This is a genomic window from Saccharothrix sp. NBAS 001 (assembly GCF_056640475.1).
This window is the reverse complement of sequence record NZ_CM153251.1, coordinates 4867703-5097711: the sequence shown is the minus strand read 5'-3', so window position 1 is coordinate 5097711 and position 230009 is coordinate 4867703. Positions and strand designations below refer to the sequence as shown.

The 230009-nt window shown below is 73.0% G+C and carries 202 protein-coding genes, 1 tRNA gene, 6 pseudogenes and 2 riboswitches (2 of these 211 running past the window's edge); of the genes and pseudogenes, 105 read left to right on the top strand and 104 right to left on the bottom strand.

Annotated elements, in window-relative coordinates; translation table 11 throughout:
- The 3 genes from gltB to AC0HI0_RS20990 all read right to left on the bottom strand — a co-directional run.
- Positions 1-3615: the 5' portion of a glutamate synthase large subunit gene (gene gltB, locus AC0HI0_RS21000; protein ID WP_480934349.1), read on the bottom strand. The gene continues 867 nt to the left of window position 1, outside the view; only the first 3615 of its 4482 coding nucleotides appear in the window; it begins with the start codon at positions 3613-3615; its stop codon lies off the left edge, out of view.
- 418 nt (positions 3616-4033) lie between these two features.
- Positions 4034-4246 (bottom strand): hypothetical protein, encoded by a 213-nt coding sequence (locus tag AC0HI0_RS20995; protein WP_480934076.1) that lies wholly within the window; start codon positions 4244-4246, stop codon positions 4034-4036.
- Between the two features lie 154 nt (positions 4247-4400).
- Positions 4401-5009, bottom strand: coding sequence for a S1 RNA-binding domain-containing protein (locus AC0HI0_RS20990; RefSeq protein WP_480934075.1), 609 nt, complete (start codon positions 5007-5009; stop codon positions 4401-4403).
- Between the two features lie 276 nt (positions 5010-5285).
- Here AC0HI0_RS20990 and AC0HI0_RS20985 point away from each other — a divergent pair.
- Positions 5286-5411 (top strand): annotated as a pseudogene (locus tag AC0HI0_RS20985) (IS982 family transposase); the annotation flags it as partial.
- Between the two features lie 21 nt (positions 5412-5432).
- On the opposite strand, the gene AC0HI0_RS20980 reads toward AC0HI0_RS20985, so the two are convergent.
- Positions 5433-6137: a VIT1/CCC1 transporter family protein gene (locus tag AC0HI0_RS20980; protein WP_480934074.1), complete on the bottom strand. Its 705-nt coding sequence runs from the start codon at positions 6135-6137 to the stop codon at positions 5433-5435.
- A 65-nt stretch (positions 6138-6202) separates the two neighbouring features.
- On the opposite strand from AC0HI0_RS20980, the gene AC0HI0_RS20975 reads away from it, so the two are divergent.
- Positions 6203-6817: a peptidoglycan recognition protein family protein gene (locus AC0HI0_RS20975; RefSeq protein ID WP_480934073.1), complete on the top strand. Its 615-nt coding sequence runs from the start codon at positions 6203-6205 to the stop codon at positions 6815-6817.
- A 1-nt stretch (position 6818) separates the two neighbouring features.
- Here AC0HI0_RS20975 and AC0HI0_RS20970 read toward each other — a convergent pair whose 3' ends face one another.
- A complete protein-coding gene (locus AC0HI0_RS20970) occupies positions 6819-7400 on the bottom strand; it encodes a hypothetical protein (protein WP_480934072.1) in 582 nt (193 codons plus the stop codon).
- Between the two features lie 112 nt (positions 7401-7512).
- Positions 7513-8817, bottom strand: coding sequence for a cation:proton antiporter (locus AC0HI0_RS20965; RefSeq protein ID WP_480934071.1), 1305 nt, complete (start codon positions 8815-8817; stop codon positions 7513-7515).
- A 408-nt stretch (positions 8818-9225) separates the two neighbouring features.
- On the opposite strand from AC0HI0_RS20965, the gene AC0HI0_RS20960 reads away from it, so the two are divergent.
- From AC0HI0_RS20960 to AC0HI0_RS20950, 3 genes are all read left to right on the top strand, one after another.
- Positions 9226-9909, top strand: a complete 684-nt coding sequence (locus AC0HI0_RS20960; RefSeq protein ID WP_480934070.1) for a response regulator transcription factor — start codon at positions 9226-9228, stop codon at positions 9907-9909.
- The gene (locus AC0HI0_RS20955) at positions 9906-11189 is read left to right on the top strand and encodes a HAMP domain-containing sensor histidine kinase (protein WP_480934069.1); all 1284 of its coding nucleotides are present in this window, start codon (positions 9906-9908) and stop codon (positions 11187-11189) included. The genes AC0HI0_RS20960 and AC0HI0_RS20955 overlap by 4 nt, the downstream gene beginning before the upstream one ends.
- A gap of 240 nt (positions 11190-11429) precedes the next feature.
- Positions 11430-12104: a CAP domain-containing protein gene (locus tag AC0HI0_RS20950; protein ID WP_480934068.1), complete on the top strand. Its 675-nt coding sequence runs from the start codon at positions 11430-11432 to the stop codon at positions 12102-12104.
- Positions 12105-12176: 72 nt separating this feature from the next.
- Here the strand turns inward: AC0HI0_RS20950 and AC0HI0_RS20945 are convergent, their stop codons facing one another.
- Positions 12177-12650, bottom strand: coding sequence for an Lrp/AsnC family transcriptional regulator (locus tag AC0HI0_RS20945; protein ID WP_480934067.1), 474 nt, complete (start codon positions 12648-12650; stop codon positions 12177-12179).
- A 121-nt stretch (positions 12651-12771) separates the two neighbouring features.
- Here AC0HI0_RS20945 and AC0HI0_RS20940 point away from each other — a divergent pair, with 121 nt between their 5' ends.
- The 5 genes from AC0HI0_RS20940 to AC0HI0_RS20920 all read left to right on the top strand — a co-directional run bounded on the left by AC0HI0_RS20940 (position 12772) and on the right by AC0HI0_RS20920 (position 17400).
- Complete coding sequence (locus AC0HI0_RS20940) at positions 12772-13839, top strand: thiamine pyrophosphate-dependent dehydrogenase E1 component subunit alpha (RefSeq protein WP_480934066.1); 1068 nt, start codon at positions 12772-12774, stop codon at positions 13837-13839.
- A complete protein-coding gene (locus AC0HI0_RS20935) occupies positions 13836-14849 on the top strand; it encodes an alpha-ketoacid dehydrogenase subunit beta (RefSeq protein WP_480934065.1) in 1014 nt (337 codons plus the stop codon). Before AC0HI0_RS20940 ends, AC0HI0_RS20935 begins: the two co-directional genes overlap by 4 nt.
- A complete protein-coding gene (locus AC0HI0_RS20930; RefSeq protein ID WP_480934064.1) occupies positions 14842-16137 on the top strand; it encodes a dihydrolipoamide acetyltransferase family protein in 1296 nt (431 codons plus the stop codon). Before AC0HI0_RS20935 ends, AC0HI0_RS20930 begins: the two co-directional genes overlap by 8 nt.
- Before the next feature lie 26 nt (positions 16138-16163).
- Complete coding sequence (locus AC0HI0_RS20925; RefSeq protein ID WP_480934063.1) at positions 16164-16718, top strand: GNAT family N-acetyltransferase; 555 nt, start codon at positions 16164-16166, stop codon at positions 16716-16718.
- Positions 16719-16788: 70 nt separating this feature from the next.
- Positions 16789-17400 (top strand): histone deacetylase, encoded by a 612-nt coding sequence (locus tag AC0HI0_RS20920; protein WP_480934062.1) that lies wholly within the window; start codon positions 16789-16791, stop codon positions 17398-17400.
- A gap of 1 nt (position 17401) precedes the next feature.
- Here the strand turns inward: AC0HI0_RS20920 and AC0HI0_RS20915 are convergent, their stop codons facing one another.
- From AC0HI0_RS20915 to AC0HI0_RS20890, 6 genes are all read right to left on the bottom strand, one after another.
- Positions 17402-17908 (bottom strand): ricin-type beta-trefoil lectin domain protein, encoded by a 507-nt coding sequence (locus AC0HI0_RS20915; RefSeq protein ID WP_480934061.1) that lies wholly within the window; start codon positions 17906-17908, stop codon positions 17402-17404.
- 192 nt (positions 17909-18100) lie between these two features.
- Positions 18101-19219, bottom strand: coding sequence for an IS630 family transposase (locus AC0HI0_RS20910; RefSeq protein ID WP_480934348.1), 1119 nt, complete (start codon positions 19217-19219; stop codon positions 18101-18103).
- 119 nt (positions 19220-19338) lie between these two features.
- Complete coding sequence (locus AC0HI0_RS20905; RefSeq protein WP_480934060.1) at positions 19339-20379, bottom strand: GDSL-type esterase/lipase family protein; 1041 nt, start codon at positions 20377-20379, stop codon at positions 19339-19341.
- Between the two features lie 6 nt (positions 20380-20385).
- Complete coding sequence (locus AC0HI0_RS20900) at positions 20386-21027, bottom strand: ABC transporter ATP-binding protein (protein WP_480934059.1); 642 nt, start codon at positions 21025-21027, stop codon at positions 20386-20388.
- Complete coding sequence (locus AC0HI0_RS20895) at positions 21024-21677, bottom strand: ABC transporter ATP-binding protein (protein ID WP_480934347.1); 654 nt, start codon at positions 21675-21677, stop codon at positions 21024-21026. The genes AC0HI0_RS20900 and AC0HI0_RS20895 overlap by 4 nt, the downstream gene beginning before the upstream one ends.
- An 88-nt stretch (positions 21678-21765) precedes the next feature.
- Positions 21766-24222 (bottom strand): ABC transporter permease, encoded by a 2457-nt coding sequence (locus AC0HI0_RS20890; RefSeq protein WP_480934058.1) that lies wholly within the window; start codon positions 24220-24222, stop codon positions 21766-21768.
- A gap of 208 nt (positions 24223-24430) precedes the next feature.
- Between AC0HI0_RS20890 and AC0HI0_RS20885 the strand changes: the two genes are divergently transcribed.
- A complete protein-coding gene (locus tag AC0HI0_RS20885; protein WP_480934057.1) occupies positions 24431-25975 on the top strand; it encodes a chitinase in 1545 nt (514 codons plus the stop codon).
- Between the two features lie 378 nt (positions 25976-26353).
- On the opposite strand, the gene AC0HI0_RS20880 is transcribed toward AC0HI0_RS20885, so the two are convergent.
- From AC0HI0_RS20880 to AC0HI0_RS20870, 3 genes are all read right to left on the bottom strand, one after another.
- Positions 26354-27262 carry a helix-turn-helix domain-containing protein gene (locus AC0HI0_RS20880; protein ID WP_480934056.1) on the bottom strand — a complete coding sequence of 303 codons (909 nt, stop codon included), beginning with the start codon at positions 27260-27262 and terminating at the stop codon, positions 26354-26356.
- Between the two features lie 741 nt (positions 27263-28003).
- Positions 28004-28159: a hypothetical protein gene (locus AC0HI0_RS20875; protein ID WP_480934055.1), complete on the bottom strand. Its 156-nt coding sequence runs from the start codon at positions 28157-28159 to the stop codon at positions 28004-28006.
- Positions 28160-28342: 183 nt separating this feature from the next.
- Complete coding sequence (locus AC0HI0_RS20870) at positions 28343-28762, bottom strand: hypothetical protein (protein ID WP_480934054.1); 420 nt, start codon at positions 28760-28762, stop codon at positions 28343-28345.
- 362 nt (positions 28763-29124) lie between these two features.
- On the opposite strand from AC0HI0_RS20870, the gene AC0HI0_RS20865 reads away from it, so the two are divergent.
- Entirely contained in the window at positions 29125-29283 is a 159-nt protein-coding gene (locus AC0HI0_RS20865) for a hypothetical protein (protein WP_480934053.1), read from the top strand.
- A gap of 733 nt (positions 29284-30016) precedes the next feature.
- Here the strand turns inward: AC0HI0_RS20865 and AC0HI0_RS20860 are convergent.
- On the bottom strand, positions 30017-32755 hold the full coding sequence (locus AC0HI0_RS20860) for a discoidin domain-containing protein (RefSeq protein ID WP_480934052.1): 2739 nt from the start codon (positions 32753-32755) through the stop codon (positions 30017-30019).
- 1458 nt (positions 32756-34213) lie between these two features.
- On the opposite strand from AC0HI0_RS20860, the gene AC0HI0_RS20855 reads away from it, so the two are divergent.
- Positions 34214-34807 carry a short chain dehydrogenase gene (locus AC0HI0_RS20855; RefSeq protein WP_480934051.1) on the top strand — a complete coding sequence of 198 codons (594 nt, stop codon included), beginning with the start codon at positions 34214-34216 and terminating at the stop codon, positions 34805-34807.
- A 44-nt stretch (positions 34808-34851) separates the two neighbouring features.
- Here AC0HI0_RS20855 and AC0HI0_RS20850 read toward each other — a convergent pair whose 3' ends face one another.
- Entirely contained in the window at positions 34852-35727 is an 876-nt protein-coding gene (locus AC0HI0_RS20850) for an SIS domain-containing protein (RefSeq protein WP_480934050.1), read from the bottom strand.
- A 209-nt stretch (positions 35728-35936) separates the two neighbouring features.
- Between AC0HI0_RS20850 and AC0HI0_RS20845 the strand changes: the two genes are divergently transcribed.
- The 6 genes and pseudogenes from AC0HI0_RS20845 (at position 35937) to AC0HI0_RS20820 (ending at position 42555) form a co-directional block, all read left to right on the top strand.
- Positions 35937-37214 carry an ABC transporter substrate-binding protein gene (locus AC0HI0_RS20845; protein WP_480934049.1) on the top strand — a complete coding sequence of 426 codons (1278 nt, stop codon included), beginning with the start codon at positions 35937-35939 and terminating at the stop codon, positions 37212-37214.
- The gene (locus tag AC0HI0_RS20840) at positions 37214-38170 is read left to right on the top strand and encodes a carbohydrate ABC transporter permease (RefSeq protein ID WP_480934048.1); all 957 of its coding nucleotides are present in this window, start codon (positions 37214-37216) and stop codon (positions 38168-38170) included. The genes AC0HI0_RS20845 and AC0HI0_RS20840 overlap by 1 nt, the downstream gene beginning before the upstream one ends.
- 25 nt (positions 38171-38195) lie before the next feature.
- Positions 38196-39002, top strand: a complete 807-nt coding sequence (locus AC0HI0_RS20835; RefSeq protein ID WP_480934047.1) for a carbohydrate ABC transporter permease — start codon at positions 38196-38198, stop codon at positions 39000-39002.
- Positions 39003-39021: 19 nt separating this feature from the next.
- Positions 39022-40386: pseudogene (locus tag AC0HI0_RS20830) on the top strand (Gfo/Idh/MocA family protein); the annotation flags it as partial.
- 638 nt (positions 40387-41024) lie between these two features.
- On the top strand, positions 41025-41843 hold the full coding sequence (locus tag AC0HI0_RS20825; protein WP_480934046.1) for a hypothetical protein: 819 nt from the start codon (positions 41025-41027) through the stop codon (positions 41841-41843).
- Between the two features lie 58 nt (positions 41844-41901).
- Positions 41902-42555: a hypothetical protein gene (locus AC0HI0_RS20820; RefSeq protein WP_480934045.1), complete on the top strand. Its 654-nt coding sequence runs from the start codon at positions 41902-41904 to the stop codon at positions 42553-42555.
- 76 nt (positions 42556-42631) lie between these two features.
- On the opposite strand, the gene AC0HI0_RS20815 is transcribed toward AC0HI0_RS20820, so the two are convergent.
- The gene (locus AC0HI0_RS20815) at positions 42632-43252 is read right to left on the bottom strand and encodes an L-threonylcarbamoyladenylate synthase (protein WP_480934044.1); all 621 of its coding nucleotides are present in this window, start codon (positions 43250-43252) and stop codon (positions 42632-42634) included.
- A gap of 71 nt (positions 43253-43323) precedes the next feature.
- Between AC0HI0_RS20815 and AC0HI0_RS20810 the strand changes: the two genes are divergently transcribed.
- From AC0HI0_RS20810 to AC0HI0_RS20795, 4 genes are all read left to right on the top strand, one after another.
- Positions 43324-43899 carry an RNA polymerase sigma factor gene (locus AC0HI0_RS20810; RefSeq protein WP_480934043.1) on the top strand — a complete coding sequence of 192 codons (576 nt, stop codon included), beginning with the start codon at positions 43324-43326 and terminating at the stop codon, positions 43897-43899.
- Positions 43892-45001: a CU044_5270 family protein gene (locus AC0HI0_RS20805; protein WP_480934042.1), complete on the top strand. Its 1110-nt coding sequence runs from the start codon at positions 43892-43894 to the stop codon at positions 44999-45001. The genes AC0HI0_RS20810 and AC0HI0_RS20805 overlap by 8 nt, the downstream gene beginning before the upstream one ends.
- A 115-nt stretch (positions 45002-45116) precedes the next feature.
- On the top strand, positions 45117-45488 hold the full coding sequence (locus AC0HI0_RS20800) for a hypothetical protein (RefSeq protein ID WP_480934041.1): 372 nt from the start codon (positions 45117-45119) through the stop codon (positions 45486-45488).
- Positions 45489-45541: 53 nt separating this feature from the next.
- The gene (locus AC0HI0_RS20795; protein WP_480934040.1) at positions 45542-46360 is read left to right on the top strand and encodes an alpha/beta fold hydrolase; all 819 of its coding nucleotides are present in this window, start codon (positions 45542-45544) and stop codon (positions 46358-46360) included.
- Here AC0HI0_RS20795 and AC0HI0_RS20790 read toward each other — a convergent pair.
- Positions 46357-47319 (bottom strand): helix-turn-helix transcriptional regulator, encoded by a 963-nt coding sequence (locus AC0HI0_RS20790; RefSeq protein WP_480934039.1) that lies wholly within the window; start codon positions 47317-47319, stop codon positions 46357-46359. The genes AC0HI0_RS20795 and AC0HI0_RS20790 overlap by 4 nt on opposite strands.
- 284 nt (positions 47320-47603) lie before the next feature.
- On the opposite strand from AC0HI0_RS20790, the gene AC0HI0_RS20785 reads away from it, so the two are divergent.
- Complete coding sequence (locus AC0HI0_RS20785) at positions 47604-49439, top strand: S8 family peptidase (protein ID WP_480934038.1); 1836 nt, start codon at positions 47604-47606, stop codon at positions 49437-49439.
- A gap of 691 nt (positions 49440-50130) precedes the next feature.
- On the opposite strand, the gene AC0HI0_RS20780 is transcribed toward AC0HI0_RS20785, so the two are convergent.
- Both AC0HI0_RS20780 and AC0HI0_RS20775 read right to left on the bottom strand, forming a co-directional pair.
- Positions 50131-51282, bottom strand: coding sequence for a glycosyltransferase (locus AC0HI0_RS20780; protein ID WP_480934037.1), 1152 nt, complete (start codon positions 51280-51282; stop codon positions 50131-50133).
- Between the two features lie 363 nt (positions 51283-51645).
- Positions 51646-52083, bottom strand: a complete 438-nt coding sequence (locus AC0HI0_RS20775) for a hypothetical protein (protein ID WP_480934036.1) — start codon at positions 52081-52083, stop codon at positions 51646-51648.
- Between the two features lie 465 nt (positions 52084-52548).
- Here AC0HI0_RS20775 and AC0HI0_RS20770 point away from each other — a divergent pair, with 465 nt between their 5' ends.
- Together AC0HI0_RS20770 and AC0HI0_RS20765 are read left to right on the top strand one after the other, a co-directional pair.
- Positions 52549-52926 (top strand): ATP-binding protein, encoded by a 378-nt coding sequence (locus tag AC0HI0_RS20770; RefSeq protein ID WP_480934035.1) that lies wholly within the window; start codon positions 52549-52551, stop codon positions 52924-52926.
- 224 nt (positions 52927-53150) lie between these two features.
- The gene (locus AC0HI0_RS20765) at positions 53151-53615 is read left to right on the top strand and encodes a response regulator (protein WP_480934034.1); all 465 of its coding nucleotides are present in this window, start codon (positions 53151-53153) and stop codon (positions 53613-53615) included.
- 107 nt (positions 53616-53722) lie between these two features.
- On the opposite strand, the gene AC0HI0_RS20760 is transcribed toward AC0HI0_RS20765, so the two are convergent.
- Both AC0HI0_RS20760 and AC0HI0_RS20755 read right to left on the bottom strand, forming a co-directional pair.
- On the bottom strand, positions 53723-54097 hold the full coding sequence (locus AC0HI0_RS20760; protein ID WP_480934033.1) for a hypothetical protein: 375 nt from the start codon (positions 54095-54097) through the stop codon (positions 53723-53725).
- Between the two features lie 152 nt (positions 54098-54249).
- Entirely contained in the window at positions 54250-54792 is a 543-nt protein-coding gene (locus AC0HI0_RS20755) for a cysteine hydrolase family protein (protein WP_480934032.1), read from the bottom strand.
- Positions 54793-55063: 271 nt separating this feature from the next.
- On the opposite strand from AC0HI0_RS20755, the gene AC0HI0_RS20750 reads away from it, so the two are divergent.
- From AC0HI0_RS20750 to AC0HI0_RS20735, 4 genes are all read left to right on the top strand, one after another.
- On the top strand, positions 55064-56038 hold the full coding sequence (locus tag AC0HI0_RS20750) for a hypothetical protein (protein ID WP_480934031.1): 975 nt from the start codon (positions 55064-55066) through the stop codon (positions 56036-56038).
- 34 nt (positions 56039-56072) lie between these two features.
- Complete coding sequence (locus AC0HI0_RS20745; RefSeq protein ID WP_480934030.1) at positions 56073-56420, top strand: hypothetical protein; 348 nt, start codon at positions 56073-56075, stop codon at positions 56418-56420.
- A 408-nt stretch (positions 56421-56828) separates the two neighbouring features.
- Positions 56829-57242 (top strand): DUF1877 family protein, encoded by a 414-nt coding sequence (locus tag AC0HI0_RS20740; protein WP_480934029.1) that lies wholly within the window; start codon positions 56829-56831, stop codon positions 57240-57242.
- A gap of 450 nt (positions 57243-57692) precedes the next feature.
- Positions 57693-59900, top strand: coding sequence for a hypothetical protein (locus AC0HI0_RS20735; protein WP_480934028.1), 2208 nt, complete (start codon positions 57693-57695; stop codon positions 59898-59900).
- A 58-nt stretch (positions 59901-59958) separates the two neighbouring features.
- Here the strand turns inward: AC0HI0_RS20735 and AC0HI0_RS20730 are convergent, their stop codons facing one another.
- On the bottom strand, positions 59959-60723 hold the full coding sequence (locus AC0HI0_RS20730; RefSeq protein ID WP_480934027.1) for a DUF6544 family protein: 765 nt from the start codon (positions 60721-60723) through the stop codon (positions 59959-59961).
- A 103-nt stretch (positions 60724-60826) separates the two neighbouring features.
- Positions 60827-62002 carry a M20 metallopeptidase family protein gene (locus AC0HI0_RS20725; protein WP_480934026.1) on the bottom strand — a complete coding sequence of 392 codons (1176 nt, stop codon included), beginning with the start codon at positions 62000-62002 and terminating at the stop codon, positions 60827-60829.
- 102 nt (positions 62003-62104) lie between these two features.
- Between AC0HI0_RS20725 and AC0HI0_RS20720 the strand changes: the two genes are divergently transcribed.
- Positions 62105-63148, top strand: a complete 1044-nt coding sequence (locus AC0HI0_RS20720) for an Lrp/AsnC family transcriptional regulator (protein WP_480934025.1) — start codon at positions 62105-62107, stop codon at positions 63146-63148.
- Between the two features lie 33 nt (positions 63149-63181).
- On the opposite strand, the gene AC0HI0_RS20715 is transcribed toward AC0HI0_RS20720, so the two are convergent.
- Positions 63182-64648 (bottom strand): FAD-dependent oxidoreductase, encoded by a 1467-nt coding sequence (locus tag AC0HI0_RS20715; protein WP_480934346.1) that lies wholly within the window; start codon positions 64646-64648, stop codon positions 63182-63184.
- Between the two features lie 32 nt (positions 64649-64680).
- A complete protein-coding gene (locus AC0HI0_RS20710; RefSeq protein WP_480934024.1) occupies positions 64681-66774 on the bottom strand; it encodes a molybdopterin oxidoreductase family protein in 2094 nt (697 codons plus the stop codon).
- Between the two features lie 591 nt (positions 66775-67365).
- Here AC0HI0_RS20710 and AC0HI0_RS20705 point away from each other — a divergent pair.
- Entirely contained in the window at positions 67366-67581 is a 216-nt protein-coding gene (locus tag AC0HI0_RS20705) for a hypothetical protein (RefSeq protein ID WP_480934023.1), read from the top strand.
- A 162-nt stretch (positions 67582-67743) separates the two neighbouring features.
- Here AC0HI0_RS20705 and AC0HI0_RS20700 read toward each other — a convergent pair whose 3' ends face one another.
- The 5 genes from AC0HI0_RS20700 to AC0HI0_RS20680 form a co-directional block, all read right to left on the bottom strand.
- Positions 67744-68505: a hypothetical protein gene (locus tag AC0HI0_RS20700; RefSeq protein ID WP_480934022.1), complete on the bottom strand. Its 762-nt coding sequence runs from the start codon at positions 68503-68505 to the stop codon at positions 67744-67746.
- Positions 68506-68618: 113 nt separating this feature from the next.
- Complete coding sequence (locus tag AC0HI0_RS20695; protein ID WP_480934021.1) at positions 68619-69413, bottom strand: NAD(P)-binding domain-containing protein; 795 nt, start codon at positions 69411-69413, stop codon at positions 68619-68621.
- Positions 69414-69520: 107 nt separating this feature from the next.
- Positions 69521-70228, bottom strand: coding sequence for an alpha/beta fold hydrolase (locus tag AC0HI0_RS20690; RefSeq protein WP_480934020.1), 708 nt, complete (start codon positions 70226-70228; stop codon positions 69521-69523).
- 126 nt (positions 70229-70354) lie between these two features.
- Complete coding sequence (locus AC0HI0_RS20685) at positions 70355-73144, bottom strand: helix-turn-helix transcriptional regulator (protein WP_480934019.1); 2790 nt, start codon at positions 73142-73144, stop codon at positions 70355-70357.
- Positions 73145-73198: 54 nt separating this feature from the next.
- On the bottom strand, positions 73199-73681 hold the full coding sequence (locus AC0HI0_RS20680) for a MarR family winged helix-turn-helix transcriptional regulator (protein WP_480934018.1): 483 nt from the start codon (positions 73679-73681) through the stop codon (positions 73199-73201).
- Between the two features lie 77 nt (positions 73682-73758).
- On the opposite strand from AC0HI0_RS20680, the gene AC0HI0_RS20675 reads away from it, so the two are divergent.
- From AC0HI0_RS20675 to AC0HI0_RS20660, 4 genes are all read left to right on the top strand, one after another.
- Positions 73759-75783 carry an MMPL family transporter gene (locus AC0HI0_RS20675; protein ID WP_480934017.1) on the top strand — a complete coding sequence of 675 codons (2025 nt, stop codon included), beginning with the start codon at positions 73759-73761 and terminating at the stop codon, positions 75781-75783.
- A 346-nt stretch (positions 75784-76129) separates the two neighbouring features.
- A complete protein-coding gene (locus AC0HI0_RS20670; RefSeq protein WP_480934016.1) occupies positions 76130-76810 on the top strand; it encodes a LysM peptidoglycan-binding domain-containing protein in 681 nt (226 codons plus the stop codon).
- A 268-nt stretch (positions 76811-77078) separates the two neighbouring features.
- A complete protein-coding gene (locus AC0HI0_RS20665) occupies positions 77079-89435 on the top strand; it encodes a DUF7927 domain-containing protein (protein WP_480934015.1) in 12357 nt (4118 codons plus the stop codon).
- Positions 89432-89923 (top strand): hypothetical protein, encoded by a 492-nt coding sequence (locus AC0HI0_RS20660; protein WP_480934014.1) that lies wholly within the window; start codon positions 89432-89434, stop codon positions 89921-89923. Before AC0HI0_RS20665 ends, AC0HI0_RS20660 begins: the two co-directional genes overlap by 4 nt.
- A gap of 194 nt (positions 89924-90117) precedes the next feature.
- Here AC0HI0_RS20660 and AC0HI0_RS20655 read toward each other — a convergent pair.
- Positions 90118-90417, bottom strand: a pseudogene (locus AC0HI0_RS20655) (IS110 family transposase); the annotation flags it as partial.
- A gap of 155 nt (positions 90418-90572) precedes the next feature.
- Here AC0HI0_RS20655 and AC0HI0_RS20650 point away from each other — a divergent pair.
- Positions 90573-91637, top strand: coding sequence for a VanZ family protein (locus AC0HI0_RS20650; RefSeq protein WP_480934013.1), 1065 nt, complete (start codon positions 90573-90575; stop codon positions 91635-91637).
- Between the two features lie 30 nt (positions 91638-91667).
- On the opposite strand, the gene AC0HI0_RS20645 is transcribed toward AC0HI0_RS20650, so the two are convergent.
- The 3 genes from AC0HI0_RS20645 to AC0HI0_RS20635 are packed head-to-tail and all read right to left on the bottom strand — an operon-like array spanning position 91668 to position 94309.
- Complete coding sequence (locus AC0HI0_RS20645) at positions 91668-92489, bottom strand: intradiol ring-cleavage dioxygenase (RefSeq protein WP_480934012.1); 822 nt, start codon at positions 92487-92489, stop codon at positions 91668-91670.
- Positions 92490-92534: 45 nt separating this feature from the next.
- Entirely contained in the window at positions 92535-93710 is a 1176-nt protein-coding gene (locus AC0HI0_RS20640) for an FAD-dependent oxidoreductase (RefSeq protein WP_480934011.1), read from the bottom strand.
- Positions 93707-94309: a PadR family transcriptional regulator gene (locus AC0HI0_RS20635; protein WP_480934010.1), complete on the bottom strand. Its 603-nt coding sequence runs from the start codon at positions 94307-94309 to the stop codon at positions 93707-93709. Before AC0HI0_RS20635 ends, AC0HI0_RS20640 begins: the two co-directional genes overlap by 4 nt.
- A gap of 248 nt (positions 94310-94557) precedes the next feature.
- On the opposite strand from AC0HI0_RS20635, the gene AC0HI0_RS20630 reads away from it, so the two are divergent.
- Together AC0HI0_RS20630 and AC0HI0_RS20625 are read left to right on the top strand one after the other, a co-directional pair.
- Entirely contained in the window at positions 94558-94980 is a 423-nt protein-coding gene (locus AC0HI0_RS20630; RefSeq protein ID WP_480934009.1) for a bifunctional DNA primase/polymerase, read from the top strand.
- Between the two features lie 81 nt (positions 94981-95061).
- On the top strand, positions 95062-95412 hold the full coding sequence (locus AC0HI0_RS20625; protein WP_480934008.1) for a tetratricopeptide repeat protein: 351 nt from the start codon (positions 95062-95064) through the stop codon (positions 95410-95412).
- On the opposite strand, the gene AC0HI0_RS20620 is transcribed toward AC0HI0_RS20625, so the two are convergent.
- Positions 95388-96005, bottom strand: coding sequence for a DUF4386 domain-containing protein (locus tag AC0HI0_RS20620; RefSeq protein ID WP_480934007.1), 618 nt, complete (start codon positions 96003-96005; stop codon positions 95388-95390). The genes AC0HI0_RS20625 and AC0HI0_RS20620 overlap by 25 nt on opposite strands.
- Positions 96006-96082: 77 nt before the next feature.
- Here AC0HI0_RS20620 and AC0HI0_RS20615 point away from each other — a divergent pair, with 77 nt between their 5' ends.
- Entirely contained in the window at positions 96083-96748 is a 666-nt protein-coding gene (locus AC0HI0_RS20615) for a TetR/AcrR family transcriptional regulator (RefSeq protein ID WP_480934006.1), read from the top strand.
- Positions 96749-96754: 6 nt separating this feature from the next.
- On the opposite strand, the gene AC0HI0_RS20610 is transcribed toward AC0HI0_RS20615, so the two are convergent.
- Together AC0HI0_RS20610 and AC0HI0_RS20605 are read right to left on the bottom strand one after the other, a co-directional pair.
- Entirely contained in the window at positions 96755-97642 is an 888-nt protein-coding gene (locus tag AC0HI0_RS20610) for a hypothetical protein (RefSeq protein WP_480934005.1), read from the bottom strand.
- Positions 97639-98046 carry a hypothetical protein gene (locus AC0HI0_RS20605; RefSeq protein WP_480934004.1) on the bottom strand — a complete coding sequence of 136 codons (408 nt, stop codon included), beginning with the start codon at positions 98044-98046 and terminating at the stop codon, positions 97639-97641. Before AC0HI0_RS20605 ends, AC0HI0_RS20610 begins: the two co-directional genes overlap by 4 nt.
- A 266-nt stretch (positions 98047-98312) precedes the next feature.
- Here AC0HI0_RS20605 and AC0HI0_RS20600 point away from each other — a divergent pair, with 266 nt between their 5' ends.
- Complete coding sequence (locus AC0HI0_RS20600) at positions 98313-99461, top strand: serine hydrolase domain-containing protein (protein WP_480934003.1); 1149 nt, start codon at positions 98313-98315, stop codon at positions 99459-99461.
- Between the two features lie 129 nt (positions 99462-99590).
- On the opposite strand, the gene AC0HI0_RS20595 is transcribed toward AC0HI0_RS20600, so the two are convergent.
- Entirely contained in the window at positions 99591-100346 is a 756-nt protein-coding gene (locus tag AC0HI0_RS20595) for a S1 family peptidase (protein WP_480934002.1), read from the bottom strand.
- Positions 100347-100587: 241 nt separating this feature from the next.
- On the opposite strand from AC0HI0_RS20595, the gene AC0HI0_RS20590 reads away from it, so the two are divergent.
- Positions 100588-101523 (top strand): hypothetical protein, encoded by a 936-nt coding sequence (locus AC0HI0_RS20590; RefSeq protein WP_480934001.1) that lies wholly within the window; start codon positions 100588-100590, stop codon positions 101521-101523.
- A 118-nt stretch (positions 101524-101641) separates the two neighbouring features.
- On the opposite strand, the gene AC0HI0_RS20585 is transcribed toward AC0HI0_RS20590, so the two are convergent.
- Positions 101642-102301, bottom strand: a complete 660-nt coding sequence (locus AC0HI0_RS20585; RefSeq protein WP_480934000.1) for an extensin family protein — start codon at positions 102299-102301, stop codon at positions 101642-101644.
- A 12-nt stretch (positions 102302-102313) separates the two neighbouring features.
- Positions 102314-103132 (bottom strand): hypothetical protein, encoded by an 819-nt coding sequence (locus tag AC0HI0_RS20580; RefSeq protein WP_480933999.1) that lies wholly within the window; start codon positions 103130-103132, stop codon positions 102314-102316.
- A gap of 126 nt (positions 103133-103258) precedes the next feature.
- A riboswitch (ZMP/ZTP riboswitch) is annotated at positions 103259-103345 on the top strand.
- Positions 103346-103361: 16 nt separating this feature from the next.
- Here AC0HI0_RS20580 and glyA point away from each other — a divergent pair.
- Positions 103362-104618, top strand: a complete 1257-nt coding sequence (gene glyA / locus AC0HI0_RS20575) for a serine hydroxymethyltransferase (RefSeq protein ID WP_480933998.1) — start codon at positions 103362-103364, stop codon at positions 104616-104618.
- Here the strand turns inward: glyA and AC0HI0_RS20570 are convergent.
- The 4 genes from AC0HI0_RS20570 to AC0HI0_RS20555 are packed head-to-tail and all read right to left on the bottom strand — an operon-like array spanning position 104594 to position 107031.
- Positions 104594-104914, bottom strand: coding sequence for a hypothetical protein (locus tag AC0HI0_RS20570; RefSeq protein ID WP_480933997.1), 321 nt, complete (start codon positions 104912-104914; stop codon positions 104594-104596). The two genes, glyA and AC0HI0_RS20570, sit on opposite strands and share 25 nt — an antisense overlap.
- Positions 104884-105420, bottom strand: a complete 537-nt coding sequence (locus tag AC0HI0_RS20565) for a Clp protease N-terminal domain-containing protein (RefSeq protein ID WP_480933996.1) — start codon at positions 105418-105420, stop codon at positions 104884-104886. Before AC0HI0_RS20565 ends, AC0HI0_RS20570 begins: the two co-directional genes overlap by 31 nt.
- 43 nt (positions 105421-105463) lie before the next feature.
- Positions 105464-106390 (bottom strand): prolyl aminopeptidase, encoded by a 927-nt coding sequence (gene pip / locus AC0HI0_RS20560; protein WP_480933995.1) that lies wholly within the window; start codon positions 106388-106390, stop codon positions 105464-105466.
- 32 nt (positions 106391-106422) lie between these two features.
- Positions 106423-107031: an NADPH-dependent F420 reductase gene (locus tag AC0HI0_RS20555; RefSeq protein ID WP_480933994.1), complete on the bottom strand. Its 609-nt coding sequence runs from the start codon at positions 107029-107031 to the stop codon at positions 106423-106425.
- A 143-nt stretch (positions 107032-107174) separates the two neighbouring features.
- Here AC0HI0_RS20555 and AC0HI0_RS20550 point away from each other — a divergent pair, with 143 nt between their 5' ends.
- Positions 107175-107444 carry a winged helix-turn-helix transcriptional regulator gene (locus tag AC0HI0_RS20550; RefSeq protein WP_480934345.1) on the top strand — a complete coding sequence of 90 codons (270 nt, stop codon included), beginning with the start codon at positions 107175-107177 and terminating at the stop codon, positions 107442-107444.
- Positions 107445-107451: 7 nt separating this feature from the next.
- On the opposite strand, the gene AC0HI0_RS20545 is transcribed toward AC0HI0_RS20550, so the two are convergent.
- The gene (locus AC0HI0_RS20545; protein WP_480933993.1) at positions 107452-108147 is read right to left on the bottom strand and encodes an SDR family NAD(P)-dependent oxidoreductase; all 696 of its coding nucleotides are present in this window, start codon (positions 108145-108147) and stop codon (positions 107452-107454) included.
- Between the two features lie 77 nt (positions 108148-108224).
- Between AC0HI0_RS20545 and AC0HI0_RS20540 the strand changes: the two genes are divergently transcribed.
- Both AC0HI0_RS20540 and AC0HI0_RS20535 read left to right on the top strand, forming a co-directional pair.
- On the top strand, positions 108225-108821 hold the full coding sequence (locus AC0HI0_RS20540; protein WP_480933992.1) for a TetR/AcrR family transcriptional regulator: 597 nt from the start codon (positions 108225-108227) through the stop codon (positions 108819-108821).
- A 117-nt stretch (positions 108822-108938) separates the two neighbouring features.
- On the top strand, positions 108939-110321 hold the full coding sequence (locus tag AC0HI0_RS20535) for a carotenoid oxygenase family protein (protein ID WP_480933991.1): 1383 nt from the start codon (positions 108939-108941) through the stop codon (positions 110319-110321).
- A 20-nt stretch (positions 110322-110341) separates the two neighbouring features.
- Here the strand turns inward: AC0HI0_RS20535 and AC0HI0_RS20530 are convergent, their stop codons facing one another.
- Positions 110342-110617 (bottom strand): early set domain-containing protein, encoded by a 276-nt coding sequence (locus AC0HI0_RS20530; protein WP_480933990.1) that lies wholly within the window; start codon positions 110615-110617, stop codon positions 110342-110344.
- A gap of 120 nt (positions 110618-110737) precedes the next feature.
- Between AC0HI0_RS20530 and AC0HI0_RS20525 the strand changes: the two genes are divergently transcribed.
- Together AC0HI0_RS20525 and AC0HI0_RS20520 are read left to right on the top strand one after the other, a co-directional pair.
- On the top strand, positions 110738-111628 hold the full coding sequence (locus tag AC0HI0_RS20525; protein ID WP_480933989.1) for an ankyrin repeat domain-containing protein: 891 nt from the start codon (positions 110738-110740) through the stop codon (positions 111626-111628).
- 10 nt (positions 111629-111638) lie between these two features.
- Positions 111639-111818, top strand: a complete 180-nt coding sequence (locus AC0HI0_RS20520; protein ID WP_480933988.1) for a hypothetical protein — start codon at positions 111639-111641, stop codon at positions 111816-111818.
- A gap of 6 nt (positions 111819-111824) precedes the next feature.
- On the opposite strand, the gene cutA is transcribed toward AC0HI0_RS20520, so the two are convergent.
- Together cutA and AC0HI0_RS20510 are read right to left on the bottom strand one after the other, a co-directional pair.
- Entirely contained in the window at positions 111825-112148 is a 324-nt protein-coding gene (gene cutA, locus AC0HI0_RS20515) for a divalent-cation tolerance protein CutA (RefSeq protein WP_480933987.1), read from the bottom strand.
- Positions 112145-113418 (bottom strand): annotated as a pseudogene (locus AC0HI0_RS20510) (MFS transporter). The gene cutA and the pseudogene AC0HI0_RS20510 overlap by 4 nt, the downstream one beginning before the upstream one ends.
- 233 nt (positions 113419-113651) lie before the next feature.
- On the opposite strand from AC0HI0_RS20510, the gene AC0HI0_RS20505 reads away from it, so the two are divergent.
- Positions 113652-114095, top strand: coding sequence for a MarR family winged helix-turn-helix transcriptional regulator (locus tag AC0HI0_RS20505; protein ID WP_480933986.1), 444 nt, complete (start codon positions 113652-113654; stop codon positions 114093-114095).
- A gap of 28 nt (positions 114096-114123) precedes the next feature.
- On the opposite strand, the gene AC0HI0_RS20500 is transcribed toward AC0HI0_RS20505, so the two are convergent.
- Positions 114124-114927, bottom strand: coding sequence for a class I SAM-dependent methyltransferase (locus AC0HI0_RS20500; RefSeq protein WP_480933985.1), 804 nt, complete (start codon positions 114925-114927; stop codon positions 114124-114126).
- Positions 114928-115056: 129 nt separating this feature from the next.
- Between AC0HI0_RS20500 and AC0HI0_RS20495 the strand changes: the two genes are divergently transcribed.
- From AC0HI0_RS20495 to AC0HI0_RS20480, 4 genes are all read left to right on the top strand, one after another.
- Positions 115057-115665 (top strand): TetR/AcrR family transcriptional regulator, encoded by a 609-nt coding sequence (locus AC0HI0_RS20495; protein WP_480933984.1) that lies wholly within the window; start codon positions 115057-115059, stop codon positions 115663-115665.
- Between the two features lie 29 nt (positions 115666-115694).
- Positions 115695-117254, top strand: coding sequence for an MDR family MFS transporter (locus AC0HI0_RS20490; protein ID WP_480933983.1), 1560 nt, complete (start codon positions 115695-115697; stop codon positions 117252-117254).
- A 105-nt stretch (positions 117255-117359) separates the two neighbouring features.
- Positions 117360-117944, top strand: a complete 585-nt coding sequence (locus tag AC0HI0_RS20485; RefSeq protein WP_480933982.1) for a suppressor of fused domain protein — start codon at positions 117360-117362, stop codon at positions 117942-117944.
- Between the two features lie 61 nt (positions 117945-118005).
- Positions 118006-118614: a TetR/AcrR family transcriptional regulator gene (locus AC0HI0_RS20480; RefSeq protein WP_480933981.1), complete on the top strand. Its 609-nt coding sequence runs from the start codon at positions 118006-118008 to the stop codon at positions 118612-118614.
- Positions 118615-118866: 252 nt separating this feature from the next.
- Here AC0HI0_RS20480 and AC0HI0_RS20475 read toward each other — a convergent pair whose 3' ends face one another.
- Together AC0HI0_RS20475 and AC0HI0_RS20470 are read right to left on the bottom strand one after the other, a co-directional pair.
- Positions 118867-120141: a cytochrome P450 gene (locus tag AC0HI0_RS20475; RefSeq protein ID WP_480933980.1), complete on the bottom strand. Its 1275-nt coding sequence runs from the start codon at positions 120139-120141 to the stop codon at positions 118867-118869.
- Positions 120142-120235: 94 nt separating this feature from the next.
- Positions 120236-120787 (bottom strand): TetR/AcrR family transcriptional regulator, encoded by a 552-nt coding sequence (locus AC0HI0_RS20470; RefSeq protein ID WP_480933979.1) that lies wholly within the window; start codon positions 120785-120787, stop codon positions 120236-120238.
- A 99-nt stretch (positions 120788-120886) separates the two neighbouring features.
- On the opposite strand from AC0HI0_RS20470, the gene AC0HI0_RS20465 reads away from it, so the two are divergent.
- A complete protein-coding gene (locus tag AC0HI0_RS20465) occupies positions 120887-121351 on the top strand; it encodes a MarR family winged helix-turn-helix transcriptional regulator (RefSeq protein WP_480933978.1) in 465 nt (154 codons plus the stop codon).
- Positions 121348-122901: an MDR family MFS transporter gene (locus tag AC0HI0_RS20460; protein ID WP_480933977.1), complete on the top strand. Its 1554-nt coding sequence runs from the start codon at positions 121348-121350 to the stop codon at positions 122899-122901. The genes AC0HI0_RS20465 and AC0HI0_RS20460 overlap by 4 nt, the downstream gene beginning before the upstream one ends.
- A gap of 72 nt (positions 122902-122973) precedes the next feature.
- Here AC0HI0_RS20460 and AC0HI0_RS20455 read toward each other — a convergent pair whose 3' ends face one another.
- Together AC0HI0_RS20455 and AC0HI0_RS20450 are read right to left on the bottom strand one after the other, a co-directional pair.
- On the bottom strand, positions 122974-123363 hold the full coding sequence (locus AC0HI0_RS20455) for a VOC family protein (RefSeq protein ID WP_480933976.1): 390 nt from the start codon (positions 123361-123363) through the stop codon (positions 122974-122976).
- A complete protein-coding gene (locus AC0HI0_RS20450; RefSeq protein ID WP_480933975.1) occupies positions 123360-123656 on the bottom strand; it encodes an ArsR/SmtB family transcription factor in 297 nt (98 codons plus the stop codon). Before AC0HI0_RS20450 ends, AC0HI0_RS20455 begins: the two co-directional genes overlap by 4 nt.
- A 78-nt stretch (positions 123657-123734) precedes the next feature.
- Between AC0HI0_RS20450 and AC0HI0_RS20445 the strand changes: the two genes are divergently transcribed.
- Positions 123735-124397, top strand: coding sequence for an arsenate reductase/protein-tyrosine-phosphatase family protein (locus AC0HI0_RS20445; protein WP_480933974.1), 663 nt, complete (start codon positions 123735-123737; stop codon positions 124395-124397).
- On the top strand, positions 124394-125506 hold the full coding sequence (chrA, locus tag AC0HI0_RS20440; protein ID WP_480933973.1) for a chromate efflux transporter: 1113 nt from the start codon (positions 124394-124396) through the stop codon (positions 125504-125506). Before AC0HI0_RS20445 ends, chrA begins: the two co-directional genes overlap by 4 nt.
- 3 nt (positions 125507-125509) lie before the next feature.
- On the opposite strand, the gene AC0HI0_RS20435 is transcribed toward chrA, so the two are convergent.
- Positions 125510-126166: a CPBP family intramembrane glutamic endopeptidase gene (locus AC0HI0_RS20435; protein ID WP_480933972.1), complete on the bottom strand. Its 657-nt coding sequence runs from the start codon at positions 126164-126166 to the stop codon at positions 125510-125512.
- Positions 126167-126517: 351 nt separating this feature from the next.
- Between AC0HI0_RS20435 and AC0HI0_RS20430 the strand changes: the two genes are divergently transcribed.
- Together AC0HI0_RS20430 and AC0HI0_RS20425 are read left to right on the top strand one after the other, a co-directional pair.
- Complete coding sequence (locus AC0HI0_RS20430; RefSeq protein ID WP_480933971.1) at positions 126518-126709, top strand: hypothetical protein; 192 nt, start codon at positions 126518-126520, stop codon at positions 126707-126709.
- A gap of 229 nt (positions 126710-126938) precedes the next feature.
- On the top strand, positions 126939-127091 hold the full coding sequence (locus AC0HI0_RS20425) for a hypothetical protein (RefSeq protein ID WP_480933970.1): 153 nt from the start codon (positions 126939-126941) through the stop codon (positions 127089-127091).
- Between the two features lie 173 nt (positions 127092-127264).
- Here the strand turns inward: AC0HI0_RS20425 and AC0HI0_RS20420 are convergent, their stop codons facing one another.
- Positions 127265-128947, bottom strand: coding sequence for a PHP domain-containing protein (locus AC0HI0_RS20420; protein WP_480933969.1), 1683 nt, complete (start codon positions 128945-128947; stop codon positions 127265-127267).
- Positions 128948-129334: 387 nt separating this feature from the next.
- On the opposite strand from AC0HI0_RS20420, the gene AC0HI0_RS20415 reads away from it, so the two are divergent.
- Together AC0HI0_RS20415 and AC0HI0_RS20410 are read left to right on the top strand one after the other, a co-directional pair.
- Positions 129335-130717 (top strand): family 2B encapsulin nanocompartment shell protein, encoded by a 1383-nt coding sequence (locus tag AC0HI0_RS20415; RefSeq protein WP_480933968.1) that lies wholly within the window; start codon positions 129335-129337, stop codon positions 130715-130717.
- 431 nt (positions 130718-131148) lie between these two features.
- A tRNA-Arg gene (locus AC0HI0_RS20410) sits at positions 131149-131225 on the top strand.
- A 39-nt stretch (positions 131226-131264) separates the two neighbouring features.
- On the opposite strand, the gene AC0HI0_RS20405 is transcribed toward AC0HI0_RS20410, so the two are convergent.
- On the bottom strand, positions 131265-132131 hold the full coding sequence (locus AC0HI0_RS20405) for a maleylpyruvate isomerase family mycothiol-dependent enzyme (RefSeq protein ID WP_480933967.1): 867 nt from the start codon (positions 132129-132131) through the stop codon (positions 131265-131267).
- A gap of 217 nt (positions 132132-132348) precedes the next feature.
- On the opposite strand from AC0HI0_RS20405, the gene AC0HI0_RS20400 reads away from it, so the two are divergent.
- Together AC0HI0_RS20400 and AC0HI0_RS20395 are read left to right on the top strand one after the other, a co-directional pair.
- Entirely contained in the window at positions 132349-134061 is a 1713-nt protein-coding gene (locus AC0HI0_RS20400) for an SWIM zinc finger family protein (protein WP_480933966.1), read from the top strand.
- A 49-nt stretch (positions 134062-134110) separates the two neighbouring features.
- Positions 134111-135316 carry an FAD-dependent monooxygenase gene (locus AC0HI0_RS20395; protein ID WP_480933965.1) on the top strand — a complete coding sequence of 402 codons (1206 nt, stop codon included), beginning with the start codon at positions 134111-134113 and terminating at the stop codon, positions 135314-135316.
- 16 nt (positions 135317-135332) lie between these two features.
- On the opposite strand, the gene AC0HI0_RS20390 is transcribed toward AC0HI0_RS20395, so the two are convergent.
- Both AC0HI0_RS20390 and AC0HI0_RS20385 read right to left on the bottom strand, forming a co-directional pair.
- A complete protein-coding gene (locus tag AC0HI0_RS20390) occupies positions 135333-135830 on the bottom strand; it encodes a DUF5994 family protein (RefSeq protein WP_480933964.1) in 498 nt (165 codons plus the stop codon).
- Positions 135831-136138: 308 nt separating this feature from the next.
- Complete coding sequence (locus AC0HI0_RS20385; RefSeq protein ID WP_480933963.1) at positions 136139-136651, bottom strand: DUF5994 family protein; 513 nt, start codon at positions 136649-136651, stop codon at positions 136139-136141.
- 207 nt (positions 136652-136858) lie between these two features.
- Here AC0HI0_RS20385 and AC0HI0_RS20380 point away from each other — a divergent pair, with 207 nt between their 5' ends.
- The 3 genes from AC0HI0_RS20380 to AC0HI0_RS20370 all read left to right on the top strand — a co-directional run bounded on the left by AC0HI0_RS20380 (position 136859) and on the right by AC0HI0_RS20370 (position 137478).
- Positions 136859-137023, top strand: coding sequence for an RGCVC family protein (locus AC0HI0_RS20380; protein ID WP_480933962.1), 165 nt, complete (start codon positions 136859-136861; stop codon positions 137021-137023).
- 135 nt (positions 137024-137158) lie between these two features.
- Positions 137159-137311 (top strand): DUF6307 family protein, encoded by a 153-nt coding sequence (locus tag AC0HI0_RS20375; protein ID WP_480933961.1) that lies wholly within the window; start codon positions 137159-137161, stop codon positions 137309-137311.
- Entirely contained in the window at positions 137308-137478 is a 171-nt protein-coding gene (locus tag AC0HI0_RS20370; protein ID WP_480933960.1) for a hypothetical protein, read from the top strand. The genes AC0HI0_RS20375 and AC0HI0_RS20370 overlap by 4 nt, the downstream gene beginning before the upstream one ends.
- A gap of 6 nt (positions 137479-137484) precedes the next feature.
- Here AC0HI0_RS20370 and AC0HI0_RS20365 read toward each other — a convergent pair whose 3' ends face one another.
- Positions 137485-138414 (bottom strand): acyl-CoA desaturase, encoded by a 930-nt coding sequence (locus tag AC0HI0_RS20365; RefSeq protein WP_480933959.1) that lies wholly within the window; start codon positions 138412-138414, stop codon positions 137485-137487.
- A gap of 359 nt (positions 138415-138773) precedes the next feature.
- Here AC0HI0_RS20365 and AC0HI0_RS20360 point away from each other — a divergent pair, with 359 nt between their 5' ends.
- From AC0HI0_RS20360 to AC0HI0_RS20345, 4 genes are all read left to right on the top strand, one after another.
- The gene (locus tag AC0HI0_RS20360; RefSeq protein ID WP_480933958.1) at positions 138774-139763 is read left to right on the top strand and encodes an NsdA family TPR-like regulatory protein; all 990 of its coding nucleotides are present in this window, start codon (positions 138774-138776) and stop codon (positions 139761-139763) included.
- A 148-nt stretch (positions 139764-139911) separates the two neighbouring features.
- Positions 139912-140703 carry a GAF and ANTAR domain-containing protein gene (locus tag AC0HI0_RS20355; RefSeq protein ID WP_480933957.1) on the top strand — a complete coding sequence of 264 codons (792 nt, stop codon included), beginning with the start codon at positions 139912-139914 and terminating at the stop codon, positions 140701-140703.
- A complete protein-coding gene (locus AC0HI0_RS20350) occupies positions 140700-141431 on the top strand; it encodes a GAF and ANTAR domain-containing protein (protein ID WP_480933956.1) in 732 nt (243 codons plus the stop codon). Before AC0HI0_RS20355 ends, AC0HI0_RS20350 begins: the two co-directional genes overlap by 4 nt.
- A 77-nt stretch (positions 141432-141508) precedes the next feature.
- The gene (locus AC0HI0_RS20345; RefSeq protein WP_480933955.1) at positions 141509-142183 is read left to right on the top strand and encodes a GNAT family N-acetyltransferase; all 675 of its coding nucleotides are present in this window, start codon (positions 141509-141511) and stop codon (positions 142181-142183) included.
- Here the strand turns inward: AC0HI0_RS20345 and AC0HI0_RS20340 are convergent.
- Positions 142176-143162: a hypothetical protein gene (locus tag AC0HI0_RS20340; protein ID WP_480933954.1), complete on the bottom strand. Its 987-nt coding sequence runs from the start codon at positions 143160-143162 to the stop codon at positions 142176-142178. The two genes, AC0HI0_RS20345 and AC0HI0_RS20340, sit on opposite strands and share 8 nt — an antisense overlap.
- 222 nt (positions 143163-143384) lie before the next feature.
- Here AC0HI0_RS20340 and AC0HI0_RS20335 point away from each other — a divergent pair, with 222 nt between their 5' ends.
- Positions 143385-145946 (top strand): DUF4118 domain-containing protein, encoded by a 2562-nt coding sequence (locus AC0HI0_RS20335; protein ID WP_480933953.1) that lies wholly within the window; start codon positions 143385-143387, stop codon positions 145944-145946.
- Positions 145943-146617 (top strand): response regulator, encoded by a 675-nt coding sequence (locus AC0HI0_RS20330; protein WP_480933952.1) that lies wholly within the window; start codon positions 145943-145945, stop codon positions 146615-146617. Before AC0HI0_RS20335 ends, AC0HI0_RS20330 begins: the two co-directional genes overlap by 4 nt.
- Positions 146618-146849: 232 nt before the next feature.
- On the opposite strand, the gene AC0HI0_RS20325 is transcribed toward AC0HI0_RS20330, so the two are convergent.
- Positions 146850-147992, bottom strand: a complete 1143-nt coding sequence (locus tag AC0HI0_RS20325) for an epoxide hydrolase family protein (protein ID WP_480933951.1) — start codon at positions 147990-147992, stop codon at positions 146850-146852.
- A 63-nt stretch (positions 147993-148055) separates the two neighbouring features.
- Between AC0HI0_RS20325 and AC0HI0_RS20320 the strand changes: the two genes are divergently transcribed.
- Entirely contained in the window at positions 148056-149015 is a 960-nt protein-coding gene (locus AC0HI0_RS20320; protein ID WP_480933950.1) for a helix-turn-helix transcriptional regulator, read from the top strand.
- Between the two features lie 280 nt (positions 149016-149295).
- Positions 149296-150672, top strand: coding sequence for a DNA/RNA non-specific endonuclease (locus AC0HI0_RS20315; protein WP_480933949.1), 1377 nt, complete (start codon positions 149296-149298; stop codon positions 150670-150672).
- A 22-nt stretch (positions 150673-150694) separates the two neighbouring features.
- On the opposite strand, the gene AC0HI0_RS20310 is transcribed toward AC0HI0_RS20315, so the two are convergent.
- From AC0HI0_RS20310 to AC0HI0_RS20295, 4 genes are all read right to left on the bottom strand, one after another.
- Positions 150695-151258: a hypothetical protein gene (locus AC0HI0_RS20310; protein WP_480933948.1), complete on the bottom strand. Its 564-nt coding sequence runs from the start codon at positions 151256-151258 to the stop codon at positions 150695-150697.
- Positions 151259-151475: 217 nt separating this feature from the next.
- Positions 151476-152876 carry an alpha/beta hydrolase family protein gene (locus AC0HI0_RS20305; RefSeq protein ID WP_480933947.1) on the bottom strand — a complete coding sequence of 467 codons (1401 nt, stop codon included), beginning with the start codon at positions 152874-152876 and terminating at the stop codon, positions 151476-151478.
- An 81-nt stretch (positions 152877-152957) separates the two neighbouring features.
- Positions 152958-153614 (bottom strand): response regulator, encoded by a 657-nt coding sequence (locus tag AC0HI0_RS20300; protein ID WP_480933946.1) that lies wholly within the window; start codon positions 153612-153614, stop codon positions 152958-152960.
- A complete protein-coding gene (locus AC0HI0_RS20295; RefSeq protein WP_480933945.1) occupies positions 153611-154738 on the bottom strand; it encodes a sensor histidine kinase in 1128 nt (375 codons plus the stop codon). The genes AC0HI0_RS20300 and AC0HI0_RS20295 overlap by 4 nt, the downstream gene beginning before the upstream one ends.
- Before the next feature lie 124 nt (positions 154739-154862).
- Here AC0HI0_RS20295 and AC0HI0_RS20290 point away from each other — a divergent pair, with 124 nt between their 5' ends.
- Positions 154863-155429: a hypothetical protein gene (locus AC0HI0_RS20290; RefSeq protein ID WP_480933944.1), complete on the top strand. Its 567-nt coding sequence runs from the start codon at positions 154863-154865 to the stop codon at positions 155427-155429.
- A gap of 331 nt (positions 155430-155760) precedes the next feature.
- On the top strand, positions 155761-156438 hold the full coding sequence (locus AC0HI0_RS20285) for a DJ-1/PfpI family protein (protein WP_480933943.1): 678 nt from the start codon (positions 155761-155763) through the stop codon (positions 156436-156438).
- 41 nt (positions 156439-156479) lie between these two features.
- Here the strand turns inward: AC0HI0_RS20285 and AC0HI0_RS20280 are convergent, their stop codons facing one another.
- Complete coding sequence (locus tag AC0HI0_RS20280) at positions 156480-156902, bottom strand: nuclear transport factor 2 family protein (protein ID WP_480933942.1); 423 nt, start codon at positions 156900-156902, stop codon at positions 156480-156482.
- A gap of 47 nt (positions 156903-156949) precedes the next feature.
- Between AC0HI0_RS20280 and AC0HI0_RS20275 the strand changes: the two genes are divergently transcribed.
- Positions 156950-157462, top strand: a complete 513-nt coding sequence (locus tag AC0HI0_RS20275; RefSeq protein WP_480933941.1) for a winged helix-turn-helix transcriptional regulator — start codon at positions 156950-156952, stop codon at positions 157460-157462.
- 15 nt (positions 157463-157477) lie between these two features.
- Here the strand turns inward: AC0HI0_RS20275 and AC0HI0_RS20270 are convergent, their stop codons facing one another.
- From AC0HI0_RS20270 to AC0HI0_RS20255, 4 genes are all read right to left on the bottom strand, one after another.
- Entirely contained in the window at positions 157478-158995 is a 1518-nt protein-coding gene (locus tag AC0HI0_RS20270) for a fibronectin type III domain-containing protein (protein WP_480933940.1), read from the bottom strand.
- Positions 158996-159710: 715 nt separating this feature from the next.
- A complete protein-coding gene (locus AC0HI0_RS20265) occupies positions 159711-160484 on the bottom strand; it encodes a hypothetical protein (RefSeq protein ID WP_480933939.1) in 774 nt (257 codons plus the stop codon).
- A gap of 642 nt (positions 160485-161126) precedes the next feature.
- A complete protein-coding gene (locus AC0HI0_RS20260) occupies positions 161127-162185 on the bottom strand; it encodes a DUF6114 domain-containing protein (protein ID WP_480933938.1) in 1059 nt (352 codons plus the stop codon).
- A gap of 56 nt (positions 162186-162241) precedes the next feature.
- Entirely contained in the window at positions 162242-162838 is a 597-nt protein-coding gene (locus AC0HI0_RS20255; RefSeq protein WP_480933937.1) for a DUF6230 family protein, read from the bottom strand.
- 339 nt (positions 162839-163177) lie between these two features.
- On the opposite strand from AC0HI0_RS20255, the gene lepB reads away from it, so the two are divergent.
- The 3 genes from lepB to AC0HI0_RS20240 all read left to right on the top strand — a co-directional run bounded on the left by lepB (position 163178) and on the right by AC0HI0_RS20240 (position 167563).
- Complete coding sequence (gene lepB / locus AC0HI0_RS20250) at positions 163178-163729, top strand: signal peptidase I (protein WP_480933936.1); 552 nt, start codon at positions 163178-163180, stop codon at positions 163727-163729.
- Positions 163730-164124: 395 nt separating this feature from the next.
- Entirely contained in the window at positions 164125-167013 is a 2889-nt protein-coding gene (locus AC0HI0_RS20245; RefSeq protein ID WP_480933935.1) for an AfsR/SARP family transcriptional regulator, read from the top strand.
- 319 nt (positions 167014-167332) lie between these two features.
- On the top strand, positions 167333-167563 hold the full coding sequence (locus AC0HI0_RS20240; protein ID WP_480933934.1) for a hypothetical protein: 231 nt from the start codon (positions 167333-167335) through the stop codon (positions 167561-167563).
- A 186-nt stretch (positions 167564-167749) separates the two neighbouring features.
- Here AC0HI0_RS20240 and AC0HI0_RS20235 read toward each other — a convergent pair.
- A pseudogene (locus AC0HI0_RS20235) lies at positions 167750-168115 on the bottom strand (transglycosylase SLT domain-containing protein); the annotation flags it as partial.
- 625 nt (positions 168116-168740) lie between these two features.
- Positions 168741-169682, bottom strand: a complete 942-nt coding sequence (locus AC0HI0_RS20230; protein ID WP_480933933.1) for a hypothetical protein — start codon at positions 169680-169682, stop codon at positions 168741-168743.
- Positions 169683-169968: 286 nt separating this feature from the next.
- On the opposite strand from AC0HI0_RS20230, the pseudogene AC0HI0_RS20225 reads away from it, so the two are divergent.
- Positions 169969-170894: pseudogene (locus AC0HI0_RS20225) on the top strand (ATP-binding cassette domain-containing protein); the annotation flags it as partial.
- Positions 170895-171035: 141 nt separating this feature from the next.
- On the opposite strand, the gene AC0HI0_RS20220 reads toward AC0HI0_RS20225, so the two are convergent.
- A complete protein-coding gene (locus tag AC0HI0_RS20220) occupies positions 171036-171875 on the bottom strand; it encodes a bifunctional 5,10-methylenetetrahydrofolate dehydrogenase/5,10-methenyltetrahydrofolate cyclohydrolase (RefSeq protein WP_480933932.1) in 840 nt (279 codons plus the stop codon).
- 29 nt (positions 171876-171904) lie between these two features.
- A riboswitch (ZMP/ZTP riboswitch) is annotated at positions 171905-171986 on the bottom strand.
- A gap of 312 nt (positions 171987-172298) precedes the next feature.
- Here AC0HI0_RS20220 and AC0HI0_RS20215 point away from each other — a divergent pair.
- The 3 genes from AC0HI0_RS20215 to AC0HI0_RS20205 all read left to right on the top strand — a co-directional run bounded on the left by AC0HI0_RS20215 (position 172299) and on the right by AC0HI0_RS20205 (position 176926).
- Positions 172299-172559 (top strand): hypothetical protein, encoded by a 261-nt coding sequence (locus tag AC0HI0_RS20215; RefSeq protein WP_480933931.1) that lies wholly within the window; start codon positions 172299-172301, stop codon positions 172557-172559.
- A gap of 19 nt (positions 172560-172578) precedes the next feature.
- On the top strand, positions 172579-176031 hold the full coding sequence (locus AC0HI0_RS20210) for a CHAT domain-containing protein (RefSeq protein ID WP_480933930.1): 3453 nt from the start codon (positions 172579-172581) through the stop codon (positions 176029-176031).
- A gap of 97 nt (positions 176032-176128) precedes the next feature.
- Positions 176129-176926, top strand: coding sequence for a hypothetical protein (locus tag AC0HI0_RS20205; RefSeq protein WP_480933929.1), 798 nt, complete (start codon positions 176129-176131; stop codon positions 176924-176926).
- Between the two features lie 7 nt (positions 176927-176933).
- Here AC0HI0_RS20205 and AC0HI0_RS20200 read toward each other — a convergent pair whose 3' ends face one another.
- Together AC0HI0_RS20200 and AC0HI0_RS20195 are read right to left on the bottom strand one after the other, a co-directional pair.
- Complete coding sequence (locus AC0HI0_RS20200; protein WP_480933928.1) at positions 176934-177533, bottom strand: DUF4232 domain-containing protein; 600 nt, start codon at positions 177531-177533, stop codon at positions 176934-176936.
- A gap of 263 nt (positions 177534-177796) precedes the next feature.
- A complete protein-coding gene (locus tag AC0HI0_RS20195; protein WP_480933927.1) occupies positions 177797-179263 on the bottom strand; it encodes a flavin-containing monooxygenase in 1467 nt (488 codons plus the stop codon).
- Positions 179264-179332: 69 nt separating this feature from the next.
- Between AC0HI0_RS20195 and AC0HI0_RS20190 the strand changes: the two genes are divergently transcribed.
- The 3 genes from AC0HI0_RS20190 (at position 179333) to AC0HI0_RS20180 (ending at position 182454) form a co-directional block, all read left to right on the top strand.
- The gene (locus AC0HI0_RS20190; protein ID WP_480933926.1) at positions 179333-180343 is read left to right on the top strand and encodes an AraC family transcriptional regulator; all 1011 of its coding nucleotides are present in this window, start codon (positions 179333-179335) and stop codon (positions 180341-180343) included.
- A gap of 253 nt (positions 180344-180596) precedes the next feature.
- Complete coding sequence (locus AC0HI0_RS20185; protein ID WP_480933925.1) at positions 180597-181445, top strand: SDR family NAD(P)-dependent oxidoreductase; 849 nt, start codon at positions 180597-180599, stop codon at positions 181443-181445.
- A gap of 91 nt (positions 181446-181536) precedes the next feature.
- A complete protein-coding gene (locus tag AC0HI0_RS20180) occupies positions 181537-182454 on the top strand; it encodes a tetratricopeptide repeat protein (protein ID WP_480933924.1) in 918 nt (305 codons plus the stop codon).
- Positions 182455-182648: 194 nt separating this feature from the next.
- Here AC0HI0_RS20180 and AC0HI0_RS20175 read toward each other — a convergent pair whose 3' ends face one another.
- Positions 182649-183584, bottom strand: a complete 936-nt coding sequence (locus AC0HI0_RS20175; RefSeq protein WP_480933923.1) for a lysyl oxidase family protein — start codon at positions 183582-183584, stop codon at positions 182649-182651.
- 144 nt (positions 183585-183728) lie between these two features.
- Between AC0HI0_RS20175 and wecB the strand changes: the two genes are divergently transcribed.
- A complete protein-coding gene (wecB, locus tag AC0HI0_RS20170; protein WP_480933922.1) occupies positions 183729-184841 on the top strand; it encodes a non-hydrolyzing UDP-N-acetylglucosamine 2-epimerase in 1113 nt (370 codons plus the stop codon).
- Here the strand turns inward: wecB and AC0HI0_RS20165 are convergent.
- Both AC0HI0_RS20165 and AC0HI0_RS20160 read right to left on the bottom strand, forming a co-directional pair.
- On the bottom strand, positions 184764-186203 hold the full coding sequence (locus tag AC0HI0_RS20165; protein ID WP_480933921.1) for an FAD-dependent oxidoreductase: 1440 nt from the start codon (positions 186201-186203) through the stop codon (positions 184764-184766). The two genes, wecB and AC0HI0_RS20165, sit on opposite strands and share 78 nt — an antisense overlap.
- Before the next feature lie 50 nt (positions 186204-186253).
- Complete coding sequence (locus AC0HI0_RS20160) at positions 186254-187054, bottom strand: glycosyltransferase (RefSeq protein ID WP_480933920.1); 801 nt, start codon at positions 187052-187054, stop codon at positions 186254-186256.
- A 399-nt stretch (positions 187055-187453) separates the two neighbouring features.
- Between AC0HI0_RS20160 and AC0HI0_RS20155 the strand changes: the two genes are divergently transcribed.
- The gene (locus AC0HI0_RS20155) at positions 187454-188848 is read left to right on the top strand and encodes a sugar transferase (RefSeq protein ID WP_480933919.1); all 1395 of its coding nucleotides are present in this window, start codon (positions 187454-187456) and stop codon (positions 188846-188848) included.
- The gene (locus tag AC0HI0_RS20150; RefSeq protein WP_480933918.1) at positions 188830-190371 is read left to right on the top strand and encodes a putative glycoside hydrolase family 15 protein; all 1542 of its coding nucleotides are present in this window, start codon (positions 188830-188832) and stop codon (positions 190369-190371) included. Before AC0HI0_RS20155 ends, AC0HI0_RS20150 begins: the two co-directional genes overlap by 19 nt.
- A gap of 937 nt (positions 190372-191308) precedes the next feature.
- Here AC0HI0_RS20150 and AC0HI0_RS20145 read toward each other — a convergent pair.
- The 10 genes from AC0HI0_RS20145 to AC0HI0_RS20100 all read right to left on the bottom strand — a co-directional run bounded on the left by AC0HI0_RS20145 (position 191309) and on the right by AC0HI0_RS20100 (position 201566).
- A complete protein-coding gene (locus AC0HI0_RS20145; protein ID WP_480933917.1) occupies positions 191309-192391 on the bottom strand; it encodes a glycosyltransferase family 4 protein in 1083 nt (360 codons plus the stop codon).
- On the bottom strand, positions 192388-193476 hold the full coding sequence (locus AC0HI0_RS20140) for a glycosyltransferase (RefSeq protein WP_480933916.1): 1089 nt from the start codon (positions 193474-193476) through the stop codon (positions 192388-192390). Before AC0HI0_RS20140 ends, AC0HI0_RS20145 begins: the two co-directional genes overlap by 4 nt.
- A complete protein-coding gene (locus tag AC0HI0_RS20135) occupies positions 193473-194879 on the bottom strand; it encodes an oligosaccharide flippase family protein (RefSeq protein WP_480933915.1) in 1407 nt (468 codons plus the stop codon). The genes AC0HI0_RS20140 and AC0HI0_RS20135 overlap by 4 nt, the downstream gene beginning before the upstream one ends.
- Positions 194876-196135 carry a glycosyltransferase 87 family protein gene (locus tag AC0HI0_RS20130; protein ID WP_480933914.1) on the bottom strand — a complete coding sequence of 420 codons (1260 nt, stop codon included), beginning with the start codon at positions 196133-196135 and terminating at the stop codon, positions 194876-194878. The genes AC0HI0_RS20135 and AC0HI0_RS20130 overlap by 4 nt, the downstream gene beginning before the upstream one ends.
- On the bottom strand, positions 196132-196968 hold the full coding sequence (locus AC0HI0_RS20125) for a hypothetical protein (RefSeq protein ID WP_480933913.1): 837 nt from the start codon (positions 196966-196968) through the stop codon (positions 196132-196134). Before AC0HI0_RS20125 ends, AC0HI0_RS20130 begins: the two co-directional genes overlap by 4 nt.
- Positions 196965-198026 (bottom strand): glycosyltransferase, encoded by a 1062-nt coding sequence (locus AC0HI0_RS20120; protein ID WP_480933912.1) that lies wholly within the window; start codon positions 198024-198026, stop codon positions 196965-196967. The genes AC0HI0_RS20125 and AC0HI0_RS20120 overlap by 4 nt, the downstream gene beginning before the upstream one ends.
- On the bottom strand, positions 198001-199179 hold the full coding sequence (locus AC0HI0_RS20115) for an O-antigen ligase family protein (RefSeq protein WP_480933911.1): 1179 nt from the start codon (positions 199177-199179) through the stop codon (positions 198001-198003). The genes AC0HI0_RS20120 and AC0HI0_RS20115 overlap by 26 nt, the downstream gene beginning before the upstream one ends.
- Positions 199176-200120 (bottom strand): polysaccharide deacetylase family protein, encoded by a 945-nt coding sequence (locus tag AC0HI0_RS20110; RefSeq protein WP_480933910.1) that lies wholly within the window; start codon positions 200118-200120, stop codon positions 199176-199178. The genes AC0HI0_RS20115 and AC0HI0_RS20110 overlap by 4 nt, the downstream gene beginning before the upstream one ends.
- A complete protein-coding gene (locus AC0HI0_RS20105) occupies positions 200117-200947 on the bottom strand; it encodes a hypothetical protein (protein ID WP_480933909.1) in 831 nt (276 codons plus the stop codon). Before AC0HI0_RS20105 ends, AC0HI0_RS20110 begins: the two co-directional genes overlap by 4 nt.
- 220 nt (positions 200948-201167) lie before the next feature.
- Positions 201168-201566, bottom strand: coding sequence for a MerR family transcriptional regulator (locus AC0HI0_RS20100; RefSeq protein WP_480933908.1), 399 nt, complete (start codon positions 201564-201566; stop codon positions 201168-201170).
- A gap of 108 nt (positions 201567-201674) precedes the next feature.
- Here AC0HI0_RS20100 and AC0HI0_RS20095 point away from each other — a divergent pair, with 108 nt between their 5' ends.
- Together AC0HI0_RS20095 and AC0HI0_RS20090 are read left to right on the top strand one after the other, a co-directional pair.
- A complete protein-coding gene (locus AC0HI0_RS20095) occupies positions 201675-202973 on the top strand; it encodes a hemolysin family protein (RefSeq protein WP_480933907.1) in 1299 nt (432 codons plus the stop codon).
- Positions 202970-203998: a hemolysin family protein gene (locus AC0HI0_RS20090; protein ID WP_480933906.1), complete on the top strand. Its 1029-nt coding sequence runs from the start codon at positions 202970-202972 to the stop codon at positions 203996-203998. The genes AC0HI0_RS20095 and AC0HI0_RS20090 overlap by 4 nt, the downstream gene beginning before the upstream one ends.
- A gap of 463 nt (positions 203999-204461) precedes the next feature.
- Here AC0HI0_RS20090 and AC0HI0_RS20085 read toward each other — a convergent pair whose 3' ends face one another.
- A complete protein-coding gene (locus AC0HI0_RS20085; RefSeq protein WP_480933905.1) occupies positions 204462-204779 on the bottom strand; it encodes an NUDIX domain-containing protein in 318 nt (105 codons plus the stop codon).
- Positions 204780-204811: 32 nt separating this feature from the next.
- Between AC0HI0_RS20085 and AC0HI0_RS20080 the strand changes: the two genes are divergently transcribed.
- The 3 genes from AC0HI0_RS20080 (at position 204812) to AC0HI0_RS20070 (ending at position 205974) form a co-directional block, all read left to right on the top strand.
- Complete coding sequence (locus AC0HI0_RS20080; RefSeq protein ID WP_480933904.1) at positions 204812-205057, top strand: transcriptional regulator; 246 nt, start codon at positions 204812-204814, stop codon at positions 205055-205057.
- A gap of 327 nt (positions 205058-205384) precedes the next feature.
- On the top strand, positions 205385-205636 hold the full coding sequence (locus tag AC0HI0_RS20075; protein WP_480933903.1) for a hypothetical protein: 252 nt from the start codon (positions 205385-205387) through the stop codon (positions 205634-205636).
- On the top strand, positions 205633-205974 hold the full coding sequence (locus AC0HI0_RS20070; protein WP_480933902.1) for a hypothetical protein: 342 nt from the start codon (positions 205633-205635) through the stop codon (positions 205972-205974). The genes AC0HI0_RS20075 and AC0HI0_RS20070 overlap by 4 nt, the downstream gene beginning before the upstream one ends.
- 380 nt (positions 205975-206354) lie before the next feature.
- Here the strand turns inward: AC0HI0_RS20070 and AC0HI0_RS20065 are convergent, their stop codons facing one another.
- Both AC0HI0_RS20065 and AC0HI0_RS20060 read right to left on the bottom strand, forming a co-directional pair.
- Positions 206355-207779, bottom strand: coding sequence for a WGR domain-containing protein (locus tag AC0HI0_RS20065; protein WP_480933901.1), 1425 nt, complete (start codon positions 207777-207779; stop codon positions 206355-206357).
- 92 nt (positions 207780-207871) lie between these two features.
- Entirely contained in the window at positions 207872-209350 is a 1479-nt protein-coding gene (locus tag AC0HI0_RS20060) for an MFS transporter (protein WP_480933900.1), read from the bottom strand.
- Between the two features lie 189 nt (positions 209351-209539).
- Here AC0HI0_RS20060 and AC0HI0_RS20055 point away from each other — a divergent pair, with 189 nt between their 5' ends.
- The 5 genes from AC0HI0_RS20055 to AC0HI0_RS20035 all read left to right on the top strand — a co-directional run bounded on the left by AC0HI0_RS20055 (position 209540) and on the right by AC0HI0_RS20035 (position 214200).
- Positions 209540-209926, top strand: a complete 387-nt coding sequence (locus AC0HI0_RS20055; RefSeq protein ID WP_480933899.1) for a YciI family protein — start codon at positions 209540-209542, stop codon at positions 209924-209926.
- Complete coding sequence (locus AC0HI0_RS20050) at positions 209923-211134, top strand: RNA polymerase sigma factor (protein WP_480933898.1); 1212 nt, start codon at positions 209923-209925, stop codon at positions 211132-211134. The genes AC0HI0_RS20055 and AC0HI0_RS20050 overlap by 4 nt, the downstream gene beginning before the upstream one ends.
- A gap of 55 nt (positions 211135-211189) precedes the next feature.
- The gene (locus tag AC0HI0_RS20045) at positions 211190-211978 is read left to right on the top strand and encodes a hypothetical protein (protein ID WP_480933897.1); all 789 of its coding nucleotides are present in this window, start codon (positions 211190-211192) and stop codon (positions 211976-211978) included.
- Positions 211979-212067: 89 nt separating this feature from the next.
- Entirely contained in the window at positions 212068-213507 is a 1440-nt protein-coding gene (locus AC0HI0_RS20040; protein ID WP_480933896.1) for a GMC family oxidoreductase, read from the top strand.
- Positions 213508-213954: 447 nt separating this feature from the next.
- Complete coding sequence (locus tag AC0HI0_RS20035) at positions 213955-214200, top strand: hypothetical protein (protein ID WP_480933895.1); 246 nt, start codon at positions 213955-213957, stop codon at positions 214198-214200.
- Between the two features lie 9 nt (positions 214201-214209).
- On the opposite strand, the gene AC0HI0_RS20030 is transcribed toward AC0HI0_RS20035, so the two are convergent.
- Positions 214210-214548, bottom strand: a complete 339-nt coding sequence (locus AC0HI0_RS20030; protein WP_480933894.1) for a hypothetical protein — start codon at positions 214546-214548, stop codon at positions 214210-214212.
- Between the two features lie 24 nt (positions 214549-214572).
- A complete protein-coding gene (locus AC0HI0_RS20025; protein ID WP_480934344.1) occupies positions 214573-215856 on the bottom strand; it encodes a family 2 encapsulin nanocompartment cargo protein terpene cyclase in 1284 nt (427 codons plus the stop codon).
- 271 nt (positions 215857-216127) lie between these two features.
- Between AC0HI0_RS20025 and AC0HI0_RS20020 the strand changes: the two genes are divergently transcribed.
- Both AC0HI0_RS20020 and AC0HI0_RS20015 read left to right on the top strand, forming a co-directional pair.
- On the top strand, positions 216128-217228 hold the full coding sequence (locus AC0HI0_RS20020; RefSeq protein WP_480933893.1) for a S1 family peptidase: 1101 nt from the start codon (positions 216128-216130) through the stop codon (positions 217226-217228).
- Positions 217229-217365: 137 nt separating this feature from the next.
- Positions 217366-218580: a hypothetical protein gene (locus AC0HI0_RS20015; RefSeq protein ID WP_480933892.1), complete on the top strand. Its 1215-nt coding sequence runs from the start codon at positions 217366-217368 to the stop codon at positions 218578-218580.
- 81 nt (positions 218581-218661) lie between these two features.
- On the opposite strand, the gene AC0HI0_RS20010 is transcribed toward AC0HI0_RS20015, so the two are convergent.
- The 3 genes from AC0HI0_RS20010 to AC0HI0_RS20000 are packed head-to-tail and all read right to left on the bottom strand — an operon-like array spanning position 218662 to position 222243.
- Positions 218662-220146 carry a sugar ABC transporter ATP-binding protein gene (locus AC0HI0_RS20010; protein ID WP_480933891.1) on the bottom strand — a complete coding sequence of 495 codons (1485 nt, stop codon included), beginning with the start codon at positions 220144-220146 and terminating at the stop codon, positions 218662-218664.
- Complete coding sequence (locus tag AC0HI0_RS20005; RefSeq protein ID WP_480933890.1) at positions 220146-221192, bottom strand: sugar ABC transporter substrate-binding protein; 1047 nt, start codon at positions 221190-221192, stop codon at positions 220146-220148. Before AC0HI0_RS20005 ends, AC0HI0_RS20010 begins: the two co-directional genes overlap by 1 nt.
- 25 nt (positions 221193-221217) lie before the next feature.
- Positions 221218-222243: an ABC transporter permease gene (locus tag AC0HI0_RS20000; RefSeq protein ID WP_480933889.1), complete on the bottom strand. Its 1026-nt coding sequence runs from the start codon at positions 222241-222243 to the stop codon at positions 221218-221220.
- Positions 222244-222390: 147 nt separating this feature from the next.
- Here AC0HI0_RS20000 and AC0HI0_RS19995 point away from each other — a divergent pair, with 147 nt between their 5' ends.
- Positions 222391-223197, top strand: coding sequence for an SDR family NAD(P)-dependent oxidoreductase (locus AC0HI0_RS19995; RefSeq protein ID WP_480933888.1), 807 nt, complete (start codon positions 222391-222393; stop codon positions 223195-223197).
- Here the strand turns inward: AC0HI0_RS19995 and AC0HI0_RS19990 are convergent.
- From AC0HI0_RS19990 to AC0HI0_RS19970, 5 genes are read right to left on the bottom strand one after another with little or no spacing between them, the layout of a single operon-like run.
- The gene (locus AC0HI0_RS19990) at positions 223194-223634 is read right to left on the bottom strand and encodes a hypothetical protein (protein WP_480933887.1); all 441 of its coding nucleotides are present in this window, start codon (positions 223632-223634) and stop codon (positions 223194-223196) included. The genes AC0HI0_RS19995 and AC0HI0_RS19990 overlap by 4 nt on opposite strands.
- A 42-nt stretch (positions 223635-223676) precedes the next feature.
- The gene (locus AC0HI0_RS19985) at positions 223677-224690 is read right to left on the bottom strand and encodes a hydroxyacid dehydrogenase (RefSeq protein WP_480933886.1); all 1014 of its coding nucleotides are present in this window, start codon (positions 224688-224690) and stop codon (positions 223677-223679) included.
- An 8-nt stretch (positions 224691-224698) separates the two neighbouring features.
- Complete coding sequence (locus AC0HI0_RS19980; protein WP_480933885.1) at positions 224699-225538, bottom strand: carbohydrate ABC transporter permease; 840 nt, start codon at positions 225536-225538, stop codon at positions 224699-224701.
- Complete coding sequence (locus AC0HI0_RS19975; RefSeq protein WP_480933884.1) at positions 225535-226425, bottom strand: carbohydrate ABC transporter permease; 891 nt, start codon at positions 226423-226425, stop codon at positions 225535-225537. Before AC0HI0_RS19975 ends, AC0HI0_RS19980 begins: the two co-directional genes overlap by 4 nt.
- A 58-nt stretch (positions 226426-226483) precedes the next feature.
- A complete protein-coding gene (locus AC0HI0_RS19970) occupies positions 226484-227800 on the bottom strand; it encodes an ABC transporter substrate-binding protein (protein WP_480933883.1) in 1317 nt (438 codons plus the stop codon).
- A gap of 230 nt (positions 227801-228030) precedes the next feature.
- Here AC0HI0_RS19970 and AC0HI0_RS19965 point away from each other — a divergent pair, with 230 nt between their 5' ends.
- Together AC0HI0_RS19965 and AC0HI0_RS19960 are read left to right on the top strand one after the other, a co-directional pair.
- The gene (locus AC0HI0_RS19965) at positions 228031-229797 is read left to right on the top strand and encodes a DUF2264 domain-containing protein (RefSeq protein WP_480933882.1); all 1767 of its coding nucleotides are present in this window, start codon (positions 228031-228033) and stop codon (positions 229795-229797) included.
- Positions 229794-230009, top strand: partial view of a polysaccharide lyase family 8 super-sandwich domain-containing protein gene (locus AC0HI0_RS19960; RefSeq protein WP_480933881.1) — the 5' portion only. Its footprint extends 2646 nt past the window's final position; 216 of the gene's 2862 nt are visible here — the first part of the coding sequence; its start codon is at positions 229794-229796; its stop codon lies off the right edge, out of view. Before AC0HI0_RS19965 ends, AC0HI0_RS19960 begins: the two co-directional genes overlap by 4 nt.

Below are 230009 nucleotides of genomic sequence, written 5' to 3'. Positions count from 1 at the left end.
GCGGGCCGCGCCCTCGGGCAGCTCGGGCACGTGGAAGATCGGCGACAGGTCGAGCCCGTTGGCCTTCCAGTGGTCGACCGCGTCCTTGGTGTCGAGCAGCTCGGCGTGGCCGACGGCCTCGGCGAGCGTCCGGAAACCGAGCTGGGCCAGCAGTTCCCGGACTTCCTGCGCGATGAACTCGAAGAAGTTCACCACGTGCTCGGCCTTGCCCGCGAACTTGGCGCGCAGCACCGGGTTCTGGGTGGCCACGCCGACCGGGCAGGTGTCCAGGTGGCAGACCCGCATCATCACGCAGCCCGAGACGACCAGCGGCGCGGTGGCGAAGCCGAACTCCTCCGCGCCCAGCAGCGCGGCGATCACCACGTCCCGCCCGGTCTTGAGCTGGCCGTCGGTCTGCACCACGATCCGGTCGCGCAACCTGTTGAGCAGCAACGTCTGCTGCGTCTCGGCGAGCCCGAGTTCCCACGGGCCGCCCGCGTGCTTGATGGACGACAGGGGGGACGCGCCGGTGCCGCCGTCGTGCCCGGAGATCAGCACGACGTCGGCGTGCGCCTTGGACACGCCCGCCGCGACCGTGCCCACGCCGACCTCGGAGACGAGCTTGACGTGCACGCGTGCCGCCGGGTTGGCGTTCTTGAGGTCGTGGATCAGCTGGGCCAGGTCTTCGATGGAGTAGATGTCGTGGTGCGGCGGCGGGGAGATCAGGCCGACGCCGGGCGTGGAGTGCCGGGTCTTGGCGATCCACGGGTACACCTTCGCGCCGGGCAGCTGGCCGCCCTCGCCGGGCTTCGCGCCCTGCGCCATCTTGATCTGGATGTCGTCGGCGTTGACCAGGTACTCGCTGGTGACCCCGAACCGGCCGGAGGCCACCTGCTTGATCGCCGAGCGGCGCAGGTCGCCGTTGGCGTCCCGGACGAACCGGTCGGCGTCCTCGCCGCCCTCGCCGGTGTTGGACTTCGCGCCCAGCCGGTTCATCGCGATCGCCAGGACCTCGTGCATCTCCTTGGAGATCGAGCCGTAGGAGATCGCGCCGGTGGCGAACCGCCGCACGATCGAGGAGACCGGTTCGACCTCGTCGATCGGGATCGGCGTGGTGTCCTTGAACGCGAACAGGCCGCGCAGCGTCATCAGCCGCTTGGACTGCTCGTCCACGGCCTTCGTGTACTCCTTGAACACGTCGTAGCGCCCGGCGCGCGTGGAGTGCTGGAGCTTGAACACGGTCTGCGGGTTGAACAGGTGCGCTTCGCCCTCGCGCCGCCACTGGTACTCGCCGCCGGTCTCCAGCTCGCGGTGGTGTGCCCGCACGCCGTCGGCCGGGAACGCGAGCCGGTGCCGCCGCGCCACTTCCTCGGCCAGCACGTCGAAGCCGACCCCGCCGAGGCGGGAGGTCGTTCCGGTGAAGCAGGAGTCGATGACGTCCTGGCCCAGGCCGATGGCCTCGAAGATCTGCGCGCCGGTGTAGGAGGCGACGGTGGACACGCCCATCTTGGACATCGTCTTGCGCACGCCCTTGCCCAGCGCCTTGATCAGGTTCCGGGTGGCGGACTTCGCGTCCAGCTCGGGCAGTTCCTCGACCGAGGCCATGGCCAGGTACGGGTTCACGGCCTTCGCGCCGTAGCCGACCAGCAGCGCGATGTGGTGCACCTCGCGGGCGTCGCCCGCCTCCACGATCAGGTCGACCTGGGTCCGGGTCTTCTCCCGCACCAGGTGGTGGTGCACCGCGCCGGTCAGCAGCAGCGACGGGATGGGCGCGTGCTCGGCGTCCACGCCCCGGTCGGAGAGCACGACCAGGCGCGCGCCGTCCCGGATCGCCGCCGACACCTCGACCTTGATCTCGGCCAGCCGGCCGACCAGGGCCGCGCCGCCGCCCGCGACCTCGTACGTGCCGCGCACGGTGTGCGTGCGGAACTCCGGCAGGTCGCCGTCGTCGTCCACGTGCACCAGCTTGGCCAGCTCGTCGTTGTCCAGCACCGGGAACGGCAGCGAGATCCGCCGGCACGAACTCGCGTCCGCCGCCAGCAGGTTGGGCTCCGCGCCGAGCGTGGCGTGCAGGCTGGTCACCAGCTCCTCGCGGATCGCGTCCAGCGGCGGGTTGGTGACCTGGGCGAACAGCTGGGTGAAGTAGTCGAACAGCTGCCGCGCGCGGTCCGACAGCGGCGCGAACGGGGCGTCGTTGCCCATCGAGCCGATCGGTTCCGCGCCGGTGCGCGCCATGGGGCGCAGCAGCAGCGCGAGTTCTTCCTCGGTGTAGCCGAACACCTGCTGGCGGCGCACCAGGGACGCGTGGGTCGGCACCTCGCGCTCGCGCGCGGGCAGCTCGGCCAGGTGCAGGACGCCGTCGGAGACCCACTCGCGGTAGGGGTGCTCGGCGGCCAGCTCGCCCTTGATCTCCTCGTCGTCGATGATCCGGCCCTGGGCGGTGTCCACCAGGAACATCCGGCCCGGCTCCAGCCGGCCCTTGCGCACGATGGTGGCCTGGTCGAACTCCAGCACGCCCGCCTCGGAGCCGAGCACCACCAGGCCGTCCTCGGTGACCCAGTAGCGGGCCGGGCGCAGGCCGTTGCGGTCGAGCACCGCGCCGATCAGCGTGCCGTCGGTGAACGACACCAGCGCCGGGCCGTCCCACGGCTCCATCAGCGTGGAGTGGAACTCGTAGAACGCGCGCCGCTGCGGGTCCATCTCGGCGTGGTTCTCCCACGCCTCCGGGATCATCATCAGCACCGCGTGCGGCAGCGACCGGCCGCTCAGGTGCAGCAGTTCCAGCACCTCGTCGAACGACGCCGAGTCGCTCGCGCCGCGGGTGATCACCGGGAACACCCGCTCCAGGTCGCCCGGGATCAGGTCGGTGGCCAGCACGGACTCGCGGGCGTCCATCCAGTTCCGGTTGCCGCGCAGGGTGTTGATCTCGCCGTTGTGCGCCACGTACCGGTACGGGTGGGCCAGCGGCCACGACGGGAACGTGTTGGTGGAGAACCGGGAGTGCACCAGTCCGATGGAGCTGGTCACCCGCTCGTCGGTGAGGTCCGGGAAGAACTTCTCCACCTGGGGCTCGGTGAGCATGCCCTTGTAGACGATGGTCCGGCCGGACAGCGACGGGAAGTACACGTCGGTCGCGTGCTCGGCGCGCTTGCGCACCACGAACGCCAGGCGTTCCAGCTCCAGGCCCTCCTCACCACCGAGGAAGAGCTGGCTGAACGCGGGCATGGTGGTCTTCGCGGTCGGTCCGACGTGGTCGGTGTCCACGGGCAGGTCGCGCCAGCCCAGGACGGTCGCGCCCTCCTCCGCCGCGATGCGCTCGATCTCGGCCCTGACCTCGGCGTTGTCCCGGGGGAGGAACGCCGTGCCGACCGCGTAGCCGCCCGGCTCGGGCAGCGCGAAGTCGACCACCTCGCGGAAGAAGGCGTCGGGCACCTGGATCAGGATGCCCGCGCCGTCGCCGGTCTCCGGCTCCGCGCCCCGCGCGCCCCGGTGCTCCAGGTTGCGCAACGCGACCAGCGCTTTCGCGACGATCGCGTGGTTGCGCCGACCGGCCAGGTCGGCGACGAACGCGACGCCGCACGCGTCGCGTTCGAACTGCGGGTCATACAGGCCCTGCTGGTGCTGCTCGGGCAGCATGTGGTGGTGGGTCACAACGGGCCCTCCCGTGGTGGCGCCTGTACCAGGCGTTTTTGGGCAAACGGAGATGGCCGGTCGCCTGAGGACGCGCTTCGTTGACGCGTGGCGGCTCGGCCTGGGGCTGGCTCAGGAGCCCGTGCCGGGAGATCGACGGCACGGGTCCGCACTCCGTTGTGCGGGAAACTGCACTTCCTTGCGCGCGGGTCCCGTGGGGGCCGGATCGGGCCGCTGGGACACGCGGGGCGGTGCACCGGGGTTGCCGGGGTCTTGTGACGATAGTGTGAATTCGCGGTTATGGCTCTAGTCCGACAGGGCGTCGTGGGGAATCCCACCCACAGTTGACATCCATCCGACCAACGGGTTACGCCCGGTCGGCCTAGTAATTCCGCTCAATCAGTGACTTCAGTGCGGTCTGAAATCAGCGGCGGGTGGTGCGGGCGACGCGCGCGCAGCCGGCGGCGGCCAGCACCGCCAGCCCGGCCAGGGCGCCCTGCCACCACTGCGCCTCGCTCAGCGCGAGGATCGCGTTCACCCCGGCGACCAGGGCGAACAGGGCGGCCAGCAGCGCCCAGAGCCTGCGCTCGGCTCTCTCGGTGCGCGGGGCGTAGAGGGTGGTCGAGGGGTGGGTCACGGCGGGCACCTCCGCTGCGGGGTCTCGACGCGCCCAACGCCGTCGAGTCCGTGGCGGTTACCCACCCGGCGCGGACCTCACACCTGTGCGGCGCGAATTTTCCGGGCGGACTCCGCCGACGGTGGTCACCCGTGCGGCGTAGGCGACCCGGTGATCACGGAGCGTCTTGAGTGCTGACGGAACGTGGCCAGGAGAGCGTCAGCCGCCGCCGTTCCAGGTCGATCGCGGCGACGACGACCGCGACGTCGTCGCCGACCCGGACCTCGCGATCCGGACCGCCCTCGATCCCCGCCGGGTGCCGGACCAGGCCGGTGACGCCGTCCGCGACGTCGACGAAGCAGCCGAACGGGACCAGCCGGGTGACCCGCCCGCGCAGCGCCCGGCCGGGCGGGGCGTCGGCGGCGAACGCGGCGAGGGGGTCGGGCAGCAGGGCGCGCAGGGACAGCCGGGCCTCGCCGTTCCAGGTGTCGAACTGGAGGAACTCGCCGGTGACGCGCTGTCCGATGTGGACGACGTCGGTCGCCGCCGCGAAGTGCCGCCAGGACAGCTCGGGCAGGGTGACGAACCCGACGCCGGGGAACACGGGGTGCCGGGGTCCGTCGTCCAGCGCCACGAACACGCCGAACCGCTCGACCGCCACCACCGTGCCGGACAGGACCTCGCCGGGCCGCAGCGCGGACAGGAACGCCCAGAGCGCCGAGGAGTCGCCGGGGAACTTCGCGGTGAACGCCCGGAACTCGCCGTCGTCCACGCCGTCGTCCATGGCGGAGAGCTTCGCAGGCCGCCGCAACGACCGCAGCCCGTTTTCCCTAGATGACTGATTCCGAGGGGTACGCGCCCGGAGGCATGGGGCGGGGGTGTCGATGTGCGGGTGGTGACGGCCGGCAGTGACACGCTCGCGACCGCACTCCGCGTCAGGACCGGCGACCTGGTGATTCCGTCACCTGGCCGGCCAGTCCGGCTGCCACCAGCGGTCACGGCACTCCGGCCGGGACTTCGAACACGCCCTGGCCGAAACCGGGACCCGACTGCTGCGACCGGTGGAAGCACCACAGCGGGCGTGGTCGTCCGCGTCCCGCAACGCGTCCTCGCCCCCACCGCAGCCATCCGGCACAACGACCACACCCACCAACCGGTCAAACGCTCCCTGACCGCCTACGACCACCAACCCTCGGAAATCAGCCATCTAGTTGACCGCGACGCCGAACAGCAGGCCGACGTAATAGGTCACGACCATGGTCAGCGTGCCCACCACGACGTTGCGCCGCACCGCCCGCCACATTGGGCTGGAGCCCAGGCGCGCGCTGATCACCCCGGTCAGCACCAGGCCGACCAGCACGGCCAGCGCGCACGTCCACACCCGCCAACCGGTGGGCGGCAGCACGATCGCCACCAGCGGGATCAGCGCGCCGACCGCGAACGACAGCAGGGACGCCCACGCGGCCTGCCACGGGCTGGTCAGGCTGTCCGGGTTGATCTGGAGTTCGGCCTCGGCGTGGGCGCGCAGGGCGTTGCGCTCGGTGAGTTCGCGGGCGACCCGCGCGGCCAGGTCCGGGGACAGGCCCTTGTCCTCGTAGATGTGCGCGAGTTCGAGTTCCTCCTCCTCGGGCATCTCGCGCAGTTCGCGTTCCTCCAGCGTGAGCGCGGCGCGTTCGGTGTCGCGCTGGGTGCTGACCGACACGTACTCGCCGCCCGCCATGGACAGCGCGCCCGCGACCAGTCCGGCGATGCCGGCGGCGAAGACCGCGGTGCGGTCGGCGGACGTGCCGGCGACGCCGACGACCAGGCCCGCGGTGGAGACGATGCCGTCGTTCGCGCCGAGCACGCCGGCGCGCAGCCAGTTGAGGCGTTCGGAGAGGTCGTCGTGGTGGGGTTCGCCGGGGTGCGTCATGAGCGTGATCGAACCACCAGGTGCGCGGTTATGCTGCGCGTCGGGCGACTGGGGGGAGTTCGCGCGTGGTGGTGGGCAGGCGTGTCGCGGTGTTGGGCGTGGTGGGCGCGGCGCTGTTGCCGTTGCCCGCCCGGCGGGTCGTCCTGGGGACCGACGTGTGGGGTGCGCGTCCGCCGGCGGAGGCACCGCTGGTGGTCTGGCGGCGGCCGGTGCGGATCCTGGTGCACCACACGGCGACCGAGAACACCTCGGACGGTTCGCAGGCGCACGCGTTCGGGTTGGCGCGGTTCTTCCAGCGGCTGCACATGGACGACCACCAGTGGGGCGACACGGGCCAGCACTTCACGGTGACCCGGGGCGGTCTGCTGCTGGAGGGCCGGCACGGGAGCCTGGCCGCGCTGGTCGCCGGGGACCGGATGGTGGAGGGCGCGCACTGCCCCGGTCAGAACCGGACGTCGATCGGCATCGAGAACGAGGGCACGTACGTGGACGGGGTGCCGCCGGCCGCGCAGTGGGACGCGTTGGTGTGGTTGTGCGCGCAGGTGTGCGATCGGTACGGGATCGCGCCTTCGGAGATCCACGGGCACCGGGACTTCTACGCCGACACGGTGTGCCCCGGCGCGGCGTTCTACGCGCGGTTGCCGCGCCTGCGGGCGGACGTGGCGTCGGTGCTGGGCTGAGTCAGCTCTGCTCCATGGTGCGCCACAGGGGCCCGTTGTTGATCCACATGGCTTCCAGCCGCGAGGTGTAGCCGGGGCCGACGAACTCGACGACGACGGCGTTGGCGGGCTGCTCGATGTTCGCCGCGCAGCCGGGCCTGGGGGTGGCGGAGATGGGTTCCATGTCGGTGGGGGAGAACTTGATCGCGGCGGTGCCGCCGCGCAGTTGGAAGCTGCGCAGGTAGACCCGTTCGCCGTCCTGCACGGTCCACGTGCCCGATTCGGTGGCCAGCGCGGTCGCGGTGGCGGTCGTCGTGGTCGTGGTGGTGGGGACGGTGGTCGTGGTGCCGATCGTCGTGGTGGGCGGCGCGGTCGTCTCGACCACCACCGGGGCCGGCGTGGTGGTGGTCGTCGTCGGGACGGCGGTCGTCGTGCTGGGGGCGACCGTGGTGGGCGCGGCGGTGGACTGGGTGGGGCCGGCGACCAGTTGGGGCCGTTCCGGCTGGCCCGCCTCCAGCACCGACCGGATGCCGAGGTAGGACAGGGCCACGGCGACGGCGGTCGACGCCGACCACGCCGCGAGGTATTGCAGGCCCCTGCTCACGGGCTCATCCTGCCGGCGGGACCCGGGCCGCGAACCCCTGACCGCCCGGGAATCCGCTGACCTGCGTGGGAACCCCGGCGCGGGGGCGCGCTGGGCCGCGCCCCCGGCGGGGTCAGCCCGCGAACGTCTCCTCGCGGCGGCGTTCCTCGTCGGTGACCTCGATCCGCTTGGCCGCGTAGCGCAGCATCGGCGGGGCCATCAGCGAGGTGACGACGGCGACCAGCACGATGATCGTGTAGCCGGCGGTGGTCAGCACGCCCAGCCGCAGGCCGACCATCGCCACGATCACCTCGATCACGCCGCGCGCGTTGAGGCCCGCGCCGAGCGCGAGGCCCTCCCAGTGGGTCAACCTGCTCAGCCGCGCGCCCAGGTACGCGCCGACGAACTTGCCGCCGATCGCGATGGTCAGCACGACCAGGGCCGCGACCAGCACGGACGGCTGGGCGAGCAGGGTCAGGTCCATCCGCAGGCCGGCCGTGGCGAAGAAGATGGGCGCGAGCACCGCCATGGTGAACGTGCGCAGCGGCGCGAGCTTGGTGCGGTTGAGGATGCCGGAGGTGCCGAGCAGGATGCCGCAGACGAACGTGCCCATGATCGGCTCCAGGCCCAGGGCGTGCGTGCCGGCGGCGGAGGCGAGCAGCAGCACCACGATCACCGCGACCGTGACGCCGGCGTCCTCGGACTTGTTGGCCAGGGTGAGGCTCTTGCGGACCAGGGGGCGGCCGATCACCAGCGCGACCACGAGGACCGCGACCAGGCTGCCGAGGGTCAGCGCCAGGTGGCCCGCGCGCAGTCCGGTGGTGGCCATCGCGGAGACCACGGACAGCAGCGACCAGCCGACGATGTCGTCCACGGCGGCGGCGCTGATGGTGAGCTGGCCGATGTTGCGGTGCAGGAGCTTGAGCTCCAGCAGGGCCTTGGCGATCACCGGGATGGCGCTCACGCACATGGCGACGCCGAGGAACAGCGCGAAGACGAACCGCTCGTCGGAGCCGGAGAGCTGGTCGGCGGGGATCACCAGGCCGACGCCGACGCCGAGCGCGAGCGGGATGAGCAGGCCGCCCATGCTCACCCAGGCGGCGGTGCGGCCCCGGCGGCGGACCATGGTCATGTCGATGTGCATGCCGGTGAACCCGACGAGCATCAGCACGCCGAACTGGCCCACCGCGTCGAGCAGGTGGATCTGGTTCGGGTCCTCGGGGAACAGCCACCCCGACAGCGCCGGGAGGGCGTGGGCGAGCAGCGACGGGCCCAGCAGCACGCCGGCGGCCAGTTCGCCGACGACCGCGGGCATGGAGAAGCGCGCGGCGAGCTTGCCCAGCCCGAAGGCCGTGCCCAGCAGGACGGTCAGCTGGAGCAGGAAGATCAGCATCTGGTGGGCGGCGATCGGGCTCGGCGGAGCGGCGATGATCGTCATGGCGGTGGTCCTCGGCTTCGGGTGACGTCGTGGTGGTCGAGAAGTACGCCGAACCGGCCGCAACGGGTAGGTGGAGGTGCTTCGGAGGGCCGAAGGCACGCTGCGCCGGTCAGCGCGCGGTCAGCCGCCGGGCGGGTCCGCGCGGGGCGTCCGGGCGCGGCGGGGCCATTCCGGTGACGGCCGGCGGACGATTTCCGACAATGCCATTTCCGGGTGGTCGCCGGTGCGGTCCGGCAATTCCGCCGGTCGGCTTCGGGGGGAACTCGGCGCGATTGCGGACGGCGTTCGGCGGGTTGGGCCGTCCGGGCGCGGCGGGCGGCTGCGGTTGGTGGGTGCCGGTGCCTCCCATGAGGCCGGAAGGTGGGTGTTGTTCACCCGTTCGTGTCGGCGGGCGTTACGGTGCGCGCCATGGTCTCGGTGTTGCTGGTCGAGGACGATCCGGTGGTGCGGTCGGCGGTGACCCGCGCGCTGACCGGCCTGGGGCACGCCGTGCTGCCGGTCGGCACGGCGCTGGAAGCCCTGCGGGAGATCGCGGGCGCGACCGCCTTCGACCTCGTCGTGCTGGACCTCGGGCTGCCCGACATGGACGGCGCGGATGCGCTGCGGATGATGCGCGGGCTGTGCGACGTGCCGGTGATCGTCGCGACCGCGCGCGACGAGGAGTCCGAGATCGTCCGCCTGCTCAACGCGGGCGCGGACGACTACCTGGTCAAGCCGTTCTCCAGCGAGCACCTGGCCGCGCGGCTGTCGGCGGTGCTGCGGCGGGCCCGCAAGGACGAGGCGCCCGAGCCGCTGCGGATCGGGGAGCTGACCGTCGACCTGGACCGGCGGGAGGCGCGGCTGGCGGGCCGGGAGCTGAACCTGACCCGCAAGGAGTTCGACCTGCTCGCCTACCTGGCCGCGCGGGAGGGCAAGGTGGTGCCGCGCGGCGAGCTGCTGGCCAACCTGTGGAACCTGCCGGGCCGGCACGACGACCAGACGCTGGACGTCCACCTGTCGTGGCTGCGCCGCAAGCTCGGTGAACGGGCCGCGCAACCCCGCTACCTGCACACCGTGCGCGGTGTCGGGTTCAAGCTGACGGCCGTCGAGTGAGGAAGTCGCTCGCGCTGGTCTCGCTGGCCGTCACCTCGATGGTGGCGCTCGCGTTCCTGATCCCGCTCGCCCTGGTGGTGCGGCAGCTGGCCGAGAACCAGGCGTTCAACCAGGCCCAGTTGCAGGCCGTCTCGCTCACCCCGGTGCTGGCGATCACCGACGAGCCGCTGAGCATCGAGCAGGCGCTGGTGTCCACCGGCGGCCGGCTCGCCGTGCACCTGGTCGACGGGCGGGTGATCGGCGCGGTCAAGGCCACCGACGGCCAGCTCCGGCGGGCCCGCGAGGAGGGGCTGGCGCTCACCGAGCCCGCGCCCGGCGGGTGGGTGCACCTGCAACCCGTGCTGCTCGGGAAGGACCGGGTGGCGGTGGTCGAGGCGTTCGTGCCGGAGGAGGAGCTGTCCCGGGGCGTCTCGACCGCCTGGCTCGCGCTCAGCGGCGTGGCGGTGTGCCTGGTGCTGGCGTCGGTGCTGGTCGCCGACCGGCTCGGGGCGCGGGTGGTGAAGGCGTCCAAGGAGCTGGCCGAGGGCGCGCAGCGGATGGAGCAGGGCGACCTGACCACCCGCGTGGTGCCCACCGGGCCGCCCGAGCTGGCCGACGCCGGCGGCGCGTTCAACCGGATGGCGGACCGGATCGGGCAGCTCATGGCGGCCGAGCGGGAGTGGCTGGCGGACCTGTCGCACCGGTTGCGCACGCCGCTGACCGCGCTGCGGCTGGACTCCGAGACGTTGGGCGCGGACCCCGGCGCGAACCGCGTCCGGCAGGCCGTGCACGCGCTGGAGCGCGAGGTCAACGAGCTGATCCGGGCCGCCCGCCGGGAGCTGGACGACCCGGACAGCCGGCAGTGCGACGCCGCGCAGGTGGTGCACGACCGGCTGGTGTTCTGGTCGGCGCTGGCCGACGACCAGCAGCGGCGGTGGAACATGCGGGGCACCGAGCGCGCCGCCTACGTGCCGCTGACCCGCACCGACCTGGCCGCGGCGATGGACGTGGTGCTGGGCAACATCTTCCGGCACACGCCCGAGGGCGTCGGGTTCGTGGTGGCGCTGTTCCACCGGCCGGACCAGGTGGTGATCGTGATCGAGGACGCCGGACCCGGTATCGAGGACCTGGAGTCGGCGCTGCGCCGTGGAAGCAGCAGCGCCGGCTCCACCGGTCTCGGACTCGACATCGCCCGCCGCGCGGCCGAGTCCACCGGAGGCTCGCTGGTCGTGGACCGCGGGCCGCTCGGCGGCACCCGGGTGCAACTGAGGCTTACCCGGGTGCCGGAGCCGCAAGGTTAGCCGGCCGTTTCTTTCCGTCACCTCATGCGACCTTTAAATGTTCCTTAAATAAATCATGGTTGACAATTGCGAATTTGCGGATAAGGTCATTTTCGGAATTGAGGCCGACCGCAGCGCTCTCCCCCTTGCCCGGTCCGCCCGGTTCTCCGTTCGGTGCGGCGACCGCAGCGCGCTTCCCTGCGAAAAAGCGCGCGCGGTCGCCGCGCCCGAAAAGCCGTCCAACGCAGATGAGGTTTCCGCGTGTCGCGCATCAGCACCGCACTGCCGGTCGTGCTCGCCGTCGCCGGGGTGGCCCTGGCGGGCTGCGGCGACAGTCCGGGCGTCGGCCGGGCCGCGGCCCAGGTGACCGCCACGGCCACCACGAACGTCCGCACCACGTCGCACTCCGGGACCCCGTCGACCACGCCGGGCACCACCCCGCCGGACTCCGCCGGCACCACCGCGCCGACCACCACCACGACCACCACCACGACCACCGCCGCCGAGCCCGCACCGGCCCCCGCGCCCGAGCCCGTCGCGCCGGTCAAGACCGACGTCGAGATCGCCGAGGCCGAGGTGTTCAACCTGACCAACGCCGAGCGCGCGGCCAACGGCTGCCCGGCGCTGGGCGTGGACGAGCGCCTCGACCGGGCCGCGCGCGGGCACAGCGCGGACATGGCCGACCGGAACTACTTCGACCACAAGTCCAAGGACGGCCGCACGTTCGTGGACCGGGTCAAGGCCGCCGGCCACCCCTCGCCCGGCGCGGAGAACATCGCGGCCGGCCAGCGCACCCCCGAGGCGGTGGTCAAGGGCTGGATGGACTCGCCCGGCCACCGCGCGAACATCCTCAACTGCAAGCTCAAGACGCTGGGCGTCGGCATGGCGCGCGGCGGTTCCTACGGCGTGTACTGGACGCAGAACTTCGGCTGGTAGGTCCGAAGCGCCGCGTCCGGCGCGCCGACCCGGGGGCACGGTCCGACACAGCGGGCCGTGCCCCCGGGCCCTTCACCGGGGCTGGTGGGCGTCGGTGGGCAGTTCGTCCAGGATCAGCACGGTGTGGCTGGAGGTCACGTCCGGCATCGTCTGCAACCGGCTGAGCACCAGGTCGCGCAGGCTGTGCGCGTCCGGCGCGCGGACCAGCAGCACCAGGTCGTAGTCGCCGGAGACCAGCGCGCCGTGCCACACCTCCGGGATCTCCAGCACCCGCTGCCGCACCGCCTTCCACGAGTGCTGGCTGATCTTGAGGTAGACGTAGGCGGAGATGCCGAACCCGTACCGCTCCGGGTCGACCACCGCCGTGTAGCCGGTGACCACGCCGTCCCGGTGCAGCCGCTCCACCCGCGAGTAGGCGCTCGCCCGGGAGATGTGCAGCTTCTCCGCCAGCGCCCGCATCGACAGCCGGCCGTCCGCGCGCAGCTCCTCCACGATGCGCCGGTCGGTGGCGTCGAGCGGGGCAGTGTGTCCAGCGCTGGGCGTCATACGGCCGACGATAGCCCGATCGCGCGTCAATTCGTCCAGGATTCCACGTCGGATCTGGAACTTTGGCCGGTGTGAGCTGGACCATGCGGTGGTCCGGACACCCCGAGCGTCGGAGGAGCCCATGGTCGCCACCAGGGAGCGGTCGCTGCTGCCCACCGAGGAGCCGCTGGCGCTGCTGCGCAAGGACGGCGCACCGGTCGCCGACTCGCCGCTGACGATGCCCGACGACGACGTGCTGCTGGAACTGCACCGCCGGATGGTCGTCGGCCGGCGCTTCGACACCCAGGCCACCGCGCTCACCAAGCAGGGCCGGCTCGCCGTCTACCCCTCCTCGCGCGGCCAGGAGGCGTGCGAGGTCGGCTCGGTGCTGGCGCTGCGCGCCCACGACTGGCTGTTCCCCACCTACCGCGACTCGGTCGCGCTGGTCACCCGCGGCGTCGACCCGGCCGAGACGCTGACCCTGCTGCAAGGCGGCTGGCACCTCGGCTACGACCCCTACGAGCACCGGGTCGGGCCGCAGTGCACCCCGCTGGCCACCAACACGCTGCACGCGGTCGGGTTCGCGCACGCCGCGCGCGTCAAGGGCGAGGACACCGCCGCCCTGGTGCTGCTCGGCGACGGCGCGACCTCCGAGGGCGACACCCACGAGGCGCTCAACTACGCCGGGGTGTGGCGCGCGCCCGTCGTGTTCCTGGTGCAGAACAACGGCTACGCGATCAGCGTGCCGCTGTCCAAGCAGACCGCCGCGCCGACGCTGGCCGCCAAGGGCGTCGGCTACGGCGTGCCGTCCGTGCTGGTCGACGGCAACGACGTGGCCGCCGTGTACGCCGTGGTCCGGGAAGCCCTGGAGTCCGGCGGGCCGACCCTGATCGAGGCGCTGACCTACCGCATCGAGGCGCACACCAACGCCGACGACGCCACCCGCTACCGCACCTCCGACGAGGTCGCCGCGTGGCTGGACCGCGACCCGGTCGACCGCATCGACGCCTACCTGACCTCGCGCGGCCTGCTCGACACCGCCCGCAAGGCCGAGATCGCGGCCGAGGCCGAGGACTTCGCCGCCTCGGTGCGGGCCAAGCTCAACGTCGACCACGAGCACGACCCGGCGACCCTGTTCGAGCACGTGTACGCCACCCCCACCACCCACCTGCGCGAGCAGGCGGCGGCCCTCGCGGAGGAACTGGCATGACGGCGGCGGTGGCGGGCACCAGCCTGTCGATGGCGGGCGCGCTCAACCGGGCGCTGTCCGACGCGCTGGAGGACGACCCGGGCGTGCTGGTGTTCGGCGAGGACGTCGGCCCGCTCGGCGGCGTGTTCCGGGTGACCGACGGGCTGGCCGCCCGGTTCGGCGAGACCAGGGTGTTCGACACGCCGCTGGCCGAGTCCGGCATCGTCGGCACCGCGATCGGCATGGCCATGAACGGGCTGCGGCCCGTGGTGGAGATGCAGTTCGACGCGTTCGCCTACCCGGCGTTCGAGCAGATCACCAGCCACCTGGCCAAGATGCGCAACCGGACCCGCGGGCGGGTGTCGCTGCCGATCGTCATCCGGGTGCCCTACGGCGGCGGCATCGGCGGCGTGGAGCACCACTGCGACTCGTCCGAGGCGTACTACACGCACACGCCGGGTCTCACCGTCGTCACGCCCGGCACCCCCGACGACGCCTACCGGCTGCTGCGCGACTCGATCGCCTCGCCGGACCCGGTGATCTTCCTGGAGCCCAAGCGGCGGTACTGGGCCAAGGGCGAGCTGTCCGACGTGGCCGTGCCGATGGACCGGGCGCTCGTGCGGCGCACCGGGTCGGACGTCACGCTGATCGCCTACGGGCCGATGGTCGCCACCGCCCTGGAGACCGCCGAGGCCGCCGCCGAGGAGGGCTGGGACGTCGAGGTCGTGGACCTGCGGACGCTCTCGCCGTTCGACGACGAGACGGTGTGCGCGTCGGTGCGCCGGACCGGTCGGGCCGTCGTGGTGCACGAGGCGTCCGGGTTCGGCGGGTACGGGGCCGAGGTCGTGGCGCGGGTGACCGAGCGGTGCTTCCACCACCTGCACGCGCCCGTGCTGCGGGTGACCGGGTTCGACATCCCCTACCCGCCGCCGAAGCTGGAGGAGCACCACCTGCCGAGCGTGGACCGGATCCTCGACGCGGTCGCCCGGCTCCAGTGGGACGACGAGGTCGTGAGGGGGTACGGTGCCTGACTTCCGGCTGCCCGACCTGGGCGAGGGGTTGACCGAGGGCGAGATCGTCACCTGGCTGGTGGCGGTCGGCGACCACGTGTCGATCGACCAGCCCGTGGTGGAGGTCGAGACGGCGAAGGCCGTGGTCGAGGTGCCGTGCCCGTTCGAGGGCGTGGTCCGGGCCCGGTACGGCGAGACGGGCGAGAAGCTCGCGGTCGGCTCCGTGCTGCTGTCGGTGGGGGAGGAGTCGGCCGCCGAGACCGGCTCCGGCAACGTCCTGATCGGCTACGGCACCTCCGACGCGCCCCGCCGCCGCCGGGCGAACCGTCGCGGCCCCGGTCGCGGCACCCCGCCCCAGGCCGCACCCGCCGTCCCCGTCCAGACCGCCCGCACCTCCGCCACCCACCAGCCGGTCGAGGCCCGGCCGGTCACGGCCCCGGCGGTCATCTCGCCGCTGGTGCGGCGGATGGCCCGGGAGAACGGGCTGGCGCTCGACCGCATCGCCGGCACCGGCCCCGGCGGCGTGATCCGCCGGGCCGACGTCGAACGCGAGCTGTCCGCGCGATCCGCCGCGCCGCCCGCCGCCGAGCCCGCCGCCCGGGTGCCCGCCGTGCCGGCGTCGGCCGACCTGCCCGCCGGCCCCGCCCGGCGGATCCCGCTCAAGGGCCTGCGCGGGCTGGTCGCGGAGAAGCTCGCCACGTCCCGGCGCGAGATCCCCGAGGCGACGGTCTGGGTGGACGTCGACGCGACGGACTTCCTGGCCGCCCGAGCCGCGCTGCCGTCGGTGTCGCTGCTCGCGCTGCTGGCCCGGTTCACCGTGCTGGGGCTGCGCAAGTTCCCCGAGCTGAACTCGCGGGTCGAGGGCGACGAGATCGCCGTGCTGGACGAGATCCACCTGGGTTTCGCCGCGCAGACCGACCGGGGCCTGGTGGTGCCGGTGGTCCGCGACGCGCACGCGCTCACCACGTCCGGGCTGGCCGCCGCGATCACCGGGCTGGCCGCGTCGGCCCGCGAGGGGCGGATCGCCCCGGCGTCGCTGACCGGCGGCACGTTCACGGTCAACAACTACGGCGTGTTCGGCGTCGACGGGTCCGCCGCGATCATCAACCACCCGGAGGCGGCGATCCTGGGCATCGGCCGGATCATCGACCGCCCGTGGGTGGTCGACGGGCAGCTGGCGGTCCGCAAGGTCACCCAGCTGACGCTCGCCTTCGACCACCGGGTGTGCGACGGCGGCACGGCGGGCGGGTTCCTGAGGTTCGTGGCCGACTGCGTGGAGTCCCCGATCACCGCGTTGGCCGACCTCTGACCGGGGTTTCTCGTAAGTTGGAGCACGTGACCGCACCCGTCTACCCGATCCGCACCGAACGCCTGCTGCTGCGCCCCTTCACCCTCGCCGACCACGCGGCCCTGCACTCGTGGCAGTCCCGCCCCGACGTGGTCCGGTACCTGTACGGGGAGGCCAAGACCCCCGAGGAGACCACCGAGAGCCTGGCGCAGAAGGCGTCGATCACCTGGCCCGCGAAGGAGGGCGAGAGCCTGGCCCTGGCCGTCGAGCGGGACGGCCGGGTGATCGGGGAGACGGTGCTGAAGTGGCTCAACGAGGAGCACCGCCAGGGCGAGATCGGCTACGTCCTGCACCCCGACCACCACGGCCGCGGCTACGCCACCGAAGCGTCCCGGGCCATGCTCCGGCTCGGCTTCGAGAACCTGGGCCTGCACCGGATCGTGGCGTCGTGCGACGCGCTCAACGACGCGTCGTGGCGGGTCATGGAACGCCTCGGCATGCGGCGCGAAGCGCACTTCCGCCACGCCGAGGTCTTCAAGGGCGCGTGGGGCGAGGAGTTCATCTACGCCCTGCTGGAGGACGAGTGGCGCGCCGGGCGGTGACGGCCGCCCCCGCCCGGGTTCGGCCCTCCGGCGCAGTTCGCGGACGCGGCCCGCGGCGGATCATCGGCGGATGCGCGAGTCCACCGTGAGCCACGTCTGGTACGTGAGCTACGGCTCGAACATGCACGCCGACCGGTTCGCCTGCTACCTGCGCGGTGGCTCGCCCGCCGGCGTCGCGCACGTCTACCCGGGCTGTCGTGACGGCAGCCCGCCGCGTGCCGTCCGCGCGGTCGAGGCCCCCGGCGGCATCTACTTCGCCACCCGGTCGCCGGTGTGGGGCGGCGGGCGGGCGTTCTTCGACACCGGGCTGCCCGGCACCGCCGCGATGCGCGGCTACCTGATCACCACCTCCCAGTTCGCGGACGTGGTGGAGCAGGAGATGTACCGCGAACCCGGCCCGGAGATCGACCTGACCACCGTCCTGGCGGAAGGCCGCGAACAACGCGGCCCCGGCCGCTACGACACCCTGCTGCGCCTGGCCGACGTCGCCGGCCACCCGGCCCTGACCTTCACCGCGCCCTGGACGTCCGGGGAGGTCGAGCACACCGCCCCCTCCGCCCCGTACTTGACGGTGCTGCGCGACGGCCTGCGCGAAGCCCACTCGTGGAGCCCCGCGCAGGCCGCCGCGTACCTGGCCGCCCGCACGCCGTTCTGGACCGCGTCCGCGATCGAACGGCTCTAGATCACCGCCACCACTGCTGGTTCCACGGTCCGCAGTCCCACAGTTGGACCTTGCCGCCGTTGCCGCCGGTGTTGGTGTCGGCGTCGAGGCACCGCTGGAAGCGCGCGTTGTACACCGAGCCGTCCGCCCGCAGGACCCACTGCTGCTGGTTCCACGGTCCGCAGTCCCAGAGCTGGACCTTGCCGCCGTTGCCGCCGGTGTTCGTGTCGGCGTCCAGGCACCGCTGGAACCGCATGTTGTAGAGGGAACCGTCCGCCCGGACCTCCCAGTCCTGCTGGTTCCACGGTCCGCAGTCCCACAGTTGGACCTTGCCGCCGTTGCCGCCGGTGTTGGTGTCCGCGTCCAGGCACCGCTGGAAGCGCACGTTCTGGAAGTGCCGCACGGACGACGTCGACGCGGCGACAGCGGGATCCGCCGCCGCCGTGCCGGCGCGCAGCGGCTGGGCCGCCGCCGTCGCGGCACCCACGAACAGCAGCGCGAGCGCTGCGACGAGCACGCGAGTTCTCATCCCGTTCCCCCTTGTGACCCGACTGACCGGAGCCGAATGACGCGCTCCACAGCGTGGTCCGGGCACGCCCCGCCGACGATCCCGAAACTTTGGGGGTCCGACGCGGCACGGTCGCCGCTACCCTCCCGCCGCTCCCGGGAGGACCGGCCGAAGAACGGCTAGTGCGTTGACCACATAGGTTGGCCGGGTTGGTCAGGCCGCTCGGGGTTGTGGTCGGCCCCAGCGTTGGTGGCGTTCGCTGCGGATGCGTGCTCGTTCGCGGCGTTGGGCGTCGAGGATGTCGGGGTGGCGTGCGTTGGCGTTGCGCCAGCGCAGATGCTGCTGGAGCCGTCTGGCCAGGACGGTGTGGTTGGGGTGGTCGGAGTTGGCGATGACGAAGGTGCGCAGTGGTCCGAACTGCGGCTCGATCGGGTTGGCCCAGGAGGCGTAGGTCGGGGTCAGGCATATCTCGACGTTGTTGTCGGCGGCCCACGTGAGGATCTTGGGGGTCTTGTTGGCCGACAGGTTGTCCATGATCACGTAGATCGGTGCGCCGTCGGGTCTGGCCGTCCTGATCGATTTGAGGGCGGCCAGGCTGTGGTCGCCGCCCTTGCGGCGGCGGGTGACACCCCAGAGCGTGTCGTCGCCGACGGAGTAGCAGCCGTGGAAACAGCGGATGCCGTGGGTGCGCCGGTAGGTCGCCGGCAGCCGGGAGGGTCGGGAACGGGGTGCCCAGCCGGAGCCGTGGTGCGGTCGGATCGACAGCGGCCCGAACTGGTCGAAGGCGAAACACCGCTGCGGGAACCGGGTGAGGACCTCGTCGATGCGGTCGAGCTTGGCGTCGAAGTCCGGGTCGTTGGAGGTCTTCCAGGTCCGGGTGCGCTGGAAGCTGATCCCATGTCGGTGCAGGATCTGCCGGAGCCGTTCCCGGCCGATGCGGACCCGGCGGTGCGGGTTGCGGTGCAGGTGGGCGGCGAGTTTGCGCAGGCTCCACCGGGTGAAGGGCAGGCCCGCCCTCGCGGGGCGGGCCTTGGCCGTCGCCACGACGAACGCTTCGTCGTCGGGGCCGATCAGGCGGGGACGGCCTCCCGCCCACCTAGGGTCCAGCGCCGCCAGGCCGCGGGCGTTGAAGTCGTGGATCACGTCCCGCACGGTGTCGGCGTCCGCCGCGACCAGTCGCGCGATCGACGGGGCCGGGGTTCCGGACGACGAGGCCAGGATGATCATCGCCCGGCGCATCCGGATCGTGCCCTGTCTGCCCCGACGCACGTAGTTCAGCAGACGACGGCCCTCGTCCTCGGTTAATCGACGTGCTCTGACCGGCTCGGCCATCGACCCGTCCTCATGCTCGGCGGCGACTACGACACCACCGAGCATGGGATCACCACGAACCGGCGTCGGGGATCTTGTCCGGCGTGTCCCCAACCCGGTGAACGTATGTGGTCAACGCACTAGTCGCGGTCCGGCACGGGGGTCAGGTTGCCGTCCCGGTCGGCCACGCAGGCGGCTTCGCGGGCGGACGTGCCGAGGAACTCGGTCAGGCAGCGGCCGAACTGCTCGTGGCCCCGGGCGTTGGGGTGGAAGGACTCCTGGAGGGCGTGGCGGGCCCGGACCTCGTCGCGCAGGCCGTCGAAGTCCACGGTGAGCCGGGTGAACCACTCGCTGTCCGGGTTCTTCCCGCCCGCGCACGCCTCGTGCTCCGCGCCCGCCTTCGACAGGTCCAGGAAACGCGCGCCCACCGCCGACGCGGCCTTGCGCAGCCCGCCGGACAGCTGGCCCACGGCGGTGTCGCGCACCCACTTCAGGTCACCGGTCCGCAGCGGGCAGCCGGCGAGGTTTTGCAGGTCCGACGGCAGGTCCGGCCCGACCGGGGACGCGTAGGACTGCACCACCAGCGTGTACGACAACGGCGTGTACCCCTCGTCGCGCAGCACCTGGCGGATGTCGCGCAGCGCCCGTTCCACCTTGGGCACCATGCGGTCCACGCGCGCCTGCCACTCGTCGGCCAGGCCCTTGGAGCAGTCCGCCCGGTCGAACCACGCCCGCAGGCACGAGCCGAGCACCTCGCCGAACTTCGGGTCGTCGTTGGCGCCCATGGCGACCACGACCGTGGTCACCCGGTACTCGCGGGCGATCCGCGCGAGCTGCCGGGTCTGCGAGATCTCGTTGTTGTTGGTGCCGTCGCCGTTGCCGACCTGTTCCGCGCTCGACCCCGAGCACGCCAGGTTGAACACCTTCTCGACGCCGGCGACCCTGGTCCGCCGCACCGACGCCTTGGTCGACCGGTGGCACCAGTTGTCGTTCTCGCCGTCCGTGCCGGGTTCGTAACTGCCCGCACCCTCGCCGGACATCGTGCTGTCGCCCAGCGCGACCAGCGCCGCCGGCGCGTCCTTCCCGGGCCCCAGCGGGTCGGGGAACGGCGAATCGGCGACCATCAGCAGCACCGCCAGCAACGGCAGCACCAGGGCGAGGGCGAGGAAACGACGGAACATCGCCGCCTATCCTACGGACACCCGTCCACCGGACAGGACCACCGTGCGGTCGGCCGCCCGGTGCACCTCGTCGTGGTGCGTGGCGATCAGCACGGCGGCGCCCGCGTCGGCCGCGCGCCGCAGCACCCGGACCGCCGTGGGCGCGCTCACCTGGTCCAGGTGCGCGGTGGGCTCGTCGGCGAGCAGCACCTTGGGCGAGGCGATCACGGCCCGCGCCAGCGCCGCGCGCTGCTGCTGCCCGAACGACACCTCGGCCGGGTAGCGGTCGGCCAGCGCGCCGATGCCGAGTTCCTCCAGCAGCGCGGCGACCCCGTTCACGTCCCCGCGGCCGCTCAACCGCAGCGGCAGCGCCACGTTCTCAGCCAGCGTCAGCTCGCCGGCCAGCCCCATCGCCTGGGGCAGCAGCGCGCACAGCGCCCACGTCGGGGGAGCGGTCAGCACCTCGCCGCACATCTCCACGGTGCCGTCGTCGGCCCGGTCGAACCCGGACAGCACGGACATCAGGGCGCTCTTGCCCGACCCGGACGGCCCGGACAGCGTGACCAGTTCGCCCGCCGACACCTCCAGGTCGACCCCGCGCAGCACGTGCACCGTCCCGCCGGGGTGCTCGAACGACCGCCGGACCCCCACCGCTCGCAACGCCGTCATGCCGCCAACGCCCCGTTCCGCAGGTCGAATCTGGTGTCCGCCAACGCGATCAGGCGGGGGTCGTGGGACGCGACGACCACCGGCACACCGCGTTTCGCGAGGTCCGCCAACGTCTCCAGCACGAGGTCGGCGGACACCGCGTCGAGCTGCGAGGTCGGTTCGTCGGCCAGCACCACCGACGCGCCCCGGGCCAGCGCGCAGCCGAACGCCAGCCGCTGCTGCTGCCCACCGGACAACGCGCTGACCTTCCAGCCTGCCGTGTCCGGCAGGCCGAGCTGGGCCAGCAGGTCCTCCACCGCCGCGGTGCGGCCGGACGCCTGGGCCGCCGCGCGCAGGTTGTCGCCCACGGTGAGGTGCCCGACCAGGTTGTCGGCGGGGTTCTGGAACACCAGCGCGATCTCGGTGCGCCGCAACGCCCTGCGCGCCTTGGACGACAGCCGCGCGGTGCCCGCGCCGCGCAGTTCCACGCCGCCGGTCGTGGGCCGCTCCACCAGGCTCAGCACGCGCAGCAGCGTCGACTTGCCCGACCCGGACGGCCCGGCCAGCACGGTGATCCCGCTCGCGGGCACGTCCAGCGTCACGTCGGAGACCGCGGTCACCGTCCCGCCCGGGGTCCGGTACTCCACGCCCACGTCGCGCAGGCGCAGCACGTGCGCCGGTCCCGCCGGCCGCCGGTCGTAGTGGTCGGCCCGATCCTCGTACAGGTCGGCCACGGCCGTCTCCCTCTCGTCGTACCGGTCAGCCACGGATCAGCTCCCCGATCCGCGCCGAGCGCACCGCCCGCACCGCGATCCACGCCGCCACCAGCACGACCAGCGCGCTGCCCGCCACCGTCGCGCCCAGCAGCGGGAACACGTTGGGCAGTTCCGGGGTCGGGGTCAGCCGGGGCGCGGGGTCCAGCCGGGGCACCGCGTACCCGCTGCTGATCGCGCTCGCCGAGAGCCCGACGACGACCGCCGCGACGGCCAGCGCGCCCAGTTCCAGCAGGTGGCTGGACAGCAGCGCGGCGGGCCGCAGCCCCATCCGGGTGCTGAACGCGCCGGACAGCGCGTTCTGCCGGCGCCGCACCTCGATCGCCAGCAGCAGCGCGATCGCGGCCACGACGGCGAGCACCGCGCCGATCGCGGCGACGAAGCCGAAGGTCCACTGGATGGTCAGGAACGGCAGGCCCGCGATCGCCTTGGACCGCTCGTTGCCGTTGCGGTAGGTGATCCCGTTGTCCGACAGCACGTCGGTCATCTCGCGCAACGACTTGGTCGACCACACGTACCAGGAGCCGACGTCCGACAGGTCCGGGACGAGGTCGCGCGGCACCACCCAGCCGGACGTGCCGAGCTTGGGGAACGACGCCAGGTGCGCGGTCGGCGTCACCTTGGGCAGGCCGGGCATCGAGATCTCGCCGGCCGGCGCGTTGCCGATCCGCAGCGGTCGGCCGAGCAGCGCCGGGTCGACGTCGTGGGTGAACGCGCCGTCGCCGAACGTCGCCGGGTCGACCACCAGCGCCATCCGGTCGTTCAACTCGCTGACCCCGACGACGGTGGAGTTCCCGCGCAGCCCCTCGGGCAGCTCGATCAGGTCGGAGATCCGCACGTAGCTCTCCGCGCCCGTGTACATGCCGGATTTCATGTCCAGCGCGGTTTTCTGCGAGCCCGCGATGCTGGTGCCCACCGCGATGGTGCCGATGGCCAGCACGCCGACCAGCAGCACGCCGGTCACCGGCCCGGCCGCCGCCGCGAGCCGCCGCACGGCCAGTTGCGCGGCGGGCTTGGACCACATCGACACCCGGTGCGACGCCTTGAGCGCCCAGCGCGCGACCCGGGCCGCGACCAGCGCGGTGGTGAGCACCACGAGCAGCGGGAAGGCGAGCGCGGCGGCGTCGATCCGGGGCAGGCCGCCGATCTTGGTCGGCGAGGACAGGCCGCTGTCCTGCACCCGCAGCCACGCCCACACCGCGAGGCCCGCGGTGGCCAGTTCCCACGGCACGGCGGCCAGCACGCGGCGCGCGCGGTTGCCGGTGGTGGAGGACTGGAACACCCGGTGCGCGCGCACCGCGGCGGTCGCCCACGTGACGACCAGGCTCAGCACCACGACCACCAGCACGGCCAGCGCCCCGGTGGACGTGGTGCCCGGCGGCAGCGCGGTGGAGGGCGCGTAGACCGGCAGCAGCAGCCGGGCCACGCCCAACCCGAGCAGCCCGCCGACCAGCAGCGGCAGGCCGAGTTCGAGCAGCGCCCGGCCGCCCAGCGCGGCCGGGCCGGAGCCGCGCACCCACAGCAGCCTCAGCTCGGTGTGCCGCCGCTGCGCCCACTGCACGGTCACCGTGGCCACCCCGGCCAGGCCGATGAGCAGGCTGATCAGCGTCAGCGGCAGGATCGCCGAGCGCACGTTCGCCGCGGTCTGGTGGGCGTTCTCCACCGGCAGCACCAGCGGCGACATCACCCGCACGCCCATGTCGTCGAACTTCTGCACGCGGGCGGTGCCGGCGGCGAGCAGGGCCTCGGCCTCGTTCACGGTCCGCGGGACGGCGCTGGGGAACCGGACCGACACGTCGACGACCGGGGCGAGTTCGGGCGGCAGCGCGTCGAACGCCGCGGCGTCGGGCATCCACACGACGGCGGTCGGGAGGTCGTTGTCCTTGCGCATGGTGTTCGGGACGACGTATTGGCGCTCGGAGCACCACCACGCGTCGAGCGGGTCGCGCACGTCGGCGTAGACGGCGGTGACCGGCGGCAGCTTCCCGCCCATGCCGCGCTTGCCGAGCTGGAGGTCCGTGGTGGCGGCGATGCTCTTGGGCACCCACAGCCCGTCCTTGCCGCCGCCTTCGAGCACCTTCAGGTGGTCGGTCGCGCCGGGCCGGAAGCCGAACTTGGCGTAGGTCTGCTTGCCGCCGAAGTCGGTGCGCGCCTCGCGGGTGTAGGCGGCGGGCAGCACCGGCTGGTCGCCGGACGACGCGCGCACGTCGTCGAAGAACGGCGTGACCTGCTTCGGTGGGAGCGCGATCTCCAGCGAGGGGTGCAGGGACTCGGTGCACAGCCGGTCCTGCTGGTAGTCGATGGCGGCACTCCCGGAGGCGGCCGAGTGCATCACCGCGGCGGCCACCACGAAGCTCAGCAGGAGCGCGGTGACCAGGCTGACCAACAGCGTCAGCGGGCTCGACAGCGCGGCGCGCGGCGCGGCTCTCCACGGGATCTGCACCCCGTGAACGTTAACCGGCCCTAGCTGATCAACGTGTCTTTTTCCCTACTTTCGTATGGTTCCGGACACCTTCCACCGAGAGTAATCGCGCGAACACGCTGTTTCGCCGGACGATCTCCGGTCTCGCCCGCGACTCCTTGACACCCCGACTGTGGTCTAGTCCAATTTTCCCCACCTGGAGGCCGCCACCGCTAGGAGGCACACGACGATGTCGCGCAGAGTCCTGTTCGCGAGGGTGGCGGCGGTGGCGGCCCTGGTGGCCGGCGCCGTGGCGGTGGGGCTCGCCCCCGCCTACGCCGCCTCGGCCACCGCCACGTTCGCCAAGACCCAGTCCTGGGATTCCGGCTACACCGGCCAGTTCTCGATCAAGAACGACACCAGCGCGGCCATCGCGTCGTGGAAGGTCGAGTTCGACCTGCCGTCCGGCACGTCGGTCGGCGCGTACTGGGACGCGTTGCAGACCAACGCGAGCGGGCACTACACGTTCACCAACCGCAACTACAACGGGAACGTCGCGCCCGGCGCCACGGTCACCTTCGGCTTCAACGCCTCCGGCACGGCCGTCCCGGCCAACTGCAAGCTCAACGGCGCGCCGTGCACCGGGGCTCCCACGGTGACCACGACCACCACGACGACGACCACCGGCACCACCACGACGACCACGAGCACCAGCACCAGCACGACGACGTCAACCACCACGACGACCCCGACCACCACGACGACGTCCACCCCGCCCACCGACCTGCCCAAGCGGGTGCTGGTCGGCTACCTGCACGCGAGCTTCGCCAACGGCTCGGGCTACACCCGGATGAAGGACGTGTCCCCGGACTGGGACATCATCAACCTGTCCTTCGCCGAGCCGACCTCGGTCACCTCCGGCGACCTGCGCTTCCAGCTGTGCCCGGTCGCGGAGTGCCCGAACGTCGAGTCCGAGGCCGAGTTCATCGCGGGCATCCGCGAGAAGCAGGCCCAGGGCAAGAAGGTGCTGATCTCGATCGGCGGCCAGAACGGCCAGGTCCAGCTGACCACGACCGGCGCGCGCGACGCGTTCGTGCGCAGCGTCGGCGCGATCATCGACCGCTACGGCCTCGACGGGCTCGACGTCGACTTCGAGGGCCACTCGCTCTCGCTCAACGCCGGCGACACCGACTTCCGCGCCCCCACCTCGCCGGTGGTGGTCAACCTGATCTCCGCGCTGAAGTCGCTCAAGGCCCGCTACGGGGCCAAGTTCGTGCTCACCATGGCACCCGAGACGTTCTTCGTCCAGCTCGGCTACCAGTTCTACGGCGGCGGCTCCGGCCAGGACCCGCGCGCCGGCGCGTACCTGCCGGTCATCCACGCCCTGCGCGACGACCTGACCCTGCTGCACGTCCAGCACTACAACTCCGGCCCGATCACCGGCCTGGACAACCAGTACCACTTCATGGGCGGCAGCGACTTCCACGTGGCGATGGCCGACATGGTGCTGGCCGGGTTCCCGGTGAAGGGCGACGCGACGAAGTTCTTCCCGGGCCTGCGCCAGGACCAGGTGGCGATCGGGCTGCCCGCGAGTGTCAACGCGGGCAACGGTTTCACCTCGGTCGCCGACGTCCACAAGGCGCTGGACTGCCTGATGAAGGGCACGAACTGCGGGCCCTACAAGCCCAAGGCGACCTACCCAAACCTGCGCGGCCTGATGACCTGGTCGATCAACTGGGACAAGTACAACGGGTTCGAGTTCTCCCGGCAGCACCGGGCGTACCTGCCCCGGTAACGTCCAGAGTTTCTTCAGAGCAAGGGATTCCCCGGTCCGGGGCGGGCTGCCTACAGTTCGCCCCGACCGAGGGAGGCCCGCCCCCATGACGACCGCACCGGCACCGGCCCGCGCCCGGCGGGCCCGCCCGGTCGAGCCGCCGGCGGTGGCGGAAGCGGTCCTGCCGGGCCGTGGACGCGGCTCGGTCCCGGTGGCCGGTGCGCTGCCGCGCACGAGGGTGGCGCCGGCTGCGGCGCCGGCGTCCCCGCTCGCCGCACCGGCCACCGACCCCGCGCCGCCGGAGGCCGCCCACCCCGTTCTCCACCACGGCCCGGCTGACGATCCCGGTCGTCGGGCCGGTGGTGGACCCCAAGCCGCTCGCGGAGCACGCGCGGCCGGCTACCGCCAGCTCCACTGGATCCCGTACTGGCCGGGCACCGGGTCCAGCGTGATGAACTGGAACGTGCCGGCCGACCGGTTGAACGTCACCTCGCCGCGCTTCTCCACCGGCAGCGCGTGGCGCGGCTGGAAGTAGCCGTTGCAGCGGCGCGGCAGGTGCTCGGGGTCGAACGCGATCTGGAGCACCAGGTCGCGGGCCGGCCGGTAGATGGCCAGCTGGGCGTGCCGGTCGGTCTGCCCCGGCGGGAACCGGACGCCGAACTCGACGGCCGCCAGCTCCCCGGCGTCCAGCGGCCGGTCGAGCACGAACTCGAACGCGCACGTCGCGGACGGCACGTCGGCCCGGAACCGGGCGGGCCGGCAGCCCTCGGTGTAGGTCACCGCGGGCGGCTGGGTGAGGCTGGAGCAGCGGGTGACGAAGATGAACCGGGACGTGCCGTCGTGGTCGGCGCGGATCAGCCGGCGCACCCGCATCGACTCCTCGTGCCCGCGCCCGTCGACCCGGTAGGACACGTACTGCGAGAGCCGGTGCGGGGTGTCCAGCTCGTCCGGGGTGGCGTCCACCTTGGCCAGGGCGCGGGCCACCGACTCGGGCCGGTCCCACATCTGGTCGAAGGAGATGGTCGGGCCGGTGCGGTTGGTCCACCGGCCGCGCGGTCTGCGCGGGCCGAGCAGGGCGGTCAAGGTCTCCGGCGGCTGGCCCAGGATCGTCTCCAGGGCGGTCACCGCGGCCAGCGAACTGGCCCGCTCCGGCCGGTTCTCGCCGTTCTGCCAGTAGCTCAGCGCGCTGATGCTGACCGGGGTCGACCGCTCGCGCAGCCGTTGGCTGATCTCGTTGAGGCTCAGCCCGCTGCGCTGGATCGCGGCCCGCAGCGCGGTACTGAAGTCGGCGGGGATCGTGGTGGTCATGACGGCCCCTTCGGTAACGCGCAGGGTGCGTTCGGGGAATTGCTGCCGCCCGGCAGCGTACCTCTCCGGCCGGGTCACGGGGAATTCCAAGAACGATCCGGACAATCGCCGGCGCACTCGTAACGCGTTCTCGGCATCGGCGTTCAACCGGGCGCGTGCCGAACTTGAGGGGGTGGTGCGCACCCGTACACCGACGGCCGCGAGCCCGTGCCCGCGCCGATCACCGCCCACGCCGGCACCCGCACGGCACCGCTGGCGGGCACCCGTCGGTACGCTGGGCGTTCAGAGTTATCCAGCTAGCCGGACACCTTCCCGTTGACGGCCGTTCGCCCCCGATTAGGGTCGGACCCGGCCCCCTCGCCGGAGGTCGACCCCGCCGGCGAAAGCCGTTGAGAACTTGCCCGATCCGCCACGCGGCCCAGGTCTCCGCAGGGCCTCGGCGGATATCCGCCCGGCTTGTGGAGTCCGCCCCTCGGCGGGCCGGCCGCGCGTTGCCGCACGACTTTTTCCGGCCCGGCTCCGCAACCCCGGAATTGGTCTCGACAAATAGCGTCCGAAATGGATGGCCGGGTCGGTTCTCACTGATCATGAGCAGAGGTCGTCGTGTCGACCTGTGGTTGCTCACCCTCATCGGGTCGCGTGGGCACCTGCAGGAGACGTGGGTCGACGCCACCGCGTGGCGTCCGCCGATGGCGAGCCGGGCGACCTGTCGTCAGAGGGTCGTGTGACGGCAGGTCGCGGTCAGACAGGCGTGACCAGGTGGTCCGCGTCGACGCCTCGGGGGCCGATCTCCCACAGGTCGGCCCCCACCACATCCGACACGGCCCGTTCGACGGTGTCGACGGCGTCGACCAGTTCCTCCTCCCGCAGTCCCTTCGCGACCTCACCCGCCCTCACCCGCCCTCACCGCATGGACGTATGCGGTCTTCCACGACAACACGTGTTCGGCAGTGCTGATGTGCGGGAGGGCGCGGGCGAGGATGAGAGCGCGGGGGAGGGCGTCGGCGATGTGGTGGACAAGGTCGCGGGCGAAGTGGAGCAGCATGGACCCCCGCACGCCTTCGCGGAGGCGGGTGCGGGTCAGGAGGCGCGCCGGGGCGTGGTTCCCGGCGACGGGTCGGCGGCCAGGCCCGCGTCGAGGGCCAGCGCCCACGCACGCGGATGGTCGACCTCCGGCCATCGCCGGTAGAGCGTGGTCACGGTCTCCTGGACCAGATCGGCGGTCAGTGCCACATCCGCGTCCTGCACCACCAGGAACCCCACCAGCGGCGTCGTCCACTCCCGGTAGAACACCACGAACTCGGCATCCCCTCCGCCGGACTCCTCCCGCCGTGCGGCATCCCGGTCCGCCGCCCCACCGCGATTCCGTTCCTCGCGGGGCCTCGACCTGACCAGCCGCACCCGCAAGCGGCTGCCGTCCCCACGCACGTCGTCGATCTCCACCTCGCCACCCGCGCCTTTGGGCAGACTGCCCGCAAGCTCCTGCACAGCCAAGAGCACGCCGACACCCCCACCGCGAAACCGGCCAGACCGACACCACCCGGACGGGGCAGCGCGCAAGGCCGGCAATCCCGTTTGACTCCTCGCGATCACCGGGAACGAACACCCGGCACCTATCCGGATGTCCAATGCGACTGTGACTTGGCCATGGGGTGCTCAAGTACCCGAGATGGTGTTCGATCTTGCCGAGAACCGAAACAATTGTCGGATTTCGGTAATCATGTACAGGCTCCATTCGGCGACCGGTTTCCGGTGCCGCCGTGGCGGACGCCGGTCGCGCCCGCTGTCCACCGCACCCCCGAGGGCATGTCGTCCGGATGGTGGCTCGACCCCGGACGTCCAGCAACGACACACTCGGTGCCATGACTACGAAACACCGTTTCGAGGACGACGAGGCAACCAAGAGGCGGAAGGCGGAACAGGCGCGGAAGGAGCGAGAGGAGAGGGAACGCCGTTCCGACGACGGCAGCAGGGACGACTACCGGGACGACGGCCGCCGGGAAGACCGCTCCGGCGACTAGAACCACATCTACACCCATTTTCTATGGCCGGCACGCAGAGTCAAAGATCAAAAACCCTCGTCTTTTATGTCGGCAGACGACCGCGCTCGACCATCAGGGTGCTCAACTGCATTGAGAATTGCTCACCGGTGCTCAGCTACCACACGCTAATGCTCAGATGCACTGAGAACGGACACCTCCACTGATCGCGGCGCGGCCCGCGTCCGACCCCGGCTCACCCGTCCGTGCGATGTCGCGTGGCCGCAATCGCCTGAACGGCCTAACGTCGGTGCTGCGAACCAGGAAGGGGAGCAGCATGACCAGGACGTTCCGCCGCACCGCCGGCCAGGAACACGTGGTCTGGTCGGGCTCGGGACACACCGGGCGGACCGCGATCCGCCCGACGCCGGACGCGCCATGTCCGGCTTAACCGCGCGGGGGTGTGCCGTGGCCGGCTTAAGAGCGCGGGGGTGCGCTGGGCCGCAACGCACCCCCGGACCCGACTACCGAAGGCCAGGTGTTCCGGCACATCCGCACCGGAGCACCGCAACCCCGTCACCGGAGTTGCCCAGCCGCCGACTGCCACCGGACCGTGGCACCAGCCGCCGGCGCCGGCCGCGCTCGCCGTTCCCCGCGAGCACGGCCGGCCAAGACCCCGACCTCGGCCCCGGGCGCGCCCAACACGCGCCCGGGGCCGACGTCGGCTCACACACCCGCGCCACGTTCGCGGAGCGACGTCCGCCCGGCTCGACCCTCACGACTTCGGCTTCAACGCACCGATCTCGGCCGCCGACGTCCACGCGCCACCATTCACCTCACCGGTCGCGCGCAACCTCAGGTACCGGCCCTGCTTGACCGGGAACCGAGCGGCCTTCTCCGCCTTGGACGAGTCGAACACCCCGGACACCACCGCCGCGCCCCAACTCGTGCCGTCCGCGCTCACGTACACCTCGTAGCTCTTGATGCCGCCGTTCACGCCCACGTCCTGCCGGGGCAGGTAGGTCAACCCGCTGATCGGCTGGGACGCACCCAGGTCGAGCTGGATCTCGTGCGGCACGGTCGAACCCGACCACGCGGTGTGCCACATCGTGCCGGGGTCGCCGTCGATCGCGTTGACCGCCGCACCGTTCTCCCCGGCCGTCTCCTGGCTGTCCGCGTACTTCACCTTCCAGCCGGTCTTCGCGATCGGCTCGTCGGCCGACGACGGGATCGGCTGCGGCGTCGGCAGAACCGCCCCCGACGCCTTGACCGTGAACCCGCCCGCCTGGCCGCCGGTGCGCACGTTCAGCACCCCCGCGTCGAAGAACCAGCCGGTCGCCGCCGCGTCGTACGCGGCCTTGGTGGCGTGCCGGGTCAACGTCGCGGAACCGAGCGACACCGACGTCGGCGCACCCGCCACGTGCACCGCCAGCTCGTAACCGCGCGACGACGGCTTGCCGGCGTAGCTGCCGTTGGACGCGCCGACGTCCACCGTCACGTCACCGGTACCCGACGCGGGTGCCGTGACCGTGACCCGCTGCTTGGCGAACGCGCCGTTCTGGAACTGCCTCGTCACCCCGTCGTCCTCGTACAGCTCGAACGACGACGTGCCGCGCGGGTGGATGTCGAACGTGATCGGCGTCCTCGGCTTCTCCCGGCTGTGGTTCATCTGCGGCCACAGCGGCACGATCGCCCCGCCCTTCACGAACAGCGGCAACCGGTCCAGCGGCGCGCGGTACCCGTCGAACGTGCCCGGCCCCTGGTAGACCGTGCCGGTCCAGTAGTCGGTCCACGTACCGGCGGGCAGGTAGATCCCGTCACGGGTGGACGCCGCCGACGTCACCGGGGCCACCAGGAACGAGTCACCCGCCATGAACTGCTGACTGGTCCGGTTCCCGCGCGCCACCGGGTCGTCCGGGTACTCCAGCACCATCGCGCGGGTGGTCGGCACGCCGGTCTCGTGCGCGACCCGTGACATCGAGTAGAAGTAGGGCATCAGCCGCATCTTCAACTTGAGGTAGTCGCGGTTGATCGCGTTGTGCGCCGCGTCGAACCGCCACGGCTGCTTGTCGTGGAACCCGGCCGACGGGTTGGTCGCGCCCCAGCCCGACATCGACATCATGACCGGCGTGAACGCCTTCCACTGGAGGTCGCGGGTGTAGGTGTCGGGACTGCCCGCGAAGATGCCGTCCACGTCGCCCGCCGCGTAGTTCAACGCCGACAGCCCGGCCCCCGCGATCGCCGGCACGTGGAACCGCATGTTGTTCCAGTCGCCTTCGGTGTCACCGGTCCACACCACCGCGTTGCGCTGGGTGCCGGCCCAGCCGTCGACCGTCCAGACGAACCGCCGCGCGTCGCTGTTGTCCTCGATGCCCGCGACGGCCTGGTTGACGCCCTCGAACGCGTACTTGTAGCCCGAGCCGATCCACGCCACGTCCGTCTTGATCATCCGGCTGCCGGAGACGCCGACTTCGCTGCCGACGTTGTTGAGCCCGGTGGATGTCCACAGCCCCGTGTAGAAACCCTTGTCGTGCAACGACTGCACGGTGCTGGTGAGATTCTTGTACGCGCAGCCGTAGCCGTCGTTGGGCAGGAACCAGCCGGACGGCATGTCCGCCGCGCGGGCCTGCTCGGCGTACTTCAGCACGTCGGGCGTGTTCTGGTGGTCGACGCGGTTGTGGTCGCCCTGGTAATCGGGGTTGGTGGCGTTCCAGCAGTCCGCGTGGCCCATCTCGAAGCCGTAGATCGGTGCCAGGAAGGGCTTTCCGGTGACGTTGGTGTAGCGGTCGAGCACGTCCTTGAGGCCGCCCGCGAAGTACACCGCGTCGAACCGGTTCTCGTTGTGCGTGGTCTGCACGGTGGGCCCGAAGGCGTAGCTGCCGGGAGTCCACGTGTTGCGCACGACCCCATATCCGTTGGTGGACATGTAGAACGGGGCCGGGCTGGCGTTGTTGCCCTCGTTCCACTTGTTGTCGATCGCGACCGGAACGGTGAGATCGCGCAACGCCCACTGCCCCAACCGCAGCCCGGTGCCGTAGAACTGCTCGTCACCACCCCGCGTGAGCCGCTGCCGTGCCTTCCCGTCACCCCAGCTCAGCCCGGCCGACTCCTGCCAGATCAGGGTGCTGTTGTCCTTGCGGTACAAGGAGAACCGGAGCGGGTTCTTGTTGGCCCGGAGCACCACCGAGCCGGTCTCCACCTTCTGGTAGGTGCCCGCGTCGCTGACGGTGACGGGCACCGGCCCGAAGTTCGTGTTGGTCAGAATCGCACCGCCGACGGGGTCGGCGAACACTCCGCCGGGCCCGAGCTGGAGCCGGAACACGTCGGGTTGCAGAAAATCGACCCGGACCTTGTCGGACCCGGCGGTCAGGGTGACCGAGGCCCCGTTCTGGGTGATCCCGGTGAGCGCGCCGAGGGTGGTCTCGGCGGCGCGGGCGGGCAGGTGCTGCCCGAGCGCGAGCAGGGTCGCGACGACAACGACCGCGAGGGGTCGGCGTGGGGGGACGATGAGCATGACGGCCTCTCCGACAGGGGTGAAGATGCACGAAAATGCGTGAAAGTCGCCATGACAGTACATAACTGAGCACCACCACGGAACCCGACGTCACCCATCCAGCCCAGGTCAGAAGGACGAACCTCGCCCCAGCCCGCCCAAAACCGCAGCCCCCACCCCGTCTTCAAACGTTTCGCCGCACCCACGCGCCCACCCGAACCCCGCACGCCCACGCACGCCACACGCACGCCGCCCCCACTCGATCAGGTGAACCACCTGAATCGTGACAACCTGGGACGGGCCTCAAAGCATGAGCCTAAATAGGCACGGAGGCGACTCAGGCGGACCCACACAACCGGCCCCACCCCCGCGCCCCCCAACCCACCCCGCCCCGCGCCCCCGACCCGCACAACTCCCCAACACCGACCCGCGCAACTCCCCAACACGCAGCCCCAGCCCAACCGCGCCCACCCGCCACACCCCGGACCTGACCCACACCCCGACCTGACCCCGCCACGTTCTGACCTCGCCACGTTCTGACCTCGCCACACCGTGATCGCGCCACGTCCCGGCTGCCCCCACGACGCCTGCCCCACGACCCTGCCACTTCGCCCCGCCCCGCCCTACCCTCACCACGCTCGACCCACAACGCCCGACCAGCCGCCACTCGACCAGCCGCCGCTCGACCAGCCGTCGACCCGACACCTGGCTACCCGCCAGGCACCGCCACTCGCCGTCGGCCGTCGCCTGCCGCCCAAGGCGCTCACGCCTGCCCGCACGCCCGCCTGGCACTGCCCGCACCGGCCCGGCTGGCGCGTGCCGCCAAGCGTCAAGCGCCAAGCGCCAAGCGCCAAGCGCGTCTGCCCGACACTCGCGCCCGACCGGCCTGCTGAGGCCGTGGGGTTGCTCGGTTGCTCCGGCACTTTGCCTGGCGCGTTGGGCTGGCCTTGCGCGTCGGGCTTGCCTGGCGCGTTGGGCTTTGCCTCGTGCGCCAGACCTTGACTCAGTTGGATGACCAGGCCGCGTCGCATCCTGCGCGCCTGGCGGCTCGGCGTGCCTGGCGTGGCCAGTCCGGTTCGCGGGCTGGGACCTACGTACGCCGCTGGCGCACGTGTCGGCATACGTCCCGAAGGTCGCACGACGACGGCGGTCTGGCATGCGGAGTGGCGGGGCCGGTGTGCGGAGCGAGCCCGCGCGCCGGGGACGCGCGCTTGGAGACGCGGGGGCATAGACGCGGGGCGGCAGCGTAGGGACGGCGGCGCTGGGGCGTCTGGGTTGGGCTGGCTGGCTGTGCGGGTGGGCTGGCTGGTTGGGCTGGGCTCGGCGTATTGGGCTGGATGGGTAGGGAAGGTTGGGCGGAGGGGCGGGCGGGTGGGTTGGGTGGAGAGGTGGCGGTTTGGCTTGGTGTGGGCGGGATCGTGAAGGAATTGGCTGGGCGAGATCATGGGGGAGTGGGCTGGGCTCGATCTTGGGGGAGCGGTGGCGAAGGTTTTGGTGGTGGGTGCGTCCGGGACGTTGGGGCGGGCGGTCGTGGGGGCTTTGCGGGAGCGGTACGAGGTGGTGGGGGCGTCTCGGACCGGTGGTGTTCCGGTCGACTTGGGTGATCCGGGCTCGATCGATCGGATGTTCGCGGTTGTGGGTCTGGTTGATGCGGTTGTCTGCGTGGCTGCCCATGCGCCGTTGACGCCGTTGGCGGATCTCACCGACGGGCTCGTCGTGGATGGCCTGCGGGCCAAGTTGCTCGGGCAGACCACGTTGTTGCTGCGCGCGGTGCCGTACTTGGTCGACGGTGGGTCGGTGACGCTCACCGCCGGGACGTTCGTCGGGCATCTGCCTGGTGGCGCGGTGGGTGCGTTGGTCAACGACGGGCTCAAGGCGTTCGTCCGCGCGGCCGCCCCTGAGCTGCCCCGTGGGATACGGGCCAACACGGTCAGTCCGGGCTGGATCAGTGAAACCCTTGTCGCGCTTGGGCTCGCGGGGGAGGGCACGCCGGCTGCCGCGGCCGCCCTCGTCTACCTGGAGAGTGTCGAGGGCGCTGCCAACGGGTGCGACCTGGTGCCGGCGGCGGGGTGAGAGGTCCGCCTCCGGGCGACCGGACGGGAGCCGGCCGGGTGAGGTCAGGAGAGGATCACCGAGCGGGTCAGGTGGCGGGGTCGGTCGGGGTCGAGGCCGGTGGCTTCGGCGACGTGCACGGCCAGCCGTTGGGCGATCACCAGGGTGGCCATGGGGTCCAGGTCGTTGGTCACGAACGTCCCGCCGGTCGCCGCGACGTCCTCGGGCAGCCCGGCGGGGGCGGTGCCGAACATCCAGGCCACCCGGCCGGGGGCGGTGATGCTGATCGGGCCGTGGCGGTAGTCCATGGCCGGGTACGACTCGGCCCAGGCCCCGGCGGCCTCGCGCATCTTCAGCGCCGCTTCGTGGGCCAGGCCGCACGTCCAGCCGCGGCCCAGGAACGTGAACTGGTCGGCCCCGGTCCACTCCGGGCGCAGCGGGGTCGTCGACGCCGTGGCGGCGTCGGCGATCGCGGCGGACAGGTCCTCGCCCAGCGACGCGCGGAGCAGGGCCAGGGTGCTGGTGGCGAACCGGGTCTGGACCACGGACGCCTCGTCGGCGAAGTCGAGGACCACCAGCTCGTCGGCGATGTCCGCGACGGGGGTGCCGCTGTCGGCGGTGATCGCCGCGGTCGGGACGGCCACCGAGTCGAGCAGGTCGAGCACCTCGGACGTGGTGCCGGAGCGGGTGATGGCGACGACCCGGTCGTAGTCGCGCACGCCGGGGAACTCGGAGGCGGCGAACGCGTCGGTCACGCCTTGGCCGTGTCCTTCGCGCAGCCACGCGTAGGACTGGGCGATGAACCACGACGTGCCACAGCCGACGACGGCCACCCGCTCGCCCGGTCGGGGCAGGCGGGGCGCGACCTCTTCGGCCAGGTCGGCCGCCCGGCGCCAGCAGTCCGGTTGGGTGGCGATCTCGACAGCGACGTGGGTGCTCACGGGCTCTCCTCCAGGTGGTGCGCATTTCTGCACTCAAGCCATGAACATACTGCATGATTTTGCACTTCATCCACCCAGTTCTGGCTAGAACCGTGCTCAGATGGTGACAACTGGCTGTTGACCGGTGTGTGTTCGGGGGGAAGTATGTGCACAATTGCTCACCGGTCGCCTCGGTGTGCAGTGCACCACACAGCCCTCAGGGAGCGCCCGTGACCGCTGCACCACTCCGCGCCGCCGCCGCCCTCGCGGCCGCCGCGCTGGCCCTCACCGCCTGCGGCGGGTCGACCGCCGCGAAGGACGACGGCAAGTCCTTCACCTACTGGTCGATGTGGAAGGAGAACGAGCCGCAGGCGCAGGTCCTGGCGCAGGCGGTCGCCGACTTCGAGCGCGACACCGGCATCGACGTCACGGTGCAGTGGCAGGGCCGCGACGTCATGAAGAAGGTGGTGCCCGCCCTGCGCGGCGGCGACGTGCCGGACCTGGTGGACCAGGAGGAGGCGGCCGTCCGCGCCAACCTCGTCTCCTCCGACCAGTTCCGCGACCTGACCGCCGTCTACGACGCGCAGGTGCCGGGCCAGGGCAAGGTCTCCGACGTCGTCTCCCCGAAGTACACGACCACGCTGAAGAAGGACGGCAAGGCGTTCCTCGTCCCCTACGAGGTGATCGGCAACGGCCTGTGGTTCGACGGTTCGCGGCAGGCCGCGACCGCCGCCGCCCCGCCGAAGACCTGGGACGAGCTGACCGCGCTGTTCGCCAAGGCCAAGTCCGAGGGGCGCGCGCCGATCGCGTTGGACGCCGACATCGCCTACTACAGCGCCTACTGGACGGTCGGCGCGCTCCAGGGCGCGCTCGGCGCGGGCGAGGTGGACGAGTTGGCGCGCGACAAGTCCGGCAAGGCGTGGGACAAGCCCGAGGTGCGCGAGGTGCTGGCCAAGGTCAAGGCCCTGGTCGACCAGGGCTGCTTCATCGCCGGCTACGACGGCTCCAAGTGGCCCGCGGTGCAGGAGAAGTGGGCGCAGGGGCAGGCCGACTTCCTGCTGATGGGCTCCTGGGCGCCGAGCGAGACCGGGGCGAAGGCCGCCGCCGGGTTCTCCTTCCAGTTCGCGCCGCTGCCGGGTGCGAAGGCGGCGGTGCCGGTGAGCAACCTCGGGTTCGCGATCCCCAAGCCCGCCAAGAAGGCCGAGGCTGCGGAGAAGTTCATCGCGTACTTCCTCAAGGACGCCAACCTGACCAAGATCTCCACGACCGCGAAGAACCTGACGCCCAACCCGGCGCTGCCGGTGCCCGACGACCTGAAGGGCCTGGGCAAGGCGCTGGAGACGCTGCCGGTGTCGCGCCCGATCGACGGCATCGACGAGATCCCGGGTTACGCCGAGGAGGCGTTCTACCCGGTCAACGACCAGCTGATCAAGGGCAGGACGGACGTCGACGGGTTCCTGTCGCAGCTCGCCGAGAAGCAGGCCAACTACTGGAAGAAGAACGGCTGATGGCGGTCGCGTCCGCGGTCGCCGGACGCGGGGTGGGGCGGCGGGCGGGCGCGTCCGCCGCGTCGCCCACCCCGCTGGCCCGCCGGCGCCGCGCCCTGTTCTGGCCGTTCATCGCGCCGGCGCTGCTGCTGTACGTGCTGTTCTTCGTGGGTCCGGTGCTCGCGTCGGTGTGGATCAGCTTCCACAAGTGGGACGGGGTCGGCGAACTCGAACCGCGCGGGCTCCAGAACTACGAGATCCTTTTGGACGACAGCACGTTCCTGTCGTCGTTCGGCAACACCATGCTGATCCTGGTGGTGGTCGGCGCGGCGACGTTCGCGGTCAGCTTCGCGCTCACCATGGTGCTGCGGGAGATGCGCGGCCGGAAGTTCGTGCGGGCCGTGCTGTTCTTCCCCTACATCGTGTCGCCGGTCGTGCTGTCGGTGCTGTGGGGCTTCCTGTTCCGCTCGCCGGAGGGCCTGCTCACCACCGCGTGGCACGCGCTGACCGGCGCGAACCCGAACTGGTTGGGCGACAACCTGTTCACCGTCATCTCGATCGGCCTGATCTGGGTCAACACCGGGTTCTTCACCACGATCGTCATGGCGGGCGTGGACCGCATCCCGGCGGACCTCTACGAGGACTCCGCGCTCGCCGGGGCGACCGCGTGGCAGCGCTTCCGCTTCATCACGCTCCCGCTGACGTGGGACGTGGTGGCGACGGCCGCGGTCATCTGGACCATCTCGTCGTTGAAGATCTTCGAGTTCATCTACGCGTTCGGCGGCACCACCAACGACATGCCGACCGTGGAGGTCTGGAACAGCGCGCTGTTCATCTACGGCAGCACGTTCGGCGGGCGCAACCCGCAGTACCAGTTCGGCTACGCCTCCGCGTCGGCGGTGGTGATGCTGCTCGTGGTCGGTGTCCTGGTCGTGCTGCTGCGAAGGGTGATGCGCCGTGCTTCGATCCAGTTCTAGGACCGGTCACGGTCCACTCCGGACGGTGGGCACCGGGCTGGTGTGGCTGCTGGCGGTGTTCAACGTCGGCGTGCTCGGCTGGATGGCCGTCGCCGCGCTGCGCGAGCACACCTCGATCTTCGCGCAGCCGTGGGGCCTGTCCACCTTCGGCCGGTTCGGCAACTTCGGGAAAGCCTGGTCCGACAGCGGTTTCGGCACGGCCGCGCTGAACACCGTGCTGCTGGTGGCCGCGTCCTCGGTGGTGCTGGTCGCGGTGTCGGCGCCCGCCGCCTACGCCCTGGCCCGCTCGGGCACCCGGATCTCCGGGGCGGTGTCGCTGTTCTTCGCGCTGGGCATCGGCATCCCGATCCAGGTCATCGTCATCCCGCTGTTCGTGATGCTGGAGAACGTCGGCCTGGTCAACAGCCTCGCCGGGCTGTTCGTGCTCTACGTGGCGCTGTCCGTGCCGTTCACCGTGTTCCTGCTGACCGCGTTCTTCGGCTCCCTGCCCGAAGAGGTCGAGGAAGCCGCCGCGATCGACGGCGCGGGGCCGCTGCGCACGTTCCTCCAGATCAGCCTGCCGCTCGCGCGCGGCGGACTGATCACCGCGTTCTTGCTCAACGCGATCGGGCTGTGGAACGAGACGTTCATCGCCCTGGTGTTCATCCAGGACACCGACTTGCAGACGCTCCCGTTGGCGTTGCTCGGTTTCATGCAGACCCAGCAGTACTCGGGCGCGGACTACGGCGCGTTGTTCGCCGGTGTCTGCATCCTCGTGCTGCCGATGCTCGCCCTGTACGTGTGGCTCGGCCGCCGCATCGTCGAAGGAATGACCCTCGGTGCCGTGAAGTAACGACCCCAAAGGAGCTTTCATGGTCGACGTCTCCCGCCGTTCCCTGTTCGGCGGCGCGATCGCCACCGGAGTCGCGTTGGGGGTCGGCGGCACGCCCGACGCCCTGGCCGCGCCGGTCGCGCGCCCGCGTCCCCGAGGCCAGGCGTCCATGATCGACGTGCCCTTCCCGTCCCTCAAGACCGTCCGCGTCGGCCTGGTCGGCCTGGGCAACCGGGGCGGTTCCATGGCTTCGGGCTGGGCCGCCGTGCCCGGCTGCGTGGTCACCGCGGTCTGCGACATCCGCACCGACCGCGCGCAACGCACCGCCGACCGGCTGGCCGGCGAGGGCAAGCCGAAGCCCGCGGTGTTCGGCGGTTCCGCCGACTCCTACCAGAAGTTGTTGGCCCGCGACGACATCGACTTCGTCTACGTCGCCACGCCGTGGGAGTTCCACTACGCCCAGGGCCGTGACGCGATGCTGGCGGGCAAGCACGTCGCGGTGGAGCTGCCGATCGCGACCGAGCTGCACGAGCTGTGGAGCCTGGTCGACACCTCCGAGAAGACCCGCAAGCACCTGATGCTGGCCGAGAACTGCTGCTACGGCAACAACGAGCTGGCCGTGCTGCGGATGTCCCACAAGGGGATCTTCGGCGAGGTCACCAACGGCCACGGCGGCTACCTGCACGACTTGCGGGAACTGCTGTTCGACGACGGCTACTACACCGACGACTGGCGCAGGCTCTGGCACACCCGCAGCAAGGCCAGCTTCTACCACATGCACGGCCTCGCGCCGGTCGCCGCCGCGATGGACGTCAACCGGGGCGACCGGTTCACCACCGTCGCCGCCACCGCCACGCCCGCGCGCGGCCTGGCCGACTACCGCGAGCGGTTCGTGCCGCGCGACCACCGCTCGTGGCAGGAGACCTACGTCAACGGCGACCTGGTGACCTGCCACATCACGACGTCGAAGGGGTATCGGATCCGCACCGAGCACGACGTCAGCACGCCCCGCCCGTACAGCCGGATCAACAGCATCGCGGGCACCAGGGGCATCTTCGAGGACTACGCGGGCACGCCGTCCGGCGCGCGCGTCTACTTCGAACCGGGCCACACCAACCACTCCTGGCGTGATTTCGGGCCGTTGCGCGACGAGCACGGGCACTGGCTGTGGCGGAAGTTCCCCGCGCCGGTCGGCGGCCACGGCGGCATGGACTGGATCATGCAGTGGCGGACCGTCCAGCTCATGCGCTCCGGGCTGGTGCCCGACATCGACGTCTACGACTCGGCCGCGTGGTGCGCGCCGATCCCGTTGAGCGCGCTGTCGCTCGCCGCCGGCGGCCTGCCCGTGCCGGTGCCGGACTTCACCCGCGGCGACTGGTCGCGGAAACGGCCCGGTCTCGATTCGGCGGAGACCGACATGCCCACCGGCGGCAGCGGCGCGCCGCCGCTCGCCGACCTGGCCGCCGCGTTCGACAACGTCGGGATCACCGACGAGGGCGACACCGCGCCCGGCGACTTCGACGGGGACGGCAACAGCTTCTCCGCGCAGAAGCTCGCCGCCGCCGGCCTCGCCCCCGGCGGCGTGGTCACCGCGCTCGGCGCGAGCATCACCTGGCCGCGAGCGGTCGGCGCGGCGAACAACGCGCGCGGGGCCGGACAGGTGATCCGCTTGTCCGGCAAGGGGAGCAGGCTGGTCGTGCTCGGCTCCGGCATCGGGTCGGCGGCCAGTGGCGAGGTGACCGTCGGGTACACCGACGGCACGGTCGCGCGCGGGACCGTCAGCTTCCCGAACTGGTCGGGGCCGGCCTCGGCGGGTGCGACGGCGGTCGCGGTGAGCGTGGGCCGCAACCGGCCGGACGGCTACGGCGACGCCGACCACCGTTACGCGGTGTTCGCCCACTCGGTCGCACTCGACCCGGCCCGGACCGTGCAAACCGTTGCCCTGCCGCACAACGGGGACATGCACTTCTTCGGACTCGGTCTCGCACCGTAGCTAACGGGACACCGCGCGCTGCCGATGCTGCGGGTGACAGGAGGTGGAAGTTGACCACCATCACCCGCAGCACGCCCGGTCTGCTGCGCTCGTTGCCCTTGTTCGTCCCCCTCTTCCTCTTACTCGTGGCGGCGCTGCTGATCCCGGTCAGTCCCGGCGGGGACGGCATCTACCGGGTCACCGCGCCGCAGTTCACCGTGGCCAAGCCCGACTGCGCCAAGGACGGCGAGACCACCAAGTGCGTCATCCCGGTCGGCGACCGGACGCTCACCGTGTCGATGAAGACCGACCTCCAGAACCTGAACTCCGGCTGCACCGCCACCTTCGACGGCAAGTCGGTCTCGTGCGCCCGCGATTTCCGGGTGGGGCGGCCCACGACACCCGCGGCGAGCGTGGGCGGTTTCACCGTGACCGATCAAGAGGCCGCGGCGGTCCGCGACGACCAGCCGTGGTGGAACGGGATCGGCGAGCGGTCGATCACGGTGTTCCTGTTCTGGGTGCTGGTCGCGCTGTGCACGGCCGTCACGGTGGCGTCGTGGGTGTTGTCCGCCACCGCCCGCGAAGCCAACCCGCGCCGCGCCCTGATGACCTCCTACACGCTCGTGGCCGCCGTGCTGCTGCCCATCGCCAGCAACTTCATGCTGGCCCCGGTGGACCGGGTGCTGGACCTGATGGGCGTGCTGCTGCTGCCGCACATGTCGCTGGCCCCGATCCTGGTGATGGTGCTGTGGCAGATGCTCGTGGGCCGGGAGATCACCGGCAAGGCCGGCCAGCGGCTGAGCCTGTCGCTCACCGCGCTGGTGGTCACCGCGGTCTACGGCTTCTCGATGCTGCTGTGGTCGGCGTTCTCGACGGGGCTGGTCGACTGACCCTCGCGGGCGGCGTTCTACCATCTCCACCAGGCCACTGATCTGGGGGGATCCGCCCGTGCTCATCCGCGTCTTGTCCGCTGTGCTGCTGGTCGCCGCGACCGGCGCGGGTTGCACCGCGATCCCGCGCCCGGTCGAGCGCCCGACGCCGACCAGTTCGTTCGTGCCGCCGACGACGCCCGCGATGCCGTACCTGACCGAGACGCCCGCGCTGGAGCCCACCGACCGCACCACGCCGCCGGGCACCACGCTCAAGTTCGGCGAACAGGCCGTCGTGCCGTTCTACAGCCGGTACGAGAAGGGCGTGGTCGGGATCAGCTTCACCGTCGACACCGCGCCGGTCACCGACGCCGACGTGGACAAGCTCAGCCTCGCACCCGAGGACAAGGAGAAGCTGCGCGGCCAGACGTTCTTCTTCGTCCGGGAACGCCTGGAGAACCTCGACGGCAACAACTACGCGACCGTCCTGGGGCCGAGGGTCACCGCGCGCACGGTGGACGACGGGATCCCCGGGATGCTGCTCGGCATGGCGGACATGTCGGTGCCCGGCTGCCCCGACCGCACCGACGCGCCCGAGTCGTTCGCCGCCAAGGGCGCGGTGTTCGAGCAGTGCCAGTTGTTCTTCGGCACACCCGACGACCCGATCGGCGTCGTGCGCTACCAGCAAGCGCCCTACGCCGCCGACGACCAATCCCTGTCCTGGCGCGGCTGACCGGCCCGGACCGCCGCGGCCGGGGGGACGCCGTGCGCCGCCGATGACCGCGTGCTCGCCCGGCGGGGCCGGGCCGTCACTCGAAGCGGCTGGGGTCGCCCGCCCCGCGGCGGACGATCTCCGGCTCGCCGTCGGAGAAGTCGATGACGGTGGTGGGTTCGGTGCCGCACTCGCCGGAGTCGAGCACCGCGTCCACCACGTTGTCCAGGCGCTCCTTGATCTCCCAGCCCTGCACCAGCGGCTCGGCCTGGTCGGGCAGCAGCAGCGTGCTGGACACCAGCGGCTCGCCGAGTTCTTCGAGCAGCGCCTGGGCGACCACGTGCTCCGGGATGCGCGCGCCGACCGTCTTCTTCTTCGGGTGCAGCAGCCGGCGGGGCACCTCGCGGGTGGCCGGGAGGATGAACGTGTAGCTGCCCGGCGTGGCCGCCTTGATCGCCCGGAACACCGCGTTGTCCACGTGCACGAACTGGCCGAGCTGGGCGAAGTCGCGGCACATGATCGTGAAGTGGTGCCGGTCGTCGAGGTGGCGGATCTGCCGGATCCGGTCCAGGCCGTCCTTGTTGCCCAACTGGCAGCCCAGCGCGTAGCAGGAGTCCGTCGGGTAGGCGATCAGGCCGTCGGACTTGATCAGCTGGACGGCCGCGTCGATGGTGCGGCGCTGCGGGTTGACCGGGTGCACGTCGAAGTACCTCGCCATGCGCGGAGCCTAGTGGCCGCCGATTCGACGCGCGCGGGAACGCCCGGCGGGCGTGCGGGCAATCAGGGGGCGTGCGAACCGAGAGCGCCCTGGCGGCGCAACGCGGGAGTCCGGTGACCGACCACCTCGACACCCCCGACGACCTGGCCGGACTCTACGACCGGCACGCCCGCCCGCTGCACGGCTACCTGGCCCGGCGGGTCGGCGTGGAGGCGGCCGACGACCTCGTGGCGGAGACCTTCCTGGCCTTGTGGGAGCAGCGTCACACCTTCGACCCGGCCCGCGCCGGCGCCCGTGCCTGGCTGTACGGGATCGCCACCAACCTGGTGCGCCGGCACACCCGGTCGGAGGTGCGGCGGCTGCGCGCCTGGGCCCGGCACGGCGGGCCGGAGGCGGGCGAGGACGTCAGCGGGCGGGTGGCGGCGCGGGCCGACGCCGGGGCGTTGAGCGCCCGGCTGGCCGAGTCGATCGCCGCGCTGCGGGTCGAGGAACGAGACGTGCTGCTGCTGGTGGCGTGGGCGGACCTGACGCCCGCGGAGATCGCGGAGGTGCGCGGCATCCCGGTCGCGACCGTCCGCACCCGGCTGCACCGGGCGCGGACCCGGCTGCGCGGGCTGGACATCGTGGAGGGGGAGCGGAATGGGTGAGCTGCGGGTGGACGACGACCGGGTGGACGACGCGGTGCGGGACGTGCTGGCCGACACCCCGCCCATGACCGACGGCAGCTTCACGGCGGGACGGGCCCGGGTGCTCGCCGGCGCGGTCGGCGGCCCGACCCGTGACCACCGCCCGGCGCTGGTCGGCGTCGGCGGTCCGGGGGAGCGGCGGCCCGACGTGCGGGGGCCCGATTCCCGGCTGCGCGGTGCGCGGCGGTGGTTGGCGGTGGCGGCCGGAGTCGCCGTGCTGGCGGCCGGTGGCGTGGTGGCGGTGTCGCTCACGCCCGCGCAACCCGCCGCCGGGGCCGTGGAAACCCTCACCAGGGCGGCGGACCTGGTCGGCGGCGCACCCGACCCCGTGGTCGGACCCGGGCAGTTCCGCTACACCGCCACCCGGGACTGGGCGCTGGCCGTGGACGACCGGGGCGAGCGCCGGCTGCGCCACCTCTACGAAGGCGTGGTCGAGACCTGGCAGCCGCCGGACCCGCGCGCCGAGTGGCTCCAGCGCTACACGATCACCGGCAAGCGCCAGTGGCTGGAAGGCGACGAGGACGCCGCCCGCGCCGCCAACGTCCACCTCGATCCCCCCGGCACCACGGAACGCCGCGCGCCGTGCGGCGACTTCGTGCCGGAACTCGGCAGCTCCGGCCCGTGCACCGGCCTGGCCGGGGGCTGGTCGCACCCGACCGAGGCGTTCCTGGCCGGTCTGCCGCGCGACCCCGGTGAACTGCACCGCCGGCTGGTCGAGGCGGCTGGTGACGGGCCGGGCGGGCCGCTCGGGGTCGCGGCCGACGTGCTGGCCACCGGCTGGGTGCCCAGGGACCTCCGGGCCGCGCTCTACCAGGCCCTCACCCGGCTGCCCGACCTGCGGGTGGCGGACCGGGCGGTGAACCTGGACGGCCGGGTCGGCGTCGCGCTCACCGCCGGCGCGGGCGCGCAGGTGCGGGAGATCGTGATCGACCCGGAGACCGGCCGGTTCATCGGCCAACGGCTCATCGGCGCGCAGGAGTGGGAAGGACTGCCGCCGGGCACGGTGTGGTCGTTCACCTCGGTCGAGATCGGTGTGGCGGAGTCGAGCGGCACCCGGCCCTGAGCGACGACCGTAGTGAGCATCCATCGACTCCGCGAGCGCCCGGTCACGCGCTGTTAACGTCCGCGGTGGTGTCGCGATCGCGACGTCGAGGTGCCGCCGATCCCGAGGAGACGACGTGATGAAGGCCGCCCGGACCTCGTCCGTGCTCGTGGCCGTCCTGCTGATGGTCCTGGCCACCGGCGTCGCACGGGCGACGACGCCGAACACGGTCTACCTGTACACCAGCGACTCGGCCACCTGTCACTCCATCGGCTACGCGGGCACGGCCGACGGGGTGTTCGACAGCTTCGAGTGCAGACTCGGTATCGCGGGCTACAACCTGCTGGTCGAGCCTTCCCACTCGCCGCTCTACCACGTGGTGCTCGCCTGGAGCCGGTCCTCGGTGACCTGCGACCTCATCGGGGGCAACGGGCAATCCGGTGGTGTCTGGGGCTCCTACTACTGCCGGTCTGGGATCGCCGGCTACGACCTGGTCGTCAATCGTTGACAGGTGGGCGACTCGGACCGATGAGCACCCGGCCCGGAAGGCGTTGCACGTACATGAGCGAACGACTGGTGGACGTGCGCGGCGTCGAGTTGTGCGTGGAGGAGTTCGGCGACCCCGCCGACCCGACCGTCCTGCTCGTGCACGGCGCGTGCGCGTCGATGCTGTGGTGGGACGACGCCCTGTGCGCGCGGCTGGCCCGCACCCGGCACGTGGTGCGGTTCGACAACCGGGACACCGGCCGGTCGGCGTCGTGGCCCGCCGGCCGGCCCGGGTACTCGTCGCGGGACATGGTGGACGACGCGGTCGGCGTCCTCGACGTGCTCGGCGTCGGCCGCGCGCACGTGGTCGGCCGGTCGATGGCCGGCGCGATCGCGTGCGCCGCCGCGACCCGCCGGCCGGACCGGGTGGCGACGCTGACCCTGGTCGGCACCACGACCGGCGCGCCCGGCCTGCCACCGATGACCGACGCCTTCCTGGCCGCCACCGCGGACCGTCCCGACCCGACCGACCGCGACGCCGTGGTGGCCTACGTCGTCGGCCTCGTCGGCGCGTACGCGGGCGGCCGGTTCGACGCCGCCGCCACGCGTGACCTCGTCGAGCGGGACGTGGCCCGCACCAGGGACGTCGCGGCCTGCCTGACCAACCACTTCCTGATCGACTTCGACGACGACGTGGCGTTCGACCGGCTGCCGCCCACCCTGGTCGTGCACGGCGACCGCGACCCGGTGTTCCCGGTCGAGCACGGCCACGCGCTGGCCCGCGCGATCCCCGGCGCGCGCGAGCTGGTCCTCGCCGACACCGGGCACGAACTGCCGGCGCGGACGTGGGACGTCTTCGTGGAAGCGTTCCTTCGGCATTCCGAAGAACGCTAGATCCAGCCTTTTCGGGACGCGAGCAGACCGGCCTGGAACCGCGATTGTGCGCCCAGCTCGGTCATCAGCTCGGTGACCCGCCGACCCACCGTCCGCTCGGTCACGCCCAGCGCCCGCGCGATGGACCGGTCCTTCATCCCGGACGCCAGCAGCGCGAGCAGTTCGCCGTCCCGCGCGGAGGGCACCGGCTTGTCCACCACGGTTTCCGGCAGCACCGGCGTGGCCCGCTGCCACATCTGCTCGAACCCGCACACCAGCACGTCGATCAGCGCCGACTCGCGCACCAGCAGCCGCACCGCCGGGTCCGGGTCCTGGTAGGACGCGGGCATCAGCGCGGTGTGCCGGTCCACGATCAGCATCTTCATCGACGCGTCCGGCAGCACCCGGGCCTGCTCGCCCGCTTCGACGCAGCGCCGCATGTTGGCCACGTGCATCGGGGTGGACAGCGAATCGGCGGAGTACACGAACCGGTACTCGACACCGCCCGCCAGCTGGGTGATCTCGAAGTCGTTCGGGTTCCACTGCCCGCCCAGGTACGGCGGCGCGTCGACCGCCAGCACCTCCTTGCGGGCCTGCGCCTGGAGCCTGGTCACCGACGCGATCACCGCGTCCTCGCCCTCGACCAGCTCCACCGGCGACCCGGTGTGCGGCGGCCCGGACCGCAGCCGCTGCGCCAGTTCCTCGGCGCGCACCTGCATCCGGGCCAGGTCGCCGCGCCGCCGCTGGATCAGCGCGGCCAGCGCCTCGTCGGGCGCGACGATCAGGTAGGCGGCGGGCGCGTAGCCCAGCTGGTGCACCAGTCCCGCGCCGACCAGGGTGGCCAGCGACGCGCGGACGTCGGACGGCGACTCGCCGACGTGCTCGGCCAACTCGACCGCGGTGGCCCGGCGCAGCTCCAGCAGCGCGAGGTAGACGTCGTTGTCGCGCCGACCCAGGCCGACCGGTTCCAACAGGAACATTCCCACCTCGCAGGGCGAACGTGCGGCGACGGTAGGACGACGCCCGCGTGCCGTCAAGGGGCCGGTCGTCGGGTCGGGCCGGTCGGGCCGCACCCCGGACAATGTCGGGAACCGGACATCCCGGACGGGGGTAAATCGCCCGGAACCGTACGAAAGTCTCTTGTCGGGCCCGCGCCGGTCGGCAAATACTCGCCGTGTCCGATCGGACACGGCTCATTCACCGCCCGGAACACCACGGCCATCGAGGGCTGGCCGTTCCGGGCGCCCTGCACGAAGGAGCAGTGATGAGACACCCCACCCTGCCCGGACGAATCCTCGGCCTCGGCGTGGCGGCCACCGCCGCCGTCGCGGTCGCGGTCGTCCTGCCGGGCGCGGCCACCGCCGCGCCGGAGGGCCAGATCGTCGCGGAGAGCGCGCCGAACGCCGTCCAGGACAGCTACATCGTCGTGCTGAAGAACGACCGCCTCGCGGGCTCCGCCGTGCGCGGGGAGGCCGACACCCTCGTCGACCGCTACGGCGGCAAGATCGGCTTCACCTACCGCGCCGCCGTGAAGGGCTTCTCCGCGACCATGTCGGCCAAGCAGGCCAAGCGCCTGGCCGCCGACCCCGCCGTGGCGTACGTGGAGCAGGACCGCACGGTCGGCCTGCTGACCGACCAGAACAACCCGCCGTCGTGGGGGCTGGACCGGATCGACCAGGACTCCCTGCCGCTGGACCAGAAGTACAGCTACTCCACCGACGCCTCGACCGTCACCGCGTACGTCATCGACACCGGCATCAACTTCGGCCACTCCGACTTCGGCGGGCGCGCCACGCCCGGCTTCGACGCGTTCTCCGACGGCCAGAACGGCAAGGACTGCCAGGGCCACGGCACGCACGTGTCCGGCACCGTCGGCGGCAACACCTACGGCGTGGCCAAGAAGGTCAAGCTCAAGGCCGTCCGGGTGCTCAACTGCCAGGGCAGCGGCTCGGTGTCCACGGAGGCGGCGGGCGTCGACTGGGTCACCGCGAACGCCGTCAAGCCGGCCGTGGCCAACATGAGCCTCTACACCGGCACCGCCAACGAGCCCAGCCGCGTGCTGGACGACGCGGTGCGCTCCTCGATCCGCTCCGGCGTCTCCTACGTGGTGGCGGCCGGGAATTTCAATGACGACAGTTGCAAATACTCACCGCAGCGGGTCACCGAGACGATCAACGTCGCCGCTACCGCGAACACCGACGCGCGCGCGTCGTTCTCCAGCTTCGGCACGTGCAGCGACCTCTTCGCGCCCGGCCAGAACATCGTTTCCGCGTCGTACAACAACAACACGGGTTCGGCGACGATGAGCGGCACGTCCATGGCCTCGCCGCACGTGGCGGGCGCGGTGGCGCTGTACCTGGCGGACAACCCGGCCAAGACCCCGGCCGAGGTGCACAGCGCCATCACCGCCGCCGCCACCACCGGCAAGGTCACCAACCCCGGCACCGGCACCCCGAACCGCCTGCTGCGCGTCAACAAGGGCACCGTCGGCGGCGTCACCGTGACCAACCCCGGCAACCAGACCACGCAGCTGGGCGCGGGCGCGAACCTCCAGCTGTCGGCCTCCGGCGGCACCGCCCCGTACACGTGGTCGGCCACCGGCCTGCCCCCGGGCCTGTCGGTCACCCCGTCCACCGGCCTGGTCACCGGCACCACCACCACGCCCGGCGTGTTCACCGTGACGGCCACCGCGACCGCGACCGCGGGCGGCTCGGGCAGCACGACGTTCAGCTGGAGCGTCGTCGGCGAGGGCTGCCAGCCGCAGACCAACGGCACCGACGTCGCCATCCCGGACCTCGGCGCGGCCGTCACCAGCCAGGTGACCTTCACCGGGTGCGGCGGCAACGCCTCGGCGTCCAGCCGGATCGAGGTGCACATCAAGCACACCTACCGGGGCGACCTGACGATCGACCTGATCGCGCCGGACGGCACCTCGTACCGGCTGAAGAACTCCAGCAGCTCGGACAGCGCCGACAACATCGACACCACCTACACGGCGAACCTGTCGTCCGAGGCGCGTGACGGGATCTGGAAGCTCAGCGTGCGGGACGTGGCGCAGGCCGACGTCGGCACGATCGACACCTGGACCTTGACGCTGTAGTGGCGTCGAGCACTGGAGCCTGACACTCCAGTCGGCCGGGGGCCGTTCCCTGCGGAGCGGCCCCCGGTTGCGCCTGCCCTGCCGGACAGCGGAAGCAATTCCACGTCGCGGCGCGGCCCGCACGGTCATCCGCCGTCCACTGTGGACTCATGGTCGAGCGCGTCGGCCTCGCACACCACCTCGGTGAGCGCGGTCGGCATCTCGTTGCCGGACGCGGCCGGCAGGGGCCCGGGTCAGGACCCGGACGACCTCGCGGATCACCGGGCGGGACACGCCGTCGCGCTCGGCTGGTCCGTCGATGCGCGGCACGTCGCCGGGCCGCTTCGCGCACCTGTCCGGCGACCCCGAGGCGGAGGAGCCCGGCACCCGGTTCAGGCTCAACCCGTGCCGGACCTGTTCGAGGGCGAGACCCGCGACGACGCGAAGCCTCGGCCGGTTCGGCGTTTTTCCCGCACGTCGGCGACGCCGGTTCCCGGCTGGTGAAGGGCCGCTTCGGGCTCGGCGCGGGGCAGAACGCGAGGACCGGTCGATCATGGGGACGCTGGTCTCGGCGACCGGCCTGGTGCTGCTGGTCGGACTTGATGGTCCGAGCGGGTCCGCGGGCATGAGTGCTCATGCCCGCGTCCCGGACGTTCGTGGACACCTCCGCGGCGAAACGGCCACACCCCAAGAGCCGCGGAACCCCGGTGGACTAGCGGGCGTAGTCGGCCAGCTTGGCGGCGACCTCGGCCGGCGACGGCATGGCCGCGACCTCGGCGGCGAGGGTGCGCGCGGCGCTGCGCACCGCCTCGTCGGCCAGCAGGTGCCGGGCCCGGTCGGCGATCGCGCCGGCCGTCACCAGGTCGCCCAGCAGCCGGTCGCCCAGGCCGTGCGACAACACGGCTTCGGCGTTGCTGAACTGGTCCGCGCCCTGCGGCAGGACCAGCTGCGGCAGGCCCGCGCCGAACGAACCCAGCGTCGTGCCGCTGCCACCGTGGTGCACCACGAGATCGGTGTGCCGCAACAGGTCCGCCTGCGGCACCCACGGCAGCACGGTGACGTGCTCCGGCACGTCGCCCAGCGACGACGCGTCGACCGAGGGACCGGCCGCGACCAGCACCCGCACGCCCTCGATCCCGGACAGCCCGGCGATCGCGGTGCGCAGCACGTCGGAGCTGCCGAACGCGGTCCCCAGCGTCAGGTACACCAGCGGCCGCTCATGCGCGAGCACCCAGTCCGGCAGCTCGCCCGGCTCGGCGAACGGCACCGGCCGCAGCGCGATGGTGTCCGCCTCCGCCAGGAACTTCTTGTCCTGCACCGAAGGCGGGCACACGTCGAGGTACGGGTTGCCCAGCAGCATCGCGTACTCGTCGGGCACGTCGACGCCGAGTTCGGCGGTGAACTCCAGGAACGGCGTCGGCGCGGCATCGAGCAGGTCGGACGTCCACATCCGGCCGAACCCGTGGCACAGCGCCGGGATGCCCGCGACGCGCGCGGCCAGGCCCGCGCCGGGGTTGGCGACCTCGTGCACCACCAGGTCGGGCCGCCAGTCCGCGAGGAACGGCGTCAGGTCGGCGAAGTTGCGGCGCGGCAGGATCGAGCCGAACACCCGCATGATCAGCGAGTCGTCGACGTCGGAGGGGACCAGCGCGTGACCGTCGGCGACCCCGGCCGCCTCGGCGACCGCGGCGCGCATCCCCATGCCGGCCGGCAGGTGCCGGACGTCGTGCCGTTCGATCGCGGGCGCGAAGTCCGGCGTGGTGGCGTAGGTGACGTCGTGGCCGTGCTCCCGCGCCGCGAACGCCAGGGGGAGCAGGGGGTAGGTGTGACCGTGCGAGCCGAGGCTCGAAAAGAGGATCTTCACCGGTTCGATCGTACCAATTTTCGTCAGACGATGAATTCGGGCATCCCACCCTGTGCGACGAGCCGGTGACGTGCGGTGTTGCGGCCGGGCAGCCGCCGACGCGTCCCGACCCGCCGAACCCGTCCCCGTCCGGGAGGTGCACCGACCCGGCCGGCGGGACGGGCGACGTCGTCCGGAACCGGTTCAGCAGATCACGTGGCGACCCGGTGGGGCGAGGAAGGACACTATCGGATGTGTCGCGCGCCCTGCCTCCCACCGGTCGGCCCGGTCGTCGGCACGGCATCGCGACAGCCCCGAGCCCTCCGGGTCGACCGACCGGTATCCCGAGCTTCGTCACGCGACCCGCGCCCCACGCCGGTCCACCTACGTCCCGGACAAGCCCGGTCCGGCGGTCGTCCGGCTCGGGGCGGGAGCCACGGCGCGGGCCTGTCGTTGCCGGGGCACGGAAACCCGCGGCGCGGCGCGCGCGGCCCGGACGACCGACGCGACCCCCGCAGCGATGATCCCGGACAGCACGAGCACCGCCGCGTCACCGGCCGAACGCGGCGTGAACGCCAACTCGCCGTGACGTCCCAGCGTGAAGCCCGCGTGCAACGCCCAGCACACCGCGACCGTGCCCAGCGTGGCGCGCAGATCGGACATCGCCGCCACGGTGTCGACCACGGCGACCATCGCCGGCAGTGCGAGCACGGGCTGGCCGGTCGTCCCGACCGCCGTCGCCGCCGCCAGGGCGAGCACGCCCAGCGCCGCGCCGAACGGGAACGCGAACCCGGCCGGCATCGGCGGCGGTGGAATGCGCATGCACCCAGGACACCAGCTCGCCCCCGGTCCGGAAAGAGCCGTTGCGGGCACAGTACGGCGATACCGCCGATTCTGACGCCGTCTTGACCTCGAACCCCGCAACGCGCGGGCCGCCACCCGTCCGAGAACCCGTCGAAACCCGTTTCGTGCGGGTGCCCCGGCCGCGCTCTCCTTGCCCGGAACGCTGTCCGGCCGTCGAGGAAGTCCTTTGTGGACCGGTCCGTCGCGGGCCGCCCGGTCCGCGAACCCGACTGACGCTCATCACAGCGCGAGACTCCACCGGGCAACGGTGCCGAACCGGCCGCGCCCTCGCCGGCCGGGCCGCCGGAGATTCACCCGGCGGATCCGTTGAATGCGGATTTGCCCGGTTTACCCCGGGGAAGCCGGGGTGGTGGACGCGGAACAGGAAACGGACATGGCGCGGTGAACGGGGACGATCGCCGTCCAGCGGCTGCGGAGGTGCGCGTGTTGGCAGGCGGAGGGGAGCAACTGGCGGAGGTCCGGCGCTGGGTGGAGGGGCTGTTGGCCGACCTGGTCGACGGGGAGGCCCTGGGTGACGTGCTGCTGGTGGTCACCGAACTGGTCAGCAACGCCTACGACCACGGTCGCCGCGCGTTGGAGGTGCGCGTGGTGCGGCCGTCGTGGCGCGCGCGACGCGTGCGGGTGGAGGTGGACGACGCGTCCCCGGACCTGCCCGTCCTGGGCCGCTCGCGGATCGCGGACAGCCGGGGCATGGGCTTGGTGCTGGTGAACGCGTTGTCCGCGGCGTGGGGGACCTCGCCCCTGCCGGGCGGGAAGACGGTGTGGGCGGACATCACCGCCTGGCCGCGCCCGGTCCGGTGAGCAGGCCAGGCGGCCCCGCACGGGGGATCCGCGTTCCCGCCACGAGCGAGTACAGTCATGGACGGCCTTGAGCACACAGGGCGTTGAACGTCCCGCCGAGGATCGAACGCCTTCCCGACTCACGCGCCCGGCGCGCACCGGCGGAACGGCTGTCGGTCGCGGCGTGGACCACCCCGCCGCGGCACCCGCCCGGTGCGTCCTGCGAGACTCCGAGGTGTGGCCACATGAGTTCCTTCCACGGCAGCGACGGCACGTCGACTCCGCTGACGGTGTTGCTGGTGGAGGACGACCCCGGCGACGTGCTGCTGATCACCGAGGCGTTGCAGGGGCGGGGGCGCAACCCGCGCGTGCACACGGTGACCGACGGGGCGGAGGCCGTGTCGTTCCTGTACCGGGCCGGTGAGCACGCCGCCGCGCCGCGTCCGGACGTGGTGCTGCTGGACCTGAACCTGCCGCGGATGGACGGCCGCGAGGTGTTGGCGCACATCAAATCCGACCCGGACCTGCGGTCGATCCCGGTGGTCGTGCTGACGACGTCGGGCGCGGCCGACGACATCATGCGCACCTACCAGTCGCACGCCAACGCCTACATCACCAAGCCGATCGACGCCGACGACTTCGCGACGCTGGTCAACCGCGTCGACGAGTTCTACGGCGAGGTCGCGAGGCTGCCCGACCAGGGCTGGTAGGGCCCGACCGGCGCCGTCCGTTGTGGACGGTGCGTGTGGGGTGGGCAGCCGGATGGCATCTGTGCAGGTCAGGTGCCGTGCTGGGGGCGAAGACGGCGAGCCGGCGGTCAGTCCCGGAACAGCTCCCAGCGCGGCATCAGCGCGAACACGAAGGCGCACACCCAGATGATCCGACCGGAGATGAGCAGGCCCGGCGCGCCGCCCATCGCCGATCCGACCAGGCCGACCACCGCGCCGATCGCGAGCAGCGGGAGACCCCACCGCCGCCACAGCCACAACCCCGCCAACGCGATCGCCTCGCCGAACAGCCCCAGGACCGCCAGGACCACCGGGATGCCCAACGTCCGCCCGTGCCCCAACTCCCGCACGGCCTCGACGAGCAGCAGCCCGCCGACCACGAGCACCCCGGCGCTGTAGACCGCCAGCCACACCGTCAGCACGATCCCGCGCCCCGAAGGCTTCTCGACCACCCCGTCGCCCATAGCCGCCCCGCTCCTCCCCGTCGCCGACACCCCTCCGACGCACGCGCGGCGGCGACGGGTCCCCGACCACGCCACAACGCCCGGAACGGAGCAACACCGGAGGCCGACCCCGACCCCCGGTACCGGGGATCGCGTGCGGCACGTCGACGAGGTCAGGACCAGTCGGCGCAGGGCACGACCGAGAAGCCCCGGCTGGGGAAGACGGCGTCCATGAAGAAGTCGTGGATCGCCTGGTCGCCGTCCGCGCAGCCGTCGCGCAGGACGGTCACGTGGTAGCCGCGGTCCGCCGCGTCGTAGCACGTCGCGGCCACCATCGCGCTGGTCGCGACGCCGGCGACCACGACGGTGTCGACCTGCCGGGCGCGGAGCACGAGGTCGAGGTCCGTGCCGGCGAACGCGCTGGCGCGGCGCTTGAGCACGACCACGTCCTCCTCGGCGACCGGCAGGTCGACCGCGGTGCCGGCCGAGCCCTCGTGGAAGGCGTCCCCGGCGTCGAAGAACGACCGGTACAGCTCGTTGCCCGGCGGCAGGTCGGCCCCGTTGTCCCGGAACGCGATGTGCACGAACACGACCAGCGCGCCGGCCGCGCGGGCCCGGGGGAGCAGTTCGGTGATCGGCGGCAGGACCCGCTCGGCGAACGGGTAGTTGCCCGTGATGCCCCGCTGGAGGTCGCCGATGATCAGTGCGGTGGTCAAGACGGGCTCCCGTCCCCGCCGCCGTGCCCGACGCCCGCGGTGAGCAGGACGAGCCGGCCCGGCGGCCGTGGTGATCGTGGTGGTCGGCGGTGCGCGACCGGAGATCGTCCCGCACCATTGCACCGCACAGTGCAACACGGCACCGCCGGTGCGGACACCGGTTTTGGATCACCCGGTCCGGCCGGGGCGCTCGCCGGAGCTTGGGCCCGGGTGCCCGCGCACGGCGCGCCGGTCGGTGGACCTGCGGCGATGTCGACCTAGGATCGCGGGTGTGATGCGATCGGCGTGGATCAAGTGGGCTCGTGGGGTCGAGCACCAGCAGGTTCTCGCTCGTGCGGTGCGGGAGTTCGACTTCGGCAAGGCCTACGCCTACGAGCGGACCGACACGGTGGACGCCGACACCGACCCGCTGGTGCGGGTGCAGTGGCGGTTGAAGGTCCTCGAACCCTTCCCGGAGCGGTGGGGCGCGGTGGTCGGGGACGTGCTGACGAACCTGCGCGCGGCGCTGGACCACACGTTCTGGGCCGCGGTCCTGGCCCACACCGGCATGCCGGCCAAGCCCCAGCTGATCACCTTCCCGCTGTCCACCGCCGACGACAAGATCTTCCGGGACCGGGCGAAGACCCTGCGCCCGCTGGTCTCGCCGAAGTTCTGGGAGCTGGTCAGGGCGGTCCAGCCGTTCCAGTCCGAGCGGCCGTCCGACGTGCCCCTGGAGTGGCTGCGGTGGCTGTCCAACGCGGACAAGCACCGCGCCGTCCGGGTCGTCGGCCAGATGGCGTTCGACATGGGCCGGGTCATCTTCGACGGCGAGCGGTACGACATCGTGGAGGAGACGCGGTTCACCGGCCCGGTCGAGGACGACGCCGTGGTCGCGCGCCTGACGTTCAAGCGGCCGGTGGGCGGTCGCAGCGTCAGCCTGATCCCGACCTTCGCCTACTCGCCGGTGCTCCAGATCGGCGAGGACCCGGAGCGGGTCGCCCCGCTGCACGTGGTGATGGAGGCGATGCGCCGCCACGTGGTCGACGTGGTGGACCGCGCGACGACGCTGCTCGGCGCGGACCGCCCCGCCCTGGACGACCTGGAACTGGGCGCCGCGCACGCCGCCGTCGCGGCCGAGAACACCGGTGTGATCGCGACCTTCCGCGACCACGGCGGCACCGCCCACCGCCTGAACCTGCCCACGGCCGCCGAGCCGGCCGCGCAGGAATGCGACCGGCCGCGCGGGCCCCAAGACCATGCCGGGTGACGGGCCCACGCCGCCGCCCGGGGTGCCGCCCGGCGTGATCAGGCTGGACCGGGGACGGGCTTCGGTCCGGCGCGATCCCGACCACGACCACGCGGCGAGCCGGTACGGCGTCGTCAACGCCCTGGTGGCGGCGGGCATCGACGGTGCGCACATCGAGGTGTACTACGACGAGGACACGCACGGCGTGTACTGGGCCGTCGACCCTCGGCGGGGCCGCGCGGCCGTGCTCACCGACGACACGGAGAGCCACGCCGGCTGGCTGGAAGGCCCGTGGCCGTTCCTCGCGACGTTCAGCGGCCCGGACGGCGTCGTCCGCACGGACGTCGACCTGTCCCTGGACGAACTCCTGGCCCGGACCATCGCGTGGTGCACCGACCGCTGACCCGGGCTACCGGGGCCGACCCGGTGGTGATCCGGTCGAGCCCGCTCGTAGTGGTCGACGGCCGCGCGGTGCCGGTCGGTGCTCTGCGCGATCCAGCCGACGCCGTCCAGGCTGAGCGCCTCGCCGTCGGCGTCGTGGTGCCGGCGGTCCCGGCACCACGCGGGCAGCCGGTCCACCTGGTTGAGCGCGGTCGTACGCGTCCTGGAACCGGCCCAGGTCCGCGCGGACGTGGACGTCCAGCAGCCGCCGCAATCCGTTTGCCGGCCGGCGGTTTCCCGTCCGTCATCGCCGATTCGCCGGTGACGCCGTTGCGGGCGTGGAAAACTCGGAGTTGATCGAGGGCGTTCGAGGGGGAGTGGTGGGTTCATGGGGATGACGTTGTCGTTCACCAGGGTGTAGCCGGACGAGTTGGAGACGGCGTTCGCGGATCACGAGCGGGCGTGGGCGTTCCTGGAGGACGAAGGGCGGCCGGACTGCTTCCTGGAGAAGGCGTGGGCGGGCATCCAGTTCCTGCTGGACGCGGCGGAGATCGGCGTCGACGTGTACGAGGACGGTGACGCCATCGACGAGGAGTGCGTTCTCTTCGGCTGGAGCGACAGCATGGTCGCCGCGACCGCGAAAGCGCTGAGCGCGACACCGTTCGAAGTGCCGGCCGCCCACTACGACCCGCGCAAGCTCAGCGAGAAGGACGTCTACCCCATGCGGCACCTCTGGGCCGCCGACGACATCGGCTACCTGCGGGAGAACTACCGGGACCTGGTCGTGTTCTTCGCGGAGACGGCCGCCGCCGGCGGTGCGGCGATCCGGAACTTCAGCTTCTGATCCCGGTCCGCGCGGTTCCCGGCAGCGTATCCGCCGCCGGCCATTCCCGCACCTGAATACGATTTCACCCGGCGTCGTGCCCGACTCCGGGGAGGCATTGTGCTTTCGGTGTCAACCAGGTTCGGGTCGGCCGGCGGTGACGGACGCCCTCGGTCGGGTGTGCTCCCGTCGCGGGCGTGGCCGTGCCCCGATTTCATGTCGCGGCACGGGAAGTTGTCTGGGAAGGTGCTCCGGGACGTGGTTGGGGAAACGGGAGTGATTCCGCCTGGAACGCCGCGGCCGGGTGCGCCGACCGTTCACCGGACGGCGTGAATTCGACCGGCGGAACGGGCGCTTGAGCTGTGGTGAACGCACCTATCAGGTGATTCTTCCACGCTTTCGCCGCAGGGAATCGCTCCTGTTCCCGGTTGCCGCCGTCCCGAATCGCTGATCACCCGATCTGGAGCAACCGTGAGCACTGACCTGTCGACGTCCGCGCCCGACCTGAGGGCGACGACCGGTGGCGGCACCGGTCGGAGGTCGCGCGACGTCCGGGTGGGCGCCGTCGTCTGCGTCGTCACCGCCGCGCTCGCCCTGCTGCCGCTGGCCGGCGTCCAGACCTTCTACCTGTGGGACGACAGCTCCGCCGTCTTCGTGCCCGGCTGGCACCACATCGGCAGCGAACTGCTCGCGGGCCGCTTCCCGGTGCTGTCCCCGCACATGTGGCAGGGCGGCAACATCGCCGCCGAAGCCCAGCTCAGCCTGTGGAACCCGGTCATGCTCGCCAACTACGTGGTCGTCGCGCTGCTGCCCGACCTCGCCGTCTCGGCGGCGATCGTCAAGGTCGAGTTCCTCGTGTTGCTGGCGCTGGGCGTGTACCTGCTGTGCCGGGAGTACGGCGCGCGCCCCGGTGCGTCGGCCGCGGTCGCGGTGCTGCTGCCGTTCGCCGGGTTCACGCTGTACTTCGACGCCGCCGCGTGGGCGGTCAGCATGATCTCCTTCGCCTGGGTCCCGCACGTGTGGTGGGCCGCGCGCCGGTCGGCCCGGGGTCTGCTGAACCCGGCGGTGCCGGCGGTCCTCGGGATCCTGGCGATGACCTGCGGCAGCCCGTACGGCGCGCTGGGCGTGGTCGCCGTGCTGGGCGCGGTGCTCGTGGAGCGGGCGGTGGTCCGGGGGTGGTCTTCGTGCGGCCGGCTGCTGATCATCGGGCTCGCGGTGGCGATGACCGGCGTGGTGGTCTACCTGCCGCTCGTGCTCGCCGGCGAGGTGACGTTCCGGCAGAACAGCACGGCCTCCAACAACGGCTTCATGGTGACCGCGCTGGGCGACCTGGTCAACCTGAGTTCCCCGACCTACCTGCCGCACGCCGTCGCCTCCCAACTCGACCACCTCACGGTCCCGTACGCGTTCCTCGGCTGGTTCGTGCTGCCGCTCGCCCCGTGGTTGGCGTGGTCGGTGCTGCGCACGGGCCTGCGGGACCGGTTGGCGCTGCCCGTGTTCGGCCTCGGGTACGTGCTGATGACGACCGGCCCCAGCGAGCTGTGGCTGTTCCGCTGGCCGATGCGCCTGGTGGACTACGTGTACCTGCCGTTGTGCGTGCTGGTGGCGATCGCGCTGTCGGCCGGTCTGCGGACCCGGCACTTCCGCCGGCGGGCGCTCGCCTCGGCGGCCCTGATCGCCGTGCAGGCCGTGCTCGCCTGGTCGGCCGCGCCGGACCAGGTCGCCCGCCACGTCGTCGCCGCGCTGGTGCTCGGTGCGCTGTGCGCGGCGGCGCTCGCGGCGGCGAAGTACCGGGAACGGCTGTTGCCGGCGGTCCTGGTGTCGGGAACGGCCGTCGTGTTGGCGTTGCAGCTGACGTGGTACCCGTTCAACGCGGCGTTCAGCGCCTGGCGCATGCCCCACGACGTGTCCGCGTTGCGCACGCAGTTCGCCGAGTACAAGGGGAACACCTTCACTGCGGCCGGTGTCGCGCCGTGGGAGCCGCAAGCGCATCCGGACGGCGTCTGGAGGTACATGCTCCACGGGAGCATGTACATGGTCGCCGGGGTGCGCAGCCTCAACTCCTACACCGGCATCGGTTTCACCGACTACTCCGACGCGCTGTGCCTGCTCCCGTCCGGAGCCGCGTGCGCCGACTCGTTCCGCCGGCTGTGGGTCGCGGACCCGTCGACCGGCACCCCGCTGGCGGACCTGCTGCGGCTGGAGACCGTGGTGGTGCGCAACGGCCACCTGCCCGACGGCGGCACCGAGCCCCCGGCCGGGTGGCGGCTGCACTCGCGCAGCGACGAGGTGACCGTGTTCCGCCGGATCGCCCCGTTGGCGTGGCCGGAAGGCCGGGTGTCCTGGAGCGCGCCGGGCCTGGAGGTGGCGGGGGACCGGCAGACGGGACCCGCCGAGGAGATCCGCTACCGAGGGGGCGGTGAGGTGGTGGTCGCCGGGTTGGCGTGGCCCGGCACGACCGCGTCGGTCGACGGGCGGCCGGCACCGGTCCGGCGCGGACCGGCCGGGCTGATCACCGTCGACCTGCCCCGCTCCGAGCACGGGTCGACCCTGCGGGTCGACTTCGAGGAACCGGGGTTCTGGTACGGGGTGCCGTTGCTGGCGGGCGGCGTGTTGTTGGCTCTGTCGCACGGAATCGCCTACCGGGTGGTCCGGCAGCGGAAGCGCGCACGACGGTGACGGCACGTGCCCGACCGTCCGCGATCCCGGCGTCGGGACCGGCTCGGGCACGTGCCGGCTAGCCGGCCTTCGCCGCCGGGCGGTGGGGTTCGGCGTAGGTGATGGTGGCCCGGGTGAAGTCGAGTTGGGCGTAGGCGAACGGGCCTTCGGGCAGGTGCCAGACGGCCGTGCCGCGACGGGGGCGCATCCGGTCCTCGGCGAGCAGCCAGCCGTCGACCGGGGTGGACCAGCGGGTGCGGACCAGGCCCTCGGGGCGGACGGCCCAGCGGTCGTCGGTGGTGAAGTTGCGGGGCGCGCCCCGATTGTCGATGGTGACCTGGCCGGTCACGGTGCGGCCGTGGTCGGTCAAGGCCAGTTGGTAGGTGTGCTCGTCCACGGCCGCCCAGGCGACCGGCAGGAGCGTCAGCATGGACGGGGCGAGCAGGACCGCGTCGGCGAGGAAGGTGACGAGTTCGCCGGCGTCGAGTTCGGGGCCTCGCGCGTCGGCGACGGTGAACAGGCCGCAGGCGGTGGCGTGCAGACGACCTCGGCCGCCCGCGTAGGTGTCGTTGGCGTGCAACGGGATCAGGTGGGCGAGCGTCGTGCGCATGCTGAATTCGCGGGTGACGTCCGGGGCGGTGTTGTGCTGGTGGCACGTGCACGCCGCCCAGCGCTGGTCGGGTCTGGTCCGGAACCAGCCGGGCAGACTGGCCTCGAACGCGCGGTCCGGTGGGCGGCCGACCACGCCGGCGAAGGTGAGGTGGCGGCGGGCGGGTTCGGGCAGGTGGGCGAGGTCGTCCGGGGTGATGGGGGCGAGGCTCGCGGTGAAGTCCTTGTGCTGCATGGTGCACCTCCGGGACCAGCCTCGTCCCGCCGGTGCCGGGGCGGCAGAGCCCTGCGGACCCGGTGGGCCGGGACCTACGTCCCGTCGCACGCGCGGCGGCGGATCACGGCGCGTTTCCCCGGCGCAGCGCCAGTTCGGCCAGCGCGGCGGCACCGTCGGCGAGCAGCGCGTCGTCGAACACGGCGAACGGGGAGTGGTTGTCGGCGTTGCCGATCCCCGCGCCCAGGAGCACGAACGCGCCGGGGACTTCGCGCAGGACGCGGGAGAAGTCCTCGCCGCCGGGCAGCGGGTTCGTCAGCGGCGCGAAGCGGGCCGGGCCGAACAGGTCGGTGACGGTGTCGGCGGCGAAGGCGGTTTCGGCCGGGTCGTTGACCGTCATCGGGTAGCCGTCGACGTAGTCGGCTTCGGCGCTGAGCCCGTGGGCCTCGGCGATCGAGGTGACCAGCAGGCCGGCGGCGTCCTTGAGGTTCTGCTTCGCCTCGGGCGAGAAGGTCCGGACGGTGGCTTCGAACCGCGCGGTGTCGGGGATGACGTTGCGGCGGGTGCCGGCGTGGAACGAGCCGACGGTGAGCACCACCGGGTCGAAGACGTCGGCGCGGCGGGTGACCATGACCTGCAGCGCGGTGACGATCTCGCAGGCCACCGAGATCGGGTCCTTGGCCCGGTGCGGGCGCGAGCCGTGCCCGCCCGCGCCCCGCACGGTCACGTTCAGGCCGTCCGAAGCCGCCATCGTGGTGCCCGGCCGGGCGCTGAACACGCCGTGCGGCACGCCCGAGGCGAACACGTGCAGGGCGTACGCGGCGTCGGGTTTCCGCCCGGCCGCGCCCAGCACGCCTTCGGCGATCATCGCGCCCGCGCCGTCGTAGCCCTCCTCTCCCGGCTGGAACATGAAGACCACGTCGCCGCGCAGTTCGTCACGCCGTCGGCAGAGCAGGTGCGCGGCACCGATGATCATGGTGGTGTGCAGGTCGTGCCCGCAGGCGTGCATCGCCTCGGGCACAAGAGATGCGTAGTCCAAGCCGGTGCGCTCCTGGACGGGCAGCGCGTCCATGTCGCCGCGCAGCAGCACGACGGGCCCGGGTTTCGCGCCGCGCAGCACGGCGGTCACCGACGTCAGCCGCTCGCCGAGGAACAGTTCCAGCGGCAGGCCGTCGAGCGCGGCGAGCACCTTGTCCCGCGTGCGGGGCAGGTCGAGCCCGATCTCCGGTCGGGCGTGCAGCGCGCGGCGCAGCCACACCAGGTCTTCGCGCATCGCGGCGGCGTCTTCGAGAACGGACACGGGCAACTCCTCGGGGGTCGTCGCGGGGGACTTGCCGAGCATCGCCGCCCCTGCCAGTCTCGGGCCCAGTTCCGGACGGAACGCCCACCGGAGGCACCTCTGATGCAGGATTCGCTCATCCCGGACGAGACCGACCTCAGGATCATCCACGCGGTGCAGGCCGACCCCCGGGCCACCTGGCGCGACGTCGGGACCCTGCTGGAGATCGACCCCGTCACCGCCGCGCGGCGCTGGCAGGCGTTGCACGACGCCGGGCTGGTCCAGGTCACCGCCTACCCCGCGGTGACGACGTGGGCCAAGGACCACTGCAACGCGTTCATCGAACTGGACATCGAGCCCGCCGCGCGCCTGCGGGCGGTGCGGGAGCTGGCGCACGTGCCGCAGGTCGCCTCGATCTCGGTCATCAGCAGCGGCCGGGACCTGTTCCTCACCGTGCTGACGTCGGACCTCGGTGCGTTGTCCCACTTGGTGTTGCGCCGCTTGCACGGGCTCGACGGCGTGCGCGGGACCCGCACCTACACGGCGACCACCGTCTACGGCGAGGGGAGTCACTGGCGGATGGGATCCCTTGTCCCGGAACGGCAAACGCCGTCCTCCCGGCCGCCGGCGCGAGAGGGCGCGGTGTGGAGACCGCAGCACCGCCGGCTCTTGCGCGAACTCGCCGACGGCCGGCGGACCGCCGCCGACATCGCCAAGCACACCGGGTGGAACCCGGCGACGGTGCGCCGGTGGCTCAACGAGATGCGCGACACCGGACTGATCAGCTTCCGCTGCGAGGTCGCCCGGTCCATCACCGGCCGGCCGGTCGCCGCGACCTTCTGGGCCCGGGTCCCGCCGGCCCTGCTGGACCGGACCGGCGTGGCGCTGTGCACGATGCCGGAGGTCCGGCTGTGCGCGGCGGTGACCGGCTCCGACAACCTGATCATGACGCTGTGGCTGCGGTCGCTGGGCGACATCCAGCGCCTGGAGGCGCAGCTGGCCGAGAAGCTCCCGCACCTGACCTTGACCGACCGCGCGGTCACCCTGCACCAGGCCAAGCGGATGGGGTGCCTGCTGGACGAGACCGGCCGCATCACCGGCGTCGTGCCGATCGACCCGTGGAACCCGGACGCCCCGGCGGCCCGGCCCGGCTCCGCCGCCCGCTGACCGGCACGTCGGGCGGACGCCGGTCGGGCGCGGTCAGGACGCGAGGTCCGGCGCGGGTTTGCGGGCGGCGAGCCAGTTCGCGATCGCGGTGACGACGTCGAGGCACGTGCCGCAGCCCGTGGTGGCCCGGGTGGCCGTCGCGAGGTCGCCGACCGCCCTCGCCCCGGTGTCCCAGGCGGTGACCAGTTGCTCCTTGCGCACCGTGTTGCAGCGGCAGATCAACGTGGTGGCGGGCAGGTCCGCCGGGTCCGCCGACGCCGCCGGGCCCGCGCCCAGCGCCCGGCCGAGCAGCAGCGCCAGCCGGTCGTCGGGCGCCGGCCTGCGCTGGTCGAACAGCTGGGTGACGGTGGCCGCGGCGTCCGGGACGCCGAGCAGGACCGCGCCGACGACCAGGTTGTCCCGCAGCACGATCTTGGCGTACCGGCCGCGAGTGGGGTCCTCCAGCCGCAGCACCTCCACCCCCGGCTCGCCGGGGTCCGCGTGCACCTCGCCGAGCGAGGTCAGGTCGATGCCGCGCGCCTTGAGCCGGGTGACCACGGGCGTGCCCCGGTACCTCATGCCCGGGTCGGCCCCGGTGAGCAGCGCGGCCAGCACGGTGGCCTGCTCCCACGCGGGCTGGACCAGGCCGTCGACCGTGCCGCCGTGCTGCGCGCAGTCGCCGATCGCGTGGATCCTCGGGTCGGTGGTGCGCAGGGCGTCGTCCACGACGATCCCGCGCTCCACCAGCAGCCCGCAGTCCCGCGCGAGGCCCGCGTCCGGCCGGACCCCGGTCGAGACCACGAGCAGGTCGGCCGGCACCAGGCTGCCGTCGTCCAGTTCCAGCCCGACGCCGGGGGTGTAGCGGCGGGCCTGCCGGCCGAAGCGGAACTCGACGCCGGTCCGGCCGAGCGCGTCCGCCAGCACCCGGCCCGCGCCGGGGTCGAGCTGGCGCTCCATCGGGTGGTCGACCGGGTGCACGACGGTGACCAGGTTGCCCCGGCCGACCAGACCCCGGGCGGCCTCCAGGCCGAGCAGCCCGCCGCCCAGCACGGCCACCGGGGCTCCCGGGCGGGCCGCCGCGAGGATCCGCCGGCAGTCGTCCAGGTCGCGGAACGCCACCACGCCCTCGGCGGGCCGGCCGTCCGGGCCGTGCAGCCCGTCGACGGGCGGCAGCCAGGGGGTGCTGCCCGTCGCGAGCACCAGCGCGTCGTAGGGCAGCGCCTCGCCGTCGGCCAGCTCGACCGCCCGCGCCGCGCGGTCGACCCGCACGACCGGGGTGCCGGTCCGCAGGTCCACCCCGCACCGGCTGCCCCAGTCCGGTTCGTGCAGCCGGACGGCGTCCACGTCCACCCCGCCGGCCAGGACGCTGGACAGCAGCACCCGGTTGTAGGCCGGGTGCGGCTCGGCACCGACCACGGCGAGCGCGATCCGCGCGCCGTCGGGTTCGCGGTCCCGGATCTCCTCGGCCAGGCGCGCGCCCGCCATGCCGTAGCCCACGATCACGACCCGCCGGGCGGGCACCGTCCCCATCGGACTCCTCACGGTCGTCGGGCTCATCCGACCGGCTCCGGGTCCAGCCGGACCGCGCACGCCTTGAAGCCCGGGATGCGGCTGGTCGGGTCCAGCGCCGGGTTGGTGATCAGGTTCGCCCGCTGCGCGTCGGGGAAGTGGAACGGCAGGAACACCGTGTCCAGCCGCATGGTCGGCTCGAACCGCACGCGCGCCGACGTGCTGCCGCGCGCGGAGGTCACCCGCGCCAAAGCGTCGTCGGCGAGACCGAACCGGGTGGCGGTGTCGGGGTGGACCTCGACGTACACCTCCGGCTCGGCCTCGGCGAGTTCGGCGATCCGGCGGGTCTGGGTGCCGGTCTGGTAGTGCGCCAGCAGCCGCCCGGTCGTCGCCCACAGCGGGTACCGCTCGTCCGGCACCTCGGTGGGTTCGCGGTGGTCGACCGCCGCGAACCGGGCCCGCCGGTCGGCGTGCCGGAAGCCGTCCAGGAACATCCGGGGCGTCCCGGGGTGGCCGGGCGCGGGGCACGGCCAGTACAGGCTCTCGCCGTCGCGGAGCCGCCGGTGGCTGATGCCCGAGTAGTCGGCGGGCCCGCCGGCGCTGGCGCGCCCCAGTTCGGCGAACGCCGTCTCCGGGTCGGTGGGGTAGTGCTGCGGTGCCTGGCCGAGCCGCACCGCGAGCCCGCTGATCACGTCGAGGTCGCTGCGCACCCCGGCGGGCGGGTCCACCGCGCGCTGCCGGAGCAGCACCCGGCCTTCGAGGTTGGTCATGGTGCCGGTCTCCTCGGCCCACTGGGTGACCGGCAGCACCGCGTGGGCCATCCCGGCCGTCTCCGAGCCCACGAAGTCGGCCACCACCAGCAGGTCCAGCGCGGCGAGCCGTTCGGCGATCCGGCCGGCACCGGGCGCGGAGACCACCGGGTTGGTGCCGAACACCAGCAGCGCGCGGATCCCGCCCGGCTGCCCGGCGGCGTCGAGGATCTCGTAGGCCGACCGGCCCCGGCCTGGCAGCTCCGCCTCCGGGACGCCCCACACCTCGGCGACGTGGCGGCGGGCGGCGGGGTCGTCGATCTTGCGGTACCCCGGCAGCTGGTCGGCCTTCTGACCGTGCTCACGGCCGCCCTGACCGTTGCCCTGCCCGGTGATCGTGCCGTACCCGGAGCCGGGCACGCCGGGCAGGCCGAGCGCCAGCGCGAGGTTGATCCACGCCGAGACCATGGCCGTGCCGTTGGAGTGCTGTTCGGTGCCGCGCGCGGTCAGCACGTAGGCGTTGGACGCCTGCGCGAGCAGGCGCACGGCCAGCCGCTGGTCGGCCGCGGCGACGCCGGTGACCCGTTCCGCCCGTTCCGGCCACCACCGCGCGGCCACCCGCCACGCCTGGTCGAAACCGGAGGTCCGGTCGCGCAGGTAGGTCTCGTCGGCGTACCCCTCGGCCACCGCGACGTGCAGCATCCCCAACGCCAGCGCCAGGTCCGTGCCGGGCCGGGGGTGCAGGTGCAGGCCGGCCTGCCGCGCCGTGGCCGAGCGGCGGGGGTCGACCACCACCAGGCCGCCGGAATCCGTCGCGCGCCGCAGGTGCTGGACGAACGGCGGCATGGTGACGGCCACGTTGGCACCGACGAGCAGCACCGCGTCCGCCGAAGCCAGGTCGGTCAGCGGGAACGGCAGGCCGCGGTCGGCACCGAACGCGCGGATCGTCGCCGCCGCGGCGGCCGACATGCAGAACCGGCCGTTGTAGTCCACGTGCGGGGTGCGCAGCGCGACCCGGGCGAGCTTGCCCAGCAGGTAGACCTTCTCGTTGGTCAGCCCGCCGCCGCCGAGCACCCCGACCGCGTCCGCGCCGTGCTCGGCCCGGATGGCGGTCAGCCGCCGGGCGACGAAGTCGAGGGCGTCGTCCCAGCCGGCGGGCTCCAGTCCGCTGGTGCCGGCCCGCACCAGCGGTGTGGTCAACCGGCCCGGCGTGGTCAGCGCCGCAGCCGCCGTCCACCCCTTCTGGCACAGGCCGCCGCCATTGGTCGGGAAATCCCTCGGCCGCACCCCGACATCGCCCCGGTCGTCCTGGACGGTCATTCCACATTGCAGCGCACAATACGGGCAGTGGGTTTCCGTCGAAGTAACCGGGACAACGCGACCACTCATTCAGCACACCTCCGCGACTGCTCAGCATCCGTGTCCAGGGGCCAGTTGTCCACGAATCGGCAACCGTTTCACGGCAATGGACCAGCGCGAATCGAGACCGACAAAACCGGCAAACCGAACCGATTGAAGTCGAATGGCCCGGGTTGCCTCGGAGTTCTTCTTTCCGCAGTTCGCGGGCTGGTGCATTCCATTCGGGATGGCCGGGGCGGGTCTTCGGTCCGGTGCGTCCGAATGTGCGAACCGGTGGTTTGCGAGCACTCCTCCCGTTCCTGCGGTGCTCGTTCGGGGTCGACTGCGGAGGCAGTTTTAAGGGGTGGTGGAAAAGGGGTTCTCCGTCCTGGGACGGCGGGTTCGCGGGCCGTGCGGCCGACGTCACCGGGTCGGCCGCGTCGGTGGGCCGGCGTTCGTGCTCGGCCCGGCGGGCGCGCGGGAGTGCCCCGGCAATTCCGTCCGAGGACAACGTTCCCGGTCCCGCAGAACCGGCGTTCGGGCGATTGCTCCGATTGCAGCAGTTGTCATGCCGGGCGGATCGGCTCGTGTGATGGTCGGGCGGTGCAGCCGGAGTGCGAGTTGTGTGACGACAGCGGAACCATGGCCTGGGCCCAGCCCGTCCAGCAGCCGGACGGCACGTTCGTGCTGGTCGAAGCCCGACACCCGTGCACGTGCGAGAGGTCCGGGTGGTGGCGTCCGCCGGCGGCGGAGCAGACCCGGGTCATCGACCCCGCAGCGCCGCCCGGAAACCTCGGCAACGTCGCCGAAGCCAACCGCCCGCACCGCACCGACTGGTCGCGTCCACACGACGGGTGACACCTCGGACCGAGCGGTGGTCGGCACGCTCGCGCGGCGGAGCGGGCTGCTCCGGGAGGGGCGCTGGTCGTCGTCCACGTCCCGCGCGCCAGGGCCGGAACCGCCGGGGCGTCCGGGGTTTTCGCGACGTCCGGGTCGGGCGGGAGGGGGCCGGCGGCCGGATCAGTCGCGGGACGGCGTGCGCCGACGGGCGGCGTACGTGGTGGCCGCGCCCGCGGCGATGAGGACGAACCCGATGAGCAGGTGGTCGATCAACCGGTCGTCGGTTCCGGTGAGGGCCAGCGTCCGTTCGACGCCCGCGTTGTCGGCCGCGTTCGCCGCTGCGGGTGCGGACTGGCCCGGTCCGTGGGCCCGTGCTCCTTGGCGGGCCTGCGCTTCGGGGCTCGGCGTGGTGTCGGGCGAGGGGGCGGAGAGCGCTGCGGTGGCCCTGATCTCGGGGGCCAGGGCGGCGGCCGTCGTCGTCGGTGCTGCCGTTGTCGGCGCTGTGGTCGCCGTGGTGGTGGCGGGGGACGTCGGGGTGGGTGTGTCGGTGATCGGCGGGACGTCGTTCGGCGGGGTGGGCCCTTGCAGGGGAGTGGTCCACGGGATCGTCGTGGTGGGCGGTTCGCCCTTGTCCTCGTCCGTGGACTCGGCTGCGGCCGAGGCGACCGGGGGTGCCTCGGCGGGCTGAGCGGCGTCCGGTAGCGGCGCGTCGGGCTCCGGGAGCGCGGGGTGCCGGTCCGGTGTGTCCAGGTGGATCACGGGTGTCCACGCCGGTCTGGTCACCGGCCATGACAAGTCGGGCACCGGGGGAGCGGGCGGGGCCGGCGCGGCGGTCGCGGCGGCCGTCGAGGTCAGGGTGGTCAGCACGAACGCGGCCACCGCGGCGGCGAGGACGGTCGCGAGCCGGGCCGGAGCGGGCGAGTGGTTCCGATCGTTGAGCATCCTCTGTGAGTAATGGCTGAGGTCGGATCATGCTCTCCAGAACGGCGGTATTAGCCCGGAAGGGCGAACGCCGCGTGCCTGGACTGCGTGGCGTGATCGGGAGTCGGGACGGGCTACCCGCGCAGGCGGTCCAGGACGCGGTCGAGGGCGCGCCGCACCACGTCCGGGACGCCGTCGCGCCGCAGGTCGGTCAGGACCTGCTCGTTGAGCCCGCCCGGAGTCATGTGCCGCTCGGTCCACCCGGCCAGGGAATCCTTCTGCCGCAACATGTTTTCGCCCAGCCGGCCGAAGATGTGGGTGGTGTACGCGGCGGCGTCGTCGGCGTCGACGCCGTGGTCGGCGAGCCACTGCGCGATGGTGGCGAGGTAGTCCAGGTGCGCGGCGAAGGTGGCGGTGGCCCCGCTGAACGCGTCCACGGCCTCCTCCCCGTCCGGCACGACCAAGTCGCCCACCCGGCCGAACAGGTCCCGGGCGGCGGCGTGCTCCGGGAACACCACGGTGATGCTCCGACCGCTCGCCGCCGAAGGCAGCGGGATGGTCCGGACGACGTCCCCGGCCGGCGCGGCCCACGCGCGCAGGTCCGCCAGCCGCACGCCGGCCATCGCGCTGATCAGGACGTGGTCCGGCCGGAACGAGAGTCCGGCGAGCACCTCGCGGGCCAGCGGCGGGCGCACCGCGAGCACGACGGACGTGACGTGGTCGAGCACCTCCTGGTTGCTGCCGCACACCCGCACGTTCGAGAACCGCGCCGCCAGGCGCTGCCCGACCTCGCGACCGCGCGGCGACAGGAAGATCGGCGCGGGGGCGGCGACGTCCGCGCTGAGCCCCTCGACGATGGCGGCGGTGATCTCGCCCGCGCCCACGAACCCGTACGCGCCCGGCTCGGCGGGCAACGGCGGCTGCGACATGTCTCGCCCTCCTGATCAAGGTCGGTGCGGTGCGACTCTACGACGAGGGAGCGGCCGACGTGCCCGGAACCGGGCCGCCCACCGGCGGGCGGCCCGGCCCCGCGCTGCTACGGCCGGGCGCCCGCCGCCTCGGCGGCCCGCTTGATCAGGTCGGCGACCGCCTTCGGCTGCGAGACGTAGACGGCGTGGCTCGCGGCCACCTCCGCGACCGTCGCGCCGGTCCGCTCCGCCATGGCGCGCTGCGCGGGCGGCGGGATCATCCGGTCCTCGGTGGCGACCAGGTACCAGCTCGGCTTCACCCGCCACGCCGGTTCGGTGACCGCGCCGGCCAGGGCCGCCACGCCCCACGGCACCTGCGCGTCGGCCAGGAACGCGGCCTGCGCCGGCGGCAGGTCGCCGGCGAACGACGCGCCGAACCGCTCCCGGTCGAGGAACAGGAAGCCGTCCACCGGGGGCAGGATCGGCGGGACGGGCGCGCCCGGCGGCGGGTCGGCGATGAGCGAGTCGACCGACTCGCCCTTGTCCGGGGCGAAGGCGGCGACGTACCCGAGGGCGACCACCTTGTCGTGCGTGCCGGCTTCGGTGACGACCACACCGCCGTAGGAGTGCCCGACCAGCACGGTGGGCCCGTCCTGGCGGTCGAGGACCCGGGTGGTCACGGCCACGTCGTCGGCCAGCGAGAGGGTCGGGTTCTGCACCACGCTGACGCGGTACCCGTCCTCGGTGAGCAGGTCGTACACGCCCTGCCAGCCCGAGCCGTCGACGAAACCGCCGTGCACTAGGACGATGTTCTTTACAGGTGTCGAGGCGTTCATCGGTGCTTCCTCCATCGTGGACCGGTGTTCGGCGGTTGGACAGTAGGTTCGCGCCGGCGGCGACCGCTTACGTCAAATGACTGGGTGACGCTTGCGCGCGTCACGACTGCGGACGGTCAGCGCCCGTCAGTCGGTCCGGTGCCGTGCGAGCGCGTCCCGCAGCGCGGCGCGGGAGGTGACGCCGAGCTTCGGGAACAGTTGGTAGAGGTGCTTTCCGACGGTCCGGGGCGAGAGGAACAGGCGGTCGCCGATCTGCTTGTTGGTGAGCCCGGCCGCCGCGAGCAACGCGATCTCGCGCTGCTGCGGGGTGAGCGCCTCGATTGCCCCGCCCGACTCGGCGTGCGTCGCCGGCAGCCCGGTGGCGCGCAGTTCGGCCCGCGCGCGCCGCACCCAGGGCTCCGCGCCGAGGCGCTGGAAGATGTCGTGCGCGGTGTCGAGGTGCCCTCGGGCCCGGCCCGCGCTCTTGGCCCGCCGCAACCGTTCCCCGTAGGCGAGGTGGACCCGCGCCACCTCGAACGGCCACCGGTGGGCACCGGACCCGGCCAGCGCCTCCTCGAACAGCGCGCGGTCGGCCGGCTCGTCGGCGACCAGGGCGGCCGCCGCCGTGGTGACCAGGGCCAGCCGCGCGGAGATCCCGGCGACGCCGGCCGCCCGCAGCGCGGCGACGTGCGCGGCGGCCTCGTCCCGGCGGCCCGCCCGGACGGCGGCCTCCACCAGGTCGAGCACGACCCACAGCGCGTGGGCGGCGTGCGGTGGCAGCTCGCCCGCCGGGCTGATCGCCGTCACGTGCCGGTACGCGGTCTCGTAGTCCGCCCGGCCGAGCGCCACCAGCGCTTTGACGTGCGCGGCGTAGTTGAGCACGAACCCGACCCGGCGCGGCCCCGCCCACCGGATCATCTCGTCCGCCAAGGCGTGCGCGGTGGCCTCGTCACCGCGCGCGGCCGCGATCAGCGCGTGCTGGAACCGCAGCACGCGGGCCAGCAACCGGTAGTCGTGCGCCGCGCACAGGGCCAGCGCCTCCTCCGCCAGCCGGGTGACCTCGTCCCAGGAGCCGGACAGCAGGCCGTCGCAGCCCAGCAGCAGCAGCGCCTCGATCGCCGACGTGACCGCACCCCCGTCGCGGCCGTGCTCGACCGTCCGCCACAACGCGGTCCGGCAGTCCGGCAACCGGTCGACGTAGAGCGCGGCCACGCCGACGCGGATCGCGTGCGCGGGATCGGACTGCCCGGTCAGCCCCGCGACCGCGGCGTCCAGCCGGTCGAGCGCCGGCAACGCCCGCAGCGCCGGTTCCACCCAGGTGCTGCCCAGCAGGTCGATGATCTCCGGCGGGCTCGGCCGCAGCCGGGCCAGCGCGGTCCGGAACGACCCGACGACCTCCGCGCGCGAGCTGAACGCGGCGGCGGCCTGGAAGACCCACAGCGCCTCGCCGAGGACCTCGTCGGCCGCGTCGCCGGGATCGGGGGACATCCCGATCGCCGTCGACACCAGCCGGGACGCGGTGTCGACCGCACCGTCGACGTTGAGCAGGTACGCGCCGGCGGCGACCGCCTGGGCGAGCGAGGGTTCCCCGCCCGCCAAGGCGTCGAGCAGGTGCGGCGCGTCGCGCAGGTCGCCGGTGACGTCGACGCCGAGGTAGGCGGCCAGCACCGAGCGCCGTTTCCGGTCGGCGTCCCGGGGGCTCGAATCGGCGGCGCGCAGCAACAGGGCGACCGCACCGACGGGGTCGCCGCGCCGGCGCACCTTCGCGGCGGCGCGCTCCAGCAGGGCCGCCACCTCCTCGTCCGGGCCCTCGGCGGCTTCCGCGAGGTGCCAGGCGTGCCGCTCGGAGTCGGTCCCGAACCGCCCGGCCAGGGCGCGGTGGGCGGTGCGGCGCTGGTCGGCGGTCGTCAGCTCGACCACCGCCGCGCGGGTCAGCGGGTGCCGGAACACCACCCGCCCGGCGCCGGCGTCGACGTGGATCAGCCGGGCCCGCTCGGCGGCGTCGAGCGCCGGGGCTCCCCAGAGCGCGGTCGCCGCGTCCCGCACGACGCGCAGGTCGCCGGAACCCTCCAGCGCGGCCAGCAGGAGCTGGCCCCGGGTGGCCTCGGGCAGGGCGCCGATCCGCGACGCGAACAGCGACTGGAGGCGGCGGCTGAGCGGTCGGGCCGGCGGTGCCGGCTGTCCGGGCCGGTGCGCGCCGAGGGCGATCGGCATCTCCAGCAGCGCGAGCGGGTTGCCCTGCGCGTCGGCGAGCAGGTGCTGCCGCACCCGTGGCGACAACGCCGGGAAGCGGTCGTCCACCAGCGCGGCGGCGGCGTCGTGGGTCAGCGGCGGCACGACGAGTTCCGGCAGGCCGCCCCGGTCGAAGAAGCTCGTCTCGTCCGAGCGGAACGCGGCCAGCAGCCCCACCCGGCTGCCGGCGAGCCGGCGCGCGACGAACCCCAGGACCACCGCGCTCGCGCGGTCCAGCCACGGCAGGTCGTCGACGACCACCACCAGCGGGCGTTCCGCCGCCGCTGCGGCGAGCAGCGCGAGGACCGCGTGCGACACGGTCAGCCGGTCGGCCGGGACCCCGTCGCGCACACCGGTCGCGACCTCCAGCGCCCGGCGGTGTCCCGCGCCCAGCCGGCGGAGCCCGGTACCGAGCGGGTGCACCACCTGGTGCAGCCCGGCGAAGCTCATGTCCGCCTCGAACTCGACGCCGGCGGCCCGCACCACCCGCGCGCCCGCCGCGATCGCCCGCGCCGCCACGGTGTCGAGCAGCACGGACTTGCCGACCCCGGCGTCCCCGGTCAGCAGCAGGCCCGCGCCGTCGGCCCGCGCGGCGGCGAGGAACGCGTCGAGCCGGCCGAGTTCGACCTCGCGACCGAACAGCTCGCCCGCGGCCGCCCACCGCGGCGGCGCGCCACCGTCCGGGGGATCTTCACCGCGCGCCACGGTGGGCGACTCTACCTGCGCCGACCAGGGCGACCGCCGGTCCGCCGGTGGTGATCACCGCCGCCGGGTGTCGGGCGGCCGGTGTCCGGCGAACTCGCCGCGCACCGCCACCGTGGCCTCGATGCTGGCGGCCAGGAACCGGGCGATCGTGGCCCGCTCGGCGGCGTCGAACCCCTGCCACGCGGTGCGGAACGCGCTGTCGAGCGGCGTGAAGAACTCCCGGCCGGCGGCCAGCGCCCGGTCCGGCACGCTCAGCTCGACCTTGCGGCGGTCGCGGGTGCTGCGGGAGCGCTCGACGTGCCCGGAGGCCTCCAGCCGGTCGAGCACGGACGTGGTCGCCGACGCGCTCAGGTGCATCGCCTCGGCCAGCCGGCCCGGCGACAGCGGTTCGCCGCGCCACCGCGCGTCCATGATCAGCGCCAGCGCGTTGAGGTCCGTGCGGTGCATCCCCTGCGCCTCGCCGAGCATCCCGACGAAGTGGTCGGACTCCACGATGAGCTGCCGCAGCAGCCGGACCAGCGCCGCGTTGTCGACCATCCGCCCTCCGGTTAGTATTTCGACGATCGAACTATCAGATCATCGAAGAACCATAGTCCTCCGGAGGTCATTCTCCCGTGCGCGCCCGCTGGATCCTGCCCGCCCTGATCACCATCGCCTGGCTGGCCCTGGGCGGCTTCTCCGGGCCCTACACCGGCAAGTTGAGCCAGGTCGCGGTGAACGACAGCACCGCGTTCCTGCCCTCCTCGGCCGAGGCCACCAAGGTCGCCGAACAGCTCAAGGCGTTCGGCGACCAGCGCAGCCTGCCCGCCATCGTGGTCGCCGAACGGCGATCCGGCATCACGGGGGAGGACCGCGCGTTCCTGTCCGGGATCGCCTACCCCGGCAAGGCGTCCCCGGTGCTGCCCTCGGAGAAGGACGACCAGGCCGTCCAGGTGATCGTCGCGGTGGACGCCGGAGACCCCGCCGGCGCGGTCAAGGACCTGCGCGGCCGGCTCGCCGACCCGCCCGCCGGGCTCACCGTGCTGGTCGCCGGGCCCGCCGCGCAGGTGGCCGACCTCAAGGCCGCGTTCGGCGGCATCGACGGCCTGCTCCTGCTGGTCGCGGGCGCCGTGGTCGCGCTGATCCTGGTGCTGGTCTACCGCAGCCCGCTGCTGCCGCTGGTCGTGCTGATGTCCGGCGCGTTCGCGCTCGGCACCGCGAGCCTGGCCGTCTACCTGCTCGCCGACGCCGGCGCGATCGACCTCAACGGCCAGAGCCAGGGCATCCTGTCGATCCTGGTGTTCGGCGCGGCCACGGATTACGCGCTGCTGCTCGTGTCGAGGTTCCGCGAGGAACTGCGCGACACGGCGGACCGCTACCAGGCGATGCGCACGGCGTGGCGGGCGACCGTCGAACCCATCGCGGCGTCCGCCGGGACCGTCGTGCTCGGCGTGCTGTGCCTGCTGTTCAGCGACCTGAACTCGAACAAGGGCCTCGGCCCGGTCGCCGCGATCGGCATCGGGGCGGCGCTGCTCACCTCGATCACGTTCCTGCCCGCCGTGCTGGTGCTGCTCGGCCGCACGGCGTTCTGGCCGCGCCGCCCGAACCTCGGCACGCCCCACCCGGAGGCGAGCGGCCTGTGGGGCCGGGTGGCCCGGCTGATCTCCGCCCGCCCCCGGCTGACCTGGGTGGCCACCACGCTCGTGCTGCTGATCGGCGTCGCGTTCGTCCCGCAGCTCAAGGCGTCCGGCACCGCCGCGTCCGACGTGTTCCTCAACGACGTCGACTCGGTCGCCGGCCAGGAGTTGCTGTCCCGGCACTTCCCCGGCGGCAGCGGCGCGCCCACCGTCGTGCTGGCGCGCGCGGAGCAAGCCGACGCCGTGCTCCGGGCGACCGACGTCGACGGCGTGTCCACCGCGCAGCGCCGGGGCGAGGCCGCCGGGCTGGTCCGGGTCGACGTCGTGCTGGACGACCCGGCCGACTCCGAGGCCGCGATCGCCACCGTCGAGCGGCTGCGCGAGGCCGTGCGGGCGGTGCCCGACGCGCAAGCCCAGGTCGGCGGTCCGACCGCGACCCAGCTCGACACCCAGCGCACGTCCGAGCGCGACCGGCTGGTCATCATCCCGATCGTGCTGGTGGTGATCTTCCTGGTGCTGGCGCTGCTGCTGCGGTCGCTGCTGGCCCCGCTGCTGCTGATCGCCACGGTCGTGCTGTCCTTCGGCGCGACGATGGGCGTGTCCGCGCTGGTGTTCAACGGGATCTTCGACTTCCCGGGCGCGGACCCCGTGGTGCCGCTGTTCGGGTTCGTGTTCCTGGTGGCGCTGGGGATCGACTACAACATCTTCCTGATGACCCGGGTGCGCGAGGAGACCGCCGTGCTCGGGGCCCGCGAGGGCGTGCTGCGCGGGTTGACCATCACCGGCGGCGTGATCACGTCGGCGGGCGTGGTGCTCGCGGCGACGTTCTCCGCGCTGGCCGTGCTGCCCATCCTGTTCCTGGCCCAGATCGCGTTCATCGTGGCGTTCGGCGTGCTGCTGGACACGCTGATCGTGCGGTCGCTGCTGGTCCCCGCCCTGGCCGTGGACATCGGCCGGAAGATCTGGTGGCCCTCCCGGCTGTCCCGCGAACGTCCGGCCACGCCAGACCGGACCCCGGCTTGAAAGGCTGTTAAGGAGAACTTCGCAAGGGGCGCGGACGCCACCACCTCCGGGTGATTTCGCGACAACCCCAAGGGCCCCAACGAAAATCACCGTTTCGGGTGGTCTTCCCCTGCTACGCGCGTGCGGGCCGGTCCGCTCGCCGCGCCGTTCCGCCCGCTGGTTCTTATGGTCCGCTCGTGACCGGTCCGAGACCGGGCCACGGGTACCAACGGGAGGTCGGGCACCACCTCTGTCCGCCGGCCCTCCGGATCAGCGCCACCGCACTGGAAGGACGCGGCCGTCGGACAGGGGGTGCCGGACCGCGCACGCGGGACGGCGCGGTGCGGCGGCGGCGATCCGAAACACCATGGGTCATCACGGAGGCATCACCGACCACGTCAGGAACCACCTCGGCCGCGCGGCGATCCTGACCGCCGCGACCGCGTGCCTGCTCGGCCCCGCAGCGGGGTCGGCGGGCGCGCAACCGGGGCTGGACTGGGACTCCGTCGCCGCCTGCGAGTCCGGCGGCAACTGGTCCACCAGCACCGGCAACGGCTACTACGGCGGGCTCCAGTTCAGCCCGGGGACCTGGCAGGCCAACGGCGGCAGCGGAATGCCGCACGAAGCCACTCGTGAAGAGCAGATCCGCGTCGCGGAGAACGTGCTGAGCAGCCAGGGCGCCGGCGCCTGGCCGCACTGCGCGCGCGGCGGCGGACCCGTCCGGACCACTCCGGCCCGCTCCGGCGGAACCCGTGCCCAGAACCGCACGGTCCAGGAGGTGCCCGAGGCGCCGGCGGAACCCGCCGCGCCCGTGCTGCCCGCCTCGACCGACAACCCGGCGGGCGACTACACCGTCAAGGACGGCGACACGCTCGAATCGATCGCCGCGGCCCACCGGGTGGACGGCGGCTGGCAGGCGCTGGTCGCCCTCAACCCGGACCACCTGACCAACCCCGACCTGATCGTGCCCGGTCACCGGATCGTCACCGGCAGGGAACTCCCGGACCAGGACCCGGAGCCGCTCCAGCGCACCCTGCGCGTCCGCTAGTCGATCGGCTGCCGTGTGGCCGTCGGGTGCGCCCGGCGGCCACACGGCCGACTACGTCCTGGGGCAACGGCGAGGGCCGCGCCGATCACGACCTGGTCGACGGGTTCCGCCTCCAGCTCCGTCCACAAGGGACAGCCGGATCCGGCTACCCCGGAATCACTCCTCCACGCCACTCGATCGGGTGGACCTGGGGGCTCGTACCGATTGGATTGTCGGTGGCACGGCCTAGCGTGATCTTCGACCGCGAATCCGTCCTCAAAGGAGCCTCATGTCCACGAGCCCGGCGCGCCGCCTCGGCTCGGCGCTACTGGCCTTCCTGATCGGCCTGTCGAGCGTCGCCCTGGTGACGCCGACGGCCCAGGCTTACCAGACGCACCCGGCGTCGCCGTGGACCACCAGCTCCGCCCTGCCCGCGTTCAACGCGACCGCCTCCTCGACGCTGCCCTCCGGTCTCGTGGTCACCGGCTCGGTCACCGGGCCCAAGCTCCAGATCCGCGAGGTGAACTTCACGCCCGCCGGGCGCGGCGCGGGGCCGGGCAACTTCACCCCGCAGATCCCGGCGAACACCGGCCTGCTCGACGTCCAGACGGTCACCGACGACTGCCCGCAGGACGGCACGGACTGCTTCGCCCGCGGCACGCTCACGTTGTCGTTCAGCCGCCCCCTGCGCGACCCGGTGCTGCACATCGTCGGCATCGGCGCGACCCTGGGCGACTACTCGTCGTCGGCGGCGCTGACGGTGACCTCCGGCGCGACCCTGACCGGCCCGCTGGCCGGGGCCACGAACCTCAACGTGGTGGGCGGCTCCCGCATCGAGACGGCCAACCGCAGCGCCAACACCGTGTGCAACACGCCGGGCGCGCGCCTGGCCACCGCCGGCTGCGGCAGCGTGCGCATCGACGGCACGATCACCTCGGTCTCGTTCGCGGTCTACAGCTACGTCTACGGCTACCAGCACACGACGGACGCGTTCTCGGTCGGCATCTCGGCGGACGAGGACTTCGGCGACGCCCCGGCGAGCTACGACGGCGGCAGCGCGGCCAGCCACCTGGTCGGCGGCCCGGTGCTCGGTTCGGACGTCTCGGTGGAGAACACCACCGTCCAGAACACCGGGTTCGTCACGCCGAGCCCCAAGGCGGTCGCGGCCGGCGCGGACAACAACCTGCCCAACGGCGACACCTTCGACGACGGCGTGGCCGCGTTCCCGAAACTGCTCAACGGAGCCGGCGGGCAGAGCTACACCGTCCCGGTGACCTTGAGCCGCACCACGTCGCCGGGCCGCGTCTGCGGGTGGATCGACTTCAACCGCAACGGCGTGTTCGACACCCCGGGCGAACGGGCCTGCGCGGACTTCGGCGCGGGCGCGACGGCCGCGAACATCACCTGGACCCTGCCCGCGTCCGTCGGCTGCGGCTACACCTACGCCCGCTTCCGGGTCGGCTCGGACCTCACCCAGGTGCAGAGCCCGACCGGCCTCGCGGACAGCGGCGAGGTCGAGGACTACCGGCTGCCCGTGGAGTGCCTGACCGTCCGCAAGACCGCCGACAAGGCGACCGCGAACCCCGGCGAGAAGGTCACCTACACGGTCACCCTGGCCAACTCGGGCGTGGACCCGCTGGGCGGCGTCATCGCCGAGGACGACCTGACGGCGGTGCTGGACGACGCCAACTTCAACAACGACCAGGTCGCCTCGCCCACCGCCGGCTCCTTCACCTACACCGCGCCGAAGCTGCGCTGGACCGGCACCGTCGCGGCCGGGCAGACGATCACGCTGACCTACTCGGTGACCGTGAAGAACCCGGTCACCGGCGACTACCAGCTGCGCAACGCGGTGGCGACCAACGCGGGCAACTGCCAGACCGGCTCGGCCGACCCGAACTGCCGCACCACGGTCAACGTGCCCGGCCTGACGATCGAGAAGAAGTCGAACCGGGCGTCGGCCAACCCCGGCGACGTGGTGACGTACACGGTCACCGTCGCCAACGTCGGCAAGACCACGCTCAACGCCCAGTTCACCGACAACCTGACCCAGGTCGTGGACGACGCGACGTGGGGGAGCGCGACCGCGTCGACCGGCACCGCGACCTACACCGCGCCCAACCTGAACTGGACCGGCACGCTCGCGCCCGGCGCGACCGCGACCATCACCTACACCGTGACGGTGACCGGCGCGGGCAACCGCCAGCTGGACAACGTGGTCACCTCGACCACGCCGGGCAGCAACTGCCCGTCCGGCTCGACCGACGCGCGCTGCAAGACCTCCACCCCGGTCTCCGGGATGACGATCGACAAGAAGGCGGACAAGGCCACCGCGAGCCCCGGCGACACGGTGACCTACACGGTGACGGTCACCAACACCGGCAAGACGGTGCTGACCGGCGCGACCTTCAGCGACAACCTGACCGGCGTGCTGGACGACGCGACCTGGGGCAGCGCGTCCGCCACGCTCGGCACGGTCTCGTTCACCTCGCCGACGCTGACCTGGAACGGCAACCTCGCGGTCGGCGCGACGGCGACGATCACCTACACGGTGACCGTGAAGAAGCCGGTGACGGGCGACTTCCAGCTCAACAACGTGGTCACCTCGACCACGCCGGGCAACAACTGCCCGTCCGGGTCGGCCGACGCGCGCTGCAAGACCGCCACGCCGATCGCCGGCCTCCAGATCGCCAAGACGGTCAACCGGGCGTCCGCGAACCCGGACAACGTGGTGACCTACACGGTGACCGTCCGCAACACCGGCAAGACCGCGCTGACCGGCGCGACCTTCACCGACAACCTGACCGGCGTGCTGGACGACGCGACCTGGGGCAGCGCGTCCGCGACGGTCGGCACGGCCACGTTCACCTCGCCGAACCTGGTCTGGACGGGGAACCTGGCGGTCGGCGCGTCCGCGACGATCACCTACATGGTGACCGTGAAGAACCCGGTCACCGGCGACTTCCGGCTCAACAACGTGATCACCTCGACCACGCCGGGCAACAACTGCCCGAGCGGGTCGACCGACCCGGACTGCAAGACGTCCACCCCGGTCTCCGGCCTGGCCATCGCCAAGACGGTGGACAAGCCGTCCGCGAACCCCGGCGACGTGGTCACCTACACGGTGACGGTCCGCAACACCGGCCAGACGGCGCAGAACGGCGCGACGTTCACCGACAACCTGACCGGCGTGCTGGACGACGCGACCTGGGGCAGTGCCACCGCCTCGACCGGCACCGCCACGTTCCTGACGCCGAACCTGGTGTGGACCGGGAACCTCGCGGTCGGCGCGTCGGCGACGATCACCTACACCGTGACGGTGACCGGCAACGGCGACAAGCGGCTCGACAACACCGTCACGTCGGCCACGCCGGGCAACAACTGCCAAGCTGGCTCGACCGACCCGAAGTGCCGGACGTCCACGCCGCTGTCCGGCGTGACCATCGCCAAGGCGGTCGACAAGACCTCGGCCGACCCGGGCGGCGCGGTGACCTACACGGTGACCGTGACCAACACCGGCCAGACGTCGCTGAACGCGAACTTCAGCGACAACCTCACCGGCGTGCTGGACGACGCGACGTGGGGCAGCGCCACCGCCTCGACCGGCACGGCCACGTTCACCTCGCCGAACCTGAACTGGTCGGGCACCCTCGCCGTCGGCGCGACCGCGACGATCACCTACACGGTGACCGTGAAGAAGCCGGTGACCGGCGACTTCCAGCTCAACAACGTGGTCACCTCGACCACGCCGGGCAACAACTGCCCGTCGGGCTCGACCGACGCGCGCTGCAAGACCTCCACGCCGATCGCCGGCCTGCGGATCGTGAAGACGGACAACCGGGCCGAGGTCGTCCCCGGCGACACCGTGACGTACACGATCGTCGTCACCAACACCGGCAAGACGGCGCAGAACGGCGCGACGTTCACCGACAACCTGTCCCAGGTGATCGACGACGCGAACTACAACGCCGACGCCACCGCCACGGTCGGCACGGTCGCCTACACCGCGCCGAACCTGACCTGGACCGGCAACCTCCCGGTGGGCGCGTCGGCCACGGTCACCTACACGGTGACCGTGAAGAACCCCGACCCGGGCGACAAGAAGCTCACCAACCAGGTCGTGTCGACCACGCGGGGCAACAACTGCCCGGCCGGGTCCACCGACCCGTCGTGCAGCACGACGACGCCGGGCCGTGAGCTGACCCTCCAGAAGACCTCGGACAAGGCGACCGCGAACCCCGGCGACACCGTCACCTACACGGTGACCGTGACCAACTCCGGCCAGGTGCCGCTGCCGAACGCGTCGTTCACCGACGACCTGTCCGACGTGGTGGACGACGCGACATGGGGCAGTGCCACCGCCTCGACCGGCACGGCCACGTTCACCTCGCCGAACCTGAAGTGGACGGGCAGCCTCGCGGTCGGCGCGTCCGCGACGGTCACCTACACGGTGACGGTGAAGAACCCGATCACCGGCAACCACAGGCTGGGCAACGTGGTCAGCACCACCGAGCCGGGGAACTGCCCGCCGGGCTCGGCCGACCCGAAGTGCCGGACCACGACCCCGCTGCCGGGCCTGGAGATCACCAAGGCGGTCGACAAGCCGTCGGCCAACCCCGGCGACACGGTGACCTACACGGTGACGGTCCGGAACTCCGGCCAGACGGCGCAGAACGCGAACTTCAGCGACAACCTCACCGGCGTGCTGGACGACGCGACTTGGGGGAGCGTCACGGCGTCGACCGGCACGGCCACGTTCACCGCGCCGAACCTGAACTGGACGGGGACGCTGGCGGTCGGCGCGACGGCGACGATCACCTACCGGGTGACCGTGAAGAACCCGGTGACGGGCGACTTCCAGTTGGGCAACGCGGTCACCTCGACCACGCCGGGCAACAACTGCCCGTCCGGCTCGACCGACCCGAAGTGCAAGACGTCCACCCCGGTGTCCGGCATCGACATCGTGAAGACGGCGGACCGCACCAGCGCGAAGCCCGGCGACGTGGTGACGTACACGGTGGTCGTCCGCAACACCGGCAAGACGGTGCTGACCGGCGCGACGTTCCGCGACGACCTGGCCGACGTGGTGGACGACGCCACGTACGGCTCGGCGTCCGCCACCACCGGCACCACCACCTACGCCGAGCCCACGCTGACCTGGACCGGCAACCTGGCGGTGGGCGCGTCGGCGACGGTCACCTACACGGTGACCGTGAAGAACCCGGTGACCGGGAACTCCCGGCTGGGCAACGCGGTCACCTCGACCACGCCGGGCAGCAACTGCCCGACCGGCACGGCCGACCCGAAGTGCTCGACCAGCACGCCAATCGCGGGTCTGGACATCACCAAGACGGCCGCGCCCGCGTCGGTCAAGCCGGGCGACACCGTCACCTACACGGTCGTGGTGCGCAACACCGGCCAGACCGTCCAAACGGGAGCGACGTTCACCGACGACCTGACCAAGGTCGTGGACGACGCGACGTACGGCAACGACGCCGCCGCCACGATCGGCACGACGTCCTACGCCGCGCCGAAGCTCACCTGGACCGGCAACCTCCCGGTGGGCGCGTCGGCGACGATCACCTACACGGTGACCGTCAAGAACCCGGTGACCGGCGACCACAAGCTGGGCAACGCGGTCACGTCCACGACGCCGGGCAGCAACTGCCCGTCCGGCACGGCCGACCCGAAGTGCTCGACCAGCACGCCGGTCGCGGGCCTGGACATCACCAAGACGGCCGCGCCCGCCAACCCGAACCCGGGCGGCACCGTCACCTACACGGTGACCGTCCGCAACACCGGCCAGACCCCGCAGAACGGTGCGTCGTTCACCGACGACCTGACCGACGCGCTGGACGACGGCGCGTACAACGGGGACGGTTCGGCCACGGTCGGCGCGGTGGGCTACGCCGAACCGGTGCTGACGTGGACCGGTGACCTGCCGGTCGGCTCGCAGGCCGTGGTCACCTACTCGGTGAAGGTGGACGACCCGCCGGCCGGCGACCACCGGCTGCGCAACGCCGTCACGTCCGGCTCGCCGGGCAGCAACTGCCCGCCGGGCTCGGCCGACCCGAAGTGCTCGACGGTCACGCCGCTGCCGGGCCTGGAGATCAAGAAGACCGTCGACCGCGCGAACGCCAAGCCCGGCGACGTGGTCACCTACTCGGTCGTGGTCCGCAACACCGGCCAGACGGCGCTGACCGGCGCGACCACCGTCGACGACCTGACCGGCGTGCTGGACGACGCGACGTGGGGCAGCGCGACCGCCTCCACCGGCACCGCCGCGTTCACCTCGCCGAAGCTCACCTGGACCGGCGACCTGCCGATCGGCGGCACCGCGACCATCACCTACACGGTGACCGTCAAGAACCCGGTGACCGGCGACTACAAGCTGGTCAACGACGTCCGCTCCACGACGCCGGGCGCGGTGTGCGTCACCTGCACCACGACCACGCCGATCGCCGGCCTGACCATCCAGAAGAGGTCGACGCCCGGCACGGTCAACCCCGGCGACGTGGTGACGTACACGGTCACCGCGACCAACACCGGCCAGACCGTCCAAACGGGAGCGACGTTCACCGACGACCTGACCAAGGTCCTGGACGACGCCGACTACGGCAACGACGCCGCCGCCACGATCGGCACGACGTCCTACGCCGCGCCGAAGCTCACCTGGACCGGCGACCTGCCGATCGGGGCCACCGCCACGGTCACCTACACGGTGACGGTGAAGAACCCGAACCCCGGCGACAAGAAGCTCACCAACGCGGTGACCTCGGACTCGCCCGGCAACAACTGCCCCGCCGGCTCGACCGACCCGAGGTGCTCGACCAGCACGGCGGGCCGCGAGCTGACCATCCAGAAGACGTCGGACAAGCAGACCGCGAACCCCGGCGAGACGGTGACCTACACGCTCACCGTCACCAACACCGGCCAGGTCGCGTTCACCCCGGCGACCGCCACCGACGACCTGACCGACGTGGTGGACGACGCGACGTGGGGCGGCGCCACCGCCTCGACCGGCACGGCCACGTTCACCTCGCCGACCCTGTCCTGGTCGGGCGACCTGGCGCCGGGCGCGACCGCGACCATCACCTACTCGGTGACGGTGAAGAACCCGACGACCGGCAACCACAGCCTGGCCAACCGGGTCGGCTCGGACCTCCCGGGCAACTGCCCGCCCGGCTCGGCCGACCCGCGCTGCTCCACCACGACCGCGCTGCCGGGCCTGGACATCGCCAAGGCGGTCGACGTCACCACGGCCAAGCCGGGCGACACCGTCACCTACACCGTGACCGTGCGCAACACCGGCCAGACGCCGCTCAACGCGTCGTTCAGCGACGACCTGACCGGCGTCCTGGACGACGCGACGTGGGGCAGCGCCACCGCGTCGACCGGCACGGCCACGTTCAGCGCGCCGAACCTGACCTGGTCCGGTGCGCTGGCGGTCGGCGCGACGGCGACGGTCACCTACACGGTCACCGTCAAGAACCCGGTGACGGGCGACTTCCGGCTGGCCAACGCGGTCACGTCGAGCACGCCCGGCAACAACTGCCCGACCGGCAGGGCCGACCCGAAGTGCTCGACGTCGACCCCGCTGTCCGGTTTGGACATCACCAAGAAGGTCGACAAGGCCACGGCGAACCCCGGCGACACGGTGACCTACACGGTGACCGTGCGCAACGCCGGCCAGACGCCGCAGAACGCGTCGTTCAGCGACGACCTGACCGGTGTCCTGGACGACGCGACGTGGGGCGGCGCGACCGCGACCGCCGGCACCGCGACGTTCAGCTCGCCGAACCTCACCTGGTCCGGCACGCTCGGCGTCGGCGAGTCGGCGATGGTCACCTACACGGTGACGGTGACCGGCGCGGGCGACAAGACGCTGGGCAACGCGGTCACCTCCGACACCCCGGGCAGCAACTGCCCGGCCGGCTCGACCGACCCGAAGTGCAAGACGTCCACCGCGGTGTCCGGCGTCCGGATCGAGAAGTCGGTGGACCGGCAGCAGGCGCTGCCCGGCGACACGGTCACCTACACCGTGACGGTCACCAACGACGGCCGGACCCCGCTGACCGGGGCGACGTTCACCGACGACCTGACCGGCGTGCTGGACGACGCGGCGTGGGGCGGCGCGACCGCCTCGACCGGCACCGCCGCGTTCAGCTCGCCGAGGCTCACCTGGACCGGCGACCTGCCGGTCGGCGGCACGGCCACCGTCACCTACACGGTGAAGGTGGAGAACCCGGTCAGCGGCGGCGACTTCCGGCTGGACAACGTGGTGACGTCCACGACGCCGGGCAGCAACTGCCCGACCGGGGCGGCCGGGTGCCGGACGTCCACGCCGATCTCCGCGCTGCGGATCGTCAAGACCAGCGACGCCGACGAGGTGGTGCCCGGCGACACGGTCCGGTACACGATCTCCGTCGTCAACACCGGCAGGACGCCGATCTCCGGCGCGACCTTCACCGACGACCTGACCGCCGTCCTCGACGACGCGGACTACGGCGGCGACGCGGTCGCCACCACCGGCGCGGTCTCCTACGCCGAGCCGAGGCTGACCTGGACCGGCGACCTGGCGGTCGGCGAGTCCGCGAGCGTCACCTACACGGTGACCGTCAAGGACCCCGACCCGGGCGACAAGAAGATGGTCAACCGGGTCACCTCGGACACGCCGGGCGGCAACTGCGCGGCCGGCTCGACCGACCCGTCGTGCAGCACCGAGACCCCGGGCCGCGAGCTGACCATCCAGAAGACATCGGACAAGCAGACCGCGAACCCCGGCGACACGGTCACCTACACGGTCGTGCTCACCAACACCGGGCAGGTGCCGCTGACCGGCGCGGTCGTCACCGACGACCTGACCGACGTGGTGGACGACGCCACCTACGGGTCGGCGACGGCGACCACGGGCGCGGTGTCCTACACGGCGCCGAGGCTGACCTGGACCGGCGATCTCGCGGTCGGCGCGTCCGCGACGGTCACCTACACGGTGACGGTGGACAACCCGATCACCGGCAACCACCGGCTGGCCAACGTGGTCAGCTCGGACACCCCGGGCAACTGCCCGCCCGGCTCGGACGACGCGGCGTGCGGCACGACCACCCCGCTGCCCGGCCTGGAGATCGTGAAGCGGGCCGGCCAGGCGTCGGCCAAGCCGGGCGACACCGTCACCTACACGGTGACCGTGCGCAACACCGGTCAGACGCCGCAGAACGCGAGCTTCACCGACGACCTCACCCAGGTCGTGGACGACGCGACGTTCGGTTCGGCGTCCGCCACGGTCGGCACGGCCACCTACACCGCGCCGAAGCTGACCTGGAACGGCGCGTTGGCGGTCGGCGAGACGGCGACCATCACCTACGCGGTGACCGTGAACGACCCGGTGACCGGCGACTTCAAGCTGGGCAACGCGGTCACCTCGGACACCCCCGGCGGCAACTGCCCGGCCGGCTCGACCGACCCGAAGTGCTCGACGGTGACGCCGATCGCGGGCCTGAGCATCGAGAAGAAGTCTTCGCCCGCCTCGGTGAAGCCCGGTGACACGGTGACCTACACGGTGACCGTGACCAACACCGGCCAGACGGCGCAGGAGGACGCGACGTTCACCGACGACCTGACCCAGGTCCTGGACGACGCCGTCTACAGCAACAACGGCACCGCCACCACGGGCAGCGTCGTCTACTCCGCGCCGAAGCTGACGTGGGTGGGCGACCTCCCGGTGGGCGGCACGACCACCGTCACCTACACGGTCAAGGTCAAGGACCCGATCACCGGCGACCACCGGCTGACCAACGTGGTCAGCTCCACCTCGCCGGGCGGCAACTGCCCGCCGGGGTCGGCCGACCCGAAGTGCTCCACGACCACCGCGCTGCCGGGCTTGGAGATCACCAAGACCGCCGACAAGGCGGACGCCAAGCCGGGCGACACCGTCACCTACACGGTGACCGTGCGCAACACCGGTCAGACGCCGCAGAACGCGAGCTTCACCGACGACCTGACCAGGGTCGTGGACGACGCGACGTTCGGTTCGGCGTCCGCCACGGTCGGCACGGCCACCTACACCGCGCCGAAGCTGACCTGGAACGGCACGCTGGCGGTCGGCGAGACGGCGACCATCACCTACGCGGTGACCGTGAACGACCCGGTCACCGGCGACTTCAAGCTGACCAACGCGATCGTGTCGGACACGCCGGGCGGCAACTGCCCGCCGGGCTCGACCGACCCGAAGTGCGGTGTGGTCACCGCGATCGCGGGCCTGGCCATCGAGAAGAAGTCGTCGCCGGCCACGGTGAAGCCCGGTGACACGGTGACCTACACGGTGACCGTCAAGAACACCGGCCAGACCGTCCAAACAGGAGCGAGCTTCACCGACGACCTGACCAGGGTCCTGGACGACGCCGACTACGACAACGACGGCACCGCAACGATCGGCGTGGTCACGTTCACCTCGCCGACGCTGACCTGGACCGGCGACCTGCCGATCGGGGCCACCGCGACGGTCACCTACACGGTCAAGGTCAAGGACCCGATCCCCGGCGACCGCCGCCTGGTGAACGCGGTCACCTCCACCACGCCGGGCAACAACTGCCCGGGTGCCTCGGGCGGCCGGGCGGCGGACACGAGGTGCTCGACCGACACCGCCCTGCCGGGCATGACGATCACCAAGTCGGTGGACCGCACCGCCGCCAAGCCGGGCGACACCGTCACCTACACCGTGACCGTGGCCAACACCGGCCGCACGCCGCTCGACGCGAGCTTCACCGACGACCTCGCCCAGGTCGTGGACGACGCCACGTTCGGCTCGGCGTCCGCCGACCTCGGCACGGCCACCTACACCGCGCCGAAGCTCACCTGGAACGGCACGCTCCCGGTCGGGGCCACCGCGACGGTCACCTACGCGGTGACCGTCAAGAACCCGGTGCCCGGCGACTTCAAGCTCACCAACGTGATCACCTCGGAGACGCCGGGCAGCGAGTGCGCGGCCTGCACGACGGTGACCCCGATCGCGGGCCTGAGCATCGAGAAGACGTCGTCGCCCGACCTGGTGGGCCCCGGCGACACGCTGACCTACACGGTGACCGTGCGCAACACCGGCCAGACCGTCCAAACAGGAGCGAGCTTCACCGACGACCTGACCAGGGTCCTGGACGACGCGACCTACAACGACGACGCGACGGCCACCGCCGGCACCGCGACCTACGCGAACCCGGTGCTGACCTGGACCGGCGACCTGGCGATCGGGGCGACCGCCACGGTCACCTACTCGGCGACGGTCGACTCCCCGGTCACCGGCGACCACTCGCTGCGCAACGCGGTGCGGTCGGACACGCCGGGCAGCAACTGCCCGCCGGGCTCGACCGACCCGAAGTGCGGCACGGTCACCGAACTGCCCGGCCTGACCATGGAGAAGACCGCGAGCAGCACCACGGCCGCGCCGGGCGACACGGTGACCTACACGGTGACCGTCACCAACACCGGCCAGACCGCGCTGACCGCGAGCTTCACCGACGACCTGACCGAGGTGCTCGACGACGCGGCGTACAACGCCGACGCGACCGCCAGTGCCGGCACCGTCGGCTACACCGCGCCGAAGCTGACCTGGACCGGGCAGCTCGGGGTCGGGGCGAAGGCGACGATCACCTACACGGTGACCGTGCGCAAACCGGCGACCGGCGACCTCAAGCTGGCCAACGCGATCGTGTCGGACACGCCGGGCACGAACTGCCCGCTGCCGATGCCCGCTCGCGCGGGCGTGGTGGACCCGCGCTGCTCGGCCTCGGTCCTGGTGCCGCGCCTGGCGATCGTGAAGACGGTCGACCGGTCCGAGGCGAAGCCGGGCGAGACGGTGACCTACACCGTCGTGGTCGCCAACACCGGCCAGGTCGACCTGCCGGCCGCGAACTTCACCGACGACCTGAGCGGGGTGCTGGACGACGCGGTGTTCCTGACCTCGTCGGCGACCACCGGCACCTCGTCGTTCGCCGACCCGACGCTGACCTGGACCGGGCAGCTCGCCGTCGGCGCGGAGTCGACGGTGACCTACCGGGTGAAGCTGGCCGACCCGCCGACCGGTGACTTCGTGCTGCGCAACGTGGTCACCTCCGACACGCCGGGCCAGCTGTGCCCGGGGCCGGACTGCGGCACCACGACACCGGTGTCCGGGCTGGAGATCACCAAGGCGGCCGACCGCGAGCGGGTGAAACCGGGCGACCGCGTCACCTACACGGTGACCTTGCGCAACACCGGCAGGACGCCGCTGGTCGGGGTCGGCTTCGTCGACTCGCTGGTCGCCGTGCTGGACGACGCCACGTTCGACGGCGCGTCGGAGGGCGCGGTGTACCAGGCCCCGGTGCTGTCCTGGACGGGCGACATCGCGGTCGGCGGCACCGCCGAGGTGACCTACACGGTGACGGTGACCGGCAACGGCGACCGCAACCTCACCAACGGGGTCAGCTCGGACGCGCCGGGCACGAACTGCCAGGCGGGCGGTGACGACCCGAGGTGTTCGACCAGGACGCCGGTCGAGCCGACGCCGCCGATCGCGTCGACCGGCGTGCCACTGCTGCCCTGGCTGCTGGGTGGCCTGCTGTTGCTGCTCGCGGGCGGCGGACTGGTGTACACGACAAGGAGGGCACGGCGGTGACGGAAGGCTTGTCGATCTCCATCGACAACGCGCACGACCAGGTGCACGGCGGTGACGAGCTGGCGTACAAGATCACGGTGCGCAACACCGGTTCGTCCGATGTGGAGGGACTGCGGGTGACGCAGTCCGTCCCGCCGGGCGTGCGGGTGGTGACCGCGGACCAGGACGGCCGGACGTCGGCGACGGCGGTGCAGTGGACCGCGTCCGTCCCGGCGGGCAAGGACCTCACGCTCACCGACAAGGTGGTGTTCGACACCGCGCCGGACGGCACGGCGCGGCTGGCGAGTTCGGTGTGCGCGTACCGCAGCGGCGAGACCCGCCCGGTGGTGTGCTCGACGGACTCCGACCAGCTCGCCGCGTCCCCGCCGGCGCTGGCGAAATCGCCGATGCCGTGGTGGCCGCTGGTGGCGGCGGTGGTCGTGCTCGTGGTGGCGGCGGGGGTGTTCGTACTGCTGCGCCGACGTCGGCGGAACCGGGCGGCGGCCTGACCCGGGGGTGCCCAGTGTGGTGGTCGAGCCGCAGCGGGTTCGCTTGTGGGCGTGGGACGTCGGTCGTGGGACTTGGGGCGGACCATGGCGGACAGGGCGTCGCAGTGTCGTCGGGCGAGGCCGGTCAGTGCGGCGTTGCGCTTCTTCGCTTAGACGCGTTCGCGCTGGTAGTTGGTTCTCCTTATGGGGTTCGCGAGGGCTGCGAGGAACGCGCGTTCGAGTCGGCGGCTGAGGTTGCGGGGCGCGTGCGCGGCGGCGATCGCGGTCGACTCGCGGCGTCCGGCAGTTCGGATTCCGGTCGGTTCGCCGGACTGCATCTCCGGCACCGCCAAGTCGTCGGGGAAGCCGACCAGGACGTCCAGTTCGGCGTGGGTGTCGTCGCCGGTGTCGACGGCGCGCAGCGTGTGCGGCAGGGCGTCGGTCTTGGCGTTGCCCGGATGGAGGTCGGCGGCGCGTCGTGCGGTCGTCGCCCGCCGGCGTCCGAGTCCGGGGAGGCGGCGAAACCGCGTCCCTGTCGGCGTTCCGACGATGTCGCCGGCCCGGTGGCACGCTCACGGATCATGCGGTCGACCGGCGCGGGAAGTCGTACCGGACCCGGCGGGCACCGCTCCACGGGCAAGCGCCGCGAACGAGGTAGCGGAGGCCGCCCGTGTCGGTGCGGATGACCGAGTCGATCGTGGCGCTGATCCTGTTCGCGCTGGTGGTGCCGCTGGCGGTGCTGCCCTGGGTGCACCGCCAGTACCGGCGGTTCGGCCGGCTGCGCGGCTGGTCGGCGTTAGTCGCGGCGGCCGGGGTGCTCTACGGCTGCGGCCTGGTCGCGTTCACGCTGTTCCCGCTGCCGGTGGTGACACCGGACTTCTGCGCGGGTCGCCGGTTCTCCGACTCGTGGCAGTTGCAGCCGTTCGCGTCGCTGGACGACATCCTGCGGGACGGCAGCCCGGCCCTGTGGCAGGTGCTGCTGAACGTGCTGCTGTTCATGCCGCTGGGGTTCCTGCTGCGCTACCGGTTCGGGCGCGGGTTCGTCACCTCGGTGGCGCTGGGCGTCCTGGTGTCGGCGTCGGTCGAATTCGTCCAGGGCTCCGCCGTGCTGGGCCTCTACCCGTGCCCGTACCGCCTGGCCGACGTCGACGACGTGCTGACCAACACCACCGGCACCGCCGTCGGCTGGCTCGTGGCGATCCCGCTCGCGCGCCTCCTGCCGCCCGCGAACGCCGAGCACGACCCGGACCTCGCGCCACCCGGCCTGCCCCGGCGCGGCCTGGCGTTCGCGGGCGACCTGCTGGTCTTCGAGCTGACCCAGTTCGCGATCCTGGTGGTCATGGCGCTGGCCGGGGAGAGCACCCGCAACCTCGCCGAATCGCCGCGCTTCACCACGTTCCTGTCGGCGGCCACGCTGACCTTCTACACGCTCGTGGTGCCGCTGCTGCGCGCCGACCGCGCCACCCCGGGCCAGGTGGTGTTCCACCTCGCGCTGCAACGCGTGCACGGCGGCCCGGCCCCGTGGTACGCGGTGGTGGTCCGGTTCGCGGTCTGGTGGGTGCCGGTCCTGGTGCTCAGCTTCGCCTGGGTCCTGCTCCTGGCGGCGGTGCTGGCCCTCGCCACCTGGCTCCGCCGCGACCGCCGCAGCCTGCTGGGCCTGCTCTCGCACACCCGCACCACGACCAGGGCCGCGCTCGTCGCCGCACCACGACGCACGACCGGCCGGCCACCGTGACCGCCGACTCCGGTCGGCGGGCGAGGGCGGCTACACCGGGACGTCCAGGGTCGCGGTGTAGCCGCCGGTCACGTCGCCGGTCACGGTGGCCAGCTGTTCGTCGTGGCCGTCGCTGAACACGTTGTCGGTCTCCAGCGACGTCTGCGCCAGGTTCCGGACGCTCTGCACGTACCCCGCCGTGCCGTACACGGCCTTGCAGACGTCCGCCGGCAGCGCGAGCTGCGTGGTGGTGATCTTGGTGCCCGCCTTCGTCGCCTCGGCGAGGCTCGGGTACACCTCGAAGTGGACGTGCGGCCACCGCCCCGAGTACGCGGCCGGGAAGATGCTGGTGAACGTCACCACCCCGGTCGCGTCGGCTTCCTGCACGCCGCGCAGGTAGTTCTCGCCGGTGACGCCCGGCGAGTACATCGAGTACTTCCCGTCGATGTCGCAGTGCCACAGGTACACCGCCGCGCCCGCGTAAGGCGCGCAAGCCGATGCCGTGTTCTGCACGGTCAACGTGATGGTCAACGGCACGCCTTCGGCCGTGCGCGACCCGGTGCCGAAGCTGGTGCGGATGTCGCTGCGCACGATCCCGCTCTGCGTCAGCACGTTCGGCCCGTTGGACCCGTCGCCGGGGTACGGCCCGCCGGTCTCCTCGGGGATCGCGTTCCGGCACTGCGCCGCGCCGGAGGTCGCGGGACTCTCCGAAGTGGACGTTGCCGGCGAGGACGTTCCCGGGGACGACGCCGTGGTGGACGGACCGCACGCGGCCAGGGACGCGAGACCCGCGCCACCCAGCAGGGTGAGCGCCCGCCGCCGGTTGAGCGTGGCGAGGTCGAAGGCGAGTCCGCGGTCGTGGATGGCTGTCATGGTTTCCACCCTGACCGGGTTTCCTGTGCCCGGCCTGTGCGGTCGCTATGCGTGGACCAGCGGTGCGTCCCAGTCGATCCGGTGCTCGAACTGCCACGTGAAGCGTTCGGGCTTGGCGAACTTCATGGCCACCGGCATCAGCAGGTCGCGCACCACCCGGGCCACCGGTCCCGCCGCCTTGTCCTGGTTGGTGCGGGCCGCCATGGCGATGATCCGCTCGACCCGGTCCCGCCGCAGCCCCTCGTAGGCCGCGAACGCCTCCCGGTACGGCAGGTCGCGCAGGCACCGGGCCAGTTCCACGCCGCTCTCGGCGGCCAGGGACGCACCCTGCCCGGAACTGGGGGAGGTGGCGTGCGCGGCGTCACCGACCAGCACCATCCGGCCCCGGCTCCACGTCGGCACCGACGGGATGTCCTCCAGCGGCCCGGTGACCAGCAGGTCCTCCGGCGGGGTCTGCCCGATCATGGCCATCGCCGGGACCCGGTCGTCCGCGAACGCCTCGCGCAGCACGCGCAGCCACTGCGCGGCGTCGGTGGCGCGGGCCTGCGCGGCGGTGAGCGGGGTGCGGTTGGGCAGGTTCGCGAACCAGCCGCCGGAGCCGTCGGGCAGCACCTGGTAGCCGAAGAACGCGCGCTTGCCGAACGCCAGGTACATCCTGCCGTCGGTGGACGGCAGGCCGGTGCGGGCGACGTCCGCGCCGAACCCGAGCAGCCCCACGTACCGGGGTGCCGGCGCGGCCGGGTCGATCAGCCCGCGCACCACCGACCGGATGCCGTCCGCGCCGACCAGGACGTCGCCGTGCGCGGTGGTGCCGTCGGCGAACCGGGCCACCACGCCGTCCGGCGACTCCTCCGCGCCGACCAGTTCGCGGCCGTGCTCGGTCGGCACGCCGCGCCGGTCGGCTTCCTCGCGCAGCACCCGGTACAGCCGGTCGCGCCGCACCAGCAGCTGGGGCGGGTTGCTGCCGAACGCGCCGAGCACCTTGCCGTTCCAGCTCTGCATGGCCATCGACGTGATGGGCTCGCCGATGGCGCGCACCGCGTCGGCCAGGCCGAGCACGGACAGCGCGTCGAGCCCGTTGGGCGCGATGCTCAGCGCCCCGCCCACGCCCTCGGCGGTGCGGCCGTACGCCTCGTGGACGGTCGCGTCGATGCCCGCCTGCCGCAGCGCCATCGCGGTCACCGGGCCCGCTATGCCCCCGCCGATCACCAGAACCTTCATGACGTCCCCTCCGCTTGGTTGTGGAATTCGGCCCACATCGGGGCCCACCCGGTGTCCGGGTGCTCGATCCGGGCGATGAAGCCCTCGACGAACGCCGCCTCGGCGTCCAGCAGGGCCAGCCGGTACTCCTCTTCGACCAGGAACAGCGGGTGCACGTCGGTGCCGTCGACCAGCGCCCGGATCTCGGCGCGCTGCTCGGCCAGCCGGGTCAGCCGGTCGGTGAGCAGCCCGACGACCTCGTCCGGCGGCAGCGCGGCGATCAGCGACAGCGCGGCGACGAAGTGCGGGTACTCGTGCCGGGGCTCGACCACCAGCTCGCGCATCCAGTCGCGCAGCTCGGTCCGGCCGGCCGGGGTGAGCGCGTAGACGGTGCGCTCGGGCCGCTGGCCGTCGCGGGAGGTCTCGTGCTCGGCGATGAACCCGGCTTTGGCGAGCTGCCCGACCACCATGTAGAGCGACCCGTGGGTGAACTTGATGCTGCGCGCGTCCCCGTGCTCGCGCAGCATCCGGCTCAGCTCGTAGGGGTGCGCGGGCCGTGCGGCCAGGTAGCTCAGCACGGCCAGGCCCAGCAGGTTGCCGACCTTGCGCTTGCCCGACATGCGTCCTCCTGTAGTCAGGACTGACTATCCACTTCTAACTAGTCAGTGTCAACTATTTGCCGGGCGGGTGGTCCGGCCCGGCGGGGTGCGGTGATCCCGACCCCGGCACGAATATCCCGAAGCCCGTGCCGCCCCGTTCGGGCACCCCCGGCGTGAGCTGGGCCGATCCGCCGGTTCCCGGGAGGGGCGAACCGATCGCGACGGCCCCTCGAACCCCCGGTGTGGAGCCACTGGGGAGGTGCGCGGCCGTGAAGCACGCGGATCAACTGCACGCGACCGTGGAACGTCTGGCGATCGGCCTCGGCTGGCCGCTCGTGCTCGCCGAGGGGAACGTCTACGTGCCCACCGGTCGCGGGATCGTCGGCCTGGTGGTGCCGGAGCGGTTCGGCGGCCGGGTGGACGCGGAGTTCCACCGCCGGGGCATCGTCGCGGCGACCGTGGCGCTGCCGGACGGGGCGTGGGCGTTCCTGGTGGAGGCCCCGGACGTCCGGGAGCCGGTGCCGGACGGGGTGCTGGTGGTCGACGGCCCGCGCCACCTGCCCGTGCCGCCCAGCGTGGTCGGCGACGGTCCGGTGCGGTGGGTGCGCGAGCCGAGGACGGACGTCCGGGCGCTGCCGCCGTTCCGGGTGGCGCTCACCGTGGTCCGCCGGCTCTCGGCGCTTCGGGCCTGACCACCGCGTGCCCCGGGCCCGGCCGCCCGCTGCCGGGCGGTCCGCGAGCGCGTGGCGGGGCCGCCGTGCTTTGCCGGGGCCATGTGGGAGCAGCGGATCACCGAGGCGTGGGAGCGGCTGGACGAACTGTCCGAAGAGGACTTACGGGCGGCGCTGGACCTCGGGCTGCCGGGGGAGCGCCGGCGGCGCGCGGTGATCCAGACGGCCAGTTCGCTGCGCAACCTCGGGCAGCCGGAGATCGCGGTCGAACTGCCGGCCGCCGAGCAGGACGCCGGCTCCGACCACCTGGACGGCGCGGTGCGCGCGTTCCCGGCGCCGGCCGACGTGGGCCGGGAGCGGGAGGCGGTCTCGGTGGCGCTGGAGGCGTTGGCCCCGCACCTGCCGCGCTACCGGCGCTCGCTGGGCGACTACGCGCGGGCCCTGCTGGGCTGAGCGCGGACCAGCAGGTCCACCGCCAGCCAGAGCAACCACCCGCTCCACAGCACGTACCCGGCGAAGTTGACCGTCCCGAGCCCGGCGACGCCGGCCAGGACGCCCGCCGCGGACACCAGGGCCAGGGTCGCCGACCACCGGCCCGGCTTCAGCGCGCGCACCACCAGGACCGTCCACAAGGCGGTCAGCAGGTAGCCGCCGGTTTCGCCGATCCCGTTGCCCAGCACCGCGTTGAGCACCTCGAACCGCCGTACGTCGGCTGGCGCGTCGGGGGACAGGCCGGGCACCAGCAACGGCCAGCGCAGCAGCCCCACCACCTGGACGACGGCCGCCGCGACGCCCACCGCGCGGGCGGCGGGCGCGCCGCCGGCGAGTCTCGACGTCAGCACGGCGACCGGTGCCAGCAGCGCCGCGCCGAGCGCGAGCAGGGCGAACTCCCAGGCGATCGCGGGGTCGGCGTGGAAGCGCCGCAGCGCGTCGGCGCTGTCGTGGGTCAGCACGGCGGGGTAGTCGAACGACGTGCCGAGCAGCACGAACGCCAGGTTGGCCGCGACGACGGCGGCGATCAGCACGAGGGCGGTGGGGACGCGCATGTCCGGACTCCTTGTCTCTGTACGGTGTGCAGAGTCTGGACGGTGTACAGTGATCGTGTCAACCACCGGGAGGGCGGATGGGCAAGCCGGGACCGAAGCGGACGCTGTCCGAGGACGCGATCGCGGCCGCGGCGCTGGAACTGCTGGACGAGCGCGGCGCGGACGCGGTGTCCGTGCGCAGCATCGCCGGCCGGCTCGGCATCGCGCCCAACGCCGTGTACACGTACTTCCCGGACAAGGCCGCGGTGCTGCGCGCCGTCGTGGACCGGATCATCGGCGAGCAGAGCCTGGCCGTGCTCGCCGACGACCGGCCGTGGCGGCTGCGGATCCGCGAGGTCGCCCTGCAACTGCGGGCGAACCTGCTGCGCCACCCCGGCGCGGCCGGGCTCCTGCTGGGCGCGCCGATGGACGGCCCGCGCGCCCAGGAGTTCGGCGAACGCCTGCTCGACGTGCTCGCCGAGGCGGGTCTGCCGCCCGAGGACGCCGCGCGCGCCTCGTACGCGCTGATCGTCTACATCCTGGGCGCGATCGCCCTGGAGGCCGCCGAGGTCGACCCGACCCGGCCGGCCCCGCCCGAGGCCGACCGGGTCGCCGCCCGCCGCGCGGCCTTCGCCGCCGTGCCCGCCGAGGCGTACCCGCGCACGGCGGCGGTCGGCCACGTCATGGCCGGTTACGTGTCGACCGACCAGTTCGTCTGGGGGCTGGACCGGCTCGTGGCGGGCCTCGCCGACCGGCCCGGCTGACCCGGCTCAGCGCGGGGAACCCCACAGCACGGTCACCTCCGGTTCGCCCCCGCCGGGCGGCGGAGCGGTCCGGCGCCCGGTCGCCGGGTGCCGTTCGCGGACCACGTCGACGCCCTTCGTGCCCCGGTCCACCACGACCACGACGTGCGCGCCCGGCGGCACCCGACGCCACGCCCCCTCCTGGCCGGCCGGGATCCGCGCGCGGTCGAGGCACCTGGCGTCGGCGAACAGCGCCACCAGGTCCGCGGCCGCGCCGACCCTCGGCGCGGCCCGGCACCGCTCCTGGTGGCCGCCCCGCGCGTAGCCCGCCAACTCCGCGAGGTCCGCCTCGCCGTAGCCGATCGGCCAGATCGAGATCCGCTCCTCCCGCGCCCGCGCCAGCGCGCGGCCGGTGTCCACCCGGTAGTCCGCGCCCGCCAACAGGAAGATCACCTTCGGCCCGTCGCGGTCGCGGTGGAACAGGTCGACCGCGCGGTCCAGCCCGTCGGCGGCGGATTCGTAGTCGACCACCTTCGGCACGCTGTCGTACGCCCGTTCCAGCCTGGTGAGCAGCCGGACGCCGGCGAGCTGCTCGCGCACCACGTCGCGCGGCACCCGGGCCGACACGTCCACCAGCACGGCGACCTGCGCGGGCGGCAGCCCGGCGGGCGCGCCCAGCCGGAGCGCGGGGGACTGGTTCATGCCGATGGTGACGGCCGCCGCCAGCGCGAAGGCCGCGCACCGCCGCCGCACCGAGCCGTCGGGGGCGACCGCCGCGGCGGTGCGCCTGACCTGACCGGCCAGGGCGGCCAGGTAGCGGCCCGGGAAGCCGCTACCGGCCGGCGACCGGCGAGGTGGGTGGGAATCGGTCAACGCGGCCCAGTAGCGGGCCGCGAAGGTGGGGCGAGTGGTCACCGGATCGCCCCCGGATCGTCGAGCGGCGCGCGGACCGGGGTCCGCGCGCCGCTGTCGGTGGCAGGGTCGGCGTGCTGCTCGATCGCCTGCCGCGCGGCCTGGAACGCCGCGAGTTGTTGGAGGACGGCCGGCGCGGAGGCGCCGACCGCGATCGCGGCGGCGACGCCGGCGAGCTGGTCGTGGAAGACCGCTCCCGCCACGCCGCCGAGGAAGAGCCTGGTGATCCCCGCCGCCAACCTGGCGGGCAGGTCCACGAACTTCGCGAAGGAGGGCGGTTTCGCCCTGCTCCGGGACCGCTTCTGCCGACGAGCTTCCTGCCACGCCTCGACCTGCGCGAACACCGTGATGGCCTCGACCAGGGCCCCGCCTGCCGCACCCAACGTGATAGCGGTCAGCAAATCCATCCGATTCCCAGCCCCCGTTCACCGGAGTCGACCCGCTCAACCGGAAAGTCCCCGCCGGCCTCCGCTGAATACGTGAAGCAAGGGGTTTCATCCGTTCGGGTCGCAATCTTCCGATGGGGAAGGCGCAATAGTGCGGCAAAAAAGAACTCGCGTCCGGCCCGCCGATCGTTTCGGCGGACCCGCCGGCTTCGGTCCGGGGCGGGTCCGGGGTGCCGGACCCCGATACCCTGCCCGGGGCGTCCCGACCGGCCGTGGAGAGGCAGCGCGTGAAGCGGTGGCAGAAGGTCCTGGTCGCGCTCGCGGCGGTGCTCGCCCTGCTGGTCGGCGCGGCGTTCACCACCACGGCGGTGCTGGGCGTGCGCGATCCCTGGACGTCGCTGCGGATCCTGGCCGCCGAGCCGTCGGAGCAGTACGAGCACTTCGACACGCGCGAGATCCCCGCGTCGGCCGACCCCGTGGCGTGGCCGGCGGACCTCAGGCCGCTGCCCGACTCGGTCGCCGGGCACTCCGTGCCGGACCTGCTGGAATCGACCCGCGCCAACGCGTTCCTGGTGGTGCGCAACGGCACCCTGGTCCACGAGTGGTACCGCGAGGGGCACGACGCGGGCACGCCCGTGGCGTCGTTCTCGATCGCCAAGTCGTTGGTGAGCCTGCTCGTCGGGCAGAGCATCGCGGCCGGGAAGCTGCGCGAGTCCGACCTGCTGGTGGACCGGGTCCCGCAACTGCGCGGCGGCGGCGGCGACTACGACAAGATCACCGTGCGGGACCTGCTCGACATGACCTCCGGCGTCGACCTGCCCGAGGTCTTCGACAAGACCCGGCCGTTCACCGGCACCGCCGGCATGTACCTGACGACGGACCTGCGCCGGTTCGCGCTCGACCACCGGGGTGTCGCCTCGCCGCCGGGGGCGAAGGCCGATTACCGCAGCCTCAACAGCGAGTTGCTCGGCCAGGTCGTCGCCGAGGTCGAGGGCGTGCCGCCCGCCCGGCTGCTCGCCGAGCGGATCTGGGGCCCGATCGGCGCGGAGCGGCCCGCGACCTGGGCGCTGGACCACGACGGCGGGCGCGAGCACGCGTACTGCTGCGTCAACGGTTCGCCGCGCGACTTCGCCAAGATCGGGCAGTTGATGCTCAACGACGGCATGGCGCGCGGCAAACCCGTCGTGCCGTCCCAGTGGGTGCTGCGGGTGCGCACCCCGGCACCGTCCGAACTGCGGGGGTGGGGGTATTCCGCCCAGTGGTGGCACCCCAAGGGCGGCAACGGCCGGGAGTTGCTCGCCGTGGGCATCCACGGCCAGTTCATCTACGTGGACCCGGCGTCCCGCACGGTCGTGGTGAAGTTCGGGGACAACCCGCAACAGGACGTCTTCCAGGAGACCGCGACGTTGGCCGTCATGCGCGGACTGGCCCGGTGAACGAACCGCGGACGCGACCGGTCCTCACGCACCTCGACTGTCCACTTCGGACATACCGAGGCGTGCGAGGACCGGTCGAAGCCGTGCCGTGGGGTGGACGGCGTCACCCCACGACCCGGCGGACCACTGTCAGACCCCGGAGATCTTCCGGATCCAGCTGCGCCCCGCGCTCACCGACGCGTAGTCGGTGACGCTGGAGCGGTCGCTGGTGGAGGCGACGCCGACCTGGATGCCCTTGTCGAGCATCGGGCCGCCGGAGTCGCCGCCCGCGACCGCGCCGTTCGGGGTGCGGGCCTGGATCGACGGGCCGCCCAGGTAGTCCTGGGAGTTGACGCTGGAGATCTTCACGTCGGCCTTCTTCAGCACCGGGGACTGGTTCTGGCCCTCGTTGTCCTTGGTGGTCGAACCCCAGCCGTAGACGGTGGCGGCGTCGCCGACCTTGGCATCGGAGGCGCTGCCGGACAGCTTGGCGAACGTGCTGCCGCCGTCGGCGGAGAGCTTGAGCAGGGCGAGGTCCCCGCCGTTGTACAGGTAGGTCGCCGACGCCTTGACGTGCGTGCCGCCGTTGGACTTGTTCGACCCGACGTAGAGGTCGATGTCGGTGATCTGCCGGTTGTTGCCGTCGAACAGGCAGTGCCTGGCGGTCAGCACCCAGCGCGGGGCGATCAGGGTGCTGGTGCAGAAGTAGGTGGAGTTGCCGGAGTGGCCGTTGTACCGGGTGATGTAGCCCGGGTTCTGGGCCGTGCTGCCGCCGATGATGGCCGGCTCCGACGGGGCGGTCGGCGGCGCGGCGGCGGCGGTGCCGGTGCCGAGCGTGCTCAACGCGGCGGTGGCGGCGGCCAGCAGGACGGCCGCGCGGACGAGCCGCCCATGAGACTGACGCATGGGATCTCCTTACGATGACCCGCAAGGGGTGCAGGGATGCAGGGGTCCGGATCGGTGACCCGGTGGTACCGGACGAACGTAGGTCGGCGAACCGGGCGGCGAACCCCGCTGGAAGTAGCACCGCCTTCAACTGGACACGACCCGCCCAAAGCAGGGTTGTGGCAAGAAGATTCAGCCTGGTAGCACGGGAGACTCGCGGAGAGCGGCAACCCGGCCGCTCCCGGTGGACGAACGAGGCCCGATGACGATCCTCAACCGGCCCTGGCCGGGCGCGCGGGAACGGTTGGCGCGGGCGCTGGCCGACGGACCGTTCCACCAGGCGCTGTCCTTGGCGATCGACCGCAGCGGCCTGAGCCTGGCCCGGGTGAAGCACCGGCTCGACGGCGCGGGCGTACCGGTCAGCGTCACGACGTTGAGCAACTGGCGGTGCGGCCGGACGGTGCCCACGCGCGGTGGCTCACGCCGGGCCGTCGAGGTCCTGGAGGCGGTGCTCGGCCTGCCGACCGGGTCGCTGACCACGCTGCTCGACCACGCGGAACCCCACGCCGCCCTCCTGCCGCGCCGCGTCCTGGGCGGAGAACGGTTGTGGGGCAACCGGAGCGAGGCGCTGCCGCTGCTCGCCAGCCTCTCCGGCAACCAGGAACTCCCGCTGGTCATCCTCGACCTGTCCGAGTCGGTGGAGGTCGACGCCGACCGGTTGCAGCGCCGCCACCGCGTCCGCGAGGTGGTGCGCGCCACCACCGACGGCGCGCGGCGGAAGGTGGTCCCCACGCGTGGTCGCCCGGGGCGGGCACCTCGGCTCGTCGCGACGCGGTACTGCGTCGCGGGACGCGTCGAAACGTTGCCCGAACAGGGTTTCACGGTCATGGAACTCGCCCTCGCCCGCCCGCTGGCCCGAGGCGAGACGGCGATCGTGGAGTACGAGTACGACTACACCGACGACCAGCCGGACACCACGATCAACCGCCTGGTCCGGTACCCGCTGCGCACGCACCTGCTGGAGATCCGGTTCGCGCCCGACGCCCAGCCGGCGTCCTGCCGCTCCTACAACCGGACCTCGCTGACCGCGCCGGAGCGCGACGTGAGCCCCCTGTTCTTCGCGCCGGACATCCCGGCCCACGTCTTCTCCACCGACGTGCCGCCCGGCATCCGCAGCGTCGACTGGCAGTGGTCGTGAGCGGTCGGCTCGACGTGGGCGGCGTGCGCGCTTCTCCGCTGCCGCAACGTGTTCGAAGATCGCCGGGTCCCCGCTGTCGGGCGACGGCGGTCGCGTCGCCCGACAGCGGGGACAGCGGCTAGAAAGCCTGGTTCGCGAACCCCTTGCGCGCCGCGGCGGAGAGGAACGACTGCCACGCCGCGGTGCTGGTGTGCGGGTCCCCGGTGACGCCGAGACGGGATTTGGCCGTGGTGAAGGCGTTCTGCGTGTTCGTGCCCCAGATGCCGTCCACGACGAGGCCGGAGCCGAGGAAGTCGTTGCACAGCGACTGCGTGAACTTCGTGTCCGCCTCGGAACTCTTCAGGCAGAGCACCGGGAGCCCGCCGAAGTCCGAGTGGATGTGGTCGGCGTGGTCGGCGTTGTACCAGCCGTCCAGCACGTACCGGAACCTCCTGCGGCACACCGCGTCCACCGCCAGGTAGCGCCGCCGCGTCGCCTGGGTGCCCGACGCGTGGTCGTGGTCCAGCGGCGAGGACACGGTGCCGCCCGACCAGCGGACGTGGTCGAGGTCCATCGCGGTGCCCTCGCCGTGCTGGCCGGGCTTGTTCACGTAGAAACCCGCCGACACCAGGTAGCTGATGGACCCGTACGCCGACGACAGGGACCGCAGGTCGCGGATCCACAGCACCAGGCTGTCGTAGAACGCCTGGGTCGCCTGCCAGTCGCGGGGCGTGGTGTCGCCGCGCGAGGAACGCCAGTAGTAGACCGGGGTACCGTCGATCTTGCCGAAGGTGATCATCGTCGCTCCGGGTCAGCTCGTGGTCAGGAGGCGTCCGGCGGACAGCCAGGCGAACCGGCCCGAGGCCGCGCCGAGGGCCTTCGCGTCGGCGGGCACGTCCGCCGGCCCGGCGGCCCCGCCGAGCACACCGGTCAGCGGGGCGGAACCGGCGATCTCGTTGCCGTGCCAACGGGTCGCGCGCGCGTCGGAGATCAGGCCGCGCACCGCGACGCCCGGCAGGCCCGGCAGCTCCGCCCACGTCACGCCGTCGCGCGAGGCGTGCAGGCGGGTGCCGGCCGTGCCGACCGCCGCGCACACCCAGCCGTCGGGGCCGGCGGCCAGCGCCGAGGCGAGCAGGCCGTCGGTGAGTTCCAGGCCGCGCACCGGGACCGTGGTCCAGCCGGCGGCGGTGCGCCGGGCGGCGACGCGGACCAGCGAGGCGCGTTCGCGGCGCAGCACCGAGCCCAGCGCGAGCGACCCGGCGACGGCGGTGAACTCCGCGCGGGTGCCGTGCAGGCGGCGGACTTCGCGCCAGGCCACGCCGTCCGGCGAGGCCCACAGCGCGGCCACCGGGTCGCCCGCGAGGGAACCGGCCGCGATCAGGCCGGTGCCGTCGTCGGCGAGGTCGACGACGGTCGCGTTCTCCAGACCGGTGGTGATCCGCACCGAGCCGGTCTCGTCGGCGAGCGCCCAGCGGCCGTCCGGCCGCGCCAGGGTGACCGCGGTGCCGGCGGCGGTGGCCGCGCCGACGGTCTTGTCGAGTCGAGGTGCGGCCTGTGCGGTGGCCGTGGTCGCCGCTGCGGCGGTGGCCGCCAGAGCGGTGCCGAGGACGAAGGTTCGACGGTCGAGCACCTCAGCTCCTTTCGAGGCAGGGGAAACGGCTGACGTGATGCCCTAGGGGTTGGTGCTTTTCCCACGCAGTATCGGAGGTGGGCACCGGGCCCGGCAACACCCCGTCTCGAATCGCCGGGTTAGAGTGGGGTCGTTCGCGACTGGCGTGACGAGGGTGGGAACGACCACCGGGGAGCGACGAGCCGGCTTGCACCGCGCGCCTGGGTGCCACGGCGCCCTGGAGGCTGTCGTGCACCAACCCGCGCTGCCGTCGTTGACCGCCGCAGACCCCGAGATCGCCCGCCTGGTCGAAGGCGAGGCCCGCCGCCAGTTCGAGAAGATCCGGCTCATCGCTTCGGAGAACTACGTGTCCCGGGCCGTGCTGGAGGCCACCGGCACGGTGCTGACCAACAAGTACTCCGAGGGCTACCCCGGCCGCCGGTACTACGAGGGCCAGCAGTTGGTCGACCCGGTCGAGGCGCTGGCCGTCGACCGCGCCAAGAGCCTGTTCGGCGCGGAGCACGCCAACGTGCAGCCCTACTCCGGCTCGCCCGCGAACCTGGCCGTGTACCTGGCTTTCCTGAACCCCGGCGACACCGTGATGGGCATGGCGCTGCCCATGGGCGGGCACCTGACGCACGGCTGGAACGTGTCCGCGACCGGCAAGTGGTTCCGCAGCGCGCAGTACGGCGTGCGCAAGGAGACCGGCCGCGTCGACCTGGACGAGGTCCGCGAGATCGCGCTGCGCGAACGCCCGAAGGTGATCTTCTGCGGTGGCACGGCGATCCCGCGCACCATCGACTTCCCGGCGTTCGCGGCCATCGCCGCCGAGGTCGACGCCGTGCTGGTGGCCGACATCGCGCACATCGCCGGCCTGATCGCGGGCGGCGCGCACCCGTCGCCGGTCGGTCACGCGCAGGTGATCACCACCACCACGCACAAGACGTTGCGCGGCCCGCGCGGCGCGATGATCCTCTCCGACGCCGCGCACGCGAAGGCCGTGGACAAGGCGGTGTTCCCGGGGTTGCAGGGCGGCCCGCACAACCACACCACGGCGGCCATCGCGGTGGCGCTGGGGGAGGCGTCCGCGCCGGGGTTCCGCACCTACGCGCACAACGTCGTGGCCAACGCCCAGGCGCTGGCGGCGGCGCTCGCGCAGCGCGGCTTCGACCTGGTCTCCGGCGGCACCGACAACCACCTGGTGCTGCTCGACCTGACCGGCAAGGCGATCGGCGGCAAGCCGGCCGCCAAGGCGCTGGACCGGGCGGGCATCGAGGCGAACTACAACACCGTGCCCTACGACCCGCGCAAGCCGTTCGACCCGTCCGGCATCCGCCTGGGCACCGCCGCGATCACCACCCGCGGCCTGGGCCCCGACCAGATGCCGCAGCTCGCGGCGTGGATCGAGGCGGCCGTCGCGGCGGCGGGCGACGACGTGGTGCTGGACCGGATCGCGGCCGAGGTGGCCGAGCTGATGGCCGGCTACCCGATGCCGGGCTGGGCGTAGGCGCGGTCGGGCGGCCCCGTCCGACGGCGGCCGCCCGGTGGCGATCCGGGGTCAGCGGAGGCGTTCGGCCAGGGCGGTGACGTCCTGGCGGAACGTGCCGTGGTGGACCTCCGCCGCCGGCCCGTCCACCAGCGCGGCCAGGCCCCCGGCAGCACGGCGGGCATCCGGGCACCGTCCGCCGGCACCGGCACGATCCGGATGCCCCACGCCACGGCGGCCTCCAACTCCTGCGACACCGGCCAGTACGGCGCCCACTGCGGGCTGATCACGACCACGACGGTGTCGCTGCCCTCCACCGCCTCCTCCTCGTCCAGCACCACGTGGTCGCCGCCCGGCGCGTGGTGCAGCCAGTCCGCGCGGGCAGTTCGTACCCCGACATCACGGCCGGCAGCCGCTCGCGCGCGTCGTCCAGCGACACCGCCGACCGGACCAGCACCTCGGCCGCCACCCCTTCGGCCTCGCCCAGCACGCCCAGCAGCAGGTGCTCGGTGGAGATCCGCCCGTGCCCCAAGGCGGTCGCCTGCCGCACGGCCTGGGCCATCGCCCGTTTCGCGCGCGGCGTGAACGGCGACCGGCCGTGCGGCCGCGCTCGGCCCCGGCCGACGATCTCGACCACGTGCCGCACGCAGTCCTGCGGCGAGAGGCCCAGTGACATCAGCACCCGGGCGGCGCTGTCGGAGCGCTCCAGCAGCAGCCCGATCAGCAGGTGCTCGGTGCCGATGTAGCCGTGGTGCAGGAGTTCGGCCTCCTTCTTGGCCGGCACGGTGACGTACTGCGCGCGCTCGGTGAACTTCTCGAACATCGCCCAACCCCCTCGCCGGTCCGGGGCCAGGGGGTCTGCCGCGTCACCGGAACCGGTCCGTGGCGGCGACCCTGGCTTCGGACATGCTCGCACTGCCACCGTGCGCGGTGTCCCGGACGAGCACCAACTCCGCGTCCGGCCACGCCCTGGTGAGCAGCCACGGCGTCCCGATGAGGTTGCCGAGGTCCAGCTCGCCCTGCACGATCACGCCCGGGATCCCGGCCAGGCGGTCGCCGTTGTCGTACACGTGGTCGTCGGGCAGGAACGACCCGTGCGACCAGTAGTGCGTGACGAGCCGGGCGAACGCCAGCCGGAACCGCGGCGGGTCGAAGCGCGAGTTGTCCGGCGACAGCGGGACCAGGGCGTCCTCCCAGGCGCACCAGGCGTCCGCCGCCGCCTGGTGCACCGCCGGGTCGGGGTCGGTCAGCCGTTCCAGGTACGCGGCGGTCAGGCTGCCGCGGGGGTCGCCGACCGCCGCGCGGAACCGGGCGTGCGCCTCGGGGAACATCGGTCCCAGCCCGCGCACCAGCAGATCGGTCTCGGCCCACTGCCCGGTGGCCACGCCGGCGTGCACCATCGCCGACACCCGCTCGGGGTGCCGCACCGCGTACACCAGGCCCAGCACCGAACCCCAGGACGCGGCGAACACCAGCCACCGGTCGATGCCGAGCGTGGTTCGCAGCAGCTCCAGGTCGGCGACCAGGTGGTCGGTGGTGTTCGCGGACAGGTCCACGACCGGCGCGCCCGCGTGCGGCGTGCTGCGCCCGCACCCGCGCTGGTCGAACAGCACGATCCGGTAGGCCGCCGGGTCGAAGTACCGGCGCTGGGCGGGGGTGCAGCCCGAGCCGGGGCCGCCGTGCAGCACGACGGCCGGTGCGCCGTCCGGGTTCCCGCAGACCTCCCAGTACACCTGGTGCCCGTCGCCGACGTCGAGCAGCCCGTGGTCGTACGGCTCGATCTCCGGGTACATCCCCGTCCCCTCCGCCAGATGTGACAGTGCTGTCAGATTAGTGCCTCCGGCAAGGTCGGGAACATCGCCCGCACGTCCTGCCCGCCGGACTTCCACACCCCGATCACGAACGCGGCGGTGGCCTCCAGCACCGCCGCCCGCGCGAGCCCGCCGCCGTCCACCGGCACGCACCCCGCGTCCCGCACCAGTTCGCGCACCGCCGCCAGCGCGCGCGGCGAATCACCGCACACCGGCACGCCCAGCGGCCGGCCCCCGTAGACCGGCGCCGGCTCGTGCCACGCCGAGACGGGGGACAGGTTGAACGCCTTGACCACGTGCCCGCCCGACGACGCCGCCAGCCGGGCCGCCTGCGCCGGTTCGTCCAGCAGGAACCCCGGCGCGATCGAGTTCGTGCAGTCGACCACGACCTTGCCGGTGGCGTCGCCGAGCACGTCGGCGGCCACCGCCGCCGGCACCGCGACCAGCAGCACGTCGCCGAACGCCACCGCCTCGGCGACCGTGCCCGACCGGGCCCCGATGCGCTCCGCGAGCGCGGCGGCCTTCGCCGGCTCCCGCCCGCCCACGAACACCTCGTGCCGGCCCGCCCACTTGCCGCCCAGGGCCTCGGCCATCCCGCCGGTGCCCAACACGCCGATCCGCATCCCGTTCTCCTCCTCGGTCGCGGCATATCCCGGACGGTTCAGACGCTATGGACAGCGGTGGGCACCGAACGGTGTCCACGTGAGGGGGATGCGACGTGACCAGGTTTCTCGCCGACTGCCAGGCCCGGCTGGCGTTCGACCTGATGGCGAACACCTGGAACCCGGTCGTGGTGTGGGCGTTGCGCGACGGCCCGCGCCGCCCCGCCGACCTGCGCCGGACCATCGGCGGCATCCGGCCCAAGGTGCTCACCGAGACGGTGCGCCGGCTGGAGCGTCGGGGCCTGGTGGAGCGCCGCGCGCGGCCGGGCCGGGTCGAGTACGCGCTGACCGCGCTGGGGGAGTCGATGCTCGGCCCGATCGACGCGATGGGCCGCTGGGCGCTCACGCACGGCGAGCGCGTCCCGGTCGAGTAGGCGCCGGCTACCAGGGGACGGTCTCGCCGAAGCGGTCGAGGAACCGCAGACCGGGCGTGCCGGCCTGGGACTCCAGCACGTCGACCACGGCGGGGACGGACTCCTCGGCGATCAGCGGCGCGTCCGGTCCGCCGAGCCGGGTCTTGTTGTGGCCGGGGTCGATGAGCAGCTTGGTGCGGCCGTCGTCGGCGTACCGGGTGGCGTAGCTGCGCATGAGTTGGTTGAGCGCGGCCTTGCTGGCCTTGTACAGCTCGTAGCCGCCCTCCGTGTTCAGCGAGATGCTGCCCTGCTCGGAGGACATCACCGCGACGGTCCCGCCGGGCGCGACGAGTTCGCGCAGGGCTTCCAGGACGCGCAGCGGGCTCAGCGCGTTGGTGATCATCACCTCGGTGAACACCCCGGTCGCGACCTCGCCGATCGGGTGGTCGCCCCGGTCGATCGCGGCGTTGACGAACAGCAGGTCGAGCCGCCGGCCCGCCAGGCGTCCGCGCAGCGCGGCCAGTTCGCCGGGGCTGGTCATCTCCAGCGATTCGACCTCCAGCCGCCCGTTCGAGGCGTCGGCCGCGGTCCGCAGGGCACCGCCGTCGCCGCGGGTGGTGGCGACGACCCGCCAGTCCCGGCGGACGAGTTCGCCCGCCAGGACGAGGCCCAGGCCCCGGGAGGCTCCGACGACGAGGGCGTGGCGGTCGGACGTGGTGGTCACGGTGTGGCTCCTTTGTCTAGACGCGACGTTGCGTCTAGACAGTAACACCCCTGCGTGCGACCGGTATCGTGTCGCCCATGCCCGCCGCGAGCCCCCAGTTCCCCAGGACCCGCTCCGGCAACCGGCGCGACGAGACCGCGCGCCTGGCCGTGCTGCACGCGGCCGACGACCTGCTGGTCGAACACGGCTTCGGCGCGCTCACCGTCGAGGCGATCGCGCGGCGCGCGGGCGTGGCCAAGCAGACGATCTACCGCTGGTGGCCCTCGAAGGTCGAGATCCTGCTGGACACGCTCATCGCGGACGGCGAGAAGCACCTGCCGGTGCCGGAGGGGTCCTCGGTGGAGGACCTGCGCGGCTACTTCCGGGGCTTCGCGCGGTTCCTCGCCGTCGACCCGGCGGGCAAGGTCCTGCTCGCGCTGCTCGCCCAGGCCCAGCACGACCCGGCCGCCGCCGGGAACCTCCGCGAGCGCTACCTCGCCCCGCGCCGCGAGCGGGAACGCGCCCTGCTCGCACGGGCCGCCGACGCGGGCGTGATCTCTCCCGGGCTCGACCTCGACGCGACCGTCGACGCCCTGGTCGGCCCGATCGTCTACCGCGCCCTGACCGGTGCGGACGTCCCCGAGGTGCTCGTGGACGCCCTCTTCGACGACCTGCTGCGACCCCGGTCCGGCTGAGTCCCGGGCACCCCGCCCCGCACGATCGGCGCCCGCCTGCCCGGCCGGGTGGGCGGCTGCTTGACGACCGTTCGATAACGGTGTTTCATAACGTCGTTATCGAAAGGTGGGGTGGTCATGCGCGCAGGGTTCACGAGTCTGGACCGCGAAGTGGTCGCGGAGCTGTCGGTGCGGGGCGAGCTGCCGTCGTGGCTGTCCGGCACGCTGGTTCGCAACGGCCCGGCCAAGTTCGAGAGCGGCGACCGGTCGTTCCGGCACTGGTTCGACGGCCAGGCGATGCTGCACCGGTTCGCGTTCGCGGGCGGCCGGGTCGCCTACCGCAACCGGTTCCTGGAGACGCCGAGCCTGAAGTCCGTGCGGGACAACGGGAAGATCGCATTCGGCGAATTCGCCACCGACCCGTGCCGGTCGATCTTCGCCCGGCTGTTCGCGCGGTCCGAGGTCAACGCGAACGCCAACGTCAACGTGCTGCTCGGCGACGGCCGCGACCTGGCGCTCACCGAGACCCCCATCGCCGTCCGGTTCGACCCGGAAACCCTGGCCACGGTGGGCCTGTCCGACCTGGACGACACCATCAAGGGCCAGGTCACCACCGCGCACCCGCACGTCGCGCCGCGCACCGGAGACCTGGTCAACTACGTGCTCAAGTTCGGCCGCCGCAGCCTCTACCAGGTCTACCGGCAGCGCGGCGCGACCCGGGAGCTGCTCGCCGCCGTGCCCACCGACCGGCCCGGCTACCTGCACAGCTTCGCGGTCACCGAGCGGCACGTGGTGCTGGTGGTCTTCCCGCTGGTGGTCAACCCGCTGTCGTTCCTGTTGCGCGGCAAGCCGTTCATCGAGAACTACCGGTGGCGGCCCGAACTCGGCACCCGGTTCGTGGTGCTCTCCCAGGAGGACGGCTCGGTGGTCGCGGACGGCCGCACCGACGCGTTCTTCGCCTTCCACCACATCAACGCCTTCGACCAGGACGGCCGCGTCGTCGTGGACATCTGCTCCTACGCCGACTCGTCGGTGGTCGACGCGCTCTACCTCGACCGGGTGCGCGGCGAGGTGGAGCTGCCGCTGGCGTTCCCGACCCGGTACACCGTCGACCTCGCCGACGGGGCCGTGCGCACCCGGCGGCTCGTGGACGAAGCGCTGGAACTGCCCCGGATCTCCTACCGGCCGCACAACGGGCGCGACTACCAATACGCGTACGGGGTCGGCGCGCACGGCGGCGGCCGGGGCGACTTCCTCAACCAGCTGGTGAAGGTCGACGTCCGGGCCGGCCGGGCGCGGACCTGGCACGAGCCCGGCCGCTACCCCGGCGAGCCGGTGTTCGTGGCCGCGCCGGACGCGCGCGACGAGGACGACGGCGTGGTGCTGTCCGTCGTGCTGGACGCCGCCGCGAACCGGTCGTGCCTGCTGGTGCTGGACGCGTCGACGTTCACCGAACTGGCGCGGGCCGAGGTGCCGCACGTGATCCCGTTCGGCTTCCACGGGCAGTTCGCCGCGCGGTAGGGGCGGTGGGCGCGCGGTGGTCAGCCGTCGATGGTGATGGCGCTGTCGCCGCCCACGCGCTGGGCGTCGGTCTCGTCGAACCAGTGGCCGCCGGCGGCCAGGTAGCGGAAGCGGTGGGTGCCGGGCGGGAGGATCACCGTGACGGTGCGGGTGCCGTCCCGGCGGGGGAGCAGCTCGTGCACGCCCGGCGTCCAGTCGTTGAACGAGCCGACCACGCTGACCGGGCCGGGGCCGTCCAGCGGCAGCGAGAACGTCACCCGGCGCTTCGGGCCGAACAGGCGGGTGCAGCGGAGCATCGGTCTCCCTCGCGAGTCGAGCCTTCCGCCTCCGCAGCCTAGCGCCGCGCGGGGGCGGGGGTGTTCGAAGTGGACGGTCGCGCGTCCGGGTGACGTAGAGTTGGCCGCGGGAGGTGCGCCGTGTCGTTCCTGACGGCGGTGGAGAGCGGCGACCTGGCGGAAGTCCGCAGGTTGCTGGCGGCGGGGGCCGAGCCGGACGAGGACGCGTTCTACCACGCGTGCGAACAGGGCGACCCGGAGTTCCTCGACGCGCTGTACCGGCCGGGCTTCGAGCGCGCGGTCAACCACAAGCTCGACTTCGAGGACGTCACCGGCCTGAGGTGGTTCCTGGACCGCGGCGTCGACGTCGACGCGCACCACTGCCTGCACCACGCCGTCGGGCGCGGACGGGGCCTGCGGGTGCTGACCGCGCTGCTGGACGCGGGAGCCGACGTGAACCGCCCGTGGGACCGGTGGGACGTCGGCCGCCGGCCGTTGGCGCTGGCCGCGAGGTGCGGCCACCTGGCGGCCTACGAGCTGCTGGCGCAACGGGGCGCGGTCGCCGAGCTGGACGCCGTGGACGAGGCGGTCCTGGCCGTGGCCCGCGGCGAGTCGACCACCCTGCCCCGCGCCGCGGCACCGGTCCTGGGCACGCCGGAGGGCGACGACTACGGGTGGATCCTCGGTCAGTTCGCCGCGCTCGGGCGGGTGGAGGTGGTGGAAGCGTTGCTGGACGGCGGAATGCCCGTGGACACCCGGGGTTGGAGCAACTTCACCCCGCTGGACCAGGCGGCGATGAACGGCCGCCTGGACGTCGTCCGCCTGCTCGTGTCCCGCGCGGCGGACCTGTCCGACCACGCCTTCGACGAATCCGGTCCGACCCCGCTGGACTGCGCGATCTGGGGCGCGACCGCGAACCGCACCGACGACGGCGACTACCCGGGCACGGTGTCGTTCCTCCTCGCCGCCGACGCACCCACCCGGCACACCGCGCCGACGGGCGACCCGCAGATCGACGCGCTCCTGCCGTGACCACGGGCCCGTGCCCGGTGAGCCGCTCCTGGCCGCCAACCCCGTCCTGCACCGCAGCATCGACACCCTGCGCGCCGCAGGGGTGAAGGTGTTGTTCGGCGAAGGTGGCTTCCGGCCCCACCCGCCGAGGACGGGCGGTCGTGTCATGGCCGACTATCCGTGGAACCTCGCGCTCGACGCCGTCGAGTAGGGACCGTCAGGACTCGGGCGTCACGGTCCGGCGCAGCCACGCGAGGTAGTCCGCCGACCCGGCCGCCAGTCGCACGGCGGTGATCTCCGGGTTGTCCCAGGGGTGTTCGGCGCGCAGGTGGGCTTCCAGGGCCGGGTAGCGCTCGGTGGTGGTCTTGAGGGTGACCTGCCACTCCTCGCCCTGGCCCTCCTCGCCCAGGTGCCAGAAGAACGAGGTCACCGGTCCGGACACCTGCGCGCCGGCCGCCAACCGTGCCGTCACCGCCGACCGCGCGAGTCGGGCAGCCGTGTCGGGGTTGTCGGTCGTGGTGGTGACTTGGAGGAAGTTCACGATCCGAGCCTAGGACGCCGGAGCAGTTGGGCCGCGAGGGTCAGCGCCGCGAACACCAGGATGGCCACCACCCCGGGGTACAGCATGGGCAGCCCGGTGCCCGGTGCGATCGCCGCCGTCACGACCGCCAGGCCGAACGCGCCGCCCACCTGCAACGAGCTGTTGAGCAGCCCGGCCGCGACGCCCTGCTCGTCGTCGGCCACACCGCTGGTCCCGGCGACCATCAGGGCCGAGATGCTCAGGGCGAAACCCAGGCCCCACAACACCGACGCGGGCAGCAGGAGCCACAGGTCGGGGGTCGGGCCGATGCCCAGCACCAGCAGGTAGCTCGGCACGAACGCCACCAGGCCCACCACCAGCACCCGGGTCACGCCGAAGCGGTTCATCAGGGAGCCCAGGCGCGGGCCCAGGCCGACGACCACCAGCCCGGCGGGCAGCAGCACCAACGCCATCTGCCACGGCCGCCAGCCGTTGAGGTTCTGCAAGTACAGCGCCAGCAGGAACTGGAAGCCCATCGCGCCCCCGTAGAGCAGGGCGGCGCTGAGGTTGGCGGCCACCAGGCGGCGGTCGCGGAAGAGGGCCGGGCGGATCAGCGGGGTGCGCGCGGTCCGTTCGATCCAGGCGAAAGCGGCCAGCAGCAACGCAGACCCGGCCAGGCCGCCCCACGTCCGCGCGGACGCCCACCCGGCGTCGGCCGCCGACGACACGGTGAACACCAGCAGCAGCATCCCGCCGGCCAACGTCACGGCTCCGCCGACGTCCACCCGCGGCCGCACCGCGCGCGGCGGGTCCGGTGGCAGGTAGCGCAGGGCCGCGACCAGCAGCAGCACGGCGATCGGGATCGGCAGGACGAACGTCGCCCGCCAGTCCAGCGCCGCCAGCAGGCCGCCGACCAGCAGCCCGGACGAGTAGCCCGACGCCTCGAAGACGTTGAAGATGCCGAACGCCCGGTTCCGGTGCGGGCCTTCGGGGAACGTCGTGGTCAGCAGCGACATCGCGGCGGGGCGGTGAACGCGCCCGCCGCGCCCTTCACGAACCGCGACCCGACCAGCAGCGCGGGGTCGTCGGCCAGCGCGCCCAGCAGCGACACCAGCGCGAACACCGCCATGGCGACGACCAGCACCCGCCGCCGCCCGAACAGGTCCGCGCACCGGCCGCCGAGCAGCAGGAACCCGCCGAACGCCAGGACGTAGCCGGCGACCAGCCACTGCGCGCCGGCCGCCGTCATGCCCAGTTCGCGCTGGATCTCCGGGAGGGCCACGGTGATCATCGAGATGTCCAGGCCGTCGAGCAGGATCACCCCGCTGCTGATCATCAGGGCCACCCACAGCCGCGCGGGCCAGCGCGGCGGGGCCGTCACCTCGTGCGGAGTCGACATCCGTCCCCCTCGATAGACTGGTGTCAGGCGCGTTCAACCGGCGTCCGCGATAGTTGCAGACGCGGGTTATTGCACACGCCTGATATTGCCGCACGCAACGAGTCGTGCGCAAGGAGGGTGGTGCCGTGTCCGACATCTCCGACGACGCCGCAGCGGCCCGTGCGCAGGGTTGGCGCACGCTGGCCGCGCTGCACGCGCGCATCGAGGACGCCCTGGAACGCGCCCTGGAACGCGAGCACGACCTGTCGGTGAGCGAGTACACCGTCCTGGACGCGCTGTCGCGCCAACCGGACGGGCTCTACCTGCGGATGAACCAGCTCGCGCGGGCCGTGGTGCTCAGCCAGTCGGCCACCACCCGGCTGGTGACCCGGCTCGAACAGCGCGGGCTGCTCCAGCGCTACCTGTGCCCCGACGACCGGCGCGGCATCTACACCGAACTCACCGACGTGGGCCGGGCCGCGCTGGACCGCGCGCTGCCCACGCACGAGACGGCGCTCGCCGAAGCCCTGGGCCGGGCCCGGGAGGAACCGGAACTCGCGCCGCTGGTCGGCGTGCTGGGCCTGCGCTGACCAGCGTCCCGCCGGCCCGCCGGCCGGGTCAGGACTTGGTCGCCCGCAAGGAGAACGTCATCGGCAGTCGCGGGTGCCCGGGCGGGAAGCGGTAGTCGTCCGGCCCTACCCGGACCACGGCCCCGTTGGCCTGGAACAGGGTCGTCTCGCGCTCGCGCAGGAACTCCACGCGCAGGCCGGCGCGCGCGATCGCGGTGACGATGTCGCCCATGGTGTGCTGCCACTGCACGGAGGTCGTCTTGGTCAGCGCCGGGCCGTCGGTGTAGGTGTGGGGCTCGTCCCAGGTCTCGCCCTCGGGTTGGAAGTAGTCGTGGGCCAAGGTCCGGCCGTCCTCGTCGAGCACCTGCGAGACCGGGTGGAACTCCGCCAGGTACAGGAAACCGCCCTCGGCCAGCAGGGACGCCACCACGCGCGCCCACCGGTCCACGTCGGGCAGCCACACCAGCGCGCCGAATCCCGTGTAGACCACGTCGTACCGCTCGCCGCCCAGCGCCTCGCGGGCGTCGTAGACGTCGGCGACGACGAACCGGGCGGCGTCCAGGCCGATCTCGCCCGCCAGCGCGCGGGCGGTGTCCACGGCGGCGGGGGAGAAGTCCAGGCCGGTGACCGTCGCGCCCAACCTGCCCCACGACAGCGTGTCCTGGCCCAGGTGGCACTGGAGGTGCAGCAGCCGCTTGCCGGTCACGTCGCCGACCTCGTCCGGTTCGAACGGGCGCAGCGTGCTGCGGCCCGCGCGGAAGCCCGGCAGGTCGTAGAACTCGCTGCCGGCGTGCACCGCCACCCGGTCTTCCCAGTTCTCGCGGTTGATCCGCAGCCAGTCCACGTCGGTCACGCGTCCCGACGCTAGTGACCCGCCAGTCGGTCGCGCACCTCAATTCCCCTGTCGAGGGAGAGGCGGATCACTAATAGTGCAGTGCCTGCAAACTTGCAGTCGCTGCACGTTCGCTCGTACGCTGATCGAGTGAACGGTGAGCCTGGTCTTCGTGACCGTAAGAAACGGCAGACGCGGCAGGCGTTGTCGCGCGCGGCCGTGACGCTCGCCTACGAACGCGGCTACGAGCACGTCACCGTCGAGGACATCAGCGCCGCCGCCGGCGTCTCCCCCCGCACCTTCTTCAACTACTTCGCGGGCAAGGAAGACGCCGTGGTGGCACCGGATCCCGACGCCGGGCCCCGGATGAACCGGCGGGTGCTGGCGCAGCCGGCCGAACTCGGCCCGGGCGCCGCGCTGAAGGCCGCGCTGGAGGAGGAGATCGCCGAGGGGCTGGCCGACGACAGCGAAAACTGGTTGCTCCGGATGAGGGTCGTCCAGCAGCATCCGGTGCTGCTCGCCAAGGTCTTCGCCAGCGGCGAGGAAACCGAGCGCAACCTGACCGCCGCCGTCGCCGAGCGGGTCGGGTGCCCGCCGACGGACCTCTACCCGAGGCTGCTGGTCGCCGCCGCCAGTGCGGCGTGCCGCGTCGCGTTCGCCCGGTGGGTCGACCTGGAAGACGGGCGCCCGCTGGAAAAACTGCTCGGCGAAGCGCTGGACCTGCTGTTCGCGGGCCTGGCGACGCCGGCCGGGTCTTGACCGAGAACTTCTGTCCCAAGGGGGGAACGATGTCCGTCGGAACGTCCGACGACAAGGCCGCGCCGAGCGCGGAGACCACGCACAAAGACGTCGTGCAGGCCATGTCCGGCCTGATGCTGGGCATGTTCATGGCGATCCTGGCGTCCACGATCGTCTCGAACGCGCTGCCGCGCATCATCGCCGACCTGAACGGCTCGCAGTCGGTCTACACCTGGGTGGTCACCACCGAGCTGCTGGCGATGACCGCGACCGTGCCGCTGTGGGGCAAGCTCGCCGACCTCTACAGCCGCAAGCTGCTCATCCAGCTCTCGCTGGGCATGTTCGTGGTCGGCTCGCTGATCGCCGGGTTCTCCCCGAACGTCGAGGTGCTCATCGCCAGCCGGATCGTGCAGGGCCTGGGCGCGGGCGGCATGACGGCGCTGGCGACCATCGTGATGGCGGCCATGATCCCGCCGCGCGACATGGGCAAGTACGCGGGCCTGTTCGGCGCGGTGTTCGGCGTCGGCACGGTGGCCGGGCCGCTGATCGGCGGCGTCATCGTGGACACCTCGTGGCTGGGCTGGCGCTGGTGCTTCTTCATCGGCGTGCCGTTCACGCTGGCCGCGATCGCCCTGCTCCAGCGCACGCTGAAGCTGCCGGTGGTGCGCAACGAGGTCAAGATCGACTACCTGGGCGCGGTGCTGATCGTGTCCGGGGTGTCGACCCTGCTGGTGTGGACGACCCTGGCGGGCAACCAGTTCGAGTGGGTGTCCGGCTGGAGCGCGCTGATGGTGGTCGGCGGCCTGGTGCTGCTGGCGCTGGCGGTCTTCGTGGAGTCGCGGGCGGCGGACCCGATCGTGCCGCTGTCGATCTTCGCCAACCGCACCGTCGCGCTCACCACCCTGGCCAGCGCGCTGGTCGGCGTGGCGATGTTCGGCGGCACGGTGTTCCTGTCGCAGTACTTCCAGATCGGGTTGGGCAAGACCCCCACCCAGGCCGGCCTGATGAGCCTGCCGCTGATCTTCGGCCTGCTGGTGTCCTCCACCGTCGCGGGCCAGCTGATCACCAAGTGGGGGCGCTGGAAGGTGTTCCTGGTCGCGGGCGGCGTGGTGATGGTCGGCGGCATGGGCCTGCTGGCCACCATCAGCGCGGAGACCAGCGTGTTCGTGGTGTCGGTGCACATGGCCGTGCTGGGCGTCGGCGTCGGCATGCTGATGCAGAACCTGGTGCTGGTGGCGCAGAACGACGTGCCGGCCAAGGACCTGGGCGCGACCACGTCCACCCTGACGTTCTTCCGCTCGCTGGGCGGCGCGATCGGCGTCAGCGTGCTGGGCGCGGTGCTGGCCAACCGGGTGACCGCGAAGTCCGCCGAGGCGTTCGGCCCGCTGCCCGGCGGCGGCTCGGGTTCGGTGCCGAACCTGGCCGAGCTGCCCGCCGAGGTGCAGGCGATCGTCAAGGGCATCTACGCGGACGCCACGGCGGAGCTGTTCCTGATCGGCGCGCCGATCGCGGTGCTGGCGCTGCTCGCCGTGCTGTTCATCAAGGAGAAGCCGCTCAAGACGCTCAGCGGTGACGAGCGGCTGGCCGCGGAGGCCGCCGCCGGGCACTGAGCCCGCCACCGGGATCACCGCCGGGATCACCGTCGGATCCCAAATCTCTGACAAGGCCGCCGGAAAACCGGCGGCCTTGTCGCACGTTCGGGTGATGATTGCGCGGTGAACGACATTCCACCCGGCTGGGCCGCGATCGACGCCGCCCTGGCCCCGCTGTACCCCGGTGTCGAGCCCCGGCACGTCGCCTACCTCCCGCCGCCGGCGTTCACCGAGGTCCCGGGCTTGCAGGGCTGCTCGGCCTACCCGGCGGACGGGCACTGGCACTACGTCACCTACGGCCTGTCCGAACTCGGCGAACTCGGGCCGGACGCCGACCGCGAGTGGTCCGGGTGGGGTTTCGAGCTGACCTTCCGGCTCGCCCGCGGCACCGAGGAGGCCGCCCCGGGGTGGCCGTTCGAGCTGCTCCAGGGCCTGGCCCGGTACGTGTCGGGGGAGCGCGCGGTGCTGGAGGCCGGGCAGCACGTCGACCTGCGCCGGCCGATCACCGACGGCACCGCGCTGACCGGGTTCGCCCTCGTCCAGGACCCCGAGCTGGGCCGGATCGCCACGGTGAACGGCAAGGTCGAGTTCCTCCAGCTGGTCGGCGTCACCCCGGCGGAACTCGCGCTGGTCGCCCGCACGGGGGTCGACGCCGTGCTGACCGACCGGCCCGCGCTGCTGGTCACGGACCTGGCGTGGCGGGGTTGACGGCAACTCGCCCCGGACGGGTGGCGCGCCGGGGGGCGTGGGGTTGTCTAAATTGTCCCCTGTGACTCGACCTGCCGGACTGCGGGAGCGCAAGAAGCTGGCCACCCGCATCGCGTTGGCCGACGCCGCGCTGCGCCTGTGCGCCGAACGCGGCGTCGACGGGGTGACGGTCGAGCAGGTCGCGCACGACGCCGGGGTGTCGTTGCGGACGTTCTTCAACTACTTCTCGTCCAAGGAGGAGGCGGTCGTCGCCGGGGACGTGGCGACGGCCGAGGCGTTCGTCCACGCCTTCGCCCGCCGCCCGGCCGGGGAACCGGTGCTCGACGCGCTGCGGCAGGCGCTGGTGGAGATCGTGCCCCCGCGCTTCGACCGCGTGAAGCTGGAGCAGATGCGGGTGCTGCGGCGCACGCCGTCGCTGCTGCCGCACCTGATGTCGGCGTTCCACGCGCAGGAGAAGGCCCTGGCCGACGCCGTGGCGGCCAAGGTGGGCGCGGACCCGCGCGCCGACCTCTACCCGGCGATGTTCGCGGCGACGGTCATGGCCACCCTCCGCGTCGTGGTCACCTGGTGGCTCGACACCGACGACCGCCGCCCGCCGTTCGACCTGATCGGCACCATGGTCGACCGCCTGGACGCCGGTTTCGCCGCAGGCCCGGCCCAGCGGCCCTAGTCCGTTTTTCACAGGTGAGGTGACCGGCGGTGGGTCGGTGGCCGGTACGTGGCGCCGCCCACCGCAAGGCCACAGGCCCCCACGGCGGACCGCCACCCACGACAGACCTCCCGCTACGACACACCCGCCGTCCGCCACCAGGCCACCATCTACGTCGCCGCCGGCAACGCCCGGCTACCCCACATCTGAAACACGTCCCAGTCCGCACACCGCAGCCGGCGGTCCCGGCCCGGGACCGCCGGCTGCGTGCGGTCAGGCGGCGGACGGGTCCCAGGAGACGGGGAGGCTGTGCACGCCGTACACGAGCATGTCGCTGCGCAGCGGCACCTCGGTGGCGGGCAGGTCCAGGCGCAGGCCGGGCAGCCGGCGGATGAGTTCGGTGAACGCCACGGCCATCTCCACGCGGGCCAGCTGCTGGCCCAGGCACTGGTGGATGCCGTGCCCGAACGCCAGGTGCGACACCCGGGGCCGGGCGACGTCCAGGGTGTCCGGGGCCTGGTAGGTGCGCGGGTCGCGGTTCACCACGGGCAGCGAGACGATCACCGTGGAGTCGGCCGGGATGGTCACGCCGCCCACCTCCACCTCCTCCAGGGTGAGCCGGATCGGGCCCAGGTGCACGATCGACAGGTACCGCAGCAGCTCCTCGACCGCGCCCGGCGCCAGCGCCGGGTCGGCGCGCAGCTTGGCCAGCTCGCCGGGGTTCTCCAGCAGCGCGAACGTGCCCAGCCCGATCATGTTGGCGGTCGTCTCGTGGCCCGCGATGAGCAGCAGGTTGGAGATGCCGACCAGTTCGTCGTCGGTCAGCGCCGCCTCGGCCTCGATCAGGCCGGACAGCAGGTCGTCGGCGGGCTCGGTGCGCTTGCGCCGGACCAGCGCGCGCATGAACGCCCGCTGCTCGTCGGCCGCCCGCACCACGTCGTCGACCTCGGCGTCCAGCCGCAGCAGCGTCGCGGTGCGCTCCTGGAACTCGGCGCGGTCCTCGTACCGCACGCCGAGCAGTTCGCAGATCACCAGGGAGGGCACCGGCAGCGCGAACGCGGGCACCAGGTCGGCGGACTGCCCGGCGGCGATCATGGCGTCCAGGTGGCTGGTCACGATCTCGTGGATGCGCGGTTCGAGCTGCCGCATCCGGCGCACGGTGAACTGGCCGGTCAGCAGCCGGCGGTAGCGGGTGTGGTCGGGCGGGTCCATGGTGATGAAGCTGCCCGCGCGGGCGGCCGGGTCGGTCAGCCGCTTGCGCAGCTCCGCCGGGATCTTCTCCAGCATCCGGGTGCTGCGGAACCGGTCGGAGCTCAGCCGGGGGTCGGCGAGCGCGGCGCGGGCCTCCTCGTGGCCGGTGATCAGCCACGCCCGGTCGCCGTCGTTCATCGTCACCTCGTGCACCGGGCCCTCCCGGCCGAGGTCGCGCTGGTGCGCGGCCGGGTGGAACGGCCGGTCCGGCGCGCGCTCGGTGTACTCGGCCGGCAGCCGCAGGGCCAGCCGGTCCTGGCTGGGCCGGCGATCCGGGGAAACGGTGGGACTGGTCATCCGCGAGTCCTGTTCCCGACCCGGTGCGTAACCGGGCCGCTGCTCAGGGTGGTGGTAACTCACGGTACCAAAATGTGCACGTCGTGCATCTTTTTTACGCCAGCGCTTCGGCGACCCACTCGGCCAGGCTGCGGTCGGGGTGCTCCAGCCAGTGCTGGGTGGCCGCGCGCAGGGTCGCCAGGAACGTCGCGGCGAGCACCCGCGCGCGCAGTTCGTCCAGCCCGCGCGCGCCGACCTCGGCGGCCAGGTCGCGTTCGACCACGGCGTAGGCGGCCACCTGGTGGGCGACCAGGCTCGGGTGCCCGCGCAGCAGTCGGCGCTGCGCCACCCACGTCGGGTCCGGCCGGTCGCTCCCGGCCAGCAGCAGCCGGGCGGCCTCGGCCAGCGCGGCGCGCGGCGGTTCGGCCGCCGGGCGGGCGCGGAGCAGGGCGAGCAGTCGGCGCAACCGCAGCAGGTCGCCGTGGAAGATCGCCTCCTCCTTGCTCGCGAAGTAGTTCGAGAACGTGCGGCGGGAGACGTCGGCGGCGTCCGCGATGGACTCGACGGTGACCCGGTCCGGGCCGTGCTCCAGCGCCAGCCGCACCGCGGCCTCGTGCAGGGCCTGGCGGGTGGCCGACTTCTTGCGCTCGCGGAGTCCGGGGTCCATCGAGATCCAGGTTACATCTTTGCCCACTGGGCAAACTTGCGCATCGAGCAAGTTTGTTAGATGCTTGTAGTAAGCAAGCATTCCGGGGAAGGGGTCAGCGTGGACACCAGCCCGCACCACGGCGAACTCGTAGAGCGGCTGCGCGACCTGATGAAGGTCGTGCGGATGGTGCGCCAGCAGCGCACCGACCGCTACCCGCCCGTGCCGACCGGCCTGGTCGGCACGCTGACCCTGATCGACCGGTCGAACGGGTGCCACGCCAAGGAACTGGCGTCGCGCACCGGCCTCGACCCGTCCACGGTCAGCCGGGCGGTGGCCGCGCTCGTCGCGCACGGCCTCGTGCAGCGGCGCGCCGACCCGGCCGACGGACGGGCCAGCGTGCTGGTCGTCACCGACGCCGGGCACGCCGCCCTCGCCGAGGCCCGGGGCTGGTACGCCGACCTGCTGAACCGGGCGCTCGCGGACTGGTCGCCGGACGAGGTCGAGGCCCTGATCTCCGCCCTGCACCGGCTCAACACCGACGTCGAAGGAGCCCTGGGCTCCACCTTGGAGGCAGCTCGATGAGTGCCCCGCCTGCCGAAGGCACCGCACCGATGAGCCACCGGCAGATCCTCGAAGCGCTCAGCGGGCTCCTGCTGGTGCTGTTCGTGGCCATGCTCAGCAGCACGGTCGTGTCCACCGCGCTGCCGCAGATCATCGGCTCGCTCAACGGGTCGCAGACCCAGTACACCTGGGTCGTCACCGCGACCCTGCTCACCGCCACGGCCACCACACCCATCTGGGGCAAGCTGGCGGACCTGTTCGACAAGAAGACCATGGTCCAGGTCGCCATCGTGATCTTCGCGGCCGGTTCGATCATCAGCGGATTCGCCCAGAACGCCGAGCAGCTCATCGCCGCCCGCGCGTTCCAGGGCATCGGCGTCGGCGGCCTCCAGGCGCTGGTGCAGGTCGTGATCGCGGCGATGATCCCGCCGCGCGAACGCGGCCGGTACAACGGCTACCTCGGCGCGGTGATGGCGGTCGCCACGGTCGGCGGCCCGCTGCTCGGCGGCCTGATCGTGGACACCTCGTGGCTGGGCTGGCGGTGGTGCTTCTTCATCGGTGTGCCGGTCGCCCTGCTGGCGCTGTTCGTGCTGCAGGCGACGCTGCGGGTGCCGTCCGTGCGGCGGTCCGGCGTGAAGATCGACTACCTGGGCGCGACGCTGATCGCGGCGGGCGTGTCGGTGCTGCTCATCTGGATCTCGTTCGTGGACGACTCGTTCGCCTGGGTGTCGTGGCAGAGCGGCGCGATGGTGGGCGGCTCGCTGGTGCTGCTGGCGCTGGCCGTGTTCGTCGAGTCGCGGGCGGCGGAACCGGTGGTGCCGCTGGAGATCGTGAAGCGGCGCACCACCGCGCTGTCGATCCTGGCGAGCGTCGCGGTCGGCATGGCCATGTTCGGCGGTGCGGTGTTCCTCGGCCAGTACTTCCAGATCGGGCGCGGCTACTCGCCCACCGAGGCGGGCCTGCTCACCATCCCGATGATGGCCGGCGTGCTGGGCGCGTCGGTGATCAGCGGCCGGCTGATCACCCGGACCGGCAAGGTCAAGCCCTACATCGTGGCGGGCGCGACCACCCTGGTGGTGGGCTTCGCGGCGCTGGGCATGATCGACCACGAGACGTCGCTGGTGCTGGTCGGCGCGGCGATGCTGCTGGTCGGCGTCGGGGTCGGCATGAGCATGCAGAACCTCGTGCTGGCGGTGCAGAACACGGTGCCGCTGCGCGACATCGGCTCGGCCAGCGCGACCGTCGCGTTCTTCCGCTCGCTGGGCGGCACGATCGGCGTGTCGGTGCTCGGCGCGGTGCTCGCCCGGGACGTCTCGGAGCGCATCACCAGCGGCCTGACCGCCGCCGGCATCCCGGCGACCGGCGGGGGCGGCGGCAGCCTGAACCTCAACGCGCTGCCGGAGGGCGTGCAGCACATCGTGCGGGCCGCGTACGGCGACTCGACCGGGCACATCTTCCTGATCTCGGCGTGCATCGCGGTGGTCGGCGTGGTCGCGGCGCTGCTGCTCAAGCCGGTGACCCTGCGCTCCAGCCTCGACCTGGCCGAGCCGAAGGTGGAGGCCAAAGTCTAGCGGTCCGGGGTGCGCACGAGGGCGTCGGGCGGGGTGACCCGCCCGACGCCCTCGCGGCGTCCGGCCGCGCGCCTACTTGATGGTGGCGAGCTGGATCAGGTTGCCGCAGGTGTCGTCCAGCACGGCGGTGATCGCCGGCCCGAAATCGGTCGCCTCCTGGGTGAACACCACGCCCAGCGCCTTGAGCCGCTCGACCTCCGCGTGCACGTCGTCCACGGCGAACTGGGTGAACGGGATGCCGTCCTCGACCAGCGCCTTCTTGAACGTGCGCGACGCCGGGTGGGCGTCCGGCTCCAGCAGCAGTTCGACGCCGTCGGGCGCGGCGGGGGAGACCACGGTGAGCCAGCGGTACTCGCCGGCCGACACGTCGGTCTTCTTGGTGAAGCCGAGCTTCTCGGTGTAGAAGGCCAGCGCCCTGGCCTGGTCGTCCACGTACACGCTGGTGACGTTGATGCGGATCACGGGTCGGGGTCCTCTCGGTCGATGGGCCACCGCTCGACGATCGCGCGCAGCGGGCTCGTGTCGAGGTGGTGGAACTTGTACCGGCCCTGGCGCCGGGTGCGCACCAGCCCGGCCTGTTCGAGCACCGCGAGGTGCTGCGAGACGGCCTGGCGCGACGAGGTGAGGCCGTGCTTCATGGTCAGCCGGCCGCAGATCTCGAACAGCGTCTGGCCGTCCCTCTCGGTCAGCTCGTCCAGGATGGTGCGTCGCGTCGCGTCACCGATGGCCTTGAACAGGTCGGGGTCCGCGTCCACGACCCCGTTATAGGCAAGTCGTCACTTGCCTGTCAACTCCGTTGACCCGGTGGTGGTCCGTCGGCCAGGATCACCTCAATGGAAATTGAGGCAGATCTGGCGCACCGGGCCGCGCTGCACCACGCGCTGTCCGAACCGGCGCGGCTGGGGATCGTCGACCTGCTCGCGGTCGGCGACCGGTCGCCGGGTGAGCTGGCCGTGCGGTTCGACCTCACCTCCAACCTCCTCGCCCACCACCTCAAAGTGTTGCGCGAAGCCGGCCTGGTCGCCCGTTCGACGTCCCACGCCGACCGCCGCCGCGCCTACCTGCGCCTGCTGCCCGACGCGCTTGCGGGCCTGAGCCCCGCCCCCAGGGTCACCGCGCCGCGCGTGGTGTTCGTCTGCACCCGCAACGCGGCTCGCTCCCCGCTGGCCGCCGCCGTCTGGAGCGCGCGCAGCCGCGTGCCGGTCACGTCCGCCGGCACCCACCCCGGACCTCGGCTCAACCCCCGCGCGCTCGCCGCCGCCCACCGGCACGGCCTCCGCCTGGAACGTGACCACACCGCACACATAAGGGACGTCGTGACGCCTGAAGACCTCGTGGTGGCCGTGTGCGACAACGCCTACGAAGAACTGGGACCCGCCGAACGCCGGGTGCACTGGTCGGTGCCGGACCCGGGCAAGGCCGGTGACGACGTGTTCGAGGACGTCCTGGCGCAGCTCGTGGAGCGCGTCACCCGGCTCGCGGCGATCACGTCGTGAACCGGGTCGGCCTGGCGACCATCGCCCGCGAGTGGGGGAGGATCGGCTGCCTCGGGTTCGGCGGGCCGCCCGCGCACATCTCGCTGCTGCGCGAGCTGTGCGTGACCCGGCGGAAGTGGCTGCGCGACGACGAGTTCGAGGACGGCATCGCGGTGTGCAACCTGCTGCCCGGCCCGGCCTCGACGCAGTTGGCGATCCTGTGCGCGTGGCGGCTGCGCGGCACGGCGGGCGCGCTGGTCGGCGGGTTCTGCTTCATCGTGCCGGGGCTGCTGCTGATCCTGGCGCTGAGCGCGCTGTTCCTGGCCGACGACCCGCCGGCGTGGGTGCACGGCGCGGCGGCCGGCGCGGGGGCGGCGGTGCCCGCCGTGGCGCTGCACGCCGCGTGGGGGCTGGTCCCCGGGAGCCGGCGGCGGGTCGCGGGCCGGGCCCGGGTGCGCTGGTGCGGGTACCTGGCGGCGGGCGCGGTGGCGGCGGCGGTGACCGGGCCGTGGCTGGTGCTCGTGCTGGTGGTCGCCGGGGTGGTCGAGGTGTCGGTGGCGGCCCCGTCCGGGCGGCGGGCGTCGTGGCCGGTGGTGCTGGCGCTCCCGGCGGCCGGCGGCGGGCTGGGCGCGGTGGCGTGGGTGGCGGCCAAGGTCGGCGCGCTGTCCTACGGCGGCGGGTTCGTGATCATCCCGATGATGCGCGAGGACGCCGTGCACACCTACGGGTGGATGACCGACGCCCAGTTCCTCAACGCCGTGGCGCTCGGCCAGATCACGCCCGGACCGGTGGTGCAGACCGTTGCCGTCGTCGGGTTCGCCGCAGCGGGGCTGGGCGGCGGCCTGCTCGCGGCGGTGGTGGCGTTCGCGCCGTCGTTCGCGTTCGTGGTCTTCGGCGGTCCGCGCCTGGAGCGCCTGCGCGACAACGTGACCGCGCAGGCGTTCCTGACCGGCGCGGGTGCGGCGGCGGTCGGCGCGATCGCCGGGTCGGCGGTCCCGCTGGCGTGGTCGCTGCACCAGCCGTGGCAGTTCGTGCTGCTGGGTGCGGCGGTCCTGTGGTTGACGCGGCGCGGTGTGGTGTCGGCGCTGTTGCTCTCCGGCGCGGTCGGGGTGCTGGTCGCCGTCCTGTGAACGTCAGGACGTCACGGTGCCGTGGTAGAAGAACTGTCCCAACCCGACGGTGAACATGAGCAACCCGTACAACGCGTGCTCCACCGACACCGTGAGCAGCGAGCGGGTCTCGCGGTAGCGGGAGGCGAAGATCCATCCGCCGGCCGTCGACAGCAGCACGGCCACCCAGTTGCCGAACGCGATGTGCACGAACCCGAACGCCAGCGCGCTCGCCGCCACCGTCCCGGTCGGGCCGAACACCGGTTCGTAGCGGTGGAACAGGAACGCGCGGAACAGCAGTTCCTGCGGGTACACGCTGGCCAACGGGTAGAACACCACGACCAGCGCCCACAGCGCGGGCTGTTCGCGGGGCAGCGCCAGCAGCGAGCCGGGCATCAGCACGGCCACCGCCGCCACGCAGCCCGCCGCCGTCACCGCCCACAGCACCAGCACCGGCCGCAACTGCCCGCGCAACGCCTCGGGACGCCAGAACGAGCGGCGGTCGAAACCCGTGCGGCGCAGGTGGAACACCGCCGCCGCGCCGAGCACCAAGAGCACCGGGATGGGGCTCGTGCCGCGCAACAACAACGCGTACGCGGTCACCAGGCCGAAGAACACGGCCACGAACTCGACGGTCAGGTACCACCGGCGCGCGGACTGGCGCCGTACCGGAACGGACACGGTCCGAAGCGTACGTGCCGCCGGATGTCGTGCCGGTGAACCCGCCGCCGGACTACGGCAAACCGATCTCGGCGGCCACCGCCGGATCCGCCCGTCCGCGCCCGCGTCGCGGCAGCGGGCGGCTGGTGGGACACCCGTTCGGCGGTCGGGTGGTTCCGCATCGGGGCGGACGGAATGGCGACTACGCGCCGTTGACCTGCCCCACGCCCCGGTGCCGCCGGTGCCGACCGACCTTGTGCTGTCCGGCACGTCCGTGCACGGCCCGGTGGAACTCGGCGACGCGACCGAGGGCGGCGAGATCTCGTTGCGGGACAGCCGGATCGCCGCCGTGCAGGCCCGCCGGGCTGGGCGGTGCTCGACGGCGCGGACGGCGTTGCGTTCGACGGGCGCGCGATCCGGGTCGGCGGCGGCGTCCAGGGCGAGGACGAGGTGCGCATCGGCGTCACCGCGACCGGGGCCGTGCTGCCGGTCGACGCGCGGATCGGCGGCGCGGTGGTGCTGCGCCAGGCGCGGCCGGCCTGGTCGCCGACCGGGCCCGGCTGATCGGCGACGTCGACCTGACCGAGGCGCGGCTGCGGTCGGCGGTCGGCGCGAGCGTCGGCGGGTCGTTGGTGCTGGGCGCGGTGCAGGCGGACGAGCAACCGCTGTCGCTGGACCGGGCGCGGGGAGCCGGCGACGTGCACTTGGCGTTCGCGCTGGTGCACACCGGGGTCCGGCTGGTGGACGCCTGGATCGGCTGCGACCTGCGCGCCCCCGACGCCGAGCTGCGCGGGTGCGCACCCGCAGCGACGACGGCCTGCGGCTGTCCGGCCTGGCCGCCGAGGGGACCGTGGTGCTTTCCAGGGCGGCCGTGCGCGGCCGGGTCGACCTGCGGTACGCGCGGTGCGCGACGACAAGCGGTTCCTGTGGGGCGCGGGCGGCGTAGAACTCGCTGGGTTCGACTACCAGCGGCTGGAGGACGGCCCCGCCGTGCCGAGGTCGCAGGGGCAGGGAGGTGGACGCGGCCACCGTGCTGGTGGAGAAGCAGCGGCTGCGGCCACCGGGTGTGCCGGGGGAGGTCGGTGCTGCTGGTGATCCGGTCCGCGTGCCGTCGGGCGGTCACACGACGTCGATGAACACCGGGTTGGCGTAGCACCACAGGTCCGACCACGGGTCGGCGTCGCCGACCACGTCCACGACCGGGTCCCCGGCAGCGGTGAGCCGGTTGCCGTCCGAGCCGCGCAGCCGCAGGTAGAACGACCTCTCGACGGCGCGGAACGTGTGCGTGAACCGCACCGTGCCGCGCGCGGTGCGGGCCACCTCGAAGGTCTTGAGCACCCTGGTGCCGGGTGCGGTCAGCGCGTCCCGGTCCGCAACCGGACCGGTCACCGGGCCACCGATCAGGTCGATCTTCGCCAAGCGCGGCACTATCCCGCCGAAGTTCGGCCGGCGCGCGAGCCGCGCCTCCACCACCACCTCGACGTCACCGCCGCGTTCCACGAACGTCCGGCCGCCGATCGTGACGCCCCGCCCGTCGAGCCCGGAGCGGACCCGCAGGTCCAGACCGTCGACCAGGCCGCCGTGCACCGCGACGACCTTGCCGCCCTGGAGGCCGCGCATCACGTCCACATAGGACTTGGAGCGCGCGCCGACCAGCGTCGAGCTGTACTGGCCCGGCCAGTAGTCGCCGTAGACCTGCGGCAGGCCGGTGTCCACGGGCTTGCCCCGGCTGCCGGTCGTGGCGTGGTCCTGCCCGCCCGGGACGAACGTGTCGCGGTGCACCTGGTGGCTGTCCGACGTCGAGGTCACCCACCACGGCCGGCCCTCGGCGAGCAGCGAGTCCCACAGGCCGCCGACCTTCGCGGTCATCCAGTCGAACCCGCCGTGCGTGCGGTACGGGTTGTCCGCCGCGTTCGGCTGGTAGCCGGGGAAGCTGTCCTGGTTCGGCGCGCCCTCGTAGAAGCCGCGCGCGCCGCCGCGTCCGCCGGACGCCGCCGGGATGCCCGCCGCCTGGTGGCCGGGCGCGCCCTCCATGCCCACCGCCACCTCCGGCGCGGCGTCGCGCCAACCGCGCAGCTCGTGCGGGCTGTCCAAGCCCCGGCGGGCCGGGTGGTTGGCGAACATCAGCGCGATCTCGGTCCGGCCGGCCAGCACCTGGGCCTCCAGGTAGCGCAGGGCAGCCAGCGCGTAGGGCTCGCCGTCCGGGCTGGTGGCCCGCGCGAGCAGGCCCTTGCCGCCCTGCTCGACGGGCGTGGACAGCACGCCGCCGTCGTAGGCCGCCTCGAACGCCCGCAGGATGTCCACTGTGGACTTTCCGGGCGGCAGGAACACGGTGGCGTGCTCCGCGCCGGGGATGTTCCACTCCAAACCCTGGTACACCAGCGTGTCCCGGTACCGGCGGCGGGCGCTGTCGATGTCGGGCGCGACCAGGTCGACGGAGAACTTCTCGTGCGCCACGCCGCCGTGGTCGGTGATCACCAGCCAGTCCAGGCCGTGCTCGCGCGCCTTGGCGACCTGCGTGGCCACCTCGTACTGGGCGTCCGGCGAGTACTGGGTGTGGATGTGGTGGTCGCCCGCGTACCAGCGGTCCCGACCACCCCACGGGTTCACCGGCCGGGTCGGCCGTTCCGGTTCGTGCGCGGCGGCCGGGCCCGCGAACGCGGCCGACCCCGCCGCGGCGATCCCCAGGCCCGCGAGGAACCTGCGCCGGGCCACCGACAGCGGCCGGTCGTCCTCTTCCTCCGACCAGCCGCCGCCCGCCTCGACGTGCCCGTGGTGGTGGTGATCGTGCTGATGCGACATGGAAAGCTCCGCTCCGCCGACGCCCGCGCCGAAGTATCGTGAGTCGGATGTCGTCGTGGCGGACGGGAAGCGCGAACACCTGGTGAACAGTTCCACCGGAACGGCGGGGCGTTCGACCGGACCCCGGCGCGCGTCCGGTTGGACGGCCGGGAGGGCCCGCGGCACAGGGCCGATCGCCCGGATTCGGCGTCGAGTGCGGTGACCGGTGCGTTGATGCCGTGCCGTCCTGTTTCGCCTGATTTTGCGACACCACCACCCTTTTGTGTGACTCGACGGCCGCAAATCGGCGGTGTTAACTTCCCTCCAGTCGACGTGGAATTCACCGCCGCGGTGGAAATTCTCGGACAAATCCTTCTTTTCCTTGCCGTGCAACGGGTGGTGTGCGTAGTGACCGTGACCGAACCGATCTCGCCGGATCGCGCCTCGTCGAGCCTGGGTACCGCCGCCGCGCGGAACCTGGCCACGACGACCAAGTCCGAACCGCAGATGCAGGGCATCACGCCCCGCTGGCTGCTGCGCGTCCTGCCGTGGGTCGAGGTCAAGGGCGGCGCGTACCGGGTCAACCGGCGGCTGAGCTACGCCGTCGGCGACGGCCGGGTGACCTTCGGCAGCACCGGCGCGGAGGTCCGGGTCATCCCGCAGGAGCTGCGCGAACTGCCCGCCCTGCGGGACTTCGCCGACGACGCCGCGCTGGAGGCGCTGGCCGGCCGCTTCCGGCAGCGCGAGTACGAGCCCGGTGACGTGCTGGTCGAGGCGGGCCGCCCGGTGGACGCGCTGTTCCTGGTGGCGCACGGCAAGGTGAGCCGGATCGGCCTCGGCGAGTACGGCGCGCCGCACGTGCTCGGCGTGCTCGCGGACGGCGAGTACTTCGGCGACCAGCTGCTGACCGGTCCGGGCGAGTGGGAGCACACGGTCAAGGCGGTCACCCCGGTCACCGTGCTGGTCCTGCCGGACGGACCCGCGCTCGACGCGGTGCGCGCCGGGCTCGCGGCCGGCCCGGCGGTCGGCGAGCGCGCGCGCAACACGTTCGGCGAGGCGGCGATCGAACTCGCGTCCGGCCACCGGGGCGAGCACCCCCTGCCCGGCACGTTCGTGGACTACGAGGTCGAGCCGCGCGAGTACGAGCTGAGCCTGGCGCAGACGGTGCTGCGCGTGCACAGCCGCGTCGGCGACCTCTACAACCAGCCGATGAACCAGACCGAGCAGCAGCTGCGGCTCACCATCGAGGCCCTGCGCGAACGCCAGGAGCACGAACTGGTCAACAGCCGCGATTTCGGCCTGCTGCACAACGCGGACTTCCAGCAGCGCGTGCACACCCGCTCCGGCCCGCCCACCCCGGACGACCTGGACGAGCTGCTGTCGCTGGTGTGGAAGCAACCCGGCTACTTCCTGGCCCACCCGCGCGCGATCGCGGCGTTCGGGCGCGAGTGCAGCAGGCGCGGCCTGCACCCCGGCACGGTCGAGGTCGACGGCCGGCAGGTTCCGTCGTGGCGCGGCGTGCCGCTGCTGCCGTGCGACAAGATCGGCGTGAGCAGCGCCAACACCAGCTCGATCGTGCTGCTGCGGGTGGGGGAGTCGCGGCAGGGCGTGGTGGGCCTGCGGCAGACCGGCCTGCCCGACGAGTACGAGCCGGGGTTGAGCGTGCGGTTCATGGGCGTGGACGACAAGGCGATCATGTCGTACCTGGTGAGCGCGTACTACTCGGCGGCCGTGCTGGTGCCGGACGCGCTGGCCGTGCTGGAGCACGTCGAACTCGGCGTCGCGGAGTAGCGCCGGGTCGGCGGAAATCCGTTTGACGGTGGGCGCCGCGATCGGTGATCCTGGTCGCGTCGAACGAGCGGAGGAGGAAGTCGTGGCAGGCAGGTGGGAGTGGCGCCGATGCGCGGTCCCCGCTGTGTGCGGTCGACTTTTCCCTTGGCAGCGCCCGGTGATCCCGGTGCGCGCGGGCTCCTCGCCGTGACGTAGACCCGTCAGGCACCGGGAGCCGCCCATCGGGAAACCGAGCCGGGCGGCTCCTGCTTTTCCAGCGTGCCAAGGGTTCCGTCGCACACACCGGCCCAGCGGGCCGGTCGAGCGGCGCGACGAAGCCGTCCGGCACCGCCCGGACGACATCGCGGACTTTTCTCCCCCCGCCCCCGCCGCCGAAGTTCGGCGACCAGGGCGAAGCCGGTGGTCCGGCCACACCGTGGCCGGACCGCCACGCCCCTGTAGCTCAGGTGGACAGAGCGCGACGCTACGAACGTCGAGGTCCCAGGTTCAAGTCCTGGCAGGGGCACCACGCACGACACCGCGCGCCGGGCACGCGGTGGCCGGTCGGTCAGCCGGCCGGCAGCGGTGCCGAGTTGGTGGGCAGGCGCACGGTGCGCAGGAAGGCGGGCAGCAGCCACGGGCGGCGCCCGCCGACGCGGACCTTGCCGGTGAGCGCGGCGCGGGCGCGGGAGATCCGCCCGAACAGCACCAGGTTCAGCGTCGCCGGGTCGAAGGCGACCCGGACGTCGACAGGCTCCCCCGGCTCCTGGACGCGCACCTGCCCCCGGTGCAGCGCGAGGGTGACCGGTGCGGTGTGGTCGGACCGGAAGGCGACGGCGATGCGCCGATCCTCCGGTGGCGGGCCGTCCAGCAGTCGGCCGACGTCGTTGCGGATCATGCCGACGATGAACAGGTCGAAGAACGGCGCGGCCGCGCGCGCCGGGATCGGCCACGGGGTGCCGGTGGCGCGGGCGATGTCCCGGCCGTGCACCAGCACTTCGTTGACCAGGTGGGCCAGCACCCCGCCGACCGGCACCCGCGAGCCGCCCAGCCAGGGCACCGGGCGGTGCGGGTCGGTGCCCGAGGTGACGGCGAGGACGGTGTCCGCGGCGGAGCGGAGGGCGGCGGCCAGGACGGCCGGGTCGCGTTCGGTGAACGCCCGCAGCGTCACGTTGTTCAGCTCGGCCACGGTGTCCACCGTGACGCCGGGCATGTGGTCGGCGAACGCCCCGGCGGGCACCCCGCCACCGGGCGCCAAGACCTCGGTGTAGCGGACGGCGATGGCCGCGACGTGCGCCGCGGTGTCCGCGACCGTCCAGTCGGCGGTGGCCATCGCGGTGGGCGACGGGGCACGGGTGACGAGTTCGGCGAACCTCGCCACGACCTCGGGCAGGACCTCCCGCACGATCGCCACCTGCCTGGACACGTCGCTCATGGCACCTCCCGGGCCGTTTCCGACGATCGCCCGAACATAGCAGCGGCCGCACGTGCCGGGCTGCTCCCGTCGTGCGGTCGTGACCGCCCCCGGCGGCCGGTCCGGAACGCGGGGCTGTTCGGGTCCACGAAGTGCCGTGCGGACCGGGTGCCTGGTACGCCCGTTCGGCCGCGTCCGACGTGGTCCCGCCCGGTCGCGGGTCTGTTTCAATGCCGGGATGACCTGGTTCTCGGACGGGGATCTCCGGCTGTGGGCGGGCGCGACCTGGTACGAGCGGGGACTCGGTTACGTCGACCTGGTCGAGGGGGTGACGTGGTCGCCGGACGAGGTCGTGGCGTCGGTGCGCGGCACGGACCTCTACACGGTCCGGCTGTCCCGCCGGAACGGGGTGACCACCGGCGACTGCTCCTGCCCGTGGGGTCGGGAAGGCAACTTCTGCAAGCACTGCGTGGCCGTCGGGGTGGCGGCGCTCGCCGATGCGCCCGAGGACGTGCCCGCCGAGGTCGCGGACACCGAGGTCGCGGACGTCGACCTGCGCGGGTACCTCGGCCGGGTCGATCCGGCGGAACTCGTGGACCTGCTGGTGGACCTGGCCGATCGGGACGCGGCGTTGCGCCGCCTGCTGTCGGCGCGGGCCGCCGGGGCCGGAACGCCGGACGCCGCGGAGCTGCACCGCCTCGTGGCGCGGGTCGCGAAACCCGTTGCGCTGCACGGTGCCGCCGTCGCCCGGTGGGTGTCGACGGCGGAGGAGGTGGTGCACGCACTGGACGTGCTGACCACCGACCACCCCGCGACGACCGTCGCGCTGTACCAGGACGTGTTGCGGCACTTGGCGGACAAGGAAGTCGACCACGACGCCGTCGCCGCGTTGCGGGACGTGGCGGCGCGCGCGGTGGCGGGTCTCGTCGCGGCCTGCCGGGGTGCGGCGGTCGACGGAGTCGGGTTGGCGCGGTGGCTGTACGACCTCCAGGTCGACGCGGGGGACGTGCCGGACGTCCCGGTCACCGGGCTGGCCGAGGCGCTGGGGGAGGACGGGCGGGCGGCGTACTGGGACCTGTTGTCCGGCGGGGAAACCCTGTCCGAGGACGACGAATCCGAGGACGACGAAGAAGAAGACGAGGAGTACGACGAAGACGACGAAGACGACGGGCGCCACCGGCGGCCGGGTCTCGGCACCACGTTGTTCCGGCTGCGCGAGGTGTACCTGCGCGACGTCGCGCGGGACGTGGACGCGCTGGTCGCCCTGCACGCCGGCAACCTCGCCGATTCCGGCCGGCACGTGCGGATCGGGCAGGTGCTGCGGGACGCGGGCCGGCCGGACGAGGCCGTGGCGTGGCTGGAACGCGGGCGTGCGGAATCGAGGTGGGGCCGGGACGACATCACGGACCTCCTGGTGGAGGTGTACGCGGAAACCGGGCGGCACAAGGAGGCCGCGCGGGCCCGGTGGGACGAGTTCGAGCGCGTCCCGCAGGAGGTCCAGTACCGCAAGCTGTTGCGCGCCGCCGAACCCCTCGACGCCGTGGAGTACGCGAAGAACCGCGCCCTGGCCCACCTGCGGGGCCTGGCCGAGGGCGGTGAGCACGCCGACGGCGATCCGCTCGTGACGATCCTGGTGGCCGTCGGCGAGGTCGACGCGGCGTGGGAGGCGGCGCACCGGTACCCGTGCAGCGACCGGTGCCTGTTCCAGGTGGCGCGCGGTCGCGGGGTCGACCACCCGGCCGACGCGATCCCGGTCTACGCCCGCGAGGTCGACGCCGCCATCGCCCGCAAGGACCGCGCCGGGTACGCGCGGGCCGCCGGGCTGCTGGCCGGGCTGCGCGACCTGCACGGGCGGGCCGGCCTGGACTTCGCGGCCTACCTCGGTACGGTCAAGGCCGAGCACCGCCGCAAGTCGGCGTTGCTGGAAGTCCTTGCCGCGCAGGGGCTCTGATCGCCGGGGAGCGGGCTGTCGGCCCCGGCCGGCACCAGGAGGCAGATCCGTGTCGCGCACCGTCCTCGTCTCCGGCGCGAGCATCGCCGGTCCCGCCGTGGCCTTCTGGCTGGCCCGGCACGGCCTGGTGCCGACCGTGGTCGAGCGGTTCCCCCGGTTGCGGCCGGGCGGCCAGACCGTGGACCTGCGCGGCGCCGGCCGCACGGTCGTCCGGCGGATGGGGCTGGAGGACGCGGTCCGCGCGCGGACCACCGGCGAGCGCGGCATCCGGTTCGTGGACTCCGCCGACCGCGTCAAGGCGACCTTGGCCGCCGACGCCTTCGGGGGCGGGGGTCCGGTCGCCGAGTTGGAGATCCTGCGCGGCGACCTGTCGGAACTGCTGCACGACCGCACCCGGGACACCACCGAGTACCTGTTCGGCGACGAGATCACCGGGCTGACCGACCTCGGCGACCGGGTCCGGGTCGCCTTCCGGGAAGGCCCCGACCGGGAGTTCGACCTGGTCGTCCTGGCCGACGGGTTGCGCTCCCGCACCCGTGACCTGCTGTTCGCCGACGTCACCCGGACCCGCTCGTTCGGGCTCTACACGGCCTACTTCACGATCGCCCGCTCCGGGGCCGACGACGGCTGGGCCCGCTGGCACAACGCGCCCGGCCGGCGCACGGTCCTGCTCCGCCCGGACAACCAGGGCACCACCCGGGCCCTGCTGTCGTTCCTGTCCGACCGCGCGGGCTACGAGAAGCTCCCGGTCGCCGCCCAGCGCAACCTGCTGCGCGCGCGTTTCGCCGGGGTGGGCTGGGAAGCGCCGAGGGTGCTCGCCGGCCTGGCCGGGGCGTCGGACTTCTACTTCGAGGCGATCGGCCAGGTCCGGCTGAGCCGGTGGTCCCGGGGCCGGGTGGTGGTGCTCGGCGACGCGGCGTACTGCGCGTCGCCGATCAGCGGCATGGGCACCAGCCTCGCGTTGGTGGGCGCCTACGTGCTGGCCGGCGAGTTGGGCCGGCACCCGGACCACGCCGCGGCGTTCGCCGGCTACGAAGCGGTCCTGCGGCCGTATGCGGAGCGGGCGCAGCAGGTGTCGCCGCGCGCGCCCCGGATCGCCTCGCCGCGCACCGCGTTCGGGATCGGGTTGCTCAACGCCGTGCTCGCGACCGCCGCGAAACCCGGGATCAGCCGGGTGCTCGGGAAGTTCCTCGTGCCGCCGGCCGACGGGATCGACCTGCCCGACTACGGGAGCGCCCCCGGCTCGGCCGGGTGACCGGGGGCTCCCGCCGTCACGCGGTCAGGGCGATCGTGGTCGGCGCGGTCCGGTACGCCTGTTCCAGGTGGGCGGACAGGCCGTTGCCGGCCAGGATCTCCTCGACCGTCGTGGTGCGGTCGGAGGTCGCTGCGGCGCGCAGCACGGCGCGGGCCACGCCGCCCGGTGTGCCCGGCGGGATCACCAGCAGCCGGACCCGGGAGTGGTCCGACCGGATCAGGTGCACCGTGTCGGGCTGGGTGGTGTTGAACCCCTCCATCCGCACCGCGAGGTGGCCGACGACGATCCGGCGGGTGGAGGCCTGCCAGGCGCGCAGGTGGTAGGCGACCCGGCGGACCGGGTCCTGCGTGCCCATCGCGGTGATCAGCGGCGGGAACTCGGTCGCCGGGTCGGTCGACCACGGCCACCAGGCCCCGTCGACCGCCCCGCCGCGCGCGGATCCGGGTTTCACCGCCAGGCGCAGGTCGTGTGGTGGGGGTTTGCCGGTCGTGGTGCCGAGCAGGTCCGAGATCATCTCGGCGCTCCCGCCTCCGGCCGGTCGTGCCGACCGGATCCCGTGGTGCGCCCAAGGTGGCACCGGCTTGACCGCCGGTGCGCGACATACCCTCGGTGACCTCAGCCTACGCCCCGGCGACCGCGCCGCCGCACCCGGTCGCGGGACGGGCGGAAGTCCTGTCGCCGCAAGGCGTTGCGCCACCGCGGGACCTCGGCGGCAGCGGTCAGGCCACGCCGGACACGGGCGGGCGCTGGTCGCGCCACTCTCGGTTCTTCACCGGTGCTCCTCGTCGAGCCGTCACGGGCCCTCGGGCCCTGGCGTCGGGTCTAGCGGGCGGAGAGGCCGTTGCCGGCCAGGATCTCCTCGACGGTCGTGGTGCTGTCCGACGTCGCCGCCGCGTGCAGCACGGCCAGCGCGACCCCGGCCGGGGTGCCCGGCGGGACGACGACCAGCCGGATCCGGGTGCGGTCGGCCTTGATCAGGTTCACCGTGTCGGGGTTGGTGAACGGGAAGCCCTCCAGCCGCACGGCCTGGTCGCCGACGGCGATCCGGTTGGGGGTCCGCTGCCAGGTGCGCAGGTGGTAGGCGACCCGGCGCACGGGGTCCAGCGCGCCCATCGCGGTGATCAGCGGGGGGAACTCGGTCGCGGGGTCGGTGGACCACGGCCACCAGGCGCCGTCGACCTTGCCGCCGCGCCGGGACTCGGGTTTCACCGCCAGCCGCAGTTCGCGCTGCTCGGTGCCGCCGCTCGTGGTGCGGATCAGGTCGGGGATGATCTTGGCGCTCCCGCCTCCGGCCGGTCGGGCCGGCCGTGTTCCGTGGTGCGCCCAAGGCGGCATCGGCTCGACCGCCGACGCTCGACGTGCCCTCGGTGCCCCGCACCATACGCCCCGGGCCGCCTCGGTGGGCCGGCCGGGACCGGAGTACGGTCGGTGACGACGGGAGCGCGTCCGGCGTCACGGGCTTCGCACCACGCCCGCCGGGACGCGCGGGATCGGCCGGGACCTCCGGCTTCCCGTCTTCCGCACCGCTCATCGGAGCACCGCATGACCACCGCACTCCCGCACGACGTCTCCGTCGACATCCGGGCCGGCGGCGAGGACCGCTGCGCCGCCTGCCCCCACGCCTGGAGCGCCCACGACGCGCTCGGCGCCCGGTTCTGCACCGCCACCGTCTCCTCCGCGCTGGACCGGGCCTGCATTTGCCGGTAGCGGCGGCACCCCGGGGTGTAGCGTCGGCGTCATCGGGAGACCCGGCCCGGGTCCTCCCGCACCATCCGCGTCGCGAGGCGGCCTCGACACCACGTCGTGGCGGACGCCCGCGAGACGCGGAGAAAGTCGGAAATCATGTCTTCCCAGTACGTTTCCCGCTACGAAGCACGCGTCGAACTCGTCCGGACCACCGTGCAGGAGCTGTCCGACCTGGACGACAAGACCGCGTTCGCGGTCGCGGCGCGGATCGTGCACGTGTTGGACCACCTGCCGGAGAGCGTCCGATGACCGAACGCCCCACCGACGCCGTGTTCAGCCACCCGGACGTGCACCGGCCGGCGGTGCAGCACGCACCGCCGGAATCCGGGCAGCGGCTGCCCGACCCGCTGTTCCAGGAGCCGCACCGCACCCCTCCGGGCGTTGCGGACCCCCACCGCCGGGCTGCCTCGGAGTAGCCCGGCTCACCTCGCCCGGGTCAGCGCGGCCAGGCGCTCGGGCCTGGGCCACCGCACCTGCCACGCCCAGCCGAGCAGCTCGAACCACCGGATCACCCGCGCGGAGATGTCGACCTGCCCGCGCCGCACACCGTGCCGGGCGCACGTCGGGTCGGCGTGGTGGGAGTTGTGCCAGGACTCGCCCATCGACAGGATCGCCAGCGGCCAGAAGTTGGCCGAGCGGTCGCGGGAGGCGAACGGCCGGTCGCCGATCATGTGGCAGATCGAGTTCACCGACCAGGTCACGTGGTGCTGGAACGAGATCCGGGCCAGGCCCGCCCACAGGAACGCGGTCAGCGCGCCCCACCACGACCAGGTGAGCAGACCGCCGAGCACGGCCGGCAGGCCCGCGCTCAGCGCCACCCACAGCGGGAACAGCCGGTCCACCGCGCGGATGTCGTCGTCCGCCCGCAGGTCGGGCGCGAACCGGTCGACGTTGGTGGTGTCGCGGCCGAACAGCCAGCCCATGTGGGCGTGCCAGAAGCCCTTGGCCAGCGCGACCGGGCCGGTGCCGAACAGCCACGGCGAGTGCGGGTCGCCCTCGCGGTCGGAGAACGCGTGGTGCCGCCGGTGGTCGGCGACCCACCCGATCACCGGGCCCTGCGCGGCCAGGCCGCCGGCGATCGCCAGCGCGACCCGCAACCCGCGCCTGGCCTTGAACGCGCCGTGCGTGAAGTAGCGGTGGTAGCCGATCGTGACCCCGAGCGTGGACACCGTGAAGAACACCGCGGCCAGCACGACGTCGACCCAGCTCAGCCCCCAGCCCCAGGTCAGCGGGACGGCGGCGGCCAGCGCGGCGAACGGGACGAGCAGGAACGCCCGGATGGTGACCAGTTCGGCCCGGGATTTGGGTTCGGCCAGCACGGGTTTGGGTGCGGTGGGTGCGGCAGTGGTCATAGGTACGCCCTGTCTCAACGGGTCGGCACGACCGTGCGCGAGTGCGCGGGGTCGTGGGGGAACGGGGGTCGCGACGCGGACGGGGTCCGGATCCGCGACACCTCGACGAGTAGCCACCGGAGGGCGGGCGACTGCCTGCTAAGGCTCTAACCCCGACGCTACACCCGCGAGGAACGCACGACCGATTGCGCGCGAGTGCGGCCACGCGCGCCACGACCGGGTCCGATCCGCTTCCGCGCTCTGCCGGTCGGGTGCATCCGGGGGCGTGCGGAGGTGTGGCGTGAGAACCTGTGCGGGCGCGTGTCCGCTCCGGACCTCGGCGGGCTGCCAGTCGTGGTGGCTGCTGCCGGAGGTGGGTTGTGTCGGAATCGGAACATGTCGTGGACCCGGACGACGGCACCCGGGATCCGCCGAAGCGGGTCGGGGTCGCCGAGATCGCGGAGTTGAGCGCGTTCACCGCCGAAGTGCGGGCCTTGGACCTCCGGCACGGCGGTGGCCGTTCCCGCGCCGCGGCGGTGGCGCGGTTACCGGCCGCCCGGCGGCTGCTCAGCCTGCCGGTCGCCGAACGGCTGGACGGGCCGCTGCACACCGCGGTGGCCGACCTGCACAACCTGGTCGGGTGGGCGTCGTTCGACGTGGGACTGGTCGGGCCCGCGCTCCAGCACTTCGAGGTGGCGCTGCAACTCGCGGCGACGGCCGGTGACGCGTCGCTGACCGCGAACGTCTACTACCGCCTCGGCCGGGTGTGGCTGCACCACGACGAACCCGTCCGCGCGCTGGCGGAGTTCCGCTTGGCGGAACTGGCGGCGCGGGCCCGCGGGTCTCGGTCGGCGTTGGCCCTGGTGCACGCGAACCAGGCGTGGGCGCGGGCGCGCCTGGGAGTGGACGACGACATCGCCCGCTTGATGTCCACTGTGGACGACGACTTCACGGGTGGCCGGGACGAACCCACGCCGGACTGGATGGTGTTCTTCACGCCCGCCGACCTCTCGGCGTTGACCGGGGTGGTGTACACCGAACTCGCCCAACGGGTCGATCCCCGGTACGCGGGTGTCGCGGTGCCCGGGCTGGACTCCGCCCTCGCGCGCTACGACCCGGACCTGGCGCGCAGCCGGGCGTTCAGCCTCATCTCGCTCGCGGTCTGCCACCTGGTCGACGACCAGGTCGGCACGGCGGTGGAGGTGGGGCAGCGCGCGCTCGCGCTGTGTGAAGACCTGACGTCCGCCCGCACGGTCGAGCGGCTGGTGCCGCTGCGCAACGAGGCCGAACGGCGGCGGTCGCACTCCGGCGCACGCGAACTGGCGCGACGCATCCGCGCGTTCCGCCCGCTCGTCGCCGGAAGTCCGTGACCGTGTCGGACCCGTGCCCGTGCGGCGGGATCCGGCGCGACCGGTACGTTGGTGGAGGGTCACCAGCGGCGGTCGGCTCCGCCGGCCGTCGAGCGGCCCTCGCCTTCGGATCACCGGACCAGGCGGTATCGAGAGGTGGTCCGACGGCGTGAACCGCGACCGACCGCCGGCCGCCGAGGTGTGGACCCGGCTGCGGGAACTGGCGCGTGAGGACGGTGGGCCGATCTCCGTGCGGCACGCCGTGCTGGCCTGCGTCGAGGTGCTGGACGCGGCCGGGGCCTGCTTGTCCCTGGCCCGCAACGGGGGCTTGTCCGAACCGGTGTTCGCCACCGACCCGCGCAGTCACGAGGTGGAGGAGTTGCAGACCACCCTCGGCGAGGGGCCCGGCCTCGACTCGGCGGCCTGGGGCTCCCCGGTGCTGATCGACGACCTGCGCACCGCCGGGTCGGCCACCCGGTGGCCGCTGTTCGCGGTGCAGGCCGCCGAACTCGGCGTGCGCGGGGTCGTCGCCCTGCCGGTCCGGGCCGGCGCGGTCCGGCTGGGCGTGCTGGCCTGCTACCGCGACGAGTCGGGCCTGCCCGGCAGCGCGGCGCTGGCCAGGGCGCTGGCCTGCGCGGACGCGGTGCTGGTGCTCGCGCTCGACGAGCGCGGCGGCGTCAGCCCGTCGCTGGAGCACCTGCTCGACGGCGGCTTCACCACCCACCGGGCCCGGGTGCACCAGGCCGCGGGCATGGTCGCCGTGCAACTCGGGATCGGCCTCACCGACGCCCTGGCGCGACTGCGTGCCCACGCGGTCGCCAACGAACAGCCGATAGCCGACACCGCCGACGCGGTGATCGCCCGGCGACTCCGCCTCACCGACAACGACCGTGGACTTCCCCTTCCCGAGGGCGGCGACGCCGACGACGAGAAGGACACCGAGGAGGGCAACGACCGATGAAAACCCAAGACCAGCGGATCAGGGACACCTTCATCATGCTCGCCGACACCTTGGTGGACCAGTTCGACGTGATCGACTTCCTGGACCTGCTGGCGCACCGGTGCGCCGAGCTGCTGGAAGTCGACGCGTGCGGCCTGCTCCTGGTCGACCACCACGACACGCTGACCACCGTGGCCGCCTCCACCGAGCAGGCCCGGCTGCTGGAACTGTTCCAGTTGCAGAACTCCGAGGGCCCCTGCCTGGACTCCTACCACGGCGGTGCCCCGGTGTCCTGCGACGACCTCACCACCGCGCACGAGCGGTGGCCGCGCTTCGCGGCCGCCGCGCTGGACAGCGGCTTCCGCAGCGTGCACGCACTGCCGTTGCGGCTGCGGGAGCAGATCATCGGCACGATGAACCTGTTCACCACCACGCCCGGGACGCTCGGCCCGTCGGCGCTCCAGCTCGCCCAGGGACTGGCCGACATGGCGACCATCGGCATCCTGCACGAGCGGATCGTCCGGCGGCACGAGATCGTCACCGAGCAGCTCCAGACGGCGCTCAACAGCCGGATCCTCATCGAGCAGGCGAAGGGCGTGCTCTCCGAGCGCCTCCAGATCCCGATCGACGAGGCGTTCGCCACGCTGCGCGCCCAAGCCCGGACGTCGAACCGCAAGCTGCTCGACGTGGCCACCGCCGTCATCAACGAATCGCTGCCCGGCGCGGTGCCGCCGCCCCATCCCGGCTGAGCCGGGCGCCGCACCGCGCGGGCCGGGTCGGGTGGAATCGACCTACAATCGCCGGGAGTCGACCGGGGGGACCGCTGATGACCGGCCACGCGCCCGACGTGGACACCGCCGACCTCGTGCGGCGCTGGCAGCGCGGCTGGAGCGCGTGCCGGGGCTGGCAGCCGCCGCGCGAGGCCGGCGGCGGGCTGCACTTCCTGCTGGGCCGGCCCGGCCGGCACCACGAGGTGGTCGTGCTGCGCGCCGACGACGAGCCGGGCACGGTCCGCGCGCTGGCCGCCGAGGTGGCCCGGCACACCGAGGCGAGCTGGCTGACCGTGCCCACCACCCGGCCCGACGAGGTCGAACGCGAGCTGCGCGCGGCCGGCCTGGAGGTCAGGCGGGAGCGCGAGCAGGTGATGACCCGCGACCTCGACGGCCACCCGACCCGGGAGCCCGCCGGGCCGTACCGGACCACCACCTCGGCGGCCGGCGGCGTGCTCAAGGCCGAGGTGTGGCACGAGTCGGGCGACCTGGCCGCGAGCGGGCTGGCCGGGCTGGTCGGGACCGACGCGGTGCCGGACCGGATCGAGACCGACCCGGGGCACCGGCGGCGGGGGCTGGGCACGGTCGTGATGGGCGCGCTGGCCACCGCGGCGCTCGACCGGGGGGCGCGCACCGGGATCCTGCTGGCGAGCCCGGACGGCGAGCGGCTCTACACCGCGCTGGGCTGGACCACCCGCACGTCCGTGGTGATCGCGACCAACCTCAGCTGACCAGCGCGGCCAGGTCGTTGCGGTAGTACGCCTGGAAGACCCGGCCGGCCGACGTGCCGGGGCCGGCGGGCACCACGACCCGCACCACGCCCGGCCGGTCGCCGGGCACCTCGGCGGTCGCGTCGCGCAACACCGTCGACCAGACCGGCCCGGCCGCGGGCGCCACGTCGTCGAGCCGGGCCTGCACCCGGTCGCGCAGCGCGGCGGGCCGGTCGGACGGCGCGCACACCACCTCGTCCACCTGGTCGCCGTCGACCCGGACCCCGGCGGCCAGCGGCGTCCGGCCGGTGGCCACGACCGCCACCACGACCTCGCCCAGGCACGCCGCGAGCCCGCTGACCACCGGGTCGCCGGCCAGCGTCGACCCGCCGGGCTCGACCACCCAGGCCAGCGTCCTGGCGGAGGGCCCGAACGCGATCGAGTCGGCCGCGACCCGGACCTTGTTGAACCCGGTGACGATGCCCATCTCGGCGAACGGGCTCCTCATGTCGATCTCGTCGTCGGGCGCGGTGATCCACGTGGTGGCCCCGGCTTCGTCGGCGCGCTTGGCCCCGCTGCGCTCGAACTTGCTGTTGACCAGGGTCGGGTCCACCCGCATCCACAGCTTCCCGGCCCACTTGGGCGGCTGCCCCACCCGGATGGCCTCGGCGGCGTCGCGCGGGTCGAACCCGACCGCGTCACCGAGCACCGCGGCCTTGGCCGCGAGGTCGGAGTACCCGATGCCCTCCAGCCCCCGGAAGCGCTGCTGGTCGGTGGACTTCAGCTCGCGCACCGCGTTGACGTTGCCGTACTCGACCACGAGGGCGGACTCCCCGGTCGCCCGGACCTTGCCCAGCGCGCCGACCAGCCCGCTCGCGTTCGGCTGCTCCACCACGGTCGTGCCGCCCACCGGGGTCCCGGCCGTCGTCCCGCACCCGGCGAGCGCCGCCAGGACGGCGACCGCCGCCGCGACGCGAACCCCACGCGAAAGATCCCTCATCGGCCCGATCGTATGGCCCGCCGCCGGTCCGCAGGTGGCGATCCGGGCAATCACCGCCCGCCGGGCACCGTCCGTGACCAGCCGGTTTCGCAGTGGCGTGGACCGGGTGGGGCGGACTCCGCGCGAGTCGCGGCGCAAGTGCCGGACACCGGTGTTTACGCGTTCCTAGCGCGTCTCGATGGTCACGCTGAGGTGTCGCGGCGCGGCGAGCACACTGTCCGGGTGGACGGTAAGCGCAAACGCGGCGAGCTGCGGATCTACCTCGGTTCGGCGCCCGGTGTCGGCAAGACCTTCGCCATGCTCGGCGAGGCGCACCGCCGGCGCGAACGCGGCACGGACGTGGTGGTCGGCCTGGTCGAGACGCACGGCCGGGAGAAGACCGCCGGGCTGCTCGACGGCCTGGAGCAGTTGCCGCGCCGCCAGGTCGGGCACCGGGGCGTCGAGTTCGGGGAGTTGGACGTCGACGCGTTGTTGGCCCGTGCGCCCGAGGTCGCCGTGGTGGACGAGCTGGCGCACACGAACGTGCCGGGTTCGCGCAACGCGAAGCGGTGGGAGGACGTCGAGGAACTGCTCGACGCCGGGATCGACGTGCTGTCCACGGTCAACGTGCAGCACCTGGAATCGCTCAACGACGTGGTGCAGCGGATCACCGGGGTGCAGCAGCGGGAGACCGTGCCCGACGAGGTGGTGCGCCGGGCGGAGCAGGTCGAGCTGATCGACATCACGCCGGAGGCGCTGCGGCGGAGGTTGGCGCACGGCAACGTCTACGCGGCGCACAAGATCGACGCGGCGCTGGGCAACTACTTCCGGCTGGGCAACCTGACCGCGCTGCGCGAGCTGGCGCTGCTGTGGGTGGCCGACCAGGTCGACGTGGCGTTGCAGCGCTACCGGACCGAGCAGCACATCACCGACACGTGGGAGACCCGGGAACGGGTCGTCGTCGCGATCACCGGCGGCAACGAGAGCGAGACGCTGATCCGGCGGGCCCGGCGGATCGCGGTGCGGGCCGGGGCCGACCTGATGGTCGTGCACATCATGCGCGGCGACGGGCTGACCGGGGCGTCGCCGCAGGTCGTGGGCAAGCTGCGGAAGATCACCGAGGACGTGGGGGCGACCTTCCACACGGTGGTGGGCGACGACGTGCCGACCGCGCTGCTGGAGTTCGCGCGCGGCGTGAACGCGACGCAGCTGGTGCTGGGCACCTCGCGGCGCTCGCGGCTGGCCCGGGTGTTCGACGAGGGCATCGGCGCGGCGGTGATCCAGTCGTCCGGGGCGATCGACGTGCACATGGTCACCCACGACGAGGCCCGCCGCAGCCCCCGCTGGAACGTCGGCCGCAACCCGCTCACCCGGGGCCGGGTGCTGCTCGGGTGGCTGCTCGCGGTGCTGCTGCCGTTCGTGGTGACCGGCCTGGGCCTGCTGTCCCGAGAGGACCTGACCTTCTCCACCGACCTGATCGGGTTCTTCCTGGTCACGGTGATCGTCGCGCTGGTCGGCGGGCTGGGGCCGGCGGTCGGCACGGCGCTGCTCGGCGCGGGCCTGCTGAACTACTACTTCACCCCGCCCTACTACAGCCTGGCCGTGGCCACGCCGGAGAACCTGATCACCCTGCTGGCCATGCTCACCGTCGCGGTGCTGGTCGCGCTGGTCGTGGACCGGGCGGCGCGGCTGGCCGAGCAGGGCGCGCGGGCGCGCACCGAGGCCGCGCTGCTCGCCTCCTACGCGCGGACCGTGCTGACCAGCCCGTACCCGCTGGCCCGGCTGCTGGAGAAGGTGCGGGAGAACTTCGGGCTGGAGTCGGTCGCGCTGCTGGAGCGGCGCGACGGCGGGTGGGAGCGGGTGGCGTGCGTCGGGCCGAGGCCGTGCGACGAGCCCGACGAGGCCGACGCGGACGTGCCGGTCACCTCGGACGTGCACCTGGCGTTGCGCGGCCGGACGCTGCCGGCGGGCGACCAGCGGGCGTTGGAGGCGGCGGCCGGCCAGGCGCTGATGGCGTTGCGGCAGCAGCGGATGGCGGCCGAGACCGCCGACGCGCAGCGCCGCGCGGCGACCACCGAGCTGCGCACCGCGCTGCTCTCGGCGGTCGGCCACGACCTGCGCACGCCGTTGACGTCGATCAAGGCCGCCATCGGCAGCCTGCGCGACGACACCCTGCCACTGTCCACAGAGGACACCGAGGAGCTGCTGGAGACCGTGGAGGTCTCCGCCGACCGGTTGACCGGGCTGGTGGACAACCTGCTCGACTCGTCGCGCCTGGCGACCGGCGCGGTGCGACCGCTGCTGCGCGCGGTGACGTTCGACGAGGTGGTCGGGCGGGCCCTGGCGGGCATCGACGACCGGCTGATGGTGTCGGTGGACGTGGGGGAGCAGCTGCCCGAGGTGCTCGCCGACGCCGGGTTGCTGGAACGGGTGGTGGCCAACGTGATCGACAACGCGCTGCGGCACGGGCGGCTGACCCCGCGCCGGCTGGTGGACGTGGACGGCGACGGCGCGATCACCGCCGACGAGCCGGAGATCGCGGTCCGCGCCAGCGCGTACGGCGACCGGGTGGAGCTGCGCGTGGTCGACCACGGGCGCGGCCTGCCCAAGAACACCGCGGACGCCGTGTTCGCGCCGTTCCAACGGCTCGGCGACCGGGACGCGACACCAGGCGTGGGGTTGGGGTTGAACGTGGCCAAGGGATTCGTGGAAGCCATGCACGGCACGATCACCGCCGAGGACACCCCCGGCGGCGGCCTCACCATCGTCATCTCGCTGCCCGTCGCGGAGGTGGCAGTCCCGTGACCTCCGTCTTAGTCGTGGACGACGACCCGCAGATCGTCCGTGCCTTACGCATCACCCTGACCGCACACGGCTACCACGTGCTGACCGCGCACGACGGCGCGTCGGCGCTCGAAGCGGTCGACGGCCGGCCGGACGTGATCCTGCTCGACCTCGGGCTGCCCGACATGGCCGGCGTCGCGGTGATCGCCGCGCTGCGCCGGCGCGTCACCACGCCGATCGTCGTGCTCTCGGCCCGCACCGACGCCCAGGACAAGATCGGCGCGCTGGACGCGGGCGCGGACGACTACGTGACCAAGCCGTTCGGGGTGGACGAACTGCTCGCCCGGCTGCGCGCGGCGGTGCGCCGGACCGGCCCCCGGCTGGAGGGCGAACCGCCGGTGCTGGCCGCGTCGTTCACCGTCGACCTGAACGCGAAGCGGGTCCGCCGCGACGGCGCGGACGTCCACCTCACCCGGACCGAGTGGGCGCTGCTGGAGGTCCTGGTGAAAGCGGGCGGCGAGCCGGTGAGCGTCCGCGACCTGCTGGACCGGGTGTGGGGCGAGGGCTACTACAGCCAGACCCACTACCTGCGCGTCTACCTGGCCCAACTCCGCCGGAAGCTGGAACCCGAACCGTCCCACCCCCGCCACCTGCTCACCGAACCCGGCCTGGGCTACCGCTTCCAGACCTAGTGCCTGTTCGCGAGATCGTCGGGGCCACTCGCCGATCGCGGCGACGTGGACCGTGGCCGGGACACCCCGTCGCCGCTCAGGCCGCGACAACCTGGTTCGGCCCGGACGTCGGGTCCACCGGTGTCCGAACCGGCGTGCCGACCGTCGCGGGTCGGGCGACCTCCACCCGGCCGGCGTCCTGGTCGCCGGTCAGGCTCGGCGGGCCGTCGCGGCCCGCCGACCCCGACGCGGGTCAGGAGATGCCGCGGAAGAAGGCGCGGATGTCGTCCGCGAGCAGCTCCGGCACCTCCATCGCCGGGAAGTGACCGCCCTGGGCGTACTCGCTCCAGTGGCCGATCACCTTGCCCGGGTCCACCGCCCGCCGCACGAGCGGGTGGGTGTCGAACACGGCCCACCCGGACGGCACGTCCGAGGCCATGACCAGGTCGAGCCCGGAGTGCTCGGACTCGTAGTAGAACTGCGCGCTCGACGCGCCGCCGCGGGTGAACCAGTACAGGCTGATGTTCGTGAGGAGCTGGTCGCGGTCGACCGACTCGTCCGGTGTCCGGTAGCCGCCGTCGGTCCGGGTCTTGAACTTCTCGGCGATCCACGCGAGCTGGCCGACCGGCGAGTCGGCGAGCGCCGCGCCGATCGTGTCGGGACGGTGGTCCTGCATCAGGAGGTACCCGCGATCGGCCGCGTCCTCGGCGCGCACCGCCTCGATGTGGGCGGCCTCGTCGTCGGACAGGCCCTCGGGGTAGGGGAACTTGTCGCCGAGCAGGCCGAGCCACCGGGGGTCGCTGCCGATGTGCGTGCCGATGACGCGCTCCGGGTGGGTCGCCGCGAGGCGGGCGGTGGTGCCCGCACCGACGTCGGTGCCGTGGGCCGCGAACCTCTCGTAGCCCAGCCGCGTCATGATCTCGGCGTAGGCGTCCGTCGTCCGCGCCAGTTCCCAGCCGGTCCCCGACAGCGGGGTGGAGAACCCGAACCCGGGCAGGGACGGGACGACCACGTGGAACTCGTCGGTCAGCAGCGGGACGAGCCGCTGGTAGTCCACGAACGATCCCGGCCAGCCGTGGTTCAGGATCAGCGGGGTGGCCTCCGGGTTCGCCGACCGGACGTGGAGGACGTGGAACGTCTGCCCGTCGACGACCGTGGTGAACTGGTCGTGCTCGTTGAGCTTCTTCTCCTGCGCACGCCAGTCGAACCCGTCGCGCCAGTACTCGGCGAGTTCCTTCAGGTACACCAGCGGGATGCCCCGGCTGAAGTCGGTGCGGTCGTCCCGGCCCGGCACGGGGAGCGGCCAGCGGGTGCGCGCCAGCCGGTCGCGCAGGTCGTCGACGTCGGTCTGCGGGATGTCGATGCGGAACGGTGTGAGCGTGTTGTTCTCGTCCATGACGGCGACGCTGCCAGGTAATGCGGCAGGATCGCTTCCGCGATTGCCGGTACGATCGAGGCCGTGTTGAAAACCTCGGCACGGCTGCTCGAACTGCTGTCGTTGCTCCAGCTCAAGCGCGACTGGACGAGCACCGAACTCGCCGGCCGGCTCGGCGTGAGCACGAGGACGGTGCGCACCGACATCGGCAAGCTGCGGTCGCTCGGCTACCCCGTGGCCGCGCAGCCCGGCGTGGCGGGCGGGTACCGGCTGGCCGCCGGGACGGCGATGCCCCCGCTGCTGCTCGACGACGACGAGGCCGTCGCCGTCGCGGTCGGACTCGGGGCGGTCGCGACCCAGCGGCTCGGCGTGGAGGAGACCTCGCTCACCGCGCTCGCGAAGCTGGAGCAGGTGCTGCCCGCGCGCCTGCGCCGGCGCGTGGAGGCGGTGCGCGAGGCGACGAGCGTCGTTCCGGCGGCGGGGCCGCCGCTCGAACTCCCGGTGCTCGGCGCGGTCGCCGCCGCGATCCGCGGCCACGAACGGCTCCGGTTCGGGTACACGAAACCCGGTGGCGAGCAGGAGGCGCGCCACACCGAACCGCAACGGCTGGTGAGCTGGGGAACCCTCTGGTACCTGCTGGCGTGGGACCTCGACCGCGACGACTGGCGGGTCTTCCGGGTCGACCGCATGGTCCCGCGCGCGCCGACGGGCGCGCGGTTCCGGCCGCGCGCGTTCCCCGAGGACGACGTCGTGGAGTACGTCGTCGGACGCATCAGCAAGGGGACCTGGAAGTACCGCGCCCGGGTGCTCGTGCACGCTCCCGCCGCGAAGGTCGCCGCGAAGGTCTTCATCCCGGTCGACATCGAGGTGGTCGACGAGTCCACGTGCCGGGTCGAGGTGGGCTCCGACGACCCGGACCGGCTCGCGCTGTGGCTCACGCAGCTCGACGTCGACATCGAGGTGATCGAAGGAGACGGGCTCGCGGCGGCGTTCGACCGCCTCGCGACGAGGCTCCGCCGCGCGGCGGGTGGCCCACGCGGGTGAGTCCCGGCAGTCGCCCGGCCGGCGATGTCGTCGAGTACCGGCAGCGGGAGCGTCCTCGACGCCGGGACGGGCAGCGCCGGCTGCCCGTCCGGCTGCCCTCGCGGCCAGTGCGGTGGTCGACAGCCCGGTGGGACGCTGCCTTGGGCCCACTGTCCAAAGGGGAATCATGCGCGCTACCCGTCGCGGGCAACCGTCCGAACGCGACACACCACCGAACCCGCCGCGCCGGACGCCGCCCGCAGCGGCCCTGGCGCTCCAGCGCACGGCGGGAAACCGGGCTGTGGCCGGGCTTCTCGGCCGGAACGTCACCGTGCAGCGCAAGTCGACCATCGTTGTCACACCCGACAAACCCGGCGCGGCAACACCGATCGACACGCTGACCGCCAAGCTCCACCCGTACTACGCCAAGGCGAGCGTGCCGGAGGCGTACGACTTCGGCACCGCCCTGCGCAACATCGATCCGGACGACTACGGCTCGGGCTACGCCAGGGCGGGCACGGCGGTCGCGCGGGTCGACCCCAAATCCCGCTCCAAAGCCGATTCGAAGAACCGCGACAACACCGTGATCGGACCCTACGGGCACTTCGGCGCGATGGAACGGGCCATCTTCAACCGGCAGGACCTCGGCAACACCTACGACGGCGGCCACCTGGTCGAGCACACCCTCATGGAGGGCCAGGACGCCGACATCCACGGCAACCTCGCGCCGCAGGAGAACAAGAACTTCAACCAGGGCCTGATGCGCGGCTGGGAGGCCATCGCCGAGGAACTGATGAAGGGCAACGACGTCTTCACCTACACGGTGACGGTGCGCTACACGCAGGATTCCTACGTGCGCACCGGCAAGCAACTGCGCAAGGCCGGTGTCGTCAAAGCCGGTCTGGTGTCGAAGCTGCCGGCGACCGGGCAGCACTCCCTCGCGCAGCTCGACGCGGAGGTGCTGACCTTCCAGCGCTGGGTCCCGTTCGAGTGGGAGGGCAAGGTCGACGTCGGCACGGGCCGGAACATGCCGCCCGTCCTGCTGACCAACGGGTCGCGCTACACGACCCTGCGCCAGGACCGCCAGAGCGCGCTCGCCGTGGTGGTCGACTCGGCCACCAACACCACCCGCACGGCCCCCGGCGTCCACGCGCACAAACGCCACAACTCCGGTTCCCTGGCGGGTTTCATCGAGACCGCCGCCGTGGTCCCGGGCGCGGGCAAGCTGTCGGTGGGCAACCAGCAGACCGTCGTCACCCACCTTTTCCAGCCCGAGCCGCAGGCCAAACGCGACCAGCCGCGCGGACCGGGGTTCGTCAAGAAGCGGCCCGGCCGGGTCGGTGCCGCGCTGAGGAGGACCACCCTCAAGGCGAACCTGCTCAACGCGCCGCTGTCGCTGTCGAAGATGTACCGGAGCATCCGCAAGCTCCGGCTCACCAAGACGATCGACAAGACCGCGCAGTCCTCGTGCGAGGGCTACCGGGTGCTGCGCACGTCCCGCATCCTCACCAACGGCAAGCAGGGCTACCTGCTGCTCAAGGCCATCGCGTCGACCACGATCACCGGCAAGCACTTCACCGCCGCGGACCTGGGCGCGGCGGTGAACGCGGCGGCGCTGCCCAAGTCCGTGACCGACAAGCTCCACCAACTGCCCTACGACCAGAACCTCGTGCTCTGAGTCGCCCCGTCGCCCCGGCGGCTCATTGCGGCACGGCGTCCACGGTCTGTGCGACGTTGCCGCTGTTGCACGTCGTCGTGGCGACGTTGGGCGCGTTCACGGCCTGCGTGCCGTAGACGACGTAGGTCGCTCCGCTCTGGAGGTTCTTGCAACCGATCTTGACCTTGTAGCGGCCGGTGTCGCACTGCGCCTTGCCCCGGCCGTAGTAGTGGCTGTTGCCCTCGTGCACCCATTCGATCCACGACACGCACCCGGTGACGCCCGCCGGCGGCGGGTCCTCCACCGCGTGGACGGACTGCGCGACGTTGCCGCTGTAGCAGGTCGTCGTTGCCGTGGCGGGCGCGTTCACGGCCTGCGTGCCGTAGACGACGTACCCCACGCCGGTCTGGAGGTTCGAGCAGACGATCTTGACCTTGTAGCGGCCGGTGTCGCATTGCACCTTGCCCCGGCCGTAGTAATGGCTGTTGCCCTCGTGCACCCACTCGATGGCCGTGGTGCAGCCGGTGGGAGCAGCCTGGGCGGACAGCACCTGATCAGCCTGGGCGGGCACCGCGAGGAAGCCCCAGCCGAGGATCGCGGCGGTCACCGTCAGAAGCGATTTCCTGATCAACACTGCCTCCTGGAGGCCGTGAGTCGGGGGAAGCCTGGCGCGATCGGGACGCTACCACCGCGATCCCGGCGTGCTCACCGCAAAACCGCAGCCGGGCAAGGAGACTTCGGCATCCCACGCCGTCCCAACCGGACGCTCCCCGTGCAGCGCGGCGCAGAGCGCCCGCCGGCAGCGCTTGCCCGGCCGGCCCGCGTCACGGCAGGAGCAGGCCCCAGTACAGCGCCCACGGCACGAACAGCGCCCCGCCCGCCAGCACCAGGCCCTGGCGCAGTCGGTCGGCCGATTCGCGCCACCGCCGCGCCACCAGCGGGGTGGCCACCACGACCGCCACCGCCAGCGCCTGGAACGCCAACCACACCACCGGCCGGTCGCCCAGCAACGGCCCGGCTTCCACCGTGTTCTCGGTCAGGCTGAACATCAGCGACGACAGGTAGCCCACCGTCCCCAGTGACCCGACCGTCCCGGCGACCACCAGCACCCGCGCGGGCCACGTGCCCGGACGCCGGCGGAACAGCCACAGCACCGGGTACGCGCCGAACAGCAGCACGAACAGGCCCAGGAAACCGAACTGGACCGGCGCGGACTCCCACCACGCGGTCGGTGCGACCTCGACCGACCGCCGGGCCTGCACGGGCGGCGGAGCGACCGATTCGCGGGGCGGGGTGCCGGCGGCGACCGCGGCCACCCAGTCGCCGACCGCGTCGGCGTAGCCGGGCACCAGATCGGGCAGGCGCTCGCCCTGCGCGTCGGCGCGGTGCATCGCGTGCCCGGCGTCGGGGATGAACTTGATGGTGTAGAACGGATTTCCGGCACGGGACAGGGTGTCGCGCAGGATCTCGGCGCTCTCCGCCGGCGGCACGGCGGTGTCGTGCTCGCCCCACAGCGCGAGCACCGGCTGCCGCACCCGGCTCAGCGGCGGTACCGGGTCGTGGTAGGCCGCGCCGAACATGTCCGCGTCGGAGATCATCCGGTGCCAGGTGGTGGGGAACGCGTCGGTGATCGAGCCGCCGACCCCGGTCCAGTCGAACTTGTTGGTCACGTTCCACACCTGCTGGCGCAGCGGCGGCAGCGCCGACCCGGCGGCCAGCACCACGAACTTCACGTCCGAGGACTTCGCCGCCGCGATCGGCACCACCCAGCCGCCCTCGCTCAGCCCCCAGACCCCGGCCTTCGCCGGGTCCACCTCGGGGCGGGCGCGCAGCACCGCGAACGCGGCCAGCGCGTCGTCGGCGAGCTGGTCGAAATCGCGGTGGAACGGCGTGTAGTCCTTCTCCCGCTTGTCCGGCGCGAGCACCACCATCCCCTGCCGCGCGAACGCTTCCGCCTCGCCGCGCAGGTGCTTCCGGTAGCCGGGGCCGCCGGTGCCCGACCCGTGCACGAGCAGCAGCGCGGGCAGCTTCCCGGTCGCGCCGCGCGGCGCGTAGACCGTGCCGCCCAGGACGAGTCCGTCCGACGTGCGGAAGTCCACTTCGGACGATGCGAGGTCCGGCGGGGTCGGCGACGGGGTCGGCGGCAGGTTCGGCGGCGCGGGCGCCACGGGTGCGACGGCCAGCACGGCGGCCAGGGCGAGGTTGACGATCACGTTGTCCCCCAAGGGTTTTCAGCGACACCGTGAATCCTGGCCGGTCGTGCCCGCCGGCACATCGCCCGCGTGACCGGGCCGGCCGCTCGCCCGTCAGGGGGAGCCGGGCACGATCAGACCGCTCTCGTAGGCGGTGATCGCGGCCTGCGCGCGGTCCCGCAGGTGCAGTTTGGACAGCACGTTGCTGACGTAGGTCTTCACGGTGTGCGCGCTGACCGCCATCGCGTCGGAGATCTCGGCGTTGGACAGGCCCCGGCCGAGCAGCACCAGCGCCTCCTTCTCCCGCGTGGTCAGCACGTCGAGGTCGGCGGTGACCGGCGCGGTGGGCCTGCGCCGCACCACGTCGTCGATCAGCCGCCGCGTCACCGACGGCGCGAGCAGCGCCTCGCCCGCCGCCGCGACCCGGACCGCGTGCGCGAGGTCGTCGCGCCGCACGTCCTTGAGCAGGAACCCGCTCGCCCCGGCGGACAGCGCCTCGTACACGTAGTCGTCCTGGTCGAACGTGGTCAGCATGACGACCCGCGTGCTGCTCTGCGCGCACACGATCCGGACCGCTTCGAGGCCGTCCATCCTCGGCATCCGGATGTCGAGCAGCAGCACGTCCGGCCGGTGCTCCAGCACCGCCGCGACCGCCTCCAGGCCGTCCGCCGCCTCGGCCACCACCTCGACGTCGGGCTGCGCGTCGAGGATCATCGCGAACCCGGCGCGCACCAGCTCCTGGTCGTCCGCGACCACCACGCGGACGGTCACCGCACACCCAGCGGCAGGCGCGCGGACACCCGGAACCCGTCGCCGCCGGCGGTGAACGACGCCGACCCGCCGCACGCCGCCGCGCGTTCCCGGATGCCGAGCAGACCATGGCCCGGCGTGGTGCCGGCAGCCGGGGAACCGTTGTCCCGCACGGTGATCACCAGCTCCGCGGCGGTCCACTCCAGGGCCACCGCGGCGGCGTCGCCGGTGCTGTGCTTGACCACGTTGGTCAGCGCCTCCTGCACGATCCGGTAGGCCGTCGCGTCCACCTGCGCGGACGGCTCGCGGCGGGTGCCGCTGGTGGTGAGGGTGACGTGCGGGCCGACCCCGGCGACCAGCTCGGGCACCCGGTCCACCGCCGGGCGGGCCGCCGAGTCGTCGGCATCGTCCTTGAGCAGGCCGAGCGTGCGGCGCAGCTGGGTCATGGCCTCGCGGCCGGAGGCGGCGATGGCGTCGAACGCGGCCACCGCCCGGTCCGGCGCGCTGCGCACCACCACCGGCCCGGCCTCGGCCTGCACGACCATCACGCTCACCGCGTGGGCGAGGATGTCGTGGGTGTCGCGGGCGATCCGGGCACGTTCCCGCGCGGCGGCGCGTTCGGCCTCGGCTTCGCGCTCGCGTTCCAGGCTCGCCGCGCGCTCCTCCAGCACGGTCGCGTAGGCGCGCCGGACGTGCGCCCCGCGACCCAACGCGTAGGCCGCGCCCCACAAGAACGCCTCGCGGATCGCGGTGTCGGCCGACCCGAGCAGCCCGCCGATGACCACGATCCCGGCTGCGGACACGGCGAGCGTGACAGTCCTGACCTCGCGCGGCGACAGGTCCGCGACGGTGTAGAACGCCAGCAGCGCGCCGAACCATACCGGCTGCTCGGGGCCGTGACCACCGACCACCGAGTACGCGGCGACACCCAGCGCCGTGGCGCACAGGCACCCCACGGGCACGCGCCGACGCCACAGCAGCGGCAGCGACGCCAGCAGCACCGGCAGGAACTGGAGCACCGTCCACGGTTGTCCCGCCCGGCCCGTGGTGAGCAGGAACGGGGCGGACTGCCCCGCGAACACGAGCACGGTGAGCATCACGTCGACCGACGCGGGTGACAGCGTGCGCAGGCGTTGCAGCGACATGGGACCCCCTCCGTCGCGGACTCTAACCCCGCCGCGCGGCCGGTGTCCTCGCCCGTGCGGACCAGGCCCGCGCTCCCTCCCGCCGGCGATGCGGCGGCCGGCCGGCGGCGGCAGGGTTCGTCCCATGAGAACCGTGATCACGCTGGTCACCGGGCCGGTGCTGCTGCTGGTCGGCGTGCTGCTGATGATGACCGACCTGTGGACGTTGTCCCACCTGGTGTTCCTGCTCGGCACGGTGCTGGTGCTGCCGGTGGCCGTCCGGCTGGACGTGCTGCTGCGCGACGCGAGCCCGCCGTGGGTGCGGGTGCCCGCCTTGGTGCTCACCGTGACCGGGGCGCTGGCGCTGGCGGGCCAGTTCGTCATCGACTTCACCGTGGTGCGGCTGGCGGCGGGGGACCGCGCGGCGGCGGGGGAGATGTTCGACGTGCTCCAGGACTCGCCGGTGTTCGCGCTGGTCTTCTACCAGGCCGGGCCCGCGCTGCTGTTCACCGGACTGGCGCTGGCGGCGGTGGGGCTGGTGAACCGGTCGTGGCGGTGGGCGGGCGGCCTGCTGGTGGCGGGCGCGCTGCTGATGGGCGCGGCCCGGATCACCGGACTGCGGCCGGGAGAGGTGCTGGGCCTGGGCCTGATCGTGGCGGCGCTGGTGCTCGCCGGCCGTGCGGCGGAGGCCCGGACCGCTGCTCGCGCCTGACCGTGCGCACCTCGACCGCTCGTCCCGATCGGACGCCCGGGGTTCCACCGGGAGTTCCCGCCTGACCTCCACTGGGGGTGGGGTCAGCCGGGACGTGCCGGGCGGTCCCGACGAGGTGACGCCGGGCCGGTGGGCCATGTCGGAGTGGCAGACCGGCCCGGCGTGGGCACTCGGGTCACGTCAAGGGGGGACGCACCCGACCGGACAGGTGGTCGGACGGACGGCCCGTTCGGTTCCCCGATGTCGCGCGGTTCACCCGTCCGGCGGACCGGGAACCGGGACGTGCGCCGATCCGACTGGTTCTACAACGAACCACCTGGGGAGGTCTTCGATGGAACGTCGCACGTTCATCCGGGCGTCGGCCCTGTCCGTGGGCGGGCTGGCCGCCGCCGGCCCGACCGCCACCGCCGCGAGCCCGCTGCGGGTGCAGGTCCTGATGTACGACGGGGTGGAGGAACAGGACTTCGCCGCACCCGTGGAAGTGCTCGGCCTGGCCGAGAAGATGGGAGGTGCCCTGCGCACGACCCTGGTGACTCCCGGCCGACCGGCCTCCGTGACGTGCACCTACGGCACGAGGGTCGACGTGGCCAGGAGTTGGGCCCCGCGCGAGGCCGACGTCCTGGTCGTGCCCGGCGGCGGGTACACCGACAAGAACGCGCCGGGCGTGCACCGCCTGATCGCCGACCAGTCGTTCCTGCGCCGCCTGGCCGGGTCGTCCGCGCTCCCGGTCGGCATCTGCACCGGCGTGATGGTGCTGTCGGCGGCCGGCCTGACCCGAGGCCGCCCGGCGACCACCCACAGCGGCGCGAAGGCCGACCTGCGCGCCCAGGGCGCGACCGTCGTGGACGCGCGGGTCGTGGACGACGACACCCTGATCACCGGCGGCGGGATCACGTCCGGGTTGGACGTGTCGTTGTGGCTGCTGGAACGCTTCCTGGGCGCGAAGTTCGCCCAACGGGTGGAGACCGTCCTGGAGTACGAACGGCGAGGAACCGTCTGGCGCGCCTGAACCCGAGGGCCTTGCGACGGCCGAAGCCGTCGCAAGGCCTTTCAGCGGCTCGCGGCCTTCTGCCGGCGCAGCGCGTCGTCGAGTGCGAGCGTGTCCTCCACGACGATGTCGTCGACCATGCGTCCCCAGCGCAGAGTGGCCCACTGCATCGCGGTGTTGCGGTAAAGCGACCCGTCCGCCAGCGTCCCCTCGACCCGCAACCGCACGGCCACCGTGGTGTGCCACGGCCACCCGCCCACCACGACGTCGTCCAGCCGCAGCCGCACCCCCGGCAGCCGCTCGGCGAACTTCGCGAACCACGCGCGGAACGCGTCCCGGCCGCGCACGTCCGCCCCCAACTCGGTGTCCCCGACGAACCGGAACCGCACGTCCGGCGCGGCCATCGCCACCGCCGCGCCGAAGTCCCCGGCCCCGACCTTCCGCCAGGTCTTGCGGACCACCGCCCGCACTGTCGCGTGATACATGGCAACCACGCTAGAGTTGTGACTTGCTTAAAGCAAGGGACGAGGTCATGACCAGAACCGACTTCACCGGGATCGCCTGTTCGATCGCACGCTCCGCCGCGCTCGTGGGCGATCCGTGGGCGCTGCTGATCGTGCGCGACGTGGCGCTGGGCCTGCACCGCTTCGACGAGCTGCAACGCGACCTCGGCGCGGCCACCAACGTCCTCACCCAGCGGCTGGACCGCCTGGTGGAGGGCGGCGTGCTGCGGCGCGAGCAGTACGCGCGCCGACCCGACCGGTACGAGTACCGGCTGACCGCGAAGGGCGAGGACCTGGTGCCCGTCCTGCTCGCCCTGACCGCGTGGGGCGACCGCTGGGAGGCGGGCGAGGCGGGCCCGCCGCTCGTCGTCCGCCACCACACGTGCGGCCACCCCACCAGCGCCGCCGTGACCTGCCGGTCGTGCGGCGCCGACCTGGCCGCCGACCAGGTCGACTACCTGCCCGGACCGGGCGGTCGCGCCGGCCGGGGCACCGCCCTGATCGCCGGCCTGCTCACCGACCCGACCTCGACCCGTGACTGAGACCGGCGCGGCGGGTCAGAAGGTGTCCGGGTAGCCGGGGTCGACGACGGGCGACGTCGTGCCGGTCCAGGCCGAGCCGTCGAACCGGTCGCACCGGATCCGGTCGCCGACGCCGACGCGGCGGCAGTGCTGCACGCCGCCCTCGGCGGTGGGCAGCCAACCCCGGTCGGCGGCGTCGCCCCACTCGCCCGCCGGGGAGAAGGAGCTGCGCCAGCCGGCGGCGGTGAGCGTGGTGCAGACGAGTTGCTCGGCGACGCTCCCGGTCCGCGCGCACAGCGCCGGCCCGTCCTCGGTGACCAGGAACGCGCGGTTGTCCGGGTGGCCGGGGTCGATCTTCGGCGAGATCACGGTGCTCCACCCGGTGCCGTCGTAGCGGTCGCAGCGGATGTGCTCCGGCAGAGCGCCGCTCAGGCCGCAGTAGGACACGGTCCCGTCCCGGTTGACCAGCCAGCTGCGGTCCTCGGGGTAGAGCCAGTCACCGGACGGTGAAGCGGAGGTCTTCCACCCGGTCGGGGTGGAGACCGTGCAGGTGAGCCACTGGTTCGTGGTGATCCCGGCGCGCCCGCACAGCGCGGGCCCCTCCCGGGTGGCCAGGAACGTGCGGTTGTCGGGGTAGCCGGGGTCGACCTGCAACGAGATCGCCGTGGTCCACGCGGTGCCGTCGTAACGGTCGCAGCGGACCTGGTTGCCGCTGCCGCTCAGCCCGCAGTGGTTCGCGTTCCCCTTCTGGTCGACCAGCCAGGTCCGGTCCCGGGGGTAGAGCCAGTCGCCGGAGGGCGAGGCGGAGGTTCTCCAGCCGGTCGGGGTGGACACGGTGCAGGTGAGCCACTGGTTCGTGGTGATCCCGGCGCGCCCGCACAGCGCCGGGCCGTCCTTCGTCGCCAGGAACGTGCGGTCTTCCGCGTAACCGGGATCGATCGGCGCGGAGATCGCGGTGGTCCACGCGGTGCCGTCGTAACTGTCACAACGGGCCTGGTTGCCGCTGCCGCTCAGCCCGCAGTAGGTCGGGTTCCCGTACTGGTCGACCAGCCAGGTCCGGTCCTGCGGGTAGAGCCAGTCGCCGGAGGGCGAGGCGGAGGTCTTCCAGCCGGTCGGGGTGGAGACCGTGCAGGTGAGCCACTGGTTCGTGGTGATCCCGGCGCGCCCGCACAGCGCCGGCCCGTCCTTCGTCGCCAGGTGGGCGCGGTCTCCCGCCTCCCTCGCGGTGGACACCCGCACGGCGGTGGGCGGCGAGGAGCCGTTCCAGTTGATCGCGATCACTTCGTAGTAGTACGACTGGCCGGGCGAGACCTGCATGTCCAGGTAGGTGTAGGGCGTGCTGGAATCGTGGGCCCGCAACGTGGACTTGAGCTGTCCGTCGCGGTACAGCAGGTAGTCCCCCACGCCGGAGGAGTCCGCCCACCAGCTCAGGTTGACCCGAGAACCGTGCTCCAACACGGTGATCGGTCCGGGCTGGGGCAGGTCCCCCACGGCCGTCCGGTGTTCCGCACCGGCCGCCGCAGCCGGTGTCGTGCCGAGGGACGTCGTTGCCACCAGCAGTGCCGCAGCGAGCAGCTTCGGCCAGAAACCGCTTGTCCCGCCCCGAATTCGTCGAACGCGCACGCGAACCTCCAAGCGAACGATGTCGCCTGTGCCATCGGCCCGGGCAGGCGCGCCCCTTAGCTCCACGGTCCCGACGCCAACCGATCGGCGCAGACCCACCCCGCACCGATCGTGTTGCGCCTCCCCGGGGGCGCAACACGTTGCCCCCGAACGGCATCACCGCGAAACGACGCGGGCCCGCAGCGGAAACCGCCGGAAGTCCGCGTCGCCCACTGCCGGCCGGCTGAGCCGTCGCAGGCGAACTGGACCATCTGCCGGCCCCGGCCCTGGAAGCCGTCGATGCACTTGCTGCTGCCGGCGTCGCGGAGTCGGTGGGTGTTGCCGGCCACCTGTTCGCGGTACCACTTCTGCGGCGGTCCGGCTCAGGCGATCAACGTGTGCATCGCGACCGCCACGCCGAGTCCCAGCACGATGCCCGCGGTCGGCCCGACACCGGCGTTCCCAACGGCTCCAACGGCGATCGAAGCCGTCCCGATTACCGCCCAACGCAACGGGAGACGTTCAGGCTGCGCCTCGCTACCAGCTTTTTTGGCCGGACCAGCCGCCTCTGGACCTGGTTCTGGAGTACGTTTCTTGCGCAATATCCGGAACACGGCTCCTCTGTTCTCTGCGGTGTGGCAAATTGATGCGCCCGACCTCGTCGGAGTCATCGCCTGGCGCGCTGCGGGTGTGGTGCTGCGGCGCTACGGAAAGGCACCTTTCCGTAGCGCGGATGAATCGACTTGGGTGGCCGCTGTCTGTCCAGCCAGAAAGGCAACTGCTCGCGCTGTTGTCGCACCTTCGAACGCGGCTCTTTCGTCTCCATCGTGAGACGACGTGACGCGAATCCCAGCCCGAATGCGCCGAGGCGGTGGTTACCGGTGACCCACGTCATGTCGACCGGGTAGTGGTCCGAAATCGGGTCTTGGGTCGGGCGACCCGCCCATCGGTCGAGTAGGCGCTGTCGACCCCTGGCGGAGATGTACTTGCCGTACCAGCGGAGTCCGGGTTCGAGCATGGGTTTTCGCCCACGCGGCGGCGGAGCGAGTTTGGGCCGGTGGGCGTCATTGGTCGCCGCAGCGCGGGTGCGCTGCCGGTAGGCGGCCTGCTTGCACGCGTCACTGCAGTACACGCGTGGACGGCCAGTCGGCGCCTGCGACAGCGGCGCAGTGCAGTGCGGGCACCGCCGCAGGCTCGCGACACCGATGCGTCGCGCCGCCGCACGCAATACCTGGGAGTGGCTGGGGCCGTGCTCGGTGAGCAGCTCCTCCACGAGTGCCTCGCCGCCCGGATCGGCCCGGATCGTCTCCAAAGCCGAACCCAACAGCGCTTTGACGTCGAAGGTGCTGGTGTTCAGGCGCGCGACGAGACTCGCCACCGAGGTGCCGTAACCGGCAGCAGCCAGTATCTCGACCAACTCCGGTGGGAGCGCGCGCAGCACGTCGTCGAGGGCATCGCGCCCGGCGTATCGCGCCGTTGGGTCACTGTGCGGACGGCTGCGTCGTCTGGCTCGCATCGCTCACCTCCCTTGCCGCAGCGGCGGCTTCGGACATCGGTCCTCCATGCATTGAGAACGACAAAGCGCCCCCGGTGTGGACCGGAGGCGCTGGGAGTCGGCGGGGACGAAAAAACCCGCCTCGGCGAGGCGGGTCCGATGGCGGACACAGCAGTGCCCGACCCGGTGTCAGCGTACAACGAACGTGCGGCATTCGGAAATCCGCTGGTCAATCACCGAATGTGGATGTGCCGCCCCTGTCCTGGCGGTCCGCCCGTGCAGATCCGGTTTCGTAACGCGGTGGTGCGTGCCCTCGCTGACGGGACATTCCCCTCGGTCTTGCGAGTCCTCCTCGTGTCGTCGGGTCGACGGACGCGGACGGGCCGCCGGTTCACCCGAGCGGGCGTGGGTGCGTACCACGTCGTCCCGCGCGTCGGGTCGGGTGTCCCGGGATGTGGGCGGGGTGAACCGGGGCGGTGGGTTGCGGCGTAATGGAATCGGAGCCGGGCGGCTCCGGTCTGAGGGCGGCGTCGAATCCATCGGCGCCTGGCAGGGCACCGCCGTCCGCGGACCGCGGGGGTCGGGGGATCACAGCCCCCGGCCCCCTGGCCCGGACAGGGTCATCCGGCCGGGGTTGGCGCGGCCTCCTGGTTCGTAGTACGGGATCCGGAGGTGGTGGCCGGTCATGCCGATCAGCAGGTACTCCAGGTGCGGCGGCGGGACGATCACCGGGAGCGGGCCGCACTGGAACGGCTTCCACGCGCCGGGGTGGCAGGTCGGCGTGAACGTGATCAGGTCCGCGGTCATCCTGGTCAGGTAGAGGTCGACCTTGTCGTCGCCGATCGAGCGGAAGCTCGCGTTGTCGGTGAACGGGGCGGCTTCTTGGCGCAGGGTGAACGTGACGCCGTTGCTCGCGGTGGCGGTGAGCGTCAGGTCCGAGTGGGCGGTGAAGTCGTCGAGCGACCAGTGCATCACCTCCACCTGGCGGGTGCGGCCGGACGCCTCGGTGACGGCGATGGTCTCGTTGCCCCGGTAGGACAGGCCGCCGACCCAGCCCGCGCCGGCCGTGATGGTGATCTCGGTGGCGGTGGTGGGGGAGGCCGGGGCCGCCTGCGCGGTGGGGGCGGCGAGCGCGGTGACGCCCAGGAGACCGGCCAGGATCGACGTCCGGAACGCCTTGCGCCGCACGGACTTCGCGGGTTCGGCGTCCGCCGGGAGCGCGGGGGGCGCGGGCTCGGCGTCGGGGGAGGTGTCGGCGGGTTCCCGGGGGTCGGCGTCGGCGGGGCGCTTGGGGCGGGGTTTGCCCCAGGACGCGGCCATCGCGCCGCCGAGCACGGCGAAGAACGTGCCGAGGAAGAAACCGCCCAGGTTCACCAGCGGGAACGCGGCCAGGCCCACCAGGACCGCGATCAGGCCGGCGATCACCCGGGTCACCGGGGTGAACCAGACGCTCAGGCCGAGCACCACCAGGATCGAGCCGAGCAGCACGCCGGACACGCCGCCGGTGCCGCCGCCGAGCACGACCTGGATCGCCATCAGCGGCACCACCAGGATCGGGGCCGCGCCGACCAGGATGAGCAGGCCGCCCCAGAACGGGCGGGTGCGGCGCCAGCGGCCGAACGCGCGCCACCAGTCGGACAAACGCATGGAGCCTCCCCGGAGGACGGGCGGGGACGCGGGCGAAGCGCGTCCCCGCCCGGCGGTCAGCAGGACGAACGTCCGGGCGTGACGCCCAGCTTCAGGTTGTCGAGCTTGAACGTGCCGCCGATCGCCGCCGACAGGGCGCTCGCGTCCAGGTCGCCGATCTTGGCGGTGTTCGCCTGGAGGCCGAAGTTGCTGGTGTTCTGCTCGGCCCGCACGCCGGCCGGGCCCTGGTCCAGCGCCGCCTTGTCCACGCCGAGCTTGAGCTGGGTGAACTCGACGTTGCCGGACAGCTCCTTGGCGTCGAGCAGGAGGTTCTCGGCGAGGATCTCCCGGGTCCTCGGGTCCGCGTCGCCGGCGTTGATCTTCAACGTGAACTCCACGCCGAGCACGGACGGGGTCATCGCCGCGCACAGCCCGCTCAACTCCGCGGTGCTGAACCCGGCGTAGGCCACGCCCTGCGCGCCCCGGGAGGACACCACGCCGGCGAACCCGGTGCCGTTGACGTCCTGGGACTTGAGCTGGATGGGCACCCCGGCCACCGCGAACGACGCGGCGAGCAGGCTGTTGGCCATCGCCGCGGTCATGGCCGCGACGACGGCCAGGCCGGGCAGCGCGACGAGCGCGGCCCGGCCCCAGCGTGTTCTGCCTTCCTCCATGTGCGAACTCCCTCCTGCACGCTCCGCTGCGCGCGTTCCGGCCGTCGGGGCGTGCGCCGGCCCTCCGGGACTGCCGGAGAGCCGGTGCGCCGGGACGGGTCGCCAGATCGTGCATCGGAGACGCCGGTCACACAAGTGTCCGTTTGAGCAGGTCGGAGCCGTGATCCGAGGTCGCATGTAACTTCCGGTAACGGACTCCGATACCAGCAGTACTGGTTAGTACCGGAAAACCCCGGTACCGGTCCGGCGACGGCCCGGCGGACTACTGTCGGTAACAGTGAGACTTGAAGTAACAGTTACGCAACATCACAGATACTTCGGCCGAACGGGGGGACGCGGATGCGCTGGTGGGCGGTGGGCGCGGCGGCGGTCGCCGGACTCGCGCTGCTGACCGGTCTGGTCGGGTACGCGCTGTCCGGCCCGGTCGAGGGCGACAGCATGAAACCCGCCCTGCACGGCGGCGACCGGGTGATCGCGGACCCGTTCGGCGACCCCGTGCCGCACCGGCTGGACGTGGTCGCGCTGCACCCGCCCGGCCGCACCGCCACGGTCGTCAAGCGGGTGGTCGGCGTGGCCGGCGACCGGGTGCGGATCAGCGGGGCCCGGGTCCTCGTGCAGCCCGCCGGGCAGGGGCCGTGGCTGGTGCTGGAGGGGACCGGCGGCGACGCGGGGCCGTGCTGCACGGCCGACGGCAAGGCCGGCGAGGACGCCGCGGTCCTCGTGCCCGACGGCGGGTACTTCGTGCTGGGGGACAACCTGACCGCGTCCACCGACTCCCGCGAGTACGGGTTCGTCGCGCGCGGCGACCTGGTCGGCGTGGTGTGGCGGCGGGTGTGGCCGCCCGGGGCGCTCGGCGAGGTGCCCGCGCCGCGCCTGGTGCCGGCCGGGTGAGCCCTCCGCCGGAGCATTCGTCCGGAACGGGTGACACATTCCGGCCGGGGTCGACACAATGACCGGAGGGGTCGGCCGTGGCCAGCGCCGGCACAGCCACGGCGACCGTCTCCGGGTTCGTCGTCGGCGGCGCGGTCATCACGACCGACGAGGCGACGGCGGCCGCGGTCCGGGTGCCGGCTGGGCGGCTCCCCCCTGGTGGGCCTCCGGTCGACTCCGTTCCGATGTCGCGCGCAGCACGTCGACGAACGGTGGAATTCTGCGGGTCCGGACCTGCGTGGCGCTGTCACCACGCTTTAGCGCCTGGTCAGCGGCGAGGTGCGCTGGACCTGCCGGAGTAGGGGCGACTACGCTGTTCGGCTTGGACCGGGCGGCTCGGTGCGGGGAGGCTCCGCGTGTTGTCAGGTATCCGCTATGCCGCGCTGGGCCCGCTCACGGCGTGGCGCGCGGACCGGAAGATCGAACTGGGCTGGGCCAAGCAGCAGGCCGTGCTCGGCGTGATGCTGCTCGAACTCAACCGGCCGGTGCCGATGAACCGGATCATCGAAGGGGTCTGGGGCGACCGGGGCCCGCGTGACGCGCGCAACGCCGTGCAGACCTACATCAGCCGGTTACGCCGGGTGCTGCGGGTGCCGCAGGCGCCCGGCCCGCTGGTGTTCACCGAGGGCGGCTACCTGCTCCAGGGCGACCCGGCGGACCTCGACGTCGTGGTGTTCGACCAGCACTTGGACGCCGCGCACGCCCGGTACCGGGACAACGACGTGCGCGCGGGCGCGGAGCACGTCGACGCGGCCCTGGCGCTGTGGCGCGGCGAGCCGTTCAGCGGCCTGGGCGGGCCGCTGCTCGACGCCGAGCGCCGGCGGCTGCGCGAACGGCACCTCAGCGCGCTGGAACTGCACGCCCGGATCGCCCTGGACCTCGGCCGCACCACGGAGAGCGTCGCCGACCTGACCCGCCTGGTCGCGGCGAACCCGCTGGAGGAACGGCTCGGCGCGCTGCTCATGCTCGCGCTCTACCGGGCGGGCAGCCGCGCCGCCGCGCTGGACGTCTTCCAGACCACCCGCCGCCGGCTCGCCGACGAACTGGGCGTCGACCCCGGCGACGAGTTGCAGGCGCTGCACGAGCGGATCCTGCGCGGCGACGCCGGCCTGGCCGCCCCGGCGGCCCGACCCCGCACCCGCAACACGCTGCCCCGCGACGTCACCGACTTCACCGGCCGCGAGCCCGAGCTGGGCCGGCTGCTGGCCACCGACCGGCGGGACGCGAACCCGACCGCGGCCGTGGTGTGGGCGGTCGACGGGCCGCCGGGCGTGGGCAAGTCGGCGCTGGCCGTGCACGCCGCCTACCGGCTCGTCGACCGCTACCCGGACGCGCAGCTGTTCGTCGACCTGCGCGGGCACGTCGCCGGGCACCGGCCGGTCGAGCCCGCCGCCGCGCTGGACGCCCTGCTGCGGGCGCTGGGCGTGCCCGGCGAGCGGATCCCGGCCGACCTCGACGCGCGGGCCGGGCTGTGGCGGGCCGAACTCGCCGACCGGGCCGCGCTGGTCGTGCTGGACGACGCCGTCGACGCCGCGCAGGTCCGCCCCCTGCTGCCGGGCACCGGCCGGTCGCTGACCCTGGTCACCAGCAGACGTCGGCTGGTGGACCTGGCGGCGTCGCGCACGCTGTCGCTGGACGTGCTGCCGGAGGAGCACGCGGTCCGGCTGTTCGCCCGGATCGTGGACGACGGCCGGGCCGCCGACGAGCCCGAGTCCGTGGCCGAGGCGGTGCGGCTGTGCGGCCGCCTGCCGCTGGCGATCCGGCTGGCCGCCGCGCGCCTGGGCACCCGGCCCGCGTGGACCGTGGCGCACCTGACCGGGCGGCTGCGCCGGGACCGGCTGGACGCGGTGACCGCCGCGTTCACGCTGTCCTACGAGAACCTCACGGTGGAGCAGCGCCGGCTGTTCCGGCTGGTCGGCCTGCACCCCGGGCCGGACTTCGACGCCTCGGCCGCCGCCGCGCTGGCCGACCGGGACGTCGACACCGCCGAGCGCCTGCTGGAGAACCTGGTCGACGTGCACCTGGTCGGCCAGCACCGGGCGGGCCGCTACCGGTTCCACGACCTGGTCCGCGACTTCGCCCGGGACGCGGCGCGGCGCAACGAGGCCGAGGCCGACCGGCACGCCGCCGCCCGCCGGCTGGCCGAGTACTACACCGGGGGCGCGCGGGCGGCGACCCGCAGCCTCGCGCCGCGCGAGCAGGAACCTGCCGACTACGACCGCGCGCTGGCGTGGCTGGACACCGAGCGGGCCAACCTGCTGGCCGCCACCCAGCCCCGGGTGATCGCGCCGGTCCTGCACCGGTACCTGCACCTGCGCAGCCACGTGGCCGATGCGCTCACCGTGGACACCTGGGCGCTGGCCGCGGTGCACGACCGGGCCGAGGAGGGCGCGGCGTGGCAGCGGCTGGGCGCGGACCACCACCGGCTGGGCCACCACGACCAGGCGCGCGGCTGCCAGGAGCGGGCCAAGGAGATCTTCACCGACCTGGGCGACCGGGACCGGGTCGCGGACACCCTGCGCGAGCTGGGCGTGCTGCACGGCCTGTCCGGGCGCCCGGCGGCGGCGGCCGAGGCGAACCTGGAGGCGTTGCTGATCAGCCGGGAGCTGGGCAACCGGGTGGCCGAGGTGGAGGCGTTGACCAACATCGGCTCCGCGTACCGGCGGCTGGGCCAGTACGACCGGGCGCTGGAGCACCTGGGCGAGGCGCTGGAGCTGGCCCGGTCGGTCGGCCACCGGATCGGCGAGGGCGTCGCGCTGTGCGAGCTGGGCGCGACCCAGAACGGCATGGGCCGCCACGAGGAGGCGCTGGACGACCACCGCCGGGCGCTGGCGATGGCCCGCCGCAACGGCCACCGGCTGGACGAGGGCCACTCGCTGACCCGGATCGGCGTGGTCCACCTGCGGCTGGGCGACCGCCCGGCGGCGCTGGAGCACCTGAACCGGGGGCTCGACGCCGCCCGCCGCGACGGGTTCCGCACCGGCGAGGGCGAAGCGCTGCTGGCCCTGGGCGAGGCGCACCTGAGCCTGGAGCACCCGGACGAGGCCGCCGACTGCTACCGCCGCGCGCTGGTCATCGCCCGCGACACCGGCGACCGGTCGCAGGAGGCGCAGGCGCTGCTCGGCCTGGGCCGGGCCGACCCGGCGGCCGCGCGGGCACACTGGGAACGCGCGCTGGCCCTGCACGCGACGATGGAGGTGCCGGGGGCGGACGAGGTCCGCGCCGGCCTGGCCGCCCTGCGCTGAACCGGCGCGGACCGCCCGGTACCGGGGGCGGGTCGGGCCGCGATCGGGCACAGTGGCGGTCCGGGCCCGCCGCACCGCCGGGGTTCCGGTATCGGCCCGGTACCCCGCGCACCACCCGGAAACCGCTCCTGACCTGCGTATTGCAGCGCGGTGCAAGCCGTTTGCACGACTGCGGGGACACACTGGTGGTCGAGGCGGTCTGCCAAGCCCGGGGGGGCTCAGGGGGGAGGGCCGCCTCCTCTACAACTCCAGTGTCCGTGCGGGGCGGCAGTCGCCCCGCACGTCCCATCAGCCTCCCCGACCACCACCGGGAGGACTCGTGACCACGGGTCGTCTGCTGCCGGGCGTTTTCGCCGAGCAGCGCCACTTGGTGTCGGCCAGCGAGCCGGCACACCACTCGGCCCACGTCGGCGACCGCTACCGGGCGGTCTGCCGCGCGCTGTGCCTGCCCGCGCCGGAACGCGCGCGCCACCTCTGGCGGGAGTGGCCGATCTGCCCGAACTGCGCCCGCCACCTGTCCGCCGGTCCGGTCAGCTCCGCCGTCGCTTGACCGGGCCGGCAACCACCCCGGCCGGCGGGCGACGGGACGGCAACACCCAGGCGCCGGAACGAGGGGTCGGCGCGTGGGTGCCGGGCCGGGGTCCGCACGGGGCGGTGGCGCGAGGACGCCGCCGTCCCCGGTGCGCGGCCGGCGAGGTGCCCGGGAACGGTCACCGGGCGGGTTCGGCCGGGGCGCTCAGTAGCCGCGGTAGCCGGTGCCGTTGCCGATGCCCACCAGGCCGGGGTGGTTGCCGAAGCCGCCGTAGCGGGCGTAGGTGTAGCGCACCCCGGCGATGATGTTGTCCACCGGGTTGAAGATGTCGTCGTGGCCCGCGAGCTTGTAGACCTGGAACGTCGGGTCGATGCACTGCATCAGGCCCTTGGACGGGGTGCCGCGGGCGGCGTTGCTGTCCCAGGTGTTCACCGCGTTGGGGTTGCCGTTGGACTCCTTCTGGATGATCGTCCAGATCTCGTCCACGCTGTTCTCGTCGATCGGGGTGCCGTTGGCGGCCAGGATGGCGATCGCCTCGCGGATCCAGCCCTCGACCTGGCGCTGCTTGGGCGGCTTGCGGGCCTCCTCGGCGTCCTTCGCGTCCTTGGCGGCCTTCTCCTCGGCGGCCTTCTGGCGCACCGCGTAGCCGTCCTGGGCGACGCCGCTGGCCTGGTTGAACGCCTGGAGCGCGGTGAGCTGCTCGTGGCGGATCATCCGGGCGGTCTCCGAGCCGAGGTCGATCGAGTGGACGGTGTCGACCTTGCCGGTGCGGATGTTCTGGTCCGGCACTCCGCCGAACTCGGCACCGCCCGCGAGGGGGCTGAAGGTGCCGCTGGTGACCGCGTGGGCCGCCGCGCCCGCGCCGGTCACGACGCCGAAGGCGACGGCGAACGCGGAGAGTCTCTTGGGCAGTGTCCGGTCCGGCTCGGCGCGGTGCGCGCCGGCGTAGCCGGGAGCCTGGGCGCTGACCGTGTACACGGTCGGCTGCTGCCCGCTGGGCTTCCTGTGGCGAGCCAAGGGTGGGGCCTCCTGCGTCGGGGAGCCCGACCACCGACAACCTGGCGGGGGATCCAGGCCGGGCCGCGTCCGGGGGAAAACGGGCCCGTGTCTATCCGGTGATCGAACCGTTATCTGCGGCCGGGAACGTAACCGCTGGTGACTTGCAGGGGCAAGCGATGGCCCATTAGGGGTGACCTTAGTCACGTTTGTTGACAGCGGTACTACGCACGGTCACACGTCGGGGGCGCAACGCCGAATAGGCCAACCGGACGCCGGCCGGTACCGCCGCCGCGGCCAGCCCGACCGCGACCCCGGAGTGGAACAGCAGCCGCTGCGCGTCGACCTCCCGGCGCGCGTCGGTGAAGTCCGCGATCGGCCGCAACGGGCCGTCCTGCGCACCGACCGCCCGCCACTCGACCGTGCCCGGCTGCCCGGCCGCCGACACCGTCGGCTGGGGCTGCGCGAAGTCGAACCGGGGCACCTGCAGGAACCGGGTCGACAGGACCACCTCGACCTCGCCCGCCGGCGCGCAGTCCGGGCCCGTGACGAACCCCGCGTCCGCCGGGTCGTCACCGGGACCCTCGTGCCACGGGCACGCCGAGACCGGGCGCACGGCCGGCGACTCGAACGCGAACCGGGCCCGCTCCGCCCGCACGGCGGGTTCCCGCGCGGTCCCGGACAGCATCACCACCACCCGCCCGTCCGACTCCGGCCCGGTCACCACCCGGAACACGAACCGCTGCGCGTCACCGGACAGCACCGGCCCGACCGGCTCCAACACCTCCTCGCCCGGCTCCCGGTGCAGCACCCGCGTCCGGAACCCCGGTTCCAGCCGCGCCCCGCCGGCCAGTTCCACGACCACCGCGAAGTCCCGCGACGGCCCGGCCGCCACCGCCACCGACACCGACTGCTCCAGCTTGTCCGCGTCGAAGTCCCGGTCCCGGTCGCGGGCCTCGTCGTCCTCCAGGAAGTAGACCGTCGCGACCGGCCCGACGTCCTTCGCGGTGCCGATCCGCACCGCCGAGGCGACCCCGCCGCGTCGGGGAGCGCCGGGCAGCGACCCGTCGTAGAGGACCCACGCGGTGTAACCGAGCGCGCCGGACAGGGCCAGCAGCAGCACCCCGGCGAGCAGCCTCATGGTCTGCACCTCGCCCGTCGCCCTCCCGGGGTTAGCCGCCCTTTTCGGTCACCGCCTGATCGGCCTAGGATGTTCGGCGATATGGGTGGTTTGTACTTCTTTCCGTGATCGGACGCGCGTCCGCGTAGAGCCCGGCTCCGCGACGCGGTTTGCCTCCCGTCCCGCATCCCGATCGACTCGGCCCGGCGCGGGCAGAGAACAAGGGCCCGTACGACGTCACCGAGCGTTACGACGACCACCTGGTGCTCGCCGGGTCACGCTCATCGTGAAGCCGGGGGAGGAGGTCGGCGTGCTGACCACGTCCACGCCCGGCGGCGTCGGCTACCCGCCGCAGACCCTCGACTTGCCACACGCGACCGTGGTGGACGCCGTCGACCGACCTGCGCGACCTGGAGGCGCGGCCGCGCCGGGAGGAGGCCGCCGACCTGGTCGAGCGGTTCGAGGCGCGACGGGTACCGGGCCGACGCCGGGGTGGAGATCGCCCTGCCCGGCCTGGACCTGCCCGGCCTGGATCGCGACCGCGCGCTGGGCACCCTGTCCGGCGGCGAGCGGTCCCGGCTGGCGCCGGCCGCGACCCCGGCGTCCGCGCCGGAGCTGCTGCTGCTCGACGCGCCGACCAACGACCTGGACGACCAGGGCGTGGCCTGTCTGGAGCGGCACCTGGCCCGACCCGCTCCGGTTCACCGCCCGGATCGCCGCCGAGTCGGACGAGCGGCTCGGGGCGGGGGAGCCGCCGTGGGTGGCCGAGCTGCACGACGTGCGGGTGGCCGACCGGCTGCACGTGCCGGAGCCGACCATCCGGCCCGGCGAACGGCTGCTGGTCACCGGCCCGAACGGCGCGGGCAAGACCACATTGGCCCAGGTGCCGGCGGGCGAGCCGACCCCGGACCAGGGCCGGGTCGGCATCCCGGCGCGGGGTCGGGCACCTGCGGCAGGAGGACGGGACGTGCCCCGCCGGACCTGACCGTGGCGGAGGCGTTCGCGCACGGCCGGTGTCACCCGGACGAGCACGTGGACCGGCTGCTCGCGCGCGACCTGGGCCTGCGGCTCGGCGAGCTGTCCTACGGGCAGCGCCGCCGGGTGGAGCCGGCCCGGCTGGTCACCGAGCCGGTGGACCCGCTGTTGCTCGGCGAGCCGACCAACCACCTGTCGCCGGCGCTGGTGGAGGACCTGGAGCGGGCGTTGGCGTCCTACTCCGGCGATATGGTCGTGGCGGTGGGGGCGGTCGCGGCGCAGGCGGCGGGCGGGACCGGTTCCGCTCCGGTCCCGCCCACCACGGGGGTGTTCGGAACGGGACCCGTTCCCGGTTCCCGCCGGGTTCGGACTCCCGCCGGCGGGCGGGTGGACCGGGGGTCAGCCGGTGGCTTCGGCCGCCCGGACGGTCTGCTCCAGCAGCAGGGCGATGGTCATCGGGCCGACGCCGCCGGGCACGGGCGTGATGTGCCCGGCGCGCTCGGCCGCCGCCGCGTACTCGACGTCCCCGACGTTGCCCGGGTTGTAGCCGGCGTCCACGACCACCGCGCCCGGCTTGATCCACTCGCCGCGCACGAGTTCCGGCTTGCCGACGGCGGCCACCACGACGTCCGCCTCGCGCACCGCCGCCGCCAGGTCCGCGGTGCGCGAGTGGCAGTAGGTGACGGTCGCGTCGCGGGCCAGCAGCAGCATCCCGACCGGCTTGCCCAGGATCGGGCTGCGGCCGACGACGACCGCGCGCCGCCCGGACAGCGGAATGTCGTAGGCGTCCAGCAGCCGCAGGATGCCGCCCGGCGTGCACGAGTGGAACCCGGGCTCGCCGAACGCCATCGCGGCGAAGCTGTGCATGGTCACGCCGTCCACGTCCTTGCCCGGCGCGATCGCCTCGAACGCCGCCCGCTCGTCGACGTGCGCGGGCACCGGGTGCTGCAACAGGATGCCGTCCACCTCCGGGTCGGCGGACAGCGCGGAGATCTCCGCGACCAGCCGGTCGGTGGTGGTCGAGGCGGGCAGTTCCACGGCCCGCGACCCGATCCCGACCTTCGCGCTGCGGGAGCGCTTCATCTTCACGTACGTGTGCGACGCCGGGTCGTCGCCGACCAGCACCGTGGCCAGGGTCGGGGTGCGCCCGGCGCGACCGGCGAACGCGGCGGCGCGGGCGGCGGTGGCGTCGAGCAGGGCGCGGGAGACGGCGGTGCCGTCGAGGATCGTGGCCGACATGGCGGTACTCCTCATCCGGTGGGACGAATGAGGGGCACCCAGGCGGGCGATGCCTGCTCGCGGTGCACTCCCCGGTGGTTGGCCCACCCGACGCCAGTCGTGCGCCGCCGAGTCTAGACCGCGCCCCGCCGGCCGGTTCCCGGGCCGGGCCGCGCCGGTCGAGACCAAGATCACAGCCGGTCGGGCGTGGAGGACGACCTGCGCGGACGCCGCCCGCCCGGCCGCGCGGGCACCGCCGCCAGGCAGCGGGCACCACCCCCGGTCACGTGGGGCGGGTCGCCGGAACGCCGTAGTCCGGGCGCCTGGACGGCGGCGTCGCCGTAACCCGCCGTACACCTCTGCCGGCGGGAATTATGCTGTTCGGGGCACCGGGTGCCGGAAGCCCGGCGATTCGGACACGAGTGACGACGGACAGGCGGACTGATGGCGGGGCAGTACGGTCGATCCACGGGGCAGCGCCGGCCGGCTTTCGGGCGGGTAGACCCGTTCTGCCTGTTCGCCGTCGTGCCGATGGTCCTGCTCGGCGGCCTGATGTTCTGGGGCAACGTGCCGCTGGTCGGCGTGATCATCATCGTCTGCGCGGCCCTGCTGGTCCTGGTCGACTCGTGGTCCAACCGGCCGCCGAAGTTCAGCACCCCCGACTACGACGACGAAGACGACTACGAGCCGCGCGGGCGCTACTGATCCGGCTAGGGTCGGGCCTGTGCGATTACCCGATCCCGTCGCCGCCCCGGCGGAGCGGGTCGCGGCGTTCCGCCGTTCCGGCGACCCGGCCGCGCTGTTCTCCGGCGACGTCGAAGCCGAGGTCCGCGCGCTGCTCGCGGCGGTGGACGAGGCCCCGACGGACGTGGTCCGCCGCCGGCTCGCCGCCCTGTTCCTGCTGAGGTTCGAGCACGGCCACGCGATCACCGACCTGGCGCACGTCGTCGCCTGGCACTGGTCCGAGCCGCCCGAGGCCCGGCCGCCGCTGGTGCGCCGCCTGCTGCCCGGCCCGGACGCCCACCCCGACAGCCAGTTCGGCGCGGCCGTCGCGTTCGCGCGGGTCGAGGACCACCCGGTCACCCTGCGCGTGGCGATCCTGCTGCTGGAGGACCTGGTCCGGCGCACCTCGCACCGCGACCACGCCCGGCACGTCAGCCTCCTCGTGGTGCTGAACATGGCGGTCTTCCGGCAGACCGGGGACCTGCGGGCGGTGGACGAGCTGCTCGACCGGGCCCGCGCGTGCCTGGCCGTCCTGCCGCGCCGGCACCCCGACCGGGGGTGGCTGCTCGGCGCGGTGGCGATCGGCCTGGGCATCCGGGTCGGCGCGGGCAGCTTCGGCGACCTGCGGGAGGCCGTCGAGACCGGGGAACTCGCCCTGGCCGCGCCGGACCGCCGGGTGCGCGGCCGGGTGCGGCTGCGCCGGTTCCGGCACCCGTTCGAACGGGTGCTGGACGACCAGGCGGCGGGCTACGAGCCGCCCGCCCACCGGGCGGCGGTGGCCGACCACCTGGCCGGCGCCTACCTCGCCCGGTTCCGGTTCGGCGCGGCCCGCCCGGACCTGGAGCGCGCGCTCGCGCTGTTCACCTCGACCGGCTCGGCGGACGGCGTGGCGCGGGCCGCGCTGGCCCGGTTCGACCTCGCCGGCGACCCCGCCGACCTGCGGCTGGCCGCCGACGCCGGCCGCGACGACCCGGCGCACGCCGCGCTGCCCGGGTTCGCCGCCTCGCTGCCCCTGGTCGACCCGACCCTGCCCGCGCACCGCCGGGGCGGGTTGCTGCGCCGGCTGTGGCTGGCCCACCACCAGGCCCGGCTCGACCCGGCCGACCTGGGCGCGGCGGGCGTCGACCCGGCGGACACCGCCGACCTGGGCGCGGCGAGCGCGGACCCGGCCGACGCGGCCGACCTCGACGCGCTGATCGCGGTCGGCGAACTCGCGCTGGGCGTCAACGGCGTGACCGTCCTGCTGGACGAGACGCCGCTGGTGCCCGACGCCGACGACCCGGTGCGCGACCTGGTCCTGGTCCGGTTGGCCGACGCCTACCGCCGGCGGTTCGAGGCGGCGGGCGCGGGCGAGGACATCCGCCGGGCCGCCGACCTGGCCGACCAGATCGGCGAGGTGACCGCCGCCGGGGACCTGAGCGCGCTGGCCGAGGTGTACCGGCTGCGGTTCGCCGAATCGGGCGCGACCGACGACCTGGAGACCGCGCTGGCGCTGCACGAACGGGCCTTCGAACAGTCCGGCGGCGACCCGCTGGTCACCGCCCGGCTGGCCCGCGCGCACCTCGACGCGTTCGCGGCCGGCGGCGCGGACGCGCACCTGGACCGGGCCGCCGAACTCGCCCCGGACGCCCCGGGCCTGTTCCGGCTGCGGCACGCCCGGCACGGCCGGCCCGACGACCTGGAGCGGCTGGTGGCCGAGGCCGCCGCCGCACCGCCGTCCGCCGCGTCCCTGGTCGCGCTGGCCCGCGCGCACACCCTGCGGTTCGACGCGCTGGGCGACCCGGCCGACGCCCGCCGCGCGGTGGCCGCCGCGACGGGTGCGTTCGGGCACGAACCGGATCCGCGCGGCCGGGTCGCCCGGCTGATCGCGCTGGCCGCCGCGTGCCGCCGGCTGCACCGCGTCGCCCCCGACGAGGTCCCCGCGCCGGACCCGCTGATCAGCGGTTACGCCGACCTGCCGGACGACCTGCCCGCGCTGCGCGCGGAAGCCGGGCGGGAGATCGGCGTGCTGGCCCTGGCGCTGGGCCTGCCCGAGCAGGCCGCGCGGGTGCTGCGGGACGCGGTCGGCCTGCTGCGCGCGGTCGTGTGGCGCGACAGCGGCTGGGCCGAGCAGGAACGGGCGCTGGTCGCGCACCGCCTGCTGCCCGGCGACGCGGTGGCCGCGCACCTGGCCGCCGGCGACCCGGAAGGCGCGGTGGAGGTCGCCGAACTGGGCCGCGCGCTCGTGCTCGGCGCGGAACTGGACCTGCGGGCCGACCTCGCCGACCTGGTCCGGGTCGACCCGGTGGCGGCGCGCCGGCTGGCCCGGGTGCACGACCGGCTCACCGAGCCGGCGCTGCCCGACCTGACCGGCGCGACCCTCGACCAGGTCGGCCCGGCGAACCGGGCCCGGCTGTGGGCCGAGCACGACCGGCTGGTGGCCGCCGCCCGCGAGGTGCCGGGCCTGGCCGGTTTCCTGCGGCCCGCGCCGATCCGCGAGATCGCGGTGGACGGCCCGATCGTGCTGCTCAACGCCGCCGCCGGGCGGGCCGACGCGGTCGTGGCGACCGCCGACGGCCTGGTGCCGATCCCGCTGCCGCTGCTGGCGGCCGGTTTGGCGGAGCACCGCGCGGCGCTGCGCGACGCGCTCCCGGTGACCAGGCCGAGCCGGTTGCCGCACGCCCGGCGGGTGCTGACCGGGCTGCTGGACTGGCTGTGGACGTCCGCCGTCGCCCCGGTGGCCGACGTGGTGGGCGGCGGGCGCGTGTGGTGGCTGCCGCTGGGGCCGCTGGGCGACCTGCCGTTCCACGCGGCGGGCGACGCCCTCGACCGGCTCGTGTCGTCCTACCTGCCGACCGCGCACACCCTGCACCACGCCCGCCGCCGGCCCAGCCCCGGCGTTCGCCGTCAGCTCACCGTGGCCGTCGAGCACACCGCCGGCCTGCCCCGGCTGCCCGGCACGGTGGCCGAGGCCGCGTTGCTGCACGCCCGCCGCCCCGGCGACCCGCTGCTGGTCGACCCGACCACCCGGCAGGTGCTCGACGCGGTGGGCGACTGCACGTGGGCCCACTTCGCGTGCCACGCGACCGTGGACCCGGACACCACGTCCCGCGCCGTGCTGCACCTGGCCGACGGCGTCCTGCCGGTCGAGGCGATCAGCAGGCTGCGCCCGGAGCACGCCGAACTCGCCTACCTGTCGGCGTGCTCGACCGCCGCGCGCGGCCGGTACGTCGACGAACCGCTCAACCTGGCCGCCGCGTTCCACCTCGCGGGCTTCCGGCACGTGGTGGCGAGCTTGTGGCCGTTGAACGACGCCTTGGCCGCCCGCGCGGCCGGCGCGTTCTACGACCTGCTGCCCGACACCGCGTCCGCCGACACCGCCGCGCACGCCGTCCGCGAGGTCGCGCGCGGCCTGCGCGCCGAGTTCCCGGACCGGCCGGACCTGTGGGCGACCCTGGTGCACAGCGGGCCGTGACGGCGTGCCGTTCGTCACGGCCGATCCGGCGGTATCCGGTTGGGAGGAACCGGGCGGGCGATCGTAGGGTGCCGGGCGTGAACCTCGGGGGAAGCTCATGACCCAACCGCCCATGCCCTCCGGCGACCACTGGCCGGCACCGCCGCCGGTCCGCCGGGCACCGGGTTGGCTGTGGCCGCTGGTCGGCCTGTTCTGGGTGCTGGTGGCGGTCGGGGCGGCCGTGATCCAGAGCAACCCGGCCACGCACGTCGACCTGTTCGCGCCGAAGCGGCCCGCGCAGACCCGGGCCGGCCTCGACCCGGTGCCGGCCTACCCGGCCCCGACCTACCCGACCACGACCTCCCGCGCGCCGCGCACGACCGTGCCCGCGCCGCCGACCGTGCCGCCGTCGGTGTACTCCGGGACCGGTGCCGCCGTGATCACGCTCGACCGGCCACCGGGGTTCGCCGCCGTCCGGTTCGAGTGCCCGGAGTGCACCGGGCACACCCTGGTCCGGTCGGACGGGGCGGACCTGCTGGTGGTCAACCGGGTCGGCCCCTACGCCGGCACGCGCTGGCTGGGCCCGGTGGGCAAGCCGGTCCGGACGTTGACCGTGGAGGTCACCGGGGCGTGGACGATGACCGTCGGCGGGATGGACCTGGTGCCCACCGCCGACGCCGGGGCCACCGGCGGAGACGACGCGGTGTTCCTGGTGAACCGGCCGGCCCGGTCCGCGCGGGTGGCCTTCCAGGGGCCGTCGAACTTCGTCGTGTGGGTGCTGGAGCTGGACCGCGACTACCAGTCGCCGGACCTGCGGGTGAACGAGATCGGCGACTTCGGCGGCGAGATCGGGCTGGAGGGGCCGGCGCTGGTCCAGGTCGAGGGCCGGGGCGACTGGTCGGTCACGCCCGCCTGACCCCGGGTCACGGCCGGGGGCGGTCGCCGGGGCCTTCCGGTGCGCGCCACGGGCTCAGCCCGATCCGGCCGGTGCTGCCCAGGTCGATCGTGGTGGCGGGGGAGTCCGGCGAGGGCGGGCCGCCGTCGGTGCCCAGCCGGGGGACGAACGTCTGGCGCGGGCGGCCGGCCCGCGGCGCGATGTCGATCTTCGCGCCGACCTGCGGCGGGCGGCTGGTGTCGTCGTAGGTGTTGCGCCAGACGATCCCCGCCGTCGCCCGGTCGCCCGGCCCCAGGGCGAACTCGGCGGCCGGGGCCTCGAACGACTCGATGGTGGAGATCGACGTCGACCCGTGCTCGACCCGGACGTCGAGCGGCTGCCCGTCCTCGTCCAGCAGCCGCACGTCCGGGTAGCCCTGGACGCGCTGCGTCTCGGTGCCGCAGTTGCGCATCTCCAGCGTCAGCACCCGCAGGCCCATCGCGGCATCGCCGTTGAGCGCGGAGATCTCCACCCCGCCCTCCGGGCACGCCGGCGCGGTCGGAGTCGGTTCGGGCGCGGGAGGGGTCGGCGGCGCGCCGCACGCGACCACGGACAGCAGCAGTGCCAGGGGAACGAATCGGCCGATCACCCGGTGACTATTTCACGGCCGCGCCGAGGGCCGCCGCCGACCGGTGGCGTCGGCATCCCGTTCGACGTGCGACAGGCGCTCGTTGGCGGCACTCGTCCGGCTCGCTGCGGGGACCGGCCCCACACGCGAGACGGGCACGGACGGGGGAAGCCCTCCGAGCCGCAGCGAATCCGCCGTACAGGCCGACACCCGGAACGACCTCGGTCGGGCTTCCGATGCCGTGCCGCACCCCGGCCACGGCGACCGCCGGGTGGGTCGCGCGGTCACCGGACGTGCTCGGGCGCGCGCGGCCGGACGCCCTCCAACTGGTCGCCGATGTCGCCGCGCAACGTCTGCACGGCGTCCAGCAGGTAGTTCTGCCGCACCCGCCACGGGCCGCGGTCGCCCTGGCGCGGGAACGCGTCGATGGACCGCTGGACGTAACCGGAAGCCAAGTCCAGCAACGGTTTCCGCGCCATCGCCCGGTCCGGGCGCGGCGTCACGGACGTGAAACCGCCGCGGTCCAGGTGCGCCAGCACCCGGCACACCAGCCGCGAGGTCAGGTCGGCCCGCAACGTCCACGACGCGTTGGTGTACCCGATGCACACCGCGAAGTTCGGGATGCCGGTGATCATCGCCCCGCGCCACACGAACTGCTCCGCCAGGTCCACCGGCCGCCCGTCCACGCTCGGCGCGATCCCGCCGAAGGCCAGCAGCTTCAGCCCGGTCGCGGTGACCACGACGTCGGCCTCCAGCACCCGCCCGGACCTGAGTCGGACGCCCTCGGGCACGAACGCGTCGACGTGATCGGTCACCACCGACGCGGTGCCCGCCCGGATCGCCTCGAACAGGTCGGCGTCCGGGACGGCGCACAGCCGCTGGTCCCACGGGTCGTAGCTGGGCGTGAAGTGCTCGCGCACCAGCGCCGGGTCGCGCAACGCCCGGGTGGACAGCTTCGTCAGCAGCGACCGCGCCGCGCCGGGGAAACGCCGGCAGAACTGGTAGAAGCCGGTGGTGAACGCGATGTTCTTGGCCCGCACCACCCGGTGCGCGAGGCCGGCGGGCAGCACCGCGCGGATCCGGTCGGCGAGCTTGTCGCGCCCCGGCACCGGGCTGATCCACGTGGGGGAGCGCTGGAGCATGGTCACGTGCCCGGCGGTGCGCGCCATGGACGGCACGACGGTCACCGCCGTCGCGCCGCTGCCGATCACCACGACCTTCTTGCCCGCGTAGTCGAGGTCTTCGGGCCAGAACTGCGGGTGCACGACCCGCCCGGCGAACGTCGACAAGCCCGCGAACCCGGGTTCGTGGCCGCGCTCGTAGTCGTAGTAGCCCGCGCACGTGTAGAGGAACCCGCAGGTCAGCGTGCTGCCGTCGCTCAGGCTCACGGTCCAGCGCTGCCGCCCGGTCGACCAGTCCGCGGCCAGCACCCTGGTGCCGAACCGGATCCGCCGGTCGATGCCGTGCTCGGCGGCGGTCCGCCGGATGTAGTCCAGGATCGACGGTCCGTCGGCGATGGACTTCGCCTCCCGCCAGGGCGCGAACGGGTAGCCCAGGGTGAACATGTCCGAGTCCGACCGGACGCCCGGGTAGCGGAACAGGTCCCAGGTCCCGCCGATCGCGTCGCGCGCCTCGACGATCGCGTACGAGCGGCCGGGGTGCTCGGTGGACAGGCGGTACGCCGCGCCGATGCCGGAGAGCCCCGCGCCCACGATCACGACGTCGAGGTGGGTGGGTTCGGTGGTGACCATGGCTCCAGTGTGCTGACCCGACCCACCCGGTTCTTGACTTCGCACGACAACTATTTGACCCTGTACGACATGTCGGTGGTCCGGTCGGCGGGTCTGCGCGGTTTCCGCGCCACGGTCGCCGAACTCGGCGGCCACGCCGACGACTACGCCACCGCCGCCGGCCTCCCGGTCGCCGCGCTGGACGTGGACGACCTGCTGGTGGCCGACCACGCGGTGGTCGCCGTGCTGGAGATCGCCGCCGAGGCGCTGGCCTGCCCGGACCTGGGCCTGCGGGTCGCCGCCCGGCAGGACTTCGGCATCCTCGGCCCGCTGGCGCTGGCCATCCGCAACTCGCCGACCGTGGCCGACGCGCTGGAGTGCACCTCGCGCTACCTCTTCCTGCACGCCCGTTCGCTGAGCCTGTCGCTGGAGGACGACCCGTACGGCGCGCGCGGCGTCGCGGCGCTGCGCTACGGGCAGCCCACGTGGCACCCGGTGTCGGTGCAGGCGACCGACCTCGGGCTGGGCTTCCTGCACCGGGCGATCCGGTTCCTGGTCGGCGGCGGGTACGGGCTGCGCTCGGTCGAACTGCCTTACACACCGGCCGCGCCGCTGTCGGTCTACGAGCAGTACTTCGGCACGACCGTCCACACCGGACGGCCCGCGCCGGTGCTGCGGCTGCCGCGCAGCCTGGCCGACCGGCCGCTGGAGGGCGGCGACGAACGGGTGTGGCGGCTGGCGCTGGCGTACCTGGCCGAGCAGACCGCCGGCGAGGGCGCGAGCCTCGCCGTGCGGGTGCGCGGGGTGGTCGTGCAGTCGCTGGGCACCGTGCCGGCGGAGGTGGGTGCGGTGGCACGGCTGGTGAACGTGCACCCGCGCACGTTGCAGCGCCGGCTCGCGGAGGAGGGCGCGACCTTCGCCGGGATCCTGGACGACGTGCGGCGGCAGGCCGCGCACCGCTACCTGACCACGACGGACATGCCGATGAGCCAGGTCGCCGCGATGCTCGGGCTCTCCGAGCAGTCCGCGCTGAGCCGGTGCTGCCGGCGCTGGTGGGCCCGGACGCCGAGCGCCGTGCGCCGGTCCGGTGCGGAGGGCTGATCACGTTCGCCGAGCACACCCGTGACGGCCTGCCGGACGCTCTCGTGGCAGCGGAGCCGGCACCGGGCACCTGCGTTACCGCCAGACGCTCGCGGGCATCCTCGCACCGGCACGCCATCGCGTTCGCGGGCCTGGCGCAAGCGTTCGCGGCCGCCGGAACCGGGGCTGTCGCGCAGGGGTAAAACTCTGTCGCGCCGGGTCAAGCGCCCGGCGTCCGGACCCGACAGGCTGGGGTGGAGGGAAGGGGAGCGACATGATCGAGTACCCGTTCGCCGGCGGCACGGCGGTGCTGACCGGCGCGGCGAGCGGCATGGGCGAGCAGATGGCCCACGGACTGGCCGCGCGCGGCAGCGGCCTCGTGCTGGTCGACCGCGACGCCGAACGCCTGGCCGCCGTGGCGCGCGCCATCGCGTCCCGGTTCCCGGAGGTCGAGGTGGACACCCGCGTGGCCGACCTGTCCGACGTGCCGGGCGTGCCCGCCCTGGCCGAGGCGATCCTGGCCGCGCACCCCCGGATCACCCTGCTGGTGAACAACGCGGGCGTCGCGCTGGGCGGCACGTTCGACCAGGTGAGCGCCGAGGAGTTCGACTGGGTGCTGGACGTGAACTTCCGCGCCCCGGTCGCGCTGACCCGGGCGCTGCTGCCCCGGCTGCTGGCCTCGCCGGGCAGCCACGTGGTCAACGTGTCCAGCCTGTTCGGCCTCATCGCGCCGCCGGGGCAGACCGCGTACTCGGCGAGCAAGTTCGCGCTGCGCGGGTTCTCCGAGGCGCTGCGCCACGAACTGGCCGGCCGGGGCGTCGGCGTGACCACCGTGCACCCCGGCGGCATCCGCACCCGCATCGCCGAGTCCGCGCGGGTGGCGGGCGGCGTGTCGGAAACCGAAGCGGCGCAGGGGAAGGACAGCTTCGCGAAGCTGCTCACCTACCCGGCGGACAAGGCGGCCGAGCAGATCCTGGCCGGGGTCCGCCGCCGCAAGCCCCGCGTGCTCATCGCGTTCTCCGCGTACGCCCCGGACCTCCTCGCCCGGATCTTCCCGCAGTCGTACCTCGCGGTGCTCAACCGGCTGCGCCCGGCCGCGATGCGCAACGCCACCCGTCCCTGACCGTCCACCGGGTACTCCCGCCGCACCACCACGACGACCGCCGGCGGTTACGGTGGCACCTCCCAGGAGTCCCCACACGAAGGTCCGAGGTATGAACGCACCGAGCTACCAGTCCCTGTCCCGGCTGCTGGGCGATCCGGACGCCGACGGCGTCGAGCTGTTCGCCGCGTCCGGGGAACTCCGCGACGCCTTCGTCCGCAGCGAACACCTCATCGGGCTGCTGCCCGGCGACGCGCCCGCCCTGCTGGTGTCCGGTTTGCGGCGCGCGGGCGCGGCCGGGGTCGTGGACGCGTGGCTGGAACTGGGCCGGCTGCTCGCGCACGGCGCCGCGCCGTGGGCCCCGTACCCGGAGCGGGACGTGGCCGGGTCCGTCGCGGCGTACCGGGAGGCCGAGCGGGCCGGGTCGAGGACCGGGGCGCTGGGCTGGATCCGGGTGGCCTACTTCGCCCGCAGCGCCGAGCACGCCGCCGACGCCGGCCACCGGATCGGGGAACTGCTCGCGGCCGACCCGACCGATCCCGACGTGCTGCTCCTCGCGGGCTACCTGACCCACCAGGGCTACGGCCGCGCGCCCGACCCCGTCGAGGCGGCCCGGCTGCACCGGGCGGCGGCGGAGCTGGGCAGCCCGCACGCCGCGTTCGAGCTGAGCGTCCTGTACGCCACGGGTGACGGCGTGGACGTCGACCAGGCCGAGTCGGCGCGGTGGACGTTCCGCGCGGCCGAACTGGGCAGCGCCCGCGCCATGGCGAACGTCGCCGGCATGTACGCGACCGGCCGCGGCGTCGAGCACGACCCGCGGGCCGCGCTGGACTGGTACGCCAAGGCGGCCGACGCCGGGCACGCGAAAGCCGCCTACACAGCGGGCGTGATGTGCCTGGTCGGCGACGGCGGCCTGCCCGTCGACACCGGTGCGGCGCAGCGGTTCCTGGCCCTGGCCGACGAACTCGGGTTCGACGTGGACGACGCCCTCGACTCTATGGGCCTGTCCCGCCCCGAGACCGTCGGCTGACCTGACCTGACCTGACCTGCGCCCGTGCCCGACGGCCCCGGTCTCCGCGCGGAGACCGGGGCCGCTCGCCGTTGCGGGACCGATGACCGCCGGGACTCGGGGACTCGGGATCCGGGGACTCGGGACCGAGTCGCTCAGGACCGAGTCGCTCCGGACTGGGCCGCTCAGGATTGGGCCGCTCAGGACTGGGCAGCTCAGGACTGGGCGCAGCGCTCCCGACCGGGACAGCTGCGCACCAGCTCGACCTTCGGCGGCTTGGTGATCAGCGGGGGCCGGCCGAGCCCACCCGGCCACTGCACCGAGATCGCGATGGACGACGCGTTGTTCGCGTAGCTCTTCTCCAGGAAGCTCCGGTCGACGTTGACCATGTTCACCACGTCGTACACGCCGGACGGCACGTCGGTCAGGTCGAGCCACTGGTAGTCGACGTCGTACTTGTAGTCGTCGCCCGAACCCACCGAGATGCCCTCGACCACGTCCAGCGCACGCGGCTCGTGGTGGCGGCACCGGTTCTCCCGCAGGAACTCCGCGAGCAGGCCCTCGGGGCTGTTCGGGTTGCGCGGGCGGTTGGGCAGGTCCGCGGCGTCCCGCGCGGTGTAGCGGTCGCCCAGGCAGAAGCCGTTCTTCCGGTCCTGCACCAGGGTCGTGCCGTCCGGCTTGCGCAGCTGGAAGCGCTCGAAGTCCATCAGGTGCCAGTGCGTGTGCGCGGGGGCCGGCTCGTAGTACATGGTGGCCGGGATCGGGTTGTCGGCCTCGTCGAAGGAGCCCGGGATCGACTTGTCCCGCGCGGACTGGAACGCCTGCCGCGAGCGCATCGTCGGGGTGCCGGCCGAATCGCGCTTGCCGTAGATGAGCAGCGGCCCGTCGCCGACGTTGTCGACCGACGTGGTGAACCGCAGCCGCACCCCGCCGGCCCGCCCGGAGTCCACGCAGGCGCCGTTGGGCGCGTACCGCTCCGCGACCACGCAGACGTCCCACGCCGTGCACTTGTCCGGGTTGCCGGTGGTGCCGCCGGGGCAACCGACCGGTGCCTGTCTCAGGTCCGGCAGCAGGGGCCCCTCGGAAGCGGGTGCGCCGAGCACCGCGGCGGTGAGCGCGGCGGCCGCCGCGGCCTTGAATTTCCTGATCACCACCGCAACCTAATAGCAGCAAAGCCGATTCGACACATTCGTTCACTCGATCGGTTGAGGTGCAACGGGATTCCACCCCGACCGTCCTAACGTGTCGCGCGATCCGGAACCGGTCATCCCGGTCGAACAAGGAGAAGTCTCACGGTGGAATCCGTCACGCTGGTCTGCGGCACGCGCCCCGAGCTGATCAAGCTCGCTCCGCTCATCAGGCTCTACGGCCCGCGCGCGGTGGTCGTCTACACCGGACAGCACTACGACCGCGCGATGTACGAGGTGATCCGCCGCGACATCGCCCAACCGGGCGATTTCCACGAGTTCGCGCTCGGCGGCGCGCGCCGCGGCACCCAGCTCGGCCTCGCCGTCAAGGCGGTGGACGACGTGCTCGCCGCGCGCCGCACCGCCGCCGTCGTCGTGCAGGGCGACACCACGTCCGCGCTCGCGGGGGCGTTGGCGGCCAACGCGAACGACGTGCCGCTGGTGCACGTCGAGGCCGGCCTGCGCAGCTTCGACCGGGCGATGCCCGAGGAGCACAACCGGGTCGCCATCGACCACCTCGCCGACCTGTGCTGCGCGCCGACCCCGCTCAACCGCGCCAACCTGCTCGCGGAGAACATCCCGGCCGACCGCGTCGAGGTCACCGGGAACACCGTCGTGGAGGCGCTGGAGGCCGCGCTGCCCGGCCCGGACGTCGAAGCCGCCGTGCTGGCCGCCCACGGGCTGCGCCGCGACCACTACGCGGTCGCCACCATCCACCGCCCGGAGAACGTGGACGACCCGGCGAACCTGGAGACCGTGCTGCGCGAGCTGGCCGCGCTGCCGCTGACCGTCGTGCTGCCGCTGCACCCGCGCACCGCCAGGCGGGTGCGGGACTTCGGCCTCGACGCGCTGCTGCACGGCCTGCACGTGGTGCAACCCCAGGCGTACCCCGAATTCCTCGCGCTGGCCGCCGGTGCGGCCGTGGTGGTGTCGGACTCCGGCGGCATCCAGGAGGAGGTGAGCGTCCTCAAGCGACCGGTCGTGGTGGTGCGGCGCAGCACCGAGCGGCCGGAGATCGAGGGCACGTTCGGCACGCTGGTGCCGCCCGGCCCGCGCATCGGCGCGGAGGTCGGCCGCTGGCTGGACGACGTGGCGGGCCACCGCGCCCGCCTCGCCGCCGTCCCGTCGCCCTACGGCACGGGCTCACCCGCGGTGCGGATCGCCGCCGCCCTGGAGGAGCTGGTCGACCAGCGCCTCGGCGTGCTCCTCCCCGTCGGGTGAGCCGGGCCGGACCGCGTCGTCCAGCAGGCCGACGACGCGGTTCGCCAAGCCCACGCTGGAGTTCCAGCTCGTCACCGACGGGTAGACGTGCGCCGTGGTGGCCAGCAGCAGCGGCGTGCCCTCGACCACGACCGGCGGCTGCTGCGCCAGGTATCCCAACGGGTACACCGGCTCCACGAACGGGGCCTTGAACACCCGCACCTCGTCCACGTCCCCGGCCGCGAGATCCGGGTACAGGCCGACCAGCTGGTCGGTCCACCGCGCCGCGATCCGCTCTTCGTCGTCGCGGTAGAGCGCGGAATCCCGGTCGGTGTAGCGCATCACGTACACCAGGTGCCGGCCGTCGAACTCCCCGGCGAGCGCGGACATCTCGATGACGCCGTCGAACTCGGTGCCGGACCGCACCACGGGCGCCCAGTAGTGGCCCGACAGCGGGCGCTTGAGGAAGAACAGCGCGTTCACCACGCCCTGGTACCGCAGCCGCACGTCGGGCAGCACCCGGTTCAGCTCGTCGTCGGCGATCGACCGCAGCGCGGGCAGCGGCAGCGTGGAGATCACCCGGTCGGCCGTGCGCACCTCGCCGGAGGCCAGCGTGACCGCGCCGCCGGCGGTCACCCGCGTGACGGGGCAGGAGGTCCGCACCGCGCCGCCGGAGTCCACGATGGACACCCGCAGCGCCTCGATCAGGGCGTGGTAGCCGCCCTCGGGGTAGCCGCGCACGGCGACGTTGCTCTCGCGCCCCAGGCGCTGCCACAGGTACAGCGCGGGCACGTCGCCGAACGCCGCGCCGAACTTCGACCCGAACATCGGGGCCAGCAGCAGCTCCCAGATCCGGTCGCCGTAGACGCCGCGCAGCCAGTCCTCGGTGCGCAGGCGGTCGAGGTCCTTGCCCCGGCCGAGCCGCCGCAGCAGCAGCGACACCACCCCGAACCGGACGCGCTCGTGCGGCCGCAGCGGCGTGAACCGCAACAGGTCCCACGCGGTGTTGAACGGGAAGTGCCGCCCGTCCACCACCATGCCCATCCGGGTCGGCCGCCACCGGACCCGCTCGCGCGCCCCGATCTCGCCGAGCAGCTCCAGCAGGTCGTCGTCGGTGGGCATCACGCAGTGGTAGAACCGCTCGACCCACCGCTCCCGCCACGGGAAGAACGTGCCCAGCCCGCCGAGCTGGTCGCCGCCCTCCACCAGCTCGACCACCGCGCCCGCCCGACCCAGCCGGTGGGCCAGCGCCAACCCGCAGATCCCACCGCCCAGCACGACCACGCGCATCCCGCGCAACCCCGTGTCCACGTGCCGCACCCTCTCGTCGCCCACCCGGTCCCCGCCTCCACTCCGCTCGCCGTCGTCCACCTCCGCCGTCACCGGCCGGTCCCCGCCCGCCGGGAGCGCGTCCCGGCGGGCGTCCCGGTCGGTCAGAGCGTGCGGTACGGGGCCGGGGCCAGGCGGTCGCGGACCAGGAGCTTCAGGTACTGCGCCATGGTCTTCCACAGGCGCAGCTTGCTCGGGCCCTGCTTGCGGTCGTAGTGCAGGTGCAGCGGCACCTCGGTGATCACCGGGCGGCAGTGCCGCAGCTTGAGCAGCAGCTCGACCATGCACGCGAACCCGCGCTCCTCCACCAGCCGCTCGCCCCAGTGGCTCGCCGCCCGGTCCAGCACGCTGACCCGGTAGGCGCGGAAGCCGCTGGTGAAGTCGCGCACCCCGTCGACCTTGAGCATCCGCCGGAACAGCACCGCCGCGCCCCGCGACAGCAGCCGGCGGAACGCGGGCGCGGTGGCGTCGTCGCCGCCCGCCACGAACCGGGAGCAGATCACCACGTCCGCGCCCGCCGCGATCTCCCCGCGCAGCGCGGTGATCAGCGCCGGGTCGTGCGTGTCGTCGGCGTCCATCACGACCACCAGGTCGTCGCGGTCGGCGACCTCCAGCACCGAGCGCAGACCGGTCTGCACGGCTTGGCCCAGCCCCATGTTCACCGGGTGCCGCACGACCCGGACGTCCAGTCCCGCGACGCCCGCCGCTGCCTCGGCGGTGCCGTCGGCCGAACCGTCGTCCACCACCCAGGCCGTGACCTCCTCGGTCCGGGCCACCTCGGCGAGCCTGCGCAGCAACGGCGGCAGCGAGGCGGCCTCGTTGTACGCGGGCAGCACTACGTGCGCCCGACCGCGGGTGAGGATCGAGCCCGGCGCGGTGCGCGCCTCACGTTCGTCGACGGCCACTAGTCGACCCCATTTCCATCGTTGCGGGTTAGCGGGCCAGAATTATTCGCCTGGGAACTTCAACCGGGTTCCGCCCACCCCGTGTTTCGCGCACCCGCGTTGGTAACGGGAACACGCACGAGACGCTACCTTTGTCGCCGGATTGGAGGACCTTGCCTCTCGAAAGAGTGATGAAAAGGCGTCGCTCGTGATGTTCCGTGCGGTGGGTAGTCAAAGTGCTCGTTCGAGTGAACTCGGGCGGTTTACGTTTGTGGGCGGTCCGGCCAGGGGTTGGCGGGCACCGCCCCCGTCGTGGCCGGCCGATGGAGAGGAAGTCGTCGGAATGTGGTGTGGCCTGGAGTTGGCGCTGCGGTGCCCGGGAAGACGTGCTGCGGACCTCGTCGGCAAGGGCGGCTGGTCGTGAACCGGGCAGGTGCGACGGCCACCGCGCCGCAGCCGCCGGGGACCCGGGTGGCGGCCCGGCGCGACCTGTTCGGCCGGGTCAACGCGGTCGCGGTGCTGCTGGTCGTGGTCGACGTGGTGGCGATCGGGCTGGTCGCCGCGGCGCTGTCGCCGGCCTGGGCGGGCGCCGTCGCCGGGGTCCTGCTGGGGGTGCGGGCCTCCTGCCGGCTCTACCGGCGGCGGCTGTGGCTGTCCTGGCTGCACGACCTGCCGCGCTCGGTGATCGCCACCGCCACGGCGTTCGCGCTGGTCACCGGCGTGACCCTGGTGCTCGGCACGGCGGCGGAGACCACCGCCGACGTGCAGTGGGCGATCTTGAAATTCACCGCATGGAGTGAACCTGGCCGCCTGTTCGTGTTCGCTTTCGGGCGCTGGGCCCGCCGCCGGTTCCACCGCTGCGACCGGACCATCGTGGTCGGCGCGGGCAAGGTCGGGGCCACCCTGGCCGCGTCGATGCTCCAGCACCCCGAGTACGGGCTGCGCCCGGTCGGGTTCGTCGACCCCGCGCCCGCGCTGGACCCGCAGGTGCTGCCGGTGCCGCTGCTGGAGGAGAACCTGGCCGACGCGATCACCCGGGTCGGCGCGGGCAGCGTCGTGCTGGCGTTCTCCCGCGCGGCCGACTCGCCGCTGGTCAACGCCGCCATCACGGCCCACCGGCTGGGCTGCGCGATCTTCGTCGTGCCCCGGATGTACGAGCTGTTCCAGGACGGCCCGGACGTGGAACGGCTGCGCAGCTACCCGCTGATGCGGCTGAGCACCGCCCCGACCAGCCGGCCGAGCTGGTGGGTCAAGCGCGCGGTCGACGTGGTGCTGGCCGGGCTCGCGCTGGTCCTGCTGTCCCCGGTGATCGCGGTGTGCGCGCTGGCCGTCGTGCTGGAGAGCGGCCGGCCGGTGATCTTCCGCCAGGTCCGGGTCGGGATGGACGACCGGACGTTCGTGCTCTACAAGCTGCGCAGCGTCCGGATGACCGACCAGGACGATTCCCAGAGCCGGTGGTCGGTGGTCGGGGATCGGCGGGTCGGACCCGTCGGCCGATTCCTCCGGCGGACTTCGCTCGACGAGCTGCCGCAGTTGTGGAACATCCTCAAGGGTGACATGTCCATTGTCGGGCCGCGACCCGAAAGGCCCGGATTCGTGCGCGAATTCTCGGCCGTGCACGACCTATACTGGGCGCGCCACCGGGTGCCGACCGGATTGACCGGACTCGCCCAGGTGCACGGGCTGAGAGGGGACACTTCGATAGTCGACAGGTCCCGCTACGACAACTACTACATCGCCAATTGGTCGTTGTGGCTGGACGCCAGAATCCTGTTGCTGACGGTGGGTGAGCTGTTGTGTCGAAGGAACCGCTGATCCGGGACCGCACCCGACGGGTGCTGGCCGGCGCGAGCGTCGTCGTGGTGCTCCTGGGGTGCCTGGCCGTGCTGCCGAGTTCGGCCGGCGAGCACGGGACGACCACGGCACTGCCGCTCGCGGCGGACCCGACAGCGGACGGGCTGCCGGAGCGGCGCGCCGAGGTGCCGCCCGGCGTGGCCCCGCTCGGCCCGCCGCCGAGGCCGACCGCGCCGTGCGCGTGGTGGTACGGCATCGGCGAGCCGCCCACCTACGCCGACCTCAAGTTCGCCGCCCAGCACTACGACCTGGTCGTGCTCAACGCGACCGAGACGGCGGCGATGCGCCGGCTGCACAAGCTCAACCCGAAGATCAAGGTGCTGGTGTACAAGGACTTCTCCAGCACCCGCAACTACCCCGGCGCGGTGATCGGCAACCAGGACGCGCCGCTGCTGCCCAGCGGCGTCGGCTACTTCGACGCCCAGCAGCACCACCCCGAGTGGTTCGCGGTGGACACCGCCGACCGGCGGGTCGAGTGGAGCGGGTACCCGCAGCACTGGCAGATGACCGTGTGGGACGAGAAGTACCAGCGGACGTGGGCCGACGCGGTGACCGCCGAGGTCGTCCGCGAGGGCTGGGACGGGGTGTTGGCGGACAACGACTTCAGCTCGCTGAAGTACTACTCGAAGGCCGTGCTGAAGGGCACCCCGGACGCCGCCGCGACCGACCGCCGGATCCGCGACGGCATGGACAAGTTCCTGGAGGCCGCGGGCAGCTCGCTGCACAAGGCGGGCAAGATGCTGATCCCCAACGTGTCGGAGTCCCAGCTGACACCGGGCCGCTGGTCGGCGCACTCGCGCTTCGACGGCGCGATGGAGGAGAACTTCGGCCTGCGCGGCGACGGCGGCGACGGCGGGCTGATCACCTTCGTGGGCAACGAGTTCAAGGAGCTGCGCGCCCAGGCCGCGCTCGGCGAGTCGTGGCTGCTGCTGGTCACCAAGACCCAGAGCTACCGCGAGGAACGCGTGGGCTACGCGACCGCGGCGCTGCTGGCCGGGCCGTACACCTGCTGGCACGGGGCGTCCACGAAGGACTACCAGGACCCGGACTGGTCGGTGTACCAGGACGCGGAGTTGGGCGAGGCGGTGGAGGCCGCGAACCGCCTGCCCTCCGGCGCGTGGACGCGCGGGTTCACCAACGGCTGGGTGGCGGTCAACCCGACGAGCAAGGCCGTCCAGCTCAACCCCCCGCCCGGCCTGCTCACCCTCGACGGGGCACCGGTCCCGCCGTCGACCGAGCTGCCCGCGACGGACGCCCTGGTGCTGGTGAAGCCGGAACCTCCGGCCACCACGGCACCCAAACCGACCACCACGACCCCGAACCCCACGTCGACCCCGACACCGACCACGACGACACCACCGACCACACCCCCGGACACGCCCACCCCGACCCCGGTCACCCCGATGCCGATCACGACAACCCCGGTCACGACGACGCCGCCGGACACACCCACCCCGACGCCGACGCCGATGAAGCCCGCGTAGGTCATCCGCCCCGGATTCGACCACCCCCGGACGACCACCCCCGGACGACCACCGTCCCCGGCCACCGCCGCGCAATCCGCAGCGGTGGCCGAATTTCGCCCCGGCCTTGTCGCGGATCCACGCGCGGACCCCGCACGCACCTCGCCCAACCCACCGCACGCCACAAGCCACACCGCGCGCCTACGCGCCCGTACGCTGTGCACCTGCACGCACCAAGCACCCGCACCAAGCACCACGCGGCACGCGGCACGCAGCACCGCTGCCCGCATGCACCACGCAGCACGGCCGCACCGCCACACGTTGTATGCACGCCCGCACGCCCGCACGCCCGCACGCCCGCGCGCTATGTACCGCCTGCACGATTCACGCCTGCACGCACCACGCGCCGCCGCCACACGCACGCAGTCCCGCACACGGCATGCCGTGTGCCGCACTGCCGCACTGCCGTAGCCCTGCGTGCGTGCCCGGGTGCTGTGTGCCCTGTGTGCGTGTCCGCATGGCGTGTGCCCTGTGTACGTGCCCGCGTGCCGTGTACCGCAAGACCCACCTCGCAAGCCCCATGCAGCACGCGCAATTCCCAGCGCCTACATGCCGCACTCGCGCAAGCGAGCAAACTGTCGTACCCCCATGCGATAATGGAATCGGGGGCCGGCGGCCAAGTCCACACCACCCCACAGCCGCACGCACACCGCCCGGACCTGCGAATTCGGCTCCCGACCGCACTCGAACACCCCCCGGAAACCGGCCCCGAATCCCGCCCCAACCCGTCCCGGACAAGGCCCCGGAATCCGATTCCAAGCCACCGGTGGAGACGCGGCCCGGATTCCCGCACACCGCACTCGCACTATCACGCACACCAAGAACGTCCGCGATACCGCTCCGGGCCCGCCGAATCCCCGGCGAACCCGGACCGAACCCGCAAAAACGCCCACCCACGTCACCCGCCGGCGAGCAACTCCCGGTACAGGGCCAGGTGACGTTCGGCGCACACCTCGGGCGAGAACCGCGCGCGGGCGCGTTCCGCCGCCGCACGCCCCAGCGCACCGGGATCGGGCTCGGCGAACAACCCCTTCAGGCACGCCGCCAAACCCTCGACGTCGCCCGGCGCGGCCAGGCCCGCCCCGTCCACCAGCATCTCCGCGACCCCGCCGGTGTCCGTGGCCACGACCGGCTTGCCCGCCCCCATCGCCTCGGCCACCACCAGCGGCTGCTGCTCCAGCAGCGACGGCAGCACCAGCGCGTCGTGCAGCCGCAGCTGCCGCGCCACGTCCTGCCGGAACCCGAGGAACGTCACCTGCCCCGGCAGCACCCGCCGCGCCTGCTCCTCGGCCGCCGCCCGCAACGGGCCGTCCCCGATCACGGTGAGCGCCGCGTCCGCCGGCATCACCCCGGCCAGCGCGTCCAGCAGCACCGGCAAACCCTTGCGCTCCACCAGGAGCCCGACGAACACCAGCCGCCGCACGGGCCCACGCGGCGGGGCCGCCTCGGGCAGCTCCACGCAGTTGTCGATGTGGGCGACCCGGTTCGCGGGCACCTTCAGCCGCCGTTGCAGGAATTCGCCCATCGACGTGGCCGGCACGACGGTCCGGTGCACGAACCGCGCCACGCCGGCGTCCGCCGCGAGCACGGTCCGGGTGTACTTCGACGGCCCGGCCGCGCCGGGCGCGCCCCGGAACCACGGTTCGCTCACGTCGTCGGGCAGGCCGTGGTAGGTCTGCACGACCTTGTGCCGCAGCCGCAGTCCCGCGCTGACCAGCCCGGCCCGCCGGTCCTGGGCGTGCACGACGTCGGGCCGCCACGCCCGCACCGCGTCCCGCGCCTGCCTCCCGGCCTTCAAATCCCCTTTGCTGGCAACGGAAACCAGCTCGTGGAAGCCCTCGATCAACTCCGCGCCGCGCGCGGGCAGCGGCCCGAACACGCGGACCTCGGCGTCGCCGGACGCGGCCAGCGTCGCCGCCAGCCGCACCGTCACCTCCACCGGACCACCCTTGTCCTGCGTCAGCAGGTAGGCGACCTTCACCGGTTCCCTCCCACGATTTTCTCCACCAGGATCGCGATCTGGTCGCTCATCTGCACCGCGTCGAACAGCGCCTCGGCGCGCCGCCGCCCGGTCAGCCCCTCGTCGGCGGCCAGCACCGGGTCGGCCAGGCGCACCGCGACGGCCTCGGCCAGCGCGGGCACGTCACCGGCCGGCACGACCGCGCCCGCGTCGCCGACGCTCTGCCGCACCCCGCCGACGTCGAAGGCCACCACGGTCCGCCCGCTGGCCATGGCCTCCAGCGGGACCAGCGCCATGCCCTCGGCCCGGGACGGCAGCACGACCACGTCGGAGGCGGTGTAGAAGTCGGCCACGGCCGTGTCGTGCCCCCACCACCGCACCGAATCGTGGTCGCCCAGCGCCCGCCACCGGTCCCGCATCGGGCCGTCGCCGACCAGCACGAGCTGCGCGTCCGGCACCTGCTCGAGCACCGCCGGCCACGCCTTGAGCAGCTGGTCCTGGCCCTTGAGCGGGGCGATCCGGCCCACGCACACGGCGGTCGGCACGTCCGGCAGGCCCAGCCGGACCCGGGCGGCGACCCGGCTGCGCGGCCGGAGCACGGTGGTGTCCACGCCGTTGCAGACGACTTCGGCCGACGTGTCGATGCCCAGCGCGCGCCCGGCGTTCAACTCGTCGTCGCTCACGCACACCAACTGGTCGGTCCACCGGGCCGCGTACCGCTCCCACACCGCCGACGCGCGCCCCAGCACGCCGCGCGCGGTCTGGAACGACCACAGGTGCGGCTGGAAGATCGTCGGCCGGGTGCCGCGCACCGCGAGCCGCCCCGCGAGGCCGGCCTTGGAGCTGTGCAGGTGCACCACGTCCGGGTCGAGTGCGCCGAGGATCCGGCGCAGCCGCGCGGTCTCGGACAGCGTGCCGGGGCCGGGGGAGCGGTGGGCGGTCCAGTCGTGCACGTCGATCCGCACGTCCCGCAGCCGGTCCGGCAGCCACCCGGGCGGGCACACCACGTCCACCTCCCAGCCCATCTCCCGCTGTGCCACGGCGAGTTCCAGCACCACCGCCGCGACCCCCGCCTCGACCGGCTGGGTCACGTGGACGATCCTCATCGGCGCACCTCACGCAGTTCGCGAACCGTGCGGCGGTTGGCGAGCACCGCCGCCGCCGTGTAGCCGAGCACCAGCACCGCCGCCTCGCCGAGCGCGCCCGGCAGCGTCGGTCCGAACAGATCGCCGAACGCCCGCCCGGCGGCCGCGCAGCACCCCGCGCCGACCGCGATCGCGGCGGCCATCCGGGTCAGGCCGGGTGGCGCGATCCCGTTGCGCGCCAACACCAACCAGGCCAGCGGGACCATCGCCCACACCACGACCAGTTGCGTGGCGGCGACCGCGACCACGCCGTAGCGGGTGCACAGGGCCAGGCCCACCACCAGCGCCACCAGGTGGGTCAGCTCCAGCGCCAGGTACCGGCGGGCGTGCCCGGCGGCCCGGATCACCTGGTACCACAGGTGCAGCAGGCCGAACCCGAACCCGTAGCCGCACAGCAGCACCAGCGGCAGCGCGGCCGGTGCCCAGCGGTCGCCGAACAGCACGACCCGGTCGGCCAGCGCCGCCGTCACCGCGTACAGGCCGCCGGTCACCACCAGCACGGCGTGCGTGAACCGGCCGGCCGCCTGCGGCAGCCCGTCCCGCCGTCCGGTCCGGATCAGCTTGGCGCACAACGGGAACACCACCCCGCCGAGCACCACCGCGACCATGATGTAGGGCACCCAGGCGATCCGGTAGGCCAGCGAGTACACGCCGACCGCCTCGGTGCCCAGCTCGTGCCCGATCGCCAGGTAGTCGACGTTGATCAGCAGCACGGCCACCAGCGCGCCGGGCCCGACCACCGCGATCCACCGCACCGCCTCGGCGGCGGCGTCCGGGTCCCACCTCGGCCGCACCCACGCGCCGGCGAGCGCGCCCAGCACCGGCTGCGCGACCGCCGTGCAGAGCAGCCCGAACACCAGCGCGTGCGGGCCATGTCCTTGCGCGGCAAGGACTATGGTCGTCGCCGCGCCGAGCACGGCACCGCCCGCGTCGGGCAGCAGCCGACGTCGGAAGTCCAGGTCGCGGTGCAGCAGGCCCATCTGCACGCCCGCCGCCGCGGTGAACGGCAGGCTCAGCGCGGCGAGTCGGATCAGCGGCGCGACCGCCGGGGCGTCCAGCGCCGCCGCGATCGGGTCGGCCGCGACCGCGAGCAGCAGCGCGAGCGCGGCACCCGTGCCGACGCTCAACGTGAGCAGCGTGCCCGCCATCCGGCGCGGGTCCAGGCCGGTCCGGCTGATCACGTCGTAGACGCCCATCGACTGGACGACCTGGCCGATGTTCACCAGCGACACGGTGAGCGCGACCAGGCCGAGGCCCTCCTCGGTCAGGAACGCCGCCAGCACCAGCGTGACGGCCATCTGGCCGCCCTTGCCGACCAGGTTGACCAGGAACAGCCACAGCGAACCGCGAACCGCGCCGGTCACGTCTGCACGGCGAGCACTCGCCGCCGCGCGAACACGGCCAGCGCCACCCAGGCGACCACGACCGCGACCCCGTCCAACGTCACGGCGGCCCGGTCGCCCACCAGCGACCGCACGGCGGTGTCCACGAAGTGCAGGTGCGCGAACGGGATCAGCGACGCGACCAGCGCGACCCCGAGCACCGGGGTCCGGTCCCGCCACCACAGCACCGCGACCGCGACCAGCGCCGGCACGGCGATCAGCACGTCACCGGGCTGGTGCACGACGGCGACCACCACGGCCAGGCACGTCACCAGGTCGGCCACGGCGGCGTTCGCCGCGCTACCGGTCCGGTCGAGCCCGCGGACCAGCACGACGCTCGCCGCCAGCACGCCGACCAGTGCGACGAGTTCCGCGCCCGGCGGCAGCCACCCGGTCACCCGGAAGAACACCGCCGCCACGTCGACCCGTTGCGCGGTGAGGGAATCCACCGCGCCGTACGCGGTCGCGCCGGCGTGCTCCAGGTTGCGCCCGATCACGTCGACGAACGCGCCGACCCCACCGCCGCCGACCACCAGCGGCACCACCACGAACAGGCTGGCCAGCGCCGCGAGCCCGGTGCCGCCCAAGGCGACCTTCCGCGACCCGCGCGCGAACAGCAGCACCGCGAGCGGCAACCCGAACTGGGGCTTGAGCCACGCCAGCGCGAGCGCCACCGCCGCCAGCCTGGGGTGCCGGTCGCGGGCCAGCAGCGCCCCCGCCGCGCCGACCGCGATCAGCGGGTTGACCTGACCCACGTACAGCTGGGCCCGGCCGACCTGGCTGAGCACCAGCAGCGTGCCGATCACCGCCGTGCCCGACGCCAGCGGCGCGCGCACGTGCCCCGCCGCCAGGACGGCGAGGAAAACCAGCAGCAGCAACAGGAACGCCGCGAACGCCACCGCGCCCACCCGATACTCGGGCAGCGCGAACGGCAGGTGCAGCACCAGGTGGTAGGGCTGGTACAGGTTGAAGTTCTGCCGCACCGGCCAGTGCGTGAACATCGTGGCCGGGTCGTACGGGTTGCCGCCCGCCAGGAACTCGCGGACCGGGTAGTACAGCGCGTCCCGGAAGTCCTGCATCCGCTCCTCGGCGCGGTTCGCCCAGGTCGGCTCCGGCACCTCCCACGCCGGGCGCAGCGCCCGCCACGCGGCGGCCACCCCGAGCACCCCGACCAGGCCCGCGACCAGCCCCCGCCGGTCCGGCCGCCGGTCCAGGGCCCGCGTCGACTCCCGTTTCACACCAACACCACGGCGACCACCGCCGTGTCCGCGGGCAGCGCGCCGACCACGCCGGCCAGCGCGTCCTGCCGCCGCCCGCGCGGCGTCACGGCGATCAGCGCCGTGCCCTCGGCGGGCTCGAACACCTTGTCCGGCAGGTCGTCGGAGATGTCCTCGGACCGCTCCACCAGCTCCGGGTCGGTCGCCACCACCCGCGCGGGCCGGGCCGTGGCCATCAGCAGCGCGGTCAGCTTCTCCAGCAGCTCCGGGTCGTCGCCGGGCAGCACCGGCACCGAGTTGCGCACCCCGGCCGACGCCAGCGCCGCCCGCACGCCGTCGGTGGCGCGGGTCCGCCGCAGGTGCCGCACCGCCATGGTGGCGATCCCGGCCGCCAGGCCCGCCGCGAGCGCCAGCCCGATCGACAGCGGCCAGTCCGGCGAGACCCGCACCACCTCGGGCACGTCGAGCACCCGCAGCTTCCCGGCCGGGGCCAGCAGGTCCGACTTCACCACCACGTTGGCCAGGGTGGCCGCCTCGCGCTTGGCCTTCTCCGCGTTGGCCGCGTGCACCGACAGCCGCGCCAACCCGGACCCGGGCACCAGTTCGACCGACACCCGCTCGGCGTTCGTGCCGACCGCGGCCACCACGGACGGGCTGCGCGCGAGTTCCACCAGCGCGGGCAGCCCCAGCGCGGTGACCTCGCCGTACTGCGGGGCCTCGGCGCTCGCCGGGCCCGCCAGCAGGCTCACCCGCGCCTGGTACTCCTCGCTCTTGAACATGGTGGCGAGCAGCACCAGCGCCGCGACCGCGAGCGCCACCAGGAAGCCTTCGCCGAACAGCCGTGCCTTCGTCATCGATTTCCCCAATTCCGCAACAACTCGTCGTAGGACTTCATCAGTGCGCGCGGGTCGTGCGCCTCGGCGACGGCGGCGAGCCCGGCCGCGCCCACGGCGGCGCGCCGCGCGTCGTCGAACAGCAGGCCGCGCAACGCTTCCGCGGTCGCCTCGGGGTCGCGCGGCGGCACGACCAGCCCGCCGCCGCCCGCGAGCGCCTGGCCCACGCCGTCGACGTCGGTGGCCACCACCGGCCGCCCGGCCGCCAGCGACTCCAGCACCGCGATCGGCATGCCCTCCCAGTCGCTGGTCAGCACGGTCGCGTCGGCCGCCGCCAGCAGGTCCGGCACGTCCGGCCGGTTGCCCAGGAACCGCACCCCGGACAGGCCCGCGGCGGTGCGCTCCAGCGCGGGCCGCAGCGAGCCGTCGCCGGCCAGCCACAGCTCCGCGCCGCCGCCGATCCGCGCCCACGCGGCCAGCAGCACGTCGTGCCGCTTCTGCGGCTCCATCCGGGCCAGGCACAGCGCCACCGGCACGTCCTGCGCCACGCCCATCGCGGCCCGCACGGTCGCCCGGTCCACCCGGGGCTCCTGCGGGAACACCGCGTTCGGGATGACCAGCGGGTCCGGCCGCAGCCCGGCGTCGCGCAGCCGGTCGGCGGTCGCCTCGGCCACCGTCACCACCGCGCCCGAGGTCCGCCGCAGGATCCGCGCCGCGTCGCCGTAGTCGCTGTCCGCGACGCCGTGGAACACCGTCAGCAGCGGCACCTTCCGGGGCAGCAGCGCCAACCGGGCGACCATGCTCGCGGACACGTTGTGCGCCAGCACGACCTCGGGCCGGAAGTCCTTGATCGCGGCCCTGGTCGCGGTGGTGGCGCGCAGCACCCCGGCGGCCCGGCGGCGCGCGACCGGGACGGTGAACGTCGGCACGCCGTGCCCGCGCAACGCCTCGGCGCGGTGCCCGCCGCCGCTGGCCACGGCGGTCTGCCAGCCGAACTCGCGCCCGGTCCGGGCCATCCCGGCGACCAGGGCCTCCGCCCCGCCGGTGCCCATCTCACTGATCACGTGGAGCACGCGCATCGGTTCCCCTTCGACGCAGGTCGGCCGCGGCGACGACCGCGACCAGAGACCACAACGGCAGGTAGTACTGCTGGGACAGGAAGGTCGACGCCACGACGACCGCGATCAGCGACGCCTGCGCGGCGGCCATCGGCCGGCGGCACCCGGTGCGCAGCACCCGTTCCGAGGACACCGCGGCGACCGCCAGCAGCCCCGCGAACAGCCCGAAGCCCGGCAGCCCGAGTTCGGCGGCCACCTCCAGGTACATGTTGTGCGCCACCGGGGTCTGCTCGTCGACCTCGGCGTTGTGCGAGGCGGTGGCGTACCCGCCGCGGAACCCGCCCGGACCGACCCCGAGCACGGGGTGCTCGGTCAGCATCCGGGCCGCCGCCTGCCAGCGCAGCTCCCGGGTGTCCACGTTGGTGCCGGCGATGAAGCTCTTCTCCTGCAACGCCCGGTCCAGCGTCGGCCCGGCCAGCAGCAGCACGCCCAGGCCGAACGCGGCCAGCGCGGCCGTCCCGCCGACCACCGCGCGCACCGGCAGCGCCCGCCGCGCCACCAGCCACGCCAGCGCGGCGGTCAGCGCGAGCCCGCCGCCCCGCGAGAACGTCGCCGCCGCGCCCGCGACCAGCACCAGCGCGGTCGCCGCGAGCCCCGCCGAGCGGACCGCCGAGCGCCGCCCGTCGATCAGCGCGACCAGCAGCGGCAGCGCGGCGACCAGGAAGTACGCCAGGTCGTTCGGGTCCTCCAGCGGCCCGGTCGCGCGCGTCTCGCCTTCGGCGACGAGGCTGTGCAGCGCGCCCAGCGCGGCCACGGTCGCGCCCGCGACGATCGAGGCCAGCAGCGGCCGGACCGGCACCTCGCGGGCCGCGACGTCCACCAAGACGACCGTGATCACCAGGAACGGCAGCCAGCGCAGCAGGTACTCCACCGCGTACGGGCTGCCCGCGTTCAGCGCCGTGGACGCCAGCAGCACCACGGCGAACAGCGCCAGCACGGCGTGCACGGGGTGGGGTCGCGGCATCCGGCGCTCCCGCACCCGCTTCGCCAGCCACACCAGCGTGAGCAGGGTGGGCGCGACCTTCGCCAGCTGGCCGTGCAGTTCGAACAGGTAGCCCTCCAGCGGTGCCAGCGCCACCGTCGCGCACGCGAGCACCCGCAACAGCCAGGTCATCCCGACCGCGCCAGTCGCTTCGCGGCCCGCACCGGCAGGTCCGCGCCGAGCCGGGCCACGTGCTCCCCGGTGCCCACGACCTCGAAGTGCCGCCGCAGCGCGCCCAGCGCCCAGCCGAGCAGGGCGACCTTCTGCGCGGCGGGCACCGCCATGCCGGGGAAGAACTCCATCCCCGGCGCCTCGGCGGCGCCCAGCACGTCCGTGGGGTGCAGCAGCAGCGACGGCGACACCCCGCGCAGCCGGCACAGCCGCAGCGCGGTGCGGAAGTGGGCGCGGGCCAGCGCGGGGGAGACCTGGTGCAGTTGCAGCAGGTACGACCCGTGCACCGGGACCCGCAGCACCGGCATGGTGGTCACCGGCAGCTCGACCAGGCCGGTGTCCCAGCGGTAGGCGCGGTTGGGCGCGAGCACCTTCGAGAAGCCGCCGAACAGCTCCGCACTGTCCTCTGTGGAGGGTGCGGTGCGGTTGTGGTAGAAGCGAGCCAGCGGGCCGATCCAGGTGGGCAGGGTGCTGGCGTCGTACCGGTAACCGCGTTCGGCCAGCACGTCCAGCAGGTCGGGCGTGACGCTGTAGCCCGGCCCCCGGAACCCGACCGGCCGGGGCGCGCCCGCCGCCACCAGCGCCTCCTCGGTGCGCGCCACCTCGGCTTCGAGTTCGGCGCGGGAGTACCGGTGCAGCCACGGCTCGTGGCCGAACGAGTGGTTGGCGACCTCGTGCCCGGCGGCGCTGATCGCGGCCACGGCGGCGGCCCCGTCCTCGCGCACCGCGTCCGCGCCGACCACGAACACCGTGGTGGTCAGGCCGTGCTCGGCGAAGACCTCCAGCAGGCGCGGGGTGGCGGTCGGCAGGAAGCTCGGCATCCGCCGCCACGCCGGGTCGCCGTGGGTCTTGAGGTACGCCCAGAGGTTGTCCAGGTCGAGCGAGACGCTGGCGACGTTCACACCGTCTCCCGCGCGGGAGCGGGCGGCGCGGCCACCGGGCGCGACGCGAAGCCCAGGGTCAGCACGCCCGCCACGACCAGGGCGACGCCCAGCGCCACCCACCACTCGCGGCCGGGCGCGATCCGGTCGCCCAGGGTCAGGATGCCGACCGCGGAGGTGACCACGACGGTCACCGAGTCCATGGTGGCGACCGTCGAGGTGGCCCCGCCGCGTTGCAGGGCGACCGCCATGCACGCCTGGCCGACCAGCGCGGCGGCGACCATCAGCCACAGCAGCGGGTAGAACGGGAGGTCGGCCACCGGCTCGTCGGCCAGCGAGCGGCTGGCGATCGCCACCACGGCGTAGGCCAGGCCCGCCGCCACCGCGACCGGCACCACGCCGGAAGCCCTGCGCCCCACCAGGAACACCGCCACCAGCGGCAGCCCGAGGACCAGCAGCCCGAGGTCGGTCGGGATCTCCTCGGCCACCGACGGCGCGGAGGCCCCGGCCAGCAGCAGCAGGCCCGCGGCCATGGTGACCAGCACCGCGACCTCGATCGCGCGCACCCGCCAGCCCAGCACCAGCACGCCGAACACCGTCGCCACGCCGACCGCGCACGACGAACCCGCCTGCACCAGGTACAGCGGGAGTTCGGCGCGCGCGAAGAACGCCAGCGCGAACCCGCCGACCTGGCCCGCGAAGCCGAGCAGGTACAGCCGGTCGGAGACCAGCCGGGCGAGCAGCCCGAAGCCGTGGCCCGGCGCGGCGCGGCGGGCGGCGACGGTCTGCGCGACGATCCCCAGCGCGTACATCGCCGTGGCGGCCGCGAGAGCGAGATATCCGGGCACGCAACAACTCCCGAGGAAAAGGATTTTCGACGGGCCGCAGCGTACGACCCGGAAATTCCTTGCCCGATCGGGCGATATTCGAATTACTCGAACGAGTGACGAACGGCTTTTCGCATCAGCGCGCCGTCACCGCGCCGGCCGATGTCGACCGTCGTCCCGCCGGCACGTCCAACGGTCGGGTGAGGTCCGCCCCGGTGCGTGCCCACCGGCCGCCGGCCGGTCAGGGCAGCGGCAGGTCCGGCGGGATCTGGAGGGCCACGTTGATCAGCGCGTGCACCCTGGTCGCGATGGCCCCGAGCAGGCCCTGGAGTTCGGGGGAGGCGGTCTCGGCCGCCGCGTGCAGCACCTGGAGGTCTTCGTCGATGCGGGTCAGGATGGCGCCCACGTCGGTCTGACCGCCGGTCAGCGCGGTGGCGATCTCGTCCAGCGGCAGGCCGTGCACCTCAAGGCGTTGCACCAGGTGGATGCGCTCCACGTCGGCCAGCCGGTACAGGCGGTAGTTGCCCGCCGTGCGCTGAGCGGGCGCGATCAGGCCCAGCTGGGTGTAATAGTCCACCGTGCGGATGCTGACGCCGGCACGGGCCGCCAACTCACCGATCCTGATCAGGGCCTCGCTCACAAACCATACAGTGCCACGTGCTAGTGTCGATGTCATGCCTGATCCGACGGATTCCGACGGTTGCAGTAGCGAGCCGGGCGAGCCCCGGCCACCCCGCGGCGGTGCGCCGTGCTGATCCTCGGCGGCCTGCTGGCCATCGTCGCGCTCACCGCCGCGACCGGATATTTCGTGGCGCAGGAGTTCGCCTACATGGCGGTCGACCGGGGACGCCTGCGGCACATGGCGGAGAACGGCGACAAAGCCGCCGACCGCGCCTACGCCGTCACCAAACAGCTCTCCTTCATGCTCTCCGGAGCCCAGTTCGGCATCACGGTCACCGCGCTGCTGGTCGGCTACATCGCCGAACCGCTGCTCGGCACCGGCCTGGCCGACCTGCTCGGCTTCACCGGACTGCCCGAGGCGGCCCGGCTGTCGCTGTCGCTGGTCGTCGCGCTGGTGTTCGCCACCGTCGTGCAGATGGTGCTCGGCGAGCTGCTGCCCAAGAACCTGGCCATCGCCAAGCCGGAAGCGCTGGCGAAGTTCCTGGCCCCCTCCACCGCGGTCTACCTCAAGGTGGCGGGCCCCGTGATCCGCCTGTTCGACGCCTCGGCCAACCGGCTGCTGCGCGCGGTGGGCATCGAACCGCTCGAGGAGCTGCCGCAGGGCGCGACCTCCGAGGACCTGGTGCAGATCATCGGCACGGCCGGCGCCGAGGGCCACCTGGACCCCGAGCTGACCCGCCTGCTCGACCGGGGCCTGGACTTCCGCGGCCTGTCCGCCGACCAGGCGATGACGCCGCGCGTCGCGGTCCGCACGGTCGGCGCGGACGAGCCCACCTCCCGCGTGGTCGAACTGCTCGACACCGGCCACTCCCGGTTCCCGGTGGTCGGCCGCGACCTGGACGACCTGGTCGGCGTGGTCGGCCTGGCCGAGGTGCTGACCGTGCCGCCGGAGCACCGCCGCGGCACGCCCGTCCGGCAGATCGCCGTGCCCGCCCTGGTGGTGCCCGCGTCGCTCGGCCTGCCCGCCGTGCTGGAGCGGCTGCGCAGCGAACGCCGCCAGCTCGCGTGCGTGGTGGACGAGTTCGGCGGCTTCGCCGGCGTGGTCTCGCTGGAGGACCTGGCTGAGGAGCTGGTCGGCGAGATCCACGACGAGGACGACATCGTCGCCGAGGGCGTGCGCCGCCGCCCGGACGGCTGGTGGTCGGTGCCCGGCCGGTCCCGGATCGACGAGATCGCCGACGCCACCGGCATCGAACTGCCCGCCGACGACAGCTACGACACGGTGTCCGGCCTGGTCCTGCACCGGCTGGGCCGCACCGCGCGGGCCGGTGACGAACTCGCCCTCGACGGCGTGCTGCTGCGGGTCGCCGAGGTGTCCCGGCACGTGCCCAGCGCTGTCCTGCTGCACGCGGAGGACGGCCGATGAACACCGGCTGGGCGCTGGTCGCGTCGCTGGTCCTGCTGGTGGCCAACGCGTTCTTCGTGGCGGGGGAGTTCGCCCTGATCGCCGCCAAGCGGCACCGGCTGGAGCAGGCCGCCGAGAACGGCAGCCGGGCCGCGCGCGCGGCCGTGGCCGGGGTGCGCGAGCTGTCGGTCATGCTGGCCGGCGCGCAACTCGGCATCACGCTGTGCACGCTGGGGTTGGGCGCGCTGGCCAAGCCCGCCGTGGCCGACCTGCTCGACCCGGTGTTCCTGGCGCTGGGCCTGCCCACCCAGCTGTCCTACGCGGTGGCGTTCACGATCAGCCTGGTGCTGGTGGTGTTCCTGCACATGGTCCTGGGCGAGATGGCGCCCAAGTCGTGGGCCATCGCCCACCCGGAACGCTCGGCCCTGCTGCTGGCGATCCCGTTCCGGGCGTTCGCGCGGTCCGTGCGGTGGGTGCTGACGTCGCTCAACAGCACGACGAACGCGTTGCTGCGCTTGCTGAAGGTGCAGCCGCAGGACGAGCTGTCGCGGGCGGACAAGCCGGACGACATCCGGATGCTGGTCCGCCAGTCCGCCGAGCACGGCCTGATCCCGGAGGGCCAGCAGCGCCTGCTGACCCGGATGCTCCAGCTGCGCGGGACGTCCCTGGCGCAGGTGATGGTCCCGGTGTCCGACGTGGACACGATCCGGGAGGACACGGACGCGTACGCCGTGGAGCGGCACAGCCGGGCGACGGGCCGCTCCCGCTTCCCGGTCCGCGCCGAGGACGGCCGGTTCGTCGGCCTGGTGCACATCCGCGAGGTGGTCCGCGCGACGGCGCTCGGCGAACCCCGCCCGGCCCGCGACCTGATGACCGTGCCGCTCACCCTGGCGTCCTCCCTCTCGGTACCCGACGCGGTGGCCGAGATGCGCGCGAACCGCTCGCAACTGGCCCTGGTCGCGGACGGCGACCGGGTGGTGGGCATCGCGGCGCTGGAAGACCTGCTGGAGGAACTGATCGGCGAGTTCGAGGACGAAACCGACTGACGTCCACGTCGACGTCCCGCCGCATCCGTCCCGGGTTCCCCTGGGGCGGATGCGGTGTCCGGAGGTCCGGCCCACCTGCCAACCGCACGACCACCGAAGCCTCGCGGCTGAGGCCGCGACGGTCCTGAATCGCGCTGCTGCACCGCAAACGCGAACGCGCTGTTCGGGTGTGATGCCGCGGGCGCGGACCAGGCGGCGGTACTCGTCGTGGTTCTGGTCTCGGTCGGCGTGGAGCCGCCGAGGTCGACGACGCGGTCTGCCGACCACGCCCCGATCGGCGGGATCGCGTCGATCGGCGGGGTCCGCTGGGTGACGTCGTTTCGGTTCCGCCGGTCAGCGCCACGACCAGAGGGACACCGATGGCGTCGTTGATCAGCTCGTGCTTGGTGCCCGACGCGCGGTGTGGGACCGGCCTAGTCTGGACGATGCTCCGCGTATCCCACTTTGCCCATCTCCTTTGCCGTCATCGCCCGATCGAGTTTGCGCCACAGATCCGGCGGTAACTGTGCTTCGGCGGCCCCCAGCGAAAAAAGGCATAAGCAGATATTTCTGCGCCATCGGCGGACAAGCGGTCTGCGTCGTCCTGGCGCACGGTGCCGCCGTCGAAGACGAACAAGAGCAGATCATCCCACGGGCCATGTGCAGCTACCCAGTCAACGAGCAGCAATCGGCCGATGTGCGCGGTGAAGCTCAGTTCTTCTTCGACTTCGCGGATGGCCGCGGCAACGGGGGACTCGTTCGCTTCGAGGGAGTAGCAACCATGCCGTCCGTTCACCTCCATCCGTCCACCTAGGACGAGAGAACCAAGTCGCGATGCCCTACCTCATTCTCCTGCGCGCCGAGACCTTTCAGCGAGCGGCCAACCTGGCGGGCTTCCCCTCGCACTACGCCTTGGCCAAGGCCATGAGCGTCAACCGATCCACGGTCAAGCGCGTGATCGGCGGAGAACTGCATCCCGGCCCGGCCTTCATCGGCGGGGCGCTCACGGCTCTGGCTCCCTTGCAGTTCGAAGACCTCTTCGAAGTGGTGCCGGAGCAAGCCGTGAGTCGAGTGGCATGACCCACGACGAACTGCTGTTCCGCGCCTGGCTCACCAGGTGCAGCCACGCCCTGGCCGCTACGCCGTGCGTCTGCTGGACGAAGCCGACCCCACCTCCACCACCCAGAGATCCCCGAGACCTGAAGCGAGGCAACGAGATGCCCAGCAGCACTCCGGATGCGCAGCACAGCACCTTGCAGGCAGCACTGGACTACGCCGTCCGGGGCCGGCCTCTCATACCCGGAGCGGTCTGGCATGACGTCCATTTCGCGACGCCCCTGGACCGGAAACCGGTCAGCAGCCCCCTTCCTCCGGCCGCTCAGCGAAGCGACCACCGACCTGGATCTGGTGCGGGAGCGGTGGGCCGTCCCCGGCCGGTTCGTGCCGAACCTGCTGTGCCTGGCCGGTGCGGCCTGGGGAGCTTTCGCCGTCTTCGGCACCCTGACCGAGAGCATCGCCCGGCATCCCCGGTTCGGGACCAGACCAACCCCGTTGCCGGATATCAGGGAGATGCCCCTGACGTACTCCCTCGTCGGACCGCCGCTGCCGAGCAACGACCCGGCCGACCTCATCCAGAGCTTCGAGAGGAACCGCGCGTGAACGAGCCAGCCGAGCAGGCAACACCCAGCACCGTGGAAGGACGGGAACACGCGGAGACGTTCACCCGGCTCATGGAGAAGCCGGCCGCTGAGGAAGCACCGCGGCTGTTCGCCCTCGTGGAGGAATACGGCCGAGGCGAAGAAGTCCGCGTGGCGGGTTACGGCTTGGCCTATGACGGCCACGCCGAGGCCAACTCCGTCGAAGGCGACTTCCCCTTGCAGTCCCGGAGTCCGGAGAGCGCTCGGCTGCTGTTCCAGCTCAGCTCACGGTCGGCCGGGGTGGATCGGGTGCACGTGGTGTGGATGGACGCGGAAAGCGTTGAGGATCAGCGAGGTTGAGCGCAGCACAGGGGTGGGCTGGCCTGGTAGGTGTCGGGTAGGCGCTCAGTCGAGATCCCAGGAAGCAGAAGAACCGCCACCAGGCGACGGCGCGCCCATCGGGGATCATGCTGCGACGGGGCGTGGCCCGAATTCGGCTTGGCGACCGCGCGGAGACCGGGCTGCGGCGCGGGTGGCTCGGCCGAGCCACCCGCGCCGACGCCGCGCTCCCCGCCACATCCCCGAACGCCGTAGCCGGCAGGACGACACCGCTGCCACGTCCGGCCCCCGCGCCGTCTGTCGCACCGGCCCCTCTGCGCCGCCCGTCGCGCCCTGCCCATGCCGTCGGACTGCCGTCGGCCGTGCGGCCGGCGGCAGTCACCCCGGCGGGTGGATGCCGGTCAGCGCAGGCGCTTGATCTCGCCCCTGGTGCGGTAGAACGAGCCGCCGGCCGACGTGACGACCTCCGACACCAGGTAGCGGGCACCGGGTACGCGGATGTTCTTGGGGAACTGCACGCCCCACGTGTGGTCGTAGCCGTCCGAGACGACGTGCACCCTGATCCGGCCGCCCTGCTGCACGCACTCCACGACGACGCCCTCGCCGGGCACCACGTGCGAGACGACCTCGACCTCGGCCGTCGCCTCCACGCGCTCGATGGCACCGGCCTTGATGTCCTGGCGCGGCGGGAGTTGGCCCTGTTCGGCGGCGTGCACGGCGTCCCGGCTCGCGTCCAGGCAGGCCAGCGAGCCGTCCGTGGTCACCAGGTAGAGCCGTTCGTCGCGGTACTGCATGGAGAACGCCGAGCCGCAGCCGGTCGCGAGCTTCCACAGCCGGGTGCCGTCGGCGGCGAAGCAGTACACCGAGGACTGGTTGTCGCCCGCGAACACGAACTCCCCGCCCGGCGAGGTCGCGCACGAGAACACCGGCGCGTCGCACCGGTAGACGGCCGTCTCCCGACCGTCCGCCTTGGCGAAGCGGTGCACCCGGCCCCGGCTGGTGCCCGCGAACACGTCGTCGCGCTCCTGCCAGCCGAACAGCACCTCCCCGACGGTGTCGGCGTGCCACGCGCGGTGCCCCCGGCCGCTGTAGTGGGTGACGCCGCGCGAGTGGCCGTGGAACACGCCCTCCGGCGCGCAGCGGACCATCCACGCGCTGTCGCCCGAGGCCGGCACCGACCACTGGAACTCGTCCTCGTGGTCGACCACGGTCACCTTGCCCTGGCGGTCGGACACGCCCAGCACGCCGTCGTGGATGTCGAGCCAGTAGATGTCGACGTCGTCGGCGATCTCGTACGCCACCCGGGGCACCTTCGCACCCAGGTCGTACACCTGGCCGTCGTCGCAGCCCGCGTAGATCCAGAAGTCGTCGGCGACGATGCACTTGACCGAGTCCGGCAGCCCGAACCGGCCGGTGACCCGGCCGTCGTGGGTGAGGGTGTAGACGTCGCCGTTCTCGTTGCCGACCCAGGCGTGGTCCTCGCCGACGAAGATCCCGAACGCGGGCGCGCCGGACGCGAACCGCCACAGCACCGGGGCCTGGTGGGCGGTCGAGCGGGTGCTGACGATCTGCCGCCGGCTCACCGCCCGCGGCGCGCGCACGCCCTTGACGGCGGGCGCGTAGCCCTTGCGCACCTTCTCGCCGATCTTCTTCTCGGCGGCCTTGAGCGCCTTGGCGTGGTCGGCGAAGCTCACGGTCCTGACCTGCCCCTGTTCCCCGATGCGCCCGAAGGTGATGGTGACCTCGGTGTCGTCGACCCGCACTTCGTAGAACTTGTGCGCGCCACCGCCGGTCTCGGACAGCTCCAGGTAGGTCGTGGCAGTCATGCTCGGTCCCCTCTTGACGTGATCTACGGGAACGTTATCGACCACCACCGACAATTCCGGATCACGCCCCCACCCCGGCCGGTGCGGCGGGATCAGGTCAGCGCCGGTTCGGGGAGCGTGGGACGGGCCGCCGGGCGCAGGAGCACGGTCAGCACGGCGAGTCCGGCGAACAGGACGGCGGAGACCACGGCGGTGACGTGCAGGCTCGTGGTGAACGCCGCCCGCGCGGCGCGCAGCAGGTCCGCGCCCTGCTCGGCGGGCAGGTCCCGGCTCGCGGCGACCGCGCCGGACAGCGAGTCGGACGTGCCGCCCATCCGGTCGCGGTAGACCGCGGTGGCGACCAGGCCGAGCAGGGCGAAGCCGAGCGAGCCGCCGAAGTAGTTGCCGGTCTCCGACATCGACGCCGCCGAGCCCGCCCGCTCGGCCGGCACCGAGCCGATCACCAGCCCGGTGCCCAGGGCGAACAGCGGACCGGTGCCCAGCGCGAGCACCGCGATGCCGGCCACCACCAGCGGCAGGGAACCCAGGCCCCGCACGGCGACCAGCAGCAGGGCGCCCAGCGCCGAGACCGCCAGCCCGCCGGCGATCGCGGCCGTCCGCCCCACCCGGCGGGCCGAGGCGGGGGCCAGCGCGGAGCCGACCGCCACGCCCACGCCCATCGGCGCGAACAGCAGCGCCGACGCGAGCGGCGAGAACCCCAGCACGCTCTGGAGGTACTGGGTCACCAGCAGGCCGGTGCCGGCCATCGCGATGCCGGCGAAGACCAGCGCCACGAGCACCGCCGTGAACGGGCGGTGGCCGAACAGCCGCAGGTCCAGCAGCGGCGTGTCCAGCCGCAACTGCCGGCGCACGAACCAGACCCCGACGACCGCGCCGACGACGAGGGCTGCGCCCGGCACGGCCGGCGCGGCCCCGGTGCCGAGCTGCTTGACGCCGTAGACCACCAGCAGCACCGCCACCAGCGACAGGCCGACGCTCACCGGGTCCAGCCGGCCCGCCTCGTCGCCGCGCGACTCCGGCAGCAGGAACGGCCCGGCGACCACCAGCACCACCATCGCGGGCACCGCCACCAGGAACACCGAGCCCCACCGGAAGTGCTGGAGCAGGAACCCCGCCAGCACCGGCCCGAGCGCGCCGCCGGCGAACTGGCAGGTCGCCCAGACCGCGATGGCCTGCCCGCGCCGCCGCTCGTCGCGGAACATGGTGGTGATCAGCGCGAGCGTGCTCGGCGTCAGCGCCGCGCCGGCCACGCCCAGCAGCGCGCGCACCACGATCAGCACCACGGGGTCGGCGGCGAACGCGGCCACGACCGACAGCGCCGCGAACGCCGCCGCGCCGGTCAGCAGCAGCCGGCGGCGGCCGATCCGGTCGCCCAGCGTGCCCATCGTGATGACCAGGGCGGCCACCACCAGCCCGTAGCCGTCGCTGATCCACAGCTGCTCGACGGCGCTCGCGCCCAGCCCGGCGCTCAACGCCGGGAGCGCCAGCAGCAGCGCCGTCGTGTCCAGCGCGACCAGCAGCGTCGGCAGCACGAGGACGACCAGTCCCCACCACGCCCGGTTCTCCCGCATCGCGAACTCCTGTTCTCCCGACCTTCCGCCCGGTGGTCGGAGCCGCCGCCGGTTTCTCGACACGGCCGCGCGGCGGTCCGGTGGCGGGCCGGCGGAGAATTCGCGCCGGGGATGTCAAAAGGACGGTCGCGGCTCCGACCACCGGGCAGCGGAGCCCGACGGCGGCTCGCGGACCACGAGGAGCCAGAGATGAAGTTCCTGATCAGCATGCACATCAACCCGGCCGTGCTGGACGCGCTGACCGACCAGGAGAAGGCGGCCATCGGCGAGGGGCACGGCCGGTTCCTGGAGGAGGTGAAGGAGTCCGGCGAGCTGATCAACACCCTGGCGCTGGCCGACCCGTCCCAGTCCGCCGTGGTGTCCGTGCGCAACGGGCAGCCGGTGGTGACCGACGGGCCGTTCCTGGAGTCCAAGGAGTACCTGGGCGGCTTCTACCTGGTGGACTGCGAGAGCCGGGAGCGGGCGGTCGAGCTGGCGGCGCGCATCCCGGACACCGCGTTCGAGGGGCTGGGGGTCGAGGTGCGCCAGGTGATGTTCGACTACGGGCAGCTGGAGGCGGGACAATTGGAGGCATGACCGCACCGACCGTCGAGGACCTGCTGCGCGAACTCACGCCGCGGATCCTCGGCGCGCTGGTGCGCCGGTACGGCCGGTTCGAGGGGTGCGAGGACGCGGTGCAGGAGGCGGTCCTGGCCGCCGCCGTCCAGTGGCCGGCGGAGGGGGTGCCGGACAACCCGCGCGGCTGGCTGACCACCGTGGCGGCGCGGCGGCTGGTCGACCAGTTGCGCAGCGACCAGGCGCGGCGCGAACGGGAGTCGGCGACCTTCGGCGAGGTGGTGCCCGAGGAGGTGCCCGACACCGACGACACGCTGGTCCTGCTGTTCCTGTGCTGCCACCCGACGTTGACGCCGGCCTCCCAGACGGCCCTGACGCTGCGCGCGGTCGGCGGCCTGACCACCGCCGAGATCGCCCGCGCGTTCCTGGTCCCGGAGGCCACCATGGGTGCCCGGATCAGCCGGGCCAAGCAGCGCATCAAGGCCGCCGGCAGCGCGTTCAGCCTGCCGGTGGGCGAGGAGCGCGAGGAGCGGCTGCGGGTCGTCCTGCACGTGCTCTACCTGATCTTCAACGAGGGCTACACCGCGTCGTCGGGCAGCGAGCTGCACCGCGCGGACCTCGCCCGCGAGGCGATCCGGCTGACCAGGCTGGTGCACGCCCGGCTGCCCGGCGACGACGAGGTGACCGGCCTGCTCGCGCTGATGCTGCTCACCCACGCCCGCCGGGCGGCGCGCACGACGGCGACCGGCGACCTGGTGCCGTTGGACGAGCAGGACCGCGCGAGGTGGGACCGCGGCCTGGTCGAGGAGGGCACGGCGCTGGTCAAGCAGGCCCTGGCCGGCCCGGCGCTGGGGCCCTACCAGCTGCAGGCCGCCATCGCCGCCACGCACGCCGACGCGGCCACGACCGAGGAGACCGACTGGGCGCAGGTGCACGCCCTCTACCTGATCCTGGAGCGGATCGCGCCCAACCCGGTGGTCACCCTCAACCGGGCGATCGCGCTCGCCGAGGTCGAGGGACCGCGCGCCGGGCTGGAGCTGCTGGCCACGTTGGACGCCGACGAGCGGGTGGCGCGGCACCACCGGCTGCTGTCGGTGCGGGCGCACCTGCTGGAGCAGGCGGGCGACCCGGCCGGCGCGCACGAGCACTACCGGCGTGCCGCGAAGGCCACCGCGAGCCTCGCCGAGCAGCGCCACCTGGAGTCCCGGGCCGCCCGGGTGCGGCCCTGAGCGACCCCGCCGAGCGCCGTCGACAGAGATCCACACCGGACCGTAGAGTCCGCGCGTGACCAGTGCACCCTCCACTTCCGACGACTGGCGGCGGCAGCTCGTCGACGCCTTCGGGATCCTGCTGGACCAGCCGCTGTCGGACTACCCGGCCGACGCCGTGTACGCCGCGTACCTCCAGGGCAACCTCCTGCACGAACTGGACTTCGCGCACGACCCGGCCTGGGTCCGGCCGGCGGCGCTGAGCGGCGCGGAACCGGTCGTCTGCGACTTCGCCGCGCTCGACGAGCGGGCGGGTGCGCCCAAGCTCGACGCCGCCGGTTCGATCTTCGAGGTCGACGCCCGCCTGCCCGTGCCGGACCAGGCGTTCCTGGCCGACGTGGCGGAGGTGTCGTTCGCGCCGGGCCTGGTGCGCGGCGCGGACCTCGCCGCCGTGGTGGACCGGCACGGCGTCGACCTCGCCGACGAGAGCTGGGCCGGCGTCTGGACCGTCATGTACCCGCGACTGGTCTCCGACGGCACGCTGTTCGACGCGATGCGGGCCGTGCTGACGCTCGGCGACGGCCCGGAGAGCCTGCTCCCGCTGGAGGCCGAGGCCGACGAGTACTGGGCGGAGGCGCTGGAGGAGGTGGAGCACCCCGGGCTGCGCGCCCACCTGTCGTTCTTCTGCACCGAGGGCGAGGAGGGCCTGATGTTCCTGGGCGACTACCGGGCCGCCGGGGAGATCCTGGAGGAGCACGGCTGCGAGGTGGCCGCCCACTGGGAGGAGGGCCAGTCCCAGGTCGAGTTCACCATCGTGCGGCTGGGCGACGTGGTCGCCGGACCCGGGGCGCGGCCGGCCGGCTGAGGGCCGCGCCCGCCCCTCGATGCGCGGCCGGACAACGTCCGTGCGCTCCGGTTCAAGGAGGAACGCCGGGGGTTTGCTGGACTGGGGGCATGGTCGACGCGGACTTCGTGGTGGTGGGTGGCGGCACGGCGGGCTGTGTGCTGGCGCGCAGGCTGCTGGACCTGACCGAGGGCACGGTGGTGCTCCTGGAGGCCGGCGACCGGGACACCAACCCCGCCATCCACGACCCGCTGCGGATGCACGAACTCTGGGACAGCGCGCAGGACTGGGGCCTGCGCACGGTCCCGCAGCAGGACGCGGCGGGCCGCTCCCTGCACCTGCCGAGGGGTCGGGTGCTGGGCGGTTCGCACGCGCTCAACGCGATGATCCACGTGCGCGGCAACCCCGCCGACTACGACGACTGGGCGGCGCGCGGCAACGCGGGCTGGTCGTGGGCCGACGTCGAGCCGGTGTTCCGCCGGGTCGAGTCCGGGCCGCTGTCGATCCTGCGCGACTACACCGCCGACCCGGTCCAGGAGGCGATCCTGGCCGCCGCCCAGCAGGCCGGGGTGCCCTACAACGCGGACTACAACGACGGCGACCAGACCGGGGTCAGCCGGATGCAGTTCACCATCGCCGGCGGTGAGCGGCACACCACCGCCCGTGCCTACCTCGGTCCGGTGCTCGACCACCCCCGGTTCACCCTCGTCACGAACGCGCACGTGCGCAAGCTGCTGATGTCCGGCGACCGGTGCGTGGGCGTGGAGTGGACCGAGTACGACCGGGTGCGCCGCGTCCGGGCCGGCGAGGTCGTGCTCAGCGCGGGCGCGCTGGGCTCGCCGCTGGTGCTGCTGCGCTCGGGCATCGGGCCCGCCGACGACCTGCGGACGTGGGGCGTCGACGTGGTCGCGGACCTGCCCGGCGTCGGCGAGAACCTCCAGGACCACTGGCTGGTGCCCACGATCTTCAGCGCCGCCAAGCCGATCGGGCACACGCCGGGCGTCCCGCCCGCGCAGACCCACCTGTTCTGGCGCAGCCGGCCGGGACTGGCGGGCCCCGACCTCCAGCCGCTGCACTTCAGCGCCCCGCTGTACGAGAAGTGGATGACCGGCCCGGACAACGGGTTCTCGTTGATGGCCGGGCTGATCCGGCCGGAGAGCACCGGGCGGATCACGCTGTCCGCTCCGGACGGTCCGCCGCTGATCGACCCGCGCGTGCTCTCCGCGCAGTCCGATGTGGACGCCCTGGTCGAGGCCGTGCTGCTGTGCCAGGAGATCGGCCACGAGCGGGCGCTCAAGGAGTGGGGCGCGGACGAGCTGTACCCGGGCAAGCTGGAGCTGCGCGACTACGTGCGGCGGTCCGTGGTCACCTACCACCACCAGTCCGGCACGTGCGCCATGGGCAGCGTGGTCGACGCCGAGCTGCGGGTGCGCGGCATCGAGGGCCTGCGGGTGGCCGACGCGTCGATCATGCCGTCGATCGTCTCCGGCAACACCAACACCCCGACCGCGATGATCGCGGAGAAGGCGGCCGAACTGATCTCCCGGTGACGGACGGCCCACGTCCCCCGCCGTCCGTCACCGTTCCCCCTGCCCGTCCCGCGATCTGCGGTCTGCGTGAACCCGTTGTCCGGCAACGGAACCGAGGCACCGGAGCGCACCCGTCGGGACGCGTTCGGGTGGCTCGCCCGGCCACGTCGCGTGGAAACCGCACTGGTGCAGACCACACTCCGCCACGGTCGATCCGGCGGTCACCCGTCGCGGGTACGCCTGTTGCGCCGGGTGCCGGCTGTTCGCCACACCACGTGGCCGGGGTCCGCCCGCCGCCCGACGACGTTGCCGGGCGCGGATATTCGGGGTGACCGCGCGAGAGTGCGCCCGCGGGGCCGCAACTCACCGATTGTTACCGGATATGTGCACCCGGCTACCCGTTCTCGTCCCTACGTTGGTTTCGACGGCTCGTGTCCGGGTCGTCGGCGTCGTGGAACGGATGGGACGGTGCTCGGTGCGGTGACCAAGGACGAGTTGCTGTTCAACACCTGGCTCAGCAGCGTCAACACCAGGTTGGGCCGCTACATCGTCAGACTGATGGAGGAGAGCGTCCACTCCCCGCCCGCCGGGGAACCCCGCTACCGCGTGGAACTGGCCGAGGTCGAGGTCGAACTGGCCGACGACCTCGACAAGCTGGCCCAGGCCATCGCGCTCAAGGCGGCCGGGAAGCCCTACCCCGTGGACGGCCGGTGAGGCGGTGCCCTACTCGGAGGCGTCGAACATCGAGCCGATCGAGCGCCAGGTGAGCGGTGCGGCCCAGTCCTCGTCGCCGCGCGACCACCCGGCGAACGCGGTGCGGACCTCGTCCGCCGACACGGTCGAGGTCCGGTGGTGGTCGGCGGCCGAGCCCGCGCGGTGCTCCGGCTCGTAGATCCCGTCCGGGCGCAGCCGCACCTGGACGTGGGTCTCGTCGTCCGCCGAGAGGATCAGGTGGCCGCCGCGCGCCAGTGACAGGACCGCCGCCTCGACCTGTTCGCGGTCGGGGTTCCCGTTCCGGCGGATCCGGTCACCGTGCGAGGAGGTGGTGCGGCGCTCGGGCACGGCCCACGACAGCCCCGGCGGGCCTCACGCCCGGTAGCGCGGGTTCGTGTTGTGCCACTCGAAGCCGCCGCCCATCCACGACCGCAGCCCGCGCAGGAAGCGCTGGAGTTCGGGGGACGGGACGGCCAGCAGCTCCCGGTGCCCCTCCTCGAAGTCGCGCACCATCCGGTTGTGCAGGTCCACCGTGACCTCGGTGGCCTCGGCGACCGGGCACTGCCGGTCGGCCGCGATCTGGAGCACCATGTTGACCACCGGGTTCTCGTCGGCCGCGTCCTTGGCCACCGAGAGCAGGTCGTTCACCAGCACCGCCGCCGTACCCGCCTGGAACGCCGCGCGCCGCACCCTGGGGTCGTAGTACAGGTTCGCCGGCACCTCGTAGCCGCCGACCGGGTCGATCACCGTCATCGACGTGTAGAACGTGTCGTGCTGGCGGGTCGCCAGGTACTTCCACGCCGGCGGGTACTCGGCGGTGTGCCGCCACGCCGCGTAGGCGTTCCAGCTGACGAACATGGCGAACGTCGAGTAGTTCACCCGCTGCACCTGCGCCGGCGTGCTGTACCGGGCCAGGTGGTCGATCCCGGAGCGCAGCGCGACCAGCACCGGCTCGGCCGCCAGCGCCTCGTCCAGCGGGGCGGTGAACTCGCCCGCGTCCGGCAGCGGGTCCATCGCGGCCATGGCCAGCGCGAGCCGGGGCGGCAGCTCGGTCGGCGTCGCGCCCATCTCGCTGCTGTCGGCGTACAGGTCGTCGGCGGCCCACCAGGCGGCGTTCAGCTTGGCCGCGATGAGCAGGTGCTCGGGGTCGTCGGAGTCGGTGTGGGTGAGCACGGCGAGCCGGCCGAACCCGGCGGCGCGCATCATGTCGAGTTCGTCGCCGACGAAACCGCACTCGGCGGCCCACGCGACCAGCCCGTCCTCCACGGCGGCGGTGAGCGGCTCGTTCACCCGCTCCACCATCGGCACGTAGAGCGGCGGGTGCGTGCCGTCGCCCCACGGCCGCTCGACGTAGGCCGGGTCGTGCACGGCGTCGGCGGCCGGCGTCGCGCCGAGCAGCAGCCGGGCCAGTTCGTGCGCGCTCGGCACGCCGGGCAGCGGCGCGTTGATCCCCGGTATCCGCGCGGTCACCGGCGGCCCGACGGGCGCCGGCGCGGCCGGCGGGAGCCCGGCGGACGGCGGTTCCGGCAGGAGGCGGGTGAACTGGGCCGCGACGCGGGCGGCGGACGTGCCCAGCCCGCTCGGCGTGGTCCAGTCGGAGGTCGCGGTCGCCTGGGCGGCGGGGGCGGTGTCCGTCACAGTGGTGGAGCCTGGCAGTCCGGACGCCCGGCCGGCCATCCGCCAGCCGGGGACACCACTCGCACGAACGAGTGGTTCCGCGCACGCGCGAGGGGCGGCTCCGACAGCCGGCCGCGAATCCGGGACGTTCGGAGCAATTTCCTTTCCGGCGGCCCGGGGGCGGTCCGCCGGCCGTTAGCATGGCGGTCATTCGGCAGGCGGTCGTTTCGCGCCGCCCCCTGACGTGCACCTCCTCGCACCCGACGCCCGGCACCGTTCGAATCCCAGGACGACCGTATGGAGGAACAACGTGTCCACCCGTCGTAGAGCCGTGTTCTCGGCCGTTGTGGCGGCCGTGCTCCTGATCCCGCCGGGAATGATCGCGCAGGCGGCCGGCGCACCGCCGGGATCCGTCGAGATCCTCCGGGGAAGAATCGCCGGGCAGGGCGCGCTGGGTCTTTACCGGGACGATCCGAGCGGTGATTTCGTGGTCGTGCTGCCGGCGGGCAGCACGCGCACCGCGGCGGACTTCGCGGTCCCCGGCGTCGCCCCGGTCGTGAAGCGCAGCGGCACGACCCGGGCGGCGGTCGACGCGGTCGACGCCCGGATCCGCGCGCAGGCGCGGCGGGACCCGTCGCACGTGTTCGGCTCGGTGTTCGACCTCGCCCGCGACGTCATGGTGGTGACCTCCGACGCCCCGCGCGACGCGCTCCGCCCGCTGTCGGCCGGGCTGTCGATCGCGGTGGAGCACCGCTACGGCACCGGAGGCCGCGACTCGCGGCAGAACGACGCGCGCCCGTTCCGGGGCGGCGCGGCCATCACCGTGGGCGCCGGCAGGTGCACCAGCGGTTTCGCGGTCCAGGACCCGGACGGCAACCGCTACCTGCTCACCGCCGGCCACTGCGGGTACGTGCCGGGGGTGCCGATCGGCCGACCGGTGCAGAACACCGGCAGCGGCGCGTACGTCGGCGATTTCTACAACTGGAACTACCCGGACCGCGACCTCGCCCTCGTCGCCACCCTGCAAACCGGCTACTACGGGCGGGAGATCTACGTCGGCGACGCGACCGGAAAGACGATCCGGGTGGCCGGCGCGGCCGATCCCGTGGCGGGCCGCAGCGATTACTGCCGCAGCGGCGCGGCGACGTTCGAGAAATGCGGCCATCGGGTCGTGAACACCACCGGGCAATTGTGCTACGCGGGCCTGTGCACCCGTGATCTGGTCACCTACGACAAAGGCACGGCACCCCAGGACGGCGATTCCGGCGCGCCGTTCTTCTCCTACAACGCGAACCGGAGCGCGGTAATCGTCCACGGCATCCACGTCGGCAAGTCCGGCGCGTTGTACTTCGCCGAGAAGTGGAGTCTCATCGCGAGCAGCCAGGGTGTGTCGCCGGTGATCGACCCGTAGGCGGACCGAAGCTGCCCGAAGTTGGGCCGAATGCCGACGCCCCACCACGTTCCGTGCGGAAAGCGGCCGGCCGCCGGCGGCTAGGTTCCTCGGACCGCCGACTTGTTCGGCCGACCCGTCCGACGAGGGGGACTCCGATGCAACCCACGCCACCGGCCCGTGATCCGGCCGACCTGGAACTGGACAACCTGCTCGCCGAGATGACCGGCGGGGCCGGCCCGACCCGCGCGGACGTGCGGACGCGCGCGCAGCGGCTGCTCACCTCGGTCACCACCGGGGCGACGGCCGACCGGGGCAGCGCGCCCGCCGGCCGGGCCCCGGGCGTGGTGGTCGCGCACAACGCGGCGGACGGCGTGCTGTTCCCCGCGTTCGACCCCGACGACCTGGGCGGGGTCATCACCGACAGCACGACCGGCGGCATCGTCCAACTCGTCATCGCGCACGGCGGGCTCGGCCTGACCTCCGCCGGCCTGGCCGGGCCCGTCACCCTGATCAAGGAGCACCTGCTGGCGGCGGCGGGCGGCACGCCGGTCGAGCGCGACGACCGGCCGCAGACCCTGATCGTCCTGGAACTGCTCGACGCCAGGCCGAAGCTCGCGGCCCTGCGGATCACGGTCGGCGTCCACGACCTCGACCTCCCGCTGCCGCAGGCGGCGGCCGTCGCCAGTTTCCTGGCGGGCTACCCGCAGTTCTGGGGTCACCTCACGGCGACGTGCGCGATCACGTTCAACTCGCCGTTGGCCGACCAGCGCGGCGGCGGGCTGTACGAGGCGAGGGACAACCGGATCTACATCTCCAAGCTGCTCGCCACCCCGCCGGGGGCGTTCATCCGCCTGGTGGTCCACGAGACCGGGCACGCCACGTTCGAACCGACCCTGCTGGGCCACCGGCCGATGCCGGTCGCGCTGGACGCCTGGACCGTCGCCGCCCTGCCCGCGCAGTTCCCCGACCTCGGGCACGGCGAGCACGAGGACAAGGTCCTGTCGGAGGAGCGCCGGGAGATCGAGGCGCTGCAGGTCTACTGGGACGCGATGCCGGCCGACGCCCGCAAGTTCTTCCACGCATGGCTGACCCTGCGCGAGAACACCGGGTACCTGCTCGGCGTCGACCTGTGGCGCGACCCGAAGGGCAACCGGCTGCGGCCCGGCCAGCGCCGGTCCTACCAGGCGGAGAAGTTCAGCGAGTTCTGCGCGGAGGTGTTCATGCTCTACGCCCTGGGCGACTTGCGCCCGCACGTCGAGGCGGTGCTGCGCGACGGAGTGGCACCGCAAGAGGTGAAGTCGGCCTGGCGCAACGCGTGGAGCGTGCTCTTGGCCGTCGCCGACCCGATCCTGGGTCCGCGCGCCGGCTAGTCCCAAGTCGATCGACCGGGGCCGGTCCGACGACGGTCACGCCGCGGGGGTGGAAGTCCCGCGGCGCGACCGCCCGTCCGGTCAGGCCGCGCCGGTGTTCATCGTGCGCAGGATGGTGTGCTGGTCGATCCGGTCGCCGGTCAGCTCCACGCACACCTTGCCCTTGTGGAAGACCACGACCCGGTCGCACGCCGCGACCAGCTCGTCCAGGTCGGTCGAGCACAGCACGACGACCTTGCCCGCGTCGGCCACGGTCCTCAGCAGCGAGTGGATCTCGGCGCGCGCGCCCAGGTCCACCCCCCGCGTCGGGTCGTCCAGCAGCAGCACCGACGGGTCCGCCGCCAGCCACTTCGCCAGCACGACCTTCTGCTGGTTGCCGCCGGAGAGCAGCCCGGCGCGCACGTCGACGTTCGGCGGCTGCACGCGCACCCGCTCGGCCAGCGCCCGCGCCGACTCGCGCAGCGCACCGGTCCGCAGCAGCCCGCCGGCGGCGGCCAGCGCCACCGGTCGGACCTGGGCGATGTTCTCCCACACCGGCTTGTCGAGCATCAGCCCGACCCGCCGCCGGTCGCCGGACACCAGCGCCACGCCCGCCGCGATGGCGGACCGGAAATCACGCGGGGTCCGCCCGCCGGGCAGCGTGACCGAGCCCCGCACCGGCCGCCGGATGCCCGCGACGACCTCCAGCGCCGTGGTGTGCCCGGACCCGGCGAGCCCGGCCAGGCCGACGATCTCGCCGCCCGCGCACACCAGGTCGACGTCGGCCAGCCGGTCCTTCACGGTCACCCCGCGCAGTTCCAGCTTGGCCGCGCCCGGCGTGCCGGTCGTGCGGACCGGCACCGGGAGGTCCTTGCCCAGCATGGCGTGCACGATGTCGCCGATGTCCAGCTCGGCGCGCGGCCGGGCGTCGAGCACCGTGCGGCCTTCGCGCAGCACGGTGATCTCGTCGCAGAGGTTCATCACCTCTTCGAGGATGTGCGACACGAACACCACCGCGACCTGCCGGTCGCGCAGCACCCGCAGGATGTCGAGCAGGCGCGACGAGCTGTCCTTGTCCAGCGCGGAGGTCGGTTCGTCCAGGATCAGCACCCTGGGCCGCACGATCAGCGCCTTGGCGATCTCCACCAGCTGCCGCTGCGCCAGCGACAGCGAGCCGAGCTTGGCCTTCGGGTCGACGTCGAGCCCGAGCTGCTCCAGCACCGGCAGCGCCTTGGCCAGCATCTCCGCCCGGTTGAGCAGCGGGCCCCGGGTCGGCTCGCGCATCGGGTAGAGGTTGGCCAGCACGTCCAGGTCGGGGAACAGGTTGAGTTCCTGCGACACCACGGCGACCCCGTTGGCCGCCGCCTCGGCCGTGCTGGCGAACGCGACCTCCGCGTTCGCCAGCCGCAGCGTGCCGGCGTCCGGCGCCACCGCCCCGGTGATCACCTTGATCAGCGTGGACTTGCCCGCGCCGTTCTCGCCCAGCAGCGCGTGCACCGAGCCGGGGCGCAGCGTGAGGTCCGCTCCGGCCAGCGCGGTGACCCCGCCGTAGGTCTTGGTGATCCCGCGCGCGGTGAAGGCGTGCATCAGTTGGCATCTCCGATGGGCTTGAGGTACTTCGACGGGTCGGCGATCTGCTTGTCCGTCTCCGCCTTGAACGCGGCCTTGCGGGTGTCCTCGTCCTTCTGCCGCGCGATGATCTGGTCGATGTTGGCCGGGTTGACCACCAGCGAACCGGTGTTCCACCAGCCCTTGGGCAGTTCCTTGCCGTTGCGCTTGTGCTCGATGAGCAGGCTCATCGCGACGTAGCCCTTGAGCCAGTGCTCGGGCGAGGCGAGCGCGAACACGTAGCCGTCCTTGACCGCCTGGAGCGCGGCGATGTCCGGGTCGCAGGAGCCCGCCAGGAACTTGCGGCCGGTGTTCTTCTGGATCAGCGCCAGCGACACCGCGTCCTGCGCGCCGACGCCGAGGTAGCCGATCGCGTCCGGGTGCGCCTTGACGATGTCGTTCCACTTGTTGAAGTTCGAGGTCGGCTCGGAACCGGAGTCGAACGGGCCGCTGATGGACAGGCCGGGGCGCTTGGCCTGGATCACCGACTTCATGCCGTCCAGCCGCTGCTGGAGCAGGGTCAGGCCGGGGATGGCGTTGCCCAGCACGACCTCGCCGGTGGCGTTCTCCGGCACCTGCTTGACGAACTCCTCGCCGAGCATCTTGCCCAGCTCGGTGTTGCTGTTGCCGATGTACAGGTCGACCTTGGTGCCCGCCGGGGGAGCGGTGTCCACGGCGACGATCGGCACGCCCAGGTCGGTGGCCTGGTTGAGCGGGCGCACGAACAGGTCGGGCGTCAGCGTCTCCAGGGCCACGCCGTCCTTGGAGTTGCGGATCGCCGACTGGAACAGCTGCACCTCCTGCGGCCCGTCCACCTGGGACGGCGCCGACAGCGCCAGGTCGACGTTCCCGGCGTTGGCCGCGGCGGCCTTCGCGCCGAACGCCATCTCCTGGAACGGGTTCTGCGTCGACGTGGCGTAGACGAACGCCATCTTGAGCGGCGCGTTCGCGGACGGCTCCGCCGTGCCGCAGCCGGCCAGCAGAGCGGCGACGGCGAACGCCGCCACGTACCGATGGGGACGCATCAGGACCTCTTTCCTACGCGGGGTTTCACAGGCCGAGCATTGATTCGCGCGCTCGCTGCCGGCTGCGCAGCGCGCTGTCCACCCCGACTGCCAGCAGGACGACCAAACCGGTGGCGAACGAACTCCAGTTCGCCGGGATGCTGAAGTAGACCAATCCGCTGGACACTACGCCCAGCAGGATCGCGCCGAACACCGCGCCCACCACAGTGGCGACGCCACCGCGCAGCGGCGTGCCGCCGATCACCGCCGCCGCGATCGCCTGGAGTTCGAAACCGGTGCCGATGTTCGGGTCACCGGAGGTGAAGAAGGCCAGGCCGAGCACGCCGGCGAGGCCGCCGATCGCGCCGACCAGGATCAGCACGTACATCCGCGTGCGCGGGATGGAGATGCCGGAGAACGCGGCGGCGTCCGGGTTGGACCCGATGGACCGCACCCGGTAGCCGAACGGCGTCCACCGCAGCACCACGGTCAGCCCCGCCGTGACCGCGATCAGGATCCACACGCTGACCGGGAGCCCCAGCCAGTCGCCGCCGAGCACGGTGAAGAACGAGTGCTCCAGCGGCAGGCCCGTCACCTGCTGCCCGTCGCCCAAGGCGACCGCGAGTCCTCGGTAGAGCTGCATGGTCGCCAACGTGGCGACGAACGCCGGGATCGCGATGTGCTGCACCACCAACGCGTTCGCCAGGCCGAGCACCGCGCCGAGCGCGATGCCCGCCGCGCACGCCAGCCACGGGTCGAACCCGTCCCTCATCAGCAGCGCCGAGGTGATCAGCGAGAGGCCGAACATCGCCCCCACGGAGAGGTCGATCTCCCGCATCGCCAGAAGGAACGCCATGCCCGCGGCGAGCAGCGCCACGTACACGGAGTTGTTGAGCACGTCTCGCAACTGCCCGATGGTGAGGAAGTTCGGCCGCAACGCGCCGATGACCAGCACGAGCACGATCGTCGCGATCAGCACACTGCTGGATTCCGCCCGCAGCACCTGCCTGCCGAACCCGACGATCGAGTTCCCCTCCCGGGTTGTCGTCACACGTCGGTCTACCTCGGTCATGCCGCCTCCGTCCGCCCTGTACGGCCACCAGGGTGCGGCGGTGGCCTGGTGAACGCTTGCCCGAAGGCGAACACCCGTTGACCACCAGCGCACCGACTGTGTCCGGGACCACAGCGACTCGGCAGGCGCTGACTAGCGTCCTCGGCCATGGGCAGCATCGAGGGCAAGGTGGCGCTGGTGACCGGCGCCGGTTCGGGTATCGGCGAAGCGGTCGCCCGCAGGCTCGACGCCGAGGGCGCGCTGGTCGCCGCGCTGGACGTCGACTCGACCGGCGCGGAACTCACCGCGGGCCTGCTCCGGCGGGGCATGGCGGTGGTGGCCGACGTGGCGGTGTCGGCGCAGGTGGACGAGGCGGTGCGGACCGTCGTGGACACCTACGGGCGGCTGGACATCCTGGTCAACAACGCCGGCATCCGCGGCGGTCAGGAGGCCGACGAGGCGTTCGGCCGGCTCGCGTCCCGGCTGGCGGAGGCCGAGTCGGGCGAGCCCACGACGATGCTGGACGCGACCGTGAACATCGACGACGAGGCGTGGCACCGGATGCTCGGCGTCCACTTGGACGGCACCTTCTTCGGCACGCGCGCCGCGTTGCGGCACATGGGGCGCGGCGGCGTGATCGTGAACGTGTCCTCCATCTGCGGGATGACCGGCTGCGCCCACATCCCGCACTACTCGGCCGCGAAGGCCGGTATCGAGGGGCTCACCAAGGCGGTGGCCCGCGACGTCGCCCCGCGCGGTATCCGGGTCAACTGCATCGCCCCCGGATACATCGACACGCCGCTGGGCGACGTGATGGCCCCCGTGGTGCGCAAGGACCTGGAGCGGCAGACCCCGCTGGGCCGGTTCGGGCTGCCCGCCGAGATCTCGTCGGCGGTCGCCTTCCTGGTCGGGCCGGACGGCACCTACGTCACCGGCCAGACCATCGGCGTCAACGGTGGTTTCGTGATCCGCTAGCCCTTGGCCCGGGCGGGTTCGCGGTGGTCGGTTCGTGATGGCCGGGGCCGCACGTCGGTCTCGTCCCGCCCGCGATCGGTCTGGTGGTCCGGGAAATCACCGGACGACAACGTGAATCCGGTCGCGCTGCCGCCGGGGAAGTTCGGCCACGGCTCGGCGGTGACCGCGCCGGGGTCGCCGGTGACGGCGATCCCGCCCTTGACGGCGGCGGTCGTGGTGTGCACCCGGATCCCGGTGCGCTCGGCTGTCGTGCCGGGGTCGGTCGGCCGCAGGTCCCGCGCGATCCAGCGGCTGACGTCCTTGAGCAGCAGGGTTTTCCACCCGGAACCGCAGGTGCCCAGGGTGCAGCCGACCTGGTGGGCGGTGGCGGCCGACGCGGTCGGGCCGACGACGATCGTCGGCCCGACCACGACCACCGAGGTGAGACCGGCTCGCAAAACCTTGCGCTGACGGGGTTTCGACGCTGATCTCCTGGCCTGTCAGGCGGAGCGGTCGAGAACCTCCGGGAGGACCCGGTGGGCCAGGGGCAACCCGTGGGCGAGCCGGTCCAGTTCGTCCAGGGCCAGCGCGGTCATCCGGCTCAGCTCGTTGCCCAGCGATCCCGCGACGTGCGGGGTGAGCACCAGGTTGGGCGTCGTGAACAAGGGCGAGTCGGTGGGCAGCACGTCGGGGTCGGTCACGTCCAGCACGGCGTGCAGGCGTTCCCGTTGCAGTTCGGCCACCAGCGCGTCGGTGTCCACCAGGGACCCGCGCGAGGTGTTGACCAGCGTCGCGCCGGTCGGCATCAGCGCGAGCCGGCGGGCGTCGATCAGGTGGCGGGTCTCGGGCAGCTCGGGCGCGTGCAGGCTCACCACGTGCGAGGTGCGCACCAGCTCGTCCAGGCCCACCAGGGTCACGCCGAGCGCCGCCGCCTCGGCCGCGCCCAGGTACGGGTCGGCCACCAGGACGTCGAAGTCGAACGGCAGCAGCAGTTCCACCACCCGGCGGCCGATCTTGGACGCCCCGACGATCCCGATCCGCCGCCGGTAGTTGCCCAGCCACGGGAACTGGCCCTGCCAGTCCTGCGGTTCGCGGGCCTGCCGGTAGCGGGCGGCGATGGCCGGGATCCGCTTGTTGCTCATCAGCACCGCGGCCACGGTGTACTCGGCGACGGGCAGCGCGTTGGCCGCGGCCGCCGAGGACACCTCGACGCCGCGCCGCCAGCACGCCTCGGTGACGTGGTGCTTCACCGAGCCCGCCGCGTGCACCACGGCGCGCAGCCGGGGCGCGTCGCGCAGCACCTGCTCGTCGATCGGCGGGCAGCCCCAGCCGGTGAACATGATCTCGGTGTCGGCCAGCGCCGCCCGCGCCTCGGGGGTGCCGAAGTCCTCCACCACCAGGTCCGGGTCGACGTCGGCGACGGCCACCAGCCGCCGCCGGGTCTCCTCGTCCAGCAGCCACTGCGACACCCGGCGGTGCATGGCCACCAGCGTCCGGGGACGAACGTGAGTCACGGGCACTCCTACTTCACGGCGCCGGAGGTCATCCCGGCTTTCCAGTGGCGTTGCAGGGACAGGAACGCGACGATCACGGGCACCACGGCGAGCAGCGCGCCGGTGATGGTCAGCGGGTAGTACTGCGGTTCCGCGGTCACCACGGTGTGCCACGAGTAGAGCCCCAGGCTCAGCGGGTAGAGGTCCCGGTCGGACAGCATCACCAGGGGCAGGAAGAAGTTGTTCCAGATCGCGGTGAACTGGAACAGGAAGATCGTCACGAAGCCCGGCATCATCATCCGCAACGAGATGGACCAGAACGTCGACACCTCGCCCGCGCCGTCCACCCGCGCCGCCTCCAGCACCTCGCCGGGCACGTAGGAGGAGCTGAAGATCCGCGCCAGGTACACGCCGAACGGGTTGACCAGCACCGGGATGAACACCGCCCAGAACGTGTTCACCACGCCGATCTCGGAGGCCAGCAGGTACAGCGGCAGCGCCAGCGCCGTGGTCGGCACCAGCACGCCCAGCAGCACCAGGCCGAACAGCTTCTCCTTGCCCCTGAACGAGAACTTGTCGAACGCGTACCCGGCCGCGACCGAGCAGAACGCGCCCAGCCCGGCCCCGCCCACCGCGTAGAGCAGGCTGTTGAGGTACCACTTCAGGTACACGCCACCGTCCACGGTGGCCAGTTCGGACACGTTCTCGAAGAAGTGGAACCCGGTGGCCGAGAACGCGTTGCCCGACAGGTCGCCCAGGCTCTTGGTGGACGCCACGATCAGCCACGTCAGCGGCAGCACCGTGTACGCGGTCGCGAGCACCAGCGCCGCGTTGACCGCGAACTTCGACGCCCACGCCGGCCGGTTCACGCGACGCCCTTCCGGTTGCCCCACCGGGTCACGACCCACGACAGCAGCGCCGCCGCGACGGCCAGCAGGATCGAGGAGGCCGCCGCGACCCCGTAGTCGCTGCGCCGGAACGCGGCGTCGTAGGCGTACATGTTGGGTGTCCACGTGGTGTTGACCGCCGGGTTCGCGCCGTTGAGGATCATCGGCTCGGTGAACAGTTGGAGAGCGCCGATGATGGTGAACAGTACGGTCATCACGACCGCGCCCCGGATCATCGGCAGCTTGATGCTCAACGCGGTGCGCAGCTCGCCCGCGCCGTCCACGGACGCCGCCTCGACGACCTCGCGCGGGATGGCCTGCAACGCCGCGTAGAAGATGACCACGTTGTAGCCGACCCACTCCCACAGCGAGATGTTGATGACCGAGCTGAGCGCGTGGTCGCTGGACAGGAAGTTCCAGCCGAGCCCGCCCTCGCGCATCGCCGCCACCACCGGGCTCAGGCCCGGCGTGTAGAGGTAGAGCCAGATGATCGCGGCGATGATGCCCGGCACCGCGTGCGGCAGGTACAGCGTGAGCTGGAAGAACTTCTTGGCCCGCGCCAACGTGGAGTCCAGCAGCAGGGCCAGCGCCAGCGCGCCGCCGACCATCAGCGGGAGGTAGCCCGCCAGGTAGCCCGCGATCACCAGGAACCCGTCGCGGAACGCCGGGTCGCCCAGCGCGTGCAGGTAGTTGCCCACCCCCGCGAAGATCGTCTCGGTGCCGCCGAACCCGAGCCCGGACGCCTTCTCGGTGAACAGGCTCAGGTAGGCCGCGTACCCGATCGGCACCACCAGGGTGGTCGCGAACAGCACGAAGAACGGGGCCATCAGCAACGCGGCGGGACCGCGCTGGGACTTCTTCACTGCCATGGGTTCTCGCTTCGGGAGTCGCTCCCCGGCCGGGTGGGCCGGGGAGCGGTCAGCAGGATCAGGAGCCGACGTTCAGGCCGCGCTTGCGCAGTTCCTCCACAGTGGACTTCTGCGCCTTCTCCAGCGCGCCGGCCAGCGTGCCGCCGCTGGTCACGGTGCCGAAGTTGTCCTTGAGCGCGGAGTTCGTGGCGAACATGCTCGGCCCCCAGGTCCAACCCTGCTTGATGGAGCCCGCGGCTTCCTTGTAGAGGGCGAAGGCGTCCTGCCCGCCGAAGAACGCGGTGTCGAAGCTCTTGGCCGCCGCCGGGACCATGTCGGCCGCCGCCGGGTACATGGTCGACTTGGCGATGCCGATCCGGGTGGTGATGGCCTGTTCGTTCGTGGTCATCCAGTCGATGAACTTCACCGCCGCGGCGGCCTTCTTGCTGTCCTTGCTCACCGCGAACGTGCTGCCGCCGTACATACCGCTGGCGGGCGTGCCCCAGTTCGGCAGGGTCGCGACGGCCCACTTGCCCGCCTGGTCGGGCTGGTTGGCCCGCAGCGCGCTGCCCGCACCCCACGACGCGCCGACGTAGGAGACGGTCTCACCGGCCTTGACGCCGGCGTTCCACTCCTGGGAGAACGCGGTCTGCACGCGCACCAGGTCGTCGGAGATCAAGCCGTTCCAGTAGGCGGCGACCTCCTTGGTCTTCGGGTCGTCGATCGAGACCTGCCACGAGTCGCCGCTGGTGCCGAACCACCGCCCGCCCGCCTGCCAGGCCAGCGACGCGAAGTGGCCGGGGTCGTCGGGGAAGAACGTGCCGATCCGCGCGTTCGGCTCGGCCTGCTTCACCTTCGCCGCCGCCGCTTTGTACTCGTCCCAGGTCTTGGGCACCGCGATGCCGTGCGCGTCGAAGAAGTCCTTGCGGTAGTAGAGGACCATCGGCGAGGCGTCGAGCGGTACGGCCCACGTCTTGCCGCCCAGTTCGGTCAGCGCGCGGATCTGCTCCGGGAACTTGTTCTTGAGTTCGCCGACCAGCGGCGTCAGGTCGGCCAGGCTGCCCTGGCTGACGAAGTCCGGCAGCACCGGGTACTCGATGTTCATCACGTCGGGGGCGTTGCCCGCCTTCACCGCGTTGCTCATCTTGGTGTAGCCGCCGGCCGCGCCGGACGGGATCTGCTCGAACTTCACGGTCACGCCGGTGTGCAGGGCGTTGAACGCGTCCACCACCTCGGCGGTGCCCTTGGTCCACGACCAGAAGCTGATCTCGGTCGGACCGCCGCCCGAACCGTCCTGGGCGGCTCCCCCCGAAGCGCCGCCCCCGCAGGCCGTCACCAGACCCAGGGCGACCAGGGCCCCTACCGCGCCCAGTCTGGTTCGAATCTTGTGCCGCATCTCACACTCCAGGGGGTTGTCTCGCAGTGCCGGAAGTCTCAGCGGCGTGAACAGGGCAAGTCAAGACAAGGGCGATCAAACGTTCACAAGCGATCGCTCGACCCTGTTTCAGCACTTCACATCCGCGCGAGCGATCATAGGAGCCCCGCTCCGGGGTGTTCGTGTTCGGGTCTGAACACCTCGGTCGAACGGACTTGTCCCGCGCCCGATCCGTGCCTACCTTCCGGCAGATGGACCCGGCACCGGCGCTGCCCACCCCGGACCCCGTGACCGGCTGGGGTCGCGCGCACTGGGAGGCCGTGGCCGACCACCTGGTGAACGGGATCCTGCGGCACCGCTCGCCGCACGGCGCGCTGCTGCGACCGCCGGGGCGCACGAGCTGGTCCGGCGAGGTCAGCGACGGCCTGGAGGGCTACGCCCGGAGCTTCCTGCTGGCGTCGTTCCGGCTGGCGGGCTCCGCCGGCGACGACCCGCACGACTGGCTGCCCCGCTACGCCGAGGGCCTGGCCGCCGGTCTGGCGGCGGAGCCGTGGCCGCCGATCGTGGACCGGGGCCAGCCGCTGGTGGAAGCCGCGTCGCTGGTCGTCGGGCTGCGGCTGACCCGCGAGTGGCTGTGGGACCGGCTGGCCGACGACGTGCGGCAGCGCGCCGTCGAGTGGCTGTCCGGAGCCGTCCGGGCGCAGCCCGTGGACAACAACTGGTGGCTGTTCTCCGTGCTGGTGGCCGATTTCCTGGAGTCGGTCGGCGCGGGCTCGCGGGCCGGCGCCGACCTGGTGGAGCGCGGGCTGGCCCGGGTGGAGTCGTTCCACGTCGGCGGCGGCTGGTACTCCGACGGCCCGAACCGGTCGTTCGACTACTACAACGGCTGGGCCATGCACTTCTACCTCGGCCTGCGCGGGTACCTGTTCGGCAAGGCCGACGCCGGGCACCTGGCCCGGCTGCGGACCTTCCTCGCCGACCACCGCGAGTTCTTCGACCACGACGGCGGGATGATCCACTTCGGACGGTCGTTGACCTACCGGGTGGCCTCGGTCGCGCCCCTGTGGCTCGGCACGCTGCTGGACGCCACGCCGTGCACGCCGGGGGAGACCCGCCGCATCGCCAGTGCGACGCTGCGCCACTTCGTCGAGCGCGGCGCGATCCGGGACGGCGTGTGGACGGCCGGTTGGCACGGCCCGCACGAACCGACGCTCCAGGCGTACTCGGGCTCCGCCTCGCCGTACTGGGCGGCCAAGGGCTTCCTCGGCCTCGTGCTGCCCGCCGACCACCCGGTGTGGACCGAGCCGGAGCCCGAACCGGCCGCCGGCGAGTCGGTGCGCCCGGTCGCCGCGCCCGGCTTCCTGCTGCACCGGGCCGCGCACGACGGCACCGCGAGGCTGGTCAACCACGGCAGCGCCGGCCACGCCGGCGACCCGCTGTACGACCGGATCGCCTACTCCTCGCGCACCGGTCCGACCGCCGGTCCGGCGGACAACGCCTTCGAGGTGTGGGCCGACGGCTGGCGGGGCCGCGCGCACCTGTCGCCGCTGGGCACCGGGCCGGACTGGGCCGCCTCCCGGCACGTCCCCGCGCCCGGTCTCGTGGTCGACGCGGTGAGCATCGTCCGAGGTGCCAGTGAGATCCGCGTGCACCGGGTGTCCGAGCGGGCCCGGGTCCGGCACAGCGGTTGGGCGCTGACCTGCCCGCACGTCATCGTCTCCGGCAACGCGGTGACGACCCGCGCGGACGGCCTGACCGCCGATCTGGTGGGGCTGCTGGGTTATTCGACCGCGTCCGCGTCGACCGCGCCGGACGGGACGGCCTTCGGCGCGCCCGCCGCGGTGCCGGCGCTGGAGGGCGAGGGCGGCCTGTTCGTGTGCCGGGTCGCGCTGCGGGCCGGGGATTCGTTGCGCGCCAACGCCGTCCGAGTGGGCGGTGGCGTACGGGTGGTGTGGGAGGACGGCATCGCCCACGACGTCGTCTTCGACGATCTCGTCGTGCAGAGGAGTGGATCATGAGTCTTTCCCGGCGGCACTTCCTGATCGCGAGCACGGTGGCGGGCACGGGACTGGCGGGGACAGGACCGGCGGGGACGGGGCCGGCGGGGACGGGGCCGGCGGCCCCGACCGCGCACGCCGAGGCGGACGTCTACGACGCGTTGCGCGCCAAGTGGCGTGAACTGCTCGTGGGCACCGGCTACGACCCGGACGCCGAGCCGTTCCGCACCGCG

Coding starts and splice junctions, on each gene's coding strand:
- AC0HI0_RS20815 (WP_480934044.1), bottom strand. CDS start 43,252: ATGGCGAGGTACTTCGACGTGCACCCGGTCAACCCGCAGCGCCGCACC.
- AC0HI0_RS20760 (WP_480934033.1), bottom strand. CDS start 54,097: ATGGGCGACGGGGTGGTCGAGAAGCCTTCGGGGCGCGGGATCGTGCTG.
- AC0HI0_RS20665 (WP_480934015.1), top strand. CDS start 77,079: ATGTCCACGAGCCCGGCGCGCCGCCTCGGCTCGGCGCTACTGGCCTTC.
- AC0HI0_RS20090 (WP_480933906.1), top strand. CDS start 202,970: ATGAACACCGGCTGGGCGCTGGTCGCGTCGCTGGTCCTGCTGGTGGCC.
- lepB (WP_480933936.1), top strand. CDS start 163,178: ATGCGCTGGTGGGCGGTGGGCGCGGCGGCGGTCGCCGGACTCGCGCTG.
- AC0HI0_RS20400 (WP_480933966.1), top strand. CDS start 132,349: ATGACCTGGTTCTCGGACGGGGATCTCCGGCTGTGGGCGGGCGCGACC.
- AC0HI0_RS20280 (WP_480933942.1), bottom strand. CDS start 156,902: ATGTATCACGCGACAGTGCGGGCGGTGGTCCGCAAGACCTGGCGGAAG.
- AC0HI0_RS20720 (WP_480934025.1), top strand. CDS start 62,105: ATGCAGGATTCGCTCATCCCGGACGAGACCGACCTCAGGATCATCCAC.
- AC0HI0_RS20370 (WP_480933960.1), top strand. CDS start 137,308: ATGACCGAACGCCCCACCGACGCCGTGTTCAGCCACCCGGACGTGCAC.
- AC0HI0_RS20555 (WP_480933994.1), bottom strand. CDS start 107,031: ATGCGGATCGGCGTGTTGGGCACCGGCGGGATGGCCGAGGCCCTGGGC.
- AC0HI0_RS20940 (WP_480934066.1), top strand. CDS start 12,772: ATGGTCGCCACCAGGGAGCGGTCGCTGCTGCCCACCGAGGAGCCGCTG.
- AC0HI0_RS20185 (WP_480933925.1), top strand. CDS start 180,597: ATGATCGAGTACCCGTTCGCCGGCGGCACGGCGGTGCTGACCGGCGCG.
- AC0HI0_RS20385 (WP_480933963.1), bottom strand. CDS start 136,651: ATGCCGCCTTGGGCGCACCACGGAACACGGCCGGCCCGACCGGCCGGA.
- AC0HI0_RS20645 (WP_480934012.1), bottom strand. CDS start 92,489: ATGACAGCCATCCACGACCGCGGACTCGCCTTCGACCTCGCCACGCTC.
- AC0HI0_RS20140 (WP_480933916.1), bottom strand. CDS start 193,476: ATGAGGATCGTCCACGTGACCCAGCCGGTCGAGGCGGGGGTCGCGGCG.
- AC0HI0_RS20290 (WP_480933944.1), top strand. CDS start 154,863: ATGAGAACCGTGATCACGCTGGTCACCGGGCCGGTGCTGCTGCTGGTC.
- AC0HI0_RS20040 (WP_480933896.1), top strand. CDS start 212,068: ATGGTCGACGCGGACTTCGTGGTGGTGGGTGGCGGCACGGCGGGCTGT.
- AC0HI0_RS20710 (WP_480934024.1), bottom strand. CDS start 66,774: ATGAGTGGTCGCGTTGTCCCGGTTACTTCGACGGAAACCCACTGCCCG.
- AC0HI0_RS20005 (WP_480933890.1), bottom strand. CDS start 221,192: ATGCGTCCCCATCGGTACGTGGCGGCGTTCGCCGTCGCCGCTCTGCTG.
- AC0HI0_RS20530 (WP_480933990.1), bottom strand. CDS start 110,617: ATGCTCCGCTGCACCCGCCTGTTCGGCCCGAAGCGCCGGGTGACGTTC.
- AC0HI0_RS20765 (WP_480934034.1), top strand. CDS start 53,151: ATGAGTTCCTTCCACGGCAGCGACGGCACGTCGACTCCGCTGACGGTG.
- AC0HI0_RS20050 (WP_480933898.1), top strand. CDS start 209,923: ATGACCGCACCGACCGTCGAGGACCTGCTGCGCGAACTCACGCCGCGG.
- AC0HI0_RS19975 (WP_480933884.1), bottom strand. CDS start 226,425: ATGGCAGTGAAGAAGTCCCAGCGCGGTCCCGCCGCGTTGCTGATGGCC.
- AC0HI0_RS20900 (WP_480934059.1), bottom strand. CDS start 21,027: ATGACGGCGTTGCGAGCGGTGGGGGTCCGGCGGTCGTTCGAGCACCCC.
- AC0HI0_RS20670 (WP_480934016.1), top strand. CDS start 76,130: ATGGGTCATCACGGAGGCATCACCGACCACGTCAGGAACCACCTCGGC.
- AC0HI0_RS20195 (WP_480933927.1), bottom strand. CDS start 179,263: ATGGTCACCACCGAACCCACCCACCTCGACGTCGTGATCGTGGGCGCG.
- AC0HI0_RS20540 (WP_480933992.1), top strand. CDS start 108,225: ATGCCCGCCGCGAGCCCCCAGTTCCCCAGGACCCGCTCCGGCAACCGG.
- AC0HI0_RS20375 (WP_480933961.1), top strand. CDS start 137,159: ATGTCTTCCCAGTACGTTTCCCGCTACGAAGCACGCGTCGAACTCGTC.
- AC0HI0_RS20190 (WP_480933926.1), top strand. CDS start 179,333: ATGTCGGTGGTCCGGTCGGCGGGTCTGCGCGGTTTCCGCGCCACGGTC.
- AC0HI0_RS20615 (WP_480934006.1), top strand. CDS start 96,083: ATGGGCAAGCCGGGACCGAAGCGGACGCTGTCCGAGGACGCGATCGCG.
- AC0HI0_RS20460 (WP_480933977.1), top strand. CDS start 121,348: ATGAGTGCCCCGCCTGCCGAAGGCACCGCACCGATGAGCCACCGGCAG.
- AC0HI0_RS20260 (WP_480933938.1), bottom strand. CDS start 162,185: ATGCGTTTGTCCGACTGGTGGCGCGCGTTCGGCCGCTGGCGCCGCACC.
- AC0HI0_RS20220 (WP_480933932.1), bottom strand. CDS start 171,875: ATGTCGGCCACGATCCTCGACGGCACCGCCGTCTCCCGCGCCCTGCTC.
- AC0HI0_RS20470 (WP_480933979.1), bottom strand. CDS start 120,787: ATGGACCCCGGACTCCGCGAGCGCAAGAAGTCGGCCACCCGCCAGGCC.
- AC0HI0_RS20180 (WP_480933924.1), top strand. CDS start 181,537: ATGAACGCACCGAGCTACCAGTCCCTGTCCCGGCTGCTGGGCGATCCG.
- AC0HI0_RS20120 (WP_480933912.1), bottom strand. CDS start 198,026: ATGCGCGTGCTCCACGTGATCAGTGAGATGGGCACCGGCGGGGCGGAG.
- AC0HI0_RS19995 (WP_480933888.1), top strand. CDS start 222,391: ATGGGCAGCATCGAGGGCAAGGTGGCGCTGGTGACCGGCGCCGGTTCG.
- AC0HI0_RS20255 (WP_480933937.1), bottom strand. CDS start 162,838: ATGGAGGAAGGCAGAACACGCTGGGGCCGGGCCGCGCTCGTCGCGCTG.
- AC0HI0_RS20445 (WP_480933974.1), top strand. CDS start 123,735: ATGGAAATTGAGGCAGATCTGGCGCACCGGGCCGCGCTGCACCACGCG.
- AC0HI0_RS20960 (WP_480934070.1), top strand. CDS start 9,226: ATGGTCTCGGTGTTGCTGGTCGAGGACGATCCGGTGGTGCGGTCGGCG.
- AC0HI0_RS20000 (WP_480933889.1), bottom strand. CDS start 222,243: ATGACCGAGGTAGACCGACGTGTGACGACAACCCGGGAGGGGAACTCG.
- AC0HI0_RS20690 (WP_480934020.1), bottom strand. CDS start 70,228: ATGAACGCCTCGACACCTGTAAAGAACATCGTCCTAGTGCACGGCGGT.
- AC0HI0_RS20595 (WP_480934002.1), bottom strand. CDS start 100,346: ATGCGTCAGTCTCATGGGCGGCTCGTCCGCGCGGCCGTCCTGCTGGCC.
- AC0HI0_RS20935 (WP_480934065.1), top strand. CDS start 13,836: ATGACGGCGGCGGTGGCGGGCACCAGCCTGTCGATGGCGGGCGCGCTC.
- AC0HI0_RS20295 (WP_480933945.1), bottom strand. CDS start 154,738: ATGTCGCTGCAACGCCTGCGCACGCTGTCACCCGCGTCGGTCGACGTG.
- AC0HI0_RS20640 (WP_480934011.1), bottom strand. CDS start 93,710: ATGAAGGTTCTGGTGATCGGCGGGGGCATAGCGGGCCCGGTGACCGCG.
- AC0HI0_RS20340 (WP_480933954.1), bottom strand. CDS start 143,162: ATGAGGGATCTTTCGCGTGGGGTTCGCGTCGCGGCGGCGGTCGCCGTC.
- AC0HI0_RS19970 (WP_480933883.1), bottom strand. CDS start 227,800: ATGCGGCACAAGATTCGAACCAGACTGGGCGCGGTAGGGGCCCTGGTC.
- AC0HI0_RS20065 (WP_480933901.1), bottom strand. CDS start 207,779: ATGACTGCCACGACCTACCTGGAGCTGTCCGAGACCGGCGGTGGCGCG.
- AC0HI0_RS20205 (WP_480933929.1), top strand. CDS start 176,129: ATGACCCAACCGCCCATGCCCTCCGGCGACCACTGGCCGGCACCGCCG.
- pip (WP_480933995.1), bottom strand. CDS start 106,390: ATGTACCCGGAGATCGAGCCGTACGACCACGGGCTGCTCGACGTCGGC.
- AC0HI0_RS20625 (WP_480934008.1), top strand. CDS start 95,062: ATGTGGGAGCAGCGGATCACCGAGGCGTGGGAGCGGCTGGACGAACTG.
- AC0HI0_RS20840 (WP_480934048.1), top strand. CDS start 37,214: ATGGCGGTCGCGTCCGCGGTCGCCGGACGCGGGGTGGGGCGGCGGGCG.
- AC0HI0_RS20285 (WP_480933943.1), top strand. CDS start 155,761: ATGGAACGTCGCACGTTCATCCGGGCGTCGGCCCTGTCCGTGGGCGGG.
- AC0HI0_RS20365 (WP_480933959.1), bottom strand. CDS start 138,414: ATGACCACTGCCGCACCCACCGCACCCAAACCCGTGCTGGCCGAACCC.
- AC0HI0_RS20080 (WP_480933904.1), top strand. CDS start 204,812: ATGCCCTACCTCATTCTCCTGCGCGCCGAGACCTTTCAGCGAGCGGCC.
- AC0HI0_RS20490 (WP_480933983.1), top strand. CDS start 115,695: ATGTCCGTCGGAACGTCCGACGACAAGGCCGCGCCGAGCGCGGAGACC.
- AC0HI0_RS20785 (WP_480934038.1), top strand. CDS start 47,604: ATGAGACACCCCACCCTGCCCGGACGAATCCTCGGCCTCGGCGTGGCG.
- AC0HI0_RS20275 (WP_480933941.1), top strand. CDS start 156,950: ATGACCAGAACCGACTTCACCGGGATCGCCTGTTCGATCGCACGCTCC.
- AC0HI0_RS20965 (WP_480934071.1), bottom strand. CDS start 8,817: ATGACGATCATCGCCGCTCCGCCGAGCCCGATCGCCGCCCACCAGATG.
- AC0HI0_RS20350 (WP_480933956.1), top strand. CDS start 140,700: ATGAAAACCCAAGACCAGCGGATCAGGGACACCTTCATCATGCTCGCC.
- AC0HI0_RS20010 (WP_480933891.1), bottom strand. CDS start 220,146: ATGCACGCCTTCACCGCGCGCGGGATCACCAAGACCTACGGCGGGGTC.
- AC0HI0_RS20905 (WP_480934060.1), bottom strand. CDS start 20,379: ATGTTCCGTCGTTTCCTCGCCCTCGCCCTGGTGCTGCCGTTGCTGGCG.
- AC0HI0_RS20865 (WP_480934053.1), top strand. CDS start 29,125: ATGACTACGAAACACCGTTTCGAGGACGACGAGGCAACCAAGAGGCGG.
- AC0HI0_RS20695 (WP_480934021.1), bottom strand. CDS start 69,413: ATGTCGCAGCCGCCGTTGCCCGCCGAGCCGGGCGCGTACGGGTTCGTG.
- AC0HI0_RS20635 (WP_480934010.1), bottom strand. CDS start 94,309: ATGTCGGGCAAGCGCAAGGTCGGCAACCTGCTGGGCCTGGCCGTGCTG.
- AC0HI0_RS20405 (WP_480933967.1), bottom strand. CDS start 132,131: ATGAGCGACGTGTCCAGGCAGGTGGCGATCGTGCGGGAGGTCCTGCCC.
- AC0HI0_RS20700 (WP_480934022.1), bottom strand. CDS start 68,505: ATGCTCAACGATCGGAACCACTCGCCCGCTCCGGCCCGGCTCGCGACC.
- AC0HI0_RS20680 (WP_480934018.1), bottom strand. CDS start 73,681: ATGGTCGACAACGCGGCGCTGGTCCGGCTGCTGCGGCAGCTCATCGTG.
- AC0HI0_RS20620 (WP_480934007.1), bottom strand. CDS start 96,005: ATGCGCGTCCCCACCGCCCTCGTGCTGATCGCCGCCGTCGTCGCGGCC.
- AC0HI0_RS20990 (WP_480934075.1), bottom strand. CDS start 5,009: ATGGACGACGGCGTGGACGACGGCGAGTTCCGGGCGTTCACCGCGAAG.
- AC0HI0_RS20795 (WP_480934040.1), top strand. CDS start 45,542: ATGAGCGAACGACTGGTGGACGTGCGCGGCGTCGAGTTGTGCGTGGAG.
- AC0HI0_RS20730 (WP_480934027.1), bottom strand. CDS start 60,723: ATGCAGCACAAGGACTTCACCGCGAGCCTCGCCCCCATCACCCCGGAC.
- AC0HI0_RS20565 (WP_480933996.1), bottom strand. CDS start 105,420: ATGTTCGAGAAGTTCACCGAGCGCGCGCAGTACGTCACCGTGCCGGCC.
- AC0HI0_RS20535 (WP_480933991.1), top strand. CDS start 108,939: ATGCGCGCAGGGTTCACGAGTCTGGACCGCGAAGTGGTCGCGGAGCTG.
- AC0HI0_RS20860 (WP_480934052.1), bottom strand. CDS start 32,755: ATGCTCATCGTCCCCCCACGCCGACCCCTCGCGGTCGTTGTCGTCGCG.
- AC0HI0_RS20880 (WP_480934056.1), bottom strand. CDS start 27,262: ATGACCACCACGATCCCCGCCGACTTCAGTACCGCGCTGCGGGCCGCG.
- AC0HI0_RS19965 (WP_480933882.1), top strand. CDS start 228,031: ATGGACCCGGCACCGGCGCTGCCCACCCCGGACCCCGTGACCGGCTGG.
- AC0HI0_RS20605 (WP_480934004.1), bottom strand. CDS start 98,046: ATGGATTTGCTGACCGCTATCACGTTGGGTGCGGCAGGCGGGGCCCTG.
- AC0HI0_RS20945 (WP_480934067.1), bottom strand. CDS start 12,650: ATGACGCCCAGCGCTGGACACACTGCCCCGCTCGACGCCACCGACCGG.
- AC0HI0_RS20085 (WP_480933905.1), bottom strand. CDS start 204,779: ATGGAGGTGAACGGACGGCATGGTTGCTACTCCCTCGAAGCGAACGAG.
- AC0HI0_RS20215 (WP_480933931.1), top strand. CDS start 172,299: ATGGCGGGGCAGTACGGTCGATCCACGGGGCAGCGCCGGCCGGCTTTC.
- AC0HI0_RS20775 (WP_480934036.1), bottom strand. CDS start 52,083: ATGCGCATTCCACCGCCGCCGATGCCGGCCGGGTTCGCGTTCCCGTTC.
- AC0HI0_RS20550 (WP_480934345.1), top strand. CDS start 107,175: ATGGCGAACACCTGGAACCCGGTCGTGGTGTGGGCGTTGCGCGACGGC.
- AC0HI0_RS20705 (WP_480934023.1), top strand. CDS start 67,366: ATGGCCTGGGCCCAGCCCGTCCAGCAGCCGGACGGCACGTTCGTGCTG.
- AC0HI0_RS20230 (WP_480933933.1), bottom strand. CDS start 169,682: ATGAGGCTGCTCGCCGGGGTGCTGCTGCTGGCCCTGTCCGGCGCGCTC.
- AC0HI0_RS20380 (WP_480933962.1), top strand. CDS start 136,859: ATGACCACCGCACTCCCGCACGACGTCTCCGTCGACATCCGGGCCGGC.
- AC0HI0_RS20915 (WP_480934061.1), bottom strand. CDS start 17,908: ATGAGAACTCGCGTGCTCGTCGCAGCGCTCGCGCTGCTGTTCGTGGGT.
- AC0HI0_RS20790 (WP_480934039.1), bottom strand. CDS start 47,319: ATGTTCCTGTTGGAACCGGTCGGCCTGGGTCGGCGCGACAACGACGTC.
- AC0HI0_RS20885 (WP_480934057.1), top strand. CDS start 24,431: ATGTCGCGCAGAGTCCTGTTCGCGAGGGTGGCGGCGGTGGCGGCCCTG.
- AC0HI0_RS20420 (WP_480933969.1), bottom strand. CDS start 128,947: ATGTCGCATCAGCACGATCACCACCACCACGGGCACGTCGAGGCGGGC.
- AC0HI0_RS20345 (WP_480933955.1), top strand. CDS start 141,509: ATGACCGGCCACGCGCCCGACGTGGACACCGCCGACCTCGTGCGGCGC.
- AC0HI0_RS20585 (WP_480934000.1), bottom strand. CDS start 102,301: ATGATCACCTTCGGCAAGATCGACGGTACCCCGGTCTACTACTGGCGT.
- AC0HI0_RS20060 (WP_480933900.1), bottom strand. CDS start 209,350: ATGCGGGAGAACCGGGCGTGGTGGGGACTGGTCGTCCTCGTGCTGCCG.
- AC0HI0_RS20325 (WP_480933951.1), bottom strand. CDS start 147,992: ATGGACGAGAACAACACGCTCACACCGTTCCGCATCGACATCCCGCAG.
- AC0HI0_RS20590 (WP_480934001.1), top strand. CDS start 100,588: ATGACGATCCTCAACCGGCCCTGGCCGGGCGCGCGGGAACGGTTGGCG.
- AC0HI0_RS20805 (WP_480934042.1), top strand. CDS start 43,892: ATGGGTGAGCTGCGGGTGGACGACGACCGGGTGGACGACGCGGTGCGG.
- AC0HI0_RS20910 (WP_480934348.1), bottom strand. CDS start 19,219: ATGGCCGAGCCGGTCAGAGCACGTCGATTAACCGAGGACGAGGGCCGT.
- AC0HI0_RS20125 (WP_480933913.1), bottom strand. CDS start 196,968: ATGACGAAGGCACGGCTGTTCGGCGAAGGCTTCCTGGTGGCGCTCGCG.
- AC0HI0_RS20475 (WP_480933980.1), bottom strand. CDS start 120,141: ATGACCAGTCCCACCGTTTCCCCGGATCGCCGGCCCAGCCAGGACCGG.
- AC0HI0_RS20015 (WP_480933892.1), top strand. CDS start 217,366: ATGCAACCCACGCCACCGGCCCGTGATCCGGCCGACCTGGAACTGGAC.
- AC0HI0_RS20055 (WP_480933899.1), top strand. CDS start 209,540: ATGAAGTTCCTGATCAGCATGCACATCAACCCGGCCGTGCTGGACGCG.
- AC0HI0_RS20920 (WP_480934062.1), top strand. CDS start 16,789: ATGCGCGAGTCCACCGTGAGCCACGTCTGGTACGTGAGCTACGGCTCG.
- AC0HI0_RS20115 (WP_480933911.1), bottom strand. CDS start 199,179: ATGACCTGGCTGTTGCGGGTGCTCGCGTGCGCGACGGTGGCGCTGGCA.
- AC0HI0_RS20980 (WP_480934074.1), bottom strand. CDS start 6,137: ATGACGCACCCCGGCGAACCCCACCACGACGACCTCTCCGAACGCCTC.
- AC0HI0_RS20390 (WP_480933964.1), bottom strand. CDS start 135,830: ATGATCTCGGACCTGCTCGGCACCACGACCGGCAAACCCCCACCACAC.